Source organism: Pantoea sp. Tr-811, from assembly GCF_011752535.1.
Classification (GTDB): domain Bacteria; phylum Pseudomonadota; class Gammaproteobacteria; order Pseudomonadales; family Pseudomonadaceae; genus Aquipseudomonas.
The window spans coordinates 114,325-309,061 of sequence record NZ_VWXJ01000007.1 but is presented as its reverse complement, the minus strand read 5'-3'; the positions used below and the strand labels follow the sequence as shown (position 1 = coordinate 309,061).

The 194,737-nt window shown below is 64.7% G+C and carries 164 protein-coding genes, 1 other RNA gene and 2 pseudogenes (1 of these 167 cut by a window edge); 102 read left to right on the top strand and 65 right to left on the bottom strand.

Translation table 11 applies throughout. The features are described 5' to 3' along the window. From F3J44_RS29590 to F3J44_RS13425, 27 genes are all read left to right on the top strand, one after another. The coding region (locus F3J44_RS29590; protein WP_205299862.1) for a hypothetical protein at nucleotides 1-218 on the top strand (218 nt) is incomplete at its 5' end. Nucleotides 219-626: 408 nt separating this feature from the next. Further along, a complete protein-coding gene (locus F3J44_RS13550) occupies nucleotides 627-932 on the top strand; it encodes an STAS domain-containing protein (RefSeq protein ID WP_167070819.1) in 306 nt (101 codons plus the stop codon). Between the two features lie 8 nt (nucleotides 933-940). Continuing rightward, on the top strand, nucleotides 941-2,629 hold the full coding sequence (locus F3J44_RS13545; protein WP_167070820.1) for a fused response regulator/phosphatase: 1,689 nt from the start codon (nucleotides 941-943) through the stop codon (nucleotides 2,627-2,629). Between the two features lie 69 nt (nucleotides 2,630-2,698). After that, on the top strand, nucleotides 2,699-3,037 hold the full coding sequence (locus F3J44_RS13540) for an Hpt domain-containing protein (protein ID WP_240158366.1): 339 nt from the start codon (nucleotides 2,699-2,701) through the stop codon (nucleotides 3,035-3,037). Nucleotides 3,038-3,109: 72 nt separating this feature from the next. Further along, on the top strand, nucleotides 3,110-4,393 hold the full coding sequence (locus F3J44_RS13535; protein WP_167273079.1) for a flagellar hook-length control protein FliK: 1,284 nt from the start codon (nucleotides 3,110-3,112) through the stop codon (nucleotides 4,391-4,393). Nucleotides 4,394-4,510: 117 nt separating this feature from the next. Continuing rightward, nucleotides 4,511-5,008 carry a flagellar basal body-associated protein FliL gene (gene fliL / locus F3J44_RS13530; RefSeq protein ID WP_167070823.1) on the top strand — a complete coding sequence of 166 codons (498 nt, stop codon included), beginning with the start codon at nucleotides 4,511-4,513 and terminating at the stop codon, nucleotides 5,006-5,008. 9 nt (nucleotides 5,009-5,017) lie between these two features. Continuing rightward, a complete protein-coding gene (gene fliM, locus F3J44_RS13525; protein WP_167070824.1) occupies nucleotides 5,018-5,986 on the top strand; it encodes a flagellar motor switch protein FliM in 969 nt (322 codons plus the stop codon). Between the two features lie 47 nt (nucleotides 5,987-6,033). Then, nucleotides 6,034-6,498, top strand: coding sequence for a flagellar motor switch protein FliN (fliN, locus tag F3J44_RS13520; RefSeq protein WP_167070825.1), 465 nt, complete (start codon nucleotides 6,034-6,036; stop codon nucleotides 6,496-6,498). Continuing rightward, nucleotides 6,499-6,966 (top strand): flagellar biosynthetic protein FliO, encoded by a 468-nt coding sequence (gene fliO, locus F3J44_RS29840; protein WP_205299861.1) that lies wholly within the window; start codon nucleotides 6,499-6,501, stop codon nucleotides 6,964-6,966. A 35-nt stretch (nucleotides 6,967-7,001) separates the two neighbouring features. After that, the gene (fliP, locus tag F3J44_RS13510) at nucleotides 7,002-7,757 is read left to right on the top strand and encodes a flagellar type III secretion system pore protein FliP (RefSeq protein ID WP_370526508.1); all 756 of its coding nucleotides are present in this window, start codon (nucleotides 7,002-7,004) and stop codon (nucleotides 7,755-7,757) included. Nucleotides 7,758-7,778: 21 nt separating this feature from the next. Beyond that, nucleotides 7,779-8,048 (top strand): flagellar biosynthesis protein FliQ, encoded by a 270-nt coding sequence (gene fliQ / locus F3J44_RS13505; RefSeq protein ID WP_167070827.1) that lies wholly within the window; start codon nucleotides 7,779-7,781, stop codon nucleotides 8,046-8,048. Nucleotides 8,049-8,055: 7 nt separating this feature from the next. Then, a complete protein-coding gene (gene fliR / locus F3J44_RS13500; RefSeq protein WP_167070828.1) occupies nucleotides 8,056-8,832 on the top strand; it encodes a flagellar biosynthetic protein FliR in 777 nt (258 codons plus the stop codon). Nucleotides 8,833-8,834: 2 nt separating this feature from the next. Continuing rightward, nucleotides 8,835-9,977, top strand: a complete 1,143-nt coding sequence (gene flhB / locus F3J44_RS13495) for a flagellar biosynthesis protein FlhB (RefSeq protein WP_167070829.1) — start codon at nucleotides 8,835-8,837, stop codon at nucleotides 9,975-9,977. A gap of 289 nt (nucleotides 9,978-10,266) precedes the next feature. Next, entirely contained in the window at nucleotides 10,267-12,396 is a 2,130-nt protein-coding gene (gene flhA / locus F3J44_RS13490) for a flagellar biosynthesis protein FlhA (RefSeq protein ID WP_167070830.1), read from the top strand. An 11-nt stretch (nucleotides 12,397-12,407) separates the two neighbouring features. Continuing rightward, entirely contained in the window at nucleotides 12,408-13,715 is a 1,308-nt protein-coding gene (gene flhF, locus F3J44_RS13485; RefSeq protein ID WP_167273075.1) for a flagellar biosynthesis protein FlhF, read from the top strand. A 93-nt stretch (nucleotides 13,716-13,808) separates the two neighbouring features. Then, nucleotides 13,809-14,642 carry a flagellar synthesis regulator FleN gene (fleN, locus tag F3J44_RS13480; protein WP_016393812.1) on the top strand — a complete coding sequence of 278 codons (834 nt, stop codon included), beginning with the start codon at nucleotides 13,809-13,811 and terminating at the stop codon, nucleotides 14,640-14,642. Beyond that, nucleotides 14,639-15,379 (top strand): RNA polymerase sigma factor FliA, encoded by a 741-nt coding sequence (fliA, locus tag F3J44_RS13475; RefSeq protein WP_167070832.1) that lies wholly within the window; start codon nucleotides 14,639-14,641, stop codon nucleotides 15,377-15,379. The genes fleN and fliA overlap by 4 nt, the downstream gene beginning before the upstream one ends. A gap of 108 nt (nucleotides 15,380-15,487) precedes the next feature. Continuing rightward, nucleotides 15,488-15,874: a chemotaxis response regulator CheY gene (locus F3J44_RS13470; protein WP_240158348.1), complete on the top strand. Its 387-nt coding sequence runs from the start codon at nucleotides 15,488-15,490 to the stop codon at nucleotides 15,872-15,874. An 18-nt stretch (nucleotides 15,875-15,892) separates the two neighbouring features. Beyond that, nucleotides 15,893-16,681 carry a protein phosphatase CheZ gene (locus F3J44_RS13465; RefSeq protein WP_167070833.1) on the top strand — a complete coding sequence of 263 codons (789 nt, stop codon included), beginning with the start codon at nucleotides 15,893-15,895 and terminating at the stop codon, nucleotides 16,679-16,681. Between the two features lie 12 nt (nucleotides 16,682-16,693). Continuing rightward, complete coding sequence (locus tag F3J44_RS13460) at nucleotides 16,694-18,931, top strand: chemotaxis protein CheA (RefSeq protein WP_167273073.1); 2,238 nt, start codon at nucleotides 16,694-16,696, stop codon at nucleotides 18,929-18,931. A 47-nt stretch (nucleotides 18,932-18,978) separates the two neighbouring features. After that, nucleotides 18,979-20,112 carry a chemotaxis response regulator protein-glutamate methylesterase gene (locus F3J44_RS13455; RefSeq protein ID WP_167273070.1) on the top strand — a complete coding sequence of 378 codons (1,134 nt, stop codon included), beginning with the start codon at nucleotides 18,979-18,981 and terminating at the stop codon, nucleotides 20,110-20,112. Next, nucleotides 20,112-20,852, top strand: coding sequence for a flagellar motor protein (locus F3J44_RS13450; RefSeq protein ID WP_167065288.1), 741 nt, complete (start codon nucleotides 20,112-20,114; stop codon nucleotides 20,850-20,852). Before F3J44_RS13455 ends, F3J44_RS13450 begins: the two co-directional genes overlap by 1 nt. A gap of 3 nt (nucleotides 20,853-20,855) precedes the next feature. Then, on the top strand, nucleotides 20,856-21,704 hold the full coding sequence (gene motD / locus F3J44_RS13445; protein ID WP_167065291.1) for a flagellar motor protein MotD: 849 nt from the start codon (nucleotides 20,856-20,858) through the stop codon (nucleotides 21,702-21,704). A gap of 154 nt (nucleotides 21,705-21,858) precedes the next feature. After that, on the top strand, nucleotides 21,859-22,650 hold the full coding sequence (locus F3J44_RS13440) for a ParA family protein (RefSeq protein WP_167273067.1): 792 nt from the start codon (nucleotides 21,859-21,861) through the stop codon (nucleotides 22,648-22,650). Then, nucleotides 22,647-23,519 carry a CheW domain-containing protein gene (locus F3J44_RS13435; protein WP_167273064.1) on the top strand — a complete coding sequence of 291 codons (873 nt, stop codon included), beginning with the start codon at nucleotides 22,647-22,649 and terminating at the stop codon, nucleotides 23,517-23,519. The genes F3J44_RS13440 and F3J44_RS13435 overlap by 4 nt, the downstream gene beginning before the upstream one ends. 44 nt (nucleotides 23,520-23,563) lie before the next feature. After that, nucleotides 23,564-24,043 (top strand): chemotaxis protein CheW, encoded by a 480-nt coding sequence (locus F3J44_RS13430; protein WP_016393802.1) that lies wholly within the window; start codon nucleotides 23,564-23,566, stop codon nucleotides 24,041-24,043. Between the two features lies 1 nt (nucleotide 24,044). Continuing rightward, nucleotides 24,045-24,440 (top strand): DUF2802 domain-containing protein, encoded by a 396-nt coding sequence (locus F3J44_RS13425; RefSeq protein WP_167065299.1) that lies wholly within the window; start codon nucleotides 24,045-24,047, stop codon nucleotides 24,438-24,440. A 762-nt stretch (nucleotides 24,441-25,202) separates the two neighbouring features. Here F3J44_RS13425 and F3J44_RS13420 read toward each other — a convergent pair. The 4 genes from F3J44_RS13420 to F3J44_RS13405 form a co-directional block, all read right to left on the bottom strand. Beyond that, nucleotides 25,203-27,956, bottom strand: coding sequence for a dermonecrotic toxin domain-containing protein (locus tag F3J44_RS13420; protein WP_167273062.1), 2,754 nt, complete (start codon nucleotides 27,954-27,956; stop codon nucleotides 25,203-25,205). A gap of 83 nt (nucleotides 27,957-28,039) precedes the next feature. Continuing rightward, nucleotides 28,040-30,769 (bottom strand): dermonecrotic toxin domain-containing protein, encoded by a 2,730-nt coding sequence (locus F3J44_RS13415; protein ID WP_167273059.1) that lies wholly within the window; start codon nucleotides 30,767-30,769, stop codon nucleotides 28,040-28,042. 64 nt (nucleotides 30,770-30,833) lie between these two features. Then, nucleotides 30,834-31,169 (bottom strand): EscU/YscU/HrcU family type III secretion system export apparatus switch protein, encoded by a 336-nt coding sequence (locus F3J44_RS13410; protein WP_167065308.1) that lies wholly within the window; start codon nucleotides 31,167-31,169, stop codon nucleotides 30,834-30,836. Further along, nucleotides 31,166-32,722 (bottom strand): flagellar hook-length control protein FliK, encoded by a 1,557-nt coding sequence (locus F3J44_RS13405; protein WP_167273056.1) that lies wholly within the window; start codon nucleotides 32,720-32,722, stop codon nucleotides 31,166-31,168. Before F3J44_RS13405 ends, F3J44_RS13410 begins: the two co-directional genes overlap by 4 nt. A 247-nt stretch (nucleotides 32,723-32,969) precedes the next feature. Between F3J44_RS13405 and ccmA the strand changes: the two genes are divergently transcribed. From ccmA to F3J44_RS13330, 15 genes are all read left to right on the top strand, one after another. After that, entirely contained in the window at nucleotides 32,970-33,602 is a 633-nt protein-coding gene (gene ccmA, locus F3J44_RS13400; RefSeq protein ID WP_167065314.1) for a cytochrome c biogenesis heme-transporting ATPase CcmA, read from the top strand. Further along, on the top strand, nucleotides 33,599-34,267 hold the full coding sequence (gene ccmB / locus F3J44_RS13395; RefSeq protein ID WP_167273053.1) for a heme exporter protein CcmB: 669 nt from the start codon (nucleotides 33,599-33,601) through the stop codon (nucleotides 34,265-34,267). Before ccmA ends, ccmB begins: the two co-directional genes overlap by 4 nt. Nucleotides 34,268-34,312: 45 nt before the next feature. Further along, a complete protein-coding gene (locus F3J44_RS13390; protein ID WP_167065319.1) occupies nucleotides 34,313-35,080 on the top strand; it encodes a heme ABC transporter permease in 768 nt (255 codons plus the stop codon). Next, nucleotides 35,077-35,253, top strand: a complete 177-nt coding sequence (gene ccmD / locus F3J44_RS13385) for a heme exporter protein CcmD (RefSeq protein WP_084858204.1) — start codon at nucleotides 35,077-35,079, stop codon at nucleotides 35,251-35,253. The genes F3J44_RS13390 and ccmD overlap by 4 nt, the downstream gene beginning before the upstream one ends. Further along, entirely contained in the window at nucleotides 35,250-35,705 is a 456-nt protein-coding gene (gene ccmE, locus F3J44_RS13380; protein ID WP_167273049.1) for a cytochrome c maturation protein CcmE, read from the top strand. The genes ccmD and ccmE overlap by 4 nt, the downstream gene beginning before the upstream one ends. Next, nucleotides 35,702-37,690 carry a heme lyase CcmF/NrfE family subunit gene (locus F3J44_RS13375; RefSeq protein WP_167273046.1) on the top strand — a complete coding sequence of 663 codons (1,989 nt, stop codon included), beginning with the start codon at nucleotides 35,702-35,704 and terminating at the stop codon, nucleotides 37,688-37,690. The genes ccmE and F3J44_RS13375 overlap by 4 nt, the downstream gene beginning before the upstream one ends. Beyond that, nucleotides 37,687-38,223 (top strand): DsbE family thiol:disulfide interchange protein, encoded by a 537-nt coding sequence (locus F3J44_RS13370; RefSeq protein WP_167273043.1) that lies wholly within the window; start codon nucleotides 37,687-37,689, stop codon nucleotides 38,221-38,223. Before F3J44_RS13375 ends, F3J44_RS13370 begins: the two co-directional genes overlap by 4 nt. After that, the gene (locus tag F3J44_RS13365; protein WP_167065331.1) at nucleotides 38,220-38,696 is read left to right on the top strand and encodes a cytochrome c-type biogenesis protein; all 477 of its coding nucleotides are present in this window, start codon (nucleotides 38,220-38,222) and stop codon (nucleotides 38,694-38,696) included. Before F3J44_RS13370 ends, F3J44_RS13365 begins: the two co-directional genes overlap by 4 nt. Beyond that, nucleotides 38,689-39,879 carry a c-type cytochrome biogenesis protein CcmI gene (gene ccmI / locus F3J44_RS13360; protein WP_167273041.1) on the top strand — a complete coding sequence of 397 codons (1,191 nt, stop codon included), beginning with the start codon at nucleotides 38,689-38,691 and terminating at the stop codon, nucleotides 39,877-39,879. Before F3J44_RS13365 ends, ccmI begins: the two co-directional genes overlap by 8 nt. A gap of 12 nt (nucleotides 39,880-39,891) precedes the next feature. Further along, entirely contained in the window at nucleotides 39,892-40,299 is a 408-nt protein-coding gene (locus tag F3J44_RS13355; protein WP_167065337.1) for a hypothetical protein, read from the top strand. 217 nt (nucleotides 40,300-40,516) lie between these two features. Next, complete coding sequence (locus F3J44_RS13350; protein WP_167273039.1) at nucleotides 40,517-41,455, top strand: 2-hydroxyacid dehydrogenase; 939 nt, start codon at nucleotides 40,517-40,519, stop codon at nucleotides 41,453-41,455. A gap of 49 nt (nucleotides 41,456-41,504) precedes the next feature. Further along, nucleotides 41,505-42,293, top strand: coding sequence for a PhzF family phenazine biosynthesis protein (locus tag F3J44_RS13345; protein ID WP_167065342.1), 789 nt, complete (start codon nucleotides 41,505-41,507; stop codon nucleotides 42,291-42,293). 63 nt (nucleotides 42,294-42,356) lie between these two features. Further along, a complete protein-coding gene (locus F3J44_RS13340) occupies nucleotides 42,357-42,695 on the top strand; it encodes an FKBP-type peptidyl-prolyl cis-trans isomerase (RefSeq protein WP_167065344.1) in 339 nt (112 codons plus the stop codon). A gap of 293 nt (nucleotides 42,696-42,988) precedes the next feature. Next, complete coding sequence (locus tag F3J44_RS13335) at nucleotides 42,989-43,651, top strand: histidine phosphatase family protein (RefSeq protein WP_167065350.1); 663 nt, start codon at nucleotides 42,989-42,991, stop codon at nucleotides 43,649-43,651. 45 nt (nucleotides 43,652-43,696) lie between these two features. Next, nucleotides 43,697-44,884 carry a D-amino acid dehydrogenase gene (locus F3J44_RS13330; RefSeq protein ID WP_167273038.1) on the top strand — a complete coding sequence of 396 codons (1,188 nt, stop codon included), beginning with the start codon at nucleotides 43,697-43,699 and terminating at the stop codon, nucleotides 44,882-44,884. An 83-nt stretch (nucleotides 44,885-44,967) separates the two neighbouring features. Here the strand turns inward: F3J44_RS13330 and F3J44_RS13325 are convergent, their stop codons facing one another. From F3J44_RS13325 to F3J44_RS13315, 3 genes are all read right to left on the bottom strand, one after another. Continuing rightward, nucleotides 44,968-45,696, bottom strand: coding sequence for an aspartate/glutamate racemase family protein (locus F3J44_RS13325; RefSeq protein WP_167273035.1), 729 nt, complete (start codon nucleotides 45,694-45,696; stop codon nucleotides 44,968-44,970). Between the two features lie 16 nt (nucleotides 45,697-45,712). After that, on the bottom strand, nucleotides 45,713-47,245 hold the full coding sequence (locus tag F3J44_RS13320) for an NCS1 family nucleobase:cation symporter-1 (protein ID WP_167273033.1): 1,533 nt from the start codon (nucleotides 47,243-47,245) through the stop codon (nucleotides 45,713-45,715). Between the two features lie 491 nt (nucleotides 47,246-47,736). Next, on the bottom strand, nucleotides 47,737-48,174 hold the full coding sequence (locus tag F3J44_RS13315; RefSeq protein WP_167273031.1) for an Lrp/AsnC family transcriptional regulator: 438 nt from the start codon (nucleotides 48,172-48,174) through the stop codon (nucleotides 47,737-47,739). Nucleotides 48,175-48,306: 132 nt separating this feature from the next. Here F3J44_RS13315 and F3J44_RS13310 point away from each other — a divergent pair, with 132 nt between their 5' ends. Further along, on the top strand, nucleotides 48,307-49,203 hold the full coding sequence (locus tag F3J44_RS13310) for a DMT family transporter (protein WP_167065363.1): 897 nt from the start codon (nucleotides 48,307-48,309) through the stop codon (nucleotides 49,201-49,203). Between the two features lie 32 nt (nucleotides 49,204-49,235). Beyond that, nucleotides 49,236-50,162 (top strand): class I SAM-dependent methyltransferase, encoded by a 927-nt coding sequence (locus F3J44_RS13305; protein ID WP_167273028.1) that lies wholly within the window; start codon nucleotides 49,236-49,238, stop codon nucleotides 50,160-50,162. 81 nt (nucleotides 50,163-50,243) lie between these two features. Here F3J44_RS13305 and F3J44_RS13300 read toward each other — a convergent pair whose 3' ends face one another. From F3J44_RS13300 to gcl, 9 genes are all read right to left on the bottom strand, one after another. Further along, the gene (locus F3J44_RS13300; RefSeq protein WP_167273025.1) at nucleotides 50,244-52,268 is read right to left on the bottom strand and encodes a mechanosensitive ion channel domain-containing protein; all 2,025 of its coding nucleotides are present in this window, start codon (nucleotides 52,266-52,268) and stop codon (nucleotides 50,244-50,246) included. Between the two features lie 180 nt (nucleotides 52,269-52,448). Next, nucleotides 52,449-53,447 (bottom strand): sulfate ABC transporter substrate-binding protein, encoded by a 999-nt coding sequence (locus F3J44_RS13295; RefSeq protein ID WP_167273022.1) that lies wholly within the window; start codon nucleotides 53,445-53,447, stop codon nucleotides 52,449-52,451. 180 nt (nucleotides 53,448-53,627) lie between these two features. Beyond that, nucleotides 53,628-54,449 carry an ion transporter gene (locus tag F3J44_RS13290; RefSeq protein WP_167273018.1) on the bottom strand — a complete coding sequence of 274 codons (822 nt, stop codon included), beginning with the start codon at nucleotides 54,447-54,449 and terminating at the stop codon, nucleotides 53,628-53,630. 45 nt (nucleotides 54,450-54,494) lie between these two features. Then, nucleotides 54,495-55,367: an urea transporter gene (locus F3J44_RS13285; protein WP_167065379.1), complete on the bottom strand. Its 873-nt coding sequence runs from the start codon at nucleotides 55,365-55,367 to the stop codon at nucleotides 54,495-54,497. A gap of 171 nt (nucleotides 55,368-55,538) precedes the next feature. Beyond that, nucleotides 55,539-56,954 carry a pyruvate kinase gene (pyk, locus tag F3J44_RS13280; protein ID WP_167273015.1) on the bottom strand — a complete coding sequence of 472 codons (1,416 nt, stop codon included), beginning with the start codon at nucleotides 56,952-56,954 and terminating at the stop codon, nucleotides 55,539-55,541. Beyond that, the gene (locus F3J44_RS13275) at nucleotides 56,951-58,225 is read right to left on the bottom strand and encodes a glycerate kinase (protein WP_167065386.1); all 1,275 of its coding nucleotides are present in this window, start codon (nucleotides 58,223-58,225) and stop codon (nucleotides 56,951-56,953) included. Before F3J44_RS13275 ends, pyk begins: the two co-directional genes overlap by 4 nt. 218 nt (nucleotides 58,226-58,443) lie before the next feature. After that, nucleotides 58,444-59,337: a 2-hydroxy-3-oxopropionate reductase gene (locus F3J44_RS13270; protein WP_167065389.1), complete on the bottom strand. Its 894-nt coding sequence runs from the start codon at nucleotides 59,335-59,337 to the stop codon at nucleotides 58,444-58,446. Nucleotides 59,338-59,502: 165 nt separating this feature from the next. Continuing rightward, nucleotides 59,503-60,285 (bottom strand): hydroxypyruvate isomerase, encoded by a 783-nt coding sequence (gene hyi / locus F3J44_RS13265; protein WP_167065392.1) that lies wholly within the window; start codon nucleotides 60,283-60,285, stop codon nucleotides 59,503-59,505. A 68-nt stretch (nucleotides 60,286-60,353) separates the two neighbouring features. Continuing rightward, nucleotides 60,354-62,129: a glyoxylate carboligase gene (gene gcl / locus F3J44_RS13260; RefSeq protein ID WP_159411457.1), complete on the bottom strand. Its 1,776-nt coding sequence runs from the start codon at nucleotides 62,127-62,129 to the stop codon at nucleotides 60,354-60,356. 256 nt (nucleotides 62,130-62,385) lie between these two features. On the opposite strand from gcl, the gene F3J44_RS13255 reads away from it, so the two are divergent. Beyond that, the gene (locus tag F3J44_RS13255; protein WP_167065395.1) at nucleotides 62,386-62,826 is read left to right on the top strand and encodes a heme-binding protein; all 441 of its coding nucleotides are present in this window, start codon (nucleotides 62,386-62,388) and stop codon (nucleotides 62,824-62,826) included. A gap of 97 nt (nucleotides 62,827-62,923) precedes the next feature. On the opposite strand, the gene F3J44_RS13250 is transcribed toward F3J44_RS13255, so the two are convergent. Continuing rightward, complete coding sequence (locus tag F3J44_RS13250) at nucleotides 62,924-63,535, bottom strand: TetR/AcrR family transcriptional regulator (RefSeq protein ID WP_167065398.1); 612 nt, start codon at nucleotides 63,533-63,535, stop codon at nucleotides 62,924-62,926. A gap of 148 nt (nucleotides 63,536-63,683) precedes the next feature. On the opposite strand from F3J44_RS13250, the gene F3J44_RS13245 reads away from it, so the two are divergent. The 5 genes from F3J44_RS13245 to F3J44_RS13225 are packed head-to-tail and all read left to right on the top strand — an operon-like array spanning nucleotide 63,684 to nucleotide 73,349. Further along, the gene (locus F3J44_RS13245) at nucleotides 63,684-64,811 is read left to right on the top strand and encodes an efflux RND transporter periplasmic adaptor subunit (protein ID WP_167065401.1); all 1,128 of its coding nucleotides are present in this window, start codon (nucleotides 63,684-63,686) and stop codon (nucleotides 64,809-64,811) included. A 10-nt stretch (nucleotides 64,812-64,821) separates the two neighbouring features. Then, entirely contained in the window at nucleotides 64,822-67,893 is a 3,072-nt protein-coding gene (locus F3J44_RS13240; RefSeq protein ID WP_167273012.1) for an efflux RND transporter permease subunit, read from the top strand. Further along, nucleotides 67,890-70,970, top strand: coding sequence for an efflux RND transporter permease subunit (locus F3J44_RS13235; RefSeq protein WP_167273009.1), 3,081 nt, complete (start codon nucleotides 67,890-67,892; stop codon nucleotides 70,968-70,970). Before F3J44_RS13240 ends, F3J44_RS13235 begins: the two co-directional genes overlap by 4 nt. After that, complete coding sequence (locus tag F3J44_RS13230) at nucleotides 70,967-72,385, top strand: efflux transporter outer membrane subunit (protein WP_167065411.1); 1,419 nt, start codon at nucleotides 70,967-70,969, stop codon at nucleotides 72,383-72,385. Before F3J44_RS13235 ends, F3J44_RS13230 begins: the two co-directional genes overlap by 4 nt. Nucleotides 72,386-72,434: 49 nt before the next feature. Then, nucleotides 72,435-73,349, top strand: coding sequence for a DUF808 domain-containing protein (locus tag F3J44_RS13225; protein ID WP_167065414.1), 915 nt, complete (start codon nucleotides 72,435-72,437; stop codon nucleotides 73,347-73,349). A gap of 181 nt (nucleotides 73,350-73,530) precedes the next feature. On the opposite strand, the gene F3J44_RS13220 is transcribed toward F3J44_RS13225, so the two are convergent. After that, the gene (locus F3J44_RS13220; RefSeq protein WP_240158347.1) at nucleotides 73,531-74,247 is read right to left on the bottom strand and encodes an LTA synthase family protein; all 717 of its coding nucleotides are present in this window, start codon (nucleotides 74,245-74,247) and stop codon (nucleotides 73,531-73,533) included. On the opposite strand from F3J44_RS13220, the gene F3J44_RS13215 reads away from it, so the two are divergent. Then, nucleotides 74,246-74,524: a hypothetical protein gene (locus F3J44_RS13215; protein ID WP_167273006.1), complete on the top strand. Its 279-nt coding sequence runs from the start codon at nucleotides 74,246-74,248 to the stop codon at nucleotides 74,522-74,524. The genes F3J44_RS13220 and F3J44_RS13215 overlap by 2 nt on opposite strands. 64 nt (nucleotides 74,525-74,588) lie before the next feature. Here the strand turns inward: F3J44_RS13215 and F3J44_RS13210 are convergent, their stop codons facing one another. From F3J44_RS13210 to puuE, 7 genes are all read right to left on the bottom strand, one after another. After that, nucleotides 74,589-75,371: an outer membrane protein OmpK gene (locus tag F3J44_RS13210; RefSeq protein ID WP_167065420.1), complete on the bottom strand. Its 783-nt coding sequence runs from the start codon at nucleotides 75,369-75,371 to the stop codon at nucleotides 74,589-74,591. Between the two features lie 354 nt (nucleotides 75,372-75,725). Next, on the bottom strand, nucleotides 75,726-76,511 hold the full coding sequence (locus F3J44_RS13205; RefSeq protein WP_167273003.1) for an outer membrane protein OmpK: 786 nt from the start codon (nucleotides 76,509-76,511) through the stop codon (nucleotides 75,726-75,728). 144 nt (nucleotides 76,512-76,655) lie between these two features. After that, a complete protein-coding gene (locus F3J44_RS13200; RefSeq protein ID WP_167273000.1) occupies nucleotides 76,656-78,011 on the bottom strand; it encodes a nucleobase:cation symporter-2 family protein in 1,356 nt (451 codons plus the stop codon). 212 nt (nucleotides 78,012-78,223) lie between these two features. Then, entirely contained in the window at nucleotides 78,224-79,552 is a 1,329-nt protein-coding gene (locus tag F3J44_RS13195) for a urate hydroxylase PuuD (protein ID WP_167065429.1), read from the bottom strand. 45 nt (nucleotides 79,553-79,597) lie between these two features. Further along, nucleotides 79,598-80,101 (bottom strand): ureidoglycolate lyase, encoded by a 504-nt coding sequence (locus tag F3J44_RS13190; protein WP_167065432.1) that lies wholly within the window; start codon nucleotides 80,099-80,101, stop codon nucleotides 79,598-79,600. 56 nt (nucleotides 80,102-80,157) lie between these two features. Next, entirely contained in the window at nucleotides 80,158-80,673 is a 516-nt protein-coding gene (gene uraD, locus F3J44_RS13185; protein ID WP_167065435.1) for a 2-oxo-4-hydroxy-4-carboxy-5-ureidoimidazoline decarboxylase, read from the bottom strand. Further along, on the bottom strand, nucleotides 80,673-81,599 hold the full coding sequence (puuE, locus tag F3J44_RS13180) for an allantoinase PuuE (RefSeq protein WP_167065438.1): 927 nt from the start codon (nucleotides 81,597-81,599) through the stop codon (nucleotides 80,673-80,675). The genes uraD and puuE overlap by 1 nt, the downstream gene beginning before the upstream one ends. A 376-nt stretch (nucleotides 81,600-81,975) precedes the next feature. On the opposite strand from puuE, the gene uraH reads away from it, so the two are divergent. After that, nucleotides 81,976-82,329: a hydroxyisourate hydrolase gene (uraH, locus tag F3J44_RS13175; protein WP_054884130.1), complete on the top strand. Its 354-nt coding sequence runs from the start codon at nucleotides 81,976-81,978 to the stop codon at nucleotides 82,327-82,329. Nucleotides 82,330-82,389: 60 nt separating this feature from the next. On the opposite strand, the gene F3J44_RS13170 is transcribed toward uraH, so the two are convergent. Beyond that, complete coding sequence (locus F3J44_RS13170) at nucleotides 82,390-83,130, bottom strand: RHS repeat-associated core domain-containing protein (RefSeq protein ID WP_167272997.1); 741 nt, start codon at nucleotides 83,128-83,130, stop codon at nucleotides 82,390-82,392. Nucleotides 83,131-83,280: 150 nt separating this feature from the next. After that, on the bottom strand, nucleotides 83,281-84,630 hold the full coding sequence (locus F3J44_RS13165; protein ID WP_167065444.1) for an NCS2 family permease: 1,350 nt from the start codon (nucleotides 84,628-84,630) through the stop codon (nucleotides 83,281-83,283). A 284-nt stretch (nucleotides 84,631-84,914) separates the two neighbouring features. Here F3J44_RS13165 and F3J44_RS13160 point away from each other — a divergent pair, with 284 nt between their 5' ends. Continuing rightward, nucleotides 84,915-85,670, top strand: coding sequence for a GntR family transcriptional regulator (locus F3J44_RS13160; protein ID WP_167272995.1), 756 nt, complete (start codon nucleotides 84,915-84,917; stop codon nucleotides 85,668-85,670). A gap of 133 nt (nucleotides 85,671-85,803) precedes the next feature. Here the strand turns inward: F3J44_RS13160 and guaD are convergent, their stop codons facing one another. The 4 genes from guaD to xdhA all read right to left on the bottom strand — a co-directional run bounded on the left by guaD (nucleotide 85,804) and on the right by xdhA (nucleotide 91,959). Next, nucleotides 85,804-87,108: a guanine deaminase gene (gene guaD / locus F3J44_RS13155; RefSeq protein ID WP_167272992.1), complete on the bottom strand. Its 1,305-nt coding sequence runs from the start codon at nucleotides 87,106-87,108 to the stop codon at nucleotides 85,804-85,806. 10 nt (nucleotides 87,109-87,118) lie between these two features. Beyond that, nucleotides 87,119-87,964: a xanthine dehydrogenase accessory protein XdhC gene (gene xdhC / locus F3J44_RS13150; RefSeq protein ID WP_167065453.1), complete on the bottom strand. Its 846-nt coding sequence runs from the start codon at nucleotides 87,962-87,964 to the stop codon at nucleotides 87,119-87,121. 148 nt (nucleotides 87,965-88,112) lie between these two features. Continuing rightward, nucleotides 88,113-90,512 (bottom strand): xanthine dehydrogenase molybdopterin binding subunit, encoded by a 2,400-nt coding sequence (xdhB, locus tag F3J44_RS13145; RefSeq protein WP_167272989.1) that lies wholly within the window; start codon nucleotides 90,510-90,512, stop codon nucleotides 88,113-88,115. Next, the gene (xdhA, locus tag F3J44_RS13140) at nucleotides 90,505-91,959 is read right to left on the bottom strand and encodes a xanthine dehydrogenase small subunit (RefSeq protein ID WP_167272985.1); all 1,455 of its coding nucleotides are present in this window, start codon (nucleotides 91,957-91,959) and stop codon (nucleotides 90,505-90,507) included. Before xdhA ends, xdhB begins: the two co-directional genes overlap by 8 nt. Before the next feature lie 267 nt (nucleotides 91,960-92,226). Between xdhA and F3J44_RS13135 the strand changes: the two genes are divergently transcribed. The 6 genes and pseudogenes from F3J44_RS13135 (at nucleotide 92,227) to ffs (ending at nucleotide 100,291) form a co-directional block, all read left to right on the top strand. Beyond that, entirely contained in the window at nucleotides 92,227-92,886 is a 660-nt protein-coding gene (locus F3J44_RS13135; protein WP_167065470.1) for a GntR family transcriptional regulator, read from the top strand. Between the two features lie 3 nt (nucleotides 92,887-92,889). Then, the gene (gene smc / locus F3J44_RS13130) at nucleotides 92,890-96,378 is read left to right on the top strand and encodes a chromosome segregation protein SMC (RefSeq protein ID WP_167272984.1); all 3,489 of its coding nucleotides are present in this window, start codon (nucleotides 92,890-92,892) and stop codon (nucleotides 96,376-96,378) included. A 204-nt stretch (nucleotides 96,379-96,582) separates the two neighbouring features. Further along, nucleotides 96,583-97,461: a cell division protein ZipA gene (zipA, locus tag F3J44_RS13125; RefSeq protein WP_167065498.1), complete on the top strand. Its 879-nt coding sequence runs from the start codon at nucleotides 96,583-96,585 to the stop codon at nucleotides 97,459-97,461. 201 nt (nucleotides 97,462-97,662) lie between these two features. Further along, nucleotides 97,663-99,468, top strand: a pseudogene (gene ligA / locus F3J44_RS13120) (NAD-dependent DNA ligase LigA); the annotation flags it as partial. Nucleotides 99,469-99,750: 282 nt separating this feature from the next. Further along, nucleotides 99,751-99,993 (top strand): annotated as a pseudogene (locus tag F3J44_RS30370) (BRCT domain-containing protein); the annotation flags it as partial. A gap of 201 nt (nucleotides 99,994-100,194) precedes the next feature. Then, nucleotides 100,195-100,291: signal recognition particle sRNA small type (gene ffs / locus F3J44_RS13115), an RNA gene on the top strand. A 366-nt stretch (nucleotides 100,292-100,657) separates the two neighbouring features. Here ffs and F3J44_RS13110 read toward each other — a convergent pair. Further along, nucleotides 100,658-101,392 (bottom strand): ABC transporter substrate-binding protein, encoded by a 735-nt coding sequence (locus F3J44_RS13110; RefSeq protein ID WP_167272981.1) that lies wholly within the window; start codon nucleotides 101,390-101,392, stop codon nucleotides 100,658-100,660. Between the two features lie 124 nt (nucleotides 101,393-101,516). Here F3J44_RS13110 and dnaX point away from each other — a divergent pair, with 124 nt between their 5' ends. From dnaX to recR, 3 genes are all read left to right on the top strand, one after another. Beyond that, on the top strand, nucleotides 101,517-103,568 hold the full coding sequence (dnaX, locus tag F3J44_RS13105) for a DNA polymerase III subunit gamma/tau (protein WP_167272979.1): 2,052 nt from the start codon (nucleotides 101,517-101,519) through the stop codon (nucleotides 103,566-103,568). Between the two features lie 64 nt (nucleotides 103,569-103,632). Next, nucleotides 103,633-103,968: a YbaB/EbfC family nucleoid-associated protein gene (locus F3J44_RS13100; RefSeq protein WP_167065527.1), complete on the top strand. Its 336-nt coding sequence runs from the start codon at nucleotides 103,633-103,635 to the stop codon at nucleotides 103,966-103,968. A 154-nt stretch (nucleotides 103,969-104,122) separates the two neighbouring features. Beyond that, nucleotides 104,123-104,725, top strand: a complete 603-nt coding sequence (gene recR / locus F3J44_RS13095) for a recombination mediator RecR (protein ID WP_167272976.1) — start codon at nucleotides 104,123-104,125, stop codon at nucleotides 104,723-104,725. A gap of 82 nt (nucleotides 104,726-104,807) precedes the next feature. Here recR and F3J44_RS13090 read toward each other — a convergent pair whose 3' ends face one another. From F3J44_RS13090 to ccoN (F3J44_RS13015), 16 genes are all read right to left on the bottom strand, one after another. Beyond that, on the bottom strand, nucleotides 104,808-105,356 hold the full coding sequence (locus tag F3J44_RS13090) for an adenine phosphoribosyltransferase (protein WP_054573138.1): 549 nt from the start codon (nucleotides 105,354-105,356) through the stop codon (nucleotides 104,808-104,810). Between the two features lie 55 nt (nucleotides 105,357-105,411). Further along, complete coding sequence (gene fnrA / locus F3J44_RS13085; protein WP_167065533.1) at nucleotides 105,412-106,146, bottom strand: Crp/Fnr family transcriptional regulator FnrA; 735 nt, start codon at nucleotides 106,144-106,146, stop codon at nucleotides 105,412-105,414. Between the two features lie 182 nt (nucleotides 106,147-106,328). Continuing rightward, nucleotides 106,329-107,711 (bottom strand): oxygen-independent coproporphyrinogen III oxidase, encoded by a 1,383-nt coding sequence (gene hemN / locus F3J44_RS13080; protein WP_167272974.1) that lies wholly within the window; start codon nucleotides 107,709-107,711, stop codon nucleotides 106,329-106,331. Nucleotides 107,712-107,863: 152 nt separating this feature from the next. Beyond that, nucleotides 107,864-108,547, bottom strand: coding sequence for a sulfite exporter TauE/SafE family protein (locus tag F3J44_RS13075; RefSeq protein ID WP_167272970.1), 684 nt, complete (start codon nucleotides 108,545-108,547; stop codon nucleotides 107,864-107,866). Beyond that, complete coding sequence (gene ccoS / locus F3J44_RS13070) at nucleotides 108,540-108,752, bottom strand: cbb3-type cytochrome oxidase assembly protein CcoS (RefSeq protein ID WP_167065542.1); 213 nt, start codon at nucleotides 108,750-108,752, stop codon at nucleotides 108,540-108,542. Before ccoS ends, F3J44_RS13075 begins: the two co-directional genes overlap by 8 nt. After that, nucleotides 108,731-111,205, bottom strand: coding sequence for a heavy metal translocating P-type ATPase (locus tag F3J44_RS13065; protein ID WP_167272967.1), 2,475 nt, complete (start codon nucleotides 111,203-111,205; stop codon nucleotides 108,731-108,733). Before F3J44_RS13065 ends, ccoS begins: the two co-directional genes overlap by 22 nt. 149 nt (nucleotides 111,206-111,354) lie before the next feature. Then, the gene (locus F3J44_RS13060) at nucleotides 111,355-111,882 is read right to left on the bottom strand and encodes a FixH family protein (protein WP_167065548.1); all 528 of its coding nucleotides are present in this window, start codon (nucleotides 111,880-111,882) and stop codon (nucleotides 111,355-111,357) included. A 15-nt stretch (nucleotides 111,883-111,897) separates the two neighbouring features. Beyond that, nucleotides 111,898-113,313 carry a cytochrome c oxidase accessory protein CcoG gene (ccoG, locus tag F3J44_RS13055; protein WP_167065551.1) on the bottom strand — a complete coding sequence of 472 codons (1,416 nt, stop codon included), beginning with the start codon at nucleotides 113,311-113,313 and terminating at the stop codon, nucleotides 111,898-111,900. Between the two features lie 269 nt (nucleotides 113,314-113,582). Then, nucleotides 113,583-114,554 (bottom strand): cytochrome-c oxidase, cbb3-type subunit III, encoded by a 972-nt coding sequence (gene ccoP / locus F3J44_RS13050; RefSeq protein ID WP_167272964.1) that lies wholly within the window; start codon nucleotides 114,552-114,554, stop codon nucleotides 113,583-113,585. Then, nucleotides 114,551-114,742 (bottom strand): cbb3-type cytochrome c oxidase subunit 3, encoded by a 192-nt coding sequence (locus F3J44_RS13045; protein WP_167065557.1) that lies wholly within the window; start codon nucleotides 114,740-114,742, stop codon nucleotides 114,551-114,553. Before F3J44_RS13045 ends, ccoP (F3J44_RS13050) begins: the two co-directional genes overlap by 4 nt. 5 nt (nucleotides 114,743-114,747) lie before the next feature. Next, nucleotides 114,748-115,356: a cytochrome-c oxidase, cbb3-type subunit II gene (gene ccoO / locus F3J44_RS13040; RefSeq protein ID WP_012315407.1), complete on the bottom strand. Its 609-nt coding sequence runs from the start codon at nucleotides 115,354-115,356 to the stop codon at nucleotides 114,748-114,750. After that, nucleotides 115,356-116,798, bottom strand: a complete 1,443-nt coding sequence (gene ccoN / locus F3J44_RS13035; RefSeq protein ID WP_167065560.1) for a cytochrome-c oxidase, cbb3-type subunit I — start codon at nucleotides 116,796-116,798, stop codon at nucleotides 115,356-115,358. The genes ccoO (F3J44_RS13040) and ccoN (F3J44_RS13035) overlap by 1 nt, the downstream gene beginning before the upstream one ends. Nucleotides 116,799-117,209: 411 nt before the next feature. Then, nucleotides 117,210-118,151 carry a cytochrome-c oxidase, cbb3-type subunit III gene (ccoP, locus tag F3J44_RS13030; protein WP_167065563.1) on the bottom strand — a complete coding sequence of 314 codons (942 nt, stop codon included), beginning with the start codon at nucleotides 118,149-118,151 and terminating at the stop codon, nucleotides 117,210-117,212. Next, nucleotides 118,148-118,348, bottom strand: coding sequence for a CcoQ/FixQ family Cbb3-type cytochrome c oxidase assembly chaperone (locus tag F3J44_RS13025; RefSeq protein WP_205299867.1), 201 nt, complete (start codon nucleotides 118,346-118,348; stop codon nucleotides 118,148-118,150). Before F3J44_RS13025 ends, ccoP (F3J44_RS13030) begins: the two co-directional genes overlap by 4 nt. An 11-nt stretch (nucleotides 118,349-118,359) precedes the next feature. Next, nucleotides 118,360-118,968 carry a cytochrome-c oxidase, cbb3-type subunit II gene (gene ccoO / locus F3J44_RS13020; protein WP_167272962.1) on the bottom strand — a complete coding sequence of 203 codons (609 nt, stop codon included), beginning with the start codon at nucleotides 118,966-118,968 and terminating at the stop codon, nucleotides 118,360-118,362. Between the two features lie 13 nt (nucleotides 118,969-118,981). Continuing rightward, complete coding sequence (ccoN, locus tag F3J44_RS13015; RefSeq protein ID WP_167065569.1) at nucleotides 118,982-120,406, bottom strand: cytochrome-c oxidase, cbb3-type subunit I; 1,425 nt, start codon at nucleotides 120,404-120,406, stop codon at nucleotides 118,982-118,984. 49 nt (nucleotides 120,407-120,455) lie between these two features. On the opposite strand from ccoN (F3J44_RS13015), the gene F3J44_RS13010 reads away from it, so the two are divergent. Next, nucleotides 120,456-121,148: an alpha/beta family hydrolase gene (locus tag F3J44_RS13010; protein ID WP_167272959.1), complete on the top strand. Its 693-nt coding sequence runs from the start codon at nucleotides 120,456-120,458 to the stop codon at nucleotides 121,146-121,148. A gap of 110 nt (nucleotides 121,149-121,258) precedes the next feature. Here the strand turns inward: F3J44_RS13010 and F3J44_RS13005 are convergent, their stop codons facing one another. Together F3J44_RS13005 and F3J44_RS13000 are read right to left on the bottom strand one after the other, a co-directional pair. Beyond that, nucleotides 121,259-121,543 (bottom strand): pyrimidine/purine nucleoside phosphorylase, encoded by a 285-nt coding sequence (locus F3J44_RS13005; RefSeq protein ID WP_013973489.1) that lies wholly within the window; start codon nucleotides 121,541-121,543, stop codon nucleotides 121,259-121,261. A gap of 74 nt (nucleotides 121,544-121,617) precedes the next feature. Continuing rightward, nucleotides 121,618-122,169 (bottom strand): exonuclease domain-containing protein, encoded by a 552-nt coding sequence (locus F3J44_RS13000; RefSeq protein WP_167065575.1) that lies wholly within the window; start codon nucleotides 122,167-122,169, stop codon nucleotides 121,618-121,620. A gap of 163 nt (nucleotides 122,170-122,332) precedes the next feature. Between F3J44_RS13000 and F3J44_RS12995 the strand changes: the two genes are divergently transcribed. Both F3J44_RS12995 and F3J44_RS12990 read left to right on the top strand, forming a co-directional pair. Next, nucleotides 122,333-123,133, top strand: a complete 801-nt coding sequence (locus F3J44_RS12995; protein ID WP_167065578.1) for an ABC transporter substrate-binding protein — start codon at nucleotides 122,333-122,335, stop codon at nucleotides 123,131-123,133. Nucleotides 123,134-123,196: 63 nt separating this feature from the next. After that, nucleotides 123,197-124,207: a GNAT family N-acetyltransferase gene (locus F3J44_RS12990; protein WP_167272957.1), complete on the top strand. Its 1,011-nt coding sequence runs from the start codon at nucleotides 123,197-123,199 to the stop codon at nucleotides 124,205-124,207. A 99-nt stretch (nucleotides 124,208-124,306) separates the two neighbouring features. Here the strand turns inward: F3J44_RS12990 and F3J44_RS12985 are convergent, their stop codons facing one another. Further along, complete coding sequence (locus tag F3J44_RS12985; RefSeq protein ID WP_167065584.1) at nucleotides 124,307-124,837, bottom strand: RNA polymerase factor sigma-70; 531 nt, start codon at nucleotides 124,835-124,837, stop codon at nucleotides 124,307-124,309. A 305-nt stretch (nucleotides 124,838-125,142) separates the two neighbouring features. Between F3J44_RS12985 and F3J44_RS12980 the strand changes: the two genes are divergently transcribed. Both F3J44_RS12980 and F3J44_RS12975 read left to right on the top strand, forming a co-directional pair. Then, nucleotides 125,143-138,084 carry a non-ribosomal peptide synthetase gene (locus F3J44_RS12980; protein ID WP_167272954.1) on the top strand — a complete coding sequence of 4,314 codons (12,942 nt, stop codon included), beginning with the start codon at nucleotides 125,143-125,145 and terminating at the stop codon, nucleotides 138,082-138,084. 183 nt (nucleotides 138,085-138,267) lie between these two features. Further along, entirely contained in the window at nucleotides 138,268-140,241 is a 1,974-nt protein-coding gene (locus tag F3J44_RS12975; protein ID WP_167272952.1) for a hypothetical protein, read from the top strand. Between the two features lie 43 nt (nucleotides 140,242-140,284). Here the strand turns inward: F3J44_RS12975 and dsbG are convergent, their stop codons facing one another. The 3 genes from dsbG to dsbD are packed head-to-tail and all read right to left on the bottom strand — an operon-like array spanning nucleotide 140,285 to nucleotide 143,618. Further along, on the bottom strand, nucleotides 140,285-141,043 hold the full coding sequence (gene dsbG / locus F3J44_RS12970) for a thiol:disulfide interchange protein DsbG (RefSeq protein WP_167272949.1): 759 nt from the start codon (nucleotides 141,041-141,043) through the stop codon (nucleotides 140,285-140,287). A gap of 2 nt (nucleotides 141,044-141,045) precedes the next feature. Continuing rightward, a complete protein-coding gene (locus F3J44_RS12965) occupies nucleotides 141,046-141,882 on the bottom strand; it encodes a TlpA family protein disulfide reductase (protein ID WP_167272945.1) in 837 nt (278 codons plus the stop codon). Then, complete coding sequence (gene dsbD, locus F3J44_RS12960; RefSeq protein ID WP_167272942.1) at nucleotides 141,882-143,618, bottom strand: protein-disulfide reductase DsbD; 1,737 nt, start codon at nucleotides 143,616-143,618, stop codon at nucleotides 141,882-141,884. Before dsbD ends, F3J44_RS12965 begins: the two co-directional genes overlap by 1 nt. Nucleotides 143,619-144,091: 473 nt before the next feature. Between dsbD and F3J44_RS12955 the strand changes: the two genes are divergently transcribed. From F3J44_RS12955 to F3J44_RS12920, 8 genes are all read left to right on the top strand, one after another. Then, nucleotides 144,092-146,923 carry a xanthine dehydrogenase family protein molybdopterin-binding subunit gene (locus F3J44_RS12955; RefSeq protein WP_167272939.1) on the top strand — a complete coding sequence of 944 codons (2,832 nt, stop codon included), beginning with the start codon at nucleotides 144,092-144,094 and terminating at the stop codon, nucleotides 146,921-146,923. Beyond that, nucleotides 146,916-147,452 carry a (2Fe-2S)-binding protein gene (locus F3J44_RS12950; RefSeq protein WP_167272936.1) on the top strand — a complete coding sequence of 179 codons (537 nt, stop codon included), beginning with the start codon at nucleotides 146,916-146,918 and terminating at the stop codon, nucleotides 147,450-147,452. Before F3J44_RS12955 ends, F3J44_RS12950 begins: the two co-directional genes overlap by 8 nt. 2 nt (nucleotides 147,453-147,454) lie before the next feature. After that, on the top strand, nucleotides 147,455-148,666 hold the full coding sequence (locus F3J44_RS12945) for a cytochrome c (protein WP_167272933.1): 1,212 nt from the start codon (nucleotides 147,455-147,457) through the stop codon (nucleotides 148,664-148,666). A 3-nt stretch (nucleotides 148,667-148,669) separates the two neighbouring features. Then, nucleotides 148,670-149,641, top strand: coding sequence for an XdhC family protein (locus F3J44_RS12940; RefSeq protein WP_167272930.1), 972 nt, complete (start codon nucleotides 148,670-148,672; stop codon nucleotides 149,639-149,641). Beyond that, on the top strand, nucleotides 149,638-150,201 hold the full coding sequence (locus tag F3J44_RS12935) for a nucleotidyltransferase family protein (protein WP_167272927.1): 564 nt from the start codon (nucleotides 149,638-149,640) through the stop codon (nucleotides 150,199-150,201). Before F3J44_RS12940 ends, F3J44_RS12935 begins: the two co-directional genes overlap by 4 nt. 375 nt (nucleotides 150,202-150,576) lie before the next feature. Then, nucleotides 150,577-151,260, top strand: a complete 684-nt coding sequence (locus F3J44_RS12930; protein WP_167272924.1) for a response regulator transcription factor — start codon at nucleotides 150,577-150,579, stop codon at nucleotides 151,258-151,260. After that, nucleotides 151,257-152,579, top strand: coding sequence for an ATP-binding protein (locus F3J44_RS12925; RefSeq protein WP_167272922.1), 1,323 nt, complete (start codon nucleotides 151,257-151,259; stop codon nucleotides 152,577-152,579). Before F3J44_RS12930 ends, F3J44_RS12925 begins: the two co-directional genes overlap by 4 nt. 164 nt (nucleotides 152,580-152,743) lie before the next feature. Then, nucleotides 152,744-154,135, top strand: coding sequence for an aspartate aminotransferase family protein (locus F3J44_RS12920; protein ID WP_167272919.1), 1,392 nt, complete (start codon nucleotides 152,744-152,746; stop codon nucleotides 154,133-154,135). 60 nt (nucleotides 154,136-154,195) lie between these two features. Here the strand turns inward: F3J44_RS12920 and F3J44_RS12915 are convergent, their stop codons facing one another. Beyond that, the gene (locus F3J44_RS12915; RefSeq protein ID WP_167272917.1) at nucleotides 154,196-155,092 is read right to left on the bottom strand and encodes a siderophore-interacting protein; all 897 of its coding nucleotides are present in this window, start codon (nucleotides 155,090-155,092) and stop codon (nucleotides 154,196-154,198) included. Between the two features lie 78 nt (nucleotides 155,093-155,170). Next, on the bottom strand, nucleotides 155,171-156,292 hold the full coding sequence (locus F3J44_RS12910) for a cupin-like domain-containing protein (protein WP_167272915.1): 1,122 nt from the start codon (nucleotides 156,290-156,292) through the stop codon (nucleotides 155,171-155,173). Between the two features lie 168 nt (nucleotides 156,293-156,460). Here F3J44_RS12910 and F3J44_RS12905 point away from each other — a divergent pair, with 168 nt between their 5' ends. Continuing rightward, complete coding sequence (locus F3J44_RS12905) at nucleotides 156,461-157,420, top strand: alpha/beta hydrolase (protein WP_167272912.1); 960 nt, start codon at nucleotides 156,461-156,463, stop codon at nucleotides 157,418-157,420. A gap of 23 nt (nucleotides 157,421-157,443) precedes the next feature. Here the strand turns inward: F3J44_RS12905 and F3J44_RS12900 are convergent, their stop codons facing one another. Beyond that, on the bottom strand, nucleotides 157,444-158,730 hold the full coding sequence (locus tag F3J44_RS12900) for an aminotransferase class V-fold PLP-dependent enzyme (protein ID WP_167272910.1): 1,287 nt from the start codon (nucleotides 158,728-158,730) through the stop codon (nucleotides 157,444-157,446). Between the two features lie 13 nt (nucleotides 158,731-158,743). Beyond that, nucleotides 158,744-160,090: a dipeptidase gene (locus F3J44_RS12895; RefSeq protein ID WP_167272908.1), complete on the bottom strand. Its 1,347-nt coding sequence runs from the start codon at nucleotides 160,088-160,090 to the stop codon at nucleotides 158,744-158,746. 211 nt (nucleotides 160,091-160,301) lie between these two features. On the opposite strand from F3J44_RS12895, the gene F3J44_RS12890 reads away from it, so the two are divergent. Then, nucleotides 160,302-161,936, top strand: coding sequence for a PvdJ/PvdD/PvdP-like protein (locus F3J44_RS12890; protein WP_167272905.1), 1,635 nt, complete (start codon nucleotides 160,302-160,304; stop codon nucleotides 161,934-161,936). Nucleotides 161,937-161,978: 42 nt separating this feature from the next. Here the strand turns inward: F3J44_RS12890 and F3J44_RS12885 are convergent, their stop codons facing one another. The 3 genes from F3J44_RS12885 to F3J44_RS12875 are packed head-to-tail and all read right to left on the bottom strand — an operon-like array spanning nucleotide 161,979 to nucleotide 166,538. Then, a complete protein-coding gene (locus F3J44_RS12885) occupies nucleotides 161,979-163,397 on the bottom strand; it encodes an efflux transporter outer membrane subunit (RefSeq protein WP_167272902.1) in 1,419 nt (472 codons plus the stop codon). 3 nt (nucleotides 163,398-163,400) lie between these two features. Next, on the bottom strand, nucleotides 163,401-165,365 hold the full coding sequence (locus F3J44_RS12880; protein WP_167272900.1) for a MacB family efflux pump subunit: 1,965 nt from the start codon (nucleotides 165,363-165,365) through the stop codon (nucleotides 163,401-163,403). Further along, the gene (locus F3J44_RS12875; RefSeq protein WP_167272897.1) at nucleotides 165,366-166,538 is read right to left on the bottom strand and encodes an efflux RND transporter periplasmic adaptor subunit; all 1,173 of its coding nucleotides are present in this window, start codon (nucleotides 166,536-166,538) and stop codon (nucleotides 165,366-165,368) included. It lies immediately after the preceding gene. Between the two features lie 214 nt (nucleotides 166,539-166,752). On the opposite strand from F3J44_RS12875, the gene F3J44_RS12870 reads away from it, so the two are divergent. From F3J44_RS12870 to F3J44_RS12860, 3 genes are all read left to right on the top strand, one after another. Then, nucleotides 166,753-167,229 carry a sigma-70 family RNA polymerase sigma factor gene (locus tag F3J44_RS12870; RefSeq protein ID WP_167272894.1) on the top strand — a complete coding sequence of 159 codons (477 nt, stop codon included), beginning with the start codon at nucleotides 166,753-166,755 and terminating at the stop codon, nucleotides 167,227-167,229. Nucleotides 167,230-167,400: 171 nt separating this feature from the next. Then, a complete protein-coding gene (locus F3J44_RS12865; protein ID WP_167070362.1) occupies nucleotides 167,401-167,880 on the top strand; it encodes a histidine kinase in 480 nt (159 codons plus the stop codon). Between the two features lie 58 nt (nucleotides 167,881-167,938). Next, nucleotides 167,939-169,279: an MFS transporter gene (locus tag F3J44_RS12860; RefSeq protein ID WP_167272892.1), complete on the top strand. Its 1,341-nt coding sequence runs from the start codon at nucleotides 167,939-167,941 to the stop codon at nucleotides 169,277-169,279. Between the two features lie 76 nt (nucleotides 169,280-169,355). Here the strand turns inward: F3J44_RS12860 and F3J44_RS12855 are convergent, their stop codons facing one another. After that, entirely contained in the window at nucleotides 169,356-171,038 is a 1,683-nt protein-coding gene (locus tag F3J44_RS12855; RefSeq protein WP_167272889.1) for an electron transfer flavoprotein-ubiquinone oxidoreductase, read from the bottom strand. Nucleotides 171,039-171,570: 532 nt separating this feature from the next. Here F3J44_RS12855 and F3J44_RS12850 point away from each other — a divergent pair. The 9 genes from F3J44_RS12850 to F3J44_RS12810 all read left to right on the top strand — a co-directional run bounded on the left by F3J44_RS12850 (nucleotide 171,571) and on the right by F3J44_RS12810 (nucleotide 178,637). Further along, the gene (locus F3J44_RS12850) at nucleotides 171,571-172,320 is read left to right on the top strand and encodes an electron transfer flavoprotein subunit beta/FixA family protein (protein ID WP_167070356.1); all 750 of its coding nucleotides are present in this window, start codon (nucleotides 171,571-171,573) and stop codon (nucleotides 172,318-172,320) included. Further along, complete coding sequence (locus tag F3J44_RS12845) at nucleotides 172,321-173,250, top strand: electron transfer flavoprotein subunit alpha/FixB family protein (RefSeq protein WP_167070354.1); 930 nt, start codon at nucleotides 172,321-172,323, stop codon at nucleotides 173,248-173,250. It begins immediately after the preceding gene. A 186-nt stretch (nucleotides 173,251-173,436) separates the two neighbouring features. Further along, nucleotides 173,437-174,243, top strand: a complete 807-nt coding sequence (locus F3J44_RS12840) for an ABC transporter substrate-binding protein (RefSeq protein ID WP_167272886.1) — start codon at nucleotides 173,437-173,439, stop codon at nucleotides 174,241-174,243. 9 nt (nucleotides 174,244-174,252) lie between these two features. Further along, nucleotides 174,253-174,606, top strand: coding sequence for a DUF4398 domain-containing protein (locus tag F3J44_RS12835; protein WP_167070350.1), 354 nt, complete (start codon nucleotides 174,253-174,255; stop codon nucleotides 174,604-174,606). After that, nucleotides 174,603-175,415, top strand: a complete 813-nt coding sequence (locus F3J44_RS12830) for an OmpA family protein (protein ID WP_167272883.1) — start codon at nucleotides 174,603-174,605, stop codon at nucleotides 175,413-175,415. Before F3J44_RS12835 ends, F3J44_RS12830 begins: the two co-directional genes overlap by 4 nt. 227 nt (nucleotides 175,416-175,642) lie before the next feature. Then, a complete protein-coding gene (locus F3J44_RS12825) occupies nucleotides 175,643-177,085 on the top strand; it encodes a PLP-dependent aminotransferase family protein (RefSeq protein WP_167070345.1) in 1,443 nt (480 codons plus the stop codon). A gap of 65 nt (nucleotides 177,086-177,150) precedes the next feature. Next, a complete protein-coding gene (locus F3J44_RS12820; RefSeq protein ID WP_167272880.1) occupies nucleotides 177,151-177,621 on the top strand; it encodes a hypothetical protein in 471 nt (156 codons plus the stop codon). Nucleotides 177,622-177,743: 122 nt separating this feature from the next. Beyond that, nucleotides 177,744-177,998 carry a YkgJ family cysteine cluster protein gene (locus F3J44_RS12815; protein ID WP_167070341.1) on the top strand — a complete coding sequence of 85 codons (255 nt, stop codon included), beginning with the start codon at nucleotides 177,744-177,746 and terminating at the stop codon, nucleotides 177,996-177,998. A gap of 33 nt (nucleotides 177,999-178,031) precedes the next feature. After that, entirely contained in the window at nucleotides 178,032-178,637 is a 606-nt protein-coding gene (locus tag F3J44_RS12810; protein ID WP_167272878.1) for an START domain-containing protein, read from the top strand. An 18-nt stretch (nucleotides 178,638-178,655) separates the two neighbouring features. Here F3J44_RS12810 and asnB read toward each other — a convergent pair whose 3' ends face one another. Both asnB and F3J44_RS12800 read right to left on the bottom strand, forming a co-directional pair. Then, nucleotides 178,656-180,644 (bottom strand): asparagine synthase (glutamine-hydrolyzing), encoded by a 1,989-nt coding sequence (asnB, locus tag F3J44_RS12805; protein WP_167272875.1) that lies wholly within the window; start codon nucleotides 180,642-180,644, stop codon nucleotides 178,656-178,658. Nucleotides 180,645-180,689: 45 nt separating this feature from the next. After that, nucleotides 180,690-181,730, bottom strand: coding sequence for an aromatic ring-hydroxylating dioxygenase subunit alpha (locus F3J44_RS12800; RefSeq protein ID WP_167272872.1), 1,041 nt, complete (start codon nucleotides 181,728-181,730; stop codon nucleotides 180,690-180,692). Between the two features lie 362 nt (nucleotides 181,731-182,092). Here F3J44_RS12800 and F3J44_RS12795 point away from each other — a divergent pair, with 362 nt between their 5' ends. The 13 genes from F3J44_RS12795 to F3J44_RS12735 all read left to right on the top strand — a co-directional run bounded on the left by F3J44_RS12795 (nucleotide 182,093) and on the right by F3J44_RS12735 (nucleotide 194,376). After that, on the top strand, nucleotides 182,093-182,341 hold the full coding sequence (locus F3J44_RS12795) for an acyl carrier protein (protein ID WP_167272870.1): 249 nt from the start codon (nucleotides 182,093-182,095) through the stop codon (nucleotides 182,339-182,341). Next, nucleotides 182,334-183,101 carry an alpha/beta hydrolase gene (locus tag F3J44_RS12790; protein ID WP_167272867.1) on the top strand — a complete coding sequence of 256 codons (768 nt, stop codon included), beginning with the start codon at nucleotides 182,334-182,336 and terminating at the stop codon, nucleotides 183,099-183,101. Before F3J44_RS12795 ends, F3J44_RS12790 begins: the two co-directional genes overlap by 8 nt. A 21-nt stretch (nucleotides 183,102-183,122) precedes the next feature. After that, a complete protein-coding gene (locus F3J44_RS12785) occupies nucleotides 183,123-183,425 on the top strand; it encodes a phosphopantetheine-binding protein (protein WP_167272864.1) in 303 nt (100 codons plus the stop codon). Next, nucleotides 183,422-183,874 carry a 3-hydroxyacyl-ACP dehydratase FabZ family protein gene (locus F3J44_RS12780; RefSeq protein WP_167272862.1) on the top strand — a complete coding sequence of 151 codons (453 nt, stop codon included), beginning with the start codon at nucleotides 183,422-183,424 and terminating at the stop codon, nucleotides 183,872-183,874. Before F3J44_RS12785 ends, F3J44_RS12780 begins: the two co-directional genes overlap by 4 nt. Beyond that, entirely contained in the window at nucleotides 183,871-184,854 is a 984-nt protein-coding gene (locus F3J44_RS12775) for a beta-ketoacyl synthase N-terminal-like domain-containing protein (RefSeq protein ID WP_167272859.1), read from the top strand. The genes F3J44_RS12780 and F3J44_RS12775 overlap by 4 nt, the downstream gene beginning before the upstream one ends. Before the next feature lie 7 nt (nucleotides 184,855-184,861). Beyond that, nucleotides 184,862-185,854: a Rieske 2Fe-2S domain-containing protein gene (locus tag F3J44_RS12770; protein ID WP_167272857.1), complete on the top strand. Its 993-nt coding sequence runs from the start codon at nucleotides 184,862-184,864 to the stop codon at nucleotides 185,852-185,854. A gap of 66 nt (nucleotides 185,855-185,920) precedes the next feature. Then, on the top strand, nucleotides 185,921-186,229 hold the full coding sequence (locus F3J44_RS12765) for an isochorismate lyase (RefSeq protein WP_167272854.1): 309 nt from the start codon (nucleotides 185,921-185,923) through the stop codon (nucleotides 186,227-186,229). Continuing rightward, nucleotides 186,226-187,635 (top strand): isochorismate synthase, encoded by a 1,410-nt coding sequence (locus F3J44_RS12760; protein ID WP_167272851.1) that lies wholly within the window; start codon nucleotides 186,226-186,228, stop codon nucleotides 187,633-187,635. Before F3J44_RS12765 ends, F3J44_RS12760 begins: the two co-directional genes overlap by 4 nt. A gap of 34 nt (nucleotides 187,636-187,669) precedes the next feature. Then, nucleotides 187,670-188,515: a metal-dependent hydrolase gene (locus F3J44_RS12755; RefSeq protein ID WP_167272848.1), complete on the top strand. Its 846-nt coding sequence runs from the start codon at nucleotides 187,670-187,672 to the stop codon at nucleotides 188,513-188,515. Nucleotides 188,516-188,542: 27 nt separating this feature from the next. Beyond that, nucleotides 188,543-190,333, top strand: coding sequence for a non-ribosomal peptide synthetase (locus F3J44_RS12750; protein WP_167272846.1), 1,791 nt, complete (start codon nucleotides 188,543-188,545; stop codon nucleotides 190,331-190,333). A gap of 13 nt (nucleotides 190,334-190,346) precedes the next feature. Next, nucleotides 190,347-191,543 carry a beta-ketoacyl synthase gene (locus tag F3J44_RS12745; RefSeq protein ID WP_167272843.1) on the top strand — a complete coding sequence of 399 codons (1,197 nt, stop codon included), beginning with the start codon at nucleotides 190,347-190,349 and terminating at the stop codon, nucleotides 191,541-191,543. Continuing rightward, nucleotides 191,540-192,805 carry an acyltransferase gene (locus F3J44_RS12740; RefSeq protein ID WP_167272840.1) on the top strand — a complete coding sequence of 422 codons (1,266 nt, stop codon included), beginning with the start codon at nucleotides 191,540-191,542 and terminating at the stop codon, nucleotides 192,803-192,805. The genes F3J44_RS12745 and F3J44_RS12740 overlap by 4 nt, the downstream gene beginning before the upstream one ends. Then, nucleotides 192,802-194,376, top strand: coding sequence for a (2,3-dihydroxybenzoyl)adenylate synthase (locus F3J44_RS12735; protein WP_167272838.1), 1,575 nt, complete (start codon nucleotides 192,802-192,804; stop codon nucleotides 194,374-194,376). The genes F3J44_RS12740 and F3J44_RS12735 overlap by 4 nt, the downstream gene beginning before the upstream one ends. Before the next feature lie 104 nt (nucleotides 194,377-194,480). Here the strand turns inward: F3J44_RS12735 and gltA are convergent, their stop codons facing one another. Further along, nucleotides 194,481-194,737, bottom strand: the end of a protein-coding gene (gene gltA, locus F3J44_RS12730; protein WP_167070337.1) for a citrate synthase. The gene runs 1,033 nt beyond the window's last position; only the last 257 of its 1,290 coding nucleotides appear in the window; its start codon lies off the right edge, out of view — the gene reads right to left on this strand; the stop codon is at nucleotides 194,481-194,483.

Genomic DNA, 194,737 nt, shown 5'->3' with positions numbered 1-194,737 from the left:
GGACGATGAACCTGGTAGGAGCGAGCGCAGCTCGCGAAGGGCTGCAAAGCAGCCCCAACATCATGTGCCGCGAAGCTGCAACGCTGGGGCCGCTGCGCGCCCCATCGCGAGCTGCGCTCGCTCCTACCGGGGCGGCGTCGGCCTGCAGATCGTTATCTGAGCAGCAGACCAAGGCTGCGCCGGTGCTTGCAGATCGCATTTTCAAGCACGGACGATGAACCTGGTAGGAGCGAGCGCAGCTCGCGAAGGGCTGCAAAGCAGCCCCAACATCATGTGCCGCGAAGCTGCAACGCTGGGGCCGCTGCGCGCCCCATCGCGAGCTGCGCTCGCTCCTACCGGGGCGGCGTCGGCCTGCAGATCGTTATCTGAGCAGCAGACCAAGGCTGCGCCGGTGCTTGCAGATCGCATTTTCAAGCACGGACGATGAACCTGGTAGGAGCGAGCGCAGCTCGCGATGGGCTGCAAAGCAGCCCTGGCATCATGTGCCACGAAGCTGTAACCCTGGGGCCGCTGCGCGCCCCATCGCGAGCTGCGCGAAAGGGCCGGCACGGGCGAGCTTGATACTCTGGCATCCGCCTGCTACACCTTGAAGGGGTGCATTCGCCATCATCGAAGGAATCGCTAGAATGGCAGTCGAAACAGATTTTTCGCAGGACGAGAAAAAGCTCACGATCAAGATCAAAGGTCGCTTCGATTTCGGCAAGCATCAGGAGTTTCGCGACGCCTACGAGCGCCAGGCCAAAAGGCCTGACTCGGTGGTGGTCGACCTGAAAGACACTACCTACCTGGACAGCTCGGCGCTCGGCATGCTGCTGTTGCTGCGTGACCATGCTGGCGGCGATCAGTCGGACGTGCGCGTGGTGCACGCCAGTTCCGACGTACGCAAGATCCTCGCCATTTCCAATTTCGACAAGCTCTTCGCCATTAGTTGAGCGCCCTCATGCCTGCCGAACAGGCGTTGTCCGTGCTGGTGGCCGAAGATGGCGCGGTCGACCGCCTGCTGCTGGCGCAAATCGTTCGGCGCCAGGGCCACCAGGTGTTCACGGCAGAAAACGGCGAGCAGGCCGTTGCCCTGTTCGCCCAGGAGCGCCCGCAACTGGTGCTGCTCGACGCATTGATGCCGGTGATGGATGGTTTCGAAGCGGCCCGGCGAATCAAGGCCCTGGCCGGCGAGGCGCTGGTGCCGATCATCTTCCTCACCTCGCTGAACGAAGAAGACGCCCTGGTGCGCTGCCTGGAAGCCGGTGGCGACGACTTCATGGCCAAGCCCTACAGTGCGGTGATTCTCGGCGCCAAGATCCGCGCCATGGACCGCCTGCGCCGGTTGCAGGCAACCGTGCTGGAGCAGCGCGACCAGATCTCCCGGCACCACCATCACCTGCTCAACGAGCAGCGCGTGGCCAAGGCGGTGTTCGACAAGGTGGCCCACTCCGGGTGCATTGGCGCGCCCAACATTCGCTACCTGCAGTCGCCCTATGCGCTGTTCAACGGCGACCTGCTGCTGGCCGCGTTCACCCCGGCCGGCGACATGCATGTGCTGCTTGGCGACTTCACCGGCCACGGCCTGCCCGCCGCAGTGGGCGCCATGCCGCTGGCCGAGGTGTTCTACGGCATGACGGCCAAAGGCTATGGCCTGGCGCAAATGCTGCGCGAGATGAACGCCAAGCTCAAGCGCATCCTGCCGGTGGACATGTTCTGCTGTGCATTGCTGGTCAATATCAGCGTGCAGCGCGGTTCGGTGGAAGTATGGAATGGCGGCATGCCCGATGGTTACCGGCTGTCGGCGGCGGGTGAGGTGCTGGGCAGCCTGACATCGCGCCACCTACCCTTGGGGGTGTTGCCGGCGGAGCGCTTCGAAGACAGCACCGAAGTGCTGCCCCTGGCTGCCGGTGAGCGCCTGTTGCTGTTGTCCGACGGGGTGGTGGACACCTCGGATGAGCAGGAACGCCTGTTCGGCGTCGAGCGTTTGCATGAGGTGCTGGCCGCCAACCGCGAGCCAGCCTGCCTGTTCGATGAGCTGATGCAGGCGCTGGAGCGCTTCGGCCGGCGCCGGGATGACATCAGCCTGTGCGATATTCGCATGTTCACCGCCCAGGAGCAGGTGCCGGCGCCCACGCTTTATTCCGACAGTGGGCGCTCAAGCCCGCTGGACTGGTCATTGGGTTTCGAGCTGCGCGGGGAAAGCCTCAAGCGCGCCAACCCGGTGCCGTACCTGGTGCAGTTGTTGCAAGAAATTCATGGCCTGCGGCCGCGTACCGGCGACTTGCACAGTGTGCTCAGCGAGCTGTATTCCAATGCCCTGGAGCACGGCGTGCTGGGCCTGGACTCGCGGCTCAAGCGCGATGTACAGGGGTTTGCCGACTATTACCGCGAGCGCGCCCGCCGCCTGGACGCGCTGGCCGAGGGATACGTGCGCATCGACCTGCGGGTGGAACCGCTGGCCGCTGGCGGGCGTCTGATGATTGAGGTGCGCGACAGTGGCGCAGGTTTCGATGTGGACTCGGTGCTGGCGCAGCCATCCCGGGAGCAGGGCCTGAGTGGCCGCGGCCTGAAGCTGGTGCGCCGGCTCGGTTGCAGCGCCGAATGGCAGGACAACGGCCGCTGTGCGCGGGTGTGGTTCGACTGGTAGGTAGCCTGGAGTGCCGCGTGGCGGCTAAGGCATAATCCGGCTTGATCAAGGAGCGAACAAGTGACTGACATGCACATTGACCACAAGGTCCTCAGCGATTTGCAGGAGGTCATGGAAGATGGCTACCTGCAGTTGCTGGAAACCTTCCTCGAAGATTCCGAGCGGCGCTTGAGCCAGTTGCACGAGGCCAAGAACGCCGACGAACTGGGCATGGCCGCGCACAGCTTCAAGGGCAGCAGCAGCAACATGGGCGCCATAGGCCTGGCACATCTGTGCCAGCTGCTCGAAGAACGCGCCAAGCAGCGGCCGTTGCACGGCATCGAAGAGTTGGTGAGCCGCATCGACCAGGAGTACCTGGAGGTGCAGCGCTTCTACCGCGCTGAGCGGGGGCGCGTTTCCACCAGCTGACCTGCAAGTTGGCGCGACTTTTGCCTCTCCATGGCCAGATGATATTTCAGTTCTTGGCGCGGAGACCGTTCAATGCCTGTCGCACCCAACCCTTTGTTGCAAGCCAACACCCTGAGCAAGGGCGCCAGTGCGGCTGCCTCGCGGGTGGACCGATCGCTGCAGGCGGCGGGCGGGCAGGGCAGCGACTTCAATCAGGTCATGGCCAGGCAAGGGCACGACAAAGTGCCGGCGCGCGATGACAAGGTCGCCCAGGCCAAGCCCAAGGACAAGCCCGATGTCGCCCAGGGCGGCAAGAAAGACCCTGTCGATAAACCGGCGGTTGCCGATGACGGCAACAAATTGCCTGCCGACGATCCGGCGCAAGCCGCTGCCAATGACGCCGCCGGCGCCGATGCTGGCGGCAGTTCGCTGGATGCCAACCTGGTCGCAGGCCAGGTCACCGATGCCCAGCCGGGTGCGCAGTTGCTACAGGCCCAGGCCGAGACGGTGGCACCGGTGCTGCAGGCCGCTGTGCAAGCACCGCCCGTGGCTCCAGCCGAAGAGCCCGAGCCGGAAGCGTTCGACCCGGACGCCGATCCGCTGGCCAACCTGCCTACCTTGCGCCTGGCGCTGGAGCAAAGTGCCCAGGCCAAGGGCACCACCTCGGCACATGCCGCCGATGCCTCGAAGCAGCCCGACGATGGCCAGGTGGCCGTCAATCCATTGGCGACCCTGATCGAGAAGACCGAAGCCGAAGCGGGCCAGTCGCAAACCGGCGACAAAGCCTTCGGTGCCTTGCTTGAGGACGGCCTGAAGGACACCAAGAGCGCGAGCAGCGACACCCGCGTCGATGACTTCGCCAACCGCCTGGCCAGCCTGACCCAGGCCGTCACGGCCAAGACCGTGCCCAGCCCCAGCCCGCTCAACCAGCCCTTGCAGATGAACCAGAGCGCCTGGGCCGAAGGCCTGGTCAACCGGGTCATGTACCTGTCCAGCCAGAACCTCAAGTCGGCGGATATTCAGTTGGAGCCGGCTGAGCTCGGGCGCCTGGACATCCGCGTCAACGTGGCGACGGACCAGTCTACCCAGGTGACCTTCATCAGTGGCCATGCTGGCGTGCGCGACGCTCTGGACAGCCAGGTGCACCGCCTGCGCGAGCTGTTCGCCCAGCAGGGGCTGGCGCAACCGGACGTCAACGTTGCCGACCAGTCGCGCCAGCAACAGCAGCAGGCGCAGCAGCAGGATGGCACCCAGTTGTCGGGTGTGGCGGCGCGCCGGGCGCAGGCTGGCGGCGACGTAGGTGAGGTGGCCGAGGCGTCCCGTGGCGTGGAGCAGCAGGTGGTCGTGGGCGACAGTGCCGTCGATTACTACGCCTGAATCGCATCGCGAGCTGCGCTCGCTCCCACGGGGGAGCGTTCGATCCAAAACTGGCATAACACTTGCTCAAGCCTCGTCATCCTTCCTTGAAACCCCGACGGATGACGGATTATTGGCATGGCGAAGAGCGACGCAGTGAAAGACCCCGCCGCGAAAGGCAAACTCAAGCTGATCCTGCTGCTGGTCGTAGGCCTGCTGCTGGCAATCGGCGTCTCGGTGGGCGCTACCTGGTTCATCATGCACAAGAGTGAACCGGCACCCGCACCGCAAGCGGCCGCGACCAACGTCAAGGCGCCCGCCATCTACGTGCCGCTGACGCCGGCTTTCGTGGTCAACTTCAACCAGAACGGCCGCCAGCGCTACATGCAACTGAGCATCACCCTGCAAGGCCGCAACCAGGCCGACCTGGATGCGCTGAGCGTGCACATGCCGGTGATCCGCAACAACCTGGTGATGATGTTCTCCGGGCAGGGCTTCGACACCCTGGCCGGCAGCCCGGTGGGCCAGGAAATGCTGCGCCAGAAAGCCACGGTTGTCGTGCAGGAAGTGGCGCAGAAGGAAGTCGGCAAGCCAGTCGTCGACCAATTGCTGTTCACCAATTTCGTATTGCAGTAGGAGCCCGCAATGGCCGTACAGGACCTGCTGTCCCAGGATGAGATCGATGCGCTGCTGCACGGCGTCGACGATGGCCTGGTACAGACCGAGAGTGCCGCGGAGCCTGGCAGCATCAAGAGCTACGACCTGACCAGCCAGGATCGCATCGTGCGCGGTCGCATGCCGACCCTGGAAATGATCAACGAGCGCTTCGCCCGCTACACCCGCATCAGCATGTTCAACCTGCTGCGCCGCTCGGCGGACGTGGCGGTGGGCGGCGTGCAGGTGATGAAGTTCGGCGAATACGTGCACTCGCTGTACGTGCCGACCAGCCTCAACCTGGTCAAGATCAAGCCGCTGCGTGGCACCTCGTTGTTCATCCTCGACGCCAAGCTGGTGTTCAAACTGGTGGACAACTTCTTCGGCGGCGATGGCCGCCATGCCAAGATCGAGGGCCGTGAGTTCACCCCCACCGAGCTGCGGGTGGTGCGCATGGTCCTGGACCAGTGCTTCGTCGACCTCAAGGAGGCCTGGCAGGCGATCATGCCGGTGAACTTCGAGTACATGAACTCCGAGGTCAACCCGGCCATGGCCAACATCGTCGGGCCCAGCGAAGCGGTGGTGGTGTCGACTTTCCACATCGAGCTCGATGGCGGCGGCGGCGACCTGCACGTGACCATGCCGTACTCGATGATCGAGCCGGTGCGCGAAATGCTCGATGCCGGCTTCCAGTCCGACCTCGACGACCAGGACGAGCGCTGGGTCAAGGCCCTGCGCGAAGACGTACTGGACGTGTCGGTGCCGCTGACCGCCACGGTTGCCCGCCGCCAGCTGAAGCTGCGCGACATCCTGCACATGCAGGCCGGCGATGTGATTCCGGTGGAACTGCCCGAGCACCTTGTGCTGCGCGCCAACGGCGTGCCTTCGTTCAAGGCGCGCCTGGGTTCGCACAAGGGCAACCTGGCCCTGCAGATCATCGACCCGATCGGGCGCCGCTGACGGCGCGCCGGTCGCTCATTACGAATTGAATGCCTGTCGAGGACATCATGGCTAACGAAAACGAGATCACTTCCCCGGAAGACCAGGCCCTGGCCGACGAGTGGGCTGCCGCCCTGGAAGAAACCGGCGATGCCGGCCAGGCCGACATCGACGCGCTGCTTGGGGGTGATACCGGCAAGGCTGGCGGTGGCCGCCTGCCGATGGAAGAGTTTGCAAGCTCGCCCAAGCCGAACGAGAACGTGAGCCTGGAAGGCCCCAACCTGGATGTGATCCTGGACATTCCGGTGAGCATTTCCATGGAAGTGGGCAGCACCGAAATCAACATCCGCAACCTACTGCAGCTCAACCAGGGCTCGGTCATCGAGCTCGACCGCCTGGCCGGCGAGCCGCTGGATGTGCTGGTCAACGGCACCTTGATCGCCCATGGCGAAGTGGTTGTGGTCAACGAGAAGTTCGGCATTCGCCTGACCGACGTGATCAGCCCCAGCGAACGCATCAAGAAGCTGCGCTGAGTGAAGGGCACGATGCGGGCCGTGATGGCCCTGGCCGTGTTGCTGGCCAGCGAACTGGCCATCGCCGCCGCCACGCCAACGCCCGCCACGCCTGCTTCGGCTGCAGCCCCTGCGGCCACGCCGGGCAGCCTCGGTGCGCAGCTGGGCCAGATGGTGTTCGGCTTGCTGCTGGTGGTGGGCCTGATCTTCTTCCTGGCCTGGGCGCTGCGCCGCATGCAGGGCGTCACGCCCAAGGGCGGGCAGGTGATCGAGATCGTCGGCAGCCGCGCCATCGGCCCGCGTGACCGCTTGCTGTTGGTGCAGGTGGGCAAGGAACAGATTCTGATCGGCCACACCCCTGGCAGCATCGAAGCCCTGCACGTCATGGCCGAACCCGTCGACGTGCCGGCCAGCGCACGCCAGGCCACGCCGGAATTTGCCCAGCGGCTGATGGAGCTGATGGGCAAGGATCAGAAGGACAAGAAGTGATGAGCCGCGCCTTGCGCCTGTTGTTGAACACCTCGTTGAAACGGGCGTTGAGCGCCTTGTTGCCGCTGGCATTGCTGCTGGTGGCACCCCTGGCCCTGGCCGCCGACCCGCTGTCGGTGCCGGCGATCACCCTGTCCAATGGCCCGGACGGGCAGCAGGAGTATTCGGTCAGCCTGCAAATTCTGCTGATCATGACGGCGCTGAGCTTCATTCCGGCGTTCGTCATCCTGATGACCAGCTTCACCCGCATCATCATCGTGTTCTCGATTCTGCGCCAGGCCCTGGGCCTGCAGCAGACACCGTCGAACCAGGTGCTGACTGGCATGGCCCTGTTCCTGACCCTGTTCATCATGGCGCCGGTGTTCGACCGGGTGAACCAGGATGCCCTGCAACCGTACCTGAACGAGCAGATGACCGCCCAGCAGGCCATCGACAAGGCCCAGGGGCCGCTGAAGGACTTCATGCTGGCGCAAACCCGGCAAAGCGACCTGGACCTGTTCATGCGCCTGTCCAAGCGCACCGACATCGCAGGCCCTGACCAGGTGCCGCTGACCATCCTAGTGCCTTCGTTCGTCACCTCGGAGTTGAAGACCGCGTTCCAGATCGGCTTCATGATCTTCATTCCGTTCCTGATCATCGACATGGTGGTGGCCAGTGTGCTGATGGCCATGGGCATGATGATGCTGTCGCCGCTGATCATCTCGCTGCCGTTCAAGATCATGCTGTTTGTCCTGGTCGATGGCTGGGCGCTGATCATGGGCACCCTGGCCGGCAGTTTCGGCGGCGTGTGACGCTGCCAAGGAGAGCGCCCGATGACACCTGAAGTAGCTGTCGACCTGTTCCGTGACGCGCTGTGGCTGACCGCCTTGATGGTCGCCATCCTGGTGGTGCCGAGCCTGTTGGTGGGCCTGGTGGTGGCGATGTTCCAGGCTGCCACGCAGATCAACGAACAGACCCTGAGCTTCCTGCCGCGCCTGTTGGTGATGCTGGTGACGCTGATCGTCGCCGGGCCTTGGCTGGTGCAGAAGTTCATGGAATACATCACCGGCCTGTACACCAGCATTCCGCAGCTGATTGGGTGAGCCGGCCATGCTGGAGCTGACCGACGCGCAGATCGGCACCTGGGTCGCGACCTTCCTGCTGCCGCTGTTCCGGGTGACCGCGGTGCTGATGACCATGCCGATCTTTGGCACGCGCATGCTGCCGGCGCGCATCCGCCTGTACGTGGCGGTGGCGATCACCGTGGTGATCGTGCCGGCGCTGCCGCCGCTGCCCGAATTCGACCCGCTCAGCCTGCGTGGCCTGCTGCTGTGCGGTGAGCAGATCATCGTCGGGGCGCTGTTCGGGTTCTCCCTGCAGTTGCTGTTCCAGGCCTTCGTCATCGCCGGGCAGATCATCGCCGTGCAGATGGGCATGGCGTTCGCCTCGATGGTCGACCCGGCCAACGGCGTCAACGTGGCGGTTATCAGCCAGTTCATGACCATGCTGGTGAGCGTGCTGTTCCTGGTGATGAATGGCCACCTGGTGGTGTTCGAAGTGCTCACCGAGAGCTTCACCACCTTGCCCGTGGGCCATGCCCTGGTGGTCAACCACTTCTGGGAGATGGCCGGGCGCCTGAGCTGGGTGTTCGGTGCCGGGCTGCTGCTGATTCTGCCGGCGATCACCGCGTTGCTGGTGGTGAACATCGCCTTTGGCGTGATGACCCGCGCCGCGCCGCAGTTGAACATCTTCTCCATCGGCTTCCCGCTGACCCTGGTGCTGGGTATCGGCATCTTCTGGGTGGGCCTGGCCGATATTCTCTCCCACTACCAGGCATTGGCCAGCGAAGCGCTGCAATGGCTGCGTGAACTGGCAAGGGCGCGCTGAGCATGGCAGAGAGCGAGAGCGGCCAGGACAAGACAGAAGACCCCACCGACAAGCGCAAGCGCGATGCGCGGGAAAAAGGTGAGATCGCCCGTTCCAAGGAGCTGAACACGGTCGCGTCGACCCTGGCGGGTGCCGGTGCGTTGCTGGCCTTTGGTGGCAACCTCGCGCAAACGCTGATGACCCTGATGCGCCAGAATTTCTCCCTCACCCGCGAGGTGCTGACCGACGAGCGCTCGATGAGCCTGTACCTGCTGGCCTCCGGCAAGATGGCGATCTGGGCGGTGCAGCCGATTCTGGTGCTGTTGTTCATCATTGCCTTCGTTTCGCCGATTGTCCTGGGCGGGTTCATCTTTTCCGGAAGCCTGTTGCAGCCCAAGTTCAGCCGCATGAACCCGCTGTCGGGCATCAAGCGCATGTTTTCGCTGAACTCGCTGACCGAACTGCTCAAGGCCATGGCCAAGTTCTTCGTCATTCTGATCGTCGCGCTGGTGGTGCTGAGCAACGACCGCCAGGCGTTGCTGGCGATTGCCAATGAGCCGCTGGAGCAGGCGATCATCCACAGCGTTCAGGTGGTGGGCTGGAGTGCCCTGTGGATGGCCGCGGGGCTGCTGCTGATTGCTGCGGCGGACGTGCCGTTCCAGCTGTACCAGACCCAGAAGAAACTCAAGATGACCAAGCAGGAGGTCAAGGACGAGTACAAGGACAGCGAGGGCAAGCCAGAGGTCAAGCAGCGCATTCGCCAGCTGCAGCGCGAGGTGTCGCAGCGGCGCATGATGGCGGCGGTACCGGAGGCGGACGTGATCATCACCAACCCGACCCACTACGCCGTGGCCCTGCAGTACGACCCGGAAAAGGGCGGGGTGGCGCCGCTGCTGCTGGCCAAGGGGACCGACTTCATTGCCTTGAAGATCCGCGAGATCGGTGTGGAGCACAAGGTGCAGATCCTCGAGTCGCCGGCGCTGGCGCGGGCGATCTACTACTCCACCGAGGTTGAGCAGGAAATTCCGGCGGGGTTGTATCTGGCGGTGGCGCAGGTGCTGGCCTATGTGTTCCAGATCCGTCAGTACCGCTCGGGCAAGGGCAAGCGGCCTGAGCCGTTGAAAGACGAATTGCCGATTCCGCCGGACCTGCGCCGCGACAGCTGAGGTTCGCCATGATGGGGCGGCGCCTGGGAGATCGAGCGCCGCCCGCGCGGCGCATCGCGAGCTGCGCTCGCTCCTACAGGCGTGCACCAACGCGTTCGCGCGCAATCTCCCAGGCCTTACTGGCCCGAAACAAACGTAGGAGCGAGCGCTAGCTCGCGAAGCGCCGCGCGGGCGGCGCTCGATCTCCCAGGCGCTAAATCCCCCAAGCCACACAAAGTTGGAAAGCTTCTTGCAAAGCCTCGCCCAAGCGCCCCTTGGGCGTCAAAGTTTTGCATCAAGAGGACTCGCGGTGGATCGCACTCAGTTAATCAGCAACGCGCGCAATAACCTGGCCGGCCTGGGCCGGGGCAACCTGGGCGTGCCGCTGCTGCTGCTGGTGATGTTGGCAATGATGATGTTGCCGATACCGCCGTTCCTGCTCGACGTCTTCTTCACCTTCAACATCGCCCTGTCGATCGTGGTGCTGCTGGTGTGCGTGTACGCCCTGCGCCCGCTGGATTTCGCCGCATTCCCGACCATCCTGCTGGTGGCCACCCTGCTGCGCCTGGCGCTGAACGTCGCCTCCACCCGCGTGGTGATGCTGCACGGGCAGGAGGGCCACGGCGCCGCGGGCAAGGTGATCCAGGCCTTCGGGGAGGTGGTGATCGGCGGTAACTACGTGGTCGGTGCGGTGGTGTTCGCCATCCTCATGATCATCAACTTCGTGGTGGTGACCAAAGGTGCCGGGCGTATTTCCGAGGTGAGCGCACGCTTCACCCTCGACGCCATGCCCGGCAAGCAGATGGCCATCGACGCCGACCTCAACGCAGGCCTGATCGACCAGGCTCAGGCCAAGGCCCGCCGCGCCGAAGTGGCCCAGGAAGCCGAGTTCTACGGCTCGATGGACGGTGCCAGCAAGTTCGTGCGCGGTGACGCCATCGCCGGCTTGCTGATCCTGTTCATCAACCTGATCGGCGGCATGCTGATCGGCATGCTGCAACACAACATGTCGTTCAGCGACGCCGGCAAGGTGTACGCCCTTTTGACCATCGGTGACGGTTTGGTGGCGCAATTGCCATCACTGCTGTTGTCCACCGCCGCCGCGATCATGGTCACCCGCGCCTCGGGCTCCGAGGACATGGGCAAGCTCATCAACCGGCAGATGTTCGACTCGCCCAAGGCCTTGGCAGTATCCGCCGGGTTGATGATCGTCATGGGCCTGGTGCCGGGCATGCCGCACATCGCCTTCCTCAGCCTCGGCCTGCTGGCCGGCGGTGGCGCGTACCTGGTGTGGAAGAAGCAGCAGAAGGCCAAGGTCGAGGCGCAGAAAGAAGCCCAGCGCCAGCAAGACCTGCTGCCCTCGCCGCAACGTGCGATGGACACCAAGGAACTGGGCTGGGACGACGTCACGCCCATCGACATGATCGGCCTGGAAGTCGGCTACCGCCTGATTCCGCTGGTCGACCGCAACCAGGGCGGGCAACTGCTGGCGCGGATCAAGGGGGTGCGCAAGAAGCTCTCCCAGGACCTGGGCTTCCTCATGCCCACGGTGCACATTCGCGACAACCTCGACCTGCAGCCCAGCGCCTACCGCCTGACGCTGATGGGGGTGATCCTGGCCGAGGCCGAGATCTACCCGGACCGGGAGCTGGCGATCAACCCCGGCCAGGTGTTCGGCAGCCTCAACGGCATTGCCGCGCGCGATCCTGCGTTCGGCCTGGAAGCGGTGTGGATCGACATCGGCCAGCGCGCCCAGGCGCAGTCGCTGGGCTACACCGTGGTCGATGCCAGTACCGTGGTGGCCACCCACCTCAACCAGATCCTGCAGAAGCACTGCCACGAGCTGATCGGCCACGAAGAGGTCCAGCAGTTGCTGCAGGTGCTGGCCAAGGCATCGCCTAAACTTGCAGAGGAACTGGTGCCTAGCGTCATTTCCTTGTCGGGGCTGCTCAAGGTTCTGCAGGCGCTGTTGTCCGAGCAGGTGCCGGTGCGAGACATCCGCAGCATCGCCGAGGCCATCGCCAACAACGCCAGCAAGAGTCAAGATACCGCCGCGCTGGTGGCGTCGGTGCGGGTCGGATTGTGTCGCGCCATCGTGCAAAGCATTGTCGGCGTTGAGTCCGAGCTGCCTGTGATCACCCTGGAGCCCAGGTTGGAACAGATTTTGCTCAATAGTTTGCAAAGGGCCGGGCAGGGTCAGGAAGACGGTGTGCTTCTGGAACCGAGCATGGCCGAAAAGCTGCAGCGTTCGTTGATCGACGCATGCCAGCGCCAGGAAATGCAGGGCCAGCCGGCCATTCTCCTGGTCGCCGGCCCGATCCGCGCCATGCTGTCGCGCTTCGGCCGCCTGGCTGTACCGAATTTGCATGTTCTGGCGTATCAGGAAATACCGGATAACAAGCAAGTCACCATCGTTGCCACCGTGGGCCCCAACGGCTGAGGTAGTGGGTTATGCAAGTTAAGCGTTTTTTCGCCGCCGATATGCGTCAGGCCATGAAGCTGGTCCGTGATGAGCTGGGTGCCGATGCCGCCATCATCGGCAACCGCCGCATTGCCGGGGGTGTCGAACTGACTGCTGCGCTGGACTACAAGCTGTCTGCGCTGGCCCCGCGCGTGCCCAACGCCGAGCTTGAACAAGAGCTGCGCAAGACCCAGTCGCGCATCGCCACGGCCCAGGCCGAGCTGGACAACCGCGCCGAAGCCAGCGAAGGCAATCGCCAATTGTTCGCCGGCCAGTCGCTGACCGCTGCCGAGCCGCTGATCGAACCGCACGTCGATACGCCAGCCCCGGCCCCCGCGCCTGCGCAGCCTGCAGTCGACCCGCGCCTGTTCGATGCCATGCGTTCGGAACTGTCGGGCCTGCGTGAACTGCTCGAAGTGCAACTGGGCTCGCTGGCCTGGAACCAGCTGCAAGGCAGCAAGCCGGCCCAGGCCAACCTCTGGCGCCGCCTGCAGCGTATCGGCCTGTCCGGCCCGATCGCCCGCCAGTTGCTCGACCTCACGGCCGAGATCGAAGAGCCGCGCCAGGCCTGGCGCATGCTCCTGGCGCACCTGGCGCGGATGATCGAAGTGCCGCAGGTCGAGCCCATCGAGGACGGCGGCGTGATTGCCATGGTCGGCCCGGCCGGCATGGGCAAGACCACCACCCTGGCCAAGCTGGCGGCGCGCTACGTGCTCAAGTACGGCCCGCAGAACCTGGCCCTGGTGAGCATGGACAGTTTCCGCATCGGCGCCCAGGAACAGCTCAAGACCCTGGGCCGCATCCTCAACGTGCCGGTGACCTACGTCGACCCGGGCCAGTCCCTGGCCGCGGCGCTGGAGCCGTTGCTGCGCAAGCGCGTGGTGCTGATCGACACCGCCGGCCTGCAGGCCAGCGACCCGGCCCTGCGCATGCAGCTGGAAACCCTGGCCGGGCGTGGCATTGCCGCGAAGAACTACCTGGTACTGGCCACCACCAGCCAGAAGCAGGTGCTGACCGCCGCCTACCACAGCTACAAGCGCTGCGGCCTGGCCGGTTGCATCCTGACCAAACTCGATGAAACGGCGAGCCTCGGCGATGTGCTGAGCCTGGCCATCAGTCATGAACTGCCGGTGGCTTATCTCACCGATGGCCCGCGCATTCCTGACGACCTGCACCTGCCGCGCCCGCACCAGTTGGTGACCCGCGCGGTCAACGTGCAACTGCAGGACGAGCCCAGCGAAGAGGCGATGGCCGACATGTTCGCTGATCTCTACCACAACCCGCGGCGCGTGGGTTGAGGAGCGAGCGTATGCACAATACCTACATTCCGGAGCTGGCTGTCGCGCGGTGCGCGTGGCGTGGGTCCAAGCGAGACAAGGTAAACAACGAACATGGGTAGCATGCATCCCGTACAGGTGATCGCCGTAACCGGTGGCAAAGGTGGCGTCGGCAAGACAAACGTTTCAGTGAACCTGTCCCTGGCGCTGGCCGAACTCGGCCGCCGGGTGATGCTGCTGGACGCCGATCTTGGCCTGGCCAACGTCGACGTGTTGCTCGGGCTCACCCCCAAGCGCACCCTGGCCGATGTCATCGAGGGCCGCTGCGAATTGCGTGACGTGCTGTTGCAGGGGCCAGGCGGGGTGCGCATCGTGCCGGCTGCCTCCGGCACCCAGAGCATGGTACACCTGGCGCCGGCCCAGCATGCCGGGCTGATCCAGGCATTCAGCGAGATTGGCGACAACCTCGACGTGCTGGTGATCGACACCGCTGCGGGTATTGGTGACTCGGTAGTCAGTTTTGTCCGCGCAGCCCAGGAAGTGTTGCTGGTGGTGTGCGACGAGCCCACCTCGATCACCGACGCCTACGCGCTGATCAAGCTGCTCAACCGTGACTACGGCATGAACCGTTTCCGCGTGCTGGCCAACATGGCGCAGAGCCCGCAGGAAGGGCGCAACCTGTTCGCCAAGCTGACCAAGGTCACCGACCGCTTCCTTGACGTTGCCCTGCAGTACGTGGGCGCCGTGCCCTACGACGAGTGCGTGCGCAAGGCGGTGCAGAAGCAGCGGGCGGTGTACGAGGCGTTCCCGCGCTCCAAGTGTGCCCTGGCGTTCAAGGCCATCGCCCAGAAGGTCGACAGCTGGCCGCTGCCGGCCAACCCACGCGGGCACCTGGAGTTCTTCGTCGAGCGCCTGGTGCAACCCACCAGCGCAGGGCCGGTGCTATGAACGCAAGCGGTTTCAAGATGTACAGCAAGGCGGCCAAGGACGCCCAGTACGAACTGGTCGAACGCTACGCGCCGCTGGTCAAGCGCATCGCCTACCACCTGCTGGCGCGCCTGCCGGCCAACGTGCAGGTCGAGGACCTGATCCAGGCCGGCATGATCGGCCTGCTTGAAGTCGCCAACAAATACGACGCCAGCAAGGGCGCCAGCTTCGAAACCTACGCCGGCATCCGCATCCGCGGTGCCATGCTTGATGAGGTGCGCAAAGGCGACTGGGCACCGCGTTCGGTGCACCGCAACACACGCATGGTCAGCGACGCGATGCGTGCGGTTGAAGCAAGAACCGGGCGAGACGCTAAAGATCATGAAGTTGCTGCCGAACTTCAATTGAGCCTCGATGATTACTACGGGATCTTGAACGATACCCTGGGCAGCCGCCTGTTCAGTTTTGACGACCTGTTGCAGGACGGCGAACACGAAGGGCTGCATGAGGACGGTGCCAGCGGCCAGGTCGAGCCGTCGCGCGACCTTGAAGACGAGCGCTTCCAGGCTGCCCTGACCGATGCCATCGCCAACCTGCCGGAGCGTGAGCGGCTGGTGCTGGCGCTGTACTACGACGAAGAGCTCAACCTCAAGGAAATCGGCGAGGTCCTGGGGGTCAGCGAGTCGCGGGTCAGCCAGTTGCACAGCCAGTGTGCCGCGCGCCTGCGCAGCCGCCTGGGGGAATGGCGGGCACGTTGAGCCCGAGGTGGTCGCGGTCGAGCGCCACGTTCGTTTTCCATGTTGTACCGAATTGAATGAATGCGCGCGCTCGGGGCCGAGCGCGTTTGAGACTGCTTGGAGGTCTACTTGAACAAAGACATGAAAATCCTCATCGTTGACGATTTTTCGACGATGCGGCGGATCATCAAGAACCTGTTGCGTGACCTGGGCTTCACCAACACCGATGAAGCCGACGACGGCACCACGGCGCTGCCGATGCTCGAAAGCGGCCATTACGACTTCCTGGTGACCGACTGGAACATGCCAGGCATGTCCGGTATCGACCTGCTGCGCAAGGTGCGCGCCCACGAGCGCCTCAAGGGCATGCCGGTGCTGATGGTGACCGCCGAAGCCAAGCGCGACCAGATCATCGAAGCGGCCCAGGCCGGGGTCAATGGTTACGTGGTCAAGCCGTTCACCGCCCAGGTGCTCAAAGAAAAGATCGAGAAGATCTTCGAACGCGTCAACGGCTGAGTCAGGTCAGGGGGCGCCATGGAACCAACACATTCGTCTTTGGGGGAGTTCGAATCGACCCTGAAGAAACATGCCCAGGAGCTGGTCGAGAGCCTGGAACGGGGGCGTTTCGGCGAGGCGGTGCAGCTGATTCATCAGCTCAACCAGACCCGCGACCGCGGCCTGTATCAGGAAGTGGGCAAGCTCACCCGTGAGCTGCACAGCGCCATCGTCAGCTTCCAGATCGACCCGCGCATGCCGCAGGCCGAGGAAGTGTCGCAGATCACCGACGCCACCGAGCGGCTGTCGTACGTGGTCAAGCTCACCGAAGGCGCCGCCAACCGCACCATGGACCTGGTAGAGGAGAGCACCCCGGTGCTCAACGACCTGGCGGCCGAGGCGCAGTCCCTGAGCGTGGACTGGCAGCGTTTCATGCGCCGTGAGGTGGCCGCGCCAGAGTTTCGCGAGCTGGTCAAGCGCGTTGACAGTTTCCTGACGCACAGCGCCGAGGGTAACCGCAAGGTATCCGGGCACCTCAACGACATTTTGCTGGCCCAGGACTATCAAGACCTGACCGGCCAGGTGATCAAGCGCGTGACCGCGCTGGTGACCGAAGTAGAAAGCAATCTGCTCAAGCTCGTGCTGATGGCCAGTCAAGTCGACCGTTTTGCCGGTATCGAACATGACCACCAGCAGCTGCGCGCTGAAAAAGATCAAGAAAAACATCCGACTCGGGGTGAAGGTCCGCAGATTCATGCCGATAAGCGTGAAGACGTCGTGTCCGGTCAGGACGATGTCGATGATCTGCTGTCCAGTCTGGGTTTTTAAGGAGCACGTTTAATGAGCTTCGGCGCCGATGAAGAAATCCTTCAGGATTTCCTGGTAGAAGCCGGCGAAATTCTTGAGCAACTGTCCGAGCAACTGGTCGAGCTGGAAAGCCGGCCCGACGATGCCGACCTGCTCAATGCCATCTTTCGCGGTTTCCACACTGTAAAAGGGGGCGCCGGCTTCCTTCAGCTCAACGAGCTGGTGGAGTGCTGCCACATTGCCGAGAACGTGTTCGACATCCTGCGCAAAGGTGAGCGCCGGGTCGACGCGGAACTGATGGACGTGGTGCTCGAAGCGCTGGACACGGTCAACAGCATGTTCGGTCAAGTGCGCGAGCGCAGCGACGTGACCCCGGCCACCCCTGAGTTGCTGGCGGCCCTGTCGCGCCTGGCAGAACCTGCCAGCGCCGATGCACCAGCACCGGTGCCTGTGCCCGAGGCTGCCGCTGAACCGGCAGTGGCCGAGCCTGCCGCCGAGGCCGACATCACCGACACCGAGTTCGAGCAGCTGCTCGACTCGCTCGATGCGGTGAAGGCCGAGGCCGCCGCGTTCGACGCGCAGATGGCAGGCGAAACCGTCAGTGCTGGCGGTGATGAAATCACCGACGCCGAGTTCGAATCGCTGCTCGACCAGCTGCACGGCAAGGGCCAGTTCTCGCCGGAAGTGGCGGGCGCTGAGCCGGTGGCCGAAGCCAGTGCCCCGGTGAGCGATGAAATCACCGACGAAGAATTCGAGTCGCTGCTCGACCAGCTGCATGGCAAGGGCACCTTCCAGGCCGATGCCCTGCCGGGCGCCAGCGTGGCGCCGCTGGCCCCCGCACCGGCGGCCAGCAGTGACGAAATCAGCGAGCATGAGTTCGAGGCGCTGCTGGACCAGCTGCACGGCAAGGGCAAGTTCTCCGGTGACAGCGTCACCGCCGAGGCACCCGCCGCCGTTGCCGCCCCGGTAGCGGCCAAGGCGCCGGCCACACCGGCTGCCAAGCCGGCACCGGCCAGCGTGCCCGCTGCGGCCGCCGCCAAGCCGGCTGCCCCGGCAGCGGCCCGCGCCCCGGCGCCGGCCGCGGAAAAGCACGCCAGCGAAGCGGAAACCACCGTGCGGGTCGACACCGCCCGCCTGGACGAGATCATGAACATGGTCGGCGAACTGGTACTGGTGCGTAACCGCCTGGTGCGCCTGGGCTTGAACAGCGGCGACGAGGCCATGTCCAAGGCCGTGTCCAACCTCGACGTGGTGACCGCCGACCTGCAGACCGCGGTGATGAAAACCCGCATGCAGCCGATCAAGAAGGTCTTTGGTCGCTTCCCACGCCTGGTCCGCGACCTGGCGCGCCAGTTGAAGAAAGAAATCAACCTGGAGCTGGTGGGCGAAGAAACCGACCTGGACAAAAACCTGGTCGAGGCCTTGGCCGACCCGCTGGTGCACTTGGTGCGCAACGCCGTCGACCACGGCGTGGAAATGCCCGATGAGCGCGAAGCCTCTGGCAAAGCGCGTACCGGCCGCGTGGTGCTCTCGGCCGAGCAGGAAGGCGACCACATCCTGCTGTCGATTTCCGATGACGGCAAGGGCATGGACCCGAATATCCTGCGCGCCAAGGCCGTGGAAAAGGGCCTGATGGACAAGGACGCCGCCGAGCGCCTGAGCGAGTCGGACTGCTACAACCTGATCTTCGCCCCAGGCTTCTCGACCAAGACCGAGATTTCCGACGTGTCTGGCCGTGGCGTGGGCATGGACGTGGTGAAGACCAAGATTTCCCAGCTCAACGGCTCGATCAACATCTTCTCGGCCAAGGGCCAGGGTTCGAAGATCGTCATCAAGGTGCCGCTGACCCTGGCGATCATGCCAACCCTGATGGTGATGCTGGGCAACCAGGCCTTCGCCTTCCCGCTGGTCAACGTCAACGAAATCTTCCACCTCGACCTGTCGCGCACCAACGTGGTGGACGGCCAGGAAGTGGTGATCGTGCGCGACAAGGCGCTGCCGTTGTTCTACCTCAAGCGCTGGCTGGTACAGGGCCAGGTGCACGAGGAGCAGCACGAGGGCCATGTGGTGATCCTTTCGGTTGGCACCCAGCGTATCGGCTTCGTGGTCGACCAGCTGGTGGGCCAGGAAGAGGTGGTGATCAAGCCGCTGGGCAAGATGCTGCAGGGCACCCCGGGCATGTCTGGCGCCACCATCACCGGTGACGGGCGCATCGCGCTGATCCTCGACGTGCCGAGCATGCTCAAGCGCTACGCGGCGCGGCGTATCTGATTTTCGGCGGCGCACCCTGGCCGGGGGCGCCGCCTAATGGAGTGTTTATGGCAGTCAAGGTCCTGGTGGTGGATGATTCCGGTTTCTTCCGCCGCCGCGTTTCGGAAATCCTCTCGGCGGATCCGACGATCCAGGTCGTGGGCACCGCAACCAACGGCAGGGAAGCGATCGACCAGGCACTGGCGCTCAAACCCGATGTCATCACCATGGACTACGAAATGCCCATGATGGACGGCATCACCGCAGTACGCCACATCATGCAGCGCTGCCCGACGCCGGTGTTGATGTTCTCCTCGCTGACCCATGAAGGCGCCCGGGTGACCCTCGATGCGCTGGATGCCGGGGCAGTGGACTACCTGCCGAAGAACTTCGAAGACATCTCGCGCAACCCGGAGAAGGTCAAGCAGTTGCTGTGCGAGAAGGTCCACACCATTTCCCGCAGCAACCGCCGCTTCGGCAGCTACGCCAGCCCCGCGCCGGTGCCTGCGCCAGCGCCCACTTCTGCCCCTGCCAGCCATGCCCCGGCCAGCAGCTTGGCCAGTGCTGCGCCAGCGCGCACTGCCGTGACTGCCCGGGCACCCGCGCCTGCCGCCGCCCACGCCCCGGCACCCAAGCGCAAGCCCTACAAGCTGGTGGCCATCGGCACTTCCACCGGCGGCCCGGTAGCCCTGCAGCGGGTGCTGACCCAGCTGCCGGCCAGCTTCCCGGCGCCGATCGTGCTGATTCAGCACATGCCGGCGGCGTTCACCAAGGCCTTCGCCGAACGCCTCGACAAACTGTGCAAGATCAACGTCAAGGAAGCCGAGGACGGCGACGTGCTGCGCCCTGGCCTGGCCCTGCTGGCCCCAGGTGGCAAGCAGATGATGATCGATGGCCGTGGCACGGTGAAAATCCTGCCCGGCGACGAGCGCCTGAACTACAAGCCGTGCGTGGACATCACCTTCGGCTCGGCGGCCAAGTCGTATGGCGACAAGGTGTTGTCGGTGGTGCTCACCGGCATGGGCGCCGATGGCCGTGAAGGCGCGCGCCTGCTCAAGCAGGGCGGCAGTACCGTGTGGGCCCAGGATGAGGCCAGCTGTGTGATCTACGGCATGCCCATGGCCATCGTCAAAGCCAACCTGGCCGATGCGGTGTACAGCCTGGATGAAATCGGCAAACACCTGGTCGAGGCGTGTGTCTGATGGACGTGCTTAGCCTGATAGGCCTGATTCTGGCCTTCGTCGCCATCGTCGGCGGCAACTTCCTGGAGGGCGGCCACGTTGGCGCCCTGCTCAATGGCCCGGCTGGCCTGATCGTGCTCGGCGGCACCCTGGCGGCGGCGCTGCTGCAGTCGCCGCTGTCGGCGTTCAAGCGTGCGCTGCAGATTCTGCGCTGGATCATCTTCCCGCCGCGGGTGGACCTGGCCGGCGGTATCGACCGGGTGGTCAACTGGAGCCTGGTGGCGCGCAAGGAAGGCCTGCTGGGCCTGGAAGGGGTGGCCGATGCCGAACCCGACCCCTATGCGCGCAAGGGCCTGCAGCTGCTGGTGGACGGTGCTGAGCCGGAGGCGATCCGCAGCATCCTCGAAGTGGACTTCCTGACCCAGGAAAGCCGCGATATCCAGGCTGCCAAGGTGTTCGAGAGCATGGGCGGCTACGCGCCGACCATCGGTATCATCGGCGCGGTGATGGGCCTGATCCACGTGATGGGCAACCTCGCCGACCCGTCGCAGCTGGGCAACGGCATTGCCGTGGCCTTCGTCGCCACCATCTACGGCGTGGCCAGCGCCAACCTGGTGCTGCTGCCCATTGCCAACAAGCTCAAGGCCATTGTCATGCGCCAGTCGCGCTACCGGGAAATGCTGCTCGAAGGCCTGTTGTCGATTGCCGAGGGGGAAAACCCGCGCTCGATCGAACTGAAGCTGCAAGGCTTCATGGAGTAAGCCATGCGCCGCCGTCGTCATGTCGAAGAGCACGAGAATCACGAACGCTGGCTGGTGTCGTACGCCGACTTCATCACCTTGCTGTTCGCGTTTTTCGTGGTCATGTATTCGATTTCCTCGATCAACGAGGGCAAGTACAAGGTGGTTTCGCAGGCGCTGCTGGGGGTGTTCAACGACCCCGAGCGCAGCATGCGGGCGATCCCCATTGGTGATGAGCAGCCGCTGTCGGTCAAGCCGGCCGAGCCGTTGATCAAGGACAGTGAGCAGACCGACGCAGGCCTTGCGCAAACCAATGTCGACCCGCTCAAGACCATCAGCGACGACGTGCGCGATGCCTTTGGCGACCTGATCAACTCCAACCAGATGACCGTGCGCGGCAACGAGTTGTGGGTGGAGATCGAACTCAATTCCTCGTTGCTGTTCGGCAGTGGCGATGCCATGCCCAGTGACAAGGCGTTCAACATCATCGACAAGGTGGGGGAAATCCTCAAGCCGTTCGCCAACCCGGTGCATGTCGAAGGCTTCACCGACAACCAGCCGATCCGTACCGCCCAGTACCCGACCAACTGGGAGCTGTCGGCGGCGCGGGCGGCGAGCATCGTGCGCTTGCTGGCGATGGAAGGGGTGAACCCGGCGCGCATGGCTTCGGTGGGCTACGGCGAGTACCAGCCGGTGGCCAGCAACGACACGGCCGATGGCCGTGCGCGCAACAGGCGGGTGGTGCTGGTGATTTCCCGCAACCTTGAGGTGCGCCGCAGCCTGACCGGCTCTGGCACTGCCAATGCCACGCCGGATGCGGCCTTACGCCGTGCTGGCACACAAAGTGCACCGGCAGCGGGAAGCAGCCCATAAGTCAATTCTCCGTCACTGCGTGTCGCCTGTGCAGGCGCGGGCTTGCCCCGTGAACGGGGCGATGCGGTGGAGGGCACGGGCCACGCCCGTGTTCGCGGGACAAGCCCGCTCCTACAAGGGAGGGGTTAACATTCAATGAGTCATGAGTTGTCCTATGAGAGTCTGGGCAGTAGCCAATCAAAAAGGTGGAGTCGGCAAGACCACCAGCACCATCGCCCTGGCCGGGCTGCTGGCCGAGGCAGGCAAGCGCGTGGTCGTGGTCGACCTCGACCCGCATGGCTCGATGACCAGCTATTTCGGGCACAACCCGGACGTTCTGGAACACAGCTGCTACGACCTGTTCCTGCATAAGGGCAGCGTGCCTGAAGGCCTGCCGGGGCAGCTGCTGCTGCCCACCAGCGACGAGCGTATTTCGCTGCTGCCCTCCAGCACCGCGCTGGCGGTGCTGGAGCGCCAGTCGCCGGGGCAGAACGGCTTGGGCTTGGTGATCGCCAAGAGCCTGGCGCAGCTGTGGCAGGATTTCGACTTTGCCTTGATCGACAGCCCGCCGCTGCTGGGTGTGCTGATGGTCAACGCCCTGGCTGCCAGCCAGCAACTGGTGATTCCGGTGCAAACCGAGTTCCTGGCGGTCAAGGGCCTGGAACGCATGATCGGCACCTTGGGCATGGTCAACCGCTCGCGCCGCCAGGCGCTGCCGTACCAGATCGTGCCGACCCTGTTCGACCGCCGCACCCAGGCCTCGCTGGGCACCCTCAAGGCGTTGCGCGATACCTATGAACACCAGGTGTGGCAAGGCTACATCCCGGTGGATACGCGCCTGCGCGATGCCAGCCGCAACGGCGTCACGCCGTCGCAATTCGATGGCAAGAGCCGCGGCGTGATCGCCTACCGGGCGCTGCTCAAGCACTTGCTCACCTACAAGCCCGCCGCGCAGGTGGCCTCATGAATCAGCCCGTCGGCACCCGGCCGCAACTGGCCCTGCAGTCCTACCTCGATGGTTTGCTGCAGGAAGCCACCGAAGCCGAAGAAAGCCTGTCGCCACCGGCCGCGCCGGCACCCAGCGACGAATTCGCCGCTGCGGTACGCGAAGAGCAGGCACGCGATGCGCGCCAGGCGGTGCCTGCAGCGGTCGCCCGGCCGTTTGCCGAGCCCCAGCGCAAGGTGTTGCCAACCCTGCTGCCGGTAGAAAAGCCGGTGGTGACGGTGGTCGAGGAGGCGGTGGTGGCCGAGGCCAGCATCCCGGTACTGACCGAGGTGGAACCGGTTGCGCCGCTGGTCGATGTGCACCTGCCCGCCGCCAGCGCTGCGCTGCCGCCCACCCCACCGCGCACCGTCGATGGTCGCCCGCAGTGGGCTGCCGAGCCGTTCGAATGCCTGCTGTTCGACGTCGCCGGGCTGACCCTGGCGGTGCCGTTGGTGTGCCTGGGCTCGATCTACAGCCTGGAAGGCCAGGAACTGACACCGCTGTTCGGCCAACCCGACTGGTTCCTTGGCATCCTGACCTGCCAGGCCGGCAACCTCAAGGTGCTGGACACGGCGCGCTGGGTGATGCCCGACCGCTACCGCGACGACTTCCGCCAGGGCCTGCATTATGTGATTTCCGTGCAGGGCTACGAGTGGGGGCTGGCGGTGCACCAGGTCAGCCGCTCGCTGCGCCTGGACCCTTCCGAGATCAAGTGGCGCAGCCAGCGGGGCCAACGCCCGTGGCTGGCCGGCACGGTCATTGAACACATGTGTGCGCTGCTGGATGTTGCCGAACTGGCCGAGCTGATTGCCAGCGGTGCGGTCAAGCAGCTGCACGCGAAACAGAAATAACACCGAACACAACCGCCAACGAGCGGATTTAGAGGGCTAGGGGAATGAAAAAGTCGTCTGCGCAAGGTTCTGAAGATCCGATCCTGCAGTGGGTAACCTTCCGTTTGGACAACGAGTCCTACGGCATCAACGTCATGCAGGTGCAGGAAGTGCTGCGCTACACCGAGATCGCCCCGGTGCCGGGTGCGCCGAGCTATGTGCTGGGCATCATCAACCTGCGCGGCAATGTGGTGACGGTGATCGACACCCGTCAGCGCTTTGGCCTGATGCCGTCGGATGTGACCGACAACACCCGTATCGTCATCATCGAGGCCGACAAGCAAGTGGTCGGCATTCTGGTCGACAGCGTTGCCGAGGTGGTGTACTTGCGCCAGTCGGAAATCGAAACGGCGCCGAACGTGGGCAACGAAGAGTCGGCCAAGTTCATCCAGGGCGTGTGCAACAAGAACGGCGAGCTGCTGATTCTGGTTGAGCTGGACAAGATGATGACCGAGGAAGAATGGTCCGAGCTGGAGAACATCTGAGTTGATCTTCGAGGCGGCGGTAATTTTCCTGGCCTTGCTGTGGGCCCTCAGCCTGTGGTTCTTCCTCAACTACAGCAAGCGCCAGCGTGAGTTGGCCGCGCAGCAGGCGCTGGGCGATGCCTTGCGCGACCAGCGCATCAAGGATTTGGCCAAGCGCCTGGACGACTACCAGAACGGCAGCGTGCGCATGGGTGAGGCCATCCATGAGCTGCGCACCACCCTGGCGCCGCTGCCGGAGAAGGTCCAGCAGCTTGAGCAGCGCGACCCCAACAGCGTGACCTTCACCCAGGCCGCCAAGTTGGTGGGCATGGGCGCCAGCGTGGCAGAGCTTACCGAAACCTGCGGCCTGACCCAGGCCGAGGCGGAGCTGATGAGCAAGCTGCATCGTAGCGGCTAACCAGGTATACCGAGCGTTTGGCCGGGGCTGCTTTGCAGCCCATCGCGAGCTGCGCTCGCTCCTACCAGGTATACCGCCAATGGGTGAAAACGCACCTCAGGTGTTGGCCCAGGCCGAGGCGGAGTTGATGAGCAAGCTGCATCGCAGCGACTAGCCGGGTATACCGAGCGGTTGGTAGGAGCGAGCGTAGCTCGCGATGGGGCGCGCAGCGGCCCCAGTTTTTCAGCTTCGCGGCACAGGACGCCGGGGCTGCTTTGCAGCCCATCGCGAGCTGCGCTCGCTCCTACCAGGTTTACCGCCAATGGGTGAAAACGCACCTCAGGTGTTGGCCTAGGCCGAGGCGGAGTTGATGAGCAAGCTGCACCGCAGCGGCTAGCCCGGTATACCGAGCGGTTGGTAGGAGCGAGCGTAGCTCGCGATGGGGCGCGCAGCGGCCCTGGTTTTTCAGCTTCGCGGCACAGGATGCCGGGGCTGCTTTGCAGCCCATCGCGAGCTGCGCTCGCTCCTACCAGGTATACCGCCAATGGGTGAAAACGCACCTCAGGTGTTGGCCCAGGCCGAGGCGGAGTTGATGAGCAAGCTGCACCGCAGCGGCTAGCCCGGTATACCGAGCGGTTGGTAGGAGCGAGCGTAGCTCGCGATGGGGCGCGCAGCGGCCCCAGGTTTTCAGCTTCGCGGCACAGGACGCCGGGGCTGCTTTGCAGCCCATCGCGAGCTGCGCTCGCTCCTACCAGGTTTATCGCCAATGACTGAGAACACGCCTCAGGTCCTGGCCCACGACAGGTTGCCGCCAACCCTGGCAAACCGGTTCAGGGGCGTGAGCGCACGCCAGGCCTGCTCGACCAGGTCGGGGTCGACGAACAGCCAGCTGTTCACCTTCGGCAACAGCCCCAGGTTGAACGCCTGGCGCAGCCGGTACAGATGCCCCAGGCGCTGGTCGACGATGTCGGTCAGCAGCCTTGGCCCGGTCAGCCTGCTCAGTTCGTTGGCATAGCGATAGAACCCGGCCGGGTCGCTGGCAAAGCTGGGCCTGCTGTCGTAGAAGTCCAGCCTGCCTTGGTACCGCGCGTGCATCTCTTCGAGCAGGGCCTTGAGGGTCGGGTTGTTGGCATGGCTGCCGATCAGGCTGTTGTTGAACAGGCAGTTCATCCCCAGTTTTTCATTGGACACCGGCGGCGGTAGCAACAGGCCGTCGGCGGGCGCCAGCAGCGCAACGTCATCGATCGGCTCGCCAGGCCGGCCCAAGGGAACGCCATCGACCACCTGAGGGTACTGGCCAGGCGCCAGGATGCTGTCGTCGACATCCATGTACAGCCCGCCATCATGGTCGAGCATGAAATAGCGCAGGTTGTCGCACGCCGAGGCGAAATTGCTGGCCACCCCCCCGTTGCCATCTACCGCCGCCTGGTACTGGGCATGGTAGCGGCTGGCGCTGAAGGCTTGATAGAACGGCTGGTCTTCCAACGTCAGCACCTGCAAGCCCGGCGCGTGTTCGGCCAGCAGTCGCAGGTTCTGCTCGTAGGCCGGCAAGGTGGCCCGCGACAGGAACAGCCGGTAGGCATATTGGCTGGACTGCAGCCGGGCGGCATTGGTTGCCATGTTGCGAATCAGTGCCGAGCTGATGGCCTTGTCGCCAACCCACAAGCACGAGATGGTCTTGGGGATCGCTTGGCTATCGGCAGCCGTGACCGGGGCCAGTTCGAACGGCAGTTGCAGGTCGACGCCCAGGGCGCGCAGGGTGGCGCTGCGCATCGGGTGAGTAACGGGGCGGTCACGCGCAACCGGGCGCAAGTCCCGGGAGCCTGCGCGGGCGACATACAGGGTTGGGGAAACCTCGTTGGCGTCCCGTGCGATCATGAACGCATCCTGTTGCATGTCGTACACCACCGCCTCGTTGTAGGTATCGATGCTGCTCTCCAGGCGATCTGACCGGCCATCGTAGCGGGGCGTGCGGATCACCGCGCCGGCGGTAGCTTCGTCGGCGCCGGGCAGGGGCGCGATGTCGTCGGGAATGTGGAAGTAGCGCGCAACCTCCAGGTCCGGTAACCGAGGTGCGCCCACCGGGCTCAGCGGGTAGCCCCATTGGTCGTTGATCCGGCCGGGCAGGATGAAGCCTTCGCTCTTGACCCGGAACAGCTGGCCGACTTGCTCGGCGGCAGTGGGCAGCACCACGGCATTGAGCAGGCCGGCGCTCAGCGTTTCGACGCCTTCGGCCTGCTGCCGGGCATCCTTGCCTTCGATGGCCTGGTCCAGGCCCAGGCCGAACTGGGCGATGCCACCGGCGGCAACGATCACCAGCAGCTCCGGCACGACGAACGCCAGCGGTGCCAGCAGGGTCATGGCCGAATTCAGGTAGCCGCGCCAGCGGGCCTGGGTCACCTCGTTGTCGCGGGTGATGAGGAAATCGGCGTCGGCATAGCTGCGGGCCTTTTGCCGCAGGGCAAGGGCCTGGAACAGGTCGCCGGTGATGGGCGCGCTGTAGTGCGCGGGCCGGTAGTGCACGTATTGGCGCGGTGCCCACGGGCCATCGGTGGTGAACCCGGAGCGCTGGGGCGAACGGTGGTGAATGGCCGGGTAGCTGCCAAGGCCGATCAGGGCCTCGTCCAAGCCGCTGAAGTCCAGCCCATCCGGCCCGTCGGCCTGGGCGAAATAGCCCTTCAGGGCGGTGCGCTTGAGCGGGTCCTGGCATTGCACGGCTACCCAGTCGCGCAGCGCGTCCAGGTGTGCGAACTCGTGCAGGGGCGCGCTGTTGCCAGGCAGGTAGAGCACGACCAGCGGGCTTTCGCCGCTGCTGAGCAGCAGCGCGTCGGTGCTGGCGTAGCCGTAGATGTTCAGGGTGCAGGCCTTGAACCCGCGCACCGTGGTGCCCAGCCCTGCCGCCTGCCAGGCGAGCTGGCGCGCCGCATCGCTGAGGCTGCCTTGCTGCACCTGTTGGTTGCAGGCGGTGATGAAGGCGAGCTTGGCCGACAGGCGATGGCTGCCCAGGTACGCAGCCCAGTAGTCGTCGAGCATGGCCAGGTAACGGTCGTGCAGGTCCAGGTTGCAGATGAAGGCCTGGAAGGCCTCGGCTGGGAGTTGCACGTGGGTACTGGCATCGAGGTTGCCTGCTGGGGTGATGTGGAACAGGCCGTTGTAGACCTGGTGATGGATGCCCGGCTGCCATTGGCTGAACGCGGGCAGGGTGTCCACCAGGGTCACCTTGCCCACGGGGAACGTGCCGGCCCAGGGGCCGGCGAACAGCGCACCGAGCAGGTTGCGGTTGCTTTCGCCCTGCCAGTTGGCCAGCACCGCCTGGGTCAGGGCCATGCGCTCGGTGATGACGGCCAGGTAGCCCTGGGGGCCGTCTGGCTGGTAATGAAGCGTCACCACCTCGACCCGGTCCGGGTCCAGCGGCTGGCCGCGCTCGGCGCTCCAGGCACGGATGGCATTGGCCGCCTCCCGGTCGGGGCGGGGGAAGCCCTTGAGGTGGTTGCGAACGTACTGCACGCCGGTGGCGTTGATGTTGAGAGTGCTCATGGTGCGGGCCCGATGGTGAATGAAGCCTGCATGGTTGGCGCAAAGGCACTGGCGCTTGCGGTACTTAACGCAGCGCCTTGGCGTCATTGGTACTGCCAGCTGTGGGCCTGCCCCATCTCCACGAAGCGGTCCAGCGGTGCATGCTCGCGCATCAGCCGGGTCAATTCGCGCAGGTTGATGGCGCTGTGCAGGTCATGCACCGGCGACACCAGCAGGCTGCACAGCTCACGCAACTGCCTGAGCCAGGGCAGGCGCGTGTCGATCACATCATTGAGCACGCCAGGGCCGGTCAGGCGGTTCAGGCGCTTGGCGTAGGCGTTGAAACCCACCGGGTTGAACACGGCGTCGGGCCGCCCGGCGTAGAACAGTGGGTCTTGCTGGAAGCGCCGCAGGATCTCGTCGGAAATGGCGTCCAGCGTCGGGTTGTTCGGGTGGCTGCCAATCATGCTGCTGTTGTACTTGATGTACAGCCCCAGCTGGTCGCTGGACACCGGCGGTGACAGCAGCAGGCCGTCAGCGGTGGTTTGCAGGGTATGGTTGGCCAGCGGTAGCCGCCCTGGCCCGGCGCCGATGCTGAACAGGCGATCGTCGGCATCCAGGTAGAGCCCGCCGAAATGCTTGAGCATCCGGTAGCGCAGGATATCGCTGGCAGAGCTGAAGTTGGTGGCGTGGCTGCCGGCGTCGCCCAGGGCGGCCTGGTACTGGCGAAAATAGGGGGAGCGGGCGAAGTCCTGGTAGAACGCCTCGTCTTCGAGCGGATGCACGCTCAACTGGGGCGCCCGGGCCTGCAGTTGCCGGAGGTTGGCCTGGTACACCCTGGGGTTCTGCCGCGACAGGAACAGCTGGTACTGGTAGTCGGTGCCCTGCATCGCTGCGGCATTGTGCGCCAGGGCATCGAGGAACAGGCCCGAGATCCGCTGGTCGCCTACCCACAGGCTGGAGATGATCCGCGGTATCGGGGTGCGCTCCAGGTTGTCCAGGAAGGCGTAGTCGATGGGCAGGTCCAGCCGGATGCCCAGTTGCTGCAAGGTGGCGATGCGTTGGGCGTCGCTGACGGTACGCTGCAGGTCGGCCAGGTGCACCAGGGCCTGGGAGGCGCCGCTGCCGAACACCCAGCGCTGCGGCGCTGGCAGTTGGTGTTCACTGGCTTTGATGAAACAGTCGCCTTGCAGGTCATACACCACAGGCTCGGTGCGCGTATCGCCTGCCGTTTCGAAGCGGCCTTCGAAGTAGTGGTTCAGCGCTTCATCCACGCGCGTTACCACCGAGGCTGCTTGCACGTTCTGCGGCGCCGGTGCTCGGAAAGCGTACTCCGCTGGCAGCAATTCGAAGGTTTCCACCGGTGTGGCGGAGCCGGCCAGAGGGCCCAGCAGCTCGGCCAGGCGCGGGGCGCGGAGAAAACCTGGCCTGAGGTAACTGAACAGTTGGCTGGCACGGGCGACGCCGGCTGCCAGCGGCGCGGCGTTGAGCAGGCCGAAGGCCTGGTTCTCCAGCCCCTCGACCTGTTCGTCGAGGGTGTTGCCATTGATCGCCTGGTCCAGCCCCAACCCGAACTGGGCCAGGCCGCCCAGCACCAGCACCGGGATCAGTTCAGGCAGTACCAGGGCGAACGGGCCCAGCATGCCCACTGAAATGCTCAGGTAGCTTCCCCAGCGGCGTTTGTCGACCTGGTGGTTGGTGACAACGCGGTAGTCCATGTCGTCGTAGCTGCGTTGTTTCTGCTGCTGGGCCAGGTAGTCGAACAGGTCGCCGGTGATCGGTGGGCTGTGGGTCGCAGCGGCATAGTTGACGGTGTCGTCGGGGTTCCACACGCCGCTGCTGGCGAAACCTGGGTGGTCGATGGGCAGGCGGTGGGGGCGCGGGTACAGGCCAAGCCCTTGCAGTGCCGTGCCCAGGCCGCTGTACTGCAAGCCGTCGGGCCAGGTGCTGGGGGAGAAATACTGCTGCAGCCATTGCTGGCGATCGCTGTCCTGGCACTGGCTGGCGAACCAGTGCTTGAGCGCCAGCTCATTGTCGAATTGGTGCAGTGGCGATGAGTTGCCGGGCACGTACAGCAGCACGGCGTTGCTGTCCGGGCCCTGGATGTACAGCAGCGAAGTGCTGACGTAGCCATACACATTGAGCAGCCGGCACTGCACCTGGGGCGCACCGGGCAGCAGGCCGGCTGCCTGCCAGGCCAGGCGCCGGGCCGACTCGCTGAGGCTGCCCTCGCTCACCTGCTTGTTGCAGGCGCTGATGAAGGCGATCTTCAATGCCCGTGCATAGCGCTGCAGGCCGTTTTCCCAGTAGCCATCCAGCGCTTGCTTGAGGCGCCCATGCAGCGCCAGCCCCCACACGTAGCTCTGGAAATCCTCGGCGCGAATGGCCAGGCGTGTGGCGGGGCCGTAGGCCTGGCTTGCGCTACGCCGGTACAGGCCATTGAAGACCATGTAGGGGGCGGAATTGGACCAGGCCGACAGCGGCTCCAGGCGCTCGACCACGGTCACCGCCTGGGGCGGCGCGATGCCGGCCCAGTCGCCGTAGTGAAAGCCGTTGTAGCCGCCGGCAGGTTCCCCCTGCCAGTTGCCCAGCAAGGCTTCCACCAGGTTTACCCGCTGCCTGATTTGCGCATTCAAGCGGTACTGGGAGGGGTCTTCATCCAGGCGGGTGTATTGGTAGTGCAGGGTGACGACGTCGATTTCCAGGGGGGAGAGGGTGATTCCCCGGCTGCCAAGCCAGTCACGCAGCAGAGTTTCGGCCAGGGTATCGGGGCGTGGGAAGTCGACCAGGGCGTTGCGCAGCAGCGGCTGGTGCAGGGGGGCAGGGGTAGTCATCGGAGGCGGTCCTGAGCGGTTGGGCCGACCAGCCTATGCCCCTGCCTGGGCCAGGACGTGTTAGTTAAATGCTGCCTGGCAGCGGCAGCACGGTTGGGGTGATGTCGCGTTCAGCCTCGGGTTCGTCGGCGAAGCCGACCGGCACCTTGCCGCGCAGTTGCCAGGCGAAGGCGATGATCTCGGCGATGGTCAGGTACAGCGCTTCGGGAATCTGCTCGCCCAGCTCCAGGCGCGCCAGCAGGCGCACCAGCTCGGCGTTTTCATAAATCGGCACTTCGTGCTCGCGGGCCAGGGCCAGGATGGCCTCGGCCAGCTCGTCGTCGCCCTTGGCGGTGAGGGTAGGGGCCTGCTGGCCATCGTAGCTCAGGGCGATGGCCTGGCGCGGTTGCTTGTCGATCATGCGGTTTCATCCACCCAACGTTGTTCCACCCGTGTGCGCGGGCCCTGTGGCGGAAGGCCGGGGTGGCATTCCAGGTCGCCGACATCCAGGCCGCGGGCCAGCAGGCGCTCGCGCAGGGTGCCGAGCTGGCTGTCGATCAGCCGTGCGGTTTGTTCGCGTTCTGCCCACAACTGGCCAGACAAGCGGCCGTCAAGCAGCTGCGCCTCGACCTGCAGCGGCCCCAGCGGCGCCAGGTCGAAGGCCAGGTCGATGCGCCATAGCGCCTGCAACGGGTCTTGTGCCTCACGCTGGCGCTGCTGGTGTTGCTCGGGGGTTTCCTCGCGTTGCAGCTTCACCTGCAAGGGGATGAAATCCTGGCCGTGGCGGATCGGCACCTCGGTTTGCCAGGTGGTCTGCTGGTTGCCGTTTTCCAGGCTGCCGGATTGTTGCAGGCTGCTCAGGGCGTGGCTCTGCAGGCGCGAAATGGCGGCAGCAGCCAGGCGCAGCAACTGTTGCAGGTCGCCTTCGTGCTCCATTGCCTGGAGCAGCCGCGAGGGCAGCGGGAAGGCCCCAGGCGGGGTGCGCGGGGTGACCCGGTCGAGCATGCCCAGGGCACTGCGGGCCATGGCCGGCAGCGCCTGGGCCAGGGCGGCAGAGGCGACCGCCGGGTTGTTCGGCGCGCTTGCCGAGGCCTGCGCCACCAGCCGTACCAGTTGCGCCTTGAGGTCGGTGACCACGCTGGCGCCCAGCCCGCCCAGCAGTTTCGCCTCCAGGAAAGCGCCGCTGTTGTTCAGCGCCTGGGCTACCGCCTTGCCATCGCTGAGCTGGCGCGCATCGGGCAGGCTGGCCAGCAGATCGCTGGCCGCACTGCGCAGTTCGCCGTTGCCGCCTGGGCTGCTGGCCAGCTGCTGCAGGGCATTGAGCAGGCCGGGCAGGGACGCCTGGCGGCCTTGCTGGGTGAGCAGTTGCTGGGCGATGTTCAACTGCTCCTGGCGGCCGCTCAGGGGTACGAAGCGCAGCGACTGGTCGCCTTGTACCAGGGCGCTGAGCAGGCTGCCGACCGGCAGTGGGCGCGGGCTGTCGATGGTCAGGGTGGCGCCGGCCTGGGCGCTGTTGAGCAGGTTGACCAGCGAGCGGAAGCTGGCCGCCTGGCCCAGGTTTGGCGCCAGCGCCTGGCTGGTCAGCACCTTGCCCTGCAACAGCGTGCCGACTGGCACTTTGCTGGTGTCCAGTTGAGTCAGGGTGGCGACATTGCTGGCACTGGCCTGCTGCAGCGTGACCGCCAGGCGGTCGGCCTGCGGCTGGCTGAGCGTGAGCTGGCTGCCTTGGGGAAATGGCTGGTTGGCCGTGACCTGAACCTGGGCCTGGCTGCCGTTGGCCTGCAGCACCTGCAGCACCAGTTGGAAGGTGCTGCCGCTCTGGCGCAGGCTCAGCACATCGGCCTGGGCGGTTTCGCCGGGCTTGATCAGGCCGGGCTGCGCCTGGGTCAGGTTCAGTAGTTCACCGGTCAGTTGCGCCTTGATCGCCTGCGGGTTGAGCGCGGTTTGTGCGCCGAGACTATTGATTTCAGTCATGATTGTATACAACCTGTCGAACCCGTCATCTTTCTTGGCGGGGCAGGCATGTATAATGCCGACCGCTCGTCACTGGCCAGTATAACGGCAGCGTGAAGGGCGACTTGAGACACAGGGTTGAGGATTGGCGGCGCCTGCTTCGCGGGGCAAGCCCGCTCCTACAGGAAAAATGCCACCTGGTAGGAGCGGGCTTGCCCCTCGAAACAGGCGCCGCCAATCCCAAACCCGACAAAGATAAGGCGAAACCGTGACCCTCCACCTCCAAGCGGCAGGCCTGGCCTGCGAGCGCGACTGGCGCCTGCTGTTCGAGCACCTGGACTTCGAACTGCACCCCGGCGACATGCTGCAGATCAGCGGCCCCAACGGCAGCGGCAAAACCAGCCTGCTGCGCCTGTTGGCCGGGCTGATGCAGCCGACCGCCGGGCAGATCCTGCTGGGCGGCCAGCCGCTGGCCGAGCAGCGCCATGCCCTGGCCAGCATCTTGCTGTGGATCGGTCATGCCGCCGGCATCAAGGACCTGCTCAGCGCCGAGGAAAACCTCGCCTGGCTGTGCGCCTTGCACCGGCCGGCCAGCCGCGAGGCAATCTGGGCGGCCCTGGCGGCGGTGGGCTTGCGCGGTTTCGAGGACGTACCCTGCCATACCTTGTCGGCCGGGCAGCAGCGCCGCGTGGCGCTGGCCAGGCTGTACCTGGACAGCCCGCCGCTGTGGATTCTCGACGAGCCTTTCACCGCCCTCGACAAACAAGGCGTCGCCCAGCTTGAGGCGCACCTGGCGGCCCATTGCGAGCAGGGCGGCACGGTGGTGCTGACTACCCACCACAGCCTGGCGCACCTGCCGTCGGGGTACCGTGAGCTGAACCTGGGGCAGTGGGCGGCATGAGCGTGTTCATCCTGTTGCTGCGCCGCGAAGCGCGCCTGCTGTTCCGTCGCCCGGCAGAGCTGGCCAACCCGCTGGTGTTCTTCGCCATCGTGGTGGCGCTGTTCCCGCTGGCGGTCGGCCCGGAAAGCCAATTGTTGCAAACCTTGTCGCCGGGGCTGGTCTGGGTGGCGGCGTTGCTGGCGGTATTGCTGTCGCTCGATGGCCTGTTTCGCAGCGATTTCGAGGACGGCTCGCTGGAGCAGTGGGTGCTTTCGCCCCACCCGCTGGCGCTGCTGGTGCTGGCCAAGGTGCTGGCGCACTGGATTTTTTCCGGCCTTGCCCTGGTATTGTTGGCGCCCTTGCTAGCCTTGATGCTGGGCCTGCCCGGCCATTGCCTGCCGGTGCTGCTCGGTTCGCTGCTGCTCGGCACCCCGATACTGAGCCTGCTGGGGGCGGTGGGGGCGGCGTTGACGGTCGGTTTGAAACGCGGTGGGTTGCTGCTGGCGTTGCTGATTCTGCCGTTGTATATCCCTGTATTGATCCTGGGCAGTGGTGCGTTGCAGGCGGCGTTGCAGAATATGCCGGCCACCGGCCACTTGCTCTGGCTTGCCAGCCTGACTGCCCTGGCGGTAACCCTGGCACCTTTTGCGATAGCGGCCGGCCTGAAGATCAGCGTCGGCGAATAACGAGTCCTGGGCTTCCAAGCCCGGCCAACACCCTGGATGTACCTGATGAAAATAAGCTGGACGTGGTTCCACAAACTGGGCTCGCCGAAATGGTTCTACGCCATCAGCGGCCGCATGCTGCCCTGGCTGGCCGTTTCCGCCATCGTGCTACTGGCCACCGGCGTGGTCTGGGGCCTGGCCTTCGCCCCCGAGGATTACCAGCAGGGCAATAGCTTCCGCATCATCTATATCCACGTGCCGGCGGCCATGCTGGCGCAGTCCTGCTACGTGCTGCTGGCGGTGGCCGGGGTAGTGGGGCTGGTGTGGAAGATGAAACTGGCCGACGTGGCCCTGCAGTGCGCGGCGCCCATCGGCGCCTGGATGACCGCCGTGGCGCTGGTCACCGGGGCGATCTGGGGCAAGCCGACCTGGGGCAGCTGGTGGGTGTGGGATGCCCGGCTGACGTCGATGCTGATTCTGCTGTTCCTGTATTTCGGCATCATCGCCCTGGGCCAGGCCATCAGCAACCGCGACAGCGCCGCCAAGGCCTGCGCGGTGCTGGCCATCGTCGGCGTGATCAACATCCCGATCATCAAGTATTCGGTGGAGTGGTGGAACACCCTGCACCAGGGCGCCACCTTCACCCTCACCGAGAAACCGGCGATGCCGGCCCAGATGTGGTTGCCGCTGCTGTGCACGGCGCTGGGGTTCTACTGCTTTTTCGGCGCCGTGCTGCTGCTGCGCATGCGCCTTGAAGTGCTAAAGCGCGAAGCCCGCGCCAGCTGGGTGAGGGAAGAAGTGCTGAACAGCCTGGGGCGGAGGGCCGCACCATGAGTTTCGCATCCTTCGGCGACTTCCTCGCCATGGGCCACCATGGCCTGTACGTCTGGTCGGCCTACGGCATCTGCCTGGCGGTGCTGGCGCTGAATGTCGCCGCCCCGTTGCTGGCCCGCCGTCGTTACCTGCAAGAAGAGGCGCGCCGTTTGCGCCGGGAGAACAACCAGTGAATCCGCAGCGCAAGAAACGCCTGTTCCTGATCCTCGGCCTGCTGGCCGGGGTTGCGGTGGCCGTCGGCTTTGCCTTGAGCGCCCTGCAGCAGAACATCAACCTGTTCTACACCCCCACCCAGATCGCCAACGGCGAGGCCCCGCTGGACACGCGCATCCGTGCCGGCGGCATGGTGGAAAAGGGCTCGGTGCAGCGCTCCTCGGACTCGCTCGACGTGCGCTTCGTGGTCACCGACTTCAACAAGTCGGTGCCGATCACCTACCGCGGCATCCTGCCTGACCTGTTCCGTGAAGGGCAGGGCATCGTCGCCCTGGGCATGCTCAACGCCGACGGCGTGGTGGTGGCCGACGAGGTGCTGGCCAAGCACGACGAGAAATACATGCCGCCGGAAGTCACCAAGGCCCTGAAGGAAAGCGGCCAGGCGGCAGCCGGTGCGGAGGCCAAGCCATGAACGCCGCCCTGGTCATTCCCGAACTCGGCCAGTTGGCGATGATTCTGGCGATCTGCTTTGCCGCCGTGCAGGCCACGCTGCCGCTGCTCGGCGCCTGGCGTGGCGACAGCCTGTGGATGAGCCTGGCGCGCCCGGCGGCCTGGGGGCAGTTCACCTTCCTGGCGTTCGCCTTCGCCTGCCTGACCCACGCCTTCATGACCGACAACTTCTCGGTGGCCTATGTCGCCAGCAACTCCAACAGCGCCTTGCCCTGGTACTACAAGTTCAGCGCCGTGTGGGGCGCCCACGAAGGCTCGCTGCTGCTGTGGGCGCTGATCCTGGGCGGCTGGACCTTCGCCGTGTCGATCTTCTCGCGCCAGCTGCCACAGGTGATGCTGGCCCGCGTGCTGGCGGTAATGGGCATGATCAGCGTGGGCTTCCTGAGTTTTCTGATCATCACCTCCAACCCGTTCCAGCGCCTGTTGCCGCAAGTGCCGGCCGATGGCCGTGACCTCAACCCATTGCTGCAGGACTTCGGCCTGATCGTCCACCCGCCCATGCTGTACATGGGCTACGTGGGCTTCTCGGTGGCCTTCGCCTTTGCCATTGCGGCATTGCTCGGCGGGCGCCTGGATGCCGCCTGGGCTCGCTGGTCGCGGCCCTGGACCATGGTCGCCTGGGCCTTCCTCGGGGTGGGCATCACCCTCGGCTCGTGGTGGGCGTACTACGAGCTGGGCTGGGGCGGCTGGTGGTTCTGGGACCCGGTGGAAAACGCCTCGTTCATGCCATGGCTGGTGGGCACGGCGCTGATTCACTCGCTGGCGGTGACTGAAAAACGCGGCGTGTTCAAAAGCTGGACCGTGCTGCTGGCGATTGCCGCGTTCTCCTTGAGCCTGCTGGGCACCTTCCTGGTTCGCTCCGGCGTACTGACCTCGGTGCATGCCTTTGCCGCCGACCCGGCGCGCGGCGTGTTCATCCTGATCTTCCTGCTGTGCGTGGTCGGCGGCTCGCTGACCCTGTTCGCCCTGCGCGCCCCGGTGGTCAAGAGCCAGGTGGGCTTTGGCCTGTGGTCGCGTGAAACGCTGCTGCTGGCCAACAACCTGATCCTGGTGGTGGCCGCCTCGATGATTCTGCTGGGCACGTTGTACCCGCTGGTGCTCGATGCCCTGACCGGGGCCAAGCTGTCGGTTGGCCCACCGTACTTCGATGCCCTGTTCCTGCCGCTGATGGCGCTGCTGATGGTGGTGCTGGGCGTGGGCGTGGTGGTGCGCTGGAAGGACACCCCCGGCAAGTGGCTGGCAAGCATGATGACCCCAGTGCTGGTTGGCGCTGCGGTGCTGGCGCCGGTGGCCGGGCTGATCGTCGACGATTTCGACTGGCCTATCTTAAGCGTGTTTGCCTTGGCTGCCTGGGTGGTGCTCGGCGGGCTGCGCGATATCGTCGACAAAACCCGCCACAAGGGCCTGGCCAAGGGCGTGCGCGGCCTTACCCGCAGCTACTGGGGCATGCAGCTGGCGCACCTGGGCCTGGCGGTGTGCGCCCTGGGCGTGGTGCTGTCGAGCAACAACAGCGCCGAGCGCGACCTGCGCATGGCGCCGGGTGACAGCATGGAGCTGGGCGGTTACCACTTCCTGTTCGAGGGTGCCAAGCACTTCGAGGGCCCGAACTTCGTGTCCGACAAGGGCACCATCGTGGTCAGCCGCGAGGGCCGTGAAGTGACCACCCTGCACCCGGAAAAGCGCCTGTACACCGTGCAGCAGTCGATGATGACCGAGGCCGGCATCGACGCAGGCTTCACCCGCGACCTCTACGTTGCCCTCGGCGAGCCGCTTGAAAACGGCGCCTGGGCGGTGCGCGTGCACATCAAGCCTTACGTTCGCTGGATCTGGCTGGGCGGTCTGTTGACCGGCCTGGGCGGCTTGCTGGCGGCCTTCGACCGGCGCTACCGCGTCAAGGTCAAGACCCGGGTGCGTGAAGCCCTGGGCGTGTCTGGAGCAACTGCATGAAGCGTTGGATCATGGTAGTGCCACTGGCGGTATTCCTGCTGATGGCGGTGTTTCTCTACAAGGGGTTGTTCCTAAAGCCCGAGGAATTGCCCTCGGCAATGATCGGCAAGCCGTTCCCGGCGTTCGCCCTGGCTTCGACCCAGGGTGAGCGCAACCTGACCCAGGCCGACCTGCAAGGGCGCCCGGCGCTGGTCAACGTGTGGGCCACCTGGTGCCCGTCGTGCAAGGTCGAGCACCCGTACCTGAACCAGCTGGCCGAGCAAGGCGTGGTGATTCACGGCATCAACTACAAGGACGACAACGCCGCCGCGCGCAAATGGCTGGCCGAGTTCCACAACCCGTACCAGCTGGACATCCGCGACGAACAAGGCAGCCTGGGCCTGGACCTGGGCGTGTACGGTGCGCCGGAAACCTTCCTGATCGACGCCAAGGGCATCATCCGTTACAAGCACGTAGGCATTATCGATGCCAGCGTATGGCGCGAGCAGCTGGCGCCGCTGTACCAGGGCCTGGTCGACGAGGCCAAGCCATGAGGCGCTGGCTGGCTGCCGCCGTGCTAGTGATGGGGGTGATGGGTGTGGCCAGGGCGGCCATCGACACCTACCAGTTCCGTGACGACGCCGAGCGCGAGCGTTACCAGCAGCTTACCAAGGAACTGCGCTGCCCCAAGTGCCAGAACCAGGACATCGCCGACTCCAACGCACCGATTGCCGCCGACTTGCGTCGGGAAATCTTCCGCATGCTTGGCGAAGGCAAGAGCAACCAGCAGGTCATCGACTTCATGGTCGACCGCTATGGCGACTTCGTGCGCTACAAACCGGCACTCAGTGGCCGCACCTGGCTGCTGTGGTTCGGCCCGGGCATCCTGCTGGCCGGTGGCTTCGTGGTGTTGGCGGTGATCGTGCGCCGCCGCCGTGGGGCGGCGGCGCAAGGGGGCCAGGCTTTGTCTGACGAAGAACGCGAGCGTCTCGCCCAATTGCTGGAAAAAGAACAGACCCATGATTGAATTCTGGCTTAGCGCGGGCCTGTTGCTGCTCGCCGCCCTCAGCTTCTTGCTGATCCCGATCCTGCGTGGCCGTCGCCAGCAGCAGGAAGAAGACCGTACCGCCCTGAACGTGGCGTTGTACCAGGAGCGTATCGCGGAACTGGCTGCCCAGCAGGCAGCCGGGGTGCTCGACGATGGGCAGATGGCCAAGGGCCGGGACGAAGCCGCCCGCGAGCTGCTGGCCGACACCGAGGGTGCAGAACCTGCGCGCCAGGCCCGCCTGGGCAAGGCCGTGCCATTGCTGGCCGCGCTGCTGGTGCCGTTGGTGGCACTGGGGCTGTACCTGCATTTTGGCGCGGCAGGCAAGGTCGAGCTGACCCAGGAGTTCGCTGCGGCGCCAAAGAGCCTGGAGGAAATGACCACGCGCCTGGAACGTGCCGTCGAGGCCCAGCCGGATTCAGCCGAAGGCCTGTATTTCCTTGGCCGCGCCTACATGGCCGAACAGCGCCCGGCGGATGCTGCGCGCACCTATGAGCGCGCCGTGGCCCTGGCCGGTCGCCAACCCGAGTTGCTTGGGCAATGGGCCCAGGCGTTGTACTTTGCGGCGAACAAGCAGTGGAGTGCACAGGTGCAGGCGCTGACTGACGAGGCGCTGAAGGCCGACCCGAACGAGGTCACCAGCCTAGGCCTGCGGGGCATCGCCGCGTTCGAGGGCGAGCGCTATCAGGAAGCGATCGACTACTGGAAGCGCCTGCTGGCGCAACTGCCTGAAGGCGATGCCTCGCGGGCTGCGCTGCAGGGCGGCATCGACCGCGCCGGCGAACGCCTGGGCAGCAGTGCGGCGCAGCCGGCACCGGCCTCTGCGACGCGCCTGAAGGTGCGGGTGGAACTGGCGGCGGCGCTGAAGGACAAGGTCAGCCCGCAAGACACTGTGTTCATCTTCGCCCGTGCCAGCAACGGCCCGCCGATGCCACTGGCGGCCAAGCGGGTTACGGTGGCGCAGTTGCCGCTGGAGGTCGAGCTTTCCGATGCCGACGCGATGATGCCGCAGATGAAACTGTCGGATTTTGCCGAAGTCCAACTGGTTGCACGTGTCTCGCGCGCCGGCCAACCGACCCGTGGCGAGTGGGTTGGCAAGGGCGCGCCGCTGGCCAGCAGTACCCAGGCGACCCAGCACCTGACCATCGACAGCCCCGACTTGTAAGAGAGCCCCACCATGCACAGCACCGTTCGCCTGACCCTGATTACCCTGGCACTGGGTTTGTCCGCGTGTACGGTACAGCGGCCGTATGAGCAGCCCTCGCCGCCGATCGAGCGCCTGCCGCCGCAGCAGGGGCCGGTGGTGAAGCCGTTGCCAGGTGGGCAGCCGAGCAAGCCAGCGGCGATTCCAAAGCCGATGCCGCGCACCTCGGCAAGCTTTGCGCCGCCACCGGGTGGGGCTAGCCATTGGGACCCGAAGCTTGGGGTGTATGTGCTGGAGAAAAAGCCCAATACGTTCTATCGCCAGCGTACCTATTACCGTTATGACAACGGCTGGAGCTGGTCGCTGAGCCCGGATGGCCCGTGGCAGGACACCGACAGCAGCGGCGTGCCGGGTGGCTTGGGCCGGGCGTTTGCGCAGTAGACCGAGCGCGAATCTCCCAGGAATAATTGGCCCGAAACAAACGTAGGAGCGAGCGCAGCTCGCGATGCGCCGCGCGGGCGGCGCTCGATCTCCCAGGCGACACACCGCTACCGTCAAACACCCCAACCCATACAGTACAGTTCCCCGCTGTTTTTCCGATTGACTGTACCGCCCGCTAACTCCGCATAATGCCCCTTCGAACAACCCCGGAGGTGGCATGAGCAAGACAGTCCTGGTACTGGTGGAAACCGTCGACGATTACCTGCCGTTGCTTGAGCAGGCCGGTTACCGCCTGATCCGTGCCCCGTCCCCCCACCTGCGCGCCGAGGCCATCCAGCGCCATGCCGGCGAGATCGACGCGGTGCTCACCCGCGGCCCGTTGGGCCTGACCGCCGCCGAAATCGATACCTTGACGCAGTTGCAGATCATCTGCGTGATTGGCGCCGGTTACGAACAGGTAGACCTCGCCGCCGCCCGCGCCCGTGGCATCACCGTTACCAATGGCGCCGGTGCCAACGCCGCGACCGTTGCCGACCACACCCTGGCCCTGCTGCTGGCGTTGCTGCGCGACATCCCCCGTGGCGATGCCAGCACCCGCCGGGGCGAGTGGAACCGGGTCATCAGCCCATCGGTGAGCGGCAAGCGCCTGGGCATCCTCGGGCTCGGTGCGGTGGGCCTGGCCATCGCCAAGCGGGCGAACCTGGGCTTTAACATGAACATCAGCTACCACAGCCGCACCCCACGCCAGGACGTGCCCTACACCTGGTACGACAGCCCGTTGCACCTGGCCGATGCCGTCGACATCCTGGTGGTCGCTACCCCCGGTGGGGCCAGTACCCACCACCTGGTCGATGCCCAGGTGCTCGATGCACTGGGCGCCGAGGGTTACCTGGTGAATATCGCCCGCGCCAGCGTGGTCGACACCCAGGCACTGGTCAGCGCCTTGCAGCATGGCCAACTGGCAGGCGCGGCACTGGACGTGTTCGATGACGAGCCGAACGTGCCCGATGCCCTCAAGGCCCTGGGCAACACCGTGCTTACCCCCCATGTGGCCGGCCAGTCGCCGGAAGCTGCCCGCGATACCGTAACCCTGGTGCTGCGCAACCTGCAGGCCTTCTTCGCCGGCGAACCGGTGCTCACCCCCGTCCAGCCCTGACCCATTCGAACAATCGCCCGGTATTGGCCGGGCTACAAGGAGCGTGTGCATGCAACTCGAAATCTTCCAGGTCGATGCGTTCTCTGCCGAGCCGTTCGGCGGCAACCCGGCAGCGGTGATCCCGCTGCAAAGCTGGCTGCCGGACGATGTGCTGCAGCGCATCGCCGAGGAAAACAACCTCTCGGAAACCGCCTACTTCGTGCGCAACGGTGAACGCTTCGACCTGCGCTGGTTCACCCCGACGGTGGAAGTGGACCTGTGCGGCCATGCCACCCTGGCCTCGGCCTATGTGTTGTTCGAGCAGCTGGGCGAGCAGGCCGAGGTGCTGCGCTTCAACACCCGTAGTGGTGAACTGCGCGTCAGCCGTGGTAACGACGGCTTGCTGGCGATGGACTTCCCGGCCAAGCAGCCGCAGCCGGTGGAGGCGCCAGCCGGGTTGCTGCAGGCGTTGGGCCTGGGCAGTGCCAAGGCGGTGTACCGTTCCGACGACTACGTGGTGGTGGTCGATGATGCAAGCGTGATCGCCCCGTTGCAGCCTGATTTTGCCGCCCTGTCGGCAATCGACACCCGCGGCATCGCCGTAACGGCCGCCGGGCGCGGCTTCGATTTCGTCACCCGCTGGTTCGGCCCGCGCGTGGGCGTCAACGAAGACCCGGTAACCGGCTCGGCGCACACCTCGCTGGCGCCGCTGTGGGCTGCCATGCTCGGCAAGGCCGAGCTGAGCTGCGAGCAGGGCGGTGCCCGCAAGGGCCAGCTGCACTGCCAGGTACCGGGCAATGGCCGGGTCATCATCAGTGGGCGCGCGGCGTTGTACCTGCGCGGCACCGTGTTCATCTGAAACTTGCCAAACCCGCGCATTCCTGAGAAAACGGCGCCCCGAACCACAGCTTGGAGCCTGCCCATGAGCAGCGAACTGCAGATCACCGACCTCGTCGAAGGCGACGGCAAGGCCGCCGTCAAAGGCGCCCTGATCACCACCCAGTACACCGGGTGGCTGGCCGATGGCAGCGAGTTCGACTCGTCCTGGTCACGCGGCAAGCCGTTTCAATGCGTGATTGGCACAGGCCGCGTGATCAAGGGCTGGGACCAGGGCCTGATGGGCATGCGCGTGGGCGGCAAGCGCCGGCTGCAGGTGCCAGCGCAGCTCGGGTATGGCGAGCGCAGCGTGGGCAAGATACCACCCGGGTCGGACCTGACCTTCGAGATCGAATTGCTGGAAGTGTTGACGCGGGAGGATTGATCGCGAGCTCTGCTCGCTCCTACCGGATTCGCGCAGGCCCGGTAGGAGCGAGCAACGCTCGCGATGCGCCGCGAGAGCGGCGCGTCATACATAATTGTGCAACACAGCTGCTCTAACGTAGGCCTTGCCTAGGGAACGGCATCCACACCCAGGGAGGAACCAAACGGGTATCGGGCACTCTGACCCCTACTCGTTGCCAAGGACGGCATTCACTACAGGGACGCCCCGCGGCTTCGGCTGCGGGGCAATGTGGCGGGTGAATCCGATTCCTTGCGTCCCAAGAGCCTGCCTCGATGAAGTTGCCCTCATTCTTCCGGCGTCCTCGCCACCTGTTGCCAACGCTGGCACTCATTACCGCTGCCGTGCCGCTGGCCCTGGATATCGTCGAGAGCCGGGCACAACCGGTTGACGGTACCCAGACACTGGTCTTCCTGCGCCATGCCGAAAAGCCCGGAGAGGGCCTTGGGCAGCTCAATTGCCAGGGGCTCAACCGGGCGATCGACCTGGCGACGTTACTGCCCGAGCGCTTCGGCAAGGCCGACTACGTGTTCGCCGCCAACCCCTCCCGGCATGTCGAGGAAGGCAGCCAGGACCTCAGCTACAGCTATATCCGTCCCTTGATGACCATCACCCCCAGCGCCATCCGCCTGGGCTTGCCGGTGAACATCGACTATGACGCCAATGACACCGACGACCTGGCCGACGAGCTGCTGAGCGAGAAGTACCGCAATGCCACGGTGTACACCGCCTGGTCCCACGGCTACCTGCCCGAGCTGATCAACACGGTTGCCGGCAAGGCCCTGGGTGACAAGCGAATCATCACCCAGGACTGGAGCGGCGATGATTTCGACACCCTCTACGTGCTGACCCTGACCTGGCACAACGGTAAGGCCAGCCTGCTGAGCCGCAACGTGCGCCAGGGCCTCGATGGCGGCGCCCATAGCTGCCCGACCTGATTCGCTGCTACTGTGCCGGTATATGGACCGGGGCAGGGATGAACCATGGGACAACGGGTGACGGTGATCGGTGGCGGGGTGATTGGCCTGGCCACAGCCTATGCGCTGGTGCGCGCGGGGCTGTCGGTGGTGCTGGTCGAGGCGCGCGACAGTTTGGCGCTGGCGACCAGTTACGCCAATGGTGGGCAACTGTCCTACCGCTATGTGGCCCCCCTGGCCGATGCCGGTGTGCCGTGGCAGGCGTTGGGCTGGCTGCTGCAGGGGGATTCACCACTGCGCTTGCGCCTGCGCATGGACCCCACCCAATGGCGCTGGCTGTTGGCCTTCCTGATGGCCTGCCGCAGCAGCGTCAACCGGCGCAGCGGCGCACAGTTGCTGGAGCTGGCGCGGCACAGCCAGGCCACCTTGGCGCGTTGGCGTGATGAAGATGGGCTGAGCGACTTCGCCTGGCGTTGTAACGGCAAGCTGGTGGCATTTCGCAGTGAGCGTGCATTCAGCAAAGGGCGCGCCCACTTGCTTGACCCCGCCCGTCAGCGGGTAGTCGATGGCGCCGAGCTCCGGGCGCTGGAGCCAGCTGTGGCCGAGGCGCCGTTCATCGGTGGCGTGCTGACGCCCGATGAAGAGGTTGCCGATTGCCACCGGTTTTGCGAGCGCCTGGCCGAGCGCCTGCGCGCCTCCGGGCAATGCAGGTTTCTGCTGGGCAAGACCGTGACACGGATGATAACCCGCAAGGACCGCGTGGTTGCCTTGCAGGTGGGCCACAAGCACGTCGAGGTCGAGCGCCTGGTGTTATGTGCCGGGCACCGCAGCGCAGGGTTGGGGTTGCCGGGGATGCGCCTGCCGGTCTACCCACTCAAGGGTTACAGCCTGACCGCCCCTGTCGCGTCGCTACCGCCACAGCTGAGCATCACCGACTATGAGCGCAAGATCGTCTATGCGCGGTTGGACCAGCAGCTGCGCGTGGCGGCGATGGTGGATATCGTCGGCTACGACGATTCGGTGGATGCCGGCAGGCTGCAAAGCATGCGCCAGCTGGCACTGGAGGCGTTGCCACTGGCTGCAGATTACGGCCAGGCGGTGGAATGGGCAGGCATGCGCCCGGCAACGCCTACCGGTGTGCCGATCATCGGGGCTTCTGCCTACCGGAACCTCTGGTTGAACGTGGGGCATGGGGCCCTGGGGTTTACCTTGGCCTGTGGCAGCGGTGAGCGCCTGGCCAGGATGCTGTGTTGATTGTGCGGGCCTCTTCGCGGGGCAAGCCCGCTCCTACAGGAGCGGGCTTGCCCCGCGAAGAGGCCCGCACAGGCTAAGCCGGCCTAGCGCCCGACTCGCATCGGCCAACCGAGCACTTTCTTCGCCCGGGGCGTGGCATAGGTGCGTACCTTCGAGGTGCTGAGCCCCATGCGCACCAGCGACTCGGCAATGGTCACCGCTGCGCTCACACCATCGACCACCGGCACGCCGGTGCGCTGGCGAATCTGCTCATCCAGCCCGGCCATGCCGCCGCACCCCAGGCAGATCACCTCGGCCTTGTCATCGCGCACGGCGCGCTCGGCCTGCTCGACGATGGCCTCCACCGCGCGCAGCGGGTCTTCTTCGAGCTCCAGCACTGCCAGGCCGCTGGCGCGCACCGAGGCGCAGCGGTCATGGAGGCCTGAGAGTTTCAGGCGGTCTTCGATCAAGGGCACGGTGCGGTCCAGGGTGGTCACCACCGAGTAGGCGTGGCCCAGGTACATCGCGGTGCTGGCGGCGGCATCGGTGATGTCCACCACTGGCACGTTCAGCAGTTCCTGCAGGCCCTCGCGGCCATGCTCACCGTAGCCCGCCTGGATCACCGCGTCATACGGCTGGTCGTAGGCCAGCACGCGGTCCATTACCGCAATGGCAGCCAGGTAGCTTTCGAAATTGCCCTCCACCGACTCGGCACCAAACCATGGGGTCAGGCCGATGATCTCGGTGCCCGGGGCGGCGACGCGGCGGGCTTGTTCGGCAATGGCTTCGGTAATGGCTTCGGTGGTGTTGACGTTAACGATCAGAATACGCATGAACGGTCCTCGCTGATCAGTGGCTGCTGTGGTCGACGGCGATGCATTCGCCGCTGACGTCGTGGTAGTGGCGCTTGCGTGGGGCGATCAGCAGGTACACCGCAGCGGCGATACCGGCACCGATCAGCCAGGAGAAGGGCGCAATGCCATGGAAGTTCGGCACCAGGGCCAGGACGATGGCCAGCAGCGCAGCTGGCACGAACGCGGCCACGGCGCGCAGGTTGATGCCTTTGCTGTAGTGGTAGGCCCCGGCCGGGTGCTCGGTGTACAGCTCTGGCACGTTGATGCAGCCTTTGCGCAGCAACCAGTAGTCGGCCATGATCACGCCGTACAGCGGGCCGAGCAGGGCGCCCAGGCCCGACAGGAAATACACGATCACCAGCGGGCTGTTGTAGAGGTTCCACGGCAAGATCAGCACCGCCAGGGTGGCGCTGATCAGCCCGGCGCGCTTGAAGTTCAGGTGGCGTGGCGCCAGGTTGCTGAGCACGAAGGCCGGGGCGACGAAGTTGGCCATGATGTTCACCGCCACGGTGACGATCAGGAAGGCCAGGCAGCCGAGCACCAGGAACGCGGTGCTGGGAATGGCGGCGACGATTTGCGTGGGGCTGTCGATGACCTGGCCGTTGATCTGGAATTGCGCGCCGCACAGCACCACGGTGATGACCGCGAACACCAGGATGTTCACCGGCAGGCCCCAGAAGTTACCCACGCGGATGGTCCGGCGGCACGGCGAGGAACGGGCGAAGTCGCAGAAGTTCAGCACCAGGGTGCCGTAGATCGCCAGCCACAGCGCGCCACCGGCAAAGATGTTGCGCCACATCTCATAGCCGGTCAGCGGTTCGGCCACCGACCAGGCGATGCGGGCATCGGCCTTGAAGTACATGAACACCGCCAGGCTCGCCACGGTCAGCAGGATCACGGGGCCTGCGAAGCCTTCGTAGCGGCGCACCATCTCCATGCCGTAGGCCAGGATCACCAGCTGGACCAGCCAGATCGCCACGAAGCACACCCAGCCCAGGCTCGACAGGCCAAGAATGCTGTCGTGGTCATAGGCGGCCATGTGCGGCCACACGGCGGTGAGCAGCACGCGCAGCACCACCGAGGCCAGGTAGGTCTGGATGCCGAACCAGGCGATGGCGATGACGGCACGGATCAGTGCCGGAATCTGTGCGCCATGGATGCCGAAGGCGATGCGGCTGATGACCGGGAACGGCACGCCGGTTTTCTGCCCCATGTAGCCAGACAGGTTCATGAAGAAGTACACCAGCGCGGCGCCGATGGCCAGGGACATGAGGATTTGCCAGCCACCCAGGCCCAGGGCGAACAAGCCCATGGCGAACGAATAGTTGGCGATATTGTGCACATCGTTTGTCCACAACGCGAAGATGCTGTAGCCGCCCCAACGGCGGCCTTCGGCGCGGGTGGGGGCAAGGTCACGGTTGTGCAGGCGTGGGCTTAGGCCAAGCTGCGGCATATCGCCGGCTTGGGCCGTTGTGGGGTTGGTGCTGGCGACGGATTGTTCAGGGGCAAGGTTGAGGCTGGTACTCATTCCGGCAGGCTCCTGATGCGCGCGGACTGCGATGAGCGGGCATGCGCACGGGCTCGCCATCTCGTCGGTGCAGCTTGGCATCACTGGGTTCTGGGCGTGGCGGTCGGCCTGGGGCCGACGTCACGGGTTCTTGTGTATTTATGTTTTGTTTGGTTTGTATACAAAACATGTGCACACGAAAGCGAGTTCCATGCCAGGGGAAAGTCGGTTGCTAGATGGGGTTTTTTTGAAAGATCAGTTGTTTGAAGATAAGTGAATGAAATATTGGAAATATAAATTGACTAGATGAACAGGTTTTATTTTTTAGTGGGCCTGTTAGTTGATCGATTGGTCAGAATTGAATAAACAAAGTGTGTAACGTATTGGGGCGCTATTGGGGTAAGTGCACACAAAAATGGCACTTAAGGTGACATTCTTGTGTACATAAATTAGTCAGGTTTTTTGCGGCCCTATCGCGAGCTGCGCTCGCTCCTACCACGCGGGGGGCTGGGTCACGCCATCGGGGGTAACCGCCGTTTTACCGGGCTTTTCTTGATGATCGCGGTGTTGGTTTCGGCCAGCACATTGATGCGGTCGAGCAGGGTGTCCAGCTGCTCCATCGAGCGCACATGCAGGCGGGCGATGAAGCAATCCTCACCGGTTACCTTGTCGCACTCGGTGAATTCCGGGATGGCGATGATCTGTCGTTCCACTTCCTGCAACTGCCCCGGCAATGGGCGGATGCGCACGATGGCCTGCAGCTGGTAACCGAAACTGCGCGGGTCGACATTGACTGTGTAACCCTGCAACACACCACGTTGTTCCAGGCGTCGCAGGCGTTCGCCAACGCTGGGGGCGGAAAGGCCGCTGAGCTGCGCCAGCGCTTTGAGCGAACGGCGCGAGTCGTCCATCAGGGCGTTGATCAACAGTTGGTCGATGGCATCGGTCATAGGCACCTCGTAAGGCAGTTTTGGGAATTTGCCTTGATAGTAAAGGTGAGCCGAGCAGTTGGCCTTGTTTATCCGCTGGAAGGTGCCCTGCGGCCCGCCGCATACTGAGCCATCGTCAACGGGAGGTACGCGATGGACAGTTCACTGCGCCGCGGCACGCTGGAAATGATCGCCGCCATGCTGATTTCCGGCACCATCGGCTGGTTCGTACTGGTGTCCGGGCAACCGGTGCTGGAGGTGGTGTTCTGGCGCTGCGTGTTCGGCGCCGGCACCTTGCTGGTGATTTGCGCGGCGTTGGGCTTGCTCAGGCCTGGCGTCATCGGCCGCACGGGTTTGCTGTTGGCGGTCGCCAGTGGGGTGGCCATCGTCGGCAACTGGGTACTGCTGTTCGCCTCTTATTCACGGGCGTCGATTGCCATCGGCACCGCGGTGTACAACGTTCAGCCGTTCCTGCTGGTGGGGCTCGCGGCGCTGTTTCTTGGCGAGAAAATCACCGCCGCCAAGCTCACTTGGCTGAGCGTGGCCTTTCTCGGCATGCTGGCCATCGTCAGCGCCCACGGCGCGGGGCAGGGCAGTGGCGACGGCTACCTGGCGGGAATTGCCCTGGCGCTGGGGGCGGCCCTGTTGTATGCCATTGCCGCCTTGATCATCAAGCGCCTCAACGGCACGCCACCGCACCTGATTGCCCTGATTCAGGTGGCCACCGGCGTGCTGTTGCTGGCGCCCTGGGCCAAGCTGGGCGGCTTGCCAGGCGCGCCCACGGCGTTGGCCAGCCTGCTGACCCTGGGCGTGGTGCATACCGGCGTGATGTACGTGTTGCTGTACAGTGCCATCCAGCGCCTGCCCACGGCGCTGACCGGTGCGCTGTCGTTCATCTACCCGATTGCCGCGATCCTGGTCGACTGGGTGGCCTTCGGGCACCGGCTGGCGCCACTGCAGTGGCTGGGGGTTGGCCTGATTCTGCTGGCGGCGGCCGGCATGCAGCAAGGCTGGTGGTTTCGCTCGGCGCGGGTGACGGTCAAGGGGTAGAATGCCGGCTTTTACCCGCCAGTGACCCCGCCATGACTTCGCCAATCCACACCCTGGAGCAGCATCTGCTCACCGCCCTTGACCCTGCCCCGGCAGAAACCCGCCGCCTGTTCCATGGCCGTGGCCGGTGCTGGGAAGGCCTGGAGCAGGTCACGGTGGATTGGCTGCAAGGCGTGCTGTCGGTGGCCCTGTTCCGTGAACCCCCGCAGGGCCAGCTGGCCGAGCTGCAGGCGATGTTGCAGCGCCTGGCCGAGCGCCCGCAATGGGCGGGCCAGGCGATACTCATTCAGCACCGCTACCTGCCCGAAAGCCCCGGCCAGTGGCTGCTGGGCGAGCCGTGCCAGCAGCGCGAGGTGGTCGAGGACGGCCTGACCTACCTGCTGGACCTGGGCGTGCGGCAGAACAACGGCCTGTTCCTCGACATGCGCTATGGCCGCCGCTGGGTGCGCGAGCAGGCTGCAGGCAAGCGCGTGCTCAACCTGTTCGCCTACACCTGCGGGTTTTCGGTGGCGGCGATTGCCGGGGGCGCCGAGCAGGTGGTCAACCTGGACATGGCCAAGTCGGCGCTGTCGCGCGGGCGCGACAACCATCGCCTCAATGGCCACGATGCATCGCGGGTGGCGTACCTGGGCCATGAACTGTTCAAGTCGTGGGGCAAGGTGCGCAAGTACGGGCCGTATGACCTGATCATCATCGACCCACCGACCTTCCAGCGTGGCAGTTTCGTGCTGACCCAGGACTACGCCAAGATCCTGCGGCGCTTGCCTGAGTTGTTGAGTGAGGGCGGGACGGTGCTGGCGTGCGTCAATGACCCGGCGATCGGGCCTGAATTCTTGATCGAAGGGATGGCCGAGCAGGCGCCTGGGCTGGGCTTTGTCGAGCGGCTGGAGAATCCGCCGGAGTTTCCTGATGTGGACCCGGCGGGCGGCTTGAAGGCTTTGGTATTCCGGCAAGGGTGATGTTGCCTGGGCCGGCCCTTTCGCGTGTAGGAGCGGGCTTGCCCCGCGAAAGGGCCGGTACAGGCCGGCATCAGGCCAGCATCAGGCCGAAACCCCGCGCACCGGCATGGGATACACCTGGGCAAAACTCACCTTGTCGGTTTGGTCCACCCGCTTCTTCAGCCGCTCGTTGAACGCCCGGCTCACCGCATACTGGCCCCCGGAAATGGTGCGGAACTGCGCCGTCAGCACGAACCCGTTCAAATCCATGCGGTCCACCCCGAACACCTGCAGCGGCCCTTGCAGGTTGATGCGCAGCAGCGGGTCGTCGCTGATCGACTGCCCCACCTCATGAATCAACCCCAGCGATTCGTCCACGTCGCTGTCATAGGTGAACTGCACCGAGAAAAACGCATAGGCGAACTGCCGCGACTGGTTGGTAACGGCCTTGATCTGCCCGAACGGCACCGAGTGCACGAAGCCCTTGCCGTCGCGCAGGCGCAGGGTGCGGATGGTCAGGCTCTCGACGGTGCCGGCGTGGCCGGAGTCGAGCACCACCCAGTCGCCGATCGAGATGGTGTCCTCGATCAGGATGAACAGGCCGGTGATCACATCCTGCACCAGTTGCTGCGAGCCAAAGCCGATGGCCAGGCCGATCACCCCGGCGCCGGCCAGCAGGGGCGCGACGTTGATGCCCAGGTTGGCCATGGTGGTGATGGTGCAGATCACGATCAGGATGACTTTCACCGCGTTGCGCAGCATCGGCAGGATGGTGCGCACCCGCGTGCTGGGCTGGCGCGAGGCGCGCCGGCCTACCGCGGGCTTGAGGGCTTCCTGGATGGCGGTGTCGAGCACCACCCAGAGCAGCCAGGTGACCAGCAGGATCAGGCCGATGCTCGACAGTGAATTACTGATGGCCTGGCCGAGGCTGTTGCTCAGGGCAAAGTCGATCACCGAGAAACCCCAGATACGCCCCAGCAGCTCGATGAAGGCCACCGCCATGAGGATGCGCAGCAGCGCGTGGGCCAGGCTGCGCAGCAGTTCCTTGTAGGGCCGCACCCGCTGCGCCGGATCGTTTTCACGGGGCGCCAGCAGGTGTTGCAGCAAGGTACTGAGAAACACCGTCGACACCAGCAGCACGGTGGTCAGCAGGGCTTTTTGCAGGGCTTTCTGGCTCTCTTCGCCTGCCCCAAGCAGGTGGATGGCCGACACCAGGATCATCAGCAGAATCGGCAGGTACCACAGGGCAGAAAAGATCCGCAGGGTTTCCTGCACCGCGCGGTGTTGCACGCGGTCCTGGTAGGCGCGGTTGCGGATCAGGTGGGCGACCGGGCGGCGCAGGCGGATCACCAGGCTTGCGAAAATGAAGGTGGCGGTGAGGCCGGTGATCACCGCGATGCTGGCGGTGACGTTGCCGCCCAGTTGGCGCGCGATCTGTGGGCTGGTCAGGGCGTCGCTCCAGGCGGCGAGAAAGCCGATCAAAAACAGCGGGCGCGGGGCCATGCGCTTGATCACCGCCACCGCGGCGCGCTTGTGGCCGGCGTCGAACAGGGTGATCAGACAGAGGATGATCGAGGTCGAGAACAGGCCACTGCTGGTGGCGTAGGCCAGGCTCAGGCCCAGGGCGCGGGCCACCGAGGGCTCGAGAAAACGGCTGACGTAGAGCGTCAGTGGCAGGCTGGCCAGGGCCGGCAGGGTGTAGGGCAGCAGGTAGCCGAGCAGGCTGCTGGCGCGTTTGCGTGAACGCAGCCAGGCCATGCCGGCCATGCGCTTGGCAAGCCAGCGGCCCAGGGTGGTGAGCACGGCGAAGCTGGCGGCCCAGGCGAGGGTCAGCAGCACGAAGTTGCCGGCCAGCTGCAGCGAGTCGCTGGCCGAGTGGCGGTCGACCAGGCGCTCGACTTCCTGGGCGGCGCGGTCGGTGCGCAGGCGCCAGGCGTCGACCAGGTGGGCGTCGAGGTCAAGCTCCTGGGCGGCGCTGTCCAAGCCATCGGCCAGGGCACCGAGCAGGCCGCCTTGCAGCACTGCTTCCGGTTCGGCTGGGGGCGCATCGGCAGGGGCGGGGTCTGCGGCCAGCAGGTGGGTGCTCAGCAGGCAGCCGAGCAGCAGGGTGGAGAGAAAACGCAGCACTGGAGTACTCCTTGGGCAGGGTTACTCAAGGAACTGATTGTGCTTGGGGCGGGAAAGTTCGAAGTGGTGTGCTGTCAGGGCCGGCCTCTTCGCGGGGCAAGCCCGCTCCTACAGGGTCCGTACGGTCCTTGTAGGAGCGGGCTTGCCCCGCGAAGAGGCCGGCCCCGCTTACATCTTCTACTACTGGTTGGTGTAGATCTGGTCAAACACCCCACCATCATTGAAGTGGGTCTTCTGCACGGTCCGCCAGTCACCAAAGGTCTTCTCCACCGACAGGAAATCCACTTTCGGGAAGCGGTCGGTGTACTTGGCCAGCACCGTTGCATCGCGTGGGCGCAGGTAGTTCTGCGCGGCGATTTCCTGGGCTGCCGGCGACCACAGGTACTTCAGGTATTCCTCGGCCACGGCCTGGGTGCCTTTCTTGGCCACCACCTTGTCGACCACGCTCACCGGCGGCTCGGCTTCGGCCGACACGCTTGGATAGATCACTTCGAACTGATCGCGGCCGAATTCGCGGGCGATCATCTCGGCTTCGTTCTCGAAGGTGACCAGCACGTCGCCGATCTGGTTGGTCATGAAGGTGGTGGTGGCGGCGCGGCCACCGGTGTCGAGCACGGGTGCCTGCTTGAACAACTTGCCAACGAAGGCCCGGGCCTTGGTTTCGTCGCCGCCCTGTTTCAGCACATAGCCCCAGGCCGACAGGTAGGTGTAGCGGCCGTTACCCGAGGTCTTGGGGTTGGGCACGATCACCTGCACACCGTCCTTGAGCAGGTCGGGCCAGTCTTTCAGGGCCTTGGGGTTGCCCTTGCGCACGATGAACACGGTGGCGGAGGTGAACGGGGCGCTGTTGTTGGGCAGGCGGCTTACCCAGTTGTCTGGCACCAGCTTGCCGTTGTCGGCCAGGGCGTTGATGTCGGTGGCCATGTTCATGGTGATGACATCGGCCTGCAGGCCATCGATCACCGCCCGCGCCTGCTTGCTCGAACCGCCGAAGGACATCTGCACATTGACCTTTTCGTTGTGCTCGGCTTCCCAGTGCTTCTGGAAAGCTGGGTTGTAGTCCTTGTAGAAGTCGCGCATCACGTCGTAGGAAACGTTCAGCAGGGAAGGGGCTGCCTGGGCCAGGTTGCCCAGGGCAAGGCCTGCGGCGAGCAGTGAGGCGGTGAAGAGTTTTTTCACGTTGCGTCCTTGTTCTTGGTGGATGTTGGCAGTTTGATGGCGACTATAGCGGGTGTGATTGTGCGGGCTAAAGAACTAAAAAGACTTTGGTTATAGCGCTGCCTGTAACGGCCCTTTCGCGGGGCAAGCCCGCTCCTACAGGAGCGGGCTTGCCCCGCGAAAGGGCCGGTACAGGTGGCATCAGTGCTTGGGAAATAGCGCATTCCCGCAGCGGGAACAGAATGCCGCGCCATGCTCATGGCTCTTTTTGCTGCACGTCGGGCAGTCATGCTGCAGCTGCTCGCCGCGCATGGCATTGGCAAGCTCGGCGGTAAAGATGCCGGTCGGCACGGCGATGATCGAGTAACCGGTAATCATCACCAGCGACGACAGCACCTGCCCCAGCGGCGTCTTCGGCACGATATCGCCAAAGCCCACGGTGGTGAGTGTGACGATGGCCCAATAGATGCCCTTGGGAATGCTGGTAAAGCCATGCTCCGGCCCTTCGATCACGTACATCAAGGTGCCGAACACCGTCACCAGGGTCGACACGCTGACCAGGAACACGATGATCTTCTGCTTGCTGCCGCGTAGCGCGTCCAGCAGGTAGTGGGCCTGTTTGAGGTACGGGCTGAGCTTGAGCACGCGAAAGATCCGCAGCATGCGGATGACCCGGATAATCAACAGGTACTGGGCATCGCTGTAGTACAGCGCGATGACCCCCGGCACGATCGCCAGCAAGTCGACCAGGCCGTAGAAGCTGAAGGCATAGCGAAGGGGCTTGGGCGAGCAGTACAAACGGGTGAGGTATTCGGCCAGGAAGATCGCGGTGAACCCCCATTCGATACCCGCCAGCAGGCCGGCATAGCCCTGGTGCACCTCGTCGATGCTGTCGAGGATGACCGTGATCAGGCTGGCGAGGATGATCAGCAGGAGGATCTTGTCGAAGCGCCGGCCGGCTACCGTGTCGGTCTGGAAGACGATGACGTAAAGCCGCTCGCGCAGGCTCGCAAGGTTGTTCATTGGCTCGTTCCACTGTTGCGATGGGCTGAGCCTAGGGACTGCGATTCAGCTGTGCAAGCGGCGGGTGCGGCCGTGCCGAAGCTGGGCCAGGTGATTGCCCAGGTGCATCAGCCAGCAGGCGGCGACGAAGGGGGCGGTCAGGCCAGGCACCGGCAGCAGCTTGAGCAGCGGTTGCAGCAACAGGGCCAGTGCTATGGCCAGCAACGTCACCCAGGGTTTCTCGCCCTGGCGGCTGAACGCCAGCGCGGCCAGCGCGGCGTTGAAGCCATACAGCCCCAGCCACGCCGCCTGGGCCTGGTCGGCGAGCAGCGCCACGCCGCCGCCAATGGCCGAACCGAGTACGGCCCACATCGCCGCATAGGGGTTGGCGATGAACATCCCGATGATGATCAACAACCCGGCCAGGGGCTGGTCGAGCAGGAAGATCTGCCCCACGCCCCGTGCCAGCGCATACGCAGGTTCCGCTTCGACGAAGCCGCTGGGCGCAGGGCTGGCGAACAGCAGGGCCACCCAGCCCAGCAGCACGAACGGTGCGGTGTAGGCGACCAGCAGTTTGCCGCCGCGCTTGCGCCATTGGTGGGTGATGATGCTCGACAGGCCGCCGGCGGCAATGATCAGTGGCGGCAGGATGGCCGACCAGGGCAGCACGGTGCTGATCAAAATGCCGATCAGCACGCCGTTGTAGCAATACAGCCCAGCCTGGCGGTCGGCGCGGTCGTAGCCGCGGCGCTGCGCGGTGAGCAGGCCGGCGAGGGCGCCGAGCAGGGCGCCGCCGACCAGGTCGGGGGCGGTCAGCAGGATGGCCAGCAGGCAGCACAGGCCGCACAGGGGGTTGCGCAGCAGCAGCACCTGGCTGAAACCGTTGAGCAGCGCCGTAGCCCAGTCGGGGCACGGGTTGACGAAATTTTTGGTGTACATGGGCAGTCAGCAAGGTTGATGGGCGAGCGGTGGGCCTCTTTGGGCCTCGGTTTTCCGCAGGTTCGGTGTTAGGGGAGGGCGTTGCCCTCCGATCGCGACACAAGGCCGCTCCCACACACCGGTAGGAGCGGGCTTGCCCCGCGAATGGGCCGCAGCGCGGCCCCGGCAATCTCAGGCCAGCGTCTCGATGCGCAAGGTATTAGTCGAACCCGGCTTGCCGAAAGGCACACCGGCGGTGATCAGCAGCGTGTCGCCACGGCTGGCCATGCCTTGTGCCTGGGCAATTTCCAGGGCGGTGGTCACCACCTCGTCCACTTGGCGCAGGCGGTCGTTGACCACCGAGTGCACGCCCCAGGCCACGCTCAGGCGCCGCGCGGTCTTGAGGTTCGGCGTAAGGTTCAGGATCGGCGCCCGTGGCCGTTCGCGTGCCGCACGCAACGTCGAGGTGCCCGACTCGCTGTAGTTGACCAGCACCGCCACCGGCAAGATGCCGCTGATGCGGCGGATCGCGCAGCTGATGGCGTCCGACACGGTTGCCTCGGCCTTGGGCCGGCCCACGTCCAGCTGGGCCTGGTAGTCCGGGCCATTCTCCACCTGGCGGATGATCTTGCTCATCATCTGCACTGCTTCGAGCGGGTAGTCACCCGAAGCCGTTTCGGCCGACAGCATCACCGCATCGGCGCCTTCGGCCACGGCATTGGCCACGTCGGTGACCTCGGCACGGGTCGGGGCTGGCGAGAAACGCATGGATTCGAGCATTTGGGTGGCCACCACCACCGGTTTGCCCAGCTGGCGGCAGATGCCGATGATGCGCTTCTGGATTTGCGGCACGCTCTCGGCGGGCACTTCCACACCCAGGTCGCCGCGGGCGACCATGATCGCGTCGGACAACTCGGCAATCGCCTGCAACTGCTCCACCGCCGAAGGCTTCTCGATCTTGGCCATCAGGTAGGCGCGGTCACCAATCAGCTGGCGTGCTTCCTGGATGTCTTCGGGGCGCTGCACGAACGACAGGGCCACCCAGTCCACGCCCAGCTCCAGGCCGAAGCTCAAGTCGCGGCGGTCTTTTTCGGTGAGCGGGGAGAGGTCGAGCACCGCTTGCGGCACGTTGACGCCCTTGCGGTCAGACAGCTCGCCACCGGCCAGTACTTCGGTGTCGATGGCATCGCTGTGCTTGGCGGTGACCCGCAGGCGCAGCTTGCCGTCGTCCAGCAGCAGGTCCATGCCAGGCTGCAGGGCTGCGATGATTTCCGGGTGCGGCAGGTTGACCCGGCGGCTGTCGCCTGGGGTGGTGTCCAGGTCCAGGCGCAGGGCCTGGCCGCGTTGCAGCTGCACCTTGCCTTCGGCGAAGCGGCCCACGCGCAGCTTTGGCCCTTGCAGGTCCATGAGGATGCCCAGCGGGCGGTTCAGCTGCTGCTCGACTTCACGAATCCACTGGTAGCGCAGGGCGTGGTCGGCGTGCTCGCCGTGGCTGAAGTTCAGGCGGAAGATGTTCACGCCCGCTTCGACCAGCTGGCGGATGTCGTCGATGCCTTTGATCGCCGGGCCGAGGGTGGCGAGGATCTTTACTTTTTTATCAGGCGTCATGATTGGGCAGTCTCAAGGATCAGGATGGCGCGGAAGTCGTTGACGTTGGTGCGGGTCGGCTCGGTGACGATCAGCGCGTCGAGGGCGGCGAAGTAGCCATAGCCGTTGTTGTTGTCCAGCTCGTCGCTGGCCGACAGGCCCAGGGCCTCGGCGCGGGCGTAGCTGGCCGGGGTCATCACGGCGCCGGCGTTTTCTTCCGAGCCGTCGATGCCGTCGGTGTCACCGGCCAGGGCGTACACGCCCGGCAGGCCCTTGAGGCTTTCGGTCAGGCTGAGCAGGAACTCGGCATTGCGCCCGCCACGGCCATTGCCGCGTACGGTGACGGTGGTTTCGCCGCCCGACAGGATCACGCAAGGCGCCTTCAGCGGCTGGCCGTGCTGGACGATCTGCCGGGCGATGCCAGCGTGCACCTTGGCCACTTCGCGCGATTCACCTTCCAGGTCGCCAAGAATCAGCGGGCTGAAGCCGGCCTGGCGGGCTTTTACCGCGGCAGCCTCCAGCGACTGCTGGGGCTTGGCGATCAGCTGGAAGTGGCTGCGGGCCAGGGCGGGGTCACCGGCCTTGACGGTTTCCGACGCGGGGTTGTTGAGCCAGTCGATCACCGCTTTCGGCGCATCGATGTTGTAGCGCTTGAGGATCGCCAGGGCTTCGGCCGAGGTGCTCGGGTCGGCCACGGTGGGGCCGGAGGCGATGACGGTGGCCAGGTCGCCTGGAACGTCGGAAATTGCATAGGTGTAGACGGTGGCCGGCCAGCAGGCCTTGGCCAGGCGGCCGCCCTTGATCGCCGAGAGGTGCTTGCGCACGCAGTTCATCTCGCCGATGGTGGCGCCGGACTTGAGCAGCGCCTTGTTGATCTGTTGCTTGTCGGCCAGGGTCAGGCCTTCGGCAGGCAGGGCCAGCAGGGCCGAGCCACCGCCGGACAGCAGGAAGATGACGCGGTCCTCTTCGTTGAGGTTGCTGACCAGCTCCAGCACACGCTTGGCCACGGCCAGGCCGGCGGCGTCGGGGACCGGGTGGGCGGCTTCGACCACCTCGATCTTCTGGCAATTGGCGCCGTGGCCGTAGCGGGTCACGACCAGGCCGGACACATCGCCCTGCCAGCTTTTTTCGACCACTTCGGCCATGGCGGCAGCGGCCTTGCCCGCACCGATGACGATCACCCGGCCGCTGCGGTCGGCGGGCAGGTAGGGTTCGAGGACTTGGCGCGGGTGGGCGGCGGCGATGGCTGTGTCGAACAGGTCGCGGAGAATTTTTTGCGGATCGACCGACATGGCAGGCTCCCAGTTATTGTTGTTCTGCAGAATCGAAAACGCCCCTGGAACTGCCTCCGTGCAGGCCGAACCAGGGGCGGGTGTTGCTCGGGTTCACCTCATGAACCTGTGGTCGCAGGTTCAGCGGTGTGGGCTTCATCGCGAGCTTTGCTCGCTCCTACCGGCGTTGCGCTGATCCCGTAGGAGCGAGCGCAGCTCGCGATGAGGCCGGTAAGGTCTTACTTGTCGTCGCGAATCGAGAAGTTGGCCATGTGCTCCAGGCCTTTGATCAGCGCCGAGTGGTCCCAGTTGCCGCCGCCCAGGGCCTGGCAGGTGTTGAACACTTGCTGGGCATTGGAGGTGTTGGGCAGGTTGATGCCCAGTTCCTTGGCGCCTTGCAGGGCCAGGTTGAGGTCTTTCTGGTGCAGGTTGATGCGGAAGCCTGGGTCGAAGGTGCCTTTGATCATGCGCTCGGCGTGTACTTCAAGGATCTTCGAGGAGGCGAAGCCGCCCATCAGCGCCTCACGTACCTTGGCCGGGTCCGCGCCGTTCTTGGCGGCGAACAGCAGGGCTTCGGCAACGGCCTGGATGTTCAGGGCGACGATGATCTGGTTGGCGACCTTGGCGGTCTGGCCGTCGCCGTTGCCACCCACGCGGGTGATGTTCTTGCCCATGGCTTCGAACAGCGGCAGGGTGCGCTCGAAGGCTTTCGGGCAGCCACCGACCATGATGCTCAGGGTCGCAGCCTTGGCACCGACTTCACCGCCAGACACCGGGGCGTCGAGGTAGGCAGCGCCGGTGGCCTTGATTTTCTCGGCAAAGGCTTTGGTGGCGGTAGGGGAGATCGAGCTCATGTCGATCACCACCTTGTTCGGGCCGACACCTTCGGCCACGCCGTTTTCACCGAACAGGACGGCTTCGACCTGCGGGGTGTCCGGCACCATGACGATGATGAACTCGGCTTCCTGGGCCACTTCCTTCGGGTTGGCCAGGGCCACGGCGCCGGCGGCGATCAGGTCGGCCGGAGCGACATCGTGGTGGGTGGAAACGAACAGGCTGTGACCTGCTTTTTGCAGGTTCTGGGCCATGGGCTTGCCCATGATGCCGGTGCCGATGAAACCGATTTTAGCCATGAGAACTTACCTCGTTGTATTTGTTGAATCTCTGTAGGAGCGGCCTTGTGTCGCGAAAGGGCTGCGCAGCAGCCCCGGCAATCTTTGCCTTGGCTGAAATCCTGGGGGCGCTACGCACCCCCTTTCGCGGCACAAGGCCGCTCCTACATGGTTCTGCGTACTGTCTTAGATCGCGTTGTGCGTTTTCAGCCAGCCCAGGCCCGCTTCGGTGGTGGTCAGCGGTTTGTACTCTGCGCCCACCCAGCCCTGGTAGCCGATGCGGTCCAGGTGCTCGAACAGGAAGCGGTAGTTGATCTCGCCGGTGCCTGGCTCGTTGCGGCCCGGGTTGTCGGCCAACTGGATGTGGTTGATCAGTTTCAGGTTGGCTTCCATGGTGCGGGCCAGGTCACCTTCCATGATCTGCATGTGATAGATGTCGTACTGCAGGAACAGGTTGTCGCTGCCCACCTCGGCCTGGATTTCCAGGGCCTGTTTCGTGGTGTTCAGGTAGAAGCCTGGAATGTCGCGGGTGTTGATCATTTCCATGACCAGGCGAATCCCGGCGGCCTTCAGCTTGTCGGCGGCGTAGCGCAGGTTTTCCACGAAGGTCTTGCGCACGTCGGCGCACTGCAGGCCTTGTGGGCGAATGCCAGCCAGGGCGTTGACCTGGGTGTTGCCCAGCACCTTGGCGTACTCGATGGCCTTGTCGACGCCTGCGCGGAATTCCTCGATGCGGTCGGGGTGGCAGGTGATGCCGCGCTCACCTTTGGCCCAGTCGCCCGCCGGCAGGTTGAACAGCACCTGGGTCAGGCCGTTGGCGTCCAGCTGCTGCTTGATTTCGGCTGCGCTGAAGTCGTACGGGAAGAGGTATTCGACACCGCTGAAACCGGCGTCGGCGGCAGCCTTGAAGCGGGCCAGGAAGTCCTGTTCGGTGAACAGCATGGACAGGTTGGCAGCGAAGCGAGGCATGGTGTGTCTCCTTGCGATGAAGGCCCCCGGCGCCCTCATTCAGGGGCCGGCACGGGGGCGTCAGGCGATCAGTCCAGCAGCGAGATAGCGGTTGGCGCGTCGTTGCCGACCAGGGCCAGGTCTTCGAACTCGTTGACCGCGTTGATCTCGGTGCCCATGGAAATGTTGGTCACGCGTTCGAGGATCACTTCGACCACCACCGGCACGCGGAACTCTTCGGCCATCTTCTGTGCCTTGAGCAGGGCAGGGGCGATTTCTGCCGGCTCGAACACACGGATGGCCTTGCAGCCCAGGCCTTCGACCACGGCAACGTGGTCGACACCGTAGGTGGCAGCGTCGGTCGAGTTGATGTTCTCGAACGCCAGTTGTACACAGTAATCCATGTCGAAGCCACGTTGCGCCTGGCGAATCAGGCCCAGGTAGGCGTTGTTCACCAGCACGTGGACGTACGGCAGGTTGAACTGCGCGCCCACCGCCAGCTCTTCGATCATGAACTGGAAGTCGTAGTCACCCGACAGTGCGACAACCTTGCGTTTCGGGTCGGCCTTGACCACGCCGAGGGCGGCGGGAATGGTCCAGCCCAGCGGGCCGGCCTGGCCGCAGTTGATCCAGTGGCGTGGCTTGTACACGTGCAGGAACTGCGCGCCGGCGATCTGCGACAGGCCGATGGTGCTGACGTAGCAGGTGTCTTTGCCGAACACCTGGTTCATCTCTTCGTACACGCGCTGTGGCTTGACTGGCACGTTGTCGAAGTGGGTCTTGCGCTGCAGGCTCGATTTGCGCTGCTGGCAGTCTTCCAGCCAGGCTTTGCGGCATTTGAGCTTGCCGGCGGCTTTCCACTCGCGGGCCACTTCCAGGAACACGTCCAGGGCCTTGCCGGCGTCGGAGACGATACCCAGGTCTGGGGTGAACACACGGCCGATCTGGGTCGGTTCGATGTCCACGTGCACGAACTTGCGGCCTTCGGTGTACACGTCCACGGAACCGGTGTGGCGGTTGGCCCAGCGGTTGCCGATGCCGAACACCAGGTCGGACTTGAGCAGGGTGGCGTTGCCGTAGCGGTGCGAGGTTTGCAGGCCGACCATGCCGACCATTTGCGCGTGGTCGTCAGGGATGGTGCCCCAGCCCATCAGGGTCGGGATCACCGGCACGCCGGTCAGTTCGGCGAACTCGACCAGTTTGTCGCTGGCGTCGGCGTTGATGATGCCGCCACCGGCCACCAACAGTGGGCGCTCGGCGTCATTGAGCAGGGCCAGGGCTTTTTCCGCCTGCACGCGGGTAGCGGACGGCTTATTGATTGCCAGTGGCTCGTAGGCGTCGATGTCGAATTCGATTTCGGCCATCTGCACGTCGAACGGCAGGTCGATCAGTACCGGGCCTGGGCGGCCGGTGCGCATTTCATAGAAGGCTTTCTGGAAGGCGTAGGGCACCTGGCCCGGCTCCAGGACGGTGGTTGCCCACTTGGTCACCGGCTTGACGATGTTGGTGATGTCGACGGCCTGGAAGTCTTCCTTGTGCAGGCGGGCACGTGGGGCCTGGCCAGTGATGCAGAGAATCGGGATGGAGTCGGCCGAGGCGCTGTACAGGCCGGTGACCATGTCGGTGCCGGCCGGGCCGGAAGTACCGATGCACACGCCGATGTTGCCTGGGTTGGCGCGGGTGTAGCCCTCGGCCATGTGCGAGGCGCCTTCGACGTGACGAGCGAGGACGTGATCGATGCCACCGACTTTCTTCAGGGCCGAGTACAGCGGGTTGATGGCAGCCCCTGGGATGCCGAACGCAGTATCTACACCTTCACGGCGCATGACCAGAACGGCTGCATCGATTGCTCTCATTTTGCTCATGGTTTGTGCCTCATTGATTTTGTAATTGTATACAACTTTCTTTGTGACAGAGTGTATTCACGGCTGGCGGCTCAGGTCAATGGGTTTTCATCGGCAGCGCCAGGATTCGTCAGAGCGCCCGAGAAAACGACGATTTGCACGCTCGCATACGATCGTTTCAATTTATTGTATACAAAAACATCTGCAGTTGTGTTCTATTGAGTCATCAGATTTCAACTGCCCTCAGGGCTTCTCACAACAAGAAGAGGACCTTTCCATGAACGCTTTGAACCTGAACGTGGCTGTCAGCCTGGTGAACGCCGCGCTGGCAGCGGGCCGCAAGATCAACGCCGCGCCGCTGACCGTGGCGGTGCTGGACGCCGGGGGGCACCTGCTGGCCTTGCAGCGCGAAGACGGCGCCAGTCTGATGCGCCCGCAGGTGGCCACCGGCAAGGCCTGGGGCGCGATTGCCCTGGGCAAGGGCTCGCGTTTGCTGGCGCTGGATGCCCAGCAGCGGCCGGCGTTCTTTGCAGCGCTGAACGGGCTGGGCGAACGGCCGGTGGTGCCGGCGCCGGGTGGCGTGTTGATTCGTGATCGGGATGGGAAAGTGCTGGGTGCGGTGGGGATCAGCGGCGATACGTCGGATATCGACGAGCAGTGCGCGATCAGTGCGATCGAGGAGGTGGGGTTGACGGCGGATGCGGGGGTGGCGGCTTAAGAGCGGGCCGCTTTGCGGCCCAATCGCGACCTTTGGTCGCTCCTACACAAAGGGTGCGTTCCCGGTAGGAGCGACCGCAGGTCGCGATTGCGGCCTGTCAGGCCACTTCAGGCTCACAGCCCTTGAGCACCAGGCGGATGATGGTTTCGGCCGCCGCTTCGTAGTCACTGTCGGCCAGCTTGGCCTTGCCGGTGATCACCGAAATCTGCCAGTCGAAATCCGCGTAGGTCTGGGTCGCCGCCCAGATGCTGAACATCAGGTGGTGCGGGTCAACCTTGGCAATCTGCCCGCGCTCGATCCAGCGCTGGATGCAGGTGATGTTGTGGTGCGCCTGGGCGTTCAGCTGCTCGACCTGGTTCGGCGACAGGTGCGGCGCGCCGTGCATGATCTCGCTGGCGAACACCTTCGATGCGTGGGGCAGGTCGCGGGAGATGCGAATCTTCGAGCGAATGTACGCGCTCAGCACCTCTTTCGGGTCACCGTCGGCGTTGAACGGCGTCGATGCCTGCATGATCGGCGCAATGATGCTTTCCAGAACTTCCCGGTAAAGGTTGTCCTTGGACTTGAAGTAGTAATACACGTTCGGCTTGGGCAGGCCGGCCTTGGCAGCGATGTCGCTGGTCTTGGTGGCGGCGAAACCCTTGTCGGCGAATTCTTCACTGGCTGCGCGCAGGATCAGCTCCTTGTTGCGCTCGCGAATGGTACTCATGGTGCTGGCGGTCCTTTGGCGCTGCGAGCCCGGATGGTAGCACTGAATGGCAGGCTGTCGCTTGCCTGAACGAGACGAGGAAAGGCCGTTGCCCGGTTTGGTACGCTGCTAATGTTTCTAGCGGGTCGGCCTTCGTGGAAGCACAGTCGTGAACAACGGCAAACGGTCAAGGAAAGGACTGCTGATTGGCCTGGGAGGGCTGCTGGTGCTAGGCCTGTTGGCCTGGTGGCTGCTCTCGGGCCCTGCGCACCCGCCGCGCCAGGCGGCTCCCGGCGAGCCCGTGACGGCAGTGGCCGTGGCCCTGCAGGACGTGCCGGTGTACATCGATGCGCTGGGCACGGTGACACCGTCGCGCAGTGTCAGCGTCATCACCCAGGTCAATGGCATTCTTGCCACCGTGGAGTTCAGCGAAGGCCAGGCGGTGCGCCAGGGCCAGGTGATCGCCCGCATCGACGACCGCGCGCTGAAGGCGCAGCTGGCCCAGGCGCGTGGGGTACTGGCCCACGACCAGGCCGTGCTGGACAATGCCCGGCGCGACCTGGCGCGCTTTCGCGAGCTGATCAAGGCAGGCTCGGTCAGCCAGCAAACCCTCGACACCCAGGCCTCCACCGTGCAGCAGCAGGCCGGTACGGTGGCTGCCGACCAGGGCGCGGTGCAGAACCTTGAGGTGCAACTGAGCTACTGCACCATCACCTCGCCGGTGGATGGCGTGGTCGGCCTGCGCCAGGTCGACCCGGGCAACTACGTCAGCAGCACTGGCACTACACCCATTGCCGTGATTACCCAGTTGCGCCCGGCGCTGGTGGTGTTCGCCGTGCCCGAGGACGACCTGGGCACGATTCACCAGGCGCAGCTCAAGGGGCCGGTCAGCGTGCTGGCCTACGACCGCGACAAGCGCAGCCTGCTGGCCACCGGTACGTTGCTGGCGCTGGACAACCAGGTTGACGTAACCACCGGCACGGTCAAGGTCAAGGCGCGCTTCGACGATGCCGGCACGGCGCTGTTCCCCAACCAGTTCGTCAACGCCCGGCTCAAGGCCGACACCCTGGCCCAGGCGCCGGTGGTGCCGACGCGGGCGATCCAGCATGGCAGCCAGGGCGATTTCCTGTTCATCGTGCAGGGCAGCAAGGCGCAGTTGCGTCACGTGCGCAGCGGGCCCAGCAGCGGTGATGTCACCGCCATTCTCGATGATGGCGTGCACCCGGGCGAGCAGGTAATTACCGACGGCGCCGACAAGCTCGACGACGGCTCGGCGATCAAGGTGGTGGCGCCATGAGGCGCAGCCAGTGAACATCTCGCGCCCGTTCATCGAGCGGCCGGTCGCCACCTGCCTGCTGATGTGCGCGGTGTTGCTGCTGGGCATGCTCGGCTACCGGCTGTTGCCGGTGTCGGCGTTGCCGCAGGTCGACTACCCGACCATCCAGGTGTTCACCCAGTACCCCGGGGCCAGCCCGGAAGTGGTCAGCTCGTCGATCAGTGCGCCGCTGGAGCGCCAGCTGGGTGAAATGCCGGGCCTGCGTTCGATGGCCTCGACCAGCTCCGATGGGGTGTCGGTGGTGACCTTGCAGTTCGACCTGAGCCTGTCGCTGGATGTGGCCGAGCAGGAGGTGCAGGCGGCGATCAATGCCGCCGGCACCTTCCTGCCGGCCAACCTGCCGTACCCGCCGGTGTACAGCAAGGTCAACCCGGCCGATGCGCCCGTGCTGACCTTGTCGCTGACCTCCGATGTGCTGCCGCTGACCAAGGTCCAGGACCTGGCCGACACCCGCCTTGCACAGAAGATCTCGCAGATCACCGGCGTTGGCCTGGTGAGCATCAGCGGCGGGCAGCGCCCGGCCGTGCGCATCGAGGCCAACACCTCGGCGCTGAACAGCCTGGGCCTGTCGCTGGACGACCTGCGCACGGTGCTGGGCAGTGCCAACGTCAACCAGGCCAAGGGCAATATCGACGGGCGCTTCCAGGCCTACTCCATCGGCGCCAACGACCAGTTGCAGAAGCCTGAGGACTACCGCGACCTGGTGATCGCCTACCGCAATGGCGCTGCCATTCGCCTGTCCCAGGTGGCCAGCTCGGTACTTGGCCCGGAAAACCCCCGGCAGGTCGCCTGGACCAACGCCACCCCGGCCATCGTGCTGAATATCCAGCGCCAACCCGGGGCCAACGTGATCGACGTGGTAGACCGGGTGCAGCACCTGTTGCCGACCTTGCGCGCCGGCCTGCCCGGCACGCTGAAGGTGGCGGTGCTGACCGACCGCACCCAAACCATCCGCGCCTCGGTCAGCGACGTGCAGTTCGAACTGGGCGTGGCGGTGGTGCTGGTGGTGCTGGTGATTCTGCTGTTCCTGCGCAGCCTGTCGGCCACCCTGATTCCGGCACTGACCGTGCCCCTGACCCTGGTCGGCACCCTGGCGGTGATCTACACCCTGGGCTTTTCCCTGAACAACCTGACTTTGATGGCCCTGACCATTTCCATCGGTTTCGTGGTCGACGATGCCATCGTCATGGTCGAGAACATCACCCGTTACCTGGAGGCTGGCGACACGCCCCTGCAGGCCGCCCTCAAGGGCGCCGCGCAAATTGGCTTCACCATCGTCTCGCTGTCGATCGCGTTGATTGCGGTGATGATCCCGCTGCTGTTCATGGGCGATGTGGTGGGCCGGCTGTTCCGGGAGTTCGCCATGACCGTGGCGGTGGCCATCGTGATTTCCGCACTGATCACCCTGAGCCTGACGCCGATGCTGTGCGCGCGCCTGCTGCACCGGCGCCCGCAAGCGCAGCAGCCCGAGCGCTTCAGCCGAGTGGAGAACCGCTACCTGCAAGGCTTGGACTGGGTATTGGCGCACCGCGGCCTGACCCTGCTGTCGGTGCTGCTGACCGGCGCCTTGACCTTGCTGACCCTGTCGGCCATGCCCAAGGGCTTCTTTCCCGAACAGGACACCGGCCTGATCCAGGGGATTTCCCAGGCCGCGCCAACCACCTCGTTCAGCAACATGCAGGCGCAGCAGCAGCGCTTGGTCGCGCGCGTGCTGCGTGACCCGGCGGTGCAAAGCCTGTCATCGTTCGTTGGCATCGACCAGAACAACCCCACGCTCAACCAGGGCAGCCTGCTGATCAACCTCAAGCCACGCGGCGAGCGTGACAGCGCGGCGGTGGTGATCCGCCGGCTGGCCGATGCCAACGCCGACGATGCCGGTATCCGCCTGTACCTGCATGGCGTGCAGGACCTGACCCTGGATGCCACGGTGTCGACCACCAGCTACCGCCTGGGCCTGCAGGCGGCCGACATGCAAACCCTCGAACGCTGGGCCGCCAAGTTGCTCGCGGCCATCGGCCAGGACCCGATGTTCACCGACGTGCAAAGCCAGGCCCTGCAGTTCGGCAACCAGATCCAGCTAGATTTCGACCGCGCCACTGCGTCACGCCTCGGGGTCACGCCCCAGGCCATCGATGACGTGCTCTACGATGCCTTCGGCCAGCGCCAGGTATCGACCCTGTACACCCAGCTCAACCAGTACCATGTGGTGATGGCCAGCGACCGCCCGCCGCATAACCTGGCCGACCTGCTCACCGGGCTGTACGTGAGCCTGCCGGGTGGTGGCGTGGTGCCGCTGTCGAGCATGGCCCGCCAGCAGGTGCAGCGGGTGCCGCTGACGCTCAACCGTCTGGGCCAGTTCCCCTATGCCGACATCGCCTTCAACCTGGCGCCAGGGCAGACGTTGGGCGCGGCGGTGGACCGGCTCAAGGCCATCGAGGCGCAGGCGGGCCTGCCGGCTTCGGTGCAAGTGTCGCTGGAGGGCGCGGCCGCGACCTTTGCCGACTCGCTGGGCAACCAGGCGTTCCTGGTGGCGGCGGCGATCGTCGTGGTGTACCTGATGCTCGGCATCCTCTATGAAAGCTTCGTGCACCCGGTGACCATCCTTTCCACCTTGCTCTCGGCGGCGCTGGGCGCGTTGCTGGCGCTGTGGCTGACCGGCTTGCAGTTCGACATCATCGGCTTGATCGGCATCGTGCTGCTGATTGGTATCGTCATGAAGAACGGCATCATGATGGTCGACTTTGCCCTGGAGCTGCAGCGCCGCGAGGGGGCCGAGCCGTTGCAGGCCATTCGCCGCGCCGCGCAGCTGCGCCTGCGGCCGATCCTGATGACCAGCCTGGCCTCGCTGTTCGGCGCCGTGCCGCTGGCGCTGGGCACTGGGGTCGGCTCCGAGCTGCGCCACCCGCTGGGCATCGCGATCATTGGCGGGTTGCTGTTGAGCCAACTGCTGACGCTGTTCACCACGCCGGTGATCTACCTGGCCATGAACAGCCTGTCGCAGCGCTTCGGCCGGCGCCGGGCGCTGCAGGACGCCAGGCCATGAACCTCAGTGCGCCGTTCATCCAGCGCCCGGTGGCCACGGCGCTGATGGCCCTGGGCCTGGCGCTGTTCGGCAGCCTGGCCTTCACCTTGCTGCCGGTGGCGCCGCTGCCGGAGGTGGACTTCCCCACCATCAGCGTGCGCGCCACGTTGCCCGGCGCCGACCCTTATACCGTGGCCACCTCGGTGGCCACGCCGCTGGAGCGCCAGTTCGGGCAGATTGCCGGGGTTACCCAGATGACCTCGTCCAGCACCCTGGGCGCCACCCGCATCAACCTGCAGTTCGACCTGGACCGCAACATCGACGGCGCGGCCCGCGATGTGCAGGCGGCGATCAATGCGGCGCGCAGCAACCTGCCCAGCGACCTGGTCGGCAACCCCACCTACCGCAAGGTCAACCCGGCCGACTCGCCGATCCTGATTATTGGCCTGACCTCAGACAGCGCCACCCCGGCGCAGATGTACGACGTGGCCTCCACGCTGCTGGAGCAGCGCCTGCTGCAAACCCGCGGCGTCGGTGACGTGACGGTGGGCGGCGGGGCCTTGCCGGCGGTGCGTGTGGAACTCAACCCGGACCGCCTCAACCATTACGGCGTAAGCCTGGAACAGGTGCGCTCGACCCTTGCCAGCGCCAACGTCAACCTGCCCAAGGGGGTGGTCGACCTGGGCGGGCAGAGCCATGTGCTGGCGGCGAACGACCAGCTGTATACCCCCGCTGACTACGCACCGCTGGTGGTCAAGCAAGCTGGCGCCAGCCCGGTGCGCATCGCCGACCTTGGCCAGGTGCGCGAGGACGTCGAGGACCTGCGCAACTTTGGCCTGTTCAATGGCAAGCCTGCGGTGTTGCTGGTGCTGTTCAAGCAGCCAGGGGCCAATGTGATCGACACCGTGAACGCGGTGAAGGCGCAATTGCCGATGCTGCAGGCTTCGATTCCCGCGACCATCAAGCTGAGCGTGCTGATGGACCGCAGCACCACCATTCGCGCCTCCTTGCGCGATGTGGAAATCACCCTGCTGGCGGCGATCCTGCTGGTGACCCTGGTGACCTACGGCTTTTTCCGTGACTGGCGCAGTACCCTGGTGCCGGCCACTGTCGTGCCGCTGTCACTGCTGGGCACCTTTGGCGCCATGTACTTTCTTGGCTATAGCCTGAACAACCTGTCGCTGATGGCGCTGACCATCGCCACTGGCTTCGTGGTAGACGACGCAATCGTCGTGGTCGAGAACATCATGCGCCACCTGGAGCGCGGTGCCTCCCGGCGTGAAGCTGCGCTGGAGGGGGCGCGGGAGGTGGGGTTCACCGTGCTCAGCATCAGCGTGTCGCTGGTGGCGGTGTTCATTCCGCTGCTGCTGATGGGCGGCATCGTTGGCCGCTTGTTTCGCGAGTTTTCCGTCACTTTGTCGCTGTCGATCGTGATTTCCATGCTGGTGTCGCTGACGGTGACGCCGGTGCTGGCCAGCGTGCTGCTGCGCCCGCCGCGTCACACGGTGGAGGCAGATACCCCGGATTCGCGCTTTCACAGGTTCTACGACCGCAGCCTGGCCTGGGTCATCGGCCATTCCCGGCTGATGGGGCTGGTGACCCTGATGGTACTGGTGCTGGCGGTGGTGCTGTACGCCGTGGTGCCCAAGGGGTTCTTCCCGCAGGAAGACAGCGGCCGCCTGAGCGGAACCATCCTGGCCTCCCAGAGTATTTCCTATGCGGCGATGCAGGCAGACTTTCGCGAGATCAACCGCCAGGTGGTGAGCAACCCCAACGTCGCCACCGTGGGCGGCTTCGTCGGTGGCGGCGGTGGTGGCTCCGGGGCGATCAACAGCGCCCAGTTGTTCGTCGCGCTCAAGCCCAAGGGCGAGCGGCAGGTCAGCGCCGACCAGGTGATCGGGCAGATCCGCCACACCCTGGGGGCCATGCCAGGCACCCGCCTGTACCTGCAGTCGGCCCAGGACATCACCGTCGGTGGCCGGCAGAGCGGGGCGCAGTTCCAGTACACCCTGACTGCCGACGACCAGGACAGCCTCGACCTCTGGGTGCCCAAGGTGGTGGCAGCGCTGCGCAGCCTGCCGCAGCTGACCGACGTCAACACCGACCAGCAGAATGCCAGCTTGATGACCCACCTGCAGGTGAACCGCGATGCCGCCTCGCGGCTGGGCGTCAGCCTGTCGGCGGTGGACCAGACCCTGTACGACGCCTTCGGCCAGCGCCAGGTGTCGACCCTGTACCGGGCTGCCAACCAGTACCACGTGGTGATGGGCCTGGCGCCGGCCTACTGGGCCGACCCTGCGGCGCTCAAGGCCATCTACCTGCCCAGCAAGCAGCCTGGCGCGCCGCTGGTGCCGCTGATGGCGGTGGCCAGCCAGTCGCTGGCGCGTACCGCCATCGCCATCAACCACCAGGGCACCTTTCCGGCGGTAACGGCCTCGTTCAACCTGGCGCCGGGGGTGTCTATTGGCCAGGCCACCGCGCTGGTGGACCAGGCCGTTGCCCAGCTGCGCATGCCGGCCAGCGTGGTCGGCGAGTTCGCCGGCACTGCGCAGGTGTTCAAGGCTTCGCTGGCAGGTGAGCCGTTGTTGATCGCGGCGGCGTTGTTGTCGGTGTACATCGTGCTGGGCATTCTGTACGAAAACCTGGTGCACCCGCTGACCATCCTCTCCACCTTGCCGTCGGCGGGGGTGGGGGCCTTGGTGGCGCTGTTGCTGACCGGCACCGAGCTTTCGATCATCGCCTTGGTGGGGGTGATCCTGCTGATCGGTATCGTCAAGAAGAACGCGATCATGATGATCGACTTCGCCCTGCACGAGCGGCGCGCCCAGGGCAGCGATGCCCGCAGCGCCATCCGCCGGGCATGCCTGGTGCGGGTGCGGCCGATTCTGATGACCACCCTGGCGGCGACCCTGGGCGCCTTGCCGCTGGTACTGGGCAATGGCTATGGCGCCGAGTTGCGCCGGCCGCTGGGTATCTCGATCATCGGTGGGCTGCTGTTCAGCCAGTTGCTGACGTTGTACAGCACGCCGGTGATCTACCTGTGGCTGGACCGCCTGGCGGGCCGGCTGGGTAACCGGCACAAGGAGCAAGGCACATGAAGCGGCATGTGATAGGCCTGATGCTGTGCCTGCAATTGGCCGGCTGCATGGTTGGGCCGGACTACCAGCGCCCGGCCATGGCGCTGCCCGAAGGTTTCAAGGAAGGCGCCCAGTGGCAGCGCGCTGCGGCCAACCCGCAAGGGGCGCTGGACAGCCGCTGGTGGCTGGCCTTCGGCGACGCGCAGCTCAACGGCCTGGTGGAGCAGGCGGCCCGGGCCAACCAGTCGATCGTCGCGGCCGAGGCGGCCTGGCGCCAGGCCAAGGCCCAGGTCGACATCAGCCGCGCCGGGTTGTGGCCGACGCTCAGCGCTGGGTTGTCGATGAGCCGTGGCGTGGGCGGCAGCGCGGGCTCGGGGGCTGCCGCTGGCGGCTCAGGTGGCTCGGCGGGGGTGGAGCAAACCGTCAGTGCCACCCTGGGGGCCAGCTGGGAGCCTGATCTCTGGGGCCAGGTACGGCGTACCATCGAGTCGAACAAAGCCCTGGCCGAGGTGTCGGACGCGCAACTGGCCGGCGTGCGCCTGTCGATCGCCAGCAGTGTGGCGAGCAATTACCTCGGGCTGCGCCAGTTGGACCTGGACATCGGCCTGCTCGAACGCCAGCAGCAGCTCAACCAGCAGTTGCTGGACATGACCCAGGCCAGTTTCGTGCAAGGCACCGCGTCCAACGACCAGTTGCTGGTGGCCCAGGACCAACTGAGCACGGTGGTCGTCAGCCTGCAGACCGCCCAGCGCAGCCGCGAGCAGTTCGAGCATGCCCTGGCGGTGCTGGTGGGCCAGGCACCGGCGCAGTTCAGTGTGGCGCCCAGGGCCGACTATGCCTTCGCCGTGCCGCGCCCGCCATTGAGCCTGCCCTCGGCATTGCTGCAGCGCCGGCCTGACGTGATCGCCGCCGAGCGCACGGCGGCGGCGGCCAATGCGCGCATCGGCGTGGCCGAGGCTGCGTTTTTCCCCAACCTGGACCTCACGGCTGAAATCGGTTTTCGCGGCAGCGCCCTGGGTGGGCTGTTCAACACGGCCAACCGCATCTGGAGCCTGGGCCCTGCGCTGTCGGCGACCTTGTTCGACGGCGGCGCGCGCGAAGCGGCCCTGCGCCAGGCCTATGCCGGGTACGACCAGGATGTGGCCAACTACCGTGGCACGGTGCTGGCGGCGCTGCAGAATGTCGAGGACAACCTGTCGGCGCTGAACCACCTGCAACGCCAGGCCGACACCTTTGGCCAGATTCACCAGCGCAACCAGCAACTGTTCGCCAGCCAGCAGTCGCAGCAACGGGCTGGGGTGGTGAGCCAGCAGGCGGTGGTTACCCAGCAGTTGCTGTTGCTGCAGAGCGAGCAGAGCCTGCGCGACGCCCAGGGCCAGCAGAGCCAGGCCAGCGTGGCGTTGATCCAGAGCCTGGGCGGTGGCTGGGCACCTTGAGCGGTGCGGGGTATGCTGCGGTTTTTGAACGGCAAGGAAGTATTTACCCATGGCGGCCAGCAGCCTGCTCGTATTGATCGACGATATCGCCACGGTGCTCGACGATGTGTCGGTAATGACCAAGGTCGCGGCGAAGAAAACCGCTGGGGTGCTGGGCGACGACCTGGCGCTGAACGCCCAGCAGGTCACTGGTGTACGCGCTGACCGTGAGCTGCCGGTGGTGTGGGCGGTGTGCAAAGGCTCGCTGATGAACAAGGCGATCCTGGTGCCAGCGGCGCTGCTGATTAGCGCGTTCATTCCCTGGGCTGTGACGCCGCTGCTGATGCTCGGTGGCGCCTACCTGTGTTTCGAAGGCTTCGAGAAGCTGGCGCACAAGTTCCTGCACAGCCAGGAAGAGGATGACGCCCAGCATGCGGCGCGCAAGGAGGCAGTGGCCGATGCCAATGTCGACCTGGTGGCGTTCGAGAAGGCCAAGATCAAGGGCGCGGTGCGCACCGACTTCATTCTTTCGGCAGAAATCATCGCCATTACCCTGGGGATTGTCGCCGAATCGCCGTTGGGCCAGCAGGTGATCGTGCTGTCGGGTATTGCGGTGGTGATGACCATTGGCGTGTATGGCCTGGTGGGTGGGATCGTCAAGCTCGATGACCTGGGGTTGTGGATGACCCAGACGTCTTCAAGGCTGGCCCGTTCGGTAGGCAGCGGCATCTTGCGGGCGGCGCCGTACATGATGAAGGGGTTGTCGGTGGTTGGCACCGCGGCGATGTTCCTGGTGGGCGGCGGCATTCTGGTGCATGGGGTGGCGCCGTTGCATCACGCGGTGGAGGCGTTCAGCGAGGGGCGCGGCGGGGCGTTGACCAGTGGCTTGCTCAATGGCCTGGCTGGGGTGATGGCTGGCGCGGTGGTGCTGGCCGTGGTGGCGGTCGCTGGGAAATTGTGGCGCCTGGTTCGCCCGGCAAATTGAGGGGACAAGCCCCGCAGCTCGAACCTGGTAGGAGCGAGCGTAGCTCGCGATGGGGCGCGCAGCGGCCCCGTTTTTTCCGTTTCGCGGCACAGGATGCCGGGGCTGCTTTGCAGCCCATCGCGAGCTGCGCTCGCTCCTACCAGGTCCAGTATCAGGGGTGAAAATGCGATTTTCTGTGCGGCTAGCGGCGGGCCGCGACATCCTGCTGTTCAGCCTTCCACGCCAGCCGCCCACGGCTGAAGCCATAGGCGGCACTCTGGTAATAGGCGATAGCCCGCCGAACCAGCGGGTTGTCACCGGTCACCGTGGTTTCCCGGCTGTTGCCCAGCGCATCCTCATGCACCCGCATGCCACCGCGGGGGCTGAGGATGGCCAGGTCCTTGCCATCGAACAGCCCCAGGTGCTGGTAGTTACCGATCAGCACACACGCAGGCAGGGCATCGCCCTTGAGCAAGTCGCGGCCAAAGAAGGTCGAGGTGTAGTCGGCGCCCAGCAGGCCCAGCAGGGTCGGCGCCAGGTCGATCTGGCTGGCCAGCTGGTTGTCCTCGCGCGGCGCGATCAGCTTCGGTGCGTAGATGAACAGCGGTATCTGGTAGTTGCTCACCGGCAGGTCCTCCATTCCCGCGCTGCCGGCAGTGTGGTCGGCGACGAAGACGAACCAGGTGTCGTCGAACCACGGCTTGAGCCTGGCGGCCTGCAGGAACTGGGCAATGGCATGGTCGGTGTACTTCACCGCACCTTCGCGGCCATCGCCTGACGGGATGTCGATACGGCCATCGGGGTAGGTATAAGGGCGGTGGTTCGATGTGGTCATCAGTTGCAGGAAGAACGGTTGCTGCCTGGCATGGTCGGCATCGGCCAGCTTCAGTGTTTGCCGGTACAGGTCCTCGTCGGCCATGCCCCAGGCGTTCTTGAAGCTGATGTCCTGGAGTGCTTTAGGGCTGGGCCTTCTGGTGCGTGGCACGGGCGCATCGGCGCTGTTGCGCTGCGTCACGATGCTGGGTGTAGCGCTACTGGTATGCGCGCTGATGCTGGTGCTGGATATCTGGCGGGTGCTGGAACAACACGAAGTCGAGGGTGCCTTGCTGTGCCTGGGCGTATTGTTGCCGGCTGGGTTGCCGCTGGCCTGGAAGGCAAGTTTAATGGCAAGTAAGTTACAACTTAAAAAGGTGTAAGCAAAGGCTTACATCGGAACGTAACAGCACCGTTGATGAACGGTGCTGTGACGGTTCAGTTCACTTAGAAGTGCACTTTCACCAACAGGCTGGCGGTGTTCTGGTCGGTGGTGAAACCGTCGCTGTCCTTGATGCCGTACTTATCTTTCCAGTAATCGTATTCGATACCCACGTACAGTTGCTTCTCGCCCAGGTGCAAGGCCTTGCCCAGGTCGTACTTGATCTGCGGGTTGAAGTGCAGGTTGGCGTGGTAGGTGCCGTGGCGATTTTCGTCGTTGTCCACCACCCAGTCCATGAAGCCATCGATCAGCACATCGGACGAACCCACGGGGATGGTGTAGGACCATACCGGGGTGATCTGCCAGATGTTCTTGCCGGCGCGGCTGCCATCGGGAATACGGTTGTAGAAGTTCAGCTGGAAGTAGTCGAAGCCTGGGATGGCCAGGTCGAAGCCTGGGCCGATCAGGTACGAATCGACATCACCTTCGCCGAACTCGTACGTGGCGGCCAGCAGCACGTCCTTGACCGGGCCGAACTCCAGCTTCTGGTCGAAGATCTTGCCGAACGACAGGCGCGGGCTGAACTCACCGTAGTAGGTGTTGGGGCCGTTGCTGGCGTCTTTCTTGCCCTGGTAGAAAATCTTGTCGATGAACAGGAAGTTGTCACCGTACTTCCAGGCGTCGGCGTGCTCGAAGGTGAAGGTCTGTTGGGTGTCCGGGTTGACCTTGAAGTTCTTGCCCCACAGGTAGGTCAGGCTGTTGTTCTGCCACTGCAGCAGGTCACCGGCGTAGGTGGTGCCGCAGGCCAGCAGGCCGCCGGCGAGAATCAGGCTGTTGATGGTACGCATTGCGAGTGTCGCTCCCTTGATTGATCTGTTGTCAGCGCTCGTGATGGCGCCTGTTTGTTGTCTTTTGAGTCAGCTTTTTTCGATTGGCCACAGTTTATTGGCAAGCGCTGCGCCAACTTTCCGGGTTAGCTGCAACCTTCCTGCTCGACTCGTTCTGAACGGATGAAAATGGGTATCTCAGGCTGGCAACACGTTGGCCAACCGCCCGAATTCATTGACTGAGCGGTCAGTAAACGCAGGCAGGATCCATCCTGCCCTGATCGAGGGGGCGCGCAGATTACTGGCTTGCGCGCCGCGCCTCAAGTGCTCCTTCCTGGCGCACTGTGATTCAAACCTGGGCGTTCGATCAAGTTTTTAGAAATGGACCTTGATCAACGCACTGGCGACACTCTGGTTACTCTGCAAATTGCCACGGCTGTCGATGCCGTACTTGTCTTTCCAGTAGCTGTATTCGAAGCCGACGTAGAGCTGCTTGGCGCCCAGGTTCAGGGCCTTGCCCAGGTCATACTTGACCTGCGGGTTGAAGTGCAGGTTGGCGTGGTAGGTGCCGCGGCTGTTCTGGTCGTTGTCGGTGACCCAGTCCATGTAACCGTCGATCAGAATGTCGGATTTGCCCACCGGGATGGTGTAGGACCAACCGGGGGTGATCTGCCAGACGTCGTCACCGGGGCGGCCGCCTTCGGTGTTGCGCAGGTAGAAGTTCAAGGTGAAATAGTTGAAGCCGGGAATATCCAGGTCGAAGCCGGGGCCGATCAGGTAGGCCTCGTTGTCGCCTTCGCCGCGCTCGTAGGTCATCGCCAGCAGCACGTCCTTGACCGGGCCGAAGGCCAGCTTGCGGTCGAGGATCTTGCCGAACGACAGGCGCGGGCTGAATTCGCCGTAGTAGGTGTCTTCGCCTTTGCTGCGGTCAGCTTTGCCGTTGTAGAAAATCTTGTCGACGAAGAAGAAGGTGTCGCCGTACTTCCATTTGTTGGCGTGCTCGAAGGTGATGGTCTGCTGGATATTGGGGTTGATCTTGAAGTCCTTGCCGTACAGGTACGTCAGGCTTTCGCCGTGCCACAGCAGCCAATCGCCTGCATGCGCGGGGAGGGTGGCCAGCAGGCTGCTGCCCAGCAGCAGGGATGAGGTGATGCGCTTCATGTTGTGATTCCCGGACTTATTGTTTTTGTTGGCGGTTTTTTCGGCGCGCAGGCGCCCCGAGCGGCCCATTCCGGCGGGTCGACGGTCAAGCGGTTACTGCATGAAGTAAGAAGGGGCGGCAAACTGCGCCGCCCCTGGACGGGCTCAGTGCTCGTGGCAGGCTTCGTTGTGCACGGCGCGCTCGGCACCCCCGAGGATGTTGAACAACACGTTCAGCACCAGGGCACTGATCGTGGCCATGGCGATGCCGCTGTGGGTGATGGGTTCCATCCACTGGGGCATCTGCGAGAAGAACGCCGGCTTCACCACCGGAATCAGGCCAAAGCCTATGCTTACCGCCACCAGCAGCTGGTTGCGGCGGTCGCCGATGTCGGCTTCCTGAAGGATCTTGATGCCGGTGGCGGTGACCATGCCGAACATGGCGATGGACGCGCCGCCCAGTACCGCAGGCGGAATCGAGGCGATCAGGAAGGCCGCCTTGGGCAGCAGGCTGAGCAGGATCAGCAGGCCGCCGGCAGTGACCGTGACATAACGGCAGCGCACACCCGTCATTTGCACCAGGCCAATGTTCTGGGCGAACGAGGAGTGGGTGAAGGTGTTGAAGAACCCGGCGATGAACGATGCACCGGCATCGCACAACAGGCCGCGACGCAGCATCCCGGGGGTAACCTCGCGATCCGTCACCTTGCCCAGGGCCAGGAACATGCCGGTGGACTCGACGAAGATGATCACCACCACCAGGCACATCGACAGGATCGGCGCCAGGCTGAAGGTCGGCATGCCGAAGTGCAGGGGGGTGACCACCTGCAACCACGGCGTTTCGGCCAGCCCCGAGAGGTCGACCATGCCGATGGAGCCGGCCAGGATGTAACCCAGGCCCATGCCCACCAGCACCGACACGTTGACCCAGAAGCCGCGCATGAAGCGGTTGATCAACAGGATCACCGCCAGCACCAGGCTGGCCACCAGCAGGTAGATCGGCGAGCCGAAGGTGGTCGCTTGCTGGCCGCCGCCGGCCCAATCGACCGCCACCGGGAACAGCGACAGGCCAATGGAGGTGATCACCGTACCGGTGACCAGTGGCGGGAAGAAGCGCACCACCTTGGACATGAACGGCGCGACCAGCATGCCGAAGAACCCGGCAGCGATGGTTGCGCCGAAGATGCCCTGCAGGCCGACGCCGGGCATGCCGGCCATGGCCACCATGCTGCCGACGGCGGCGAAACTGGCACCCATCATCACCGGCATGCGGATCCCGACCGGGCCGATGCCGAACGACTGGATGATGGTAGCGACGCCAGCGACCAGCAGGTCGGCGTTGATCAGGAAAGCGACTTCTTCGCGAGACAACCCGGCGGCCTGGCCGATGATCAGTGGCACGGCAATCGCGCCTCCGTACATCAGCAGCACATGTTGCAGGCCAACCAGGATCAGTTGGAACAGGGACAGAGGCTGTCGCGGCGGCGCAACTGGAATGTACGCCTTGCGGGACTCGGACATGCAGCACCTCGAGTTTTGTTTTTATTCTCGGATCCAAGCGCCGGTTGCAGGCGCCAGGCCCGGTGAAGGCAGCCTGGGGTTCGCGCTTGCGGTCGAACGCTCGATGCTTGCTTGTTGCATGAAACGGTAAGTGCGAGGCCGGGCATGCCGGCCTCTTCGCGGCGCAAGGCCGCTCCTACAAAGGCGCGCGGACGCCTTCGCAGGAGGGTGGGTCAGTTGACCTGGGCGCCTTTGGCGATCCAGTCACCGACCAGCTTGCGCTCCTCGGCGGTCATCTGGGTGATGTTGCCCAGCGGCATGATCTGGCTGGCGACCGCTTGCGCCTGGATGCGCGCGGCCTGGGCCTGGATCTGTTGCGGGGTGTCGAACATCACGCCGGCAGGGGCTGCGCTGAACAGTGGGCTGGTCGGCTTGGCCGAGTGGCACACGCTGCAGCGTTCCTGGATGACCTTGTGGATCTTGTCGAAGTCGCCACCGGCGGCCTGTGCAGTCGCCTGGGCCGGGGCCTCGGCGGGTGCTGCTGGTGCTTCGGCGGCCTTGGCGGCTTCCTCGGCGCGCAGCTCGGCTGCGGTCTTGCCACCCACGGCGGTAGCCGGCAGTGGTTGGTACTCGACCTTCGCGGCGGCTTGCTCCGGGCTGGTTGGCAGCGGCTTGGGGCCGGTGACGTAGGCCAGGCAGATCATTGCCAGGGCACCGACCGGCAGGGTCCAGGCGTACTTGTTGCTGTCGTGGCGGGTGTTGAAGTAGTGGCGGATCAGAACCGCGGCTACTGCGATACCGGCCAGGATCAGCCAGTTGTACTGGCTACCGTAGGTGCTCGGGAAGTGGTTGCTGATCATGATGAACAGCACCGGCAGGGTGAAGTAGTTGTTGTGGCGCGAACGCAGCAGGCCCTTGGCCGGCAGTACCGGGTCAGGCGTCTGGTTGTTCTCGATCGCCGCCACCAGCTGGCGCTGGGCCGGCATGATGATGCGGAACACGTTGCCGACCATGATGGTGCCGATGATCGCACCGGTGTGCAGGTACGCACCACGGCCGCTGAACACCAGGCTGAAGCCGAAGCAGGCCGCGATGATCAGCACGAACAGCACGGCGCCCAGCAGGGCAGGGTGCTTGCCCAGGGGCGAGTCGCACAGGAAGTCGTAGATGAACCAGCCGGCCACCAGCGAACCGATACCGATGGCCACGCCTTCGGCACCGCTCAGGGTGCTGCCAGGTGCCAGCAGGTACAGGCTAGGGTTCCAGTAGAACACCACGCACAGCAGGGCGATACCGGACATCCAGGTGAAGTAGGCTTCCCATTTGAACCAGTGCAGGTTCTCGGGCATTTTCGGGGGCGCGAGCTTGTATTTCTCCAGGTGGTAGATACCACCGCCGTGAATCGCCCAGAGATCACCCGACAACCCATCGCGCGGGTTGCTGCGGTTCAGGTGGTTCTCCAGCCAGACGAAGTAGAACGATGCACCGATCCAGGCGACACCGGTGATCATGTGAACCCAGCGAATGCTCAGGTTCAGCCATTCGTGAAGGTGTGCTTCCACAGTATGTACCTCTGCCGGTCACCGTGAACGATGACCGACCTTTTCTTATTGGTGGGGATTGAGGATCAGCATCTGTTCCTCGGTGAAGTAATGCTCATCGCAGTTGTTGCCAGAACCACTGCGATCAACCACCAGGAAGTCATCCCGCTTTTCGATCGTCAGCACCGGGTGGTGCCAGACGCCGCGATGGTAATTAACGCCCTGCCTGCCGTTACTACGGAAGGCGCGGACCAAGCCTGATACAGGTGCATCGCCAACCGGCGCGACCACGATCAGAAAGGGGTTGCCGAGCAGCGGAATGAAAGCCTGGCTGCCCAGCGGATGGCGCTCCAGCATGCGCACGGTCAGCGGCATGTCCAGCGCATCGGCGCGGAAGATGCTGATGATCGCCTTGTCTTCAGGCTCGGCGGTTTCCACCGTGGCGAGCTTGTGAAAACGCATGGTCGAGCCGTTGTTGATCATGAAGTGGTCGCTGCCATCGGTTTCGATCACGTCTCCGAATTCGGCGAAGGCTTCTTTGGTCAGGGGCTCGATCATCAGGGTGCGCATGGGGTTATCTCTTCTATGTTCGTTGTTCTGGATAAGGCTCTAACGTTGCGGCAGCGTTACAGCTGCAGCAGGCGGAACAGGGCGATCAGGTTGATCTGCGCCAGGGCTTCCTTGAATTCGGCATCGGCGTCGTTGTGGATGCGTTTTTCGAAGGCGGCAAGGATCTGGTGCCGATTGCTGCCTTTTACCGCCATGATGAACGGGAACTGGAACTTGGCCTTGTAGGCGTCGTTCAGTTCGGTGAACCGGGCGAATTCCTCGGCGGTGCACTGGTGGATACCGGCGCCGGCCTGTTCGTTGGTGCTCGATTCGGTCAGCTCGCCCTGGATGGCGGCCTTGCCGGCCAGGTCCGGGTGAGCGTTGATCAGTGCCAGTTGGTCCGCGTGGTTGGCGCTGAGCAGGATGTCGCTCATGCGCTGGTGCAGCGCCTCGATCTCGTCCAGCTCGGCCAGTTGGCCCAGGTCGTAGGCTTTTTCGGCCACCCACGGCGAGTGCTCGTAGATGTCGGCGAAGGCCTTGACGAAGGCGTCACGGCTGAGGGTGGAGGGCTTGAGGGTGTTGAAGGCGGTCATCAGGCGTTCTCTTTCTTGTACGGGTGGGTGGCGTGCCAGTGGCGGGCGATGTCCACGCGACGGGCGAACCAGACCTGCTCGTGGCTCTTGGCGTAGTCGACGAAACGCTTGAGCGCAGCCAGGCGCGCCGGGCGGCCGACCAGGCGGCAGTGCAGGCCGATGGACAGCATCTTCGGCGCTTCGGCACCTTCGGCGTAGAGCACGTCGAAGGCGTCCTTGAGGTACTGGAAGAACTGCTCGCCGCAGTTGAAGCCCTGTACCTGGGTGAAGCGCATGTCGTTGGTGTCCAGGGTGTAGGGGATCACCAGGTGCGGCTTGCCGGTGGGGTTGTTCGGCTCCCAGTAGGGCAGGTCGTCGTCGTAGGTGTCGCTGTCGTACAGGAAACCGCCTTCTTCCATCACCAGGCGGCGGGTGTTCGGGCCGGTACGGCCGGTGTACCAGCCCAGCGGGCGCTCGCCGGTCAGTTCGGTGAGGATGCGGATGGCTTCGAGCATGTGCTCGCGTTCCTGGGCCTCGTCCATGTTCTGGTAGTCGATCCAGCGGTAGCCGTGGCTGCAGATCTCGTGGCCGGCTTCGGCCATGGCGCGGATCACGTCGGGGTGGCGCTGGGCGGCCATGGCCACGGCGAAGATGGTCAGTGGCACGCCGCTGTCCTTGAACAGCTTGAGCAAGCGCCACACGCCGGCGCGGCTGCCGTACTCGTAGAGCGATTCCATGCTCATGTTGCGCGCGCCCTGCAGGGGCTGGGCGGCTACCATTTCCGACAGGAAGGCTTCGGATTCCTTGTCACCGTGCAGGATGTTGCGCTCGCCGCCTTCTTCGTAGTTGAGGACGAAAGACAGCGCGATGCGAGCGTTGCCCGGCCATTGCGGGTGAGGAGGGTTGTTGCCGTAACCGATCAGGTCGCGAGGGTAGTCAGCGCTCACTGCAGTCTTCCTTCTTGTGTGTTGGTGCGGGGTGGGCGGGCCGCGTCGGGATGTCGCACCACCGGATGGGCTGATTGTATACAACTTCTGAAATCTTTTGTAAGCCTGTTTTTCCGCATTTCTTCCCTTTTGTCGCCTGGTAATCCGTTGCAAGAAACCTGCCTGGTTGGTCAGATTAGATTCTTGGTGTCGGCATCGTGCCTGTATTTGCGACTGGTGGCCTGTTTCTGGGGGTTGCGACGGAAGGGCTCAAAAAATTGTGTACAATCTGGCAATGAAATGTCTTAATGGCGTCATTCCCGCACATCGCAGGCCCCGTTTCGGGGCGCAAGCTGTGTATTTTTTGCCCATAGAATGAACAAGAGGCGACAAGCAGATGGGACGTTTGACCACACACGTACTGGATGCCGCGCATGGCTGCCCGGGCAGCTCGATCAAGGTCGAGCTGTACCGCGTCGAAGGCCAGCAACTGGAATTGGTGAACACTGCCCTGACCAACAGCGATGGCCGCGTCGATGCGCCGCTGCTGCAGGGGGATGACTACCGTACTGGCGTCTACCAGCTGCAATTCAGCGCTGGCGCCTATTACCGTGCCCGCGGCGTGCAGCTGCCGGACACGGCCTTTTTGGATGTTGTCGTGCTGCGCTTCGGCATTGATGAAAAGCAGGAGCACTACCATGTGCCGCTGCTGATCTCGCCGTACAGCTATTCGACCTATCGCGGAAGCTAGTTGGTCGCTAGAAGAATCTTCGTAGGTCCTTTGGCCCGCTCCCACACTGGCGGGCTTTTTTTATTTGCGAATGTTGGATTGCTGATTTGCCGGGACGGACAGTACTCGGCCGGTCTTGTAGCCCGAATGAACCGTTGCGCCTACCATGAGGCCGCCAGCGGAATTAAAGGCAAGCCCTACAGCTGCAGCCCCCGCCGCTTCAGGTTGACCCTGCTTCCATGCTTGCGCTGCCACTTCGCCCCACTCAAACGCGGAGCCGAAAAACAGCGTGGGCTCGCTCAAACTCTGTTTCTTCAGTCGGTTTGGACTGGTCGAGGCATTCCACGAACGCTGGATATAGCTGTCAGCCTTCCACTCAGGAATGCTGTTATCCCCATTGCTACCCAGTGCTTTATTGATGGACGCGGTGGCTTGGCCCCACAGCGAGGAGGTGTCGACGTTGTGGTGTAATCGTTTGCGGGTAGGGGAGAATTGTTCAGTCGGCACATCGCCGGGAATGAATATATTTGTGAGCGTTTTCGTGATCCCTTTGAAGAACGGGCTGCTCCCCTTGGGATCGGTGAAATTTATGGGGTCTCCCAAGCAGTAGGCATAAGCATTCAACCCACCTTCCCTGAAGGGGCTGTAACGGTCGGGGTTCAAGAACCGCATCAGAGCAGGGTTGAATGCCCTGGTTCCATTGCCTAGTGCGTACAGGCGGGAAACCGTATCTTGGAACTCACCATTGAAGCCGAGCAGGCTTTTGTTGATCTGGCTATGGCCATAGGGGGCGAAAATGCTCACGGCAATAGCATTGTTCATGGAGCGATCCTCCTCGACAGTGCTTGGTGAGAAGTTGTAGCAGTCCCCACCACAAGCTGCACCTGACAAAAATATCAGGCTGACATGGACAGGGAGTGGCGCTGAAAATAACAAAGGACGCCGAGGCGCCCTTTGTGGGTGTTGCGGGGGTTAGAGAAACACAAACTTGGCAATGAAAATCGCGCACAGCACCCACAGGCTGGCCGAGATTTCCTTGTACTTGCCGGTCCCCGCCTTCAGCGCCACATAGCTGATAAAGCCCAGGGCAATACCATCGGCGACCGAGAAGGTCAGCGGCATCATGATTACCGTGACGATTGCCGGAATGCTGTCGGTGGCTTCATCCCAATGGATGTGGGCCATGCTGCCCATCATCAGCATCGCCACGTAGATCAGCGCACCGGCAGTCGCGTAGGCCGGAATCATCCCGGCCAGCGGGGCGAAGAACATCGCCGCGACGAACAGCAGGCCGACCACTACAGCCGTGAGGCCGGTTCGGCCGCCCGCCGCAACGCCTGCCGCACTTTCCACGTAGCTGGTTACAGGTGGCACGCCGACCACCGCGCCGAACACGCTGGAGGCGCTATCGGCCTTCAGTGCCCGCGACAGGTTTTCGATGCGCCCGTCCGGTGCCACCAGGTTGGCCCGTTGCGCAACGCCCATCAGCGTGCCGGCGGTGTCGAACATGTGCACGAAGAGGAACGCCAGCACCACGCTGATCATGCTGACGTTGAACACGCCGGCCACGTCCATGGCCATCCAGGTCGGGGCCAGGCTTGGCGGCATCGACATCACCCCGCCGAACTTCACCAGCCCCAGGCCCCAACCGGCCAGGGTGACGCCGATGATGCTGATCAGGATCGCGCCGAACACCCGCTTGTAGCTGAGAATGGCGATCAGCAGGAAACACAGCGCCGCCAGCAGTGGCCCAGGCTCATGCAGCGAGCCCAGCTTGATCAGGGTGGCCGGGCTGTCGACGATGATGCCGGCCGTTTTCAGGCCGATCAGCCCGAGAAACAAGCCGACCCCGGCGCCCATGGCATGGCGCAGGCTGACGGGGATGCTGTTGAGCAGCCACTCGCGCACCCGCGACAAGGTCAGCAACATGAACAGCACGCCCGAGACGAACACCGCCCCCAGCGCCGTTTCCCAGTTGTAACCCATGGTGCCGACCACGGTGTAGGTGAAGAAGGCGTTCAGCCCCATGCCCGGCGCCAGGCCCACCGGCCAGTTGGCGTACAGGCCCATCAGCAGGCAGCCCAGCGCGGCGGCGATGCAGGTGGCGACGAAGGCGGCACCATGGTCGATGCCGGCGTCGGCCATGATGTTGGGGTTGACGAAGATGATGTAGGCCATGGTGATGAAGGTGGTCACCCCGGCAATCAGCTCGGTCTTGACGGTGCTGCCATGTTGCTTGAGTTTGAAAATCCGCTCCAGCCAACTCGTTTCGAGCGGTGGTGCGAGATCCAGCGTAGGGGCTTCGGATTTGCGGCTTTCCACAGCGAGTACTCCTCAAGTCTTTCTTGTTGTTGTTGGAGCCAGGTTCCTGCGCATTGCACTTGGCGGCTCCACGAGGGAAGGCAGACGTCCGACCGGTTAGTTGACTCATGGGTCAAGAAGTTGCTGGGTGGATTATGCTTTTGTGTACAAAGAATGCAAATAATGTTTTATCTTTTGTGTGCGCAATGCGTCGTACAACGGCTATATAGGCAAAACGCCCCCTGCTCAATCGCCTCAGCCTGTGTACAATGGCGACATACTTTCTCTTCGTGCTTCGAGAGCCCATGAACGAACAGCTGCAACCTCTGAAGAAACCTGCGCGTGCCGGCAAGGCTGGCCGCAGTGGTACCCAGGACGACATCGTCTACGCGCACATCTTCGAGGCGATCCTCGAGCAGCGCCTGGCGCCAGGCACCAAGTTGAGCGAGGAAGCGCTGGGCGAGATCTTTGGCGTCAGCCGCACCATCATCCGCCGTGCGCTGTCGCGCCTGGCCCACGAAAGCGTGGTGCTGCTGCGGCCCAACCGCGGTGCGGTGGTGGCCAGCCCGACGGTGGAGGAGGCGCGCCAGGTGTTCTTCTCGCGGCGCATGGTCGAGCGGGCGATCACCGAGCTTGCGGTGCAGCACGCCACCCCCGAGCAATTGAACGAACTGCGCCAGATGGTGCGCGAGGAGCGCGACAGCTTCTCCCGTGGCGACCGGGGTGCCGGCATTCGCCTGTCCGGCGAATTCCACCTCAAGCTGGCCGAGGCCGCGGGCAATGCGCCGCTGGTAAGCTTCCAGCGCAGCCTGGTGTCGCAAACGTCGTTGATCATCGCCCAGTATGAAAGCGGCAACCGTTCGCATTGCTCCTATGACGAGCACATGCAACTGATCGACGCCATCGAAGCGCGCAACGCCGAGCAGGCGGTCAGCCTGATGATGCACCACATGGACCATATCGACAGCAAGCTCAACCTCGACGAGGAAAGCGCGTCGGACGACCTGCATGCGGTGTTCTCGCACCTGCTGAAAAAACCCAAGGCTTCGGCCAAGAGTTGATCGTTTGCCTGGATGATTGAAGGGGCTGCTTTGCAGCCCATTCGCGGGGCAAGCCCGCTCCTACAGGGGATTACGGTTCCTTGTAGGAGCGGGCTTGCCCCGCGAATGGGCCGCAAAGCGGCCCCTTGCATTTTCAGCGCTGATGCACACAACGCCCAGCCGCGTAGGTTTCCCGCACCGTGCGGTCATCCCCCAGGGTTGTAAGCACGAACAACGTTTCCTCGATGCTCTTCGACTGCGCAATACGGTAATCCAGCAACGGCGTGGCCTTGTAGTCGAGCACCACGAAATCGGCATCGTTACCCGCCCGCAAGCTGCCGATACGGTCATCCAGGCGCAGTGCCCGCGCACCGCCCAGGGTGGCCAGGTACAGCGACTTGAACGGGTGCAGCCGCGCGCCCTGCAACTGCATCACCTTGTACGCCTCGTTCAACGTGTTCAGCAGCGAGAAGCTGGTGCCGGCACCCACGTCGGTGCCCAGGCCCACATTGACCTTGAAACGCTCGGCCTGGGGCAGGTTGAACAGCCCGCTGCCCAGGAACAGGTTCGAGGTTGGGCAGAACGCCACCGCCGAGCCGGTTTCCGCCAGGCGCTGGCATTCGCTGTCGCACAGGTGCACGCCATGGGCGAACACCGAGCGCTCGCTCAGCAGTTCGAAGTGGTCGTAGACGTCCAGGTAGCCTTTCTGCTCGGGGAACAGTTCCTTGACCCAGTCGATCTCCTTGAGGTTTTCCGACAAGTGAGTGTGCAGGTACAGGCCCGGGTATTCCTTGAGCAACTGCCCGGCCAGGGCCAGTTGCTCGGGGGTGCTGGTGGGGGCGAAGCGCGGGGTGATGGCGTAGTGCAGGCGGCCCTTGCCGTGCCAGCGCTCAATCAGTTGCTTGCTTTCGCGGTAGCCGGATTCTGCAGTGTCGGTCAGGTAGTCCGGGGCGTTGCGGTCCATCATCACCTTGCCGGCGATCATCCGCAGGTCCAGGCGTTCGGCCTCTTCGAACAGGGCATTGACCGACTGCGGGTGCACGCTGCCGAACACCAGCGCGGTGGTGGTGCCGTTGCGCAGCAGTTCCTCAACGAAAATTTTCGCCACCTTGTCGGCGTGGTCCTTGTCGGCGAACTGCTTCTCGCAGGGGAAAGTGTAGGTGTTGAGCCAATCCAGCAACTGCTCGCCGTAGGAGCCGATCATGCCGGTTTGCGGGAAATGGATATGGGTGTCGATGAAGCCTGGGGTAATCAGGGCATCCTGGTAGTGCACCACCTCGATGTCGGCGGCCAGGCTCGGCAGCAGCTCGCTGGCTGGGCCAACGGCGCTGATGCGGCCGTCGTCGATCACCAGCAGGCCGTCTTCGAAATACTCATGGGAGGCTTGCAGGCCAACCTCGGCCGGGTCGGCGATGCTGTGCAGGATAGCGGCACGGTAGGCTTTGCGGGTAACGGTCATAACACACTCGTCAAAGGGCTGGGCTGCGCCGGGAGGGCGGCAGCAACTGGGCAATGGGGCCGGCGTTGGCGGCAGCGTCATGCTGGCCGAAGCAGGCGTTGTAGGTGGCAATGATTTCACCGGCGATGGACACGGCAATTTCGATCGGCAGCTTGCCCTTGACCTCGGCCAGGCCCATCGGGCAGCGCATGCGCGCCAGGGTTGCGTCGTCGTAGCCGCGCTCGCGCAGGCGGTGCTCGAACTTGACCCGTTTGGTCTTCGAGCCGATCAGGCCGAACCAGGTGAAATCGTTGCGCTTGAGAATGGCGGCGGTCAGTTCCAGGTCGAGCTGGTGGTTGTGGGTCATGACGATGCAGTAGCTGCCTGGCGGCAGCTCGGCCACTTCGTCGACCGGTTCCTCACTGACCACCTTGGTCACCCCGTGGGGGATGAGTTCGGGGAATTCCTGTTCACGCGAGTCGACCCAGCGCACCCGGCAGGGCAGCGCGGCGAGCAAGGGTACCAGAGCCCGGCCAACATGGCCCGCGCCGAACACGGTGATCTGCGCCTGCACCGCTGCCATCGGCTCGAACAGCAGCACGGTGGCGCCACCACAGCACTGGCCGAGGCTGGCCCCCAGGCTGAAGCGCTCCAGGTGCGGGGTGGTGCGGTGTTCTTCGAGCATCAGCCGAGCGATGTGCAGGGCCTTATACTCAAGGTGCCCGCCACCGATGGTGTCGAACAGGCCGGTGGCGCTGACGACCATCTTCGAGCCGGCATTGCGCGGGGTAGAACCGCGCTCCTCGATGATGGTCACCAGCACGCAGGCTTCGCCACGGGACTGGTGGTCGGCGAGGGCGTTGATCCATTGGTGCATGTTTCAATTCCTCTTCAAGGCAACCCGGCCCGCTTTTCGGTAGGAGCGACCAGAGGTCGCGATGGGGCGCGCAGCGGCCCCGACCTGCTTCATTCAGGCACAAGGCCCTATCGCGACCTGCGGTCGCTCCTACAGGAAAAGCGGGTTGTCAGTGACTCACGGTTTCCAGTTGTGGCTCGGCAGGTTGCGTGGCCGCTGCCGCCTTGCGCATCTGCTCGCAGCCCCACAGCACCCGCTCCGGCGTTGCCGGTGCATCCACCAGGGGTTGCACACGGTAGTCGGCAATGCTGGCCACCGCGTCCTTGATCGCGCACCAGGCCGCGATGCCGAGCATGAACGGCGGCTCGCCCACGGCCTTGGAGTGGAACACAGTGTCTTCGGGGTTCTTGCGGTTTTCCACCAGCTTCACCCGCATGTCCAGCGGCATGTCGGCCACCGCCGGGATCTTGTAGCTGGCCGGGCCATTGGTCATCAGCTTGCCCTTGGCGTTCCACACCAGCTCCTCGGTGGTCAGCCAACCCATGCCCTGGATGAAACCGCCTTCCACCTGGCCGATGTCGATGGCCGGGTTCAGCGAATCGCCCACGTCGTGCAGGATGTCGGCACGCAGCATCTTGTACTCGCCGGTGAGGGTGTCGACGATCACCTCCACGCAGGCTGCGCCAAAGGCAAAGTAGTAGAACGGCCGGCCGCGGGCCTGGCTGCGGTCGTAGTAGATCTTCGGCGTGCGGTAGAAGCCGGTGCTCGACAGCGACACCTGGCCGAAGTAAGCCTGCTGCACCAGTTGCTCGAAGCTCAGCAACTGGTCGCGCACGCGCACATGGCCGTTGCGAAACTCCACGTCTTCCTCGGTAACCTGGTAGTGCCGTGCAGCGAACTCGGTGAGGCGCTTCTTGAGGATTTCGGCGGCGTTCTGCGCCGCCTTGCCGTTCAGGTCGGCACCGCTGGAAGCAGCGGTGGGTGACGTGTTGGGCACCTTGTCGGTATTGGTGGCGGTGATCTGGATGCGGCTGAAATCCACCTGGAACACCTGCGCCACCACCTGCGCCACCTTGGTATTGAGGCCCTGGCCCATTTCGGTGCCGCCGTGGTTCAGGTGGATGCTGCCGTCGGTATAGATGTGAATCAGGGCACCTGCCTGGTTGAGGAAGGTGGCGGTGAACGAGATGCCGAACTTCACCGGGGTCAGCGCCAGGCCTTTCTTGAGCACCGGGCTGTTGGCGTTGAAGCGGCGGATCGACTCGCGGCGCTCGGCGTAATCGCTGCTGGCCTCCAGCTCTGCGGTCATTTCTTCGAGCATGTTGTGCTCGACGGTCTGGTAGTAGTGGGTGACGTTGCGCTCGGTCTTGCCGTAGTAGTTGGCCTTGCGCACCGCCAGCGGGTCACGGCCCAGGTGACGGGCGATGTGGTCCATTACCTGCTCGATGGCAACCATCCCCTGTGGCCCGCCAAAGCCGCGGTAGGCGGTGTTGGAGGCGGTGTTGGTCTTGCAGCGGTGGCCATGGACCGTGGCATCGCCCAGGTAGTAGGCGTTGTCGGAGTGGAACATGGCGCGGTCGACGATCGAGCCGGACAGGTCGGGCGAATAACCGCAGTTGCCGGCCAGGTCGAAGTTGATGCCGTGCAGGCGGCCATCGTCGTCGAAGCCGACGTCGTACTCCACGTAGAACGGGTGGCGCTTGCCGGTCATGGTCATGTCTTCGACCCGTGGCAGGCGCATCTTGGTCGGCTGGCCGGTCAGGCGTGCGATCACCGCGCACAGGCACGCGGGGCTGGCGGCCTGGGTTTCCTTGCCGCCAAAACCGCCGCCCATGCGGCGCATGTCCAGCACCACCTTGTTCATCGGCACATCGAGCACTTCGGCCACCAGCTTCTGCACTTCGGTGGGGTTCTGGGTGGAGCAGTAGACGATCATGCCGCCGTCTTCGGTCGGCATCACCGAGGAAATCTGCGTTTCCAGGTAGAAGTGCTCCTGGCCACCGATGTGCAGGCTGCCCTGCAGGCGGTGCGGGGCGCTGGCCAGGGCGGCGGCGGAGTCACCGCGCTGGTGGGTGTGGCTGTCGAGCACGAAGTGCTTCTTGCGCAGCGCCTCGACCACGTCCAGCACCGGCTCCAGGTCTTCGTACTCGATGATCGCCGCCAGCGCCGCGCGGCGCGCGGTGTCCAGGTCGCGGGCGGCCACGGCAAGCACCGGCTGGCCGAAGAACTCCACCTTGTCGATGGCCAGCAGTGGGTCGCCGGCGACCACTGGGCCGATGTCCTTCAGGCCTGGGATGTCTTCGTGGGTAATGGCGATGCGCACCCCCTCGAAGGCGTAGCAGGGCGTGGTGTCGATGCGCAGGATGCGGGCATGGGCACGGTCAGCCGTGCGCGCATACACGTGCAACTGGTTGGGGAATTCCAGGCGGTCGTCGATGTACACCGCTTCGCCGGACACGTGCTTGTCGGCGCTGTCGTGCTTGACGCTGCGGCCAACCCCGGTGGCCAGGTCCTGGCTGAACAGTTCGGCCATCTCGGCCTGGCTTTTGGCTACGTGATGGTCAGACATAGTCGGTCACCCGGGTTTCGATGTAAGGCGTTTGCTGTTCGATGAAGTACTTGCGCAGCAGGTTCTGCGCGGTCAGCAGGCGGTATTCCTTGCTGGCGCGAAAATCGCTGAGCGGGCTGAAGTCCTCGGCCAGGGCCTGGCAGGCGCGCTCGATGCTGGCCGGGTTCCACGGTTTGCCGCGCAGGGCCGCTTCGCAGGCGCGGGCACGCTTGGGGATCGCGGCCATGCCGCCGAAGGCGATGCGCACGCCACTGACCACACCGTTCTCGATGCTCAGGTTGAAGGCGCCGCACACGGCGGAAATATCGTCGTCCAGGCGCTTGGACACTTTATAGGCACGGAAGGCCCAGTCGTTGCTGGCGCGGGGCACGATGACCTTCTCGATGAACTCGCTGTCCTGGCGGGCCGTGATGCGGTAGTCGATGAAGTAGTCTTCCAGCGGCATCACCCGCTGGCGCTCGCCCTGGCGCAGGACGATCTGTGCATCCAGGGCGATCAGCAGGGGCGGGGAGTCACCGATGGGCGAGGCATTGCCGATGTTGCCGCCCAGGGTGCCCTGGTTGCGGATTTGCAGCGAGGCGAAGCGGTGCAGCAGGTCGCCGAAGTCGGGGTACTCGGCGTTGAGTGCGCCGTAGCAGTCGGTGAGCGGGGTGGCGGCGCCGATTTCCAGGTGGCTGGCGGTCTTGTCGATGCGCTTGAGCTCGGCAACATGGCCAACGTAGATCATCACCGGCAGGGTCTTGTGGAACTGGGTCACTTCCAGCGCCAGGTCGGTGCCGCCGGCCAGCAGGCGCGCTTCGGGGTGCGAACTGTACAGGTCGGCCAGGTCGGCCACGGTCAGTGGCACCAGGCAGCGCTTGTCACCGCTGTTGAGCTCGCCGGTCTGGCTGGGGGCGATGGCCTTCAGGCGGGCGATGGTCTGCGCCTGCTGGGCGTCGAACTGGTCACGGCAAGGCTGGCGGCAGCTTTGCTCGGCCGCGTCGAGAATCGGCCGGTAACCGGTGCAGCGGCACAGGTTGCCAGCCAGGGCTTCCTGGGCCTGGTGCAGGTCGTGGCCCTGGCTGTTCTTCTGCAGGGCGAACAGCGACATCACGAAGCCTGGGGTGCAGAACCCGCACTGCGAGCCATGGCAGTCGGCCATGGCCTGTTGCACGCTGTGCAGTTGGCCCTGGTGCTTGAGGCCTTCGACACTGATCAGTTGCTTGCCATGCAGGGCGGAAACGAACGTCAGGCATGAGTTGAGGCTGCGATAGCGCAGGCTGTCTTCACCCTGGGCATCCTCGACCAGCTCACCCACCACCACGGTGCAGGCGCCGCAGTCACCGCTGGCGCAGCCTTCCTTGGTGCCGGGTTGGCCCAGGTGCTCGCGCAGGTACTGCAGCACCGTCATGTTCGGGTCCAGGGCGTGCTCGCTATGCAGCGCCTGGTTGACAAGAAACTGGATCACGGGGGTGGCCTCGCAATGGTTTTATTGTTGTTGGGCGGACAATAAGCAGGCCTGACACAGCGGTCAACAATTTTCTGACTCAAAGGTCAAGAAGTGCCCCGTGCCAATGCCCGGCCCAACGCCGTACCCTTGTCTGAAGCATAGATCGCGCCGGTCGCCGGGTTGTCTGGCGGGTCAAATAAACCACCGCCGCCCTCTGCGCGTGCGCTGGCCAATTACGCTACAATCGCCCCCTTGTGCCCAGTTCAATGATTTTGAAGGAAAACCATGACGTTCAAGGCGCCGGACAGCCTCTCCGAGCAGATTGCCGACTACCTGGCCGAACGCATCATCCGCGGCGAACTCGCCCCGGGTGAACGCATCCAGGAGCAGAAGGTTACCCAGGCCCTCAGCGTCAGCCGGGGCTCGGTGCGCGAAGCGCTATTGATCCTGGAACGCCGCCACCTGATCGCGATTCTGCCGCGCCGTGGCGCCCATGTGACCGAGCTGGACGAGCGCAGCGTGCGCAGCCTGTGCACCCTGATGGGCGAGTTCTACATCCTGCTGGGCAATGCGGTTGCACAAAAGTGGCGCCTCGAGGCCGACCTGCGCCCGTTCCTGGACATCCAGCAACGCCTGCGCCAGGCCCGTGAGCAGCAGGACATCAAGGTGTTCGTCGCCGAAAGCTTCGCGGTGATGCGCGCGGCCTACCCCTTCGCCGACAACCCCTACCTGCAGGAAACCGTGGAAAACCTGCAGCCGGCCATGAGCCGCGCCTACTACCTGGCCCTGGACCAGCGCCAGGCCAACATGGACGACTACCTCGACCTGTTCGCCCGCCTGCTCGAAGCCGTGGTCGCCCGCGACCTGCCGCGCATCCGCGAGGTGCTTACCGCCTATGGCCAGCGCAGTTGCGAGCTGGTGCTGGCGGCATTGGCCCGGGCCTGATCGATGCGCCTGAAGTGCATTCGCCTGGCCGGGTTCAAGTCGTTCGTCGACCCGACCACGGTCAATTTTCCCAGCAACATGGCGGCCGTGGTTGGCCCCAACGGCTGTGGCAAGTCCAACATCATCGACGCCGTGCGCTGGGTGATGGGCGAAAGTTCGGCGAAAAACCTGCGCGGCGAGTCGATGACCGACGTCATCTTCAACGGCTCCACCAGCCGCAAGCCGGTCAGCCAGGCCAGCATCGAACTGGTGTTCGACAACAGCGAAACCACCTTGCTTGGCGAGTATGCCGCCTACGCCGAGATCTCCATCCGGCGCAAGGTTACCCGCGACGGGCAGAACAGCTATTACCTGAACGGCACCAAGTGCCGGCGCCGCGACATCACCGACATTTTCCTTGGCACTGGCCTGGGCCCGCGCAGCTACTCGATCATCGAACAGGGCATGATCTCCAAGCTGATCGAGGCCAAGCCTGAGGAGCTGCGCAACTTCATCGAGGAAGCCGCCGGCATCTCCAAGTACAAGGAGCGCCGCCGCGAAACCGAGAACCGCATTCGCCGCACCCAGGAAAACCTGGCGCGCCTGACCGACCTGCGCGACGAGCTGGAACGCCAGCTCGAACGCCTGCACCGCCAGGCCCAGGCCGCCGAAAAATACCGCGAGTACAAGGCCCTGGAGCGCCAGCTCAAGGCGCGCCTGTCGGCCCTGCGCTGGCGTGACCTGGACGCGCGCGTGCGCCAGCGCGAGACGGTGATCGGCGACCAGGACGTGGCCCACGAGGCCTTGGTGGCCGAACAGCGCAACGCCGATGCCAGCATCGAGCGCCTGCGCGACGGCCACCACGAACTGTCCGAGCGCTTCAACCAGGTGCAGGGGCGCTTCTATTCGGTGGCCGGTGACATCGCCCGGGTCGAGCAGAGCATCCAGCACGGCCAGCAGCGCCTGCGCCAGTTGCAGGACGACCTCAAGGAGGCCGAGCGCACCCGCCAGGAAACCGAGTCGCACCTGGGCCACGACCGCACCTTGCTGGCGACCCTGGGCGAAGAGCTGGCCATGCTCGAACCCGAGCAGGAAATGACCCTGGCCGCCGCCGAGGAAGCCGCCGCCACCCTGGAAGAAGCCGAGCTGGGCATGCACAGTTGGCAGGAACAGTGGGACAGCTTCAACACCCGCTCTGCCGAGCCACGGCGCCAGGCCGAAGTGCAACAGGCGCGCCTGCAGCAGCTGGAAAGCAGCCTGGAGCGCCTGGCCGAGCGCCAGCGCAAGCTGAGCGAAGAAGGCGAGCAGCTGGGCGCCGACCCGCAGGACGCCAGCATGCTCGAACTCGCCGAGCAGATGGCCAGCAGCGAAATGCTGCTCGAAGAGTTGCACCTGCAGGAGCAACAGGTGGTCGAGCGCCTGGAAGAGGTGCGCGGGCAATTGCAGCAGGCCACCCAGGCCCAGCAGCAACAGCAGGGCGACCTGCAGCGCCTGGGTGGGCGCCTGGCTTCGCTGGAAGCACTGCAGCAAGCTGCGTTGGAGCCGGGTGCTGGTGCTGCCGACTGGCTGCGCGACCAGGGCCTGGAACAGCGCCCACGGCTGGCCGAGGGGCTGCGTGTGGAGCCGGGCTGGGAACTGGCGGTGGAAACCGTGCTGGGCGCCGACCTGCAGGCGGTGTTGGTCGACGACTTCAGCGCTTTGGACTTCAGCGCCCTGCAACAAGGCGACCTGCGCCTGTTGCAGGCAGGCGGCAGCAGCCCGCGCCAGCCCGGCAGCCTGCTCGACAAGGTGGAAGGCAGTAGCGATCTGGCGGCCTGGCTGGGCCAGGTGCTGCCGGTGGAAAACCTGGCCGAGGCGCTGGCCCGGCGTGCTTCGCTGGCTGCAGGGCAGAGCTTGGTCAGCCGTGATGGCTACTGGGTGGGCCGGCATTTTCTGCGGGTCAGCCGCGGTGGCGAGGCCCAGGGCGGCGTGTTGGCCCGCGGCCAGGAAATCGAGCGCTTGGGCGAGGAGCAACTGGCGCTGGAAGCGGCGCTGGAGCAGTGCGAACAACAGCTGCAGGGCACCCGCGAGCAGCAGCGGGGCCTTGAGGAGCAGCGCGAGCAACTGCGCCGCCGCACCCAGGAAGAAAGCCGCCAGCACGGCGAGCTCAAGGCCAGCCTGTCGGCCGGGCGCGCCCGCGCCGAACAGGTCGAACTGCGCCGCCGTCGGCTGCAGGAAGAGCTGGCCGAACTTCAGGAACAACGCGCTTTGGAGCACGAGCAACTGGGCGAAGCCCGCCTGGTGCTGCAGGAAGCCCTGGACCTGATGGCCCACGACACCGAGCAGCGCGAGCAGTTGATGGCGCGCCGCGACACCCTGCGCGAAGGCCTCGACCGCATCCGCCAGGAGGCCCGCCAGCACAAGGACCATGCCCACCAGCTGGCCGTGCGCCTGGGCTCGCTGCGCGCCCAGCACGATTCCACCCGCCAGGCCCTGGAGCGCCTGGAGCAGCAGGCCGCGCGCCTGAGCGAGCGCCAGGAACAGCTGAGCCTGAACCTCGAGGAAGGCGAGGCGCCGCAGGAAGAATTGCGCCTGAAACTCGAAGAGCTGCTGGAGCGGCGCATGAGTGTCGACGAGGAAATGCGCCAGGCCCGCCTGCACATGGACGAAGCCGACCGCGCACTGCGCGATGCTGAAAAGCGCCGTACCCAGGCCGAGCAGCAAGCCCAGATGCTGCGCGGCCAGCTGGAACAGATGCGCCTGGAGAACCAGGGCCTGGACATTCGTCGCAAAACCCTACAGGAACAATTGCTGGCCGACGGCTACGATTTGCAGGGTGTGCTCGCCACGCTCGAGGCCGATGCCAGCGAGCAGGGTACCGAGCAGGAACTGGAGCAGGTCGAGGGCCGCATCCAGCGCCTGGGCGCGATCAACCTGGCGGCCATCGAGGAATACGAGCAGCAGTCCGAGCGCAAGCGTTACCTCGATGCCCAGGACGCTGACCTGGTCGAGGCCCTGGAAACCCTGGAAAGCGTCATTCGCAAGATCGACAAGGAAACCCGCAACCGCTTCAAGGATACCTTTGATCAGATAAATGCCGGATTACAGGCACTTTTCCCAAAAGTTTTCGGTGGTGGCAGCGCCTATCTGGAACTGACGGGCGAAGATTTACTCGATACAGGGGTGACGATCATGGCGCGCCCGCCGGGCAAGAAGAACAGCACCATCCATCTGCTGTCCGGCGGCGAGAAGGCACTGACCGCATTGGCGCTGGTGTTTGCCATCTTCAAGCTGAACCCCGCACCGTTCTGCATGCTCGACGAGGTCGATGCGCCGCTGGACGATGCCAACGTCGGCCGGTACGCCCGGCTGGTCAAGGAAATGAGTGAAAGCGTGCAGTTCATCTACATCACCCATAACAAGATTGCCATGGAGATGGCGGATCAATTGATGGGGGTGACCATGCACGAGCCGGGTTGTTCACGTCTTGTTGCAGTTGATGTGGAGGAGGCGTTGGCCATGGTAGACGCCTGATGAGCGAAGAATAGGCGAATTCTGTAGGCAAATGCCCCTGTCAGGTGCGACAGACGGTGTAAAGTTGTCTTTGGTCGTGCTAGCTTAATGTCACTCGTTTTTTGCGTGGGTAAAACGCCTGTCAGAACATAGAGTTGGCGCCACGTGTTAAAGGGCTTTGAACCCTTTGTTTTCAAGCATATTTTTATAGAGGCACGGGATTACATGGAAATCGGTCTGCGCGAGTGGCTGATCCTCATCGGCATCATTGTCATCGCCGGTATTCTTTTCGACGGCTGGCGCCGCATGCGCGGCGGCAAGGGCAAGTTGAAATTCCGCCTGGATCGCAGTTACTCCAACCTGCCGGACGAGGAGGGCAGCGCTGAAGTGCTCGGCCCGTCGCGGGTGCTCGATACCCAGAAGGAGCCGGAACTGGACGAAAGCGACCTGCCGTCGCTCAGCGCCCCGGCGCGTGAACGCGAACGTGAGGTGAAGCCGGCCAAGGCCAGCAAGCGCGCCAAGCGTGCGGCTGAAGCTCAGCAGCAGGGTGACCTGAACCTGGCCGCCGAGCCGCGCGAGCCCGACCTGTTCGCCGACAGCGAAGACGATTTCGCCGCCGACACGCGCAGTGGCGCCGCCGCCAGCGCCAGCCCGGCCAAGGAACTGCCACCGGCCGAGGAAGTGCTGGTGATCAGCGTGATCTCCCGCGACGAGGGTGGCTTCAAGGGCCCGGCGCTGCTGCAGAACATTCTGGAAAGCGGCCTGCGTTTCGGCGAAATGGACATCTTCCACCGCCACGAAAGCATGGCCGGCCACGGCGAGGTGCTGTTCTCCATGGCCAACGCCGTGAAGCCCGGTATTTTCGACCTGGACGACATCGACCACTTCAGCACCCGTGCCGTAAGCTTCTTCCTCGGCCTGCCTGGCCCGCGTCATCCGAAGCAGGCCTTCGACGTGATGGTGGCCGCGGCGCGCAAGCTGGCCCACGAACTCAACGGCGAGTTGAAGGACGACCAGCGCAGCGTGCTGACCGCCCAGACCATCGAGCATTACCGCCAGCGCATTGTCGAGTTCGAGCGCCGCGCGCTGACCCAGAAGCGCTGATAGATCCAGACGAAAGAGCAGCCTGTTGGGTTTGCTGGTTGGTTCAAGGTTGGTTTCACCTGTGCCGGCCCTTTCGCGGGTAAACCCGTTCCTGTAGGAGCGGGCTCGCCCCGCGAAAGGGCCGGCACAGGCTTTAACCCCCCCCCTGAACCCCAAGCACCTCTTCAGGCTGCTTTTTTGCTTTGCAAGAGAACCTGAAAAATGACCGCCGAAACCCGAATCCACGCCCTGCGCGCCGAACTCGACCAGCACAACTACCGCTACTACGTGCTCGACGAGCCAAGCGTGCCCGACGCCGAATACGACCGCCTGTTCAACGAACTCAAGGCGCTGGAAGCTGAAAACCCGCACCTGGTCACCCCCGACTCGCCCACCCAGCGCGTTGGCGGTGCTGCCCTGGCGGCCTTCAGCCAAGTGCGCCACGAAGTGCCGATGCTCAGCCTGGGCAACGCCTTCGAAGAAGCCGACCTGCGTGAATTCGGCCGCCGCGTGGTCGACGGCCTCGATCAACCCGGCGCCGTGGACTTCAGCTGCGAGCCCAAGCTCGACGGCCTGGCGGTAAGCCTGCTATACCGCGATGGCCAACTGGTGCAGGGCGCCACCCGCGGCGACGGCACCACCGGTGAAGACATCAGCGCCAACGTGCGCACCGTGCGCAACATTCCGTTGAAGCTGCAGGGCGAGGGTTGGCCTGCCGTGCTTGAAGTGCGCGGCGAGGTGTACATGAGCAAGGCGGGTTTCGACCGCCTCAATGCCGCCCAGGCCGAAGCAGGCGGCAAGACCTTCGCCAACCCGCGCAACGCCGCTGCCGGCAGCCTTCGCCAGCTGGACTCGAAAATCACCGCCAGCCGCCCGCTGGAGTTCTGCTGCTACGGCGTGGGGCAGGTCAGCGAAAGCATCGGTGAAAGCCATATCGGCATCCTCGAACAGCTCAAGCAATGGGGCCTGCCGATCAGCCGCGAGCTGCGCCATGCGGCCGGCATCGAAGAGTGCCTGGCCTACTACCGCGACATTGGCGAGCGGCGCAACAGCCTGCCGTACGAGATCGACGGCGTGGTGTTCAAGGTCAACAGCCTGGCGGCCCAGCGCGAACTGGGTTTCCGCGCCCGTGAACCACGCTGGGCCATCGCCCACAAGTTCCCGGCGATGGAAGAGCTCACCGAAGTGCTCGACGTGGAGTTCCAGGTTGGGCGTACCGGTGCGGTGACGCCGGTGGCGCGCCTGAAGCCGGTCAAGGTGGCGGGCGTGACGGTATCCAATGCCACCCTGCACAACATGGACGAAATCGCCCGCCTGGGCCTGCGCATCGGTGACACGGTAATCATCCGCCGCGCCGGTGACGTGATTCCGCAAGTGATGCAGGTGGTGCTCGAGCGCCGCCCGGAAGATGCCCGCCCGGTCGAGGTGCCCACCGAGTGCCCGGTGTGCGGCTCGCAGGTCGAGCGCACCCAGCTGGTCAAGCGCAGCAAAGGCAAGGAAACCACCAGCGAAGGCGCTGTGTACCGCTGCGTAGGCCGCCTGGCCTGTGGCGCCCAGCTCAAGCAGGCGATCATCCACTACGTGTCGCGTCGGGCCATGGATATCGACGGCCTGGGCGAGAAAAGCGTAGAGCAGCTGGTGGACGAGGGGCTGATCGGCTCGCCGGCCGACCTGTACAAACTGCAGTTCGAGCAGATCGTCGGCCTGGAAGGTTTTGCCGAAGTGTCCAGCAAGAAGCTGCTCGATGCCATCGAGGCCAGCAAGCGCCCAAGCCTGGCACGTTTCATCTACGCCCTGGGCATTCCGGACGTGGGCGAGGAAACCGCCAAGGTCCTGGCCCGCTCCCTAGGCAGCCTGGCGCGGGTGCAGCAGGCTTTGCCGCAGGTGCTGACGTATTTGCCGGACATTGGCCTGGAAGTGGCGTACGAGATCCACAATTTCTTCGAGGACGCGCACAACCGCACGGTCATCGAACAGTTGCTGGCCAGTGGCATGCAGCTACAGGACGAAGGTGAGCTGGCGGCCGAGTTCGCCGCCAGCACCACCCTGGCTGGCATGATCGCCAAGCTCGACATCGCCTCGGTTGGCCCCACCGGTGCGGAAAAGCTGGTGGCCAAGCTCGACAGCCTGGACAAGATCATCGCCGCCGACGGCATCGACCTGCGCCAGGCCCTGGCCGCCAAGCAGGCCGAAGCCGTGCGTGAGTTCTTCAAGGACGAGGCCAACCAGCAACTGGCCCGCGACATCGAGGCGCAGCTGCTGGCCTTCGGCATGCACTGGAGCTGCGAGAAGAAGGTGGCCGAAGGCCTGCCCCTGGCTGGCCAGACTTGGGTATTGACCGGGAGCCTGGAGCGCTTTAGCCGCGACATCGCCAAGGAGAAGTTGGAAGGGCTGGGCGCCAAGGTAGCCGGCTCGGTGTCTGGCAAGACCCACTGCGTGGTGGCAGGCCCCGGTGCCGGCTCCAAGCTGGCCAAGGCCAGCGAACTGGGGGTGAAGGTGCTGGATGAAGAAGCCTTCGTCGCTTTCCTGGCAGGGCACGGCATTACCGTGTGACCTGGCGCTCCTACAGGCATGTGCGGCCCCTGTAGGAGCGAGCGCAGCTCGCGATGCGCCGCGCAGCGGCGCTATCTCCCGCCCAGAACCCTGACAAGTCATTGAGAAATGATGACTTTTTCTTATCTAGCGCTTGTATCTTCGCCTCAGACCGTTACAATGGCGCGGCTCGCTGCTTGGCGAGCCATGTAGTGGTGGCCCCATCGGTCCCCCCGCATTGATTACCCGTTAACCTGGTCAGGCCCGGAAGGGAGCAGCCATAGCGGGAACATCGAGTGCCGGGGTGTGGCTGGTGGGGCCGCCTCCATTTCTGGGGTCCGAAAATTCGATTCGCCCCTGCATGTGTTTTGGCGCAGTGCTCGCCATCCTATTTTCGGCGCCTGTGAGATCGAGCGCCGCCCGCGCGGCGCTTCGCGAGCTGCGCTCGCTCCTACGTTTGTTTCCGGCCAATGTTCATGTTGCCTGCGCGCGCGGCCCCTTGGCGCATGGCTCGATATCGAGGTGAACGAACAAGGCGGTCGCGCGCGACGGCGCAGGCGTAACTGGCCCGAAACAAACGTAGGAGCGAGCGTAGCTCGCGAAGCGCCGCGCGGGCGGCGCTCGATCTCACAGGCACTAAACCTGTCACGCCAAGCACCTGGCCGCCCTGACACATACGCCACGCTCACCCACCCCCATACCGCCCCACAATCCGCGCAATCTCCCCCGATTCCGTCATCCGCACCAGCGCCCTCAACAACGCCTGGGTCGGCACCGCCGGATCATTCCTCACCATGCACCCCAGCGACTGTTCTTCCAGCACCGCCAACACCTGCAGCCGCTCCCCAGCCGGCAAGCGCTGATTGAACCAGTGCAGCGACAGCGCGTTGCTGACCGCATGCCGATAGCGCCCAATCTGCAGTTTCTTCAGCGCCAGTTCCTGGCTCCGGCTGTCTTCACGCTGCAGCCGCCCCGCGGCAAAAAAAGGCTCCAAGGTGGTGTAGGTGTACCCAAGCACCGTGCCAATGGCCTGCACCGGCAGCTGTTCCGGGCGGGTAGGGCCGTTGTCGCCGGCGCGCCCCACCAGCACATCGCGCTGGTGGATCAACGGCACGCTCCACACGAAATTCCCCGGGCGATCATTGAGCCACTGGGTGCTGACATAGCAGCGCACATCGATATCGCCGTCCTCCATGGCCTGCTGCAGGCGTAGCCTTGCCATCACGTGATATTCCGGGCGCACGCCGGTTTCGCGGGCCATGGCCTGCATCAGGTCGAACAGCAAACCCTCCACCGGCTGGCCGCCTTGCACCCGCATCAGCGGCATGCTCCAGCTCTCGGCAATGGAAAAACGCAGCACCGGCGGCTCCGCCAGGCTGTGGGTGGTCCACAGAAGCAGCAGGGTCAGCAGTCTTCGCAAGGCACTTCCTCCCTGAACGGCGTACCAGTTGCTTAGCTTAGACGAGCCAGGCAGGGTGCAATTTTGGCCCCGCTCCGCTAGCATTAGCGCTCTTTCCGCTCGATCAGGCTGCGATGGTTTTTCGATGAGTTATCAGGTTCTTGCACGTAAATGGCGTCCGCGCTCGTTCCGCGAAATGGTCGGCCAAACCCATGTGCTCAAGGCCTTGATCAATGCCTTGGACAATCAGCGCCTGCACCACGCCTACCTGTTCACCGGTACTCGCGGCGTGGGCAAGACCACCATCGCGCGGATCATCGCCAAATGCCTCAACTGTGAAACCGGCATCACCTCGGCGCCGTGCGGCACCTGTTCGGTGTGCCGGGAGATCGACGAGGGCCGCTTCGTCGACCTGATCGAGATCGACGCCGCCAGCCGCACCAAGGTGGAAGACACCCGCGAACTGCTCGACAACGTGCAGTACGCGCCGAGCCGTGGGCGCTTCAAGGTCTACCTGATCGACGAAGTGCACATGCTCTCTACCCACTCGTTCAACGCCTTGCTCAAGACGCTGGAAGAGCCGCCACCCTACGTCAAGTTCATCCTCGCCACCACCGACCCGCAGAAGCTGCCCGCTACCATCCTCTCGCGCTGCCTGCAGTTCTCGTTGAAGAACATGAGCCCGGAGCGGGTGGTGGAGCACCTGAGCCACGTGCTGCAGGCCGAAAACGTACCGTTCGAGCCCGATGCCCTGTGGCTGCTCGGGCGCGCCGCCGACGGTTCGATGCGCGACGCCATGAGCCTGACCGACCAGGCCATCGCCTTCGGTGAAGGCAAGGTGCTGGCCGCCGACGTGCGTGCCATGCTCGGCAGCCTCGATCACGGCCAGGTCTACGGTGTGCTGCAGGCGCTGCTCGAAGGCGATGCGCGGGCGCTGCTGGAGGCGGTGCGCAACCTGGCCGAACAAGGCCCGGACTGGAGCGGCGTGCTGGCCGAAATGCTCAACGTGCTGCACCGGGTGGCCATCGCCCAGGCCCTGCCCGAAGCGGTGGACAATGGCCAGGGCGACCGCGACCGGGTGCTGGCGCTGGCGGCGGCGCTGCCGGCCGAAGACGTGCAGTTCTATTACCAGATGGGCCTGATCGGCCGCCGCGACCTGCCGTTGGCGCCAGACCCGCGAGGCGGTTTCGAGATGGTGCTGCTGCGCATGCTGGCATTCCGCCCAGCCGACGCCGACGATGCGCCCAAACCCGTGCTAAAGCCAGTGGGGATCAGCCAGGCCACAGCTGATCCGGCAACCCCGGTGGCAGCAGTGGCGCCGGTGGCTGCCCTGGCGCAGCCGGTGGCCGCCGAGCCAGCCCCGCAGGCCGAGCCCGCACCGGTCGCGGCGCCTGCGCCTATAGCTGCGCCGGCACCTGAGCCTGAGCCTGAGCCCGAAGCTGTTGCGCCCGAGCCGGTGGCCGTGGAAGCGGTGATCGACCTGCCGTGGGAAGAGCCAGCTGCCGCGCCGGCGCCTGTCGCTGTGCAGCCTGAACCGGCCCCAGCTCCCGCTCCAGCCCCTGTTGCCGCGCCCCCCAGTGCCCAGCCGGCCTATGACGAGCCGCCATTCGACCCGTCCGCCTATGCCTCAGCCGGCATGGACCGTGACGACGAGCCGCCATTGGACGAGGACTACTACGGTGGCGAAAGCGACCCGGTCGGCTTCAGCTACCTCGACGAGCTGGCCGAGCATGTTCAGGAAGAGCCACCGGCCGTGGCCGCGCAGCCTTTGCCGGCGGCCAAGCCTGCAACCGGCCTGGCCCTGCAATGGCTGGAATTATTCCCACAGTTGCCTGTGTCCGGCATGACAGGCAACATCGCGGCAAACTGTACGCTGATCGCAGCCGACGGCGACGACTGGCTGCTGCATCTCGACCCTGGCCAGGGCGCCCTGTTCAACGCCACCCAGCAACGGCGCCTGAACGAGGCGCTGAACCAGCACCTGGGGCGCACGCTGAACCTGCGCATCGAGCTTATCCTGCCGCAGCAGGAAACCCCGGCCCAGGCCGCGTCGCGCAAGCGCGCCGAGCGTCAGCAGGATGCCGTGGCCTCCATCGAGCAGGACCCGCTGGTCCAACAGATGATCAAGCTGTTCGGTGCCAAGGTGCGACAGGATACTATTGAGCCTGTGGATGCCCTGGTGAGCCAGGGCCAGTAACCGATAACCATGCGGCCGGCCCCGTGCAGGGCCGCATCACACGACCCAATCGAGGTATACCCCCATGATGAAAGGTGGCATGGCCGGCCTGATGAAGCAGGCCCAGCAGATGCAGGAAAAGATGCAGAAGATGCAGGAAGAGCTGGCCAACGCCGAAGTGACCGGCCAGTCTGGTGGCGGCCTGGTGAGCGTGGTGATGACCGGTCGTCACGACGTCAAGCGCGTCAGCATCGACCAGAGCCTGATGTCGACTGAAGAAGACGACAAGGAAGTGCTGGAAGACCTGATCGCCGCTGCGCTGAACGACGCCGTGCGCAAGATCGAGCAGAACAGCCAGGACAAGATGGGCAGCATGACCGCCGGCATGCAACTGCCACCGGGCTTCAAGATGCCGTTCTAAGGTATCTGCAGGGCCTGAAGCCGCCGCTGAGTGTTCAGCGGCGGTTTTTTTTCGCCTGGCGGATTGGGCGTCGGGCGCGGCGCGGGTATTGAATTTGACGGGCAGGTCCGTGGTGGGTATAAACCGCCTCTTATTGTTTTGTCAGGCCTTTCCCATGAGCTTCAGCCCCCTGATCCGCCAACTGATCGACGCCCTGCGTATTCTCCCAGGCGTCGGCCAGAAAACCGCCCAGCGCATGGCCCTGCAGTTGCTTGAGCGCGACCGCAGCGGTGGCCTGCGCTTGGCCCAGGCGTTGACCCAGGCCATGGAAGGGGTAGGGCATTGCCGCCAGTGCCGCACCCTGACCGAGCAGGAGCTGTGCCCGCAATGCAGCGACCCCCGCCGCGACGACACGCAATTGTGCGTGGTGGAAGGGCCGATGGATGTTTACGCGGTGGAGCAGACCGGCTATCGCGGGCGCTACTTCGTGCTCAAGGGCCACCTGTCGCCACTCGATGGCCTGGGGCCGGAGGCGATTGGCGTGCCGCAACTGATGGCGCGGATCGAGGAGCAGGGCACGTTCACCGAAGTGATTCTGGCCACCAACCCGACCGTGGAAGGGGAGGCGACGGCGCATTACATCGCCCAGTTGTTGAATGAGAAGGGCCTGGTGGCCTCGCGGATTGCCCATGGCGTGCCGCTGGGTGGGGAGCTGGAGCTGGTCGATGGCGGCACCTTGGCCCATGCTTTTGCTGGGCGCAAGCCGATCACGCTTTGAGCCTAGCCCGCATCGCGAGCTGCGCTCGCTCCTACAGCCCGGCGCCGGTAGGAGCGAGCGTAGCTCGCGAATGGGCCGCAACTCAATACTCGCTCAAGGAAAACTCGGTCAGGCAGAAGGTCGGCACCCCGGCCGCCTGCAGCCGGCGCGAGCCTTCGAGCTCGGGTAGGTCGATGATCGCCGCCGCCTCGAACACCTGTGCCCCGGTGCGGCGCACCAGGTTGGCCGCCGCCAGCAGCGTGCCACCCGTGGCAATCAGGTCATCGAAGATCAACACCGAATCGCCTTCGCACAGGCTGTCGGCATGAACCTCCAGGAACGCCTCGCCGTACTCGGTCTGATACCCCTCGCTCAGCACGTCAGCCGGCAGCTTGCCCTGCTTGCGGAACAGGATCAGTGGCTTGTTCAGCTGGTGGGCGATGATCGAGCCGATCAGAAAGCCCCGGGCGTCCATCGCGCCGATGTGGCTGAACTCGGCCTCGACGTAGCGCTCGATGAACTGGTCGGCAACGTAGCGCAGCCCGCGTGGCGACTGGAACAGCGGAGTGATGTCGCGGAAGATCACGCCCGGCTTGGGAAAGTCCACTACCGGGCGGATCAGGGCTTTGAGGTCGAAGGCGTCGCTGTGCATTGTTGCAGGTATCCTGGGAAAACGAATGCCCCAGTATACCTGCTAACGGCAGGCTTCACGCCTCCATCGCACCGCCGGCCAGCGCGCACAGCTGGATCGGGTCGAGAATGTGCACTTCCTTGCCTTCGGCGCGCAGCAGGCCGTTTTGCTGGAAGCGGGTGAACACCCGCGACACGGTTTCCACCGCCAGGCCCAGGTAGTTACCCATCTCGTTGCGCGACATGCTCAGGCGGAACTGGTTGGCCGAATAACCACGGGCACGGAAGCGTGCCGACAGGTTGACCAGGAAGGTGGCGATGCGCTCGTCGGCGGTTTTCTTCGACAGCAGCAGCATCATCTGCTGGTCGTCACGGATTTCCCGGCTCATCACCCGCATCAGCTGGCGGCGTAGCTGTGGCAGCTGCACCGACAGCTCGTCGAGGCGTTCGAAGGGAATTTCGCACACCGAGGTGGTTTCCTGGGCCTGGGCCGACACCGGGTAGGCCTCGGTGTCCATGCCCGATAGCCCGACCAGCTCGCTGGGCAGGTGGAAGCCGGTGATCTGCTCCTCGCCACTGTCGCTCAGGCTGAAGGTTTTGAGGGCGCCGGAACGTACTGCGTAGACCGAGCCGAAATTGTCACCCTGGCGGAACAGGAACTCACCCTTTTTCAGCGGGCGCCCGCGCTTGACGATTTCATCCAGTGCATCCATGTCTTCCAGGTTGAGCGAAAGAGGCAGGCACAGGGGGGCCAGGCTGCAATCCTTGCAATGGGCCTGGCTGTTTGGGCGCAGTTTGACTGGCTCGGACATTTGAATCGATCCTTGTGGGAAAGCACACATAAGTCGTAAGGGTAACTCACGACGTAGGGTGTAGGCCAGTTACGCGTTTTTGGGCGCACCGGCGATACCCCGGCAGGCAAGGTGCCGGGAGGCCTTACAGGCCATAGTGTGCCTGGTCGGGGGCATTGTCCATGTGGACACTGGCTTGGCGGTCAGATTACCCGTGAAAAGCGCTGGCGGTTGTGCTGCGCCAGGTAGGCATCGAACACCATGCACACCGAGCGTGCCAGCAGGCGGCCGGCCGGCAGGATGCGGATGCCCTGGTTGTCGAGGCTGATCAGGCCATCACGTTGCATGGCCTGCAGCTCAGGCCACAGCGCCTTGAAGTAGCCACGAAAGTCGATGGTGAAGGCGCTTTCGATCTGTTCGAAGTCAAGCTCGAAGTGGCAGATCAGTTGCTGGATCACCGCGCGGCGCAAGCGGTCGTCGTGGTTGCAGATCAAGCCGCGCTGGGTGGCCAGCTGGGCGTTGGACAGGGCGTCCTGGTAGGTGTTCAGGTCGCTGCTGTTCTGGCAGTAGAGGTCGCCGATCTGGCTGATCGCCGACACCCCCAGGCCGATCAGGTCGCAGTGGCCGTGGGTGGTGTAGCCCTGGAAGTTGCGCTGCAGGGTGCCTTCTTCCTGGGCGATGGCCAGCTCGTCGTCGGGCAGGGCGAAATGGTCCATGCCGATGTAGCGGTAGCCGGCGGCGGTGAGCTGTTCAATGGTGTTGTGCAGCATCTGCAGCTTGGCCGCCGGGGCCGGCAGGTCGTTGCTGTCGATGCGCCGCTGGGGCATGAAGCGCTCGGGCAGGTGGGCGTAGTTGAACACCGACAGGCGCTCGGGCTGCAGGCGGATCACTTCCTCGACGGTACGGGCGAAACCTTCCGGGGTCTGCTTGGGCAGGCCGTAGATCAGGTCGAGGTTGATCGAGCGAAACTGCAGGGTACGGGCGGCGTCGATCAGGGTGCGAGTCTGCTCCAGGCTTTGCAGGCGGTTGACCGCCCGTTGCACGGCCGGGTCCAGGTCCTGCACGCCGAGGCTGACGCGGTTGAAACCCAGCTCGCGGAGCAGGCCCATGGTCGACCAGTCGGCTTCGCGCGGGTCGATCTCGATGCCGTAGTCGCCGGAATCGTCATCCACCAGGTTGAAATGCTGGCGCAGGGTGGCCATCAACTGGCGCAGTTCGACGTGGCTGAGGAAGGTCGGGGTGCCACCGCCGAAATGCAGCTGTTCCACGCGCTGCCTGGGGTCCAGGTGGCAGGCGACCAGCTGGATCTCCTGCTCCAGGCGCTGCAGGTAGGGCGCCGCACGGGCACGGTCTTTGGTGATGACCTTGTTGCAGGCGCAGTAGTAGCAGATGTTCGCGCAGAACGGCACGTGCAGGTACAGCGACAGCGGGCGCACGGCCCGGCGGCTCTCACGCAGGGCGTGGAGCAGGTCGAACGAGCCTACCTCGCTGTGCAGTTGCACGGCCGTCGGGTAGGAGGTGTAGCGCGGGCCGGCCAGATCGTAACGGCGGATCAGGTCGGCATCCCAACGCAGGTCGTCGAGCATGTGGGCAGTCCCCGGATTATGCAGCAGTGATCCGGAGTCTAGGGTTGTCTGTAAGAAACTGTGTTGATTTGTATCAAGGCAAGTGGGGGCTGCTTTGCAGCCCATTCGCGGGGCAAGCCCGCTCCTACAGCGAATGGGCCAAAGCCCCTTCCTCAATGCCCCATCAACCAATGCTGGTGCGGCCCAGGCAAGGTCCAGAGGCCAAACAGGATCACCAGCACCCCACCCGCCACGCGCAGGCTACGCCGTCGCAGCAGCGCATTCACCCGCTCTGCCGCCAACCCCGTAGCCAGCAGCACCGGCCAGGTCCCCAGCCCGAACGCCAGCATCAGCGCTGCGCTGTACCCGGCATTGCCCTGGCTCGCTGCCCACAGCAAGGTGCTGTACACCAACCCACAGGGCAACCACCCCCACAGGGCGCCGAGCAACAGCGCCCGGGGCATGCTCGATACCGGCATCAACCGCGAGGCCAGTGGCTGGATATGCCGCCACAAGCCCCTGCCCAGCGCCTCGACGCGGGTCAGCCCACTCCACCAGCCTGCCAGGTACAAGCCCATGCAAATCAGCAGCAACGCCGCCACCACCCGCAAGCCCAGTGCAGCGGGGCTGCTGGCCACGGCCCAACCGGCCAGGCCCAGCAGCAAGCCAGCACTGGCATAGCTGAGAATGCGCCCCAGGTTGTAGGCCAGCAGCAGGCGCAGGCGCCGGCCACGTTGTTCGGGGGGAATGGCCAGGGTCAGTGCGCCCATCAGGCCGCCGCACATGCCCAGGCAATGGCCGCCGCCAAGCAGGCCGAGCACCAGTGCCGAACCCAGCAGGGGAAGCAGCTCAGGCACGGGGTGGCGGCTCCTGGTCATCGGCGGCGTGTTCGTCTGGGTGCACCGCCGCCTGGTGGCGCGGGTCCTGGTCATCGAACAGGATGCTGTGGGCCGGGCCCTCCAGGTCGTCGTACTGGCCGCTGTCCACCGCCCAGAAGAAGATGTACACGGCCACCCCGACAAGCAGCAGCGCGGCCGGAATCATGACATAGAGGGCGGGCATGGCGACTTCCTTGGGTAGTGCGCTGCAGCGTGCGCGGGCAGGGCCGAGGCCCTGGGCAGGCGGGTGAGGCGCAGGGCATTGAGCACCACGATCAGCGAGCTGACCGACATGCCGATGGCCGCCCACACCGGGGTGATCCAGCCGAGCGCGGCGAACGGCAACATCAGGCCATTATACAAGGTCGCCCACAGCAGGTTCTCAAGGATGTTGCGGCGGGTGCGGCGGGCCAGCTCGAAGGCTTGCACCAGCGCTTGCAGGCGGTTGGACAACAGCACCGCATCGGCGCTGGTTTTTGCCAGGTCCGTGGCGCTGCCCATGGCGATGCTGATGTCGGCGGCCGCCAGCACGGGCACGTCGTTGACCCCGTCGCCGAGCATCAGCACCTTGCGCCCGGCCGCCTGCAGCGCCTTGAGCCGGTCGAGCTTGTCGTCCGGGCGCAGGCCGCCGATGGCCTGGTCGATGCCCAGCTGTGCGGCCACCTCGGCCACCATCGGCGAACTGTCGCCCGACAGCAGCAAGGTACGCCAGCCGCGTGCCTTGCAGGCGGCGAGCAGGGCCGGGGCGTCGTCGCGCAGGCGGTCGTCCAGGCCGAACCAGGCCAGCGGGCCCTGGCGGTCACCCAGCAGCAGCCACTGGCCGCGCGGCTCTGGCACGCTGGGGATTTCAGCGCCACTCAGGGCGCAGACAAAGGTGGCCTGGCCGATGCGCAGGCGCTGGCCGTCAAGCTGCCCTTCAAGGCCCAGCCCGGGCACGCTTTGCACCGCGTCGGCCGGTGCCGCGCTGCGGCCAAAGGCGCGGGCGATGGGGTGTTCGGAGCGGTTTTCAAGCGCCGCTGCCAGGGCCAGGCAGCGGTCGGCGGGCAGGCTGCCGAGCGGGCGAATGCTGCGCAGGGCCAGGCGGCCTTCGGTGAGGGTGCCGGTTTTGTCGAAAATCACCGTGTCGATCTGGTTCAGGCCTTCCAGCACATGCCCGCGGGTCACCAGCAGGCCGAGCTTGTGCAGGGTGCCGGTGGCGGCGGTCAGCGCGGTGGGGGTCGCCAGCGACAGCGCGCACGGGCAGGTGGCCACCAGCATGGCCAGGACGATCCAGAACGCCCGGGACGGGTCCAGGTGCCACCACCACAGGCCGATGGCGATGGCGGCCAGCAGCGACACCAGCAGGAAATACTGCGAGGCGCGGTCGGCGATCTCTGCCAGGCGCGGCTTCTCGGTTTGCGCACGTTCCAGCAGGCGGACGATGGCCGACAGGCGCGAGTCGTGGCCCAGCGCCTCGACTTCCACGTGCAGCGTGCTCTCGACGTTCAGCGTACCGCCGGTGACCCGTTCGCCCACCCGGCGTGGCTGCGGCAGGTATTCACCGGTCAACAATGACTCGTCGACACTGGAGCGGCCCTCGACGATGCGCCCGTCGGCGGGGATCACCGCGCCGGGCAGCACCTGCACGCTGTCGCCGCACTGCAGCTCGCCCAGCAGGATGCGCTCGGCATGGCCCCGGGCATCCAGGCGCAGGCACGAAGCCGGCAGCAGGTTCACCAGTTGCGCGGTTGCCGCTGCCGTGCGCTCGCGGGCGCGGCGCTCCAGGTAGCGGCCAGTGAGCAGGAACAGGGCGAACATGCCCACGGTGTCGAAGTACAGCTCGCCACTGCCGGTGACGGCAGTCCATATCCCGGCGCCGAAGGCCAGGCCGATGGCCAGTGACACCGACACGTCCATGGTCAGGTGGCGGGTACGCAGGTCGCGGGCGGCGCCCTTGAAGAACGGCGCGCAGCTGTAGAACACGATGGGGATGGTCAGAAACAGCGCCACCCAGCGCAGAATGGTGTGCATCTCGGCCGACAGGTCGATGTTGAATTCCGGCCAGGTGGCCATGGTCGCCATCATTGCCTGGAACCACAGCAGCCCGGCCACGCCCAGGCGGCGCAGGGCGCTGCGGTTGTCGCGGGCCAGCTGCTCGGCGGCCTGGTCGGGCTGGTAGGGGTGGGCGGCGTAGCCGATCTGGCGCAGCTCGGCCAGCAGGCGCGACAAGGGTTGCTGCTGGTCGTCCCAGCTCAGCTGCAGGCGGTGGTTGGACAGGTTCAGGCGTGCTTCGGCCACACCTGGCACGTTGCGCAGGTGTTTCTCGATCAGCCAGCCACAGGCGGCGCAACTGATGCCTTCGACCAGCAGGGTGGCCTCTGCGAGGTTGTTGGCATGGCGCACGAAGCGTTGCTGCACGTCGCTGCGGTCGTACAGGGCCAGTTCGTCCTGCAGCTGCCTGGGCAGCGCTTCGGGGTTGGCGCTGCTGTCGCTGCGGTGCTGGTAGTAGTGCGCCAGGCCCCCGGCGACGATGGACTCGGCCACTGCCTGGCAGCCGGGGCAGCAGAACTGCCGCGGTTCGCCTAGGACCACGGCGGTGAAGCGGCTGCCGGCGGGAACGGGCAGGGCGCAGTGGTAGCAGGGGGTGGGTTGGGTCATGAGCTGAACTACAGTAAGCCTGGCTGGAATGCATTCTCATTGTAGGAGCGAGCTTGCCCCGCGAAAGGGCAGGGCCTGCAAACCGATGTTCACGGGGCAGGCCCTTTCGCGGGGCAAGCCCGCTCCTACAAGGTGTTGTGCTGATGCTGTCAGTGGTGCTCGGCACCCTGGATGGCTTCATCGCCTAGCTGCAAGGTCACGCCATGTTCGACCTTCTCCTCCTCGAACAACCGCCACACCTGCTCACCCTGGCTGCCCAGCAGCTCGACGAAGCGCCGGCCATCGACCTTGTCGTCCAGCTGCCCCACGTAACGCCCGGCGTCCACCCGGCTTAGCAGCACCTTGCGGTCCTTGCCCGGCTGGGTTGGCGAGATCAGGTTCAGTTCCAGGCTTTTCGGGTCGCTGTTGCCGGTCAGGCGCAGGTCCACTTCGCCGGTCAGTTCATCCAGGTGCACGCTGGCCTTGAGGTTGAGGGTCTGGGCCAGCATCTCGCGGTCCAGCGAGCGGTTGATGCCCTTGCCGGCCTCGTAGTAGTTGTCGTTCACCAGGTTGTCCGGGTTGCGCACGGCGATGCTGACCATGCTCAGGCTCAGGCCCACGGAGGTGGCGAGCATGCCGATGATGATCCAGGGCCAGCGGTGCTTGTACCAGGGGCTGGTGGCGGTGGCTGTAGCCATTGTCGTGGTTCTCTCTCAGCGGATCTGTGGGCCGATGAATCGGCTCTTGGCTTCAACCTCGGCAGCGCTGTCGTCGGCGCTTTTGAGGATGAAGGTGATTTCGTTGGTGGTCGAGGGCAGTTTTTCCGGCGCCACCGACAACTGCACCGGCAGGCTGACGATGTCGCCGGCCGCCACGCGAATCTCGCGCTGGCCTTCGAGCTTGAGGTCGGGCAGGCCGGCGGCGTCCAGCACGTAGACGTGGTCGCGTTGGTCCTTGTTCATGACCTTCAGGCTGTACACGTTCTCGATTCGCCCCTGGGCGTTCTCGCGGTACAGCACGCGGTCCTTGCTGACGTCGAAGCCGACCAGCGAGCGGGTGGCGAAGGCGGTGGCCAGGGCGCCGATCATCACCAGCAGCACCACCGCGTAGCCGATCAGGCGTGGGCGCAGCATGTGGGTTTTCTGCCCCGACAGGTTGTGCTCGGTGGTGTAGCTGATAAGGCCCTTGGGGTAGTTCATCTTGTCCATGATGCTGTCGCAAGCGTCGATGCAGGCCGCGCAGCCGATGCACTCGATCTGCAGGCCATCACGGATGTCGATGCCGGTGGGGCACACTTGCACGCACATCGTGCAGTCGATGCAGTCGCCCAGGCCCTTGGCCTTGTAGTCGATGTCTTTCTTGCGAGGGCCGCGGGTTTCGCCGCGGCGCGGGTCGTAGGAAACGATCAGGGTGTCTTTGTCGAACATCACGCTCTGGAAGCGTGCGTAGGGGCACATGTACACGCACACCTGCTCACGCAGCCAGCCGGCGTTGCCGTAGGTGGCCAGGGTGAAGAAGCCCACCCAGAAGTAGGCCCAGCCATCGGCCTGGCCTGTGAAGAAGTCGCCCAGCAGCTCGCGGATCGGCGAGAAGTAGCCAACGAAGGTCATGCCGGTGACGAAGCCGATCAGCAACCACAGGCTGTGCTTGGCGAACTTGCGCAGGAACTTGTTGCCGCTCATCGGCGCCCGGTCAAGCTTCATGCGCTGGTTGCGGTCGCCCTCGGTGACCTTTTCGCACCACATGAAAATCCACGTCCACACGCTTTGCGGGCAGGTGTAGCCGCACCACACGCGGCCGGCGAACACGGTGATGAAGAACAGGCCGAAGGCGGCGACGATCAGGATGCCCGACAGCAGGATGAAGTCCTGGGGCCAGATGGTGGCGCCGAAGATGTAGAACTTGCGCTCGGGCAAGTTCCACCACACCGCCTGGTGGCCGCCCCAGTTCAGCCACACGGTGCCGAAGTAGAGCAGGAACAACACCGCCCCACCGACCATGCGCAGGCGGCGGAACAGCCCGGTGAAGGCGCGGGTGTAGATTTTCTCGCGGGAGGCGTAGAGGTCGACGGAATCCTTCCCTTTGCTGGCAGGCGGGGTCACGTCATGTACCGGAATGTGCTTGCTCATCATCAATTCCCACGGCAGTGGTGAAATGCCGCGGCCAGTGCGTGCCGGCCGTGGTCGTGCGCAGTCTGGCTGCTGCGATCCATGATACGCCGGTGATGGCGACCTGGGGCCGCACTGCGACCTTTAGTCGCGTTGGGTTCGTGGTATGAATCGTGTTATGGCGGGTGTCAATTGATCCAGGTCAGCTTGTGCTGCATTTGCCGGCCCTTTCGCAGGGCAAGCCCGCTTCTGTAGGAGCGGGCTTGCCCCGCGAAAGGGCCAGGCCTGCCTTACTCGGCCGCCTCCGGCTGATGCGACAGGCTATACACATAAGCCGCCAGCAAGTGCACCTTGTCGTTACCCTGCAGCTGTTCCTGCGCCGGCATCTGCCCCTGGCGGCCATAGCGAATGGTCTGCTGCAACTGGGCAAAGCTCGACCCATAGATGAACGCCTGCGGATGGGTCAGGTTCGGCGCGCCCATGGCCGGTGTGCCCTTGCCCTCAGGCCCGTGGCAGGCCACGCAGTTGGCGGCGAACAGCTTCTGGCCATTCTCGGCATCGGCCTTGCTGCCCTCCGGCACGCTGCGGCCATCGAGCTTGCTGGTCACGAACGCGGCCACGTCGGCCACGCCCTGTTCACCCAGCACCTCACCCCAGGCCGGCATCACGCCGTGGCGGCCACCCATGATGGTGGTCTTGATGGTTTCCGGCTCGCCCCCCCAACGCCAGTCGTTGTCGGTGAGGTTGGGGAAGCCATAGGCACCCTTGGCGTCGGAACCGTGGCACACCGAGCAGTTCGAGGCGAACAGCCGTGCCCCCATTTTCAGTGCCTGCGGGTCCTTGGCGACCTCTTCGATGGGCATTGCCGCGAACTTGGCGAAGATCGGCCCGAAGCGCGCATTGGCCTTGGCCATCTCCTTTTCCCACTCGTGCACGCCGGTCCAGCCTGGCTCGCCGTTGGAGAACTCGGTCTGCTTGTCGTTATCCAGGTACGAATAGCCTGGCAGGATGCCTTTCCAGTTGCCCAGGCCCGGGTACAGCACCAGGTAGCCCAGGGCGAAGACGATGGTGCCGACGAACAGCCAGAACCACCATTTGGGCAGTGGGTTGTCGTACTCCTCGATGCCGTCGAAGGCATGCCCGACGGTTTCGTCGGTGGCCTCTTCGCGCTGGCCCTTGCGGGTCGACAGCAGCAGCCAGGTCAACGAGAAGATGGTGCCCAGGGTCAGGACGGTAACGTACAGACTCCAGAAGGTTGTCATTGTTGTTTGCTCCCAGAAGCTTTTGCTTGCTCGACGTGCCTGCTGGCCCCGGGATCATCCGCGAAGGGCAGTTGGGTCGCTTCGTCGAAGTCCTTCTTGCGCCGCGGGCTGAACACCCACAGCGCCAGGCCCACGAAGGCCACCATCACCACGACGGTGCCCAGGCCGCGAATCATCCCGATATCCATCAGCGTCACCGTTTGCTTTTGATGATGGTGCCAAGGCCTTGCAGGTACGCGACCAGGGCGTCCATTTCGGTCTTGCCCTTGACCGCGTCACGGGCGCCGGCGATATCGGCGTCGGTGTACGGCGTGCCCAGGGTCCGCAGCACTTCCAGTTTCTTCGCGGTGTCCTTGCCGTCGAGGGTGTTCTCGACCAGCCATGGGTAAGCCGGCATCTTCGACTCCGGCACCACGTTGCGCGGGTTGTACAGGTGCGCGCGGTGCCAGTCATCGGAGTAGCGCCCACCGACCCGGGCAAGGTCCGGGCCGGTGCGCTTGGAACCCCACAGGAACGGGTGGTCCCACACGCTTTCACCGGCCACCGAGTAGTGGCCGTAGCGCTCGGTTTCGGCGCGGAACGGGCGAATCATCTGCGAGTGGCAGCCCACGCAGCCTTCGCGGATGTAGATGTCGCGGCCTTCGACTTCCAGCGCGGTGCGCGGCTTCATGCCTTCGACGGGTTTGTTGGTGACGTCCTGGAAAAACAGCGGGACGATCTGGGTCAGGCCACCGACGCTCACGGCGATGACCATGAAGAAGGCCAGCAGGCCTATGTTCTTCTCGACGGCTTCATGCTTCATCAGTGCGCTCCCACGACGACGATCTTGGCGGCTTCCTCAGCCTGTTCCGGGTTGGCGGCACGTACGGTACGCAATACGTTGTAGGCCATCAGCAACATGCCGGAGGCGAAGAACGTGCCGCCCAGGGCGCGAACGATATAGCCAGGGTGGCTGGCCTGCAGGGCTTCGACGAAGGAGTAGGTGAGCGTGCCGTCATCGTTGATGGCGCGCCACATCAGGCCTTGGGTGATGCCGTTGACCCACATCGAGGCGATGTACAGCACGGTGCCGATGGTCGCCAGCCAGAAGTGCGCATTGATCAGGCCGATGCTGTGCATCTGCTCGCGGCCGTAGAGTTTCGGAATCATGTGGTAGACCGCGCCGATGGAGATCATCGCCACCCAGCCCAGGGCACCGGCATGCACGTGGCCGATGGTCCAGTCGGTGTAGTGCGACAGCGAGTTCACGGTCTTGATGGCCATCATCGGGCCTTCGAAGGTGGACATGCCGTAGAACGCCAGGGACACCACCAAAAAGCGCAGGATCGGGTCGGTGCGCAGTTTGTGCCAGGCACCGGAGAGGGTCATCATGCCGTTGATCATGCCGCCCCAGCTCGGTGCCAGGAGGATGATCGACATCACCATGCCCAACGACTGCGCCCAGTCCGGCAGGGCGGTGTAGTGCAGGTGATGCGGGCCGGCCCAGATGTACAGGGTAATCAGCGCCCAGAAGTGCACGATCGACAAGCGATAGGAGTAGATCGGCCGTTCGGCCTGCTTGGGCACGAAGTAGTACATCATCCCCAGGAAGCCGGTGGTCAGGAAGAAGCCCACGGCATTGTGCCCGTACCACCACTGGATCATCGCGTCGGTGGCGCCGGCGTAGGCCGAGTACGACTTGAACAGGCTCACCGGCAGCGAGATGTGGTTGACGATGTGCAGCATCGCGGTGACCACGATGAACGCGCCGTAGAACCAGTTGCCGACATAGATGTGCTTGGTCTTGCGCTTGACGATGGTGCCGAAGAACACCAGCCCGTAGGTCACCCAGACGATGGCCAGGAGGATCGCCAGCGGCCATTCCAGCTCGGCGTATTCCTTGGTGGTGGTGTAGCCCATCGGCAAGGTGATCAGCGCACCGACGATCACGGCTTGCCAACCCCAGAAGGTGAAGGCGGCCATGCTGTCGGAGATCAGCCGGGTCTGGCAGGTGCGCTGCACCACGTAGTAGCTGGTGCCGAACAGCGCACAGCCACCGAAGGCGAAGATCACCAGGTTGGTGTGCAGCGGGCGCAGGCGGCCGAAGCTGGTCCAGGGCAGGTCCAGGTTCAGTTGCGGCCACACCAGCTGCGAGGCGATGAAGACGCCGAGGCCCATGCCAAGGATCCCCCAGACCACCGTCATGATGGCGAACTGGCGGACGACCTTGTAGTTATAAGCAGTCGGACTGATTGCTGTGCTCATGCTAAGGTTCCACGGTTTTGGTGTTCTTGTTGATTGAGTGCCGTCGATTGTACACAAATAAATATTTGTAATGTGTACCGTTTTTCGCCTTTTTCTGATCGATCGGTCAAGCTTTTTTTGGCCGGCGACAGGCTGCGCGCCGGGGCTGAATCGGTGCATGTGCAGCGATTGCCACTGTGGCATGAAGCTTAGTTCCGTTCGAGGGGGGTGCAAGGGAGGGGGTACTGCGGGGGAGGGGTATAGGGAATGGCTTTGGAGGTGTGGTGGGTTTGAGATCGAGCGCCGCCTGTGCGGCGCTTCGCGAGCTTTGCTCGCTCCTACATCGCAAACATGCGTAGGAGCGAGCAGAGCTCGCGATGCGCCGCGCGGGCGGCGCTGGGTGTCACAGGCGCCGAATCTCTCCCGGCGAACTCACTGGGCGCTCACCGCTTCCGCGGCCCCACCCTGCGACAAGCTATACACATAAGCCGCCAGCAGATGCACCTTGTCATTGCCCTGGATCTCCGCCTGGGCCGGCATCTGCCCCTGGCGCCCATAGCGAATGGTCTGCTGCAACTGGGCAAAGCTCGACCCATAGATGAACGCTTGCGGATGGGTCAGGTTCGGCGCGCCCATGGCCGGGGTGCCCTTGCCTTCAGGCCCGTGGCAAGCCACGCAGTTGCTGGCGAACAGTTCCTTGCCCTTCGCCGGGTCGGCCTTGGCTCCATCGGGTAGGCTGCGCCCATCGAGGTTGGTCAGCACGAACGCGGCCACATCCGCCACGCCCTGTTCACCAATCACCTCGGCCCAACCCGGCATCACCCCATGGCGCCCGTTCATGATCGACGCCTTGATGGTTTCCGGCTCGCCGCCCCAGCGCCAGTCACTGTCGGTCAGGTTGGGAAAACCATAGGCGCCCTTGGCATCCGAGCCGTGGCACACCGCGCAGTTGGAGGCGAACAGGCGGCCCCCCATCTTCAGCGCTGCCGGGTCCTTGGCCACTTCCTCCACGGGCATGGCGGCGTACTTGGCGAAGATCGGGCCGAACTTGGCGTCGGCCTTTTGCATTTCCTTCTGCCACTCGTTGGCGCCGGTCCAGCCGTTCTCGTAACCGGGCAGGATGCCCTTCCAGTTGCCCAGGCCTGGGTACAGCACCAGGTAGCCAGCGCCGAACACCAAGGTGCCGACGAACAGCCAGAACCACCACTTGGGCAGCGGGTTGTCGTACTCCTCGATGCCATCGAAGCTGTGCCCCATGGTCTGGTCGGTGGTGCTGTTGCTCTGGCCCTTGCGGGTCGACAACAGCAGCCAGGCCAGGCCGATCAGGCTGCCGAGGGTCAGTACGCTGATGTAGGTACTCCAGAAGGTGGTCATTGCGCTTCGCTCCTCACAGCCGCAGTCATGGCAGCAGGTTCCTGCCCGGCAGGGGGCAGGCGGTCGTCGACGAAGGGCAGCAGGCGCGCTTCGGCGAAATCATGGTCGCGGCGGCGATTGAACACCCACAGCGAGAGGCCGATGAAAGCGACCATCACCACCAGGGTGCCCAGGCCGCGGATCATGCCGATATCCAGTTCCATGGCGGTTACCTCTTGTTCTTGATGGCGGTGCCGAGCACCTGCAGGTAGGCCACCAGCGCGTCCATCTCGGTCTTGCCCTTGACCGCATCGCGGGCACCGGCGATGTCGTCGTCGGTGTAGGGCACGCCGAGGGTACGCAGGGTGCGCATCTTGGTGTCGGTGTGGCTGTTGTCGACTTTCTCGGCGACCAGCCATGGGTAGGACGGCATCTTCGACTCCGGCACCACGTTGCGCGGGTTGTACAAATGCGCGCGGTGCCAATCGTCGGAGTAGCGCCCACCGACCCGGGCCAGGTCCGGGCCGGTGCGCTTGGAGCCCCACAGGAACGGGTGGTCCCACACGCTTTCACCGGCCACCGAGTAGTGGCCGTAGCGCTCGGTTTCGGCGCGGAACGGGCGGATCATCTGCGAGTGGCAGCCCACGCAGCCCTCGCGAATGTAGATGTCGCGGCCTTCAAGCTGCAGCGCGGTGTAGGGTTTCATGCCTTCGACCGGCTTGTTGGTCACGTCCTGGAAGAACAGCGGGACGATCTGGGTCAGGCCGCCGATGCTCACGGCAAACACCATCAGCAGGGCCAGCAGGCCTACGTTTTTCTCGATGACTTCATGTTTCATCAGGCAAGTCTCCTCAAGCCAGCTGGGCGTTCGCAGGGGCGCTGTCGAGCGCCGGCGAACGGACGGTGCGCCAGGTGTTCCAGGCCATCAGGAACATGCCGCTGAGGAAGATCGCACCGCCGATGAAGCGCACGATGAAGCCTGGGTGGCTGGCCACCAGGGTTTCCACGAACGAGTAGGTCAGCGTGCCGTCGCTGTTCACCGCGCGCCACATCAGGCCCTGGGCGATGCCGTTGACCCACATCGAGGCGATGTACAGCACGGTGCCGATGGTCGCCAGCCAGAAGTGCGCGTTGATCAGGCCCAGGCTGTGCATCTGCTGCTTGCCGAACACCTTGGGAATGGTGTGGTACAGCGCGCCGATGGAAATCATCGCCACCCAGCCCAGGGCCCCGGCGTGCACGTGGCCGATGGTCCAGTCGGTGTAGTGGGACAAGGCATTGACCGTCTTGATGGCCATCATCGGGCCTTCGAAGGTGGACATGCCGTAGAACGCCAGGGAAACCACCAGGAACCGCAGGATCGGGTCGCTGCGCAGTTTGTGCCAGGCACCGGAGAGGGTCATCATGCCGTTGATCATGCCGCCCCAGCTCGGCGCCAGCAGGATCAGCGACATCACCATGCCCAGCGATTGCGCCCAGTCCGGCAGGGCGGTGTAGTGCAGGTGGTGCGGGCCGGCCCAGATGTACAGGGTAATCAGCGCCCAGAAGTGCACGATCGACAGGCGATAGGAATACACCGGGCGTTCGGCCTGCTTGGGCACGTAGTAGTACATCATTCCCAGGAAGCCTGCGGTGAGGAAGAAGCCCACCGCGTTGTGGCCGTACCACCATTGCACCATGGCGTCGGTGGCCCCGGCGTACACCGAGTACGACTTGGTCAGGCTGACCGGCAGTTCCAGGTTGTTGACGATGTGCAGCAGCGCCACGGTGAGGATGAAGGCGCCGAAGAACCAGTTGCCCACGTAGATATGCTTGGTGGTGCGTTTCATCAGTGTGCCGAAGAACACGATGGCGTAGCCCACCCAGACGATGGTGATCAGAATGTCGATCGGCCACTCCAGCTCGGCGTATTCCTTGGAACTGGTGTAGCCCAGCGGCAGCGTGATGGCCGCCAGCACGATCACCAGTTGCCAGCCCCAGAAGGTGAAGGCGGCCAGGCGCGGCGCGAAGAGGGTGGTCTGGCAGGTGCGTTGCACCGAATAATAGGACGTGGCGAACAGCGCACAGCCGCCGAAGGCGAAGATCACCGCATTGGTATGCAGGGGTCGCAGGCGGCCGAAGCTGGTCCAGGGGAGGTCGAAGTTGAGGGACGGCCAGGCAAGCTGGGCGGCGATGAAGACGCCGAGCCCCATCCCGACGATTCCCCACACCACCGTCATGATGGCGAATTGGCGGACCACCTTGTAGTTATAGGCGGTACTGCTGGTTGTGTTCATGTATGGGTTCCCATCCACGGTTATTGGCAGGCTATGAAGCGAGGCAAGCATGAAAGACGGGCAAATTGCCGGTATTGACGGGGATCAATGGGCGAAGATCGGAAATGTCCCAGGCTTGCGCTGCGATCCCCCGCAAACCGGGGGGCAGGGGGGCGCTGGCGCCTGCCTGATCCTGGCCCATGGCGCCGGGGCGCCGATGGACAGCGATTTCATGAACGACATGGCGCAAAGGCTGGCCGCGCTTGGGGTTGGGGTGGTTCGCTTCGAGTTTCCCTACATGGCTGAACGGCGCGCGGGCGGTGGCAAGCGGCCACCCAATCCACAGAAAGTGCTGCTTGAATGCTGGCGCGAGGTGTATCGCCAGGTGCGACCTTTGGTCACGGGGCGGTTGGCGGTTGGCGGCAAGTCGATGGGCGGGCGCATGGCCAGTTTGCTGGCCGACGAGCTGAAGGCCGATGCGCTGGTGTGCCTGGGGTATCCGTTCTATGCCGTGGGCAAGCCGGAAAAACCACGGGTCGAGCACCTGGCGGGCTTGCACACGCGCACGTTGATCGTGCAGGGCGAGCGCGATGCGTTGGGCAACCGGGAAGCGGTTGAAGGGTACGCCTTGTCACCCTCGATCGAGGTGAGCTGGCTGGTGGCGGGGGATCATGACTTGAAGCCGTTGAAGGCTTCGGGGTTCAGCCATGCGCAACATCTGCAGGTTGCAGCCGAAGCGGTGGCGGGTTTCTTGAAGGACTAGTGCTGGATGCTTCGCGGGGCAAGCCCGCTCCTACAGGGGATTGCATGACCCTAGGGCATGGCATTGTAGGAGCGGGCTTGCCCCGCGAAAGGGCCGGTACAGGCCAGCGCTTAGTCGCGGTACTCGCACAGGTAAGCGGTATCGACCTTCACCTGCAGCTGGAACTTGCTGTCAGCCGGTACGTTGAACTTGTCACCGGCATTGAAGGTTTCCCAGTTGTCGCTGCCTGGCAGCTTCACGGTCAGCGCGCCGGACACCACGTGCATGATCTCGCGCTTGGCAGTACCGAACTCGTATTCGCCCGGGGCCATCACGCCCACGGTGGCAGGGCCTTCTTCGCCGGCAAAGGCGATCGACTTGACGGTGCCGTTGAAGTACTCGTTGACCTGGAACATGGGCGACTCCTGAAAAGGGGGGATGAAAAAGGGCTGGCCAGTATGCCCAAGCCCACTGGCCCCGTCATCTGCTTTCAGGCGCCGTTGGCGGGCAGGCTCAATGGCAGCAACCGGGCGGTGTTGCGCGCGTCTTCCAAGGCCCGGTGCTGCTGCCCGCAAAACTGCATGCCGGCCAGTTGCAGGGCGCCGTTGAGCCCCGTTGGGCGCTGCAGGTGGCGAGCCTTGGCGAAGCGCTGCTTGAGGTTGATGTGCGGCAGCTGGCGCAACAGGCTGTCGACCGCGTGCTGCTGCCATTCCTGCAGCAGCTGCTGGCGGTCGTAGTCGCCCCAGCTGACCCACGCCTGCAACTGCCCACGGTGGTGCCCGAGCCAGCGTTCGAAACGCTCCCATACTTCTGGAAACGCCGCGGCGCTGTCGACGCTGGCCTGGCTGATGTGCGTAAGCTCCCGGCAGAACGGCGTCAGTTGCGGCCGCCGCCTGGGCCGCACGAAGCGCTGGAAGTGGTCCACCTCGCGGCCTTCCCGGGTCACCAGGCTGGCGCCGATTTCAATGATTTCCATCTCCGTGACCGGCCAGCCACCGTCATCGGTGGTAGCTTCCAGGTCGATCACCAACCAGTGGCCCATACCAGGCTCCGTCGTCATACATGCCCAAGCAGCGTAGCCAATGTGCGGCCACACGGCATCTCCTGGCACTTTGCCCTCACTTTGGCTTAACCAGCGGTTGTGCCCTGGCGGGAAAACGCCTAGCTTAGGCGCATCCAGGTATGAACCGAGATGAGCGTCCGTCTTGACTCCCACGCCCGGCCTCAAGGCCCTGTCCACCCTGTTGATGCTGGCCATGGCATGGCTGGCGGTGCCAGCGTGGGCCGGCCAGCCCCTGGACGTGAAGATCGGCGCTGCGCATTTCCCACCGTATACCGTGCGCCCGGAGCAGGGCGCCGACACCGGCCTGTTGCCGCAACTGGTCGAGGCGCTGAACCGTTTGCAGGCCGATTACCGCTTCGTCCTGGTGCCCACCTCGATCCAGCGCCGCTTTGGTGATTTCCAGCAAGCGCGCACCGACATGGCGATCTTCGAAAACCCCGAGTGGGGCTGGCAGCAAATTCCCCACCAGACCGTCGACATGGGCCTGGAGGACGCCGAGGTGTTCGTGGCGCGCAAGGCCGCCGACCGCGACCAGCATTACTTCGATGAGCTGGAGGGCAAGCGCCTGGCGCTGTTCAACGGCTACCACTACGCCTTCGCCCGCTTCAACCCCGACCCCAATTACCTGCGCAAGGCCTTCAACGCGACCCTGACCTATTCCCACGACAGCAACCTGTTGATGGTGCAGTACGGCCGCGCCGACATCGCCCTGGTGACGCGCTCGTACCTCAGCGATTTCCTGCGCCGCAACCGTGAAAGCGACAGGCAGCTGTTCGCTTCCCAGCGCGTTGACCAGGTGTACCACCACTATGCCCTGCTGCGACCGGGCTCGCCCATCAACGATCGGCAGTTCGCTGCCTTGCTGCGCGGCTTGCGCGAAAACGGCGAGCTGGCGCGCATCTTCCAGCCGTACCAGATCAGCGTTGCTGTGCCGGGCGACTAAATTCCGGGGCTTTGACGACGTTTCACCAGTCAGCCTTCCTTCCATTTTCTTGTGAGCCCAACCATGCCGTTCGATGCCGCTTCACCGCCTCAGTCACTGCCCCGTTGGCGCAGCCTCAGCGCCGATGAGGGCGACAGCCAGCTAAGCCTCACCCTTGAAGGCCGGCCATTGATTCAGGCGAAACTGGAGCCGGGTGACACGCTGGCCGTGCATGTTCGGCAACTGTGCCCCGAGCGCCCACAGCAGGCCTTGTGGGCGGTGTGCTATTGGTTGCTGTCGCGCGAGCCTGCGCGCCAGCGCCTGGTCGTGCACCTGCCCGAGGTACTCGGCGGGGCACTGGCCAGCGGCTTGCTGCTGGCCACGGAGCAGGCCGGTGTATACCTGTGCGAGCGGGCGTTGTTCTGGCAGTTGCCGGAGCCTTGGCTCGTCGCGCCCTCAAGCCCCTACCCACAGCAGATGCTGCTCAGCAACGGCAAGCGCCACCCACGCCGCGCACCCAAGGCCCAGGGCGAGGTGTACCGGCGCTTCGATGCGCGCCTGGGGAGCTGGGTGTCGCTGCGTACCCTGGACGTCGACCAGGACCTGGAGCGCTTCAACCGCTGGCAGAACAACCCGCGGGTGGAAAAATTCTGGCAGGAAGGGGGTTCGCTCGAGCAGCACCGCGAGTACCTGACCAAGCAGGCGGACGACCCGCATACCCTGACCCTCATCGGTTGTTTCGACGACCAGCCGTTCGCCTACTTCGAGGCGTACTGGGCCAAGGAAGACCGCATTGCGCCGTTCTACCCGGCCGATGACTACGACCGTGGCATCCACATGCTGGTGGGCGAGGAAAGCCACCGTGGCCCGCACAAAGTGGCCAGCTGGCTGTCAGCGCTGGTGCACTACCTGTTCCTCGACGACCCGCGCACCCAGCGGGTGGTGGCCGAGCCGCGCGCCGACAATGCCAAGATGATCGGCTACATGCACGACCAGTGCTTCCATTGCGACAAGGAATTCGATTTCCCGCACAAACGTGCGGCACTGATGATTCTGGGGCGGGAGCGGTTCTTCGACCGTTGCAAGCTGGTTTGAACGCACCGCGACCCACGCTCGCCCCTACCACGTATCGCGCCAATGGTAGGAGCGACCGCAGGTCGCGATAGGGGCGCGAAAAGCGCCCCCTTGCAAATCTCAAGCCTGCCGATTAGCCGTCTTGCGGCAATGCACCAGGGCATCGCGGATCATGAAGTTCACCAGGGTTGGCGACACGCCAAGCTCCTTGGCAATGTCCTTCTGCGGCACGCCATGCAAACGGTACATCTCGAAGGCATAGCGGGTGCGCTGGGGCAGTTCGTTCAACGCCTCGGCAATGTTTTCCAGGGCCGCCAGGTTGATATGGGTGGCTTCGGGAGATGCGTTGGCAATCACCACGTTCATGCCTTCCTCTTCACTGCCCGAGTACTTCAGCTCCATGGCCTGCTTGCGGTAGTGATCGATGGCCAGGTTGCGCACGATCTGGAACAGGTAGCTGAGCTGGGCCTTGAACGACGAGGTGATCTGCGGGGCGGCGCTGAGCCGGAAGAAGGCGTCTTGCACCACATCCTCGGCGCGCGAGCGGCAGCCAGTGATGCGGGCTGCGATCTTCACCAGAATGCTGCGATTGTCGACGAACGCCTGGAGTAATGGTGAATCGCACTTACTTGTGGATAGTTGTTCCGCCATGGAAATCACCTTGTCTCGAAGGGGAAAGGGAGCGCACTGATTTGGGACGCTTCCTACGACGTGCGACAAACTATTCGTAATGATAATGATTGTCAAATACGGAAGTTAATGAGTATCCATTAGTTTCGGTTCTAAGCCGCCAGGCGTGAAGCCGTTCGCTTTCCGGCGGCCCTGGCGCACTGGCTAGCCGGTAATTTCTTGCCAGGCCCATCCGTTCCCCTCTGTACATCCGGCCGCCGCACGTTGCCCCGCACCCCTCGCGCGGGCAGTCGGCCCGACACTACAGACACTGGCAGGAACACCCCATGACGGACGCCTTCGAACTCCCGCTCTCGCTGGTCCAGGCCCTGGCGCAACGCGCCGCGCACACACCGGACCGCATTGCCCTGCGCTTTCTGGCCGACGCCCCCGGCGAGCAAGCCGTGCTCAGCTACCGGGAACTGGACGCGCGTGCGCGCACCATCGCCGCCGCCTTGCAGGCCCGCGCAGGCTTCGGCGAGCGTGCCGTACTGCTGTTCCCCAGTGGCCCTGACTATGTGGCAGCGTTCTTTGGTTGCCTGTATGCCGGGGTTATCGCCGTGCCGGCCTACCCGCCGGAGTCTTCGCGCACGCACCACCAGGAGCGCTTGCTGTCGATCATCGACGATGCCGAGCCGCGCCTGCTGCTGACCGTGGCCGCGCTGCAGGAAAGCCTGCAGGGCCTCGAAGCCCTGGCTGGCGCCAATGCCCCTGAGTTGCTGGCCGTCGACGGCCTGGACCCCGCGCTGGCCGACCGCTGGCAGGCACCTGCGCTCAAGGGCGATGACATCGCCTTCCTGCAGTACACCTCCGGCTCCACTGCGCTGCCCAAGGGCGTGCAGGTCAGCCATGGCAACCTGGTGGCCAATGAGCAGCTGATTCGCTCGGGCTTTGGCATCGACCTGAACCCGGACGACGTGATCGTCAGCTGGCTGCCGCTGTACCACGACATGGGCCTGATCGGCGGGCTGCTGCAGCCGATTTTCAGTGGCGTGCCTTGCGTGCTGATGTCGCCGGGCTATTTCCTCGCCCGGCCCCTGCGCTGGCTGCAGGCGATCAGCGAATACGGCGGCACCATCAGCGGTGGCCCGGACTTCGCCTACCGCCTGTGCAGCGAGCGGGTCAGCGAAGCGGCCCTGGCTGGCCTTGACCTGAGCAAATGGCGCGTGGCCTATTCCGGCTCCGAGCCCATCCGCCAGGACAGCCTCGATACCTTCGCAGGCAAGTTCGCTGCCTGCGGCTTCCAGGCCAGCAGCTTCTTCGCCAGCTATGGCCTGGCCGAGGCCACCCTGTTCGTCAGCGGCAGCCGCCGTGGCCAGGGCATTGGCGCGCTGGAGCTGGACGCCGAAGCCTTCGCCGCCAACCGCGCCGAAAACGGCACGGGCAGCGTGTTGATGAGCTGCGGCTACCCGCAACCGGGGCATGCCGTGCGCATCGTCGAGCCACAGCGCCTGGAGGTGCTGGCCGACAACCTGGTTGGCGAGATCTGGGCCGGTGGCCCGAGCATCGCCCTGGGCTACTGGCGCAACCCCGAGGCCAGCGCGCGCACCTTCGTCGAAATGGACGGCCAGACCTGGCTGCGCACCGGCGACCTCGGTTTCATGCGTGACGGCGAGGTGTTCGTCACCGGGCGCCTGAAAGACATGCTGATCGTGCGTGGCCAGAACCTTTACCCGCAAGACCTGGAAAAAACCCTGGAGCGCGAAGTCGAAGGGCTGCGCAAGGGCCGTGTGGCGGTGTTCGCCGTCGACGACCAGGGCGAGGAGGGCATCGGTGTGGCGGTGGAGATCAGCCGCAATGTGCAGAAGGCCGTGCAGCCACAGGCGCTGATCAAGACCCTGCGCCAGGTGATCGCCGATGCCTGCCGCCAGGCACCGGCCGCGGTTCTGCTGCTCAACCCAGGCGCGCTGCCCAAGACCTCCAGCGGCAAGCTGCAGCGCTCGGCCTGCCGCTTGCGCATGAACGATGGCAGCCTGGATTGCTACGCACGCTTCCCGATGCCGGCCGAGCAGGCCCAGGCCAGCGCCGTGGGTGATGGCCTGCAGGCGCGGATTGCGGGTATCTGGCGCGAGGTGCTGAAGGTCGAGGCCGTCGCGGCCGATGACCACTTCCTGCTGCTCGGTGGCAACTCGATTGCCGCTACCCAGGCCACCGCGCGCCTGGCCGACGAACTGGGCATTCACCTGGGCCTGCGCACCCTGTTCGAAGCGCCGCAACTGGCCGACTACAGCGCCGCCGTGGCCGCCATCCTGGCCGCAGGCGGCGCCCAGGCCCAGGCCATCGCGGCCCAGGACCGTGCCACGGCACTGCCGCAGTCGCTGGCCCAGAACCGCCTGTGGCTGCTGTGGCAACTGCAGCCGCAGTCGGCCGCCTACAACATCCCGGCCGGCCTCAAGCTGCGCGGTGAACTGGACCCAGCTGCACTGCAGGCTGCCTTCCAGGCCCTGGTCGCCCGCCACGAGTCGCTGCGCACCGTGTTCAGCGAGCAGGATGGCCAGGCCCTGCAACAGGTGTTGCCGGAGCAGCCGTTCAATTTGCAGCGCCTGGACCTCGAAGGCCTGGCTGCCGAAGACGTGGCGGCGCGCCGGGAGGACGAGGCGCAGCAGCCCTTCGACCTGACCCAGGGCCCGCTGCTGCGGGTTACCCTGGTGCGCTTGGACGATGAAGACCACCAACTGTGGGTGACCCTGCACCACATCGTCGCCGACGGCTGGTCATTGAACATCCTGCTCGATGAGTTCGCCAAACTCTATGCCGCCCAGTGCCAGGGCCTTGAGGCCAAGCTGGCGCCGCTGACCCTGGGCTACGCCGACTACGGCAACTGGCAGCGCCAGTGGCTGGCCGAAGGCGAAAGCGCGCGCCAGCTGAACTACTGGAAAACCGCCCTGGGCGATGAGCTGCCGGTGCTCGACCTGCACCCCGACCAGCCGCGCACCAGCCAGCCAAGCAACCGCGCCGCCCGCTACAGCCTCAAGGTGCCGGCCACACTCAGCGACGCGCTGGAGGGCCTTGCCCGCGACCAGCAGGCCAGCCTGTTCATGGTGCTGCTGGCCGCCTGGCAAGGGCTGCTGCACCGCTACACAGGGCAAGCCGACATCCGCGTCGGCGTGCCCAATGCCAACCGCCCGCGCCAGGAAACCCAGGGCATGGTCGGCTTCTTCATCAACACCCAGGTGCTGCGCGCCCAGCTCGACGGCCGCTTGCCGTTCGCGCAGCTGCTGGCCCAGGTGCGCCAGGCCACCCTCGGCGCCCAGGCCAACCAGGACCTGCCGTTCGAGCAACTGCTCGAAGCGCTGCCCGAGGCCCGCGAGCAGGGCCTGTTCCAAGTCATGTTCAACCACCAGCAGCGCGACCTCTCGGCCCTGCGCCGCCTGCCGGGCCTGCTGGCCGAAGAACTGCCGTGGCACAGCCGCGAGGCCAAGTTCGACCTGCAGTTGCACAGCGAGCAGGACCACCAGGGCCGCCTGAGCCTGGCCTTCGACTACGCCGCCGAGCGTTTCGATGCCGCCACGGTCAAGCGCCTGGCCCAGCACCTGCTGGCGTTGCTGGAACAGGTGAGCGCGCAGCCGCAACTGGCCTTGGGCGAGGTGCAACTGCTCGACGCACAAGGCCGCGAGCAGCTGTTGGCCTGGGGCCAGGCTCCAGCCCCTGCGCCGCAGCGCCTGCTGGTGGAGCAGCTGAATGAACAGGCGCGCCTGACCCCGCAGCGCACCGCATTGGTGTGGGAGGGCGGCAGCCTCGACTATGCCGAGTTGCACCAGCAGGCCAACCGCCTGGCCCACTACCTGCGTGACAAAGGCGTTGGTCCTGATACCTGCGTGGCCATCGCCATCGAGCGTTCGCCGCAACTGCTGGTCGGCCTGCTGGCCATTCTCAAGGCCGGTGGCGCCTATGTGCCGCTGGACGTGGACTACCCGGCCGAGCGCCTGGCCTACATGCTCAACGACTGCCAGGCCAGCCTGCTGCTCAGCCACAGCGGCCTGCTTGGCACGCTGCCGCAGGTTGAAGGGGTCAGTGCCATCGCCCTCGACCAGCTGCACCTGGACAGCTGGCCGAGCCAGGCACCGGGCCTGCACCTGCATGGCGACAACCTCGCCTATGTGATCTACACCTCCGGCTCCACCGGCCAGCCCAAGGGCGTGGGCAACACCCACGCGGCCCTGGCCGAGCGCCTGCAATGGATGCAGGCCACCTATGCGCTGGAACCGAGCGATGTGCTGATGCAGAAGGCACCGATCAGCTTCGATGTGTCGGTGTGGGAATGCTTCTGGCCGCTGGTCAGCGGTTGCCAGCTGGTGTTGGCAGGCCCCGGTGAGCACCGCGACCCACAGCGCATCGCCGCACTGGTGCAGCAGCATGGGGTGACCACGCTGCACTTCGTGCCGCCGCTGTTGCAGGTGTTCGTGCAGGAGCCACTGGCCGCTGGCTGCAGCAGCCTGCGCCGGCTGTTCTCAGGTGGCGAGGCGCTATCGGCGGCTTTGCGCGACCGTGTGCTGCAGGTGCTGCCGCAGGTGCAATTGCACAACCGCTACGGCCCGACCGAAACGGCCATCAACGTCACCCACTGGCACTGCCAGGCCGAGGATGGCCTGCGCTCGCCCATCGGTCGCCCGCTGGGCAACGTGCTCTGCCGGGTGCTGGATGAAGAGCTGGAACTGGCAGCGCCCGGTGTGCCGGGCGAGCTGTACCTGGGTGGGGCGGGCCTGGCCCGTGGCTACCTGGGGCGCCCAGGGCTGACCGCCGAACGCTTCGTTCCCCAGGCCGATGGCAATGGCGAGCGCCTGTACCGCAGTGGCGACCGTGCCCGCTGGCAGGTTCAAGCCCAGGCCCTGGAATACCTGGGCCGCCTCGACCAGCAGGTGAAGGTGCGCGGCTTCCGGGTTGAACCGGAGGAGGTGCAGGCCTGCCTGCTGGCGCAACCGGGTGTGGAGCAAGCGCTGGTGCTGATCCACAAGGATGCCGTCGGTGCGCAACTGGTCGGCTACTACAGCGGCCCGGCCCAGGCGCCGCAACTGCTGGCCGCGCTCGCTGAGCAGCTGCCTGCGTACATGGTGCCTGCCCAGTTGCTGGCGCTGGCGCACATGCCGCTGGGCCCCAGTGGCAAGGTCGACCGCAAGGCCCTGCCGGCGCCGGTGTGGCAGCAGCGTGAGCACGTTGAACCGCAGACCGCGCTGCAACAGCAGGTTGCGGCCATCTGGCGCGAAGTGCTGAACCTGCCGCAAGTGGGCCTGCACGATGACTTCTTCGCCCTGGGCGGCCACTCGTTGCTGGCCACCCAGATCGTCTCGCGCACCCGCCAGGCCTGTGATGTCGAACTGCCGCTCAAGGAGCTGTTCGAAGCCAGTGAGCTGGGTGCCTTCTGCGAACGTATTGCGCAGATTCGCGCCGCCGGCGGGCATAACCAGCAAGGCGAAATCACCCGCGTCGACCGCCGCCAGGCCGTGCCGCTGTCGTACTCGCAACAGCGCATGTGGGTCCTTTGGCAAATGGAGCCGGACAGCCCTGCCTATAACGTTGGCGGCATGGCACGCCTGCGCGGCACCCTGCACGTGGACGCCTTCGAGCGTGCCCTGCAGGCCCTGATCGTGCGCCACGAAACCCTGCGCACCACCTTCCCCAGCATCGATGGCGTGCCTTACCAGTGCGTGGCCGACGACAGCGGCCTGCAGCTGCATTGGCAAGACTTCAGCGCCTTGCCTGCCGACGCCCGCCAGCAGCGCCTGCAGCAACTGGCCGACGACCAGGCGCACCAGCCGTTCGACCTGGAACGCGGCCCGCTGCTGCGCGCCTGCCTGGCCAAGACCGAGGAGCGCGAGCACTTCTTCGTGCTGACCTTGCACCACATCGTCACCGAAGGCTGGGCCATGGACATTTTCGCCCGCGAGCTGGGCGAGCTTTACGAGGCCTTCGTCGACGAGCGTGAGTCGCCGCTGGCGCCGCTGCCCGTGCAATACCTGGACTACAGCGTGTGGCAGCGGCAATGGCTCGAAGGCGGCGAGGGTGCCCGCCAGCTGGCCTATTGGAAGGCCCGCCTGGGCGATGAGCACCCGGTGCTGGCACTGCCCGCCGACCGCCCGCGCCCGGCCGTGCAAAGCCACCGTGGCGAGTTGTTCCGCTTCGACCTCGACCCGGCCCTGGTCGCCCGCGTGCACGCCTTCAACAGCCAGCGCGGGCTGACCCTGTTCATGACCATGACCGCCACCCTGGCTGCCTTGCTGCACCGCTACAGCGGCCAACGCGACCTGCGCATCGGTGCGCCGGTGGCCAACCGCATTCGCCCGGAAAGCGAAGGGCTGATCGGCGCCTTCCTCAACACCCAGGTGCTGCGCTGCGAGCTGGACGGGCAGATGAGCGCCGCCGCCTTGCTCGAACAAGTACGCCAGGCTGCCATCGAAGGCCAGTCGTACCAGGACCTGCCATTCGACCAACTGGTCGACGCCTTGCAACCGCCACGCAGCAGCGCTTACAACCCGCTGTTCCAGGTGATGTGCAACGTGCAGCGCTGGGCCTTCCAGCAAAGCCGTGAACTGGCAGGCATGCAGGTGGACTACCTGGTCAACGACGCCAGCGCCACCAAGTTCGACCTGTACCTTGAAGTGACCGACCTGGACGGCCGCCTGGGTTGCTGCCTGACCTACAGCCGCGACCTGTTCGACGAGCCGCGCATCGCGCGCATGGCCGAACACTGGCAGCAACTGTTGATCGGCCTGCTCGACAACCCCGAGCAGCGCCTGTGCGAACTGCCCATGCTGCTCGATGCCGAGCAACAGGTGCTGATCGGCCAGTTGCAAGGCGAGCACGATTTCGCCCTCGACCAAACCCTCCACGGCCTGTTCGCCGAGCAAGCGGCGCGTACGCCCAATGCCGGCGCGCTGACCTTCGCCGGCGAGCACATGAGCTACGCCGAACTCGACCAACAGGCCAACCGCCTGGCCCGCGCCCTGCGCGAGCGCGGTGTTGGCCCACAGGTGCGGGTAGGCCTGGCCCTGGAACGCTCGTTGCCCATGGTGGTTGGCCTGCTGGCCATCCTCAAGGCCGGCGGCGCCTACGTGCCGCTCGATCCGGAATACCCGCTCGACCGCCTGCGCTACATGATTGAGGACAGCCGCATCGGCCTGCTGCTCAGCCAGCGCGCCCTGCTCGACACCCTCGGTGAACTGCCCGCCGGCGTGGCGCGCTGGAGCCTGGAAGACGACGCCGCACAGCTCTCGGCCTACAGCGATGCGCCGCTGGACAACCTCAACCTGCCGCAGCACGCCGCGTACCTGATCTACACCTCCGGTTCCACCGGCAAGCCCAAGGGCGTGGTGGTCAGCCACGGTGAAATCGCCATGCACTGCCAGGCGGTGATCGACGCCTTCGGCATGCGCAGCGACGATTGCGAGCTGCACTTCTATTCGATCAACTTCGACGCTGCCAGCGAACGCCTGCTCACGCCCTTGCTGTGCGGTGCCCGCGTGGTGCTGCGCGCCCAGGGCCAATGGGGCGCCGAGGAAATCTGCCAGCTGGTGCGCGAGCAGCAGGTGAGCATCCTGGGCTTTACCCCAAGCTATGGCAGCCAGCTGGCCCAGTACCTGGCCGGTGAAGGCGCGGCGCTGCCGGTGCGCCTGGTGATTACCGGTGGCGAAGCACTGACCGGTGAGCACCTGCAACGCATTCGCCAGGCCTTCACCCCGCAGCAGTTCTTCAACGCCTACGGCCCGACCGAAACCGTGGTGATGCCGCTGGCCTGCCTGGCACCTGAGGTGTTGCCTGCCGATGCCGGCAGCGTGCCGATTGGCCGGGTGATCGGTGCCCGCACCGCCTATATCCTCGACGAGGACCTGGCCTTGCTGCCCCAGGGCGGCATCGGCGAGCTGTATGTCGGCGGCGCCGGCCTGGCCCAGGGCTACCACGACCGCCCGGGCCTGAGCGCCGAGCGTTTCGTTGCCGACCCGTTCAGCCATGACGGTGGGCGCTTGTACCGCACCGGCGACCTGGTGCGCCTGCGCACCGATGGCCTGGTGGAATACATTGGCCGCGCCGACCAGCAGGTGAAGATTCGCGGTTTCCGTATCGAGCTGGGCGAGATCGAAAGCCGCCTGCAGGAACACGCCGATGTCGACGAGGCGGTGGTTGTGGCCCTGGACCTTCCCGGTGGCCGGCAACTGGTGGGTTACCTGGTGTGCAAGCAGGTGGCTGGCGACAGCGAGGCCCAGGCCCGCTTGCGCGAAGCGGTGAAAGTGCATGCCCGCCAGCACCTGCCGGACTACATGGTGCCGGCGCACCTGGTGCTGCTCGACAGCCTGCCGTTGATGGGCAATGGCAAGCTCGACCGCCGCGCCTTGCCAGCGCCGGACCTGGAACAGGCCCGGCAACACTACCAGGCCCCGGCCAACGAGCTGGAAGAGCAACTGGCGCAGGTGTGGCGCGAAGTGCTGAATCTGCCCCGCGTCGGGGTGCAGGATAACTTCTTCGAACTGGGCGGCGACTCGATCCTGTCGATTCAGGTGGTCAGCCGTGCCCGTCAGCTGGGCCTGCAGTTCACCCCGCGTGACCTGTTCCAGCACCAGACCATCCAGACCCTCGCGGCTGTGGTCAGCCGCAGCGCCGCGCCGAGTACCATCGAGCAGGGCCTGCGCCAGGGGCACAGCGGCCTGACGCCGATCCAGCATTGGTTCTTCGACAGTGACGTGGTGCAACCGCAGCACTGGAACCAGGCGGTCCTGCTGCAGGCTCGCCAGGCGCTGGACAGCGCCACGCTGGAAAACGCCCTGCACGCGCTGGTGGCGCACCACGACAGCCTGCGCCTGCGCTTCAGCCAGGGCCAGGCGGCCTTCGCCGAGCAGCCGGCTGCGCAACTGCTGTGGACCGCCACGGTTGCCGACTTCGACGATTGTCAGGCGCTGTACACCGATGTGCAGCGCAGCCTCGACCTGGAACAGGGCCCGCTGCTGCGTGCCTTGCTGGTCAGCGACGGGCAGGGCGCCCAGCGCCTGCTGCTGGCGATTCACCACTTGGTGGTCGATGGCGTGTCCTGGCGCGTGCTGCTGGAAGACTTGCAGGCGCTGTACCGTGGCCAGCCACTGGCAGCCAAGACCCACGCCATGGCCGACTGGGCCGCGCGACTGGCCAGCTACGCCGGCAGCGATTCGCTGCGCGACGAGCTGGGCTGGTGGCAGGGGCAACTGGGCAGCGTGCGCCACGAATTGCCTTGCGATCACCCCCAGGGCGGCAACCTGCACCGGCATGCCCAAACCCTGGCGATCGGCCTCGACGTGGAGCAGACCCGGCAGTTGCTGCAACAGGCCCCGGCGGCCTACCACACCCAGGTCAACGACCTGCTGCTGACAGCGCTGGCGCGCACCCTGTGCCGCTGGAGCGGCGATCAGCAGGTGCTGGTGCAGCTTGAAGGCCATGGCCGCGACGGGCTGTTCGAAGACATGGACCTGACCCGCAGCGTCGGCTGGTTCACCAATGCCTACCCGCTGCGCCTGAACCCGCAGGCCGGGGAAGACGACGCCGCCCGCGCCGCGTCCATCAAGTCCATCAAGGAGCAACTGCGCCAGGTGCCGCACAAAGGGCAGGGCTACGGTGTGCTGCGCTACCTGGCCGATGAAGCCGGGCGTGAAAGCCTGGCAGCGTTGCCGCAAGCGCGCATCACCTTCAACTACCTGGGCCAGTTCGACCAGCAGTTCGACCAGGCGGCGCTGTTCCAGCCGCTGGACGCCCCGGCGGGCCTGGCCCACGACCTCGACACGGCGCTGCCGAACTGGCTCAGTGTCGATGGCCAGGTGTACGGCGGTGCGCTGCAACTGCGCTGGACCTTCAGCCGCGAGCGCTACGACGAGCAGACCATTGCGCAATTGGCCGAGGCCTATCGCCAGGAACTGCTGGCCCTGGTCGGCCACTGCCTGGCCGAAGGCAACGGCAGCTTCACCCCGTCGGACTTCCCCCTGGCGCACCTGAGCCAGGCGCAGATCGACGCCTTGCCGGTAGCGGCCAGCCAGATCGAGGACGTCTACCCGCTGACCCCGATGCAGGAAGGCATGCTGCTGCATACGCTGCTGGAACCGGGCACCGGCCTTTACTACATGCAGGACCGCTACCGCATCAACAGCGCCCTCGACCCGCAGCGCTTCGCCCAGGCCTGGCAGGCCGTGGTGGCGCGGCATGAGGCCCTGCGCGCCTCGTTCAGCTGGAACGCCGGCGAAACCATGCTGCAGATCATCCACAAGCCGGGCCACACGCCGGTGGATTACCAGGACTGGCGCGGCCTGGACGGCGATGCCCAGGAAGCGCGCCTGCAAGCCTTGCACAAGCAAGAGCGCGAGGCGGGCTTCGAGCTGCTGCGCGAGGCGCCGTTCCACCTGCGCCTGGTGCGCGTGGATGAAGAGCGCTACTGGTTCATGATGAGCAACCACCACATCCTGATCGATGCCTGGTGCCGCTCGTTGCTGATGAACGACTTCTTCGAGCTCTACCAGGCCCTTGGTGAAGGCCGTCAGGCCCAGCTGCCGGTGCCGCCGCGCTACCGCGACTACATCGGCTGGCTGCAGCGCCAGGACCTGGCCGAAGCACGCCGCTGGTGGCAGGCCAACCTGGCCGGCTTCGAGCGCGCCACGGCGCTGCCCAGCGACCGCCCGCTGCGCAACGACCACGCCGGTGACGGCATGGTGGTGGGCGATTGCTACACCCGCCTTGAGGTGAGCGACGGCGTGCGCCTGCGCGAATTGGCCCAGGCCCATCAGTTGACCATCAACACCTTCGCCCAGGCGGCCTGGGCCCTGGTGCTGGCTCGCTACAGCGGTGAGCGTGACGTGGCCTTCGGCGTCACCGTCGCCGGGCGCCCGGTGAGCTTGCCGCAAATGCAGCGCACCGTTGGCCTGTTCATCAACAGTATCGCCCTGCGCGTGCAGTTGCCCGAGCCTGGCCAGCGGCGCAGCGTGCGCCAGTGGCTGCAAGGCTTGCTGGAACGCAACATGGAGCTGCGCGAGTACGAGTACCTGCCGTTGGTGGCGATTCAGGAATGCAGCGAACTGCCCAAGGGCCAGCCGCTGTTCAACAGCCTGTTCGTGTTCGAGAACGCGCCGGTGGAAACCGCGGTGCTCGACCATGCCCAGCACCTCAACGCCAGCTCCGATTCGGGCCGTACCCACACCAACTTCCCGCTGACGGCGGTGTGCTACCCCGGCGACGACCTGGGCCTGCACCTGTCGTTCGACCAGCGCTACTTCGACTACCCGACCGTCGAGCGCCTGCTGGCCGAGTTCAAGCGCCTGCTGCTGGCGCTGGTACAAGGCTTTGACGGTGAGGTGAGTGCGCTGCCGCTGCTGGGCGAGGAAGAACAGCGCTTCCTGCTTGAAGGTTGCAACCGCAGCGAACGGGCTTACCCGCTGGAGCAGAGCTACGTCGCCCTGTTCGAGGCGCAGGTCGCGGCGCACCCCGAGCGCACCGTGGCCCGCTGCCTGGACGCGTCGTACGACTATGCCGGGCTGAACCTGGCGGCCAACCGCCTGGGCCATGCCCTGGTCGCTGCCGGGGTGGGCATTGACCAGCCGGTGGCACTGCTGGCCGAGCGCGGCCTGCCGCTGCTGGGCATGATCGTCGGCAGCTTCAAGGCCGGCGCCGGCTACCTGCCGCTGGACCCGGGCCTGCCGTCGGCGCGCCTGCAGCGTATCGTCGAGCTCAGCCGCACGCCGGTGCTGGTGTGCAGCGCCGCGTGCGCCGCCCAGGCACGCCAGTTGCTGGGCGAGCTGACGGGAGTGGCACAGCCGCAACTGCTGGTGTGGGAGGATATCCAGGCCAGCAGCGTTGCCAGCCACAACCCGGGCATCCACAGCGGGCCGGACAACCTGGCCTACGTGATCTACACCTCAGGCTCCACCGGCCTGCCCAAGGGCGTGATGGTCGAGCAGCGCGGCATGCTCAACAACCAGCTGAGCAAGGTGCCGTACCTGGCCCTGAGCGAGCACGACGTGATCGCCCAGACAGCCTCGCAAAGCTTCGACATCTCGGTCTGGCAGTTCCTCGCCGCGCCGCTGTTCGGCGCCAAGGTGGAGATCGTGCCGAACGCCATCGCCCACGACCCGCAGGGCCTGCTGGCCCATGTGCAGGCCACCGGTATCAGCGTGCTGGAAAGCGTGCCGTCGCTGATCCAGGGCATGCTGGCCAACGACCACCAGGCCCTGAGCGGCCTGCGCTGGATGCTGCCGACTGGTGAGGCCATGCCGCCGGAGCTGGCCGCGCAGTGGCTGCAGCGCTACCCGGGCATTGGCCTGGTCAACGCCTACGGCCCGGCCGAGTGCTCCGACGACGTGGCGTTCTTCCGCGTCGATGCCGCCTCGACCCGTGGCAGCTACCTGCCGATCGGCACGCCGACCGACAACAACCGCTTGTACCTGTACGGTGAAGACCAGGCCCTGGTACCGCTGGGGGCTGTGGGCGAGCTGTGTGTCGCCGGCACCGGCGTTGGCCGCGGCTATGTCGGTGACCCGGTGCGCACGGCACTGGCGTTCATCCCGCACCCGCACGGGGCGCCAGGCGAGCGCCTGTACCGCACCGGCGACCTGGCGCGCCAGCGCCCGGACGGGGTGCTGGAGTATGTCGGGCGGATCGACCACCAAGTGAAGATTCGTGGTTACCGGATCGAGCTGGGCGAGATCGAGGCGCGCCTGCACGAGCAGACGGAGATCCGCGACGCTGCGGTGGGCGTGCAGGAAGGCGTCAACGGCAAGCACCTGGTCGGCTACCTGGTGGCACATCAAGGCGTCGAGGCCGATGCCGCGCTGCTGGAGCAGGTCAAGCAACGCCTGCGGGCCGAGCTGCCGGAGTACATGGTGCCGCTGCACTGGGGCTGGTTCGCCAGCCTGCCGCACAACGCCAACGGCAAGCTCGACCGCAAGGCCCTGCCGGCCATCGACATCGGCGGGCAGCACAGCCAGGCCTACCTGGCGCCACGTGATGAGCTGGAGCAGACCCTGGCGGGTATCTGGGCCGATGTGCTCAAGGCCGAGCGGGTAGGCGTGCACGACAACTTCTTCGAACTGGGCGGGCATTCGCTGCTGGCCACGCAGATCGCATCGCGGGTGCAGAAGCAGTTGCAGCTGAACGTGCCGCTGCGGGCGATGTTCGAGTGCAGCACGGTGGAGGAGCTGGCCGAGTATGTGCGTGGGCTGCAGGACAGTGCGCTGGATGACGACAAGGTCGACCGGCTCAGTGACCTGATGGCCGAGCTTGAAGGGCTGTAAGGCTGTGCCGCCCTCTTCGCGATTGAACCCGCGAAGAGGGCGATCTGGCGATCATGACCGTGGCAATCGGACTGTTGATTGAGGGGTGGTGTCGAGTGTGGCCATGTGCCACTATTTGGCCGCTCTATTAGGCCAGCTGTACGACGTAACGATAACCATGACTTGATTCAAGGTAGGGAAGCTATGAAGCTGATCGTTGACGGAGTGACCGCCGCAACCGACCTGGATGTGGCGGAAAAGACCTTTGCCCAATTACGCAAGGAAATCAGTTCGCTAGGCCCGCTCAAGGAAAAGACCTGGCAGTTCGTGATCGATGGCGAAGCGATGAACGAAAGCGTCGAGCCAGACATCGAGGTTGACGCGGCGGTGGACGACGGCAAGTTGCATGTGGCGCTCAAACCCCAGGCGCAGAGCGCTACCAAGCCCGCCCAGGCGGACAAGGACAAGGTCGAGCCCAAGCCTGTCACCAAGGCCGATGCCAAGCCTGACGGCAAACCCACCGCCAAGCCCGAGGCGGGCACCGGCAAGAAACAGGACGACATCGCCAAGAACCTGGAAAAGCTGTTCAAGGCGTTGGAGCTCGACCCTCGCCAGGACCTCAAAGGGGTTGTATCGAAGCTGGGCAATACCGGCCTGGTGCTGCCGGATGTCACCAGCAAGCCCACCACCGACAAGCAGACGCTGAAGATCCTGCAACTGGTCGATCAGACCCTGCTCAGCGGCAAGCTGCCCATGGCGGTGACGCTGGACGGCGGCAACATCGGTGCGCGAGAGGACATGGTCAAGTTCCCCGACGCCTTCAGCCGCCTCGATGAAAGCTCGCGGCAGTGGATCTGCAATTATTTCCTGCAGAGCCAGTTGGTAACTACCGTCAGTACGGCGCAAACGTCGATTCGTGCCCTTGAGGATGAGTCCCTGTCCTCGGTACACCATTCCAATGCCATGCACCTGGTGTTCGGCTCCTCCGGCAAGGCCGAGCTGGAAGTCGCCGATGTAGAGGCGGCGGGCAAGGCCGAGTACACCCGCAGTTCCCAGCAAGGGGCCAGCCAGCAGTCGCGTGCCCTGCATATCTCGATGGTTCGTGAAGTACCCGCTGCCTGGATCAAGATCCCGCGTGAGCTGATCCAGATTCCCCAAGACGTGCAGCTGGAATTCGGCAATGCCCTCAGGGCGTTCGAGCGTGAAATCGTCGGCATGGGTGATGTAGAACGTGAGCAGCGCCGGGTCGAGTTGTTGCGCCATTTGCAAGGCAAAGGCTTGCTGATACCCCAGCGTTACCTGATCGGCGGCCGGTTGAGCTCCTACGAGCAGACCATCAGCAGCAAGTCCATCAGCGTGGAAGAGGCCGAGGCAGCCGTACGCTTTGGCAATGTCCAGTCGGTTTCGCTGAAGGGGGTAGCATCGGGCAGCAGTGAAGTGGGCGTGGCGGACACCTCCACCACCTTCACCAGCAACGACAGCGCGCGCAAGGATGTGGTGAAGCGCTGGACCGTGCTGGGCGGCGATGCAGCCCTTGCGGCCCAGCCGCAGGAATGGTTGCGTTCGGTGATGGCCGATTATTCCTCACTGGCGGTGATCGGCTGGGATGTGCTGGTGCCGATCTGGGACTTCTTCGCCCCTGACCTGCGCGAGCGTTTTGCCCAGCACCTGCCGATCGACTACCTGACCCGGTTTTTCCGCGACTCGGTCAAAGATGGCAAGGCGCGCAACCAGCGTATCCACAGCCTGCTGTCGGAATCCCGCGCACTGGCTGCCCAGGATTTTCGTGAAAAGGACTTTCCGCCTTCGAGGGTTTCCTTGCCCTTTGGCCTCAGTGCCGAAGAGCTTCCAGGGTCCGTTGCGCTGGAGAGCAAGCATGTGGCCAAGGACTACGCGTTGGTCGGTGTGCGTTCCGATACCCCGGAAATCAAGGCCGCGACCAACCATGTGCTGACCTATTTCGCCATGAGTACCAGCTATGACCCGCCAGGGAAGTGGAAGGTGATTGGCGGTGGCTTGTTGACTGGCAGCGTGGAAGTGGAAGTGGAAGCGGCGGCCTTGCGTGGATACTCCTGGACCATCAAGGCGTGCCAGATCAAAGCGAGCGAACTGGACAGGCCTGTCAACCTGCTGGCTGACTACCTGTGCCTGAAGGCGATGTCCAACACCACCAGCTGATACACACCGGGCGGCCCTGCTGGCAGGGCCGCCTTCGCTGGCGTCAGCGTTTGCCGAGGATTTTCCCGAGCAGTTCCGGGCGTGGCGCCCCTTGCTGGCTTTGCAGGTTGCCTTGCTCATCCTGGTAGAAAATCGCCGGCGTTGCCTGCAGCCCCATCTCTTCCATCAACGCCATGTTGCTGGCCAACTTCTGCTGCACCGCCTCCGGCACCTTCTCCAGCGGCTTCAGGCTGCTCGCCTTGCCGGCCTTCTCGTGCTCATGCAACGCCTTGGCCGGGTCCTTGGCCGCCAGCAGTGCGGCCGACTTGCCCGGGCTGTCTTCGCGGATGATACCCACCATGATATGGCGCAGCTGCACCTTGCCCGATTCCACCCACGGCCGCGCCTGTTCCCAGAACATGTTGCAATACGGGCAGTTCGGGTCGCTGAACAGGTAGACCTTGCGCGGCGCGTCGGCCTTGCCGTCGGCGATCCAGGCGGTTTTCTCCATCTTCGCCCAGATTTCCTTGCTCATCGGCGCGTACACCAGTTTTTCCAGCGGCTCGGCGCTGAGGTCCTTGCCCTGCTCGTCGAACAGGCTGCCCACCAGCACGTGCTTGCCGTCTGGGGTCAGGTACAGGGCCAGGCCGCTGTTCTGGTACTCGGCGGCGTAACCGCGCAGGCCGTTGGGCGCATCGAAGCTGCCCTTGATCACGGCGCCCTTGGCCTGCAGTTGTTGAATGGCCTTGGGCAGGTCTTCAGCCTGCACCAGCGGCGCGGCCAGCAGGGCCAGGGACAGGGGGAGCAGGGCAGTCATTCGCATGTTCAGTTTCCTTGTGCGGCAGGGGCGGGCGCGCTGGCCCGGTCGAAAGGTTCCAGGGCGTGGCGCAGGCTGGCCCGCGACAGTTCGCCCAGGTGGCTGCCGACCAGTCGGCCGTCGGCGTTGTAGAACAGTGTGGTGGGCAGCGCCATCGAGCCGACCCGCTGGGCCAGGGTGCCGGTGCCGTCGAACAGCACATGGGTCAGGCTAAGGCCGGTGGTGGCAAGAAAGGTGCTGACGTTTTCCGGCGTTTCGCCCTGGTTGACGAACAGGAACGTCACATGGGGGTACTCACCCTGGGCCTGTTGCAGCACCGGCATCTCCCGGCGGCAGGGCGGGCACCAGGTGGCCCAGAGGTTGATGACCAGTGGCTTGCCGCGGTAACTGTGCAGCTCGACCGACTGGCCCGTGGCATTGCGCAAACTTACTTCCGGCAGCGCGGTGCCTTTGCTGTACAGGTGGCTGCCCATGCTTGCCAGGCCCCAGAACAGCGCGCCGCTGAACACTGCCCAGCCCAGTGGCCGGCGCAGGCCGGGCTGGCGCCAGCCTTGCCAGAGCGTGGCAAGCACGATGCCGACCAGGCCGGACCAGAGCAGGAAGCCTCCGTCACGGATGTCGATGACCTGCAGCAGGTCATCGCGGTACATCGGCCAGTAGGCCAGCACGAAGCCGATGCGTGCGCACAGCAGGCCGACCAGGAACAGGTTGAACAGCGCCGACTCCGGGCTTTGGCCACCGCGCCGGGCAACCCACCAGCCGACCAGGCAGGCGATGCCCAGGGCCGTGAGCATCAGCAGGTGGTTCAGGGCCATGGTCAGCGGCCCGAGGGTGATGGTCAGCATCAGCCTTGGCTCCGGGTTTGGGTCCAGTGTTGCAGGAACGCGGCAGCGTCCACTTCGCCGGTGATGCGCCGTGCGCGGCGTTCATCGCCCTCCGGGCCGAGCCAGAGGATACTGGGCGGGCCGGGAACCTGGTAACGCTGCAGCAGGGCGCGGCTGGCGGGTGAGTCGGCGGTGACGTCCAGGCGCAGCAGGTGCACGCCGGCCAGGCTTGCCTGCACGTCGGGGCGCGTGAACACCTGTTTTTCCATGACCTTGCACGACACGCACCAGTCGGCGTAGTAATCGACCATCACCCATTGGCCACGGGCCTTGGCGGCATCCAGTTCGCGCTGCAGGGCCTCGGGGCTGCTGACGGTAACGAAGTGTTCATCGGCTGGTTGGGCAGCGACTGCCCCGGCGCCGCCGGTGAACGGGCGCAGCGGCTGCCACAGGTTATCGCCACCGGCGGCGGCGCCCACCAGCAGCAGGCCGCCCCACAGTGCGCCGAGCAGCGGCGCCGCACGCAGGGCCGGCAGGCGCTGCAGGGCAGGCCAGGCGGCCCAGCCCAGGGCGATCAGCCAGGCACCGCTCAGGGCCAGCAGCAGCGGTGCGGCGAGCAGGCTGCGCACGGTGTACAGGGCCATGGCCAGGAACACGAAACCGAACACGCCCTTGACCCGGTTCATCCACGCGCCGGGGCGTGGCAGGTAGCGGTTGCCCAGGGTCACCAGCAACAGCAGCGGCACGCCCATGCCCAGGCCCAGGCTGAACAGCACCAGCGCACCTTGCAGCACGTCGCCACTCTGCGCGATGTACAGCAGTGCGCCGGCCAGCGGCGCGGTCATGCACGGGCCGAGCAACAGGCCCGACAGCGCCCCGAGCAGCGCGGCGCCATACAGGTTGCCACCCTGGGTACCCTGGCCTGCGCGGTCTAGACGGTCACGCAGGGCGGCGGGCAGTTGCAGCTCGAAGGCACCGAACATCGGCAAGGCCAGCAAAATGAACAGGCCCGCCAGGCTGCCCAGCAGCCAAGGTTGTTGCAGCCATGCTTGCAGGCTGGCGCCCAGCAGGGCAGCGACCACGCCCAGGGCGGCATACACCAGCGCCATGCTCAGCACGTAGGTGCCGGCCAGCACCCAGCCGCGGCGGGCGCTGGCGCCGTTGCCCAGCACCAGCCCGGCGAGAATCGGCAGCATGGGCAGGGTGCAGGGGGTGAAGGCCAGCAACAGGCCCAGGCCAAAGAAGGCCAGCAGGCTCCAGGCCAGGTTACCGCTCTGCAGGCCGCTGGCCAGGGCCTGGTCGCTGGCTTGGGCGCCGGTTTGTTCACTGGCGGGCGCGGCGGCCGGGGTGGCGCTGCCGCCCAGTTCGATGACGGTGGTTTGCGGCGGGTAGCACAACCCGGCATCGGCGCAGCCTTGCCAGCCCAGGCGCAGCTGGCCCTGGGCATTGGCCGGAACCTGCAGTTCAAGCTGTTCGCGGTACACCGTGCTGTCGCCGAAGAATTCGTCATGGTGGTTCAGGCCGGGGGGCAGCGGTGGCTGCTGGTCGGCGGCCAGGCCGTCGAACTTCAGGCGCTTCTGGTACAGGTAGTAGCCCGGCTTGATCTGGAAATACAGGCGCATCTGGCCGTCGGCCTGGCGGTCGTGGGTCAGCACGAAGGCCTGGTTTACCGGCAGGAAATCGGGCTTGGCGTCGAACGGGTTGGCGTGCAGGGGGCCAGCCAGCAGGAACATCAGCAAGATCAGAAATGCGCGCATGTCTTCGCCTTGGCAGTACAGAAAGTGGGGTCATGCTGGCTGGGGTGGATTAACCCAAGGTTAACCCTGGATGGTTGCCGTGGCACGTGTAGCGCCTGTGAGATCGCGCGCCGCCTGCGCCGGCGCATCGCAGGCAAGCCTGCTCCTACATTGGCGCGTACCCCTGTAGCAGGAATAATTGGCCCGAAACAGATGTAGGAGCAGGCTTGCCTGCGATGCGCCGCGCGGGCGGCGCTCGATCCCACAACCGACAGAAATGCAATGCCGTACACATCCCCTTCCAACACAAATCCCCCTCGTCACACCGCGACATACTGTCGACTTGACTTTGCTTCTAACCACATCCTTGTTGTAAAGTTGACGTAGAAGTCAGTTTTTTCTGACTCGCGCGACAAGGTTCTAACCCTTCCGAGTCCCCCGCACAAGAATCAAAAAAAACATGGGCAGCCCCCTTGCTGCCCAGAGGATCGAGCATGTCCAACCGTGATATTTCCCGGCGCGCCTTCCTGCAAGGCGGCCTGATCGCTGGTGTCGGCGTGACCATGGCGCCGCTTGGCAGCCAGGCATTCGCTGCGCTGATGGAGGAGCGCGTCACCACCTCGCCACAGAAGTGGATGAACCATGACGGCAAGGCGCGCTTTCGCAACGATGCCCTGTCGAAAGTCTGTGGCAGCAAGGTCTTCGCCCGCGATATCCGCGCCAAGGACATGCCCGGCTGGCCTGCGCAGCAGGGCCATGCACTGCTGCTCAAGGCAACCAAGGCCGACCGGATCTATGCCGGCCATGACCTGAGCCTGCTCGGTGCCGACCTGCAGCCAGACCGCGTGGTCACTGCCGCCGACCTGGAGCAGGACGGCATCGTCTGGCCCGAGGCCCATTCGCCCGACCCCCTGCTGCCACCGGGCCAGGTGCCGATGTTCATCGGCCACCCCGTGGCGATTCTGATCTGGCACGACTTCGAGCGCTTCCGCCAGGCCAAGCGCAAGCTGCAGTTCAACGACCAGGCGATCCGCTATGGCGCCCAGGCGCCGCTGTACCAGCGTGACCCCTATGGCAGCTTCCGCTTCGTGCGCGTGGGCGGCGCCACGCCGTTCGACGACGATGAATTCTCCAGCCTGAAGAATTCCATGCTGTTCCCGACCATCCTCAACCGCAAGCCGGTGTGGTCCAAGGCGCCCAACCAGCACGGCGACCTGACCGAGCAGGGCCTGTTCTACGCCAAGCGCATGGCCGAGCAACTGGACAACCCACCCGAGCATTGGCTGCTGTTCGATGAGCGCTACAAGACACCCTCGATCGAACCGGCGGCCCTGGAGCCGGACAACGGCAACGGCTGGTACGACCCGGCCAGCGGCACCCTGCACTTCGTGGTGGCCACCCAGTGCCCGTTCGAAGTGGCGCAGGAATGCGTGCACATGATCAAGCCGTCGCGCTTCGCCCTGAACAACCTGACCCTGCACCCAGGCTACACCGTGGGCTACGGCTCGAAGGACAACAACATCTTCGTGTTCTACGCCGCGGTGGCCGCGCTGTATGGCGCCGGTGTGCCGATTCGCCTGGCCAACGACCGCTACGAGCAGTTCCAGAGCGGCATCAAGCGCCATGCCTTTGACATCCGCTACCAGCTGGCAGTGGACAAGCACGACAACAGCTTCAAGATCTTCCGCGCCGACCTAAGTTGCGACGGCGGCGGGCGCATCAACTACAGCCCGTCGGTGGCGGCGGTGGGCGCCACGGCGGCGCAGTCCATCTACTACATGCCGCAGAACGACCTGTCGGTGACCGCTTACTTTTCCCGAGGCGTGGAGGCGGGCTCCATGCGCGGCTACGGCACCCTGCAGACCATGGCCGCCACCGAAATGATGGTCGATGAGATCGCCGGCCGCCTGGGTGTGGATGCCATCGACCTGCGCCGCGCCAATGCGCTGAAGTCGGGCATGAAGAACACCCAGGGCGCGGTGCCTGCCGGTGCCCTGCGCTTGTACGAAATCCTCGACAAGGCCGCCGCGCACGAGCGCTGGCGCAACCGTGATGCCTATAAACAGCAAGCGGATGCCAAGGACAAGGACCACTGGTATGGCGTTGGCTTTGCCATCTGCCAGAAAGACTTCGGCACAGGCTCCGAAGCGCCGATGGCCAGCATCGAGTTCAGCCGGGACGGGCGCATCAGCCTGCGCCATATCGGCACTGAACTGGGCACTGGCATGTCCACCTCCCAGGCCCTGGTGGTCAGCGACTTCCTTGGCCGTTCGGCGGACGAGGTGAAGACAGCGGTTACCGAATGGCCGGAGCTGCAATTGACCACCAGCGGCAACCCCTACCTGATCAGCCAGGCCGAGCAGGACGCGGCACTGCGCGACCCGCGCTGGGTCGGCAAGCTGGCCTCGCCATCGTCGGCGACCAACTCGGCGTTCTACTTCAGCCACGCCACCCGCGAGGCGGCGCGGGCACTGTTCAACCATGGCCTGTGGCCGGCGGCCATGGCCATCTGGAGCCAAGGGCCCCATGGCGGCCAGGCCAACCCGCTGGTGGTGCGCCGGGAGAACGCGGTGTGGGTCAATGGCGAGCTGACCGGCAACGGCCTGGCGCCGATCCCCTTCGCCCAGCTGGCGCAGAAGGCCCACGACATGGGCCTGGTCACCGGGGTGAGCGTGCACGGCTTCAACCGCTGGAGCTGGGCCGAGGCCGATTTCGTCATCGACGGCGTGCGCGAGCGTTTCCCGCTCGACGCCGTGGCGGTGAAATACGGCGATGGCGCGGTGAATGCCAAGAAGGCGCAGATGAGCAGCCACGGCTACCACCTGCTCGACCGGCAGAACGCGGCCTACCCCGACACCCAGCTGAACAACGCGATGGTCACCTACTACAGCCCGGTGGCGACCCTCGTCGAGGTCAAGGTCAACAAGGGCACCCATGAAGTGCAGGTGCTCAACCACCACAGTTGGGTCGAGTGTGGCCGGGTGCTGGTGCCGGAACTGGTCAAGGGCCAGCTTGAAGGCGGCATCGCCATGGGCATCGGCCACGCGCTGACCGAAGAAATGCCGCTGTACGAAGGCGGGCCCGGGGAGGGCGACTGGAACTTCAACCGCTACCGCCTGCCGCATGCGCGGGACGTGGCGGTGTGGACGCAGACCAGCGAGATCCTGCCACCGCTGTCACCGACCGACCCGTCCAAGGGCATCGCCGAGGTGGTGATGATTCCAATTGTCGGTGCCATCGGCAACGCCGTCGCCCATGCCATCGGCAAGCGCGTGCGCGATCTTCCCATCACCCCAGCCCGTATCAAGGAGGCCCTCAATGGCTAACCGCCCACTGCAACTGACCCTCAATGGTCAACCGGTCGGCCCGGTCGAGATCCCCGACGACCTGGCGATGATCGACTACCTGCACGAACACCAGAACCTGACCGGCTCGCGCCTGGGCTGCGGCCAGGGCATCTGCCACGCCTGCGTGGTGATCGTCGACAACCCCGACGGCACCAGCGAGGAAGTGCGCACGTGCATCACCGGCGCGCTGTACTTCGATGGCAAGCGGGTGCGCACCATCGAAGGCCACGCCAAGGCAGACGATGCCGGTAACCTGGCCCTGAACCCGATCCAGCAGAAGTTCGTCGACCTGTTCGCCTTCCAGTGCAGCTACTGCGCACCGGGCTTCGTCAATGCCGCCACCGTGCTGGTGGAAACCGCCCAGCGCCAGCCGTTGAAGCACAGCGAGGTAGAGGACCGCATCGAGGCGAGCCTGGGCCACCACATCTGCCGTTGCACCGGGTATGTGCGTTACTACGACGCCACGCGCAAGGTGCTCGACGACCTCGGCCTGGTCAAGGAGGGTTGAGCATGGGCTTCGTTCGTAGCGCCTTGGCGCTGGCCTTGGGCCTTGCCGTCGGCGGTTTGGCCCACGCGGCCGATGAGGCACAGGTCAAGCGCGGTGAGTACCTGGCCCGCGCCGCCGACTGCATGGCCTGCCACACCGCCGAGGGCGGCGCGCCGTTCGCCGGCGGCCTGCCGATCCATTCGCCGTTCGGCACCATCTATGGCAGCAACATTACCCCGGACAAGCAATACGGCATCGGCAACTACAGCAGCGATGAGTTCTTCGCCGCGGTCACCGAGGGCAAGCGCAAGGACGGCGCCAACCTCTACCCGGCCATGCCCTACACCTCGTACCACCTGATCACCCGCGAGGACTCGGATGCGATTCTCGCCTACCTGATGACCGTGCCGCCGATCAACCGCCCGGCGCCGCAAACCGCACTGAGCTTCCCATTCAACGTGCGCCTGGGGCTGACCGGCTGGAACCTGCTCTACGGCAAGCGCGTGCAGTTGCAGCCCACCGAGGGCAAGAGCCCGGCCTGGCAGCGCGGCCAGTACCTGGTGGAAGTGATGGGCCACTGCGGCGAGTGCCACACCCCGCGCAACCCCATTGGCGCGCTGCAGCAAGACCTGCGCCTGAGCGGCGGCCTGCTGGGCGGTTACCTGGCGCCGAGCCTGCTGGCCCAGGACCTGGCCGAGCGCGGCTGGACCCAACCGGACCTGACCACCTTCCTCAAGCACGGCATCAGTGCCCAGGGCAGCATGTTCAACGAGATGTACCCGGTGGTGCACCACAGCACCCAGCACCTGCAGGATACAGACCTTTCGGCCATGGCCACCTATTTGCTGGGCGACCAACCGCCGCCGGCGAAGGCGCTTGCGCAAGTTACGCTTGAGCAGATGAGCGACAGCGCCAAACGCGGCCACCAGCAGTACCTCAACGTCTGCGCCGGTTGCCATGGTGTGGACGGCGAGGGCAAGCCGCATATCGCCGTGGCCATGCGTGGCAATACCGTGCTGCGCCAGGGTGACTCGCGCAACCTGGTCAAGGCCATTCGCGATGGCATTCGCGAGCAGCAGTTCACCGGTTTTGAGCGCATGCAGCCGATGCCGGGCTTTGCCGACAAGCTCGACGACCAGCAAGTGACGGACATGGTCAACTACCTGCGCCAGGCCTGGGGTGGATTGCCCGGCGACCTGACCGTACAGCAGCTCGCCGAGCTGAAGGCGGAGTAAGCCGTGCAGCATCTCGATCTCCAGGTGATTCGCCAGGCCCTGCAGTGGTCGTGCACTGGGCAGCGGGTGTGGTTGTGCACGGTGCTTGCCACCTACGGCTCGGCGCCCCGTGCGCCGGGCGCGATGCTGGCGGTGAACGCCAGCGGCCAGTGGTTGGGGTCGTTGTCCGGTGGCTGCGTGGAGGACGACTTTCTCGAGCGTGTGGCCCGCGGCGAGTTCGCCGAGCCGGTGGCCATCGTGCGCTACGGCGATGGCACGGATCCGCGCTCCAGCATCCGCCTGCCCTGTGGCGGCGTGCTGGAGGTGCTGGTGGAGAACCTGGCGGCCGGGTGCGAGGTGCAGGCGCACCTGCGCGAGCTGGAAGGCGCCCTGCGTGGCCAGCGCCGGCTGCTGCGCGAGGTGCGCCTGCCCCAGGGCACCTGGCTGCTGGCTGACGACCCGGTACAAGGCCCGCGCGTCGAGCGTGAGGGCAACCGCGTGCGCTTGCGCATCGGTGCCGCCCAGCGCTTGCTGCTGGCCGGCTATTCCAGCGTGGCGCATTTTTGCGCCGAGTTCGGCAAGGGCATGGGCTTTGAAGTCATCCTCTGCGACCCGCGTGAAGAGGTGCTTGAAGGCGTGGTGCTGGACGGCATCGAGGTGCGCCGTGAGCTGCCCTCGGAATTCATCGCCAATGGCGGTTGCCATGCCGACACGGCGGTGGTTGCATTGACCCACGACCCGAAAATCGATGACCTGGCCATGCTGGAAGCGGTGCGCACCGATGCGTTCTACATAGGGGTGATGGGCTCCAAGGCCACCTCCGACAAACGCCGTGAGCGCTTGCAGCGCATTGGCGGCCTGGGCTACGACGCGCTGGCGCGCATTCATGCCCCGATTGGCTTGAACCTGGGGAGCAAGACCCCGGCCGAGATCGCCCTGGCGGTGCTGGCCGATATCCTGCGCCTGCGCAACGGCATCGGGCGGTCGGCGCTGTGAGCGTGGTCGCGCTGGTGCTGGCGGCCGGGCGTGGGGTGCGCTTCGGTGCCGACAAGCGCCGGGCGATCTTGGCCGATGGCCGCAGCTTGCTGGCGCACAGCGTGGCGCGGGCGCAGGCGGTGTTCGCGGATGTGCGGGTGGTGCTGCGTGAAGGGGAGCGCGGCGAGGATTTTGGCCTGCCGGGTGATTGCCGGGTCATCGTCAGCCCGGATGCCGCGTTGGGCATGGGCCACAGCCTGGCAGCCGGGGCCGGTTCACTGCTCGACAGCCAGGCGCAGGCCGTGGCGATCATGCTGGGCGACATGCCGTGGATCGAGCTGGCGACCTTGCAGCGCCTGGCCGAGGCTGCCTCGCCGGCGACCATCGTTTTGCCGCGGCATGCGGGACAGCAAGGGCATCCGGTGATGTTCGGGCGAGATTTCTGGCCGGCGTTGGTGGCGTTGCGCGGGGATGCAGGGGCGCGATCGGTGGTGCAGGCGCACCGGGATTGCTGTGTGGTCGTCGAGGTTGGAGATTCGGGCGTGGTGCGGGACGTGGATACGCCGCAAGGGTTGGGGTAGGGCCGGGTGCTTGCCTCGGCATTTTCAGCGCCTGCGAAACCGAGCGCCGCCCGCGCGGCGCTTCGCGAGCTGCGCTCGCTCCTACGTCTGTTTCGGGCCAGTAACGCCTGTGAAAGGCGCGCGCGACCGCCTTGTTTGTAGGGCGCGATATCGTGCCATGCGCCAAGGCATTCGCGCACAAATGCCCCAGGATTCACTGGCCCGAAACGAACGTAGGAGCGAGCGCAGCTCGCGAAGCGCCGCGCGGGCGGCGCTCGATCTCTCAGGCGCTAAAAATGCCAAGGCAAGCCCCGGCCCCCCATCAAAAAGGTCCATAATCCCCCCTTAATCCACCCAAGGTGCAATACCCTCCACACCATCCGGGGAGCTCCCACCATGCACGTTCTGCTCTGCGAGGACGACGACCTGATCGCCAGCGGCATCTGCGCAGGCCTTACCGCCCAGGGCCTGACCGTCGACCGCGTGGCCAATGCCGCCAGCGCCCGGGCGTTGCTGCAGGCAGCGCAGTTCGATGTGATGATCCTCGACCTCGGCCTGCCCGACGAAGACGGCCTCAAGCTGCTACGCCGCCTGCGCCAGCAAGGCGAAACGCTACCGGTGTTGGTGCTGACCGCACGGGATGCGGTCACCGACCGGGTCGACGGCCTGCAGGCCGGCGCCGACGACTACCTGCTCAAGCCCTTCGACCTGCGCGAGCTGGCGGCGCGCCTGCACACCTTGCTGCGCCGGGTGGCCGGGCGGGCGGTGAATGCCATCGAGCATGGCCCGCTGCGCTACGACCCCAGCAGCTGCGAAGCCACCCTGGCCGGCCAGCCGGTCGACCTGTCGCGGCGCGAACAGGCGCTGCTCCAGGCACTGTTGCAGAACCCTGGGCGAGTGCTGTCCAGCGAGCAGCTCAAAGATTGCGTGTACGGCTTCAGCGACGAAGTGGAGAGCAACGCCCTGAACGTGCACATTCACCACCTGCGGCGCAAACTCGGCAACAGCATCGTCGAAACCGTACGTGGCCTGGGCTACCGCCTGGGCCCTGCGCAGGCCCCGGGTGAGGCTGCGTCATGAGCCTGCGGGTACGCCTGAGCCTGATCCTGGGCAGCGCCTTCATCATTATCTGGGTGTTGGCCGCCGCCTGGATGCTGCGCGACCTGCGCCAGCAGATGATGTTCTCTCTCGACCAGCGCCTGGTCGCCTCGGCGCGCATGGTTGCCGGGTTGGTCGACCAGCTTCCCCAACCGCTGGCCGCCAAGGGCGAAAGCGCCCATTTTTCCGCCGACCAGCTCAGCGTGCCGGACGGCATGGCCTGCCAGGTCAGTTCGCTGCGTGGCGAAATTCTGGCCAGCAACCACAAGCATGACGGCGCCATGGACGACCAGCGCAGCGGCTTCCGTGACCAGACCATCGATGGTGCGTTGTGGCGCACCTTCACCTACAGCCACCACGATGTGCGCATCACCACCGCCGACCGCCATATGGAGCGTGAAGCGCTCAACCAGTCGATTCTGCTGGCCGCTTCGGCGCCGGTGCTGATGGCCCTGCTCGGTAGCCTGGGGCTGCTGTGGATCGGCCTGGGCAAGGGCCTGGAACCGCTCAACCGCATGCGCGATGCCCTGCGCAAGCGGCGTGCCGACAGCGTGGAACCCTTGCAGGTGGCGGGCCTGCCCAGCGAACTGCAACCGCTGCTCGATACCCAGAACCAGCTGTTCCTGCGCATCGCCCAAACCATCGAGCGCGAGCGCCGCCTCACCGATGACGCCGCCCACGAACTGCGCAGCCCGTTGACCGCAATCAAAACCCACCTGCAGGTGGCGCGCATGACCGACGGCGCCGTGCGCGAGCAGGCCCTGGAACACGCCGAACAGGGCGCCGACCGCATGCACCGCACCTTGGAGCAATTGCTGATGCTGGCCCGGGTCGAGGGCAGCCTGTCGTTCGACGACGGCGTGCAGTGCAGCGCCGAGCAGGTGGCCCGCCAGGCCATGCAGGATGCCGGCGGCGGTGATAACCGGCGTATCGTGCTGCGCCTGCCCGAAGACGCCACGCGCATCTACCTGGGCATGCCGGCGCCGTTGGCGGTGGCGGCCCTGCGCAACCTGCTGGACAACGCCCTGCGCCATGGCGGCGATACCGAGGTGGAGCTGGCGGTGCAGTTGGCAGACGGGCAGGTCGGGTTCATGGTGCGTGACCATGGGCCGGGGATTGCCGAGGGCGACCTGCAGCACCTGACCGAACGCTTCTGGCGCCATGGCCAGAGTGGCGGCTGCGGGCTGGGGTTGGCGATCGTCCAGGCGATCGTGCAGCGTTGTGCTGGCAGTTTGCGGTTTGACAGCCGTAGCGATGGGTTGCGGGTGGTGTTGCAAGTGCCGGCGCGGTCGGTGGGTTGATCTTTGTTGCCTGTGCCGGCCCTTTCGCTTGTAGGAGCGGGCTTGCCCCGAGAAAGGGCCGACACAGGTGACGGAAAAATCCCACAATAACGGCTAAATCCTCCCCGCACCCAAGCGTTTCCCAAGCGATAACTGCCCATTCGCTTGTTTGCGAGGATTCACCCATGTCCACCGCTTCCAGCCTTGCCCAGGTCCCACCGGCCAGTGCGCCGCAGCCTTTGTATACCTTCACCGACTCGCCGCTGCTGCAACGCCAGCAGCAGCAGGAGTCCAACGCCCGCAGCTACCCTCGGCGCATCCCGCTGGCGCTCAAGCGCGCCCGTGGTATTCATGTCGAGGATGTCGAAGGCCGCCAGTTCATCGACTGCCTGGCCGGCGCCGGCACCCTGGCCCTGGGGCACAATCACCCGGTGGTGATCGAAGCGATCCAGCGCGTGCTGGCCGACGAGTTGCCCCTGCACACCCTGGACCTCACCACCCCGGTCAAGGACCGCTTCGTCCAGGACCTGTTCGGCATCCTGCCCGAGGCCCTGCGCCGCGAGGCCAAGGTGCAGTTTTGCGGCCCCACCGGCACCGACGCCGTGGAAGCCGCGCTCAAGCTGGTGCGCGGCGCCACCGGGCGCAGCACTGTGCTGGCATTCCACGGCGCCTACCATGGCATGAGCCAGGGTGCCCTGAGCCTGATGGGCAGCCACGGCCCCAAGCAACCGCTGGGCGCGTTGCTGAGCAGCGGCGTGCAGTTCATGCCATACCCCTACGATTACCGTTGCCCGTTCGGCCTGGGTGGTGAAGCCGGGGTCAAGGCCAACCTGCATTACCTGGAAAACCTGCTGCTCGACCCAGAGAGCGGCGTGCCGCTGCCGGCGGCGGTGATCCTTGAAGTGGTGCAGGGCGAGGGCGGGGTGATTCCGGCCGACATCGAATGGCTCAAAGGTGTACGACGCATCACCGAGCAGGCGGGTGTGGCGCTGATCGTCGACGAAATCCAAAGCGGCTTTGCTCGCACCGGGCGCATGTTCGCCTTCGAGCACGCGGGCATCGTGCCGGATGTGGTAACCCTGTCCAAGGCCATCGGCGGCAGCCTGCCGCTGTCGGTGGTGGTGTACCGCGACTGGCTCGACACCTGGAAGCCGGGCGCCCATGCCGGCACCTTCCGTGGCAACCAGATGGCCATGGCGGCAGGTTCGGCGGTGATCAACTACCTGGTCGAGCACCGCCTTGCCGATCACGCCGAGGCCATGGGGCAGCGCCTGCGTGGGCACCTGCAGCGGCTGCAACAGGACTACCCGCAGTTGGGCGATATCCGCGGCCGCGGCCTGATGCTCGGGGTGGAGTTGGTCGACCCGCAAGGCGCGCGCGATGCTCAAGGGCACCCCCCGGCCAACCGTGAACTGGCGCCGAAGGTGCAGCGTGAATGCCTCAAGCGCGGCCTGATTCTGGAACTCGGTGGCCGCCATGGGGCGGTGGTGCGCTTCCTGCCGCCGCTGATCATCAGCGCCGAGCAGGTCGACGAGGTTGCCCAGCGCTTTGCCGAAGCGGTGGCGGCGGCGGTCTGATGAAGCCGGGGGCCGCTTGGCGGCCCCCATTTTGGGCAGGCCCGTCGAGGCGCCTTGCCGTTACTCGAATGAGCGCCCGGCCCGCCAGTAGCCCATCAGTGTCAGGCACTCGCGCGGTAACCCGCGTTCCTTGATCAGGTAACGGCGAATCTCCATCACCGTTGCCGACTCCCCCGCGACCCAGGCATGGAACAGGCTGCCGGCAGCGCTGGCCTGCTCCCAGAGAATGCGCGTGTCGATATCCACGTCTTCCAGCCGCACGGCTGTGTCGGCCTGCCCCTGGGGCAGGCTGGCCAGTTCCCGCGCGGCATGCTGCATGGCCTGGCCCTGCTCGCACTGCAGCAGGTCGCGCGGCAACCAGTGCAGGCGGGTGGCAGGGCTGTGGCGCAAGGCCAGGCAGTCGCTTTCCAGCGGCACCTCGACAAAGGCCTCCACGGCCAGGCCCGGTTGGCTGTCGGCCAGTTGTTCAAGAATTCCGGCAATCGCCGGCAGCGCGGTTTCGTCCCCCATCAGCAGCACGTTGCGCACGCCTTTTGGCGGTTTCCACTCGTAGCCGCCAGGGTCGCCGGCATACGCAAGGTTCGGCGCGATCATCTGCAGGCGGTCACCGACCTGCGCCAGGCTCGCCCAGGCCGACGCCGGGCCATTGACGCCATGCAGCACGAAGTCCACATCGACCTCCAGCGCTTCGCGGCGCAAGGCGCGTATGGTGTAGGTGCGCATGGGTGGGCGTTGTGCGCTGGGCAGGGCACTGTGGGCTGCCTTCCAGTGGAGATCGTTGGGCAGGATGGGCAGCGAGCCATCAGGTGCTGGGAAGAACAGCTTGACCCGTTGGTCCGGCGCCAAGGTGTTCATCGCGGCCACATCCGGGCCGCTGAACACCAGGCGCGTCAACGACGGCGAAAGGCGGATGCGTGCTTTGAGTTGCAGGTCGAACAGGCGATAGGCGCTGGACATGCGAGGGTCCTTTTGCAGGGCGGCTTTCTCGGTAGACGAGCCGCCGCCCTGGCAAATTAGCGCCTGCTGCCCAGGTGCTTACCAGCCGCGCCCGGAATTGACCCAGAAATTCACCGACAGCGAGGTGGACACCGACTCCACCTGGTGGAACCAGCCCTCGGGCAGGAACAGCAGGTCGCCTGCTTGCAGCACTACGCGCAGGAACGGCACCTGGCGCGCTGCCGGGAAGCGTTGGTAGTCCGGGGCGTCGGGGTTGAAGTCGCAGCCATCGAGGCCGCCCTTGGGGCTGGTCGACCAGGTGCCCAGCGCCGGCCGGTGGTGCGGCGCGGCGAGGATGAACGACTTCTGCCCCCACACCTGGGCGAACAGGTTGTCGGCGTCATCACGGTGCAGCGGCGTGAGGGTGCCCTTGGGGCCGATCCAGATGCGCGGGGCAATGAACTTCTCGCGGTCGAAATACGGGGGATGGCGGATCAGCGTCAGCAGCTTCTCCGGCACGATGTTGTTACCCATGTAGGCCGGGGTTTCGCCGGGCTTGGCCGGGGTGTCCAACGAGGCGATGAACTCGGCCATGGAGGTGGAGCGAAAGTCGCGGTCGGTGGAGAAGGTCTTCTTCACGTAGTCGCCGTGCCGGGTGATGCCCTGCAATTCGGCGAAATGCTCAAGCGAGGCCTGGCGGCCCATGGTGAACAGCGGCCAGTCCTGCAAGGCATCGCTGATCACCACTGGCGTGCCGTGCTCCAGATAGTCGCGCTGAAAACGCGCCAACGGCATGTCGGCGCGGGCAATGCGCGGCACTTCGCGCGGTGCCGGTTGCGCGGCTGAAACCCGTTCGCTCAGGCGCGCCGGGGTTGGGTAGCGCTGGTTCATCGACACTTTGGTGGCTGCTGCGCCGCGCCGGGCATTGCTGATGATCTGCGGCAGCAGCGTGGCCAGGCCCATGTTGCCGGTGATTTTCAGGCGGGCGCTGGCGAACAGTTCCTCGACATTGGCGGTGCCGCCCATGATGCCGAGAAAGTCCCGCTCGGCCACTTCAATGGTGACGTCCGGGGTGCTGTGCCGGCCGCTGCCGGTGTGGCTGCTGTCGCCTACCTGCGACCAGAAAGCGCGGCCGGGGCCGAAGTCGAACTGAAACACGCCTTCGATGCCGACGGCATGGGCGTTGGCGAACAGTTTGCTGAGAATGCTCTGAAGGTCCACGGTCAAGCCTCGTCGGTCTTCCATTGTGCAGGGTTAACGAACACCGGCCGTGCCGATTTACCGCGTGCGTGGCTAATTTTCCGGGCCCTGGCTACGTCCCGTAGAAAAGACGGGCACACGCCCACGCGGGCGTAGGCGCGTACCTCTCACTGCAAGCAAGGATTCACTATGGCACTGCACCCCGATCTGGCGGCATTTCTGGAACTGGTCGAATTCGGCCGGCTCACCGGCCGCAGCCTGCCCATGCACATGATGGACGTTGCCCAGGCGCGGGCGGAGTTCGCTGCCAGTTCGCAAGTGCTCGACCCCAGCCCGCCCGGAGCTGTGGACACCCAGGCGTTGCAGTTCACGGCGCGCGACGGCGCCAGCCTGGCTGCACGCTTGTATCGCCAGGCGCCGGCGGGCGATGCCTTGCAGCCGGTGATTTTCTACCTGCATGGCGGTGGCTATGTCGTTGGCAGCCTTGAGTCGCATGATTCGGTGTGCCGGCGGCTGGCCTCGATGGGCGGCTTTGCGGTAGTGGCGGCGGATTATCGGCTGGCGCCGGAGCAGCCGTTCCCGGTGGCGCTGAACGATGTGTTGGATGCCGCCAACGGGCTGGCCGAGCGGGCCGCCGAGCTGGGCCTGGACAACCGTCGGGTGGTGTTTGCCGGTGACAGCGTTGGCGCGAGCCTGGCGGCGGTGCTGGCGATCACCGCCTGTGAGGAACCGGCCGCGCTGGCGATCAAGCCGGTGGCCCAGTTGCTGTTCTACCCGGTCACCGATATTTCCTGCCAGCGCGAGTCCCATCGCCGCCATGGCGAGGGCTACCTGCTGGAAACACCGACCCTGGAATGGTTCTACCAGCATTACGCACCTGAGCCTGCGCAGCGGCTCGATTGGCGTGCATCGCCTTTGCTGGCGAAGGTAAGCGGGCCTTTGGCGCCGGCCTACCTGGCGGTTGCCGAGTACGACCCGTTGCATGACGAAGGCATGGCCTATGCCAAGTGGCTGCAGGCCAGCGGTACCCAGGTGACGTGCCAGCGCCTGGAAGGGCTGACACATGACTTCCTGCGGATGTCGGGCATCGTTGGCCAGGTCGAGGACATCTACCGGGAGGTTGCCACCTGGCTGCACGCACGGGTGTGAGCCAGGGCGACGCCAGCCCGGGCTCAGGCGCCCGGGCGGCGGCGCAGCGTTTGCACAAGCCGGTCGACTTCGGCCTCCGTGTTCAGCAGCCCCGGTGCTGCGCGCACCACGGGGCCGGCATCGCGTGACACCGCATCGACGACGATACGCTGGGCATTGAGGTAGCGGGACACGTCGTCGGAGTCCTGGCCGTCGACCCGGAAGAAGCAGAAGCCTGCACTGTAGCGGGGGCTGGGCGGGGTTACCAGCTGCACGCCGGGCATGCCGGCGAGCTGATCCTTGAGGTAGCTGTTAAGGCCATGGATGCGTGCCTGGATCGCCGCCTTGCCCGTTTGCAGGTGAAGCTCGAACGCTTTGCCCAGGGCCCAGCGGTGCTCGAAGGCATGGTAGCCGCCCGGCGTCATGCTGGTGGCGAAGTCTTCGTTTTCAGAGAAGGTGGCGATGCTCGGGTTCAGCTGGCCGAGGTCGCTGGAAGCGGCGCAGATGATGCCTGTGCCGCGTGGGCCGAACATCCACTTGTGCGTGCCGGAGATGAAGTAGTCGCAGTTGAGGTCGGCGAAACGCATATCCTCGACGCCAAACCCGTGCACGCCATCGATGACGTAGACAATACGCTCGTGCTCGGCGCGCTGGCGGTTGACCTCGCGCACCAGGGCACCGATTTCCCCGACGGGCAGCTTCACCCCGCTGCCCGAGTGCACCCAGGTCATCCCCAGTACCCGGGTGTTGGGTTGGATGGCGGCGGCGAGGGTGCTCAGCACCTGGTCGGTACTGACCAGCCAGGGTTGTTCGAACAGCCGCAGCCTGCGCACGGCGATGCCATCGCGCTGGGTACGAAAGTTCATGGTCTGGCGCGCGGCATAGTGCTCGTGCACGGTGCTGAGAATTTCCTGGCCGGGGGCGATCTTCAGCCCGCCGTAGATTAGCCCCAGCCCCTCGGTGGTGCTGCCAGTGAGGGCGATCTGCCGAGGGTTCACCTCCAGGTAGCGCGCTGCTGACTCGCGCACGGCCGCCTCGTGTTTCCATTCCGAGTGGGTGTCCCAGTCGACCAGGCGTGCAGGGTGGCGGTCGAACGAGGCCCGGATGGCCTCGATCGCATCGCGTACCGGTTTGGGGTGGGAGGTGATGAGGAAGTTGGCGAAGTGCGCGTAGTTGGCGTCCAGTTCGAACAGCTTGCGAAAGGCCGCCCAGTCGCCGCTGCCGGCCGGTGGTGGCGACACGGCCTGGGCGCTTGCTGCCAACGGGTAGCCCAGCGGCAGGCTGGCGGCCAGCAGCCCGGCCTGCTTGAGAAAGGTACGGCGGTCGGTCATCGCGGGGCTCGTGTCAGCGGGATGAGGTGGTGGCCGGGTGGGCATCGGCTTGCACCTGTTGCCACACGCGCAGGAAATTGCCGCCCCAGAGCTTGCCGATATCGGCCTCCGAGTAGCCGCGGCTGATCAGCTCGGCGGTCACGTTGCGTGCTTCGCTGGCGTCATGCCAGCCCTCGATGCCGCCGCCTTCGTTGAAGTCGGAACTCAGGCCGACATGGTCGATGCCGACCTTGCGCACGGTGTAGTCGATGGCATCGCCGTAGTCCTTGAGGGTGGCGGGGGGCTCCTGGTCGAGGATGCCGTAGAGCTGGTTGGCGTACTGGCCGACCTTCTGTTCAGGCCAGCCGGCGATCACCGGGTCACCCGGCATCAGGGCATAGTTCAGGTTGGCCAGCGGCGGCAGGCTGTATTGCGCGCGCAGGGCGTTGAGCTTGTCCTGGGTGCCCTGGCTGAGCGGTTTGAGGTAGGTGGAGAAGGCCACCAGTTGAATCACCCCGCCCGAGTCCTTGATCAGCTGCATTTCCTTGTCGGACAGGTTGCGCGCGATGTCGACCATGGCCCTTGGCGCCGAGTGCGAGGCCACCACCGGTGCGCGGCTGAGCTGCACGGCCTGGGTCAGCGCCTTGGTGGACATCTGCGACACATCGATGATCACCCCCAGGTCATTGAGCCTTTGCACGGCCCGCTTGCCGATCGGCGACAGGCCGTCCAGGGCGTCGACGGTGTCGTTGAAGAACGGCAAGGGGCGCGAGGAATCGGCCCAGCTGTTGTTGCCGACATAGCTGAAGCCGAACATGCGCACACCGCGTGCAGCCCAGCGGTCGAGCTGGTCGAGGTCGTCGCCCAGGGCGTAGGCGTTGAGCATGCTGAGGAACACCGCAAACTTCCCTTCGCCGTGCAGGCGCCGCATGTCTTGCGGGGTGTAGGCGATGGCAACTTGTTCGGGGAAGTCGCGGACCATGGCGCTGATGGCGCTGTAGCGAACTTCCTGGGTGTGCTTGGCGGCCTCGACGAAACCTGCGGTAGGCCGGTGCGGGCCATCGTCGCCGGTCCAGGATTCCGGCCAGGCAAAGATCGTCAGCGCGGCGCCGGACAGGCGCCCGCGTGCGGCCTTGGCCAGGTCGAAACGGCCATTGCCGTCCTTGTCCGCTTCGCTGCCTTCGGTGCCGAAGGTCAGTGGCAGGGTGACATGGCTGTCGAACGAGATGATCCGTTCCTGCAGGTCCTGGGCCTGGCGCACCACGTCCCTGGGGTAGCCGCCAGGGGTCAGCAAGTAGTACCAGGCAGCAAACCCGGCGCCTGCGGTCACGGCCGCGGCCAGGCTGATGTACAGGGCTTTTTTCCAGCGTGGTGTCGTCATCTTGGTCTCAGTAGGTTCACCGTCGAAGGATGGGCGCAGAGGCCACCGCTACCAGCAGGGAACGAGCACCGCTGGCGGAAATTTAGCCTGTGGGGTGCACGGCGCAGGGCGGTTCGGCTGTGCTGCTGGCGGTAAATTTTGCTGGGCGGGCAACGTTTTAGCCTTGGACGGGCCGTGCCCCATGGCCGCTTTGAATGCACAGGTAGTTGCAATGACGATTTCTCGACGCGGGTTCATCGCCGGTGTGGCACTGACGGGTGTGGTGGTGCCGGGCGCGCTGTACATGCAGCGCCAGCGGGCCGCCGCCGAAGAATTCCCGGAGACCCCTGGCGAGGCCGTCGTCGAATTGGCCGATACCTCGCACCGGCAGTTGGGCGACACCCTGCGCGGGGTTTGGCGCTGGACCTTGCAGGGCAAGGATGCCGGCTTGCCGGGCTTGCCAGCCGGCGAGCTGGAACTGTTTCTGGATGTTGCCCCCAGTGGTCGCGGGTTGCGCGGCTACCTCGATACGCCAGAGCGCCTGCGCGCCGAACAGGAGCCGCGCTACCGGGTGGTGGGCGACCTGTTGGCCGACACGCTTGCCCGCACCCCCGGCACTGTGCGTTGGCGCCTGGTGTCGACGCAGCCGGGTGATACACAGGCGCAGTTCGAGTGCCATGTGGTACTCGACCAGGTCTGGGGGCGCTTCGGCAATGCCGGCCCGGCCACCCTCAACGGGCGGATCGCCCGGCTCGACCGGCCGTTGACCCTGCCAATCGAGGACAACCAGTTCCTGGCACTGAAGCGGACGTTCCCCGAGGCCCGCGAGCGCACCCCGTTGTCGCCGGCCTTGCTGGCCTGGCTGGTTGCGCCGGAACATCGCCTGTTCCATCAGCTCTGGCATGCCTCGCGTGACAAATGGCACAAGCTCGACGAAGACAAGCACAACGCCTTGCGTGGCCTTGGCTGGCAGCCTGGGCCGCGTGAGCGTGAACGCGATGCGCGTGGTCGGCACAAGGACCGCAACGGCTCGGGCGAGGACTTCTTCTTCATGCATCGGCACATGCTTGGCAGTGCCCGTGCCCTGCAAGCGCTGCCGTCATGGTCGCGCTTCCCGTTGCCGCAGCCGGAGCTGGAGCGCGACCGCGCGGGTTTTGCCCGCTATTTCGACAACCACGACGGTAACGCCTTGCCCCCCACCTGGCTGGCGCAGGGGGATGCGGATTACACCCAGTGGGTGCGTGACATCAAGGACCCCGACACCTTTCATGGCAACTTCCAGGTGTGGGAGTCACGGTATACCGACCCGGACTACCTGAGCCGGTTGACCCTCGGGCAGTTTGGCTCGGAGGTGGAACTGGGCCTGCACGATTGGCTGCACATGCGCTGGGCATCGGTGCCACGTGACCCTTCCAATGGCATGCCGGTGCCAACGGCGCGCTCCCCCGATGATTTCGCCGCACGCTGGTTCGAGCCGGCCAACGACTTTCTCGGCGACCCGTTCTCGTCCCACGTCAACCCGGTGTTCTGGCATTTCCACGGTTGGATCGATGACCGCATCGAAGACTGGTTCCGTGCCCATGAGCGGGTTCACCCCGGTGAGGTGCGGCGCCTGGAGGTCAATGGCGTGCAGTGGTTCGCGCCTGGGCGGTGGGTGGAGGTGGCCGACCCGTGGCTGGGGCCCGATACCCACGGCTGCTCGACGGTGCCCGGCCTGCGGCCTGGGCGCAGTGTCGAGATGGACCCGGAAACCATGAAGCTGGCACTGCGTATCATCTACAGCCAGGAGGAGCTGTTCGCCAAGCTGCAGCCCAAGGTGCCCAGACGGCCCTGGTACGCACGCAACCTCAAGGTGGCGCGCCGCTAGCGCCGAAACCTGCCAAGGGCTGCGCAAGCAGCCCTTGGCGTTTCAGGCGCCGCTAGCCAGTTGCGGCGCCTGCCAGCCGCCGCCCAATGCCTTGTACAGCGCCACGCTGCCCTGCAGGCGGGCCAGGCGCAGTTGCACCTGCCGGTCCTGGGCAAGGTACAGGGTGCGCTGGGTTTCCAGCACGCTCAGCAAGGTTTCGGCACCGGCGCCGTAGCGCTGCTGGGCCAGCTCGAAGGCCAGCCGTGCCTGTTCCACTTCCTGGTCCTGCCAGCTGCGCTGGCGCTCCACGCCGTGAATGGCGTTAAGGGCTTTCTCGACGTCGGCAAAGCCTGCCAGGATGCTGCTGCGGTAGGTTTCCAGCAACTCGTCCTGTTCGGCTTCGGCCAGGGCATATGCGGCGCGTAAACGGCCGTTGTTGAAAATCGGCGCCACCAGGCCGGAGGTCAAGGTGTAGTAGCTGCTGTCGAACACGTCGGCGAAGGTATTGGCGCCGACACCGAGGTTGGCGCCAAGTACCAGCTTGGGCAGCATGGCTGCCCTGGCCACCTGCACGTTGGCGCTGGCAGCTGCCAGGCGCGCCTCTGCGGCGGCGATGTCGGGTCGCCGCGCCAGCAGTTCGCTGGGCAGGCCGCTGTCGATGCGCGGCCATTGTACGGCGGCGAGTGTTTCGTGGCTGGCAGGCAGGCTTTGCACCGGGGCGCCGAGCAGCGTGGCCAGGGTGACCTGGCTGTCCTGCCATTGCTGTTCGAGCAGCGGTACCTGGCGCTCCTGGGCGGCCACCAGGCTGCGTTGCTGGGCCAGTTCCAGGCGCGTGGCGGAACCCGCACGCTGGCGTGTCTCGACCAGCTTCAGCACGTCCTGGGCGTTGCGCAGGTTCAGCCGTGCGATGCGCAGTTGTTCCTGCAGGGCCAGGCCTTGCAGGTAGCTGTCGGCCACCGCGCTGAACAGGGTCAGCTCCACGGTCTGGCGGTCGAAGCGGCTGGCGTCGAGGGCATGCAGGGCGCTTGCCCGGGCCGCCCGCAAACCGCCCCAGAAGTCGAGTTCGTAGCTGGCGGTCAATTGCATGCCGAATGACGTGCTGGTCGGGGTTTGCCGGCTGACGTCCAGCTGGTCGTAGCCGTCGCCGTGCAGCAGGCGCTGGCGGCTGCCGTCCAGGCCGAACTGCAGCTCCGGCAGCAAGGGCGCGCCGGCCATCACCGAACGGGCCTGGGCCTGGCGTACCCGCGCCGTGGCGGCGGCCAGGTCGTGGGCGTCATGCCGGGCACGCTCGATCAACTGCTCAAGTTCAGGGCTTGCGAATTCACGCCACCACTGGTCCGAGGGCAGGGTGGCCTGGGTTTGGGCGATGTCCCCTTGCCAGCGCGCAGGGGCATCGATGCCGCTGGCGGGGGTAGGGGGCAGGCTGCAGGCGGCGAGGGCCAGGTACAGGGACAACAGGCTGAGGCGACTTGGCAGTGTCATGGATTATTCGCTGGTAAGGGCTTTGACCGGATCGAGTCGGGCGGCTTTGCGTGCCGGCATGAAGCCGAACACGATGCCGGTGGCGACAGCGCAGGCGAAGGCGCCGAGCATGGCCGGCAGGGCGAAGGCCACTGCCACCTTGGCCAGCATCAGCCCGGCACCGACGGCCAGTGCCAGGCCGATGCCGGCCAGGCCGCCGACCATCGACAGCATCACCGCCTCGCTGAGAAATTGCCGCAGGATGTCGCGCTGGCGAGCCCCGGTGGCCATGCGGATGCCGATTTCACGGGTGCGTTCGCGCACGGTCATGAGCATGATGTTCATCACGCCGATGCCGCCCACCAGCAGCGAGATCGCAGCGATGGCGCCAAGCATCAGCGACAGGCTGTTCTGGGTGTGGGCCTCGGCCTGGATCAGCGCGGCGTCGTTGGTCAGCTCGAAGTCGCGCCGGCCCTGGTGGCGTTGCAGCAGCAAGTGGTCGATGGCCGCTTCGGTTTCCTTGACCCGGGCCGAGTCCAGCGCAGCCACGGTGATGTAGTCCGGGTCGCGCTGGCCAAACAGGCGGGTCGCGGCGGCCGAGTAGGGCACCGCGATGCGCCCGTCGCTGTCCTGGTCGCCGGAGCTTGCGCCTTTGCCAGCCAGCACGCCGACGACCTGGAAGGGCACGTTGCCGATCAGGATGTACTGGCCGATCGGGTCCTGGGTGGGGTCGAGCATCTTGTCCCGCACCTTCTGGCCGATCACCGCCACGGCTGCACCGTTGGCATCGTCGGCGTCGGTGAAGAATGCGCCTTCGACGGCGGGCCAGTTGAAAATTTCCGGGAACCAGGTGTTGTTGCCGCCCACGTAGAAGCGCTGGCCGTTGTTGCCATGGCGCACCATGGTCTTCGCGCCGATGATCGGCATGATGTGCTTGACCTGTGGCAGTTGGCCAATGGCGGCGACATCGTCGAGGCTGATGGTGCCGGCCGGCTCGCCGAGTGAAGCGGGCTTGCCGTTGAGGAACAGGATATTGGAGCCAAACGCCGCCATCTGCGCCATGACCTGGCGCTTGCTGCCTTCGCCCACGGCCAGCATGACCACGACCGAAGCAACGCCGATGATGATGCCGAGCAGGGTCAGGGCCGTGCGAAAGCGGTTCACCCACATCACGCGCCAGGCGGCCTGCAAGGCTTCGACCAGCTCGCCTTTCCAGGCGCCAGCCAGGGATGCACCGCGGTCCAGGCGCTGGCGCAAGTCGTTGGCCTGCAGCCCCTGGTCGGTCGCGGCGGGTGGCGTGTGGTTGGCCGAGTCGCTGATGATCAGGCCATCGCGAATCTCGATGACCCGCTGGGCCCGGGCCGCCACCTCGCGGTCGTGGGTGATGAGGATGATCACGTGGCCTTGGCTGGCCAACTCGTCGAGCAAGGCCATGACTTCGGTGCCGCTGTGGCTGTCGAGTGCACCGGTGGGTTCGTCGGCCAGAATGATATGGCCGCCGTTCATCAAGGCGCGGGCGATCGATACCCGCTGCTGCTGGCCGCCGGAAAGCTGATGCGGGCGGTTGCCGCTGCGGCTGGCCAGGCCCAGGCGCGCCAGCAAGGCGCTTGCCCGGGCATGGCGTTCGCTGGCGGGCATGCCGGCGTAGATCGCTGGCATTTCAACGTTTTCCTGGGCCGAGCCCGACGGGATCAGGTGGTAGCCCTGGAACACGAAACCGAACGCCTCGCGGCGCAGCCAGGCCAGTTCGTCGCTGCCAAGCGTGGCCACGTCCTTGCCGGCAAAACGGTAGTGACCGCTGGTGGGGCGGTCGAGGCAGCCGAGGATGTTCATCAAGGTCGACTTGCCGGAGCCGGAGGCGCCGACGATGGCGACGAATTCGCCCGGCTGGATGCTCAGGCTGATCCCGCGCAGCACATCAACCTTCGGGCTGTCGACGCCGCCATAGGACTTGCGGACATCGACCAGTTCAATCAGGGCTTCAGGCATTTAACCTCCACTGGCGCCAGGGGCGCCGATCAACAGCCGATCGCCTTCGCTCAGGCCATCGAGTACCTGCACCCGCAGGCGGTCGCTGAGGCCGGTACGAACCTGACGCTGCTCGATTTGCCCGTGCTCATCGAGCACCCGCGCCAGTTGCTGGCCATTGCGTTCGTCCAGCGCTGCCAGGGGCACGGTCAGCACCTGGCTGGCTTGGCCGGCCACGAAGAACACCTGGGTGGTCATGTCGGCCATCAGCGCGCCGTCGGGGTTGTCGACATCAAGCAGCACGGTGTACTGCACCACTTGGCTGCCGGTGGTGCCATTGGCCGCGCTGGCCGGGCTGCCGCCACCCTGGCTGGCTTGCTCCAAGGGCTTGGGAGGGATCGGCAGAATCTGCCGGACCGTGCTGGTCCAGCGTCGCTTGCCGCCGGCCAGGGTGGTGAAGTAAGCACCCATGCCAGGTTTGACCTTGCCGATATCGGCCTCGGACACCTGTGCCCACACCGTCATCGGCGACAGTTTGGCGATGCGCAGGATCAGCGGTGTGCGTTGCTGGGCGTTGAGGGTCTGGCCTTCGCGGGCATCGACGGCGACCACCGTGCCGTCCATGGGGGCATAGATCCGGGTGTACCCCAGTTCCGCCTCATCGCTGCGCAGGCTCGCCTGCGCCTGGCGGATCTGCGCCTGGAACATCTCGATGCGTGCCTGGGTGACCTTGAGCTGCGCATCGGCGGCCTGCACGTCTTCCTCGCGGGTGGCACCTGCGGCAGCAAGGTCACGCTGGCGTTTGAGCTGCTGCTGGGCCAATTGCAACTGGGCACGTTGCTCGGCCAGTTGCGCCTTGAGGTTGTCGATCGAGAAACGCCCGGCATCGAGCCTGGCCTGTTGGGTGGAGGGGTCGATTTCGACCAGCAATTGGCCCTGGTGCACGGTGTCACCGACTTCCACGTGGAGTTTGCGGATCTGCCCCGAGGCCTGGGCGCCGACATCCACGTAACGTCGTGGTTGCAAGGTACCCAGTGCGGTCACGCTGCTTTCGATATCGGCTCGGGTAACCGCTACGGTGGCCGCCGAGCCGGCGTCTGACGGCAGGCTCTGCCAGGCGAGCAGGCTGCCCAGGCCAAGCAGGCCCAGGCCCGTGAGAAGGAGCCGGCGGCGGGGGGAGGTTAAAGGACTCATGCGGACTTCCAGCCAGGAGGTAAAGACCAAGCGCTGCGATTCGCGGTGCGCACGGAGGTCCCCGATAGACGAAAGCGGTTCCGGTGGATTTAGCCAGACAGTGGCGCGGGGGCTTGTTGCTGAGAATGGTTATAATTTGTAAGATCGCACACTGATATCATCCAGTCCCTCTGCCGAGCTGGTTTGGGCTTACAGGACGTTCTCAGGTGTCGTTGTGGAACATTACTATCGCGAACTGGTGAGTTTCCTTTGCGCACGCCTGGGCAGTCGTCAGGCGGCGGAGGACGTTGCCCACGATGCTTACTTAAGGGTGCTGGAGCGCACCGAGGGTGAGCAGATCGAGCATCCGCGCGCCTTCCTCTACCGCACGGCCCTGAACCTTGTGGTCGACCGCCACCGGCGGCATCAGGTGCGCCAATGCGAGCCACTGGAAGTGCTCGACAGCGACGACCGCTGGCAGGTGCCGGGGCTCTCCCACGAACTGCAGCTCGACCGGCGCCTGAACCTGATGCAGCGCGCGCTGGACGAACTGCCCCCGGCCTGCCGGGAAAGTTTCCTGCTGCGCAAGATCGAAGGCATGTCGCACCCGCAGATCGCCCAGGCCCTGGGCATTTCCCGCAGTTTGGTGGAAAAGCACATCGTCAACGCCATGAAGCATTGCCGGATACGCATGCGCCAGTGGGAAAGCTGAACAGGCGCCAAGGGCCGTGTGAAAATTCTGTGTACTGGCCACTTGATTTCTCACTGTTTCCCGACAACTATCTACATTGACCCCTCCAGGAAATGGCCTGGTGGTTGCCTGTTGCTGGCGCAGTTTGGTCAGGGAGCGTGCCCTTATTACTCCAACTGCCCAGGTCCGCCCATGACGAACAAGACGCTGCGCATCCTGATCGCCGATGAGCATCCCTACCAGCGCTTGCAGCTGGAAAAGCTGCTCAATGGCCTGGGTTACTACCGCATTGCCCCCGTTAATTGCTTCGAAGAGCTGCAGCGCCTGGTGCAGAGCGCCTTGCAGCCGTTCGACCTGCTTTTGGGCAACATCGAGCTGGCCAGCCACGCCGGGGTAGACCTGGCGCGGTTCTGCCGGGTCAGCACGCAGATCCAGCATGCCTTGCTGTACCACTCGCAGCACCTGAAGGTGCCGGTGGTGCCACCCACCGAGCGCGAGGCGGTGAGCCTGAGCCTGCCGCAGGCGCCGGACAGCGAGGCGCTGGAGTCGTTCATGGCGATCATCGACGGCCCGGTGCTGGTCGGCAAGATCGCCTTGCCAGCAGGCCTTGGCAGCAGCGCGGCCTACACCCGCAAGCACAGGAACTTCGGGCAGACGGTGTTCAGCCGTTAGGGGCGGTGGGCAGGCTTTTGCTATCCTCTTGCCCTTTGCCGATTCTGCGGACCCTGCCATGACTGCCATCGATACCGCACGCCCGCCCCGGTTCAGCCGCGGCGACCACCGGACCCTGGGCCTGGCGGCACTGGGCGGCGCGCTGGAAATCTATGATTTCATCATCTTCGTGTTCTTTGCCCTGACCCTCAGCCAGCTGTTCTTCCCGCCGCAAATGCCCGAGTGGCTGCGCCTGTTGCAGAGCTTCGGGATCTTTGTCACCGGCTACCTGGCGCGGCCACTGGGCGGCATCTTGATGGCCCACTTCGCCGACCACCTGGGGCGCAAGCGGGTGTTCAGCCTGAGCATCCTGATGATGGCCTTGCCGTGCCTGCTGATCGGGGTGATGCCGACCTACGCCGATATCGGCTACGCGGCGCCGTTGATCCTGCTGGCGCTGCGCATTCTGCAGGGGGCAGCGGTGGGCGGCGAGGTGCCGAGCGCCTGGACCTTCGTCGCCGAGCACGCGCCGCCCGGGCGCCGGGGGTATGCCCTGGGCTTCCTGCAGGCGGGGTTGACCTTCGGTTACCTGCTTGGGGCGCTGACGGCGACGCTGCTGGCCCAGCTGTTCACGCCCCAGGAAATTCTCGACTACGCCTGGCGCTACCCGTTCCTGCTGGGGGGCGTGTTTGGCGTGATCGGCGTATGGCTGCGCCGCTGGCTCAGTGAAACGCCGGTGTTCCTGGCCTTGCGCGAGCGCCAGGCGCAGCCGGTGAAGTTCCCGTTGCGCCAGGTACTGGCCGAACACCGCGCGGCGCTGATTCCGGCGGCCTTGTTGACCTGCGTGCTGACCTCCGCCGTGGTGGTGCTGGTGGTGATTACCCCCACGGTGATGCAGCAGCGCTTTGCCATGACGGCGGGGCATACCTTCGCCCTGAGCAGCGTGGGTATCGTGTTTCTCAATATTGGCTGCGTGCTGGCCGGGCTGCTGGTGGACCGCGTGGGGGCGTGGCGTGGGCTGATGGTCTACAGCTTGCTGCTGCCACTGGGTATCGGCGTGTTGTACGCAAGCCTGGTGGGGCAGTGGGGCATGACGTGGCTGGCCTATGCGCTGGCTGGCCTTGCCTGTGGTGTGGTGGGGGTGGTGCCTTCGGTGATGGTGGGGCTGTTCCCGGCCGAGATTCGGGTGTCGGGTATTTCCTTTACCTACAACGTGGCTTATGCGTTGTGGGCCAGTACCACGCCGTTGGCGCTGATTGCGCTGATGCCGTGGAGCCCGTGGGTGTGTGTGGGTTTTTGCCTGGTCATGGGCACGGTTGGGTTGCTGACGGCCCTGTATTTCGGGCATCGGGGTCGGCGGGGCGCCTCAGAAACATCGCGAGCTTCGCTCGCTCCTACGGGATGCACACGCTCCCGCTAGGCGCGCCGCAATCCCCTGTAGGAGCGAGCGTAGCTCGCGATGGGCTGCAAAGCAGCCCCGGCGCCCTCTGACCCGTTTACATGTTCGGGTAATTCGGCCCGCCCGCACCCTCAGGGGTCACCCAGGTGATGTTCTGGGCCGGGTCCTTGATGTCGCAGGTCTTGCAGTGCACGCAGTTCTGCGCGTTGATCTGGAAGCGCTTGTTGCCGTCTTCCTGGGTCACCACCTCGTACACGCCAGCCGGGCAATAGCGCTGCGCCGGCTCGTCGTACAGCGGCAGGTTGCTGGCGATCGGCACGTTCGGGTCGGTCAGCTTCAGGTGGCAGGGTTGTTCCTCTTCGTGGTTGGTGCTGGAGAGGAATACCGAGCTGAGCTTGTCGAAGCTGAGCTTGCCGTCTGGCTTGGGGTAGTCGATCTTCTTCGAGTCGGCAGCCAGCTTCAGGCAGGCGTAGTCCGGCTTGGTGTCGTGCAGGGTGAACGGCAGCTTGCCGCCGAACCAGTTCTGGTCGACATAGTTGAACGCACCACCCAGCAGCGGGCCGAACTTGTGCAGGGCCGGGCCGAAGTTGCGGCTGGCGAACAGTTCTTCATACAGCCAGCTGGCCTTGAACGCGCTGACGTAGCCGTCGAGTTGGTCGCCACCCTCACGGCCAGCGGCCAGCGCTTCGGCCACTGCCTCGGCCGCGAGCATGCCGGATTTCATGGCGGTGTGGCTGCCCTTGATCTTCGAGAAGTTCAGGGTGCCCAGGTCGCAGCCGATCAGCGCGCCGCCGTTGAACACCATCTTCGGCAGCGAGTTCAGGCCGCCCTTGCAGATGGCCCGGGCGCCGTAGCTGATGCGCTTGCCGCCTTCGAGGTACTGGCTCATCACCGGGTGGTGCTTGAGGCGCTGGAACTCATCGAACGGCGACAGGTACGGGTTGGCGTAGGACAGGTCGACGATCAAGCCGACCACCACCTGGTTGTTTTCCAGGTGATAGAGGAACGAGCCACCGGTGTTGTCCTTGGCCATGACGTCCAGCGGCCAGCCGGCGGTGTGTACCACCAGGCCCTGCTCGTGCTTGGCCGGGTCGATTTCCCAGATTTCCTTCAGGCCGATGCCGTAGTGCTGCACGTCGGCGTCGCTGTCGAGGTTGAAGCGCTTGATCAGCTGTTTGCCGATGTGGCCACGGCAGCCTTCGGCGAACAGGGTGTACTTGGCACGCAGTTCCATGCCGGGGGTGTACAGGCCGTCTTTCGGGTTGCCTTCGCGGTCGACACCCAGGTCGCCGGTGACGATGCCACGGACCACGCCGTTTTCATCGAACAGCGCTTCCTGGGCGGCGAAGCCCGGGTAGATTTCCACGCCCAGGTTCTCGGCCTGCTGGGCCAGCCAGCGGCACAGGTTGCCCAGGGAGATGATGTAGTTGCCCTGGTTGTGCATGGTTTTGGGCACGAACAGGTCTGGCACCTTGGTCGAGCTGCCGGCATCCTTGAGCACATAGATGTCGTCGCGCTTCACTTCGGTGTTCAGTGGCGCGCCGAGTTCCTTCCAGTCGGGGAACAGTTCGTTCAGGGCGCGCGGCTCGAACACCGCGCCGGAGAGGATGTGGGCGCCGACTTCAGAGCCTTTTTCCACCACGCAGACGCTGATTTCGCTACCGGCTTCGGCGGCCTTCTGCTTCAGGCGGCAGGCGGCGGACAGGCCCGCGGGGCCTGCGCCGACGATGACCACGTCGAATTCCATGTATTCGCGTTCCACAGGTTCTCTCCTACTCATCAAGGCTCGTGCTGTTGCTTTGTCTTATGGGTGCTTGCGTGCGGTGGCGCTTCACTGGCGCGAAACTGTAGCGACGCAATGGGACGGACTACACCGTTTTGTCTTGGCGCGCATTATATCTACACCACTGGACGGGTCCAATACAAACGTTTGTTTGAATTTGCCAAAGCCCCGTAAAATCAAAGGAGCGCGGCTGGAGGGTGACCGATTTGCCGTATTGACCGGATTGGGTGTTACGGTCAAGATACGAGCGGTTTTACGTTCGCCGTAGGCTTGCAGCCGGGCGCAGGTACACCTCTAAAGACCAGGTGTGGAGCAGGGTTTTGCGGCTTTTGGTCGGTTTGTAGTGGAGTTTACACGCCACGACAGGAAATGACCCGTGGGTTATTGCCGCAACGGTCTGATAAGGACTGTTCGGTCACCATGAAGTTTGCCCCTCCCGGTACGTTTTTAGAGGTGCCCTTGTACCCACGCGCATCGCCGGGCTCTGCCCCAGGCGACTATCTATTCACCGGAGAGTAACGAGGAATCCATGAAGGTTCTTGTAGCTGTCAAACGAGTGGTCGACTACAACGTCAAGGTTCGCGTCAAGGCGGACAACTCCGGCGTCGACCTTGCAAACGTCAAGATGTCCATGAACCCCTTCTGCGAAATCGCCGTCGAAGAAGCCGTGCGCCTGAAGGAAAAAGGTGTGGCGAGCGAGATCGTCGTCGTTTCCGTTGGCCCGACCACTGCCCAGGAGCAGCTGCGTACCGCCCTGGCCCTGGGTGCCGACCGCGCCATCCTGGTCGAAGCCGCTGACGAGCTGAACTCCCTGGCCGTGGCCAAGGCGCTCAAGGCCGTTGTCGACAAGGAGCAGCCGCAGCTGGTGATCCTTGGCAAGCAGGCCATCGACAGTGACAACAACCAGACCGGCCAGATGCTGGCTGCGCTGACTGGCTACGCCCAGGGCACCTTCGCCTCCAAGGTGGAAGTGGCGGGCGACAAGCTCAATGTCACCCGTGAAATCGATGGCGGCCTGCAGACTGTTTCGTTGAACCTGCCGGCTATCGTCACCACCGACCTGCGCCTGAACGAGCCACGCTATGCGTCGCTGCCGAACATCATGAAGGCCAAGAAGAAGCCGCTGGAAACCGTTACGCCAGACGCGCTGGGCGTTTCCCTCGCCTCCACCAACAAGACCCTGAAGGTTGAAGCCCCGGCTGCCCGCAGCGCTGGCATCAAGGTCAAATCGGTGGCCGAACTGGTCGAGAAGCTGAAGAACGAAGCGAAGGTAATCTAAATGACTATCCTGGTTGTCGCTGAATACGAAGCCGGTGCCGTAGCCCCGGCCACCCTGAACACTGTCGCCGCAGCCGCCAAGATCGGTGGTGATGTGCACGTGCTGGTCGCCGGCCAGAACGTCGGTGGCGTTGCTGAATCTGCCGCCAAGATCGCCGGCGTGGCCAAGGTGCTGGTGGCTGACAACGCCGCCTACGCCCACGTTCTCCCAGAGAACGTCGCGCCGCTGATCGTCGAGCTGGCCAAGGGTTACAGCCACGTGCTGGCCCCGGCCACCACCAACGGCAAGAACATCCTGCCGCGCGTTGCCGCGCTGCTGGATGTCGACCAGATCTCCGAAATCATCTCGGTCGAGTCCGCCGATACCTTCAAGCGCCCGATCTACGCCGGTAACGCCATTGCTACCGTGCAATCGAGCGCTGCGGTCAAGGTCATCACCGTGCGTACCACCGGCTTCGATGCCGTGGCCGCCGAAGGTGGTTCGGCTGCCGTGGAAGCCATCGGTGCCGCGCACAACGCCGGTATCTCGGCCTTCGTTGGCGAAGAGCTGGCCAAGTCCGACCGCCCAGAGCTGACCGCTGCCAAGATCGTCGTTTCCGGCGGTCGCGGCATGGGCAACGGTGACAACTTCAAGCACCTGTACAGCCTGGCCGACAAGCTCGGCGCTGCCGTGGGTGCCTCGCGCGCCGCGGTGGACGCAGGCTTCGTGCCGAACGACATGCAGGTCGGCCAGACCGGCAAGATCGTTGCGCCACAGCTGTACATCGCCGTCGGTATCTCCGGCGCGATCCAGCACCTGGCGGGCATGAAGGACTCCAAGGTGATCGTCGCGATCAACAAGGACGAAGAAGCACCGATCTTCCAGGTGGCCGACTACGGCCTGGTGGCTGACCTGTTCGAGGCGGTGCCGGAGCTGGAAAAGCTGGTCTGATCCGGCGGCTTCACTTATAAAGAAGCCCGGCCCTTGCAAGGGGGCCGGGTTTTTTTTGCCTGTTTGTAGGGCGCCGCTTTGCGCCGCATCGCGAGCTGCGCTCGCTCCTACAGGGGGCACGTCAACCGGTCGGAGCGAGCAAGGCTCGCGATGCGCCGCAGCGCGGCGCTGCTAAGGAGTAAAAGGATGGTCAAGGTACTGGCATGCATGGCAGCGCTGCTGTCGCCCCTCGCCGTGGCAGCGGGTAAATGCGAGCGCCTGGTCGCCACTGGCAGCCCGGATGCCCCGCCGTATTCCTGGCAAGACCCGCAAGACCCCGCACACCTGATCGGCGCCAACGTCGACCTGCTGCGCCAGGTGGCGGGCGAGCTGGGCCTGAAGGTGGAAGTGCTCAATGCCGGCCGCCGCGACCAGGCGCTGGAAGAGGTGCGCAGCGGGCGCATGGACGTGCTGCTCGACACACCGCTGTTGGTGGAGCAACTGACCGCGCTGGACTACATCCACCCAGCCCTGCAACTCAACGAATACCTGGTGTGGACGCGCCATGACGCAACCCTGGCGTTCGAAGGCCCGGCCGACCTGGCCAAGTACCAGGGCAGCCTGTCGGAAAAGGCCCGCCTGACCCCAGCCTTCAGCGCGTTCACCAAGGCACAGCTCAAGCTGGTGCCGGCACAGAACCTGACCCAGGCGTTCCAGAAGCTGGTGCTGGGCCAGGTCGACTATGTGCTCGCTGGCCGTTACTCAGGCATGGCCATGGCCCAGAGCCTGGGCATGAGCAACCACCTGATCGCCCGGGGCTTGCCCGTCGATCGCCCGGGGCTGTACCTGGCGGTGTCACACAATTCGGCCTGCAATGATGCGTGGTTGCGTGGGCAACTGGCGAAAAAGCTGACAGAATTGCCGATCTCCGGTGCGTCTGAAGCCGTGCTGCAACGTAACGTCGAGCGCTGGAAGGCGCAGATGCAGGTGCAGGCAGGCGCCCCCAAACAGTAGGAAGAGTGCGTGAGAACCCAATCACTGATCCTTGCCGTGGCCATGCTCGGCCTGGCCGGCTGCGCCAATGACCCGGCGCCCAATGAACAGATGCGTATTTCCGAGCAGGCGCTGGAACAGGCCAAGGCGGTGGGTGCCACCGACCAGGTCGAAGCGCTCAAGCTGGCCGAAGACAAGTTCGCCCGGGCCAAGACCAACATGCTCACCGAAGACTACCGCGATGCGCGCATGCGCGCCGAGCAGGCCGAGCTGGACGCGCGCCTGGCCGAGGCGCAGGTGCTGAACCAGAAAAGCGAAGAGCAGTTGCAGGTGTTGCAGTCGCGGGTCAAGCGCCTGCACAAGCAACTGGAGGTGCAGCCATGAAGTGCTTCAAGCCCATGACTGCGTTGGCCGTGCTGGTGTTGGCGGCAGGTTTGCAAGGTTGCGCCAGCCAGCGCAGTTCGCAGGCGCTGGATGATGCGACTGCGGCCTTCCAGAAGGTCAAGGACGACGCCGATGTGCTGCGCAGCGCGCCGCGCGACGTGATTCGCGCCGGTGAGTCGCTGTCGCGGGCCGAGCGCTTGTCTGGCTACATTGGCAGCGGCACCGACGTGCGCCATTACGCCTACCTGAGCCAGCGCTACAGCGAAATTGCCCGCGAGCATGCCAAGCTGGCGCTGAACCAGGAGCGTCAGGCCAAGCTCGACCTGGAGCGCCAGCGCCTGCAACTGGCCCTGCGTGAGGCCAAGCTTGCCAGCGTGCAGCAGCAAGGCAAGTGGGTGGAAAGCCAGATTGCCGCGCTGGCCTCGGAGCAGGCCGACCGTGGCCTGGTGATGACCCTGAGCGATGTGCTGTTCGACACCGGCAGCGCCGACCTGAAGAATTCGGCCAGCCGCACGGTGCTCAAGCTGGTGCAGTTCCTGCAGCTCAATCCGCGCCGCGTGGTGCGCATCGAGGGCTATACCGACAGCACCGGCGCGCCTGAAGACAACCTGGCGCTGTCGCGCGACCGCGCCCAGTCGGTGGCCGATATGCTGGCCGACCTGGGCGTAGATGAAAAGCGCCTGCAGGTTGAGGGTTATGGCGACCAGTACCCGATCGAGGCCAATGCTTCGGAGCGGGGCAGGGCGCAGAATCGCCGGGTCGAGATCGTCTTTTCCGATGACAAGGGCAAGCTTGCGCCGGCGCGCTGATCGAGGGCCGAGTGGGGCCGCTGTGCGGCCCATTCGCGGGGCAAGCCCGCTCCTACAGGAAGCGTAGGGCCGTCCCAGTAGGCTTAATGTTTTAGACAGATGTCACACAACTGTATTGTTGACTATCCTGCCATCTGTCCCAGTACACTTTGCAACTGTTACGGTATGCTCTACCGTCAGTGTGTCACACAAGAATAACGAGCCCGCCCGCGCGTCGAGATACCGCCATGACCAACCTGCTGCTGTACCAGCGCATCGCCCAGCAACTGGCCGATGACATCCGTCGTGGTGTCTACCAGCCAGGCGAGCGCGTACCCTCCGTGCGCAAGATGAGCGCCCAGCTCAATGTCAGCCATGCCACGGTGTTGCAGGCCTATGCCAACCTCGAAGACCAGGGCCTGATTCGCGCCCGGCCGCAGTCGGGCTACTACGTTCACCAGACCCCGGCCCTGACCGCGCAAACCCCGGATATCGCCCGGGTCGAACGCCCTGGCCTGGTCACCCGGGCCAGCATCATCCAGCAGGTGCTGACCGAAGCCCGCCGCGACGGCGTGTTCCCCTTCGGCGCCGCGGTGCCCCATGTCGACTACCTGCCGGTGCGTGCCCTGCACCAGCAGATCGCCAAGGTGACCCGCTTCCACAGCCCGCGTGCGTTCAGCTACATGTTCAGCCCCGGGTTCGAGCCGCTGCGCCGGCAGATCGCCATTCGCATGCGCGATGCCGGCGTGCTGGTGGACCCGCGTGAGGTCATCGTCACCCATGGTTGCGTCGACGCCCTGCAGATGTCACTGCGGGTGCTGACCCGCCCGGGCGACCTGATCGCCGCAGAGTCGCCCACCTACTACGGTTTGTTGCAGTTGGCCGACCTGCTGGGCCTGAAGGTCATCGAAATCCCCAGCGACCCGTCCACCGGCATCAGCCTCGAAGCGCTGCAGTTGGCCGCCAACCAGTGGTCGATCAAGGCCCTGGTGCTGACCTCGCGCCTGAGCAACCCCCTGGGCGGCACCATTCCCGAAGAGCGCCAGAAGCAATTGCTGCGCCTGGCCTCGGACTTCGATATCCAGATCGTCGAGGATGATATCTACGGCGAGCTGATGTTCGAGCAGGGCAAGACCCGCGCGCTCAAGGCCTTCGATCGGCTGGACCGGGTAATCTACTGTTCGAGCTTTTCCAAAACCCTGTCGCCCGGCGTGCGCGTGGGCTGGATGGTGGCAGGGCGCTACCAGGAGGAGATCCAGCGGCTGCAGACCTTCACCACCCATTCGGCCTGCAGCGTCACCCAGATGGGGGTAGCGGCGTACCTGGAGAACGGCGGCTACGACCGCCACCTGCGCTACATCCGCCAGGAGTACCGCAAGAACCTCAGTGCCTACCAGCTGGCGGTTCAGCAACATTTCCCGGAAGGCACGCAGATGACCCGGCCTACAGGGGGCTTCATTCTCTGGGTGAGCCTGCCAGGGCGGGTCAACACCCAAGAGCTGCATGTGCGTGCGCTGGAGCAGGGGATCAGCATTGCCCCGGGGCTGATCTTCAGCAATACCGAGCAATTCAACCACTGCATCCGGCTCAATTGCGGCATTCCGTGGAACAAGGAAGCCGAGCGTGCAGTGATTACCTTGGGGCTGCTGGCGCAACAGTTGTGCCGCGAGCCACAACCCACACTTTTGTAAGGCTTGCCAGCGGCGGGCGGAACAGCGAGCATACGCACTTTCACAGCCTGCCTTTTCTGGTGTTCATGAGCCTGTTGCGTCGTTTTGCCCTGGTGTTTTGCCTTGCCGCCTTCTGCGGGCCTTGCCTCGTGGTGCAGGCTGCGCAGCCGCCTGCACCGGCCAAGGCGGAGCAGCCCAAGGCGGCGCACAAGCCCGTGGCCAAGCCAGCGGCCCGGCAGCCGGCCAAGGCGAGCAAGCCAAAGGCCAAGCCCGTGCGCAAGCCGGTCAGCAAGGCGGTGGCGCAGCCGTTGCCCAAGGCCAAGCTGGACCTGAGCCTGCCCACCGACATGGTCAAGAACCTGCAGCCCGAGGTGGGTGATGCTACCCTGCGGCGCAAACCTTTGCTGCCCGCCATGTTCACGGCCAAGCCGGAATCCGATGACAGCCCGTTCCAGCTCAATGGCCGGTTGATCAGCAATGAAATGCAGCTGCAGCTGCGCAACGATGCCCGCCGGGAAGTGGACGGTGCGGCCATCGAATTTCAGTTCCGCAACTAGCCCTGCGCAACTGACTGCCGGGTCACGGCAGTTTTCATCGGGCCAGCAATTTCAAACGTGTGTTTGAGCGGTTACTATCCAGGGACGTTCGTCCCGTTTTGCTTCTGGGAGTCCTGAAAGCCATGAATTGCCGTGAGGGCTGCGGTGCCTGCTGCATTGCCCCGTCCATCAGTTCCGCGATGCCGCGCATGCCCCAGGGCAAGCCGGCGGGCGAGCGCTGCCTGCACCTGACCCTCGACAACCTCTGCGACCTGTTTGGCAAGCCCGAGCGGCCGGCGGTGTGTGGGGGGTTCAAGGCGGACATCGAGGTCTGCGGCAATGACCGCGACGAGGCAATCAGGATTCTGGGCTGGTGGGAGCAGATGACGGCGGCGTGACAGGTTGGATCTTCGACAACAAGGAACAAGACGATGAGATCGATCAAGCGTATTGCACTGCTGTGTGGCCTGGGCGTGGTATTGGCGCCCAGTGCCTGGGCCGAGAACTGGCAGGTGGCCAAGGACGAGGAGGGCATCAAGGTGTCCCTCAGTGAAGTGGCAGGCTCCAAGTACAAGGCCTACCGTGGCGTGACCCTGATCAAGGCGCCGCTGGCCAAGGTGCAGGCGCTGCAGGAGGATGTGGCCGGGGCGTGTGCCTGGATTCACGAGTGCAAGGCGCAGAAGTTGCTCAAGCACGAGGGTGACCAGAGCTGGACCTACACCCAGTTCAATACCCCGTGGCCGGTAACGGCGCGCGATTCGGTGCTGCACATCACCACGGTCAAGGGCGCTGACGGCAGCCTGACCCGCAACCTGGTCGAAGAGCCGACCTATATCCCGGAAGAGAAGGGCTTCGTGCGGGTGGCCAAGGTAGAGGGCTTCTGGAAACTGGTGCCCAAGGGCGACAGCACCGAGGTGACCTACCAGGTGCACACCGAGCCTGGGGGCAGTGTGCCGGCCATGGTGGCCAACAAGTTCGTGGTGGATGCGCCGTTCAATACCCTGAAGGGGTTGCGGGCGCTTGCCGAGCGCCCCTGAGAATCGAGCTGGCACAGCCTATCCAGGCTGTGCTTCGGGCTCGCGAGTGGTGCGTTTGAGTGTGCTATAGGCCGTTTGCGTGCGCTGATGCTGCGTGTGCAGTTGCTGGTCGAACTGTTGAACGTACTGTTTTTCGATGATCTGCACCGTCAGCATGAAAAGCAGCAGGTTGTTGAGCTTTTCACGCAAGCGCCCAGGTAGCCAGGATGTCCGGACTATCAGCAGCATCAAACGCACCGCGTTGCTGGAGAAAAGACCCGACGCGCATAGCGCCGAGCGACTCAGGTAGGTGTCGATGAGCCGGGCCATCGCCGTACCAGAGCGCTTGCTCACCCACATCGGCGGTGTGATGTAGGGCCACTTGCGGCGGCAGTAGACCTCTTCGGGGATGATGTCCTTGACAGCTTCGCGCAGCAGGTACTTTTCAACGTCGCCGCGCAGTTTCCATTCGTTGGGGAGTTTTGCCAGCCATTGGAACAGTTTGTGATCGAGAAACGGTGTTCGCCCTTCGATCGAATGGGCCATTTCCTGGCGGTCGCCCAGGTTGGCGAGGATGAACGGGCTGAGCAAGCCGCGGATGCTGAACGTTTGCAGTTTGTTCAGCAATGGCAATCGGTCGAGTTCACGGCGGTCCAGGCGTTGACGCAGGCGTTGGAGGGGCGATGTTCCTTGCAAGCGCTGACGATGCTTGCGGTTGAACAAGCGGGCCAGCATGCGTTGTGCGCCAGGTGTAAACAACTCGGCCATTTCCGGTTGCGGTACGAAACCCACGGCTTCGTTCAATGTGTCTGCTGCTGCAGCGCTGGCCGCACTCGCGCCGGCCTGGTCACGCCCGTATGCATGGCTGGAAAGCCCTTGCCCATTAGCCTTGAAATAACCGTATCCCAAAAGCCCCTCATCGGCGCCTTCGCCGGTGAGCACACAGGTGACATGCTGCCGGGCCAGTCTGGAAAGCAGGAACTTGCCGACCCCGTTGTAATTGACTGCTGGAGTTTCTGAAAACCACAGGCTGTCTTCGAGGTGGGCCAGCAGGTCATCGCGCTGGCAAATGACCTTGTGAAAGCGAGCGCCCAAGCTCCGTGCCGTGCGTTCAGCGATCAAGGCTTCGTCGAAATCGGCATGGTCACTGAATGAAATGCTGAATGTCTCGATCGGCTTGGCACTGAGTTTTGCTGCTACGGCGGCCACGGCGGTGGAATCCAAACCCCCACTCAGGTAAACCCCCACCGGCACGTCTGCCTGCAGGCGCAGGGCGACCGCCTCTTCGAGGTGATCTCGCAGCGATTGGCAGAGGGTTGCCTCTGTGGTGCCGGCGGGTAGCGGTTCGGGCAGCAGGTCCAGGGGCCAGTAGGGCGTCAAGGTCTGCTCGCGCGTGCCCAGGTCGACCAACAGAAGATGCCCAGGGGGTAGCGCCGTGACGTGCTCGAAGACACTGTCCATCGGCACGAAACTGAGCATGTCGCGTAGGCCGATGGGGTCCAGCACGGGTTTGACCAGGCCGCTGGCAAACAGCGCCTTGGCTTCGCTGGCAAACACAAGTTGGCCTGGCTGGTCGGGGTGCTGGTGCATGAACAGGGGTTTGATGCCGAAGCGGTCGCGGCAGGCGATGACCCGTTGCAGGCGGCAATCAAGCAGTATGAAGGCAAATTCGCCACGCAGATGCTGCGTGAAGTCCAGGCCATCACGCTCGTAGAGGTGCAGGATCAGTTCCGAATCAGAGCCTGTGGCGATTGGGTAACCGTCAGCGATCAGCTCGGCGCGTAGACGTTGATGGTCATAGATCTCGCCGTTGCAGATCAGGACCTTTTCACGATCCTGGCTGTACAAGGGCTGGCCCCCGCTGGCGATATCGATGATGGACAGGCGGGTATGTCCGAGTACCACCTGCTTTTGCGCATTGCGATAGCCGTTATTGCCATCTGGCCCTCGATGGCTCAGCGCCGCCAGTGCGCTGTCCAGGTCGACACTGTCGGGTGCATAGCCGAGCGACGCAAAAATTCCACACATCCTGTGTTCCTTTTGAAAGTAACTGCAAAGCCAAAGGGTGGCGGCTCATTGCTCGCCGAGGTAGATACGCTCGAGCATGCGGCGGTGAACGACCAATGGCTTGTCGTACTTGCCCAGGCGGGCGCCGTTCAAGGCATAGGGCAGGTGGGACAGTTGGCTGGAGAATGAGCCGTCGGCTTCGAACTCCTTCTTGATGAAGCGCAAGATGAAGGGGCGGAAATGTTTCTGGAAGAAGGCAGATTTCCGGTCACTGGCACGTGAGTGAACGAAACTGTAGAGCGTGGTGCGGTTATCGGCATTGGGAACGAAGAAGATGGTGGTCTTGATGTGCCCGCCAATGCTGACCTGCCGTGTTTGGCAGGTTACCCAGGATTCGTAGGTGCTACGCACCGGGTTGAACAGGGTGTGGAAGCGATTGTGCGAGATGTCGCCAGGTTTGACCCCGGTCAGGAACATCAAGGGGAATTTCCGAATGGGGCCTCGGTAGTAGTTCAGGGTGCTGTGTTCGTCCTGACTGAACTCGTACTGCACATCCTTGGCACCCTCACGGTCCCAGCCGAATGTCTGGTGCACATAGGGGAAGTGTTCGTCTTCGGAAAAGTTGTCCAAGGCCACGTGCAATGGGCAATCGAACACCACTGGGAATTGCCCGAGAAAGGTGTATTCGGGGTCGGCGAACTCTTCCAGCGGCTCGGCGTCTACGCCGCCAACCCAGACCACACCGTTGCGAATCATGGTTTTCAGTACTTCGATGCGGCAGGAGCGCGACGTTGGCATGTGTGGCATATGCCCTTGGCCTTGGGCGTCGAAGCTCCAGCCATGGTAAGGGCACTCGATGTTGCCATTTTCATCGACACGGCCCATGGACAAGGGCGTGAATCGGTGGGGGCAACGGTCGGGCATGGCGACGATCTGCTGTTCCTTGTTGCGGAACAGGACGATCTTCAGGCCGCCCACCTCCACTTGGACGGGCTTTTCGCGTACGTCCTGCTCAGCCAGTACGGGGTGAAAATAACGCGAAATACGGCTCCAGCCAAACTCCATGGCGTGCACTTCCTTGTTGAGTTCGAGCCCAGGGGCGAGCATTGCAGGAAATTCGTAATGCCAAGCTCAAACGATTCATGATGTTTAGGGACGGCGAGCCTAGAGCAAACGGCGAGGCGGTGCAATACCCGTAAAAGAGCCCAATTTATTTCATGTTTTTTTTAGATTTGTTGGGTTGACAGCGTTGCGACGAGTCTGTTGTGCTAAATGGAGTTGCACGATGCCGTTCACGGACGAAGTTGCGGTTAATACCGCCGGCAGGCACACGCCCTCGGGGTTGCTCGACAGCGAAGCCCTTCGTCTGTGAATAAGAAAGAAGTTAGAACTCTCATTTGAATGCATCCGCTTGAGTAGCGATCCATTCATCTGGTTGTACTTCGACCTTAGTCTAATGAGGGATGGTTTTGAGTGAGCAGAACGTAAGGAACCAGTTACGGGCGTTATGGCAATCTTTATTGCCAGACGAACAATTTGACGATACCACTCGGTTCCATGAGGCCGGGGGAAGTTCATTGGCCTTGATGCGTTTGTTCATGCAAGGCATGAAGGTATTCGGGGTCAGGCTGGAGATCAGCCAATACCCGCAACTGCAAACGATCGAGCAACAGGCGCGCTTTATCCTGGCGGCGCAACGGGGAGATCCGCATGCCTGATCTCTCGACGCTGGCCATTGCGCGGCCAGAGCCCCTGCGCGTCCCTCGCAGTTACCAGGCGACCTTTGCCAAGGCGCGCTGCGATAGCTTCGAATGGGGGGATCTGGAGGTACGTTGCCATCATTGGGCGGGTAGCGCGCCTGTGCTTTGCGTGCATGGCTCCAATGGCAATGCCGCGCAATTCGGCACGTTCATCGATGGGCTGCTGGCGGCAGGGCGTGGCGTGCTCGCTGTAGACATTCCATCGCACGATCCTCAGGGGCGGTTCATTCCGTCCACCTTCATCTGGGAGGCGTTGCTGCAGACGCGGCGTTATGCGCAGCCGGCTGCGGTGGTCGCGCACTCGATGGCCTGCAGTTGGGTGATGCGTGCGCTCAACGCTGGCCTGGGGGCGCAGCGACTGGTTTGCCTTTCGCCAGCGGCGACCCAGGAATACGTCTTCCAGCGGTTCTTGCAACTGCAACAAGCCCAGGGCTTGACCATGGGCGACCTGGCAGCAGCGATCGATCAGGCCTTTGGCCCTGAGTGGCGCCAGGCGTACTCGCCGATCGAGTTGTGCAAGACGCTTTCACTGCCGACCCTCATCCATCACGACGAAGCAGACCCGGTCATCGAGATCGAGGCCGGTGCGCGTGCATTGCGCGGAGTCTGGGCCGGTGCGCAGTTCATTGAAACGCGGGGCCTTGGACACTCGGGCGTATTTCGAAATGCAGCGCTGATCGAGCGCGTGATTGAATTTATTCAGTGCGACAACCCTTAACGACAAACGATAGGAATAATGATGAGCGAGCCTAGCCTGCAGCAAGTACACGACACCGTGGAAAAAATCATTCTGCAATATTGCGACACGGCCGACCTGGGTATCGAACGGGTGGAAGGCGAAATGAGCCTGACTCAAGAGTTGGGTATCGACAGTGTCGACTTCCTGGATATCGTATTTGAAATTGAAGACGCCTATAAAATTCAATTTCCATTGGAAGAGTGGTCGGCCAGTAGCCCGAACGGTGAAAAGAATACGCACAAGATGAAAGATTTCGTGGCGGCGGTATATCAAATTGTCCAAGGTGCGCCTGTCAGTGCATGAATATCGAGAAAAACCTACTGATTGATCGCGTTGAGGCCATTGAACCCTGGGTTTCAATTCAATGCAGTAGTCAGGTGCCGGAGCGCGCTCCGGTATTTGATGGGCATTTCCCGGGTTATCCGATACTGCCGGGTGTGTTGATGGTAGAGACGATGGCACAGGCGGGCGGCTTTCTTTATATGTTGTCGTCGGACTTCGCCAAGATGGCATTCTTGATCAACATCAAACAAGCCAAGTTCAATGGTTTCGTGAGGCCAGGCGATCGGCTTCAGGCGGACGTGCGCATTGTTCATCGAGCCGAGAGCTACCTGGTGTGCGAAGGCACGCTCAGGCATGCCGAGGTGGTGGCGCGTGCGCAATGGATGCTGCGACTGATGCCGTTCGACAACGATGGGTTACGCCAGGCGGTGCAGCGCACCGTCTTGGGCTGTCATGAGAGGCTCCGATGATCGAGACGATCTATATCAAGGGCATGGGCATCGTACACAGTGCCGGTGCTTGCGCACTGGGAGACGGGCAAGCGCCAGCGGCAGAGGTGTCGGCAGTGCAAGGAAAGGTGCCTTTGCCGGCGTTTCCGGTGGAACGCTTCGTAACCAAGGTGCGTGACATCAATGCCATGGGTGCTGGCCAGAAGATGCTGGTCTGTGCCGCGGGCCTGGCGCTGGAAGAGGCCGGTGTGAGCGGCGATAGCCGCAGCACATGTGACTTGTACATGTCGGCCAAGATCGGTGAGCGCAATGATTCAGTCGATGCTGCAATTTTCGCGGCGGCTGCTGATGGCGTGCTCGATATCAACCAGGAACTGGCCAGGCTCAGGCCAACCCACTTCCTGGCCGAACTGCCAAACCTGTATGCCGCCAACATCGCCATCCTGTTGGGGCTCAAGGGTGAGAGCCTGTCCTTCGTCGGCGAAGCTGCAGCGTCTGTGCAAGCGGTTATCCACGCGCTGGAAAAACTGGCAAGCGCGCGCACATCGCAGATGCTGGTCGGTGGTGTGTTCAACGGCGACCAGGCGATGCATGACGAGTACCTGGCAGGGCCAGATGCCGAGCGGCTTGGCATTTTCGGTACGGCGGCCTGCTGCATGGTGCTGGACGCCGAGTCGCAGGGCGCTCTGGCAGGTTTGCGGCGCACTGGGCCTGTCACGCAAGGGCAAGTGGCAGAGCGTGTGCAGCAGTGCGAAGCCAACATGCTTGTGGTGCATGGTTTCACCGCAGGCCACAGCTGGCTGCCGGCCTTGGACGTTGAGGTGCCGGTGCTGGATGTGCAGCGCATGATGGGCCAACTGCACGAAGCGACCCTGCCGGTGCAGGTCTACCTGGCTGCTCAGGCACTGCGAGAGCAAGCACCTGAAGGCCACAGGCGTGCCCTGCTGGTGACGCAGATCGCCCGTGAGCGATACGAAACCTTTGTCCTGGACGTTTTCTGAGGCGCCGATGAATACACAAGTCAAGAACCCTTTGCCTGCGCTGCAGGCAACCAGGGCGGGTGAGCGCTTTCCGTTCAGCGCCTCGCCGCGGGGCTGGTATGCGGTTGCCTGGGTCGAGGACCTGGCATTGGCGTCGGTCAAGCCGGCCCGCTTGTGTGACCGCGACATCGTCGTGGTACGGACTGAGTCCGGCGAGGTCGCGGTCTACGATGCGCATTGCCCGCATCTGGGGGCGCACCTTGGCTATGGTGGCGTCGTCGAAGGCGAGCATTTGCGTTGCCCGTTCCATGGCTGGGAGTACGACGGCGGCGGGCGCTGCAGCAAGATCCCATTCGTTGACGCACCGATGAAGGTTGGGCTGCGCAAATGGCCCACCGTCGTACGTGGCGGTATGCTCCAGGCGTGGCAAGACCCGAACGGCGAGCCCCCGCTGTGGACGCCGGTGGAGGTTGAACAGCAAGGTTGGACCGCTCCGGTGCATCGCGGCGATTGCTACTGGAATCTGCGGGCCCATGTGCAGGATATCGCGGAAAACGGTATCGACGTGGCGCACTTCACAACGGTACATGGCTCCCAGGCCATTGGTGAACTGCTCAACGTTCGCTACGAAGGTGCGCATGCGTCCTGGACCTCGATCAGTGCCAGCGATCTGGCTGGCAAGCCTTCAATCGCCGAGGCAAGCGTGGTCCTCAACGCATTGGGCTTGCATCAGGTTCAGGTGCGTATCGATGAGGGCAAGCTGGAGTTTCGCAGCTTCCTCTACGTGACACCGGTCGCCGACGGGCGAATCGACATCCGCATGACCGTTTCCATCAAGGAAACCGGTGACCGGCGCAAGGACCGCATGGTCCTGAGCTACCTGGTGCCACGCCTGACCGCCGAGCTGGCCAAGGATTTCGCCATCTGGGAAAACAAGATCTACATCGAACGCCCACCACTGAGCCGTGTGGATGGGCCCATTCGTCATTTCCGCAAATGGGCCGGCGAGCTCTATTCGTGAAGTGCTGAGCCACGCCGATTTTCAGTCGACGCCACAACGGCGTCGTCTTCAAGGAAGAACCAACTCATGAAAGAACCCAACGAGGTCACGGGCCTGGAAGACGTGCGCGAAGCCATCGATAGCCTCGACCAGCGGATCATCGAGTGCATGGGGTTGCGCATGCAGTACGTCAAGGCCGCTGCTCAGTTCAAACCCAGTCTCCAGAGTATTCCGGCGCCCGACCGGGTTGCACGGATGTTGCCGGTGCGCCGGGAGTGGGCGTGCCAGGCCGGCCTGGATGCCGACTACATCGAACAGCTGTTCGCCGGCATCATCGACTGGTACATCGCGCAGCAGATGGACTACTGGTCCAGCCGCCAGGGTAATACGCCATGAGTCGCCCGGACGCGGAGCAATGGGAGCGCTGGTGCGCCATGCTCGAACAGGGCTGCAGCCGCGCCGCCCGCGAGGGCAGGCAAGTGCTGGTGAGCCTGGCGCTACCGTGCGAACCCTTCGACGCCTTGACGCAGGTGGCGACCGCTGAGGCGCACGGGCTGCCCTACGCCTTGCTTGAGTCCCGGGAGCCTGACCGCGTGCTGCTCGGCGTGGGGCGAGGCAGTGAGCTGCTGTGCGAGCACGGGGCGTCGCTGTCAGGGCTGTCGTTGCGCTGGCGGCAATGGCAAGTGGGGGCGCTTCAGGAAGGTGTGTCCGGGCCTTTGCTGATGGGCGGGGCGCGGTTCGACGCAGCAGCGCCGCGCCACTCGCATTGGGGCGAGTTTCCCAGCGCCGTCATGACGCTGTATCCGCTGCAGTGGCTGCAGGCGCCAGATGGCTGTTGCCTGTTGCTGCAAGCCTGGGTCGCAGCCGACTGCGACGTGGAGGCTTTGCTGAATCGGCAGCAAACGCTGTTCGACCTGCTGGGCAGGCCCGCATCGACGGTCGAAGCGTTCGCCGAGCCCGTGGGCACCGATCAGCCGTCGGTGCCAGCCGCGCAGTGGCAAGCTGCGGTGGGTGAAGCCGTGCAATGCATTCGACGCGGTGAACTGCACAAGGTAGTGCTGGCCCGGCACGTGCTGCGCAGGCATTCAGCGCCCATTGCCGTCGCGCCGTTGCTGCGCCGGTTACGCAAACGCAATCCCAGTGCGCATCTGTTTGCCATTCGCCGTGGCCAGAGCTGTTTTCTCGGGGCCACCCCGGAGCGCCTGGCACACCTGCAAGGCGGTGTGGTGAGCACCCATGCCCTGGCCGGAACCACTGCGCGGGGCGCGGACGAGGCCAGTGATGGCAGGTTGGGGCAGGCGCTCATGGCGTCGGCCAAGGAGCGTGAGGAGCATGACCTTGTGGTGCGCTCCATTCGCCAGGGGCTGGAGCGCCTGGGGGCGAGCGTGCAGGCAGCGGATGCACCTGAACTGCGCCGGCTTCCGACCCTGCAGCACCTGTCCACGCCGATCGAGGCTGAACTCGGGCTGCAGACGGGGGTGCTCGATGTGATCGAGCAGTTGCACCCGACCCCGGCAGTGGCGGGGGCAGGGCTGGGCCAGGCACTTGCATTCATTCGCCAGCACGAAGGCTTGGACCGTGGCTGGTATGCCGGGCCGGTCGGCTGGATGAACGGGCAGGCGGAGGGTGACTTCGTCGTCGCCTTGCGCTCGGTGCTGGTGCAGGGCGCCGACGCCTACCTGTACGCCGGCTGTGGAGTGGTTGCCGACTCACTCCCGGAACACGAATACCAGGAAACCTGCCTGAAGCTTTCGGGCATGTTCAACGCCCTGCAGGTTGGGCACGAGGTCGCGCCGGTCTGAGGCTGGCGCGCACCCCCGTCAGGAGGAAACGTTCATGAGCGAAGCATCAACGGCTGCTCAGTCTGGGGCGACGTCCATGGTCGTGCGCCGCTACCCATTCGACCTGGAGGCCGCACTTGGCGGGGACTGGTTTGGTGGCGATCGCTTTCGCACCATCATCGCCAATGCCTTGTCGATTCCGCTGCCCAGTGGCGAGCGTATGTTCATCCGTGCGCTGCGCCATTACCTGGATCAGATCCAGGACCCGCTGCTGCGCGAAGAGGTGAAGATCTTCTTCAAGCAGGAGTCGACCCACACCCAGGAGCACGTCAAGTACAACCGTTGGATATGCCAGCACCGTGGTTACGACCTGGCGCAGGTGGAGGCGCCGTACAAGGACCACAACGAGTACCTGTGCGAGCACGCCGAACCGCGTCTGTTGCTGGCGACCACGGTGTGCATGGAGCACCTTACCGCGATCATCTCGCATCTGCTGATCAGCGAGCCTGCCTGGCTGGCCGATGCCGAGCCGGTGGTGCGTGATTTCTGGTTATGGCACTCCGTGGAGGAGATCGAGCACAAGGGCGTGGCCTTCGATGTCTACCGCCAGGTCATCGACGACAAAGGTTACCTCGATGAGGTCATGCGGCGCACGGTGGTTCAATTGGCGCAAAACCTTCGTTTCACCGCCTGCCAGATGTACCTGATGGAAGGAGGGCGGCCACGTGATGTGCGCCAGTGGCTCGACAGCAGCCCGTTCCTCAACGGGGCGCAGGGGTTGCTTGCCTCGATCGTCCAGCATGTCGACGACTTTTATCGCGCAGATTTCCACCCGTGGGACCACGACAACCGTCACCTGATCGGCTTGGTCTCGAACCACTTGGAGCAGGCCTTTGCCTGAAGCCTGCCCGAACAAGGAAGCATCCCTATGAATGGCTATGAACCTGGCCGTGACCTGGCAGATTACCTGCGTGTCCAGGCTCGGCGTACGCCCCGTGCGTTGGCACTTGTCAGCGCGAGCTGGCGCTTGAACTACAGCGAGTTGGACCTGCGCGTAGAGCGCCTGGCAGCCGAACTTGTAGCGATCCTTGGCACGGGGGCGCGTCGTGTGGGGGTGCAAGTGAGCGACCGCGGCTTGGGGGTGGTAGGCATGCTTGCCGTCATCCGGGCCGGGATGGTCTACATTCCGCTGGACATCACGCTGCCGACTGCTCGGCGGGCCTTCATGATCGAAGACAGTCAGATGGCTTGCGTACTGCTCGACGCCGATGCCGATGCCACGCTTCTGGCCTCTAGCGTGCGACGCTTCTGGCGCATCGACCAGATGTCGACGGCACCGTTCGATTCTGCCAGTGCTCCGCAGCTGGCGGCCGATGCGCCCGCTTACCTGCTCTACACGTCCGGTTCGACCGGTCAGCCTAAAGGTGTGGAAATGACCCGGCGGGCGCTGCTGAACCTGATTGATTACCAGTTGGAGTCAGCGGGCGCCTTCGTCCAGCCGTTGAAAACCCTGCTGTTTGCGTCGGTAGGTTTCGATGTTTCGGTTCAGGAAGTGCTCAGCGCAGTCGCCAGTGGCAGCGAAATGCATGTGCTGGAGCCACAGGTGCGCCAGGATCTTTCGCGCTTGTACCGTTTCATGGGGGACGTGGGCATCGAGCGGTGTTTTCTGCCGTATTCGGTATTGCAAACGCTCGCCATGGAGCACGAGCGCCAGGGCGGTGAGACGCTCTGTTTGCGCCAGGTGGTGTCGGCGGGTGAGGCCTTGCAGCTGACGCCCCAGATCATCGAGTGGCTGCAGGCGTGCGACTGTGAGTTGGTCAACCATTACGGGCCGACCGAAACCCATGTCGTGACCAGCTATACCAGCCAGCAGCCCCTGAGCCAGTGGCCTGTGCGCGTGCCCATTGGCCAACCGATTGCCAACGTTCGCGCATTCATCCTCGATGAACATTTGCGCCCGGTCGCCGACGGTGAGGAAGGGGAGCTCTGCCTGGCCGGGGTTTGCCTGGCCAATGGGTATTTCCAGCGTGAGGAAGAAACCGCCAGGCGATTTCCGACGTGGCGCTCGACGCAAGGCGAGCTGTTGCGCCTGTATCGAACCGGCGACCGGGTTGTGCGAGGGCCGCAGGGCGAGCTGACGTACCACGGGCGCCTGGATACCCAGGTCAAGGTCAATGGCCATCGCGTCGAATTGGCAGAAATCGAAGCCTGCCTGAAAAAGGACCCGAATGTGCGTGAAGCCATCGTCTTGGCGCATGCCCTGACAGAGGGCGTGGATGGGCGAATGCTGGTGGCGTTCATGCTTTATCGCGAAGGTGGCGCGGACACTGTGGCCGGTGCCGAGGGCGCGCTTGGGCGCCTGGCACCGTGGGTCGAACCCTTGCCTGCGTACATGCGGCCCCAGCGTGCCTATGTCATCGAGCGGCTGCCGCTGACCACCAATGGCAAGGTCGACCAGCGTGCGCTGGCCGCAATCGTCGAGGCGTCGGGCGCTGTGGAGGGCGAGTTGTCGCCGGCGCAGGCAAAGGTCGCCGCGCTCTTCGCTCGCTTGCTCAAGGTCAGCGTCACTGGCCCGCAGATGAACTTTTTCGAGAGCGGTGGCAATTCGCTGCTGGCGACACGCTTCGTCCAGTTGGTGGAGCGCGAGTTGGGCGTCCAGTTGGACATGAGTGAGTTCCTGCAGCAACCGACCATCGCACGGATCGCCAACTATCTTTAACGCCGAGGCTCAGATGCAAAAGAAGCAAGTGGTTGTAACCGGGTTGGGCTTGAGCACGTCCCTGGGGCAGGGCGTGGAGCACAATTGGCACGCCCTGTGCGCGGGGCGCTCGAACTTCAAACTGTCGGCGCGGCTCGCGCCAGGCGCTATTCGTACCCGCTTCGCTGCAGTCGATGAGCGTTTCGAGGGGCAGCGTAATCCGCGTGTAGTCATTGAAACCTACCTGCGCGAGGTGATTGCCGAAGCGACTGCGTGTTGCCCGGCCCAATCGTACGACCGTCTGTACTACAGCCTGCCCAACGGCATGTATTACTGGGCCGAGCGTTTGCGTGACGCGACGCAACCGCGCTCCGACAATGCATTTTTTGCGCTGTCATCAGAGGAGTCGCTGGGAAGTGAGCTGGCCAGTACCTACCGATTGCGCGAGTTTCCGACGGTGGTCGCGACGGCTTGCGCCTCTTCGGCGTCTGCGCTGCAACTGGGCTACGAGGCCATCGCCAATGGCTTGGCAGAGCGGGTGATCGTGGCTGCAGCGGACAGCTCCATCTACGACGAAACGGTCAGCAAGTTCAATAATCTCTCGGCCTTGTCGACCCGCAACGACTCACCGCAAACGGCCTGCCGCCCCTTCAGTGCCGACCGGGATGGCTTTGTCATCGGTGAAGCCGGTGCGTGCCTGGTGCTCGAGAGTGTGGCCAGTGCCCAGGCGAGGGGGGTGGACGTGCTAGCGCACTTCAGTGGCTGCGCCAGCACCACGGACAACCAGCACCGTACCAAGGGTGATCCTAACGGAGCCGGTATGCGTGATTGCATGCGGCTCGCGGTGGAGGCTGCCGGCCTGCAGCCGGGCCAGGTGGACTGCGTCAATGCGCACGGCACCAGCACGCCGGAGAATGACCGGATGGAGGCGCAGGTAATCAGTGAATTGTTCCCGCACAAGCCTTGGGTGACATCGGTCAAATCGATGCTGGGCCATACGGTGCACGCGGCAGGGGCGGTGGAGGCCGTGGTGTCAGTGCTCGGCCTGGCGCACCAGGTGGTGACGCCGACCTTGCAGTACGATGGCAACCTGGATGACAAGGGCGTACGTATTGCAGGCCAGTGTCAGGAAGGTGTGGCGCTGCGCCATGTCTTGTCGAATTCATTCGGCTTTGGTGGGCAAAACGTGGCCCTGCTGTTCTCCGCACCTGAGCAGGGGAGTGGCCGATGAGCCTTGAGGTCATCAATGTCGGCGGCCAACGGCGCCTGCCACCTTGGCCGCTGAGCGGAATCGACAAAATGGTCGAGTCATGGGCTGACTATGTGTTGGTGTATGACTACCCAGTGGATCCGCAGGCGTTTGCCGGGCACCTGGCGCGTGCGCTGGACGTCAATCCCTACTTTGCCGGGCGCAAGCAGACTACGGCCCAGGGGCTGGTGGTCAGCGGTGATAATCAGGGCGTGCGACTGGAGGTTTGCCGGCACCCAGGACGGTTGCCTGAGGCCGTGTTCGCGGGGGACTACGGTTCGATTGATCCGTTCTGTGACAGGGCTTGGCGCGAGCAGCATCGGCTATCGCGCACCAGCTTGCGCCAGCCATTGCTGCAGATTCGTTTAAACCTGTTCGACGATACCACGGTAGTAGGCTTCAGCGTTTGGCACGGGCTGAGTGACGGCACGACCTTTTTCGAGTTTCTGGCACAGCTTTCCCGCTTTGCCACTGGCACGGGTGAGCAGGTCGATTCGGCTGATTTCACTCCGCTGCAGGCAGTGCCGGGAACGGTGCCTGACGGGGCGTTGGTCGATCGCTGGGAACGCCCCGAGCATGAACAGGTGCTGGCCCATTTCGCCGAGGCCGCCTTCACCCTGACGCAGGCCCATGTCGAGCGGTTGTTGGCCAGTTGCGACTACCACCGCTTCATGCGTGACGACCTGCTGATCGGCTGCATCTGGCGCCTGATCGCCCTGACCGACACCGCGCAAGGTGATGAGGCGATGACGCTCTACCCGGTTTATGACGCGCGGCTTCTGATGGATGTAAATGCTGCCAGGGTGGGCAACCTGCTCTGTTACCCCACGGTAAGGGCGACGGCAGCTGCGCTCGGTGACATGAACCTGCAGGCTATCGGTGCGCTGGTCCGCCAGGCTGCGGGTGAGCGGGTGCTGGACTGCGAGTCGCTGCACGCTGAGTTGCAGGCCATTTGCGCGATGGTCGATGCTGCCCAGCCCGGGCGTTACTTGCTGGCGCCGCTGTATGACAGCTTCTTCGGCCATGGCGTGCTATTCAACAACCTGTGTGGCATGCCCTGCGAACGCTTCGACCTGGGGAGGGGCGCGCCCTGTCATGTCGATGCCCCGCTGCATGACCCGATGCGCTTCGTACAGTTTTTCCCTTGCCTGTCTGGTGCAGGCGTCATGACCATCAAGGTCAACCTCGAACTGCATCACCTTCAACGCTTTCAGGTGGCATTCTTCAAGGAGCTTCATGGATGAAACCGCATATCGACCCCGCCGCCTTCGAACAGTACCTCAAATGCGGCGCGCTACCGGCAACCACGCTGCTCGATTGCCTGGCTCAGTGGGCCAGGGAGCATGGCGACCGGCTTGCGCTTCAGGACGACCAGGGTGAGCTGACCTATCGGCAGCTGGACCAGCGCTCGACGGCACTGGCCGGTTTTCTGCAATCCCGAGGGCTTGGTGCCGAGGACAAGGTGATCCTGCAGCTACCCAATGGCTGCGGCTTCTTCATCGCCCTGTTCGCGGTGATGAAGCTGCAGGCCGTAGCCATCCTGGCGCTGCCGGGGCACCGGCAATACGAACTGCTGGGGCTGCAGGAGGCCGCCCAGGCGACGATGTATATCGCTTGCAGCCAGCTGGCAGATTTTCGTTACGAGGTACTGGCACAGGCGCTGGTCGACCAGGGCATGCCGCGCAATGGGGTGGTCTACCTGGATCTACTTGGCGACGATGCCTGGGACGCTTGCCCCCAGCTGCCGGCACGGCCAGCCGCACCAGACGATGTCGCGTTCCTGCTGTTGTCGGGTGGCACGACGCAAGTGCCCAAGCTCATTCCCCGTACCCATGCCGACTACACCTACAACATTACCGCCATGGCTGAGGCCTGTGGCTTGCATGCACACAGCCGGTACCTGTGCGTGGTGCCGGCTGCCCACAACTTTGCGCTTGGCTGCCCGGGTGTACTTGGGGTGTTGTCGGCGGGTGGGCTGGTGCATCTGTTGCCTCAGCCGGACATCATGCGGCTGTGCGAGTTACTGAACGAACAGCGCATCACCGTCACATCGCTGGTGCCTTCGATTGCCGAACTGCTGATCGAGTACCTGGAGTTCAGCGGTTTGTCATTCAGCGCGTTGGAGCTTGTTCAGGTGGGCGCTGCGCGTTTTTCCAAGGAGTCGGCAAGACGCCTGAAGCAATTGCTTGGCTGTGAACTCCAGCACATCTATGGAATGGCCGAAGGCCTGCTGTGCTTCAATCGAGCGGATGATCCCGAACAGGCGAAAGTGGATACCCAAGGCCGGCCGCTGTCATCGTTCGATGAGATCCGAGTGGTGGGGGAAGATGGCCGGCAGGTGGCGCTGGGTGATGTGGGTGAGCTGCATGTACGCGGCCCCTATACCATTCGCGGCTACCATGCGCGCCGCGAGATCAATGAGGCGGCGTTCGACGCCGAGGGTTTCTATCATTCCGGTGATCTGGTGCGCGTTGATGAAGCAGGGAATGTCACGGTGGTCGGGCGTGTCAAGGAGCAGATCAATCGCGCCGGAGAAAAGTACTCTCCCTCGGATATCGAAAAACTGATGGTCGACTGGGCGCGGATTGGCGAGTGCGCGGTGGTTGGGGTAGAGGATCGCCAGCTGGGTGAGCGTGTGGTTTATTTCATTCGGCCGATCGGGCCTGGGCCATCGCGACGGGAGGTCTGTGACTACCTGAAAGCGCTGGGGCTGGCTGACTTCAAATACCCGGATGCAGTGGTACTGCTGGAGCAACTGCCACTGACCGCGGTCGGCAAGATCGACAAGAAGCGCTTGGCACTGGAACATGCCTGACCAGGCATTGCCATGAGCAAAACAGGCTGCCCGAGGGCAGCCTGTTTTTTGCCTGGTAGCAAGCGCGCCGCGTGCGGTGCGCTTGCTGGCCCTATCGGCGCGGGTTACTTGCGGTCTTTCAGCTCGACGATGTCGCGCTGCAGTTCGCCGGTGTACAGCTGGCGAGGGCGGCCGATCTTGTACGGGCTGGAGAGCATTTCTTTCCAGTGCGAGATCCAGCCCACGGTACGTGCCAGGGCGAAGATCACGGTGAACATGCTGGTTGGAATGCCGATCGCCTTCAGGATGATGCCCGAGTAGAAGTCGACGTTCGGGTACAGCGAGCGCTCGATGAAGTACGGGTCGGTCAGGGCGATCTCTT

Bases quoted from the DNA above. Each gene is read 5' to 3' on its own strand.
- F3J44_RS13465 (WP_167070833.1), top strand. From the start codon at position 15,893: ATGGAACCAACACATTCGTCTTTGGGGGAGTTCGAATCGACCCTGAAG.
- xdhB (WP_167272989.1), bottom strand. From the start codon at position 90,512: ATGTCTGACCATCACGTAGCCAAAAGCCAGGCCGAGATGGCCGAACTG.
- F3J44_RS12750 (WP_167272846.1), top strand. From the start codon at position 188,543: ATGAATGGCTATGAACCTGGCCGTGACCTGGCAGATTACCTGCGTGTC.
- ccmB (WP_167273053.1), top strand. From the start codon at position 33,599: ATGAGCGTGTTCATCCTGTTGCTGCGCCGCGAAGCGCGCCTGCTGTTC.
- F3J44_RS12985 (WP_167065584.1), bottom strand. From the start codon at position 124,837: ATGGCGGAACAACTATCCACAAGTAAGTGCGATTCACCATTACTCCAG.
- gcl (WP_159411457.1), bottom strand. From the start codon at position 62,129: ATGAGCAAAATGAGAGCAATCGATGCAGCCGTTCTGGTCATGCGCCGT.
- ccoN (WP_167065560.1), bottom strand. From the start codon at position 116,798: ATGAGCACAGCAATCAGTCCGACTGCTTATAACTACAAGGTCGTCCGC.
- smc (WP_167272984.1), top strand. From the start codon at position 92,890: ATGCGCCTGAAGTGCATTCGCCTGGCCGGGTTCAAGTCGTTCGTCGAC.
- F3J44_RS13335 (WP_167065350.1), top strand. From the start codon at position 42,989: ATGAAGTTGCCCTCATTCTTCCGGCGTCCTCGCCACCTGTTGCCAACG.
- F3J44_RS13060 (WP_167065548.1), bottom strand. From the start codon at position 111,882: ATGGCTACAGCCACCGCCACCAGCCCCTGGTACAAGCACCGCTGGCCC.
- F3J44_RS13345 (WP_167065342.1), top strand. From the start codon at position 41,505: ATGCAACTCGAAATCTTCCAGGTCGATGCGTTCTCTGCCGAGCCGTTC.
- F3J44_RS12875 (WP_167272897.1), bottom strand. From the start codon at position 166,538: ATGAGTCCTTTAACCTCCCCCCGCCGCCGGCTCCTTCTCACGGGCCTG.
- asnB (WP_167272875.1), bottom strand. From the start codon at position 180,644: ATGTGTGGAATTTTTGCGTCGCTCGGCTATGCACCCGACAGTGTCGAC.
- F3J44_RS13455 (WP_167273070.1), top strand. From the start codon at position 18,979: ATGGCAGTCAAGGTCCTGGTGGTGGATGATTCCGGTTTCTTCCGCCGC.
- xdhC (WP_167065453.1), bottom strand. From the start codon at position 87,964: ATGCACCAATGGATCAACGCCCTCGCCGACCACCAGTCCCGTGGCGAA.
- ccoP (WP_167065563.1), bottom strand. From the start codon at position 118,151: ATGACCACCTTCTGGAGTACCTACATCAGCGTACTGACCCTCGGCAGC.
- F3J44_RS13420 (WP_167273062.1), bottom strand. From the start codon at position 27,956: ATGAGCACTCTCAACATCAACGCCACCGGCGTGCAGTACGTTCGCAAC.
- hemN (WP_167272974.1), bottom strand. From the start codon at position 107,711: ATGCTCGACGACCTGCGTTGGGATGCCGACCTGATCCGCCGTTACGAT.
- F3J44_RS13350 (WP_167273039.1), top strand. From the start codon at position 40,517: ATGAGCAAGACAGTCCTGGTACTGGTGGAAACCGTCGACGATTACCTG.
- F3J44_RS13000 (WP_167065575.1), bottom strand. From the start codon at position 122,169: ATGGGCCACTGGTTGGTGATCGACCTGGAAGCTACCACCGATGACGGT.
- uraH (WP_054884130.1), top strand. From the start codon at position 81,976: ATGGGACGTTTGACCACACACGTACTGGATGCCGCGCATGGCTGCCCG.
- F3J44_RS13430 (WP_016393802.1), top strand. From the start codon at position 23,564: ATGAAAAAGTCGTCTGCGCAAGGTTCTGAAGATCCGATCCTGCAGTGG.
- ccoG (WP_167065551.1), bottom strand. From the start codon at position 113,313: ATGAGCAAGCACATTCCGGTACATGACGTGACCCCGCCTGCCAGCAAA.
- F3J44_RS12785 (WP_167272864.1), top strand. From the start codon at position 183,123: ATGAGCGAGCCTAGCCTGCAGCAAGTACACGACACCGTGGAAAAAATC.
- F3J44_RS13355 (WP_167065337.1), top strand. From the start codon at position 39,892: ATGCACAGCACCGTTCGCCTGACCCTGATTACCCTGGCACTGGGTTTG.
- F3J44_RS12955 (WP_167272939.1), top strand. From the start codon at position 144,092: ATGTCCAACCGTGATATTTCCCGGCGCGCCTTCCTGCAAGGCGGCCTG.
- F3J44_RS13220 (WP_240158347.1), bottom strand. From the start codon at position 74,247: ATGGCCGACGAGGACCTGTACCGGCAAACACTGAAGCTGGCCGATGCC.
- guaD (WP_167272992.1), bottom strand. From the start codon at position 87,108: ATGACCGTTACCCGCAAAGCCTACCGTGCCGCTATCCTGCACAGCATC.
- F3J44_RS13460 (WP_167273073.1), top strand. From the start codon at position 16,694: ATGAGCTTCGGCGCCGATGAAGAAATCCTTCAGGATTTCCTGGTAGAA.
- flhF (WP_167273075.1), top strand. From the start codon at position 12,408: ATGCAAGTTAAGCGTTTTTTCGCCGCCGATATGCGTCAGGCCATGAAG.
- F3J44_RS13230 (WP_167065411.1), top strand. From the start codon at position 70,967: ATGAAGCGGCATGTGATAGGCCTGATGCTGTGCCTGCAATTGGCCGGC.
- F3J44_RS13305 (WP_167273028.1), top strand. From the start codon at position 49,236: ATGACTTCGCCAATCCACACCCTGGAGCAGCATCTGCTCACCGCCCTT.
- F3J44_RS12905 (WP_167272912.1), top strand. From the start codon at position 156,461: ATGGCACTGCACCCCGATCTGGCGGCATTTCTGGAACTGGTCGAATTC.
- fliR (WP_167070828.1), top strand. From the start codon at position 8,056: ATGCTGGAGCTGACCGACGCGCAGATCGGCACCTGGGTCGCGACCTTC.
- F3J44_RS12825 (WP_167070345.1), top strand. From the start codon at position 175,643: ATGACCAACCTGCTGCTGTACCAGCGCATCGCCCAGCAACTGGCCGAT.
- F3J44_RS13200 (WP_167273000.1), bottom strand. From the start codon at position 78,011: ATGTCCGAGTCCCGCAAGGCGTACATTCCAGTTGCGCCGCCGCGACAG.
- flhB (WP_167070829.1), top strand. From the start codon at position 8,835: ATGGCAGAGAGCGAGAGCGGCCAGGACAAGACAGAAGACCCCACCGAC.
- F3J44_RS12890 (WP_167272905.1), top strand. From the start codon at position 160,302: ATGACGATTTCTCGACGCGGGTTCATCGCCGGTGTGGCACTGACGGGT.
- fliL (WP_167070823.1), top strand. From the start codon at position 4,511: ATGGCGAAGAGCGACGCAGTGAAAGACCCCGCCGCGAAAGGCAAACTC.
- F3J44_RS13255 (WP_167065395.1), top strand. From the start codon at position 62,386: ATGAACGCTTTGAACCTGAACGTGGCTGTCAGCCTGGTGAACGCCGCG.
- F3J44_RS12885 (WP_167272902.1), bottom strand. From the start codon at position 163,397: ATGACACTGCCAAGTCGCCTCAGCCTGTTGTCCCTGTACCTGGCCCTC.
- fnrA (WP_167065533.1), bottom strand. From the start codon at position 106,146: ATGTCCGAGCCAGTCAAACTGCGCCCAAACAGCCAGGCCCATTGCAAG.
- F3J44_RS12830 (WP_167272883.1), top strand. From the start codon at position 174,603: ATGAAGTGCTTCAAGCCCATGACTGCGTTGGCCGTGCTGGTGTTGGCG.
- F3J44_RS12895 (WP_167272908.1), bottom strand. From the start codon at position 160,090: ATGACGACACCACGCTGGAAAAAAGCCCTGTACATCAGCCTGGCCGCG.
- F3J44_RS12975 (WP_167272952.1), top strand. From the start codon at position 138,268: ATGAAGCTGATCGTTGACGGAGTGACCGCCGCAACCGACCTGGATGTG.
- F3J44_RS13010 (WP_167272959.1), top strand. From the start codon at position 120,456: ATGAAAGACGGGCAAATTGCCGGTATTGACGGGGATCAATGGGCGAAG.
- F3J44_RS12925 (WP_167272922.1), top strand. From the start codon at position 151,257: ATGAGCCTGCGGGTACGCCTGAGCCTGATCCTGGGCAGCGCCTTCATC.
- F3J44_RS13405 (WP_167273056.1), bottom strand. From the start codon at position 32,722: ATGACTGAAATCAATAGTCTCGGCGCACAAACCGCGCTCAACCCGCAG.
- F3J44_RS13550 (WP_167070819.1), top strand. From the start codon at position 627: ATGGCAGTCGAAACAGATTTTTCGCAGGACGAGAAAAAGCTCACGATC.
- F3J44_RS13005 (WP_013973489.1), bottom strand. From the start codon at position 121,543: ATGTTCCAGGTCAACGAGTACTTCAACGGCACCGTCAAGTCGATCGCC.
- F3J44_RS12780 (WP_167272862.1), top strand. From the start codon at position 183,422: ATGAATATCGAGAAAAACCTACTGATTGATCGCGTTGAGGCCATTGAA.
- pyk (WP_167273015.1), bottom strand. From the start codon at position 56,954: ATGACGCCTGATAAAAAAGTAAAGATCCTCGCCACCCTCGGCCCGGCG.
- F3J44_RS13310 (WP_167065363.1), top strand. From the start codon at position 48,307: ATGGACAGTTCACTGCGCCGCGGCACGCTGGAAATGATCGCCGCCATG.
- F3J44_RS12950 (WP_167272936.1), top strand. From the start codon at position 146,916: ATGGCTAACCGCCCACTGCAACTGACCCTCAATGGTCAACCGGTCGGC.
- F3J44_RS13340 (WP_167065344.1), top strand. From the start codon at position 42,357: ATGAGCAGCGAACTGCAGATCACCGACCTCGTCGAAGGCGACGGCAAG.
- uraD (WP_167065435.1), bottom strand. From the start codon at position 80,673: ATGACCGCCTTCAACACCCTCAAGCCCTCCACCCTCAGCCGTGACGCC.
- ccmD (WP_084858204.1), top strand. From the start codon at position 35,077: ATGAGTTTCGCATCCTTCGGCGACTTCCTCGCCATGGGCCACCATGGC.
- F3J44_RS12915 (WP_167272917.1), bottom strand. From the start codon at position 155,092: ATGTCCAGCGCCTATCGCCTGTTCGACCTGCAACTCAAAGCACGCATC.
- F3J44_RS13390 (WP_167065319.1), top strand. From the start codon at position 34,313: ATGAAAATAAGCTGGACGTGGTTCCACAAACTGGGCTCGCCGAAATGG.
- F3J44_RS13535 (WP_167273079.1), top strand. From the start codon at position 3,110: ATGCCTGTCGCACCCAACCCTTTGTTGCAAGCCAACACCCTGAGCAAG.
- F3J44_RS13435 (WP_167273064.1), top strand. From the start codon at position 22,647: ATGAATCAGCCCGTCGGCACCCGGCCGCAACTGGCCCTGCAGTCCTAC.
- fliN (WP_167070825.1), top strand. From the start codon at position 6,034: ATGGCTAACGAAAACGAGATCACTTCCCCGGAAGACCAGGCCCTGGCC.
- F3J44_RS13045 (WP_167065557.1), bottom strand. From the start codon at position 114,742: ATGGATATCGGGATGATTCGCGGCCTGGGCACCGTCGTGGTGATGGTG.
- F3J44_RS13250 (WP_167065398.1), bottom strand. From the start codon at position 63,535: ATGAGTACCATTCGCGAGCGCAACAAGGAGCTGATCCTGCGCGCAGCC.
- F3J44_RS13090 (WP_054573138.1), bottom strand. From the start codon at position 105,356: ATGCACAGCGACGCCTTCGACCTCAAAGCCCTGATCCGCCCGGTAGTG.
- F3J44_RS13135 (WP_167065470.1), top strand. From the start codon at position 92,227: ATGACGTTCAAGGCGCCGGACAGCCTCTCCGAGCAGATTGCCGACTAC.
- F3J44_RS13365 (WP_167065331.1), top strand. From the start codon at position 38,220: ATGAGGCGCTGGCTGGCTGCCGCCGTGCTAGTGATGGGGGTGATGGGT.
- F3J44_RS13540 (WP_240158366.1), top strand. From the start codon at position 2,699: ATGCACATTGACCACAAGGTCCTCAGCGATTTGCAGGAGGTCATGGAA.
- F3J44_RS12840 (WP_167272886.1), top strand. From the start codon at position 173,437: ATGGTCAAGGTACTGGCATGCATGGCAGCGCTGCTGTCGCCCCTCGCC.
- F3J44_RS13330 (WP_167273038.1), top strand. From the start codon at position 43,697: ATGGGACAACGGGTGACGGTGATCGGTGGCGGGGTGATTGGCCTGGCC.
- F3J44_RS12790 (WP_167272867.1), top strand. From the start codon at position 182,334: ATGCCTGATCTCTCGACGCTGGCCATTGCGCGGCCAGAGCCCCTGCGC.
- F3J44_RS12980 (WP_167272954.1), top strand. From the start codon at position 125,143: ATGACGGACGCCTTCGAACTCCCGCTCTCGCTGGTCCAGGCCCTGGCG.
- F3J44_RS13160 (WP_167272995.1), top strand. From the start codon at position 84,915: ATGAACGAACAGCTGCAACCTCTGAAGAAACCTGCGCGTGCCGGCAAG.
- F3J44_RS12965 (WP_167272945.1), bottom strand. From the start codon at position 141,882: ATGCTGACCATCACCCTCGGGCCGCTGACCATGGCCCTGAACCACCTG.
- F3J44_RS12945 (WP_167272933.1), top strand. From the start codon at position 147,455: ATGGGCTTCGTTCGTAGCGCCTTGGCGCTGGCCTTGGGCCTTGCCGTC.
- F3J44_RS12755 (WP_167272848.1), top strand. From the start codon at position 187,670: ATGAGCGAAGCATCAACGGCTGCTCAGTCTGGGGCGACGTCCATGGTC.
- F3J44_RS13325 (WP_167273035.1), bottom strand. From the start codon at position 45,696: ATGCGTATTCTGATCGTTAACGTCAACACCACCGAAGCCATTACCGAA.
- F3J44_RS12900 (WP_167272910.1), bottom strand. From the start codon at position 158,730: ATGACCGACCGCCGTACCTTTCTCAAGCAGGCCGGGCTGCTGGCCGCC.
- motD (WP_167065291.1), top strand. From the start codon at position 20,856: ATGCGCCGCCGTCGTCATGTCGAAGAGCACGAGAATCACGAACGCTGG.
- F3J44_RS13205 (WP_167273003.1), bottom strand. From the start codon at position 76,511: ATGAAGCGCATCACCTCATCCCTGCTGCTGGGCAGCAGCCTGCTGGCC.
- fliM (WP_167070824.1), top strand. From the start codon at position 5,018: ATGGCCGTACAGGACCTGCTGTCCCAGGATGAGATCGATGCGCTGCTG.
- F3J44_RS13290 (WP_167273018.1), bottom strand. From the start codon at position 54,449: ATGAACAACCTTGCGAGCCTGCGCGAGCGGCTTTACGTCATCGTCTTC.
- F3J44_RS13170 (WP_167272997.1), bottom strand. From the start codon at position 83,130: ATGAACAATGCTATTGCCGTGAGCATTTTCGCCCCCTATGGCCATAGC.
- fleN (WP_016393812.1), top strand. From the start codon at position 13,809: ATGGGTAGCATGCATCCCGTACAGGTGATCGCCGTAACCGGTGGCAAA.
- ccoN (WP_167065569.1), bottom strand. From the start codon at position 120,406: ATGAACACAACCAGCAGTACCGCCTATAACTACAAGGTGGTCCGCCAA.
- fliA (WP_167070832.1), top strand. From the start codon at position 14,639: ATGAACGCAAGCGGTTTCAAGATGTACAGCAAGGCGGCCAAGGACGCC.
- F3J44_RS13285 (WP_167065379.1), bottom strand. From the start codon at position 55,367: ATGTACACCAAAAATTTCGTCAACCCGTGCCCCGACTGGGCTACGGCG.
- F3J44_RS12740 (WP_167272840.1), top strand. From the start codon at position 191,540: ATGAGCCTTGAGGTCATCAATGTCGGCGGCCAACGGCGCCTGCCACCT.
- F3J44_RS13450 (WP_167065288.1), top strand. From the start codon at position 20,112: ATGGACGTGCTTAGCCTGATAGGCCTGATTCTGGCCTTCGTCGCCATC.
- F3J44_RS12865 (WP_167070362.1), top strand. From the start codon at position 167,401: ATGACGAACAAGACGCTGCGCATCCTGATCGCCGATGAGCATCCCTAC.
- F3J44_RS13375 (WP_167273046.1), top strand. From the start codon at position 35,702: ATGAACGCCGCCCTGGTCATTCCCGAACTCGGCCAGTTGGCGATGATT.
- F3J44_RS12765 (WP_167272854.1), top strand. From the start codon at position 185,921: ATGAAAGAACCCAACGAGGTCACGGGCCTGGAAGACGTGCGCGAAGCC.
- F3J44_RS12735 (WP_167272838.1), top strand. From the start codon at position 192,802: ATGAAACCGCATATCGACCCCGCCGCCTTCGAACAGTACCTCAAATGC.
- F3J44_RS13320 (WP_167273033.1), bottom strand. From the start codon at position 47,245: ATGAGTACCAGCCTCAACCTTGCCCCTGAACAATCCGTCGCCAGCACC.
- F3J44_RS13215 (WP_167273006.1), top strand. From the start codon at position 74,246: ATGCCCCAGGCGTTCTTGAAGCTGATGTCCTGGAGTGCTTTAGGGCTG.
- F3J44_RS12760 (WP_167272851.1), top strand. From the start codon at position 186,226: ATGAGTCGCCCGGACGCGGAGCAATGGGAGCGCTGGTGCGCCATGCTC.
- F3J44_RS12920 (WP_167272919.1), top strand. From the start codon at position 152,744: ATGTCCACCGCTTCCAGCCTTGCCCAGGTCCCACCGGCCAGTGCGCCG.
- F3J44_RS12770 (WP_167272857.1), top strand. From the start codon at position 184,862: ATGAATACACAAGTCAAGAACCCTTTGCCTGCGCTGCAGGCAACCAGG.
- F3J44_RS12745 (WP_167272843.1), top strand. From the start codon at position 190,347: ATGCAAAAGAAGCAAGTGGTTGTAACCGGGTTGGGCTTGAGCACGTCC.
- F3J44_RS12815 (WP_167070341.1), top strand. From the start codon at position 177,744: ATGAATTGCCGTGAGGGCTGCGGTGCCTGCTGCATTGCCCCGTCCATC.
- F3J44_RS13100 (WP_167065527.1), top strand. From the start codon at position 103,633: ATGATGAAAGGTGGCATGGCCGGCCTGATGAAGCAGGCCCAGCAGATG.
- F3J44_RS13225 (WP_167065414.1), top strand. From the start codon at position 72,435: ATGGCGGCCAGCAGCCTGCTCGTATTGATCGACGATATCGCCACGGTG.
- ccoO (WP_167272962.1), bottom strand. From the start codon at position 118,968: ATGAAACATGAAGTCATCGAGAAAAACGTAGGCCTGCTGGCCCTGCTG.
- F3J44_RS12880 (WP_167272900.1), bottom strand. From the start codon at position 165,365: ATGCCTGAAGCCCTGATTGAACTGGTCGATGTCCGCAAGTCCTATGGC.
- F3J44_RS12930 (WP_167272924.1), top strand. From the start codon at position 150,577: ATGCACGTTCTGCTCTGCGAGGACGACGACCTGATCGCCAGCGGCATC.
- F3J44_RS12850 (WP_167070356.1), top strand. From the start codon at position 171,571: ATGAAGGTTCTTGTAGCTGTCAAACGAGTGGTCGACTACAACGTCAAG.
- F3J44_RS13270 (WP_167065389.1), bottom strand. From the start codon at position 59,337: ATGGCTAAAATCGGTTTCATCGGCACCGGCATCATGGGCAAGCCCATG.
- fliQ (WP_167070827.1), top strand. From the start codon at position 7,779: ATGACACCTGAAGTAGCTGTCGACCTGTTCCGTGACGCGCTGTGGCTG.
- ccmI (WP_167273041.1), top strand. From the start codon at position 38,689: ATGATTGAATTCTGGCTTAGCGCGGGCCTGTTGCTGCTCGCCGCCCTC.
- F3J44_RS13065 (WP_167272967.1), bottom strand. From the start codon at position 111,205: ATGACCCAACCCACCCCCTGCTACCACTGCGCCCTGCCCGTTCCCGCC.
- F3J44_RS12990 (WP_167272957.1), top strand. From the start codon at position 123,197: ATGCCGTTCGATGCCGCTTCACCGCCTCAGTCACTGCCCCGTTGGCGC.
- F3J44_RS13210 (WP_167065420.1), bottom strand. From the start codon at position 75,371: ATGCGTACCATCAACAGCCTGATTCTCGCCGGCGGCCTGCTGGCCTGC.
- F3J44_RS12775 (WP_167272859.1), top strand. From the start codon at position 183,871: ATGATCGAGACGATCTATATCAAGGGCATGGGCATCGTACACAGTGCC.
- hyi (WP_167065392.1), bottom strand. From the start codon at position 60,285: ATGCCTCGCTTCGCTGCCAACCTGTCCATGCTGTTCACCGAACAGGAC.
- F3J44_RS13440 (WP_167273067.1), top strand. From the start codon at position 21,859: ATGAGAGTCTGGGCAGTAGCCAATCAAAAAGGTGGAGTCGGCAAGACC.
- F3J44_RS13275 (WP_167065386.1), bottom strand. From the start codon at position 58,225: ATGTCGGTCGATCCGCAAAAAATTCTCCGCGACCTGTTCGACACAGCC.
- F3J44_RS13415 (WP_167273059.1), bottom strand. From the start codon at position 30,769: ATGACTACCCCTGCCCCCCTGCACCAGCCGCTGCTGCGCAACGCCCTG.
- F3J44_RS12855 (WP_167272889.1), bottom strand. From the start codon at position 171,038: ATGAGTAGGAGAGAACCTGTGGAACGCGAATACATGGAATTCGACGTG.
- F3J44_RS12810 (WP_167272878.1), top strand. From the start codon at position 178,032: ATGAGATCGATCAAGCGTATTGCACTGCTGTGTGGCCTGGGCGTGGTA.
- ccoP (WP_167272964.1), bottom strand. From the start codon at position 114,554: ATGACAACCTTCTGGAGTCTGTACGTTACCGTCCTGACCCTGGGCACC.
- F3J44_RS13235 (WP_167273009.1), top strand. From the start codon at position 67,890: ATGAACCTCAGTGCGCCGTTCATCCAGCGCCCGGTGGCCACGGCGCTG.
- recR (WP_167272976.1), top strand. From the start codon at position 104,123: ATGAGCTTCAGCCCCCTGATCCGCCAACTGATCGACGCCCTGCGTATT.
- dnaX (WP_167272979.1), top strand. From the start codon at position 101,517: ATGAGTTATCAGGTTCTTGCACGTAAATGGCGTCCGCGCTCGTTCCGC.
- F3J44_RS13190 (WP_167065432.1), bottom strand. From the start codon at position 80,101: ATGCGCACCCTGATGATCGAGCCCCTGACCAAAGAAGCCTTCGCCGAA.
- dsbD (WP_167272942.1), bottom strand. From the start codon at position 143,618: ATGCGCGCATTTCTGATCTTGCTGATGTTCCTGCTGGCTGGCCCCCTG.
- F3J44_RS13315 (WP_167273031.1), bottom strand. From the start codon at position 48,174: ATGACCGATGCCATCGACCAACTGTTGATCAACGCCCTGATGGACGAC.
- F3J44_RS13545 (WP_167070820.1), top strand. From the start codon at position 941: ATGCCTGCCGAACAGGCGTTGTCCGTGCTGGTGGCCGAAGATGGCGCG.
- F3J44_RS13410 (WP_167065308.1), bottom strand. From the start codon at position 31,169: ATGATCGACAAGCAACCGCGCCAGGCCATCGCCCTGAGCTACGATGGC.
- F3J44_RS12820 (WP_167272880.1), top strand. From the start codon at position 177,151: ATGAGCCTGTTGCGTCGTTTTGCCCTGGTGTTTTGCCTTGCCGCCTTC.
- F3J44_RS12860 (WP_167272892.1), top strand. From the start codon at position 167,939: ATGACTGCCATCGATACCGCACGCCCGCCCCGGTTCAGCCGCGGCGAC.
- F3J44_RS12800 (WP_167272872.1), bottom strand. From the start codon at position 181,730: ATGCTCGCCCCTGGGCTCGAACTCAACAAGGAAGTGCACGCCATGGAG.
- dsbG (WP_167272949.1), bottom strand. From the start codon at position 141,043: ATGCGAATGACTGCCCTGCTCCCCCTGTCCCTGGCCCTGCTGGCCGCG.
- ccoO (WP_012315407.1), bottom strand. From the start codon at position 115,356: ATGAAGCATGAAGCCGTCGAGAAGAACATAGGCCTGCTGGCCTTCTTC.
- zipA (WP_167065498.1), top strand. From the start codon at position 96,583: ATGGAAATCGGTCTGCGCGAGTGGCTGATCCTCATCGGCATCATTGTC.
- F3J44_RS13370 (WP_167273043.1), top strand. From the start codon at position 37,687: ATGAAGCGTTGGATCATGGTAGTGCCACTGGCGGTATTCCTGCTGATG.
- ccoS (WP_167065542.1), bottom strand. From the start codon at position 108,752: ATGCCCGCCCTCTATGTCATGATTCCGGCCGCGCTGCTGCTTGTCGGG.
- F3J44_RS12845 (WP_167070354.1), top strand. From the start codon at position 172,321: ATGACTATCCTGGTTGTCGCTGAATACGAAGCCGGTGCCGTAGCCCCG.